Origin of the sequence: Kluyvera genomosp. 3 (assembly GCF_011765685.1) — a bacterium.
GTDB lineage: Bacteria > Pseudomonadota > Gammaproteobacteria > Enterobacterales > Enterobacteriaceae > Kluyvera > Kluyvera georgiana_A.
Map to the genome: position 1 here is coordinate 1,544,164 of NZ_CP050321.1, position 230,686 is coordinate 1,774,849.

Annotated in this window: 199 protein-coding genes, 2 tRNA genes, 2 pseudogenes and 1 riboswitch (2 of these 204 running past the window's edge); of the genes and pseudogenes, 137 read left to right on the forward strand and 66 right to left on the reverse strand. The window is 54.8% G+C overall.

The window, feature by feature from the left end:
- The 3 genes from nuoM to GY169_RS07255 form a co-directional block, all read left to right on the forward strand.
- A protein-coding gene (gene nuoM / locus GY169_RS07245; RefSeq protein ID WP_167575349.1) for an NADH-quinone oxidoreductase subunit M crosses the window boundary here: on the forward strand, positions 1-1,505 show its 3' portion. It extends 25 nt beyond the left edge of the window; the window shows 1,505 of its 1,530 coding nt (coding positions 26-1,530); its start codon lies off the left edge, out of view; the stop codon is at positions 1,503-1,505.
- 6 nt (positions 1,506-1,511) lie between these two features.
- Positions 1,512-2,969 (forward strand): NADH-quinone oxidoreductase subunit NuoN, encoded by a 1,458-nt coding sequence (gene nuoN / locus GY169_RS07250; RefSeq protein ID WP_163449080.1) that lies wholly within the window; start codon positions 1,512-1,514, stop codon positions 2,967-2,969.
- Positions 2,970-3,067: 98 nt separating this feature from the next.
- Entirely contained in the window at positions 3,068-3,463 is a 396-nt protein-coding gene (locus tag GY169_RS07255; protein WP_163449079.1) for a VOC family protein, read from the forward strand.
- 47 nt (positions 3,464-3,510) lie between these two features.
- Here the strand turns inward: GY169_RS07255 and GY169_RS07260 are convergent, their stop codons facing one another.
- Together GY169_RS07260 and GY169_RS07265 are read right to left on the reverse strand one after the other, a co-directional pair.
- Positions 3,511-4,542, reverse strand: coding sequence for a methionine synthase (locus tag GY169_RS07260; RefSeq protein WP_065355787.1), 1,032 nt, complete (start codon positions 4,540-4,542; stop codon positions 3,511-3,513).
- A gap of 27 nt (positions 4,543-4,569) precedes the next feature.
- Entirely contained in the window at positions 4,570-5,541 is a 972-nt protein-coding gene (locus tag GY169_RS07265; protein WP_167575350.1) for a DUF1852 domain-containing protein, read from the reverse strand.
- Between the two features lie 310 nt (positions 5,542-5,851).
- Between GY169_RS07265 and GY169_RS07270 the strand changes: the two genes are divergently transcribed.
- The 3 genes from GY169_RS07270 to GY169_RS07280 all read left to right on the forward strand — a co-directional run bounded on the left by GY169_RS07270 (position 5,852) and on the right by GY169_RS07280 (position 9,870).
- Positions 5,852-6,961, forward strand: coding sequence for an AI-2E family transporter (locus GY169_RS07270; protein ID WP_064543904.1), 1,110 nt, complete (start codon positions 5,852-5,854; stop codon positions 6,959-6,961).
- 117 nt (positions 6,962-7,078) lie between these two features.
- Entirely contained in the window at positions 7,079-8,863 is a 1,785-nt protein-coding gene (locus GY169_RS07275; RefSeq protein WP_167575351.1) for a sensor domain-containing diguanylate cyclase, read from the forward strand.
- A 68-nt stretch (positions 8,864-8,931) separates the two neighbouring features.
- Positions 8,932-9,870, forward strand: a complete 939-nt coding sequence (locus GY169_RS07280; protein ID WP_167575352.1) for a LysR family transcriptional regulator — start codon at positions 8,932-8,934, stop codon at positions 9,868-9,870.
- On the opposite strand, the gene GY169_RS07285 is transcribed toward GY169_RS07280, so the two are convergent.
- Complete coding sequence (locus GY169_RS07285; protein WP_167575353.1) at positions 9,867-10,934, reverse strand: ABC transporter substrate-binding protein; 1,068 nt, start codon at positions 10,932-10,934, stop codon at positions 9,867-9,869. The two genes, GY169_RS07280 and GY169_RS07285, sit on opposite strands and share 4 nt — an antisense overlap.
- A gap of 223 nt (positions 10,935-11,157) precedes the next feature.
- Between GY169_RS07285 and GY169_RS07290 the strand changes: the two genes are divergently transcribed.
- The 20 genes and pseudogenes from GY169_RS07290 (at position 11,158) to GY169_RS07385 (ending at position 29,049) form a co-directional block, all read left to right on the forward strand.
- Positions 11,158-12,726 carry an ABC transporter permease gene (locus GY169_RS07290; RefSeq protein WP_167575354.1) on the forward strand — a complete coding sequence of 523 codons (1,569 nt, stop codon included), beginning with the start codon at positions 11,158-11,160 and terminating at the stop codon, positions 12,724-12,726.
- Complete coding sequence (locus GY169_RS07295; protein ID WP_167575355.1) at positions 12,723-13,466, forward strand: ABC transporter ATP-binding protein; 744 nt, start codon at positions 12,723-12,725, stop codon at positions 13,464-13,466. Before GY169_RS07290 ends, GY169_RS07295 begins: the two co-directional genes overlap by 4 nt.
- A gap of 23 nt (positions 13,467-13,489) precedes the next feature.
- Positions 13,490-15,277, forward strand: a complete 1,788-nt coding sequence (locus GY169_RS07300; protein WP_167575356.1) for an aryl-sulfate sulfotransferase — start codon at positions 13,490-13,492, stop codon at positions 15,275-15,277.
- 193 nt (positions 15,278-15,470) lie between these two features.
- Entirely contained in the window at positions 15,471-16,199 is a 729-nt protein-coding gene (locus GY169_RS07305; protein ID WP_163449070.1) for a MerR family transcriptional regulator, read from the forward strand.
- Positions 16,200-16,415: 216 nt separating this feature from the next.
- Complete coding sequence (locus GY169_RS07310; RefSeq protein WP_163449069.1) at positions 16,416-16,850, forward strand: nuclear transport factor 2 family protein; 435 nt, start codon at positions 16,416-16,418, stop codon at positions 16,848-16,850.
- Complete coding sequence (locus GY169_RS07315) at positions 16,847-17,566, forward strand: SDR family NAD(P)-dependent oxidoreductase (RefSeq protein WP_163449068.1); 720 nt, start codon at positions 16,847-16,849, stop codon at positions 17,564-17,566. Before GY169_RS07310 ends, GY169_RS07315 begins: the two co-directional genes overlap by 4 nt.
- Entirely contained in the window at positions 17,563-18,813 is a 1,251-nt protein-coding gene (locus GY169_RS07320) for an NAD(P)/FAD-dependent oxidoreductase (protein ID WP_167575357.1), read from the forward strand. The genes GY169_RS07315 and GY169_RS07320 overlap by 4 nt, the downstream gene beginning before the upstream one ends.
- Positions 18,810-19,531, forward strand: a pseudogene (locus GY169_RS07325) (DUF1365 domain-containing protein). The gene GY169_RS07320 and the pseudogene GY169_RS07325 overlap by 4 nt, the downstream one beginning before the upstream one ends.
- Positions 19,528-20,748 (forward strand): SAM-dependent methyltransferase, encoded by a 1,221-nt coding sequence (locus GY169_RS07330; protein WP_167575359.1) that lies wholly within the window; start codon positions 19,528-19,530, stop codon positions 20,746-20,748. The pseudogene GY169_RS07325 and the gene GY169_RS07330 overlap by 4 nt, the downstream one beginning before the upstream one ends.
- Positions 20,745-21,230: a DUF2878 domain-containing protein gene (locus GY169_RS07335; RefSeq protein WP_163449064.1), complete on the forward strand. Its 486-nt coding sequence runs from the start codon at positions 20,745-20,747 to the stop codon at positions 21,228-21,230. The genes GY169_RS07330 and GY169_RS07335 overlap by 4 nt, the downstream gene beginning before the upstream one ends.
- Positions 21,227-21,754, forward strand: a complete 528-nt coding sequence (locus GY169_RS07340; RefSeq protein ID WP_167575360.1) for a hypothetical protein — start codon at positions 21,227-21,229, stop codon at positions 21,752-21,754. Before GY169_RS07335 ends, GY169_RS07340 begins: the two co-directional genes overlap by 4 nt.
- A complete protein-coding gene (locus tag GY169_RS07345; RefSeq protein ID WP_167575361.1) occupies positions 21,751-22,281 on the forward strand; it encodes a DUF3833 domain-containing protein in 531 nt (176 codons plus the stop codon). The genes GY169_RS07340 and GY169_RS07345 overlap by 4 nt, the downstream gene beginning before the upstream one ends.
- A 13-nt stretch (positions 22,282-22,294) precedes the next feature.
- On the forward strand, positions 22,295-23,254 hold the full coding sequence (locus GY169_RS07350; RefSeq protein WP_167575362.1) for a YbgA family protein: 960 nt from the start codon (positions 22,295-22,297) through the stop codon (positions 23,252-23,254).
- 91 nt (positions 23,255-23,345) lie between these two features.
- On the forward strand, positions 23,346-23,690 hold the full coding sequence (locus GY169_RS07355) for a DUF1294 domain-containing protein (RefSeq protein ID WP_167575363.1): 345 nt from the start codon (positions 23,346-23,348) through the stop codon (positions 23,688-23,690).
- A gap of 166 nt (positions 23,691-23,856) precedes the next feature.
- Positions 23,857-24,855, forward strand: coding sequence for an ABC transporter substrate-binding protein (locus GY169_RS07360; protein WP_163449060.1), 999 nt, complete (start codon positions 23,857-23,859; stop codon positions 24,853-24,855).
- A complete protein-coding gene (locus GY169_RS07365; protein ID WP_163449059.1) occupies positions 24,855-25,892 on the forward strand; it encodes a FecCD family ABC transporter permease in 1,038 nt (345 codons plus the stop codon). Before GY169_RS07360 ends, GY169_RS07365 begins: the two co-directional genes overlap by 1 nt.
- Positions 25,892-26,653: an ABC transporter ATP-binding protein gene (locus tag GY169_RS07370; protein WP_167575364.1), complete on the forward strand. Its 762-nt coding sequence runs from the start codon at positions 25,892-25,894 to the stop codon at positions 26,651-26,653. The genes GY169_RS07365 and GY169_RS07370 overlap by 1 nt, the downstream gene beginning before the upstream one ends.
- A 14-nt stretch (positions 26,654-26,667) precedes the next feature.
- Positions 26,668-27,912, forward strand: coding sequence for an MDR family MFS transporter (locus GY169_RS07375; protein ID WP_163449057.1), 1,245 nt, complete (start codon positions 26,668-26,670; stop codon positions 27,910-27,912).
- Positions 27,913-28,016: 104 nt separating this feature from the next.
- Positions 28,017-28,499, forward strand: coding sequence for a glutathione peroxidase (locus GY169_RS07380; RefSeq protein ID WP_163449056.1), 483 nt, complete (start codon positions 28,017-28,019; stop codon positions 28,497-28,499).
- A 184-nt stretch (positions 28,500-28,683) separates the two neighbouring features.
- Complete coding sequence (locus GY169_RS07385) at positions 28,684-29,049, forward strand: VOC family protein (protein ID WP_163449055.1); 366 nt, start codon at positions 28,684-28,686, stop codon at positions 29,047-29,049.
- Positions 29,050-29,246: 197 nt separating this feature from the next.
- Here the strand turns inward: GY169_RS07385 and GY169_RS07390 are convergent, their stop codons facing one another.
- Positions 29,247-29,687 (reverse strand): GNAT family N-acetyltransferase, encoded by a 441-nt coding sequence (locus GY169_RS07390; protein ID WP_167577254.1) that lies wholly within the window; start codon positions 29,685-29,687, stop codon positions 29,247-29,249.
- A gap of 79 nt (positions 29,688-29,766) precedes the next feature.
- Positions 29,767-30,648, reverse strand: coding sequence for a hypothetical protein (locus tag GY169_RS07395; RefSeq protein ID WP_163449054.1), 882 nt, complete (start codon positions 30,646-30,648; stop codon positions 29,767-29,769).
- A gap of 373 nt (positions 30,649-31,021) precedes the next feature.
- Between GY169_RS07395 and GY169_RS07400 the strand changes: the two genes are divergently transcribed.
- The 4 genes from GY169_RS07400 (at position 31,022) to GY169_RS07415 (ending at position 35,135) form a co-directional block, all read left to right on the forward strand.
- On the forward strand, positions 31,022-31,555 hold the full coding sequence (locus GY169_RS07400) for a GNAT family N-acetyltransferase (protein WP_163449089.1): 534 nt from the start codon (positions 31,022-31,024) through the stop codon (positions 31,553-31,555).
- Positions 31,556-32,101: 546 nt separating this feature from the next.
- Complete coding sequence (locus tag GY169_RS07405; RefSeq protein ID WP_167575365.1) at positions 32,102-33,544, forward strand: alpha/beta hydrolase; 1,443 nt, start codon at positions 32,102-32,104, stop codon at positions 33,542-33,544.
- 10 nt (positions 33,545-33,554) lie between these two features.
- Positions 33,555-34,046 carry a hypothetical protein gene (locus GY169_RS23400; RefSeq protein WP_223882148.1) on the forward strand — a complete coding sequence of 164 codons (492 nt, stop codon included), beginning with the start codon at positions 33,555-33,557 and terminating at the stop codon, positions 34,044-34,046.
- A gap of 174 nt (positions 34,047-34,220) precedes the next feature.
- Positions 34,221-35,135, forward strand: coding sequence for a LysR family transcriptional regulator (locus tag GY169_RS07415; RefSeq protein WP_163449052.1), 915 nt, complete (start codon positions 34,221-34,223; stop codon positions 35,133-35,135).
- A gap of 13 nt (positions 35,136-35,148) precedes the next feature.
- Here GY169_RS07415 and GY169_RS07420 read toward each other — a convergent pair whose 3' ends face one another.
- The 3 genes from GY169_RS07420 to rnz form a co-directional block, all read right to left on the reverse strand.
- Positions 35,149-36,444, reverse strand: coding sequence for an MFS transporter (locus GY169_RS07420; protein ID WP_191091020.1), 1,296 nt, complete (start codon positions 36,442-36,444; stop codon positions 35,149-35,151).
- A 288-nt stretch (positions 36,445-36,732) separates the two neighbouring features.
- A complete protein-coding gene (locus GY169_RS07425; protein ID WP_064544072.1) occupies positions 36,733-37,728 on the reverse strand; it encodes a chemotaxis protein in 996 nt (331 codons plus the stop codon).
- Between the two features lie 64 nt (positions 37,729-37,792).
- Positions 37,793-38,713 carry a ribonuclease Z gene (gene rnz / locus GY169_RS07430; protein ID WP_167575366.1) on the reverse strand — a complete coding sequence of 307 codons (921 nt, stop codon included), beginning with the start codon at positions 38,711-38,713 and terminating at the stop codon, positions 37,793-37,795.
- Between the two features lie 45 nt (positions 38,714-38,758).
- Here rnz and GY169_RS07435 point away from each other — a divergent pair, with 45 nt between their 5' ends.
- The 9 genes from GY169_RS07435 to GY169_RS07475 all read left to right on the forward strand — a co-directional run bounded on the left by GY169_RS07435 (position 38,759) and on the right by GY169_RS07475 (position 48,371).
- Positions 38,759-39,220: a GNAT family N-acetyltransferase gene (locus GY169_RS07435; protein ID WP_167575367.1), complete on the forward strand. Its 462-nt coding sequence runs from the start codon at positions 38,759-38,761 to the stop codon at positions 39,218-39,220.
- Positions 39,221-39,367: 147 nt separating this feature from the next.
- Positions 39,368-40,660 carry an isochorismate synthase MenF gene (gene menF / locus GY169_RS07440; protein WP_163449049.1) on the forward strand — a complete coding sequence of 431 codons (1,293 nt, stop codon included), beginning with the start codon at positions 39,368-39,370 and terminating at the stop codon, positions 40,658-40,660.
- A gap of 79 nt (positions 40,661-40,739) precedes the next feature.
- Entirely contained in the window at positions 40,740-42,410 is a 1,671-nt protein-coding gene (gene menD / locus GY169_RS07445; RefSeq protein ID WP_167575368.1) for a 2-succinyl-5-enolpyruvyl-6-hydroxy-3-cyclohexene-1-carboxylic-acid synthase, read from the forward strand.
- On the forward strand, positions 42,407-43,174 hold the full coding sequence (menH, locus tag GY169_RS07450) for a 2-succinyl-6-hydroxy-2,4-cyclohexadiene-1-carboxylate synthase (RefSeq protein ID WP_167575369.1): 768 nt from the start codon (positions 42,407-42,409) through the stop codon (positions 43,172-43,174). Before menD ends, menH begins: the two co-directional genes overlap by 4 nt.
- Positions 43,175-43,182: 8 nt before the next feature.
- A complete protein-coding gene (gene menB / locus GY169_RS07455; protein ID WP_167575370.1) occupies positions 43,183-44,040 on the forward strand; it encodes a 1,4-dihydroxy-2-naphthoyl-CoA synthase in 858 nt (285 codons plus the stop codon).
- Positions 44,040-45,005 (forward strand): o-succinylbenzoate synthase, encoded by a 966-nt coding sequence (gene menC / locus GY169_RS07460; protein ID WP_167575371.1) that lies wholly within the window; start codon positions 44,040-44,042, stop codon positions 45,003-45,005. Before menB ends, menC begins: the two co-directional genes overlap by 1 nt.
- A complete protein-coding gene (gene menE, locus GY169_RS07465) occupies positions 45,002-46,360 on the forward strand; it encodes an o-succinylbenzoate--CoA ligase (RefSeq protein ID WP_167575372.1) in 1,359 nt (452 codons plus the stop codon). Before menC ends, menE begins: the two co-directional genes overlap by 4 nt.
- Positions 46,361-46,537: 177 nt before the next feature.
- Positions 46,538-47,080 carry a YfaZ family protein gene (locus tag GY169_RS07470; protein WP_163449043.1) on the forward strand — a complete coding sequence of 181 codons (543 nt, stop codon included), beginning with the start codon at positions 46,538-46,540 and terminating at the stop codon, positions 47,078-47,080.
- 94 nt (positions 47,081-47,174) lie between these two features.
- Entirely contained in the window at positions 47,175-48,371 is a 1,197-nt protein-coding gene (locus GY169_RS07475) for a nicotinamide mononucleotide deamidase-related protein YfaY (RefSeq protein WP_167575373.1), read from the forward strand.
- Positions 48,372-48,512: 141 nt separating this feature from the next.
- Here the strand turns inward: GY169_RS07475 and glpC are convergent, their stop codons facing one another.
- From glpC to GY169_RS07495, 4 genes are all read right to left on the reverse strand, one after another.
- Entirely contained in the window at positions 48,513-49,706 is a 1,194-nt protein-coding gene (glpC, locus tag GY169_RS07480) for an anaerobic glycerol-3-phosphate dehydrogenase subunit GlpC (protein ID WP_163449041.1), read from the reverse strand.
- The gene (gene glpB / locus GY169_RS07485) at positions 49,703-50,962 is read right to left on the reverse strand and encodes a glycerol-3-phosphate dehydrogenase subunit GlpB (RefSeq protein ID WP_167575374.1); all 1,260 of its coding nucleotides are present in this window, start codon (positions 50,960-50,962) and stop codon (positions 49,703-49,705) included. The genes glpC and glpB overlap by 4 nt, the downstream gene beginning before the upstream one ends.
- Positions 50,952-52,580: an anaerobic glycerol-3-phosphate dehydrogenase subunit A gene (gene glpA, locus GY169_RS07490; RefSeq protein ID WP_167575375.1), complete on the reverse strand. Its 1,629-nt coding sequence runs from the start codon at positions 52,578-52,580 to the stop codon at positions 50,952-50,954. Before glpA ends, glpB begins: the two co-directional genes overlap by 11 nt.
- Before the next feature lie 126 nt (positions 52,581-52,706).
- A complete protein-coding gene (locus GY169_RS07495) occupies positions 52,707-53,585 on the reverse strand; it encodes a LysR family transcriptional regulator (RefSeq protein WP_167575376.1) in 879 nt (292 codons plus the stop codon).
- Between the two features lie 186 nt (positions 53,586-53,771).
- Here GY169_RS07495 and GY169_RS07500 point away from each other — a divergent pair, with 186 nt between their 5' ends.
- A complete protein-coding gene (locus GY169_RS07500) occupies positions 53,772-54,962 on the forward strand; it encodes an MFS transporter (RefSeq protein WP_167575377.1) in 1,191 nt (396 codons plus the stop codon).
- Between the two features lie 3 nt (positions 54,963-54,965).
- Here GY169_RS07500 and yfaE read toward each other — a convergent pair whose 3' ends face one another.
- The 4 genes from yfaE to ubiG all read right to left on the reverse strand — a co-directional run bounded on the left by yfaE (position 54,966) and on the right by ubiG (position 59,966).
- Positions 54,966-55,220, reverse strand: a complete 255-nt coding sequence (yfaE, locus tag GY169_RS07505) for a class I ribonucleotide reductase maintenance protein YfaE (RefSeq protein WP_106924348.1) — start codon at positions 55,218-55,220, stop codon at positions 54,966-54,968.
- 1 nt (position 55,221) lies between these two features.
- Positions 55,222-56,352, reverse strand: a complete 1,131-nt coding sequence (gene nrdB / locus GY169_RS07510) for a class Ia ribonucleoside-diphosphate reductase subunit beta (protein WP_163449036.1) — start codon at positions 56,350-56,352, stop codon at positions 55,222-55,224.
- Between the two features lie 148 nt (positions 56,353-56,500).
- Positions 56,501-58,786, reverse strand: coding sequence for a class 1a ribonucleoside-diphosphate reductase subunit alpha (gene nrdA, locus GY169_RS07515; protein WP_064543997.1), 2,286 nt, complete (start codon positions 58,784-58,786; stop codon positions 56,501-56,503).
- A 451-nt stretch (positions 58,787-59,237) separates the two neighbouring features.
- Positions 59,238-59,966 carry a bifunctional 2-polyprenyl-6-hydroxyphenol methylase/3-demethylubiquinol 3-O-methyltransferase UbiG gene (ubiG, locus tag GY169_RS07520; RefSeq protein ID WP_167575378.1) on the reverse strand — a complete coding sequence of 243 codons (729 nt, stop codon included), beginning with the start codon at positions 59,964-59,966 and terminating at the stop codon, positions 59,238-59,240.
- A 161-nt stretch (positions 59,967-60,127) separates the two neighbouring features.
- Between ubiG and gyrA the strand changes: the two genes are divergently transcribed.
- A complete protein-coding gene (gene gyrA, locus GY169_RS07525; protein WP_167575379.1) occupies positions 60,128-62,764 on the forward strand; it encodes a DNA topoisomerase (ATP-hydrolyzing) subunit A in 2,637 nt (878 codons plus the stop codon).
- Positions 62,765-62,889: 125 nt separating this feature from the next.
- Positions 62,890-65,736, forward strand: coding sequence for a two-component system sensor histidine kinase RcsC (rcsC, locus tag GY169_RS07530; RefSeq protein WP_167575380.1), 2,847 nt, complete (start codon positions 62,890-62,892; stop codon positions 65,734-65,736).
- Positions 65,737-65,853: 117 nt separating this feature from the next.
- Here the strand turns inward: rcsC and rcsB are convergent, their stop codons facing one another.
- Together rcsB and rcsD are read right to left on the reverse strand one after the other, a co-directional pair.
- Positions 65,854-66,504: a response regulator transcription factor RcsB gene (gene rcsB / locus GY169_RS07535; RefSeq protein WP_064544005.1), complete on the reverse strand. Its 651-nt coding sequence runs from the start codon at positions 66,502-66,504 to the stop codon at positions 65,854-65,856.
- A gap of 15 nt (positions 66,505-66,519) precedes the next feature.
- Entirely contained in the window at positions 66,520-69,198 is a 2,679-nt protein-coding gene (gene rcsD / locus GY169_RS07540) for a phosphotransferase RcsD (protein WP_163449033.1), read from the reverse strand.
- 835 nt (positions 69,199-70,033) lie between these two features.
- Between rcsD and GY169_RS07545 the strand changes: the two genes are divergently transcribed.
- The 6 genes from GY169_RS07545 to mgtE all read left to right on the forward strand — a co-directional run bounded on the left by GY169_RS07545 (position 70,034) and on the right by mgtE (position 77,437).
- A complete protein-coding gene (locus GY169_RS07545) occupies positions 70,034-71,209 on the forward strand; it encodes a porin OmpC (RefSeq protein WP_163449032.1) in 1,176 nt (391 codons plus the stop codon).
- A gap of 102 nt (positions 71,210-71,311) precedes the next feature.
- Positions 71,312-72,364 carry an FAD:protein FMN transferase ApbE gene (gene apbE / locus GY169_RS07550; RefSeq protein ID WP_167575381.1) on the forward strand — a complete coding sequence of 351 codons (1,053 nt, stop codon included), beginning with the start codon at positions 71,312-71,314 and terminating at the stop codon, positions 72,362-72,364.
- Positions 72,365-72,437: 73 nt separating this feature from the next.
- Positions 72,438-73,505, forward strand: coding sequence for a bifunctional DNA-binding transcriptional regulator/O6-methylguanine-DNA methyltransferase Ada (gene ada, locus GY169_RS07555; protein WP_167575382.1), 1,068 nt, complete (start codon positions 72,438-72,440; stop codon positions 73,503-73,505).
- Positions 73,499-74,143 (forward strand): DNA oxidative demethylase AlkB, encoded by a 645-nt coding sequence (gene alkB / locus GY169_RS07560; protein WP_167575383.1) that lies wholly within the window; start codon positions 73,499-73,501, stop codon positions 74,141-74,143. Before ada ends, alkB begins: the two co-directional genes overlap by 7 nt.
- 82 nt (positions 74,144-74,225) lie before the next feature.
- Entirely contained in the window at positions 74,226-75,869 is a 1,644-nt protein-coding gene (locus GY169_RS07565) for a multidrug ABC transporter permease/ATP-binding protein (RefSeq protein WP_163449028.1), read from the forward strand.
- A 131-nt stretch (positions 75,870-76,000) separates the two neighbouring features.
- Positions 76,001-77,437: a magnesium transporter gene (gene mgtE / locus GY169_RS07570; protein ID WP_163449027.1), complete on the forward strand. Its 1,437-nt coding sequence runs from the start codon at positions 76,001-76,003 to the stop codon at positions 77,435-77,437.
- On the opposite strand, the gene GY169_RS07575 is transcribed toward mgtE, so the two are convergent.
- Positions 77,400-78,617 (reverse strand): SulP family inorganic anion transporter, encoded by a 1,218-nt coding sequence (locus GY169_RS07575; RefSeq protein WP_167575384.1) that lies wholly within the window; start codon positions 78,615-78,617, stop codon positions 77,400-77,402. The genes mgtE and GY169_RS07575 overlap by 38 nt on opposite strands.
- A 273-nt stretch (positions 78,618-78,890) precedes the next feature.
- Between GY169_RS07575 and mqo the strand changes: the two genes are divergently transcribed.
- Positions 78,891-80,543: a malate dehydrogenase (quinone) gene (mqo, locus tag GY169_RS07580; protein ID WP_167575385.1), complete on the forward strand. Its 1,653-nt coding sequence runs from the start codon at positions 78,891-78,893 to the stop codon at positions 80,541-80,543.
- Between the two features lie 215 nt (positions 80,544-80,758).
- Here mqo and eco read toward each other — a convergent pair whose 3' ends face one another.
- Positions 80,759-81,250, reverse strand: coding sequence for a serine protease inhibitor ecotin (gene eco / locus GY169_RS07585; RefSeq protein ID WP_163449024.1), 492 nt, complete (start codon positions 81,248-81,250; stop codon positions 80,759-80,761).
- 544 nt (positions 81,251-81,794) lie between these two features.
- Here eco and GY169_RS07590 point away from each other — a divergent pair.
- Positions 81,795-82,355 (forward strand): hypothetical protein, encoded by a 561-nt coding sequence (locus tag GY169_RS07590; protein ID WP_167575386.1) that lies wholly within the window; start codon positions 81,795-81,797, stop codon positions 82,353-82,355.
- Positions 82,356-82,455: 100 nt separating this feature from the next.
- Here GY169_RS07590 and GY169_RS07595 read toward each other — a convergent pair whose 3' ends face one another.
- The 4 genes from GY169_RS07595 to GY169_RS07610 all read right to left on the reverse strand — a co-directional run bounded on the left by GY169_RS07595 (position 82,456) and on the right by GY169_RS07610 (position 85,649).
- A complete protein-coding gene (locus GY169_RS07595) occupies positions 82,456-84,063 on the reverse strand; it encodes a DUF6056 family protein (protein WP_167575387.1) in 1,608 nt (535 codons plus the stop codon).
- Positions 84,060-84,989 carry a glycosyltransferase family 2 protein gene (locus GY169_RS07600; RefSeq protein ID WP_163447576.1) on the reverse strand — a complete coding sequence of 310 codons (930 nt, stop codon included), beginning with the start codon at positions 84,987-84,989 and terminating at the stop codon, positions 84,060-84,062. The genes GY169_RS07595 and GY169_RS07600 overlap by 4 nt, the downstream gene beginning before the upstream one ends.
- A complete protein-coding gene (locus tag GY169_RS07605; RefSeq protein WP_163447577.1) occupies positions 84,986-85,351 on the reverse strand; it encodes a GtrA family protein in 366 nt (121 codons plus the stop codon). The genes GY169_RS07600 and GY169_RS07605 overlap by 4 nt, the downstream gene beginning before the upstream one ends.
- Before the next feature lie 171 nt (positions 85,352-85,522).
- Positions 85,523-85,649, reverse strand: a tRNA-Leu gene (locus GY169_RS07610).
- Here GY169_RS07610 and GY169_RS07615 point away from each other — a divergent pair.
- Positions 85,622-86,584, forward strand: a complete 963-nt coding sequence (locus GY169_RS07615) for a tyrosine-type recombinase/integrase (protein ID WP_167575388.1) — start codon at positions 85,622-85,624, stop codon at positions 86,582-86,584. The genes GY169_RS07610 and GY169_RS07615 overlap by 28 nt on opposite strands.
- A gap of 67 nt (positions 86,585-86,651) precedes the next feature.
- Here GY169_RS07615 and GY169_RS07620 read toward each other — a convergent pair whose 3' ends face one another.
- Positions 86,652-86,831, reverse strand: coding sequence for a plasmid partition protein ParG (locus GY169_RS07620; protein ID WP_167575389.1), 180 nt, complete (start codon positions 86,829-86,831; stop codon positions 86,652-86,654).
- An 892-nt stretch (positions 86,832-87,723) separates the two neighbouring features.
- Here GY169_RS07620 and GY169_RS07625 point away from each other — a divergent pair.
- The 19 genes from GY169_RS07625 to GY169_RS07715 all read left to right on the forward strand — a co-directional run bounded on the left by GY169_RS07625 (position 87,724) and on the right by GY169_RS07715 (position 106,820).
- Positions 87,724-88,482 carry a hypothetical protein gene (locus tag GY169_RS07625; RefSeq protein WP_167575390.1) on the forward strand — a complete coding sequence of 253 codons (759 nt, stop codon included), beginning with the start codon at positions 87,724-87,726 and terminating at the stop codon, positions 88,480-88,482.
- A gap of 550 nt (positions 88,483-89,032) precedes the next feature.
- Positions 89,033-89,554 carry a hypothetical protein gene (locus tag GY169_RS07630; protein WP_167575391.1) on the forward strand — a complete coding sequence of 174 codons (522 nt, stop codon included), beginning with the start codon at positions 89,033-89,035 and terminating at the stop codon, positions 89,552-89,554.
- A gap of 3 nt (positions 89,555-89,557) precedes the next feature.
- Entirely contained in the window at positions 89,558-89,911 is a 354-nt protein-coding gene (locus GY169_RS07635; protein WP_167575392.1) for a hypothetical protein, read from the forward strand.
- Positions 89,912-89,991: 80 nt separating this feature from the next.
- Positions 89,992-90,435, forward strand: a complete 444-nt coding sequence (locus GY169_RS07640) for a hypothetical protein (RefSeq protein WP_167575393.1) — start codon at positions 89,992-89,994, stop codon at positions 90,433-90,435.
- Positions 90,435-90,641, forward strand: coding sequence for a hypothetical protein (locus GY169_RS07645; RefSeq protein ID WP_167575394.1), 207 nt, complete (start codon positions 90,435-90,437; stop codon positions 90,639-90,641). Before GY169_RS07640 ends, GY169_RS07645 begins: the two co-directional genes overlap by 1 nt.
- Entirely contained in the window at positions 90,638-91,201 is a 564-nt protein-coding gene (locus GY169_RS07650; protein ID WP_167575395.1) for an HNH endonuclease, read from the forward strand. The genes GY169_RS07645 and GY169_RS07650 overlap by 4 nt, the downstream gene beginning before the upstream one ends.
- Positions 91,202-91,259: 58 nt before the next feature.
- Complete coding sequence (locus GY169_RS07655; RefSeq protein ID WP_167575396.1) at positions 91,260-91,781, forward strand: hypothetical protein; 522 nt, start codon at positions 91,260-91,262, stop codon at positions 91,779-91,781.
- A 682-nt stretch (positions 91,782-92,463) separates the two neighbouring features.
- Positions 92,464-92,820 (forward strand): hypothetical protein, encoded by a 357-nt coding sequence (locus GY169_RS07660; RefSeq protein WP_167575397.1) that lies wholly within the window; start codon positions 92,464-92,466, stop codon positions 92,818-92,820.
- 2 nt (positions 92,821-92,822) lie between these two features.
- On the forward strand, positions 92,823-94,394 hold the full coding sequence (locus GY169_RS07665; protein ID WP_167575398.1) for a terminase large subunit domain-containing protein: 1,572 nt from the start codon (positions 92,823-92,825) through the stop codon (positions 94,392-94,394).
- 43 nt (positions 94,395-94,437) lie between these two features.
- Positions 94,438-96,633: a hypothetical protein gene (locus tag GY169_RS07670; protein WP_167575399.1), complete on the forward strand. Its 2,196-nt coding sequence runs from the start codon at positions 94,438-94,440 to the stop codon at positions 96,631-96,633.
- Positions 96,634-96,828: 195 nt separating this feature from the next.
- The gene (locus GY169_RS07675) at positions 96,829-97,074 is read left to right on the forward strand and encodes a hypothetical protein (protein ID WP_167575400.1); all 246 of its coding nucleotides are present in this window, start codon (positions 96,829-96,831) and stop codon (positions 97,072-97,074) included.
- A 14-nt stretch (positions 97,075-97,088) separates the two neighbouring features.
- Positions 97,089-98,102, forward strand: coding sequence for a hypothetical protein (locus tag GY169_RS07680; protein ID WP_167575401.1), 1,014 nt, complete (start codon positions 97,089-97,091; stop codon positions 98,100-98,102).
- Between the two features lie 82 nt (positions 98,103-98,184).
- Positions 98,185-99,312, forward strand: a complete 1,128-nt coding sequence (locus tag GY169_RS07685; protein WP_167575402.1) for a hypothetical protein — start codon at positions 98,185-98,187, stop codon at positions 99,310-99,312.
- A 10-nt stretch (positions 99,313-99,322) separates the two neighbouring features.
- Positions 99,323-100,150: a hypothetical protein gene (locus GY169_RS07690; RefSeq protein WP_167574669.1), complete on the forward strand. Its 828-nt coding sequence runs from the start codon at positions 99,323-99,325 to the stop codon at positions 100,148-100,150.
- Positions 100,150-100,680, forward strand: a complete 531-nt coding sequence (locus tag GY169_RS07695) for a hypothetical protein (protein ID WP_167575403.1) — start codon at positions 100,150-100,152, stop codon at positions 100,678-100,680. Before GY169_RS07690 ends, GY169_RS07695 begins: the two co-directional genes overlap by 1 nt.
- Positions 100,680-102,086, forward strand: a complete 1,407-nt coding sequence (locus tag GY169_RS07700) for a hypothetical protein (RefSeq protein WP_167575404.1) — start codon at positions 100,680-100,682, stop codon at positions 102,084-102,086. Before GY169_RS07695 ends, GY169_RS07700 begins: the two co-directional genes overlap by 1 nt.
- A gap of 41 nt (positions 102,087-102,127) precedes the next feature.
- On the forward strand, positions 102,128-104,860 hold the full coding sequence (locus GY169_RS07705; RefSeq protein ID WP_167575405.1) for a hypothetical protein: 2,733 nt from the start codon (positions 102,128-102,130) through the stop codon (positions 104,858-104,860).
- Positions 104,861-104,974: 114 nt separating this feature from the next.
- Positions 104,975-105,382: a hypothetical protein gene (locus GY169_RS07710; RefSeq protein ID WP_167575406.1), complete on the forward strand. Its 408-nt coding sequence runs from the start codon at positions 104,975-104,977 to the stop codon at positions 105,380-105,382.
- A gap of 586 nt (positions 105,383-105,968) precedes the next feature.
- The gene (locus GY169_RS07715; protein WP_167575407.1) at positions 105,969-106,820 is read left to right on the forward strand and encodes an NUMOD3 domain-containing DNA-binding protein; all 852 of its coding nucleotides are present in this window, start codon (positions 105,969-105,971) and stop codon (positions 106,818-106,820) included.
- A 695-nt stretch (positions 106,821-107,515) separates the two neighbouring features.
- Here GY169_RS07715 and GY169_RS07720 read toward each other — a convergent pair.
- The 3 genes from GY169_RS07720 to GY169_RS07730 all read right to left on the reverse strand — a co-directional run bounded on the left by GY169_RS07720 (position 107,516) and on the right by GY169_RS07730 (position 109,669).
- A tRNA-Pro gene (locus tag GY169_RS07720) sits at positions 107,516-107,592 on the reverse strand.
- Positions 107,593-107,668: 76 nt separating this feature from the next.
- Positions 107,669-109,423, reverse strand: coding sequence for an LPS biosynthesis-modulating metalloenzyme YejM (gene yejM, locus GY169_RS07725; RefSeq protein ID WP_167575408.1), 1,755 nt, complete (start codon positions 109,421-109,423; stop codon positions 107,669-107,671).
- A gap of 18 nt (positions 109,424-109,441) precedes the next feature.
- Positions 109,442-109,669, reverse strand: a complete 228-nt coding sequence (locus GY169_RS07730) for a YejL family protein (protein WP_163447579.1) — start codon at positions 109,667-109,669, stop codon at positions 109,442-109,444.
- Positions 109,670-109,852: 183 nt separating this feature from the next.
- Here GY169_RS07730 and yejK point away from each other — a divergent pair, with 183 nt between their 5' ends.
- Positions 109,853-110,860 (forward strand): nucleoid-associated protein YejK, encoded by a 1,008-nt coding sequence (gene yejK / locus GY169_RS07735; protein WP_163447580.1) that lies wholly within the window; start codon positions 109,853-109,855, stop codon positions 110,858-110,860.
- Between the two features lie 281 nt (positions 110,861-111,141).
- Positions 111,142-113,118, forward strand: a complete 1,977-nt coding sequence (locus tag GY169_RS07740) for a glycosyl hydrolase family 28 protein (RefSeq protein ID WP_167575409.1) — start codon at positions 111,142-111,144, stop codon at positions 113,116-113,118.
- A 65-nt stretch (positions 113,119-113,183) separates the two neighbouring features.
- Here GY169_RS07740 and rplY read toward each other — a convergent pair whose 3' ends face one another.
- Positions 113,184-113,468 carry a 50S ribosomal protein L25 gene (gene rplY, locus GY169_RS07745; protein ID WP_064544038.1) on the reverse strand — a complete coding sequence of 95 codons (285 nt, stop codon included), beginning with the start codon at positions 113,466-113,468 and terminating at the stop codon, positions 113,184-113,186.
- Between the two features lie 242 nt (positions 113,469-113,710).
- On the opposite strand from rplY, the gene GY169_RS07750 reads away from it, so the two are divergent.
- Positions 113,711-114,244 (forward strand): lipocalin family protein, encoded by a 534-nt coding sequence (locus GY169_RS07750; RefSeq protein ID WP_167575410.1) that lies wholly within the window; start codon positions 113,711-113,713, stop codon positions 114,242-114,244.
- On the opposite strand, the gene GY169_RS07755 is transcribed toward GY169_RS07750, so the two are convergent.
- Positions 114,241-115,998 (reverse strand): DEAD/DEAH box helicase, encoded by a 1,758-nt coding sequence (locus GY169_RS07755; protein ID WP_167575411.1) that lies wholly within the window; start codon positions 115,996-115,998, stop codon positions 114,241-114,243. The two genes, GY169_RS07750 and GY169_RS07755, sit on opposite strands and share 4 nt — an antisense overlap.
- Before the next feature lie 154 nt (positions 115,999-116,152).
- On the opposite strand from GY169_RS07755, the gene rsuA reads away from it, so the two are divergent.
- The 3 genes from rsuA (at position 116,153) to GY169_RS07770 (ending at position 118,735) form a co-directional block, all read left to right on the forward strand.
- The gene (gene rsuA, locus GY169_RS07760; protein ID WP_163447583.1) at positions 116,153-116,860 is read left to right on the forward strand and encodes a 16S rRNA pseudouridine(516) synthase RsuA; all 708 of its coding nucleotides are present in this window, start codon (positions 116,153-116,155) and stop codon (positions 116,858-116,860) included.
- 21 nt (positions 116,861-116,881) lie between these two features.
- Positions 116,882-118,078, forward strand: a complete 1,197-nt coding sequence (locus GY169_RS07765) for a Bcr/CflA family multidrug efflux MFS transporter (RefSeq protein WP_163447584.1) — start codon at positions 116,882-116,884, stop codon at positions 118,076-118,078.
- 315 nt (positions 118,079-118,393) lie between these two features.
- On the forward strand, positions 118,394-118,735 hold the full coding sequence (locus GY169_RS07770) for a YejG family protein (protein WP_064544049.1): 342 nt from the start codon (positions 118,394-118,396) through the stop codon (positions 118,733-118,735).
- Between the two features lie 3 nt (positions 118,736-118,738).
- Here GY169_RS07770 and yejF read toward each other — a convergent pair whose 3' ends face one another.
- From yejF to GY169_RS07815, 9 genes are all read right to left on the reverse strand, one after another.
- Positions 118,739-120,328, reverse strand: coding sequence for a microcin C ABC transporter ATP-binding protein YejF (gene yejF / locus GY169_RS07775; RefSeq protein WP_167575412.1), 1,590 nt, complete (start codon positions 120,326-120,328; stop codon positions 118,739-118,741).
- Between the two features lies 1 nt (position 120,329).
- Positions 120,330-121,355 carry a microcin C ABC transporter permease gene (locus GY169_RS07780; protein ID WP_167577256.1) on the reverse strand — a complete coding sequence of 342 codons (1,026 nt, stop codon included), beginning with the start codon at positions 121,353-121,355 and terminating at the stop codon, positions 120,330-120,332.
- Positions 121,355-122,446: a microcin C ABC transporter permease YejB gene (locus GY169_RS07785; protein WP_167575413.1), complete on the reverse strand. Its 1,092-nt coding sequence runs from the start codon at positions 122,444-122,446 to the stop codon at positions 121,355-121,357. The genes GY169_RS07780 and GY169_RS07785 overlap by 1 nt, the downstream gene beginning before the upstream one ends.
- 9 nt (positions 122,447-122,455) lie before the next feature.
- The gene (locus GY169_RS07790) at positions 122,456-124,279 is read right to left on the reverse strand and encodes an extracellular solute-binding protein (protein WP_223882168.1); all 1,824 of its coding nucleotides are present in this window, start codon (positions 124,277-124,279) and stop codon (positions 122,456-122,458) included.
- A 71-nt stretch (positions 124,280-124,350) separates the two neighbouring features.
- Entirely contained in the window at positions 124,351-125,916 is a 1,566-nt protein-coding gene (locus GY169_RS07795) for a cyclic di-GMP phosphodiesterase (protein ID WP_167575415.1), read from the reverse strand.
- 123 nt (positions 125,917-126,039) lie between these two features.
- Positions 126,040-126,612: a bifunctional murein DD-endopeptidase/murein LD-carboxypeptidase gene (gene mepS, locus GY169_RS07800; protein WP_064544062.1), complete on the reverse strand. Its 573-nt coding sequence runs from the start codon at positions 126,610-126,612 to the stop codon at positions 126,040-126,042.
- A gap of 418 nt (positions 126,613-127,030) precedes the next feature.
- Positions 127,031-127,747, reverse strand: coding sequence for a phosphatase PAP2 family protein (locus GY169_RS07805; RefSeq protein WP_167575416.1), 717 nt, complete (start codon positions 127,745-127,747; stop codon positions 127,031-127,033).
- 44 nt (positions 127,748-127,791) lie between these two features.
- Complete coding sequence (locus GY169_RS07810) at positions 127,792-128,769, reverse strand: CobW family GTP-binding protein (protein WP_163447591.1); 978 nt, start codon at positions 128,767-128,769, stop codon at positions 127,792-127,794.
- Between the two features lie 122 nt (positions 128,770-128,891).
- A complete protein-coding gene (locus GY169_RS07815) occupies positions 128,892-130,358 on the reverse strand; it encodes a mannitol dehydrogenase family protein (RefSeq protein ID WP_167575417.1) in 1,467 nt (488 codons plus the stop codon).
- 204 nt (positions 130,359-130,562) lie between these two features.
- Between GY169_RS07815 and uxuA the strand changes: the two genes are divergently transcribed.
- Positions 130,563-131,753, forward strand: coding sequence for a mannonate dehydratase (uxuA, locus tag GY169_RS07820; RefSeq protein WP_163447593.1), 1,191 nt, complete (start codon positions 130,563-130,565; stop codon positions 131,751-131,753).
- A gap of 182 nt (positions 131,754-131,935) precedes the next feature.
- Here uxuA and yeiP read toward each other — a convergent pair whose 3' ends face one another.
- Entirely contained in the window at positions 131,936-132,508 is a 573-nt protein-coding gene (yeiP, locus tag GY169_RS07825; protein ID WP_167575418.1) for an elongation factor P-like protein YeiP, read from the reverse strand.
- A gap of 154 nt (positions 132,509-132,662) precedes the next feature.
- Here yeiP and GY169_RS07830 point away from each other — a divergent pair, with 154 nt between their 5' ends.
- The gene (locus tag GY169_RS07830) at positions 132,663-132,917 is read left to right on the forward strand and encodes a YkgJ family cysteine cluster protein (protein ID WP_163447595.1); all 255 of its coding nucleotides are present in this window, start codon (positions 132,663-132,665) and stop codon (positions 132,915-132,917) included.
- On the opposite strand, the gene setB is transcribed toward GY169_RS07830, so the two are convergent.
- Entirely contained in the window at positions 132,914-134,095 is a 1,182-nt protein-coding gene (gene setB, locus GY169_RS07835) for a sugar efflux transporter SetB (protein WP_167575419.1), read from the reverse strand. The genes GY169_RS07830 and setB overlap by 4 nt on opposite strands.
- Before the next feature lie 362 nt (positions 134,096-134,457).
- On the opposite strand from setB, the gene fruB reads away from it, so the two are divergent.
- From fruB to fruA, 3 genes are read left to right on the forward strand one after another with little or no spacing between them, the layout of a single operon-like run.
- Positions 134,458-135,588, forward strand: a complete 1,131-nt coding sequence (gene fruB, locus GY169_RS07840; protein WP_163447597.1) for a fused PTS fructose transporter subunit IIA/HPr protein — start codon at positions 134,458-134,460, stop codon at positions 135,586-135,588.
- Complete coding sequence (gene fruK, locus GY169_RS07845) at positions 135,589-136,527, forward strand: 1-phosphofructokinase (RefSeq protein WP_064544086.1); 939 nt, start codon at positions 135,589-135,591, stop codon at positions 136,525-136,527.
- A 17-nt stretch (positions 136,528-136,544) separates the two neighbouring features.
- Positions 136,545-138,233: a PTS fructose transporter subunit IIBC gene (fruA, locus tag GY169_RS07850; protein ID WP_167575420.1), complete on the forward strand. Its 1,689-nt coding sequence runs from the start codon at positions 136,545-136,547 to the stop codon at positions 138,231-138,233.
- Between the two features lie 120 nt (positions 138,234-138,353).
- On the opposite strand, the gene nfo is transcribed toward fruA, so the two are convergent.
- Together nfo and GY169_RS07860 are read right to left on the reverse strand one after the other, a co-directional pair.
- Positions 138,354-139,211, reverse strand: coding sequence for a deoxyribonuclease IV (gene nfo / locus GY169_RS07855; RefSeq protein ID WP_163447599.1), 858 nt, complete (start codon positions 139,209-139,211; stop codon positions 138,354-138,356).
- A gap of 71 nt (positions 139,212-139,282) precedes the next feature.
- The gene (locus GY169_RS07860; protein WP_163447600.1) at positions 139,283-140,335 is read right to left on the reverse strand and encodes a YeiH family protein; all 1,053 of its coding nucleotides are present in this window, start codon (positions 140,333-140,335) and stop codon (positions 139,283-139,285) included.
- A gap of 118 nt (positions 140,336-140,453) precedes the next feature.
- Here GY169_RS07860 and yieE point away from each other — a divergent pair, with 118 nt between their 5' ends.
- The 3 genes from yieE to cirA all read left to right on the forward strand — a co-directional run bounded on the left by yieE (position 140,454) and on the right by cirA (position 145,188).
- On the forward strand, positions 140,454-141,320 hold the full coding sequence (yieE, locus tag GY169_RS07865; protein ID WP_163447601.1) for a DNA-binding transcriptional regulator YeiE: 867 nt from the start codon (positions 140,454-140,456) through the stop codon (positions 141,318-141,320).
- A gap of 134 nt (positions 141,321-141,454) precedes the next feature.
- The gene (locus GY169_RS07870) at positions 141,455-142,924 is read left to right on the forward strand and encodes an amino acid permease (RefSeq protein WP_163447602.1); all 1,470 of its coding nucleotides are present in this window, start codon (positions 141,455-141,457) and stop codon (positions 142,922-142,924) included.
- Positions 142,925-143,220: 296 nt separating this feature from the next.
- Positions 143,221-145,188 carry a catecholate siderophore receptor CirA gene (gene cirA, locus GY169_RS07875; protein ID WP_163447603.1) on the forward strand — a complete coding sequence of 656 codons (1,968 nt, stop codon included), beginning with the start codon at positions 143,221-143,223 and terminating at the stop codon, positions 145,186-145,188.
- Between the two features lie 93 nt (positions 145,189-145,281).
- Here the strand turns inward: cirA and GY169_RS07880 are convergent, their stop codons facing one another.
- Genes GY169_RS07880 through GY169_RS07890 form a run of 3 tightly spaced genes read right to left on the reverse strand, consistent with a single transcriptional unit; the run spans position 145,282 to position 149,590 of the window.
- Positions 145,282-146,475, reverse strand: coding sequence for a glycoside hydrolase family 88 protein (locus tag GY169_RS07880; protein WP_163447604.1), 1,194 nt, complete (start codon positions 146,473-146,475; stop codon positions 145,282-145,284).
- A gap of 18 nt (positions 146,476-146,493) precedes the next feature.
- On the reverse strand, positions 146,494-147,759 hold the full coding sequence (locus GY169_RS07885) for an oligosaccharide MFS transporter (protein WP_064544102.1): 1,266 nt from the start codon (positions 147,757-147,759) through the stop codon (positions 146,494-146,496).
- Positions 147,760-147,790: 31 nt separating this feature from the next.
- A complete protein-coding gene (locus tag GY169_RS07890; protein ID WP_223882149.1) occupies positions 147,791-149,590 on the reverse strand; it encodes a DUF2264 domain-containing protein in 1,800 nt (599 codons plus the stop codon).
- Positions 149,591-149,759: 169 nt separating this feature from the next.
- Between GY169_RS07890 and GY169_RS07895 the strand changes: the two genes are divergently transcribed.
- The gene (locus tag GY169_RS07895) at positions 149,760-150,644 is read left to right on the forward strand and encodes an AraC family transcriptional regulator (RefSeq protein WP_223882150.1); all 885 of its coding nucleotides are present in this window, start codon (positions 149,760-149,762) and stop codon (positions 150,642-150,644) included.
- A 58-nt stretch (positions 150,645-150,702) separates the two neighbouring features.
- Here the strand turns inward: GY169_RS07895 and fghA are convergent, their stop codons facing one another.
- Positions 150,703-151,539: an S-formylglutathione hydrolase gene (gene fghA / locus GY169_RS07900; RefSeq protein ID WP_167575422.1), complete on the reverse strand. Its 837-nt coding sequence runs from the start codon at positions 151,537-151,539 to the stop codon at positions 150,703-150,705.
- Positions 151,540-151,677: 138 nt separating this feature from the next.
- Between fghA and GY169_RS07905 the strand changes: the two genes are divergently transcribed.
- From GY169_RS07905 to mglC, 7 genes are all read left to right on the forward strand, one after another.
- Positions 151,678-152,811, forward strand: a complete 1,134-nt coding sequence (locus GY169_RS07905) for a YbfB/YjiJ family MFS transporter (protein WP_064544224.1) — start codon at positions 151,678-151,680, stop codon at positions 152,809-152,811.
- A gap of 115 nt (positions 152,812-152,926) precedes the next feature.
- Positions 152,927-153,595, forward strand: a complete 669-nt coding sequence (gene folE / locus GY169_RS07910; protein WP_064544110.1) for a GTP cyclohydrolase I FolE — start codon at positions 152,927-152,929, stop codon at positions 153,593-153,595.
- Between the two features lie 21 nt (positions 153,596-153,616).
- Complete coding sequence (gene yeiB, locus GY169_RS07915) at positions 153,617-154,774, forward strand: DUF418 domain-containing protein YeiB (RefSeq protein ID WP_167575423.1); 1,158 nt, start codon at positions 153,617-153,619, stop codon at positions 154,772-154,774.
- Positions 154,775-154,931: 157 nt separating this feature from the next.
- Positions 154,932-155,954 carry an HTH-type transcriptional regulator GalS gene (gene galS, locus GY169_RS07920; protein ID WP_163447608.1) on the forward strand — a complete coding sequence of 341 codons (1,023 nt, stop codon included), beginning with the start codon at positions 154,932-154,934 and terminating at the stop codon, positions 155,952-155,954.
- Between the two features lie 291 nt (positions 155,955-156,245).
- Positions 156,246-157,244, forward strand: a complete 999-nt coding sequence (gene mglB / locus GY169_RS07925; RefSeq protein ID WP_064544116.1) for a galactose/glucose ABC transporter substrate-binding protein MglB — start codon at positions 156,246-156,248, stop codon at positions 157,242-157,244.
- Between the two features lie 74 nt (positions 157,245-157,318).
- Positions 157,319-158,839, forward strand: coding sequence for a galactose/methyl galactoside ABC transporter ATP-binding protein MglA (mglA, locus tag GY169_RS07930; protein WP_167575424.1), 1,521 nt, complete (start codon positions 157,319-157,321; stop codon positions 158,837-158,839).
- A 15-nt stretch (positions 158,840-158,854) separates the two neighbouring features.
- The gene (mglC, locus tag GY169_RS07935; RefSeq protein WP_163447610.1) at positions 158,855-159,865 is read left to right on the forward strand and encodes a galactose/methyl galactoside ABC transporter permease MglC; all 1,011 of its coding nucleotides are present in this window, start codon (positions 158,855-158,857) and stop codon (positions 159,863-159,865) included.
- A gap of 65 nt (positions 159,866-159,930) precedes the next feature.
- Here mglC and sanA read toward each other — a convergent pair whose 3' ends face one another.
- The 5 genes from sanA to GY169_RS07960 all read right to left on the reverse strand — a co-directional run bounded on the left by sanA (position 159,931) and on the right by GY169_RS07960 (position 163,990).
- Positions 159,931-160,647: an outer membrane permeability protein SanA gene (gene sanA, locus GY169_RS07940; RefSeq protein WP_163447611.1), complete on the reverse strand. Its 717-nt coding sequence runs from the start codon at positions 160,645-160,647 to the stop codon at positions 159,931-159,933.
- Positions 160,648-160,834: 187 nt separating this feature from the next.
- Positions 160,835-161,719 (reverse strand): cytidine deaminase, encoded by an 885-nt coding sequence (cdd, locus tag GY169_RS07945; protein ID WP_163447612.1) that lies wholly within the window; start codon positions 161,717-161,719, stop codon positions 160,835-160,837.
- A gap of 129 nt (positions 161,720-161,848) precedes the next feature.
- Positions 161,849-162,544 (reverse strand): CidB/LrgB family autolysis modulator, encoded by a 696-nt coding sequence (locus tag GY169_RS07950; RefSeq protein WP_163447613.1) that lies wholly within the window; start codon positions 162,542-162,544, stop codon positions 161,849-161,851.
- Positions 162,544-162,942: a CidA/LrgA family protein gene (locus GY169_RS07955; protein ID WP_163447614.1), complete on the reverse strand. Its 399-nt coding sequence runs from the start codon at positions 162,940-162,942 to the stop codon at positions 162,544-162,546. The genes GY169_RS07950 and GY169_RS07955 overlap by 1 nt, the downstream gene beginning before the upstream one ends.
- Before the next feature lie 124 nt (positions 162,943-163,066).
- Positions 163,067-163,990 (reverse strand): LysR substrate-binding domain-containing protein, encoded by a 924-nt coding sequence (locus GY169_RS07960; RefSeq protein WP_163447615.1) that lies wholly within the window; start codon positions 163,988-163,990, stop codon positions 163,067-163,069.
- Between the two features lie 170 nt (positions 163,991-164,160).
- On the opposite strand from GY169_RS07960, the gene GY169_RS07965 reads away from it, so the two are divergent.
- Genes GY169_RS07965 through GY169_RS07985 form a run of 5 tightly spaced genes read left to right on the forward strand, consistent with a single transcriptional unit; the run spans position 164,161 to position 169,141 of the window.
- On the forward strand, positions 164,161-165,519 hold the full coding sequence (locus tag GY169_RS07965) for an MFS transporter (protein WP_167575425.1): 1,359 nt from the start codon (positions 164,161-164,163) through the stop codon (positions 165,517-165,519).
- An 11-nt stretch (positions 165,520-165,530) separates the two neighbouring features.
- Entirely contained in the window at positions 165,531-166,559 is a 1,029-nt protein-coding gene (gtdA, locus tag GY169_RS07970; protein WP_167575426.1) for a gentisate 1,2-dioxygenase, read from the forward strand.
- Between the two features lie 14 nt (positions 166,560-166,573).
- Positions 166,574-167,275, forward strand: a complete 702-nt coding sequence (locus GY169_RS07975; RefSeq protein ID WP_167575427.1) for a fumarylacetoacetate hydrolase family protein — start codon at positions 166,574-166,576, stop codon at positions 167,273-167,275.
- A gap of 8 nt (positions 167,276-167,283) precedes the next feature.
- Positions 167,284-167,928, forward strand: a complete 645-nt coding sequence (gene maiA, locus GY169_RS07980) for a maleylacetoacetate isomerase (RefSeq protein WP_167575428.1) — start codon at positions 167,284-167,286, stop codon at positions 167,926-167,928.
- A gap of 19 nt (positions 167,929-167,947) precedes the next feature.
- Positions 167,948-169,141 (forward strand): 3-hydroxybenzoate 6-monooxygenase, encoded by a 1,194-nt coding sequence (locus tag GY169_RS07985; protein WP_163447619.1) that lies wholly within the window; start codon positions 167,948-167,950, stop codon positions 169,139-169,141.
- 319 nt (positions 169,142-169,460) lie between these two features.
- Here GY169_RS07985 and GY169_RS07990 read toward each other — a convergent pair whose 3' ends face one another.
- Positions 169,461-170,843: a M24 family metallopeptidase gene (locus GY169_RS07990; RefSeq protein WP_191091022.1), complete on the reverse strand. Its 1,383-nt coding sequence runs from the start codon at positions 170,841-170,843 to the stop codon at positions 169,461-169,463.
- 86 nt (positions 170,844-170,929) lie between these two features.
- Here GY169_RS07990 and dusC point away from each other — a divergent pair, with 86 nt between their 5' ends.
- The 4 genes and pseudogenes from dusC (at position 170,930) to GY169_RS08010 (ending at position 176,232) form a co-directional block, all read left to right on the forward strand.
- Positions 170,930-171,868 (forward strand): tRNA dihydrouridine(16) synthase DusC, encoded by a 939-nt coding sequence (gene dusC / locus GY169_RS07995; RefSeq protein WP_167575429.1) that lies wholly within the window; start codon positions 170,930-170,932, stop codon positions 171,866-171,868.
- 155 nt (positions 171,869-172,023) lie between these two features.
- Entirely contained in the window at positions 172,024-172,857 is an 834-nt protein-coding gene (gene bglG / locus GY169_RS08000; protein WP_163447621.1) for a transcriptional antiterminator BglG, read from the forward strand.
- Between the two features lie 26 nt (positions 172,858-172,883).
- Positions 172,884-174,822: pseudogene (bglF, locus tag GY169_RS08005) on the forward strand (PTS beta-glucoside transporter subunit IIABC).
- A 15-nt stretch (positions 174,823-174,837) separates the two neighbouring features.
- Positions 174,838-176,232: a glycoside hydrolase family 1 protein gene (locus GY169_RS08010; RefSeq protein ID WP_167575431.1), complete on the forward strand. Its 1,395-nt coding sequence runs from the start codon at positions 174,838-174,840 to the stop codon at positions 176,230-176,232.
- Between the two features lie 98 nt (positions 176,233-176,330).
- Here GY169_RS08010 and GY169_RS08015 read toward each other — a convergent pair whose 3' ends face one another.
- Positions 176,331-177,065 (reverse strand): class I SAM-dependent methyltransferase, encoded by a 735-nt coding sequence (locus tag GY169_RS08015; RefSeq protein ID WP_167575432.1) that lies wholly within the window; start codon positions 177,063-177,065, stop codon positions 176,331-176,333.
- Between the two features lie 132 nt (positions 177,066-177,197).
- On the opposite strand from GY169_RS08015, the gene mdtQ reads away from it, so the two are divergent.
- Positions 177,198-178,640 carry a multidrug resistance outer membrane protein MdtQ gene (gene mdtQ / locus GY169_RS08020; protein WP_167575433.1) on the forward strand — a complete coding sequence of 481 codons (1,443 nt, stop codon included), beginning with the start codon at positions 177,198-177,200 and terminating at the stop codon, positions 178,638-178,640.
- A gap of 357 nt (positions 178,641-178,997) precedes the next feature.
- Positions 178,998-179,654 carry an oligogalacturonate-specific porin KdgM family protein gene (locus GY169_RS08025; RefSeq protein ID WP_163447495.1) on the forward strand — a complete coding sequence of 219 codons (657 nt, stop codon included), beginning with the start codon at positions 178,998-179,000 and terminating at the stop codon, positions 179,652-179,654.
- 44 nt (positions 179,655-179,698) lie between these two features.
- Here the strand turns inward: GY169_RS08025 and GY169_RS08030 are convergent, their stop codons facing one another.
- Entirely contained in the window at positions 179,699-180,271 is a 573-nt protein-coding gene (locus tag GY169_RS08030) for a DedA family protein (protein ID WP_163447494.1), read from the reverse strand.
- Positions 180,272-180,424: 153 nt separating this feature from the next.
- On the opposite strand from GY169_RS08030, the gene GY169_RS08035 reads away from it, so the two are divergent.
- Both GY169_RS08035 and pbpG read left to right on the forward strand, forming a co-directional pair.
- Complete coding sequence (locus GY169_RS08035; protein ID WP_163447493.1) at positions 180,425-181,012, forward strand: Yip1 family protein; 588 nt, start codon at positions 180,425-180,427, stop codon at positions 181,010-181,012.
- Between the two features lie 179 nt (positions 181,013-181,191).
- A complete protein-coding gene (gene pbpG, locus GY169_RS08040; protein WP_065357401.1) occupies positions 181,192-182,145 on the forward strand; it encodes a D-alanyl-D-alanine endopeptidase in 954 nt (317 codons plus the stop codon).
- Between the two features lie 7 nt (positions 182,146-182,152).
- Here pbpG and GY169_RS08045 read toward each other — a convergent pair whose 3' ends face one another.
- Together GY169_RS08045 and dld are read right to left on the reverse strand one after the other, a co-directional pair.
- Entirely contained in the window at positions 182,153-182,707 is a 555-nt protein-coding gene (locus tag GY169_RS08045; protein ID WP_064544167.1) for a GNAT family N-acetyltransferase, read from the reverse strand.
- Positions 182,708-182,803: 96 nt separating this feature from the next.
- Positions 182,804-184,525 (reverse strand): D-lactate dehydrogenase, encoded by a 1,722-nt coding sequence (dld, locus tag GY169_RS08050; RefSeq protein WP_167575434.1) that lies wholly within the window; start codon positions 184,523-184,525, stop codon positions 182,804-182,806.
- A gap of 198 nt (positions 184,526-184,723) precedes the next feature.
- On the opposite strand from dld, the gene bglX reads away from it, so the two are divergent.
- From bglX to GY169_RS08090, 8 genes are all read left to right on the forward strand, one after another.
- Positions 184,724-187,021 (forward strand): beta-glucosidase BglX, encoded by a 2,298-nt coding sequence (bglX, locus tag GY169_RS08055; protein WP_167575435.1) that lies wholly within the window; start codon positions 184,724-184,726, stop codon positions 187,019-187,021.
- A gap of 385 nt (positions 187,022-187,406) precedes the next feature.
- Positions 187,407-188,747 (forward strand): glycoside hydrolase family 28 protein, encoded by a 1,341-nt coding sequence (locus tag GY169_RS08060; protein ID WP_167575436.1) that lies wholly within the window; start codon positions 187,407-187,409, stop codon positions 188,745-188,747.
- Positions 188,748-188,808: 61 nt separating this feature from the next.
- Complete coding sequence (locus GY169_RS08065; RefSeq protein WP_167575437.1) at positions 188,809-190,371, forward strand: MFS transporter; 1,563 nt, start codon at positions 188,809-188,811, stop codon at positions 190,369-190,371.
- Between the two features lie 51 nt (positions 190,372-190,422).
- A complete protein-coding gene (locus GY169_RS08070; RefSeq protein ID WP_064544176.1) occupies positions 190,423-191,658 on the forward strand; it encodes an MFS transporter in 1,236 nt (411 codons plus the stop codon).
- Positions 191,659-191,727: 69 nt separating this feature from the next.
- Positions 191,728-192,639, forward strand: a complete 912-nt coding sequence (locus GY169_RS08075) for an ABC transporter substrate-binding protein (RefSeq protein ID WP_065357407.1) — start codon at positions 191,728-191,730, stop codon at positions 192,637-192,639.
- A gap of 12 nt (positions 192,640-192,651) precedes the next feature.
- The gene (locus GY169_RS08080) at positions 192,652-193,806 is read left to right on the forward strand and encodes an ABC transporter permease (protein ID WP_167575438.1); all 1,155 of its coding nucleotides are present in this window, start codon (positions 192,652-192,654) and stop codon (positions 193,804-193,806) included.
- Positions 193,799-194,746, forward strand: a complete 948-nt coding sequence (locus GY169_RS08085) for an ABC transporter ATP-binding protein (RefSeq protein ID WP_167575439.1) — start codon at positions 193,799-193,801, stop codon at positions 194,744-194,746. The genes GY169_RS08080 and GY169_RS08085 overlap by 8 nt, the downstream gene beginning before the upstream one ends.
- Positions 194,730-195,467: an ABC transporter permease gene (locus GY169_RS08090; protein WP_167575440.1), complete on the forward strand. Its 738-nt coding sequence runs from the start codon at positions 194,730-194,732 to the stop codon at positions 195,465-195,467. Before GY169_RS08085 ends, GY169_RS08090 begins: the two co-directional genes overlap by 17 nt.
- On the opposite strand, the gene GY169_RS08095 is transcribed toward GY169_RS08090, so the two are convergent.
- Positions 195,442-195,555 carry a protein YohO gene (locus GY169_RS08095; protein WP_074398756.1) on the reverse strand — a complete coding sequence of 38 codons (114 nt, stop codon included), beginning with the start codon at positions 195,553-195,555 and terminating at the stop codon, positions 195,442-195,444. The two genes, GY169_RS08090 and GY169_RS08095, sit on opposite strands and share 26 nt — an antisense overlap.
- 59 nt (positions 195,556-195,614) lie before the next feature.
- Positions 195,615-196,334, reverse strand: coding sequence for a MerR family transcriptional regulator (locus GY169_RS08100; RefSeq protein WP_167575441.1), 720 nt, complete (start codon positions 196,332-196,334; stop codon positions 195,615-195,617).
- Between the two features lie 211 nt (positions 196,335-196,545).
- On the opposite strand from GY169_RS08100, the gene GY169_RS08105 reads away from it, so the two are divergent.
- The 3 genes from GY169_RS08105 to GY169_RS08115 are packed head-to-tail and all read left to right on the forward strand — an operon-like array spanning position 196,546 to position 199,465.
- Positions 196,546-198,231: a sensor histidine kinase gene (locus GY169_RS08105; RefSeq protein ID WP_167575442.1), complete on the forward strand. Its 1,686-nt coding sequence runs from the start codon at positions 196,546-196,548 to the stop codon at positions 198,229-198,231.
- Positions 198,228-198,947 carry a two-component system response regulator BtsR gene (gene btsR / locus GY169_RS08110; RefSeq protein WP_163447481.1) on the forward strand — a complete coding sequence of 240 codons (720 nt, stop codon included), beginning with the start codon at positions 198,228-198,230 and terminating at the stop codon, positions 198,945-198,947. The genes GY169_RS08105 and btsR overlap by 4 nt, the downstream gene beginning before the upstream one ends.
- A gap of 50 nt (positions 198,948-198,997) precedes the next feature.
- Positions 198,998-199,465, forward strand: coding sequence for a DUF1456 family protein (locus tag GY169_RS08115; protein ID WP_064544193.1), 468 nt, complete (start codon positions 198,998-199,000; stop codon positions 199,463-199,465).
- 73 nt (positions 199,466-199,538) lie between these two features.
- Here the strand turns inward: GY169_RS08115 and metG are convergent, their stop codons facing one another.
- The gene (gene metG / locus GY169_RS08120; protein WP_163447480.1) at positions 199,539-201,572 is read right to left on the reverse strand and encodes a methionine--tRNA ligase; all 2,034 of its coding nucleotides are present in this window, start codon (positions 201,570-201,572) and stop codon (positions 199,539-199,541) included.
- Positions 201,573-202,034: 462 nt separating this feature from the next.
- On the opposite strand from metG, the gene yehD reads away from it, so the two are divergent.
- The 6 genes from yehD to GY169_RS08150 all read left to right on the forward strand — a co-directional run bounded on the left by yehD (position 202,035) and on the right by GY169_RS08150 (position 208,645).
- Positions 202,035-202,568: a fimbrial protein YehD gene (gene yehD / locus GY169_RS08125; RefSeq protein WP_167575443.1), complete on the forward strand. Its 534-nt coding sequence runs from the start codon at positions 202,035-202,037 to the stop codon at positions 202,566-202,568.
- Between the two features lie 51 nt (positions 202,569-202,619).
- A complete protein-coding gene (locus GY169_RS08130) occupies positions 202,620-203,303 on the forward strand; it encodes a fimbria/pilus periplasmic chaperone (protein ID WP_163447478.1) in 684 nt (227 codons plus the stop codon).
- 12 nt (positions 203,304-203,315) lie between these two features.
- Positions 203,316-205,781 (forward strand): fimbrial biogenesis outer membrane usher protein, encoded by a 2,466-nt coding sequence (locus GY169_RS08135; RefSeq protein ID WP_167575444.1) that lies wholly within the window; start codon positions 203,316-203,318, stop codon positions 205,779-205,781.
- Between the two features lie 13 nt (positions 205,782-205,794).
- Entirely contained in the window at positions 205,795-206,814 is a 1,020-nt protein-coding gene (locus GY169_RS08140; RefSeq protein WP_167575445.1) for a fimbrial protein, read from the forward strand.
- 98 nt (positions 206,815-206,912) lie between these two features.
- Complete coding sequence (apbC, locus tag GY169_RS08145; RefSeq protein WP_163447475.1) at positions 206,913-208,022, forward strand: iron-sulfur cluster carrier protein ApbC; 1,110 nt, start codon at positions 206,913-206,915, stop codon at positions 208,020-208,022.
- Between the two features lie 293 nt (positions 208,023-208,315).
- A complete protein-coding gene (locus GY169_RS08150) occupies positions 208,316-208,645 on the forward strand; it encodes a hypothetical protein (RefSeq protein ID WP_163449361.1) in 330 nt (109 codons plus the stop codon).
- 45 nt (positions 208,646-208,690) lie between these two features.
- Here GY169_RS08150 and GY169_RS08155 read toward each other — a convergent pair whose 3' ends face one another.
- Entirely contained in the window at positions 208,691-209,008 is a 318-nt protein-coding gene (locus GY169_RS08155; RefSeq protein WP_163449362.1) for an RcnB family protein, read from the reverse strand.
- A 144-nt stretch (positions 209,009-209,152) separates the two neighbouring features.
- On the opposite strand from GY169_RS08155, the gene GY169_RS08160 reads away from it, so the two are divergent.
- Positions 209,153-210,052 carry a LysR family transcriptional regulator gene (locus GY169_RS08160; protein ID WP_167575446.1) on the forward strand — a complete coding sequence of 300 codons (900 nt, stop codon included), beginning with the start codon at positions 209,153-209,155 and terminating at the stop codon, positions 210,050-210,052.
- Here the strand turns inward: GY169_RS08160 and GY169_RS08165 are convergent.
- Entirely contained in the window at positions 210,049-210,777 is a 729-nt protein-coding gene (locus tag GY169_RS08165; RefSeq protein WP_167575447.1) for a GntR family transcriptional regulator, read from the reverse strand. The two genes, GY169_RS08160 and GY169_RS08165, sit on opposite strands and share 4 nt — an antisense overlap.
- Before the next feature lie 289 nt (positions 210,778-211,066).
- Here GY169_RS08165 and GY169_RS08170 point away from each other — a divergent pair, with 289 nt between their 5' ends.
- From GY169_RS08170 to GY169_RS08180, 3 genes are read left to right on the forward strand one after another with little or no spacing between them, the layout of a single operon-like run.
- A complete protein-coding gene (locus GY169_RS08170) occupies positions 211,067-212,731 on the forward strand; it encodes a PTS transporter subunit EIIC (protein ID WP_223882169.1) in 1,665 nt (554 codons plus the stop codon).
- A gap of 14 nt (positions 212,732-212,745) precedes the next feature.
- On the forward strand, positions 212,746-213,780 hold the full coding sequence (locus tag GY169_RS08175; RefSeq protein ID WP_167575449.1) for an oxidoreductase: 1,035 nt from the start codon (positions 212,746-212,748) through the stop codon (positions 213,778-213,780).
- 9 nt (positions 213,781-213,789) lie between these two features.
- The gene (locus GY169_RS08180; protein ID WP_167575450.1) at positions 213,790-214,632 is read left to right on the forward strand and encodes a hypothetical protein; all 843 of its coding nucleotides are present in this window, start codon (positions 213,790-213,792) and stop codon (positions 214,630-214,632) included.
- A gap of 76 nt (positions 214,633-214,708) precedes the next feature.
- On the opposite strand, the gene speG is transcribed toward GY169_RS08180, so the two are convergent.
- The 3 genes from speG to GY169_RS08195 all read right to left on the reverse strand — a co-directional run bounded on the left by speG (position 214,709) and on the right by GY169_RS08195 (position 218,564).
- The gene (speG, locus tag GY169_RS08185) at positions 214,709-215,266 is read right to left on the reverse strand and encodes a spermidine N1-acetyltransferase (protein WP_167575451.1); all 558 of its coding nucleotides are present in this window, start codon (positions 215,264-215,266) and stop codon (positions 214,709-214,711) included.
- A 154-nt stretch (positions 215,267-215,420) separates the two neighbouring features.
- Positions 215,421-216,764, reverse strand: coding sequence for an NCS2 family permease (locus tag GY169_RS08190; RefSeq protein ID WP_167575452.1), 1,344 nt, complete (start codon positions 216,762-216,764; stop codon positions 215,421-215,423).
- 18 nt (positions 216,765-216,782) lie between these two features.
- Positions 216,783-218,564, reverse strand: coding sequence for an adenine deaminase (locus tag GY169_RS08195; protein ID WP_167575453.1), 1,782 nt, complete (start codon positions 218,562-218,564; stop codon positions 216,783-216,785).
- A gap of 125 nt (positions 218,565-218,689) precedes the next feature.
- Here GY169_RS08195 and GY169_RS08200 point away from each other — a divergent pair, with 125 nt between their 5' ends.
- Entirely contained in the window at positions 218,690-219,616 is a 927-nt protein-coding gene (locus GY169_RS08200; protein ID WP_167575454.1) for a LysR family transcriptional regulator, read from the forward strand.
- A gap of 43 nt (positions 219,617-219,659) precedes the next feature.
- On the opposite strand, the gene GY169_RS08205 is transcribed toward GY169_RS08200, so the two are convergent.
- Entirely contained in the window at positions 219,660-220,130 is a 471-nt protein-coding gene (locus GY169_RS08205; protein WP_411908109.1) for a hypothetical protein, read from the reverse strand.
- A 741-nt stretch (positions 220,131-220,871) separates the two neighbouring features.
- A riboswitch (TPP riboswitch) is annotated at positions 220,872-220,968 on the forward strand.
- Between the two features lie 34 nt (positions 220,969-221,002).
- On the opposite strand from GY169_RS08205, the gene thiM reads away from it, so the two are divergent.
- The 10 genes from thiM to GY169_RS08255 all read left to right on the forward strand — a co-directional run.
- Positions 221,003-221,788 (forward strand): hydroxyethylthiazole kinase, encoded by a 786-nt coding sequence (gene thiM / locus GY169_RS08210; RefSeq protein ID WP_167575456.1) that lies wholly within the window; start codon positions 221,003-221,005, stop codon positions 221,786-221,788.
- Positions 221,785-222,585 (forward strand): bifunctional hydroxymethylpyrimidine kinase/phosphomethylpyrimidine kinase, encoded by an 801-nt coding sequence (thiD, locus tag GY169_RS08215; protein ID WP_167575457.1) that lies wholly within the window; start codon positions 221,785-221,787, stop codon positions 222,583-222,585. The genes thiM and thiD overlap by 4 nt, the downstream gene beginning before the upstream one ends.
- A 145-nt stretch (positions 222,586-222,730) precedes the next feature.
- On the forward strand, positions 222,731-223,783 hold the full coding sequence (fbaB, locus tag GY169_RS08220) for a class I fructose-bisphosphate aldolase (RefSeq protein ID WP_163449116.1): 1,053 nt from the start codon (positions 222,731-222,733) through the stop codon (positions 223,781-223,783).
- A 268-nt stretch (positions 223,784-224,051) separates the two neighbouring features.
- The gene (locus tag GY169_RS08225) at positions 224,052-225,206 is read left to right on the forward strand and encodes a mandelate racemase family protein (protein WP_163449115.1); all 1,155 of its coding nucleotides are present in this window, start codon (positions 224,052-224,054) and stop codon (positions 225,204-225,206) included.
- 67 nt (positions 225,207-225,273) lie between these two features.
- Complete coding sequence (locus GY169_RS08230) at positions 225,274-226,896, forward strand: ABC transporter substrate-binding protein (RefSeq protein ID WP_167575458.1); 1,623 nt, start codon at positions 225,274-225,276, stop codon at positions 226,894-226,896.
- The gene (locus GY169_RS08235) at positions 226,893-227,930 is read left to right on the forward strand and encodes an ABC transporter permease (RefSeq protein ID WP_062778702.1); all 1,038 of its coding nucleotides are present in this window, start codon (positions 226,893-226,895) and stop codon (positions 227,928-227,930) included. The genes GY169_RS08230 and GY169_RS08235 overlap by 4 nt, the downstream gene beginning before the upstream one ends.
- Entirely contained in the window at positions 227,927-228,832 is a 906-nt protein-coding gene (locus tag GY169_RS08240; RefSeq protein ID WP_167575459.1) for an ABC transporter permease, read from the forward strand. Before GY169_RS08235 ends, GY169_RS08240 begins: the two co-directional genes overlap by 4 nt.
- Entirely contained in the window at positions 228,804-229,670 is an 867-nt protein-coding gene (locus GY169_RS08245; protein WP_163449112.1) for an ABC transporter ATP-binding protein, read from the forward strand. The genes GY169_RS08240 and GY169_RS08245 overlap by 29 nt, the downstream gene beginning before the upstream one ends.
- Positions 229,671-229,680: 10 nt before the next feature.
- Positions 229,681-230,454, forward strand: a complete 774-nt coding sequence (locus tag GY169_RS08250; RefSeq protein ID WP_167575460.1) for an ABC transporter ATP-binding protein — start codon at positions 229,681-229,683, stop codon at positions 230,452-230,454.
- An 88-nt stretch (positions 230,455-230,542) separates the two neighbouring features.
- Positions 230,543-230,686, forward strand: the start of a protein-coding gene (locus tag GY169_RS08255; protein ID WP_223882151.1) for an ABC transporter substrate-binding protein. The gene runs 1,146 nt beyond the window's last position; only the first 144 of its 1,290 coding nucleotides appear in the window; the start codon lies at positions 230,543-230,545; its stop codon lies beyond the right edge, outside the window.

Below are 230,686 nucleotides of genomic sequence, written 5' to 3' on the forward strand. Positions count from 1 at the left end.
TTCCCTTTATTGGCGGTTTCCTCTGCTGGCAGACCGAACGCTTTGGCGTGAAGATGCCGCGCTGGATAGCGCTGATTACCATGGGACTGACGCTGGCGCTTGGCCTGCAGCTGTGGCTGCAGGGCGGCTACTCACTCACGCAATCTGCCGGTCTGCCGCAGTGGCAGTCTGAGTTCATCCTGCCGTGGATCCCGCGTTTTGGGATCACTATCCACCTTGCTATCGACGGCCTGTCGCTGCTGATGGTGGTGCTGACCGGTCTGCTGGGTGTGCTGGCGGTGCTCTGTTCCTGGAATGAAATCCAGAAATACCAGGGCTTCTTCCACCTCAACCTGATGTGGATCCTGGGCGGCGTTATCGGCGTGTTCCTCGCCATCGACATGTTCCTGTTCTTCTTCTTCTGGGAGATGATGCTGGTGCCGATGTACTTCCTGATCGCGCTCTGGGGCCATAAAGCCTCCGACGGTAAAACGCGTATCACGGCGGCCACCAAGTTCTTCATCTATACCCAGGCAAGCGGTCTGGTGATGCTGATTGCCATCCTGGCGCTGGTGTTCGTGCATCACGATGCGACCGGCGTATGGACTTTCAACTATCAGGATCTGCTGAAGACCCCGATGTCCCACAGCGTGGAATATCTGCTGATGCTTGGCTTCTTCATCGCTTTCGCGGTGAAAATGCCGGTGGTTCCGCTGCACGGCTGGCTGCCGGACGCGCACTCTCAGGCACCTACCGCCGGTTCCGTTGACCTCGCCGGTATCTTGCTGAAAACCGCGGCCTACGGTCTGCTGCGCTTTGCGCTGCCGCTGTTCCCGAATGCTTCCGCCGAGTTCGCGCCTATCGCCATGTGGCTGGGTGTCATTGGTATCTTCTACGGCGCGTGGATGGCGTTTACCCAGTACGATATCAAACGTCTGATTGCTTACACCTCCGTTTCCCACATGGGCTTCGTGCTGATTGCCATCTATACCGGCAGCCAGCTGGCGTACCAGGGCGCGGTGATTCAGATGATTGCGCACGGTCTGTCCGCGGCCGGTCTGTTCATTCTGTGTGGCCAGCTGTACGAGCGCCTGCATACCCGCGACATGCGTCAGATGGGCGGTCTGTGGAGCAAAATTAAGTGGCTGCCGGCGCTGTCAATGTTCTTTGCCGTCGCGACGTTGGGGATGCCGGGTACCGGTAACTTCGTCGGCGAATTTATGATCCTGTTCGGCAGCTACCATATCGTGCCGGTGATTACGGTGATTTCCACCTTTGGTCTGGTCTTCGCTTCAGTGTATTCACTGGCGATGCTGCACCGGGCGTACTTCGGCAAAGCGAAGAGCGAAATCGCGGCCAAAGAGCTGCCAGGGATGTCGCTGCGCGAGCTGTTCATCGTGCTGTTGCTGGTCGTGCTTCTGGTTCTGCTGGGCTTCTACCCGCAGCCGATTCTCGACACGTCACATTCTGCGATGGGCAACATCCAGCAGTGGTTTGTTAATTCTGTTTCAACTACAAGGCCGTAATTCGCCATGACAATAACTCCACAACAACTGATCGCGCTGTTACCGCTGCTGATCGTCGGCTTGACGGTGGTGGTTGTGATGCTCTCCATTGCGTGGCGACGCAATCACTTCCTCAATGCCACGCTGTCGGTCATTGGGCTTAACGCTGCGCTGGTGTCGCTCTGGTTTGTTGGCCAGGCGGGCGCGATGGACGTCACCCCGCTGATGCGCGTTGACGGTTACGCGATGCTCTACACCGGGCTGGTGCTGCTGGCGAGCCTGGCGACCTGCACTTTCGCCTATCCGTGGCTTGAGGGCTACACCGATAACCGGGAAGAGTTCTACCTGCTGGTGCTGATTGCCGCGCTGGGCGGCATTCTGCTGGCTAACGCCAACCATCTGGCGGCGCTGTTCCTCGGGATTGAGCTTATCTCTCTGCCGCTGTTCGGTCTGATTGGCTACGCCTTCCGCCAGAAACGTTCGCTGGAAGCGAGCATCAAATACACCATTCTGTCCGCTGCCGCATCGTCGTTCCTGCTGTTCGGTATCGCGCTGCTGTACGCGCAGTCTGGCGACCTGTCGTTCCTGGCGCTCGGTAAGAGCCTCAGCGACAACATGCTGCACGAACCGCTGCTGCTGGCAGGCCTTGGGATGATGATTGTTGGTCTGGGCTTCAAGCTTTCGCTGGTGCCGTTCCACCTGTGGACGCCAGACGTTTACCAGGGCGCGCCTGCGCCGGTCTCCACCTTCCTGGCGACCGCCAGCAAGATTGCCATCTTCGGGGTGGTGATGCGTCTGTTCCTGTACGCGCCGGTAGGCGACAGCGAAGCGGTACGCGTGGTGCTGGGCATTATCGCCTTCGCCTCTATCATCTTCGGTAACCTGATGGCGCTGAGCCAGACCAACATCAAACGTCTGCTCGGTTACTCCTCTATCTCCCACCTCGGCTATCTGCTGGTGGCGCTGATTGCGCTGCATAGCGGTGAGATGTCGATGGAGACCGTTGGCGTTTACCTGGCCGGTTACCTGTTCAGCAGCCTCGGCGCGTTCGGCGTCGTCAGCCTGATGTCCAGCCCGTACCGTGGCCCGGATGCAGATTCCCTGTACTCCTACCGTGGTCTGTTCTGGAACCGTCCGATTCTGGCGGCGGTGATGACGGTGATGATGCTGTCGCTGGCCGGTATCCCGATGACCCTCGGCTTTATCGGTAAGTTCTACGTGCTGGCTGTCGGCGTCCAGGCGCACCTGTGGTGGCTGGTTGGCGCGGTGGTGGTTGGCTCCGCGATTGGCCTCTACTACTACCTGCGCGTTGCCGTGAGCCTGTACCTCAGCGCGCCTCAGCAGCCGGGCCGCGATGCGCCGTCTAACTGGCAGTACAGCGCGGGCGGTATCGTGGTGCTGATCTCCGCGCTGCTGGTGCTGGTGCTGGGTATCTACCCGCAGCCGCTGATTAACATCGTTCAGCTGGCGATGCCGCTGATGTAATCCAGCGTGATGATGTCAATAACCGCCGATTTATCGGCGGTTTTTTTATGCGTGAAAGCGTGTAGGGTAGTCGCATATAAATCTGAATGGAGCCGCTAATGAGAACGCAAAAAAGATGTCTGGGACACGTGGCCATTGTGGTCGACGACTACGACCGCGCGATTGAGTACTACACGGACAAACTGGGGTTCACGCTTATTGAAGATACGCCACAGCCGGGTAAACGCTGGGTGGTGGTATCACCCAACCCGGAAAGCGACTGCAATCTTCTGCTGGCGCGCGCGTCCAACGAACGGCAGGAAGGTTTTATCGGTAACCAATGCGGCGGAAGAGTCTTTCTGTTCCTACAGACCGATGATTTCTGGCGCGATTACCATGCCATGAAGGCGAAAGGCGTGCATTTCTGCGAAGCGCCGCGCGAGGAGGAGTACGGTACGGTGGTGGTGTTTGAAGATCTGTATGGCAACCGCTGGGATCTTTATCAGAACGCGTAGCCCGCGTGATGACAGGCGATCCTGGCGATCGCCTGTGTGTTGTGAGGTTACTTCGCCGCCAGCTCGCGACGAATGATTTCCGCCCCCGCGCTCAGCGCGTTGAGCTTGCCCTGGGCCACGTGGCGCGGCAGCGGTGCCATGCCGCAGTTGGTTGACGGATACAGTTTGTCGGCATCCACAAACTGCAGGGCTTTGCGCAGGGTATCGGCAACCTCTTCCGCCGTCTCGACGGTATGGTTGGCGACGTCAATGGCCCCGACCATCACCTTTTTACCGCGAATCAGTTCCAGCAGGTCCATCGGCACGCGGGAGTTATGGCACTCCAGCGAGATGATATCGATATTCGACGCCTGCAGCTTCGGAAACGCTTCTTCATATTGACGCCACTCGTTGCCCAGCGTCTTTTTCCAGTCGGTATTGGCTTTAATACCGTACCCATAACAGATATGCACGGCGGTTTCGCATTTCAGCCCCTCAATCGCGCGCTCCAGCGTGGCGATGCCCCAGTCGTTAACTTCATCGAAGAAGACGTTAAAGGCCGGCTCGTCAAACTGGATAATGTCCACGCCCGCCGCTTCCAGCTCGCGCGCTTCCTGGTTGAGAATTTTGGCAAATTCCCAGGCCAGCTTTTCGCGGCTTTTATAGTGGGCATCGTACAGGGTATCGATCATGGTCATCGGCCCCGGCAGCGCCCATTTTATCGGCTGTTTGGTGAGCTGACGTAAATAACGCGCGTCATCGACAAATACCGGTTTTTTACGCTCGACGGCACCGACCACGGTTGGCACGCTGGCATCGTAGCGATTACGAATTTTCACCACTTCGCGTTTTTCAAAATCGACGCCGCTGAGGTGTTCAATAAAGGTGGTGACAAAATGCTGACGGGTTTGCTCACCGTCGCTGACAATATCAATTCCGGCCCGTAGCTGATCGTCCAGTGACAAACGCAGCGCATCCTGTTTGCCCAGAATTAACTCTTCATTCTGTAATTTCCATGGCGACCACAGCGTTTCCGGCTGCGCGAGCCAGGACGGTTTTGGTAAGCTGCCAGCCGTTGATGTCGGGAGCAATGTTTTCATAATAGATAACCTTTTAATGTGAATTCATTAAAGCGCGTAGTCGGCTGACCATTGCTCAAGAATATGTTTGTACGGTTTGATAAAGTGTTCTTCGGTGAATTTGCCTTGCTCAATGGCGAGCCGGCTGCGTTCTTCCCGGTCGTAAACAATTTTGGTTAATGAATGATCCTGCTGACTCAGATTCGGCTGATAGTGCAAACCTGCCGCGGAGTTAGCGTTATAAATTTCCGGACGATAAATTTTCTGGAAGGTCTCCATCGTGCTGATGGTGCCGATCAGTTCCAGGTCGCTGTAGTCGCTCAGCAAATCGCCGGTAAAGAAGAAGGCCAGCGGCGCGACGCTGTTTTTCGGCATGAAATAGCGCACCTTCAGGCCCATCTTGCTGAAATAATGTTCGGTTAACGAGGTGCCGTGCTGCTGGTATTCAATCCCCAGAACCGGATGCTGATTGCCCGTCTGCTGATAGGCGTTCTTATTGGATACGCTAAGACAGATGACCGGCGGTTTTTTAAACTGTGCTTTGTATTCTGCTGAATTAACGAAATGCTTAAAGATGTTGCCATGCAAATCGCCAAAGTTTTCCGGGATCGTAAATTCAGTACCATGCTTATTATGCTCCAATAGCAGGACGCTAAAGTCATAATCGCGAACGTAAGATGAGAAGTTATTGCCAACAATCCCTTCAATTCGTTCGTTGGTTTTTTTATCAATAATATTGGTTTTCAGAATTTCAATGGCCGGAAAGGCGGTGCCCGCAATATTCATTTCAACGGAAATAATATCCAGCTCAACGGAATAACGATCGCCTTGCGGATTATCCCAGTACGCTAAGTTATTGAAGCGATTATCAATCATCTTGAGCGTATTACGTAAGTTCTGCTGACGGTTTTCACCGCGTGCAAGATTGGCAAAATTAGTCGTGATACGGGTATTCTCAGAAGGATTATAATTTTCGTCGAAAAGGCTGTGCTTAATAGTAAAAGTAAAATCGTTATTCATGGCAGTCTTGCCTCCTGAGTCGGGAAATGAAAACCGAGCCTGTTGATGATTCAGCGTGTTTTGCTTCACGCATCCGGCGGCTTCATGTTGCCAATAAGTTAATAATGTGTATTTTATGCCAGAGCCTCTGGAGGAGTGAAAGCGACTTAATTTCATTGCAACATGAGACATCTTCATGATGCGCTAGCGCTACGGCGGTTTTTCTCAACATCACCCGGCGCCACTCGACGAGGCGCATAACGCCCTGACCTGGTAAATCCCGCCAAACGCACCTATAGTCGTGACAGATTTCCCGCAACAGGACTCAGCAATGCGCTTTAACGGACTGACCAAAGGTTTCTTTATTTTCATTCTCGCCCTCGTCACCTGGGCATTTTTCGACGTTCTTTCTCCCTATTTTTCCGCCATTCTGTGGGCGGCTATTCTCACCGTGGTGTTCAACCCGGTGAAAAATAAGCTGCGTAGCGCGTTGGGCGAGCGCAACGAGCTGGCATCGCTCATCACGATTGTCATTATTTGCCTGATTGTGTTTATTCCGCTGATGGCGATCCTGTCATCGCTGGCGCTTGAGCTGAATGTGATTTACACCAAGCTGCAGGAGAACAACACGCGTTTTCCGCAGGTCATTGCCAGCATTTTTTCGCATCTGCCGCACTGGGCACGCGGTTTTCTGATAGAGCACGACCTGGATAACGTCGCGCAAATTCAGAAAAAACTCTCTGATGTCGCGCTGGCGGGGGGGCAGTACCTGGCCGGCAGCGCGTTCCTGATAGGTAAGGGCACTTTCGGTTTCGCCATTAGCTTCGGCATCATGCTGTATCTGCTGTTCTTCCTGCTAAAAGATGGCCCGTATCTGGTGAATCAGATTCTGGACTCGCTGCCGCTGACCGATTTTGTGAAACAGCATCTGTTTGCCAAATTTGTCGGCGTCACCCGGGCGACGGTCAAAGGCACGGCGGTGGTGGCGGTGGTTCAGGGGACGCTGGGCGGCATTGCGTTTGCCATTGTCGGTATCGACGGGAGCGTGCTGTGGGGGGCGCTGATGGCGTTTCTGTCGCTGGTACCCGCCGTGGGTTCGGCGATTATCTGGGTACCGGCGGCGATATTTCTCTTCGCCACCGACCAGTTGTGGCAAGGGCTCTTTATCGTCGGTTTCTTTATCGTGATTGTCGGGCTGGTGGACAACATTCTGCGCCCGCTGCTGGTGGGGAAAGACACCAAAATGCCTGACTACCTGATCCTGATTACCACCATTGGCGGTATGGAAATTTACGGCATCAACGGCTTTGTCATCGGTCCGCTGATTGCGGCGCTGTTCCTCGCCTGCTGGAACCTGTTCTCCGGGCGTGACCACGCGGGGAACGTTGAAGGGTTGGACGAAGAGTTTATGGCGGAAGGAAAAAATCCTCCAGATGCGTAATGCCATGACGATAACAAAAGGCGGCTACGGCCGCTTTTTTTATTGTCACGCGGAAATGGGCATTTCCTATAATTTCCATGATGCTTATTGAATATTCGTCGCAGAAGGAAGCCATCGGTGAGAATAGCGACCATAACAAACTGGGCCTACGGCGCGACGGTCTGTCTGACTATCGCCTCCGGTATCGTCATGTTGATGGCCTCCAGCGCGGACAATACCGAACGTCAGGCGGTGGCGCAGCGACAGGTGTTCGACCAGCTCACTGAGGAGATCGACAACGACGCCTGGGCGCTATCCGATCTGGCGCGCTTGTACGTCGTCGGCAAAGACCCGGATGTGCTGAAGGAATACCGGCAGAAAGAAACCGCGCTGAAATCGATTGAACACCGATTATCAAAACTGAACGACGCCGGGGCGACGGGCGAGGAGCTGGCGCTGTTGCACGAGGGCGTGCAGATTGTCGATGCGCTACAGGACGAGCAGCAAGCGGCGCTGGCCAATATGGCGCGCGGTGAAACCGCACAGGCGATGGCGCTGCTTTACGGCAAAATTTATGAGCAGGAGTTGGACCGCGCGCAGGAGAAAATCGATCACTTCCGCCAGCTTCTGGATAACCGCGCGCGCGATGCCATTGACGATGCGACGCGGGCGTCCCGCACGCTGCGCACGCTGTCGGAAGTGATGGTGGGGCTGACGGCGCTGCTGTTTTTATTCGTGCTGGGCTTTATTTTACAACACCGCGTACTGCGCCCGGTCGTGCGTTTGAGCGACGTGGTGCACCGGCTGGCATCGCAGGATTATGCCGTGGAAACGCCCGACTTCAAGCAAATTGATGAAATTGGCGATATGGCGCAGGCGGTGCGTATTTTCCGCGAAAACGGCCTGGCGCGGCAGCAGCTGGAAAAAGAGCGCGATGCCAACTGGGCGATACGCGAACTGCTAGCGCGGATGACTCAGCGCCTGCAAGGCTGTGAGAATTTTGACGACGTCATTAACGTCGCGGAGCTGTTCGCGCCGAACATTGCGCCCGGCGTGGCCGGACGGCTGTTTGTTCTCGACCGCGATCCCTGGCAGATGCGCTGTGTTGCCGAGTGGCTATCGCCGGAGGGGAAAGCGAGTCCTTTTCACCCGGATGAATGTTGGGCGGTACGTCGCGGCCAAAGCCATCCGCCGATGCACGGCGAGCCGGATATCGGCTGCTACCATCTGCCGGAGACGTGCCACAGCCATTCCCTGTGCGTACCGCTGATTGCCCAGGGCGAGGCGATTGGGCTGCTCTCATTCCAGAATCTCAATGAGCAAACCGCCTCGACACGCGCCTATCTGGAGCTGATGGCGGAAGCGCTGGGTCTGGCCCTGGCCAACCAGCGGCTGCGCGACGCGCTGCTGGAAAAAGCGCTGTACGACCCGCTGACCGGGCTGCGTAATCGCTACCACCTCGAAGATATGCTGGGCACTCAGTTGAACCTGGCCATGCGCAGCAAAGAACCGCTCAGTTGCCTGATGATCGATATCGATCACTTTAAACACATTAACGACCGGTTTGGCCACGAGGCGGGGGATGGGGTGATTAAAAGCGTCGCCGCGATTATTCAGCGCGTGGTGCGCGATCATGGCACGGCTTTCCGCTACGGCGGTGAAGAGTTCCTGGTGCTGCTTAACGGCATGGATGAAGAGGCCGCCAGCCGCGTTGCCACCGATATTTATAACGGCGTGCGCGAGATGGCGCTGCGTTTTGCCGGGACGGATATTGGCCACGTGGACGTCTCGATCGGCGTCGCCAGCTACCCGGAACATGTCCAAAGTGACAACCTGCTGCGCGCTGCCGACGTGGCGCTCTATCGCGCGAAAGAGCTGGGGCGGGCGCGAATTGTCAGCTTTGGCATGCTGGAGGCCGGATGACCGGCATTGCGCTGGACCGCCGCTTTCCAGTACTGTGATTAAATGTAAACAGAAAGTGAAGCGGGCCTATGCATCTCGATTTTCGCCAACTGCGCAACTTTGTCGCGCTGGTTGAATATGGCAGTTTTAATCGCGCGGCGGAGGCGGTCTGCCTGTCGCAATCGGCGTTTAGTCGCAGCATTCAGGCGCTGGAGCAGAGCGTCGGCCACCCGCTTTTTGACCGTCAGAGCAAGCTCCCGACCCTGACGCTGCATGGGCAAACCTTGCTGCCCTACGCGCGTCGCTTTCAGGAGCTGAACGTCGAGTTAAGCAGCCATCTGCGTGAAGCGGACGATGCTCAAAACGGCGAAGTGGCGTTCGGTTGCGGCCCGGCGCCCGGCGCGCGGTTAATTCCAGCGGCGGTCGGTGAATTTCATCGGCGTCTGCCGCAGGCGAGGGTGCGTTTTCATATCGACAACTGGTATGCCCTGCACCATGCACTGACCTCGCAGCAATACCCGTTTGTGGTGGCCGACAGCTGGCAGGCCGAGCTGGATCCACAGCTGCGGGTGCAGCCGCTCAGCCCACAGCGCTGTTTTTTCGTCTGCCATGCCAGCCATCCGTTGGCAAAGCAGGGGCCTGTTTCTATTCAACAGATATTGCGCTATCCGTTTGCCGCCCCCTATTTACCGCCGGGTGTGCGTAAAGTGTTGGCGACGCTGAGCCAGCGGCAAGACTTTACCCCGGCGATCCAGTGCGACCATATCTATGCGCTGTGGTCGACGCTGGCACATACCGAGGCGATAAGCTTCGCCAGCGAAGATGGTTTTGCGCTGTGTCAGCACAGTCATCAGTTGGTTAAGCTGGAGTTGAGCGACCTGCCGGACGAGTGGCGGCTGATGCAGACCCGGTTTGCGATTATCTCCCCGGTTCATGCGGCCCAGCCGCCGCTTGCAGAAAAGCTGATGGAGATTATCCTGCATGCCGACCGTCAGCTTCAGCCGTTGACGCAGGGAGTGAGCGTTTAACCGGCGTTGAGCGGCTGGCCCTGAGGATTGTACTGCGGCCAGTGTTTCTCCAGCTTCTGGCTTTTCAACGCCTGTTCGACAAACTGGCCGTCTACCCATTGCTTCGCGTCAAATGCGCTGCGGATCAATCGGCCATTTTTGGCCTGTTCGACGCTGCTGCTAAAGCTCTCAGTCAGGAACGGATCGATGCGCGGCGAGGTGCTAAAGTTCAGCTCCTGCGGCTGGAGCTCTTCGAGGAATAGCGCTTGCGGAATCTGGCTCTGTCTGGCCATTTCCGCTGACCAGGCTTCACGATTGGCCTCGTTGCTGATTTCCGCCGCATTTTTTACCAGCACGTCGATAATCTGCTGGGTGGCCTGCGGCCAGGCTTCGATAAAGCTCTGGGTACCCAGGAAGCCCGCCTGGGTGGTGTTCTGACGGCCGGAATCACCGCTTTTCACCACCACGTCTATCTTATCGCCGCGCAGCGCCAGCAGCGAGACGCCGCCCCACACCGCATCGACGCGTCCGGCGGCCAGCGCCGCTTTGCCCGCGTTCCAGTCGAGATTGATCACCTGCAGCTGACGCTCGGTCAAACCGGCGCTTTGTAACGCGCGGTCAAAGGCCAACTGGTCAGCCGTGCCACGATAGACCGCCACGCGCTTACCCTTCAGGTCGGCCAGCGTTTTGATGCCCGAGGCTTTGGTGGCGGCCAGGTACGATTCTGAACCGCGGCTGCCTAACAGCAGGCGCGTCGGCAGACCGTTGGCCTTGCCAATAATGGCGGCCAGGTCGCCAAGGTAGACGAAATCAAGCTGTCGGTTGGCCAGCGCTTCATTCACCGCCGGGCCCGCGCCTTTAAAGAACTGCCATTGCACCTCGACGCCTTGCGGCTTAAACACGTCTTCAAGCTGGTGGCGAATATACGCCATCCCCACCGGCCCCTCGATAAACGGCTGACTGCCCGCGCTTTGGTCCGGTACGCCAATACGGATGGTACGCAGCTCTTCGGCGTGAAGGCTGGTCATCAGACCGACCGTCGCCGTCAGTGCCAGTATGGTGCGGCGAAAAAGTGCTTTCATCATAACGTCTTGCTCCCCTGAGTTTTTTTCTCACCCTAAAGAGCCGCCCGCCCCGCTGTTAAATACTTTTATTGGCAAAGCAAAGGCAAAAAAAAGCTAAAGCAAAGGCCGCGTACCCGGCAGGCTGAAATGCATTTGTTGCATCGGGATTATTCACGTAACGCAATGGCGGCGTGAGAAAAGTCACGTTTTTATAGCGGCATAACTTCACGAAAAGTGGACCGCTATGTCGCAGATACTCATCAGAACCCGCCTTCCCGGAAGGCCCATATTCCGGTTGAACGGCTGGCCGTGGCTGTTGCCCGCGCTGCTGTTTGTCCTGTGGTTCATCGCCGCTCGCGAAGGCTGGATGCCGGAGCAGATCCTGCCGCCACCGTCGGTGGTTGCCGATACCGCACTGTCGTTATTCGGCGGCGACCTGCTGGCGCAGTGGGGGTTCAGCCTCCAGCATCTGGCGCTGGGGCTGCTGTTAGGCACCCTGGCCGGAACGCTGCTTGGCGCGCTGTTTGGTTTAGTCCCTACGGCGGCGCAGCGGGTGGAGCCGCTGTTTTACGCGCTGGCGCAGATTCCCACGCTGGGCTGGATCCCGCTGTTTATGGTGCTGTTCGGCATTGATAACGGTCTGAAGCTGGCGGTGATTGTGAAAACCACCGTCGTGCCGATGACGCTGAATACCCAGCAGGCGGTGACCAGCGTGCCGCTGACGCTGAGTGAAGCGGGCAGGGTGATGAATTTTTCCCGCTGGCAGCGCCTGCGCTGGCTGGTGATCCCGGCGAGCCTGCCGGGTTGGTTTACCGGCCTGCGGCTGGCGCTTTCACAGGCCTGGGTGTCGCTGATTGTTGTCGAACTGCTGGCTTCTTCGGAAGGCATTGGCTACCTGATGGTCTGGGGACGCCAGCTGTTTCAACTGGATATCGTCTTCGTCACCATCGCCGTGGTGGGGATTAGCGGCATGCTGATGGAGTGGGCGGCGAATCGCGCCTACTCGCGGCTGGTGTTCTGGCCGCAGCCCGCGACAGGTCGCCTGGCCTGGAAACCGCAGGCCAGCTGGCGCGCGTTGCAGCTGCCGGCGCTGCTGCTGGTGTTGTGGCAACTGGCGAGCCAGTGGGGCTGGATCGACGGCGCGTTGTTCTCCTCGCCGCTGGCGGTGGCCGATCGCTTTGTGTTGGGGATGGTGAACGGTGAGCTAACCGCGGCGATGCTGGCAAGCCTTGGGCGCGCGCTGATCGGCGGCGCGCTGGGTATCGCGAGCGGCCTGCTTTGCGGGCTGCTGTTAGCGCTACGACCGCGCGTGGGACAGATCTTCACGCCAACGCTCAACGTTCTACGCCATATTGCGCTGTTTGCCTGGCTGCCGCTGCTGACCGCATGGGTGGGTAACGATAACGGCGGCAAAATTGTCTTTATCGCCCTGGCCTCCTTCTTCCCGATGTTCTTCAGCACCTTACAGGCTGTCACCCAGCGCAGCCCGCAGCTGGACGAGGTCGCTGACGTCCTGCGTTTAAAGGGCTTCGCGCGTTTGCGTTCCCTGATTCTCCCCGGCGCCGCGCCGGGTATCTTCGCCGGTCTACGATTGGCGCTGATTTATGCCTGGCTTGGCAATATCGGCGCGGAGTATTTCATGTCCTCCGGCGTGGGTATCGGCAGTCTGATGATCAACGCCCAGCAGTTGCTGGATATGCCGACCATTCTGTGCGGCATGGTGCTGGTCGGTGTTACCGGTGCGGCGCTGGATAAAGCCGGGCGTTTACTGGAAATTCGCGCCACCCGCTGGCGCCAACAGGAGCAACTATGACCTCTTCGACGCTGGTCTCTTTTCAGCATGTGCGTAAATCCTGGCAACAGGTGACGGCGCTACAGAACTTTAGCCTGGATATTGCCGCCGGCGAGCTGGTGGCGCTGGTGGGCAGCAGCGGCTGCGGGAAATCGACGCTGCTGCGAATGCTGGTGGGTCTGGAGCCGACCACCCAGGGCGAGATTCGGATCAACGGCGAGCGGGTGACCGGCGTGGGTAAAGAGCGCGGCATCGTCTTTCAGGAACCCCGCCTGTTCCCGTGGCTAAGCGTGATCGACAACGTGATGCTTGGCCTCGCGGATGAAAAACTTAGCCGGGCCGAGAAGCGCCAGCGGGCGCAGGCGATGCTGGCGCGCGTGCAGTTGACTGAGTTCGCCAGCGCACTGCCCGCACAGCTTTCCGGCGGTATGGCGCAGCGTGTAGCGATTGCCCGCGGTCTGGTCGCTCGTCCGCAGATCCTGATGCTGGATGAACCGTTCGGCGCGCTGGATGCCCTGACGCGCCACACACTCCAGCAGGAACTGTTACAGATTCACCAAAGCACCGGCACCACCACGCTGCTGGTGACGCACGATGTGGAAGAGGCGGTGGCGCTTGCTGACCGGGTGGTGGTGCTTTCACCGCGCCCGGGACGGATTCGCGAAGTGGTGAGCCTCGCGCTGCCGCACCCGCGTTTGCGCGACGACGCGTCGTTTACCGCCGCCTGCCGGCATATTCGCCAATTGATTACTTCAGCCTGATTCTTTCTTTAAGGAGCAACTATATGGGACATCCTTCCGTCTACCCAACCGGCGCCACCCTCTACGATCCGCAGCGGGCGTGGAGCGGTTACACCCTTTTCCAGGCCACCGAACACGGTGCGGTGCTGGTGGATATGAACGGCCAGGTGGTGCGTGAATGGCCTGAATTGCACGGGTTTCCCAATAAAATCCTGCCCGGCGGCGCGATTCTCGGTCACAGCGGCGAGCGCGACCCGCGCTACGGCATGCAGGATATGCTCGACCTGATTCAGGTGGACTGGGAAGGTAACGTTACCTGGAAATTCGACCGCTACGAGCAGGTGAGCGATCCGGGCAATGAAACCCGCTGGATGGCGCGCGCGCACCATGATTATCAGCGAGCGGGTAACCCGGTAGGCTACTATGCGCCGGGGCTGGAGCCGCAGGTGGAAGGGGGCAACACGCTGATTCTGGCCCATACCAATCTGGTGAATGAGGCCATTTCCGACAAGCTGCTGCTGGACGACACCATTATTGAGGTCGACTGGCAGGGCAACGTGGTATGGGAATGGCGCTGCAGCGACCATTTTGAGGAGCTGGGGTTTGACGACGCGGCGCGTACGGCGCTGTATAACAATCCGAACATGCGCGCCAGCGGCGGCGGCATGGGCGACTGGATGCATATCAACTCCATGTCGGCGCTGGGGCCGAACAAATGGTACGACGCAGGCGATCAACGCTTCCATCCGGACAATATTATCTGGGATGCCCGCGAATCGAATATTATCGCCATTATCGATAAACAGAGCGGCAAGATTGTCTGGCAGCTTGGGCCTGATTACAGCAAGCCGGAGCTGAAGCATATCGGCTGGATTATCGGCCAGCACCACGCGCATATGATTCCGCAGGGGCTACCGGGAGCGGGCAATATCCTGATTTTCGATAACGGCGGCTGGGCCGGATATGGCGCACCGAACCCCGCGTCGGCGGACGGCGTGAAAAACGCCTGGCGCGATCATTCGCGGATCCTCGAGATTAACCCGATTACCCTTGATATCGAGTGGCGCTACTCGCCGTATGAGGCGGACCTGCCGCAGCCGACCGATTCTTACCGTTTCTACAGCCCGTATATCAGCAATATGCAGCGTCTGGAAAACGGCAACACCTTGATTAACGAAGGCTCAAACGGGCGTATTTTCGAGGTCACCCGTGACCATGAAATCGTCTGGGAATACATTTCGCCGTTCTGGGGTAAGACGCTGAATAACAATATGGTTTACCGCGCTTACCGTATACCGTATGGCTGGATCCCACAGCTGGCGCAGCCGCAGGAGACGCCGATTGCCGCCGTCGATGTTCGCACCTTGCGCCAGCCCGGCGCGGCAGCGGCAGGCCCCGCGCAGAGCGTGGTGCGGGTGGCGGGCGTGCAGCCCTACAGCAAAAGCGCCGACGCGCTGTGCGTGGCGACGGATAATGACACGCTGCGCCGCAGTCCGAAGCTGTTCCGCGTCGCGGAAAGCGCCTTCAGACCCATCGCGACGGCAAGCGAGCTGGAGAGTGAACGACCGATTCTGCTGTTCGTGGGCGCGGAGCGCTGCGTACATTGCCGCAAACTCTGGCAGCTGCTGGCGCATGAAAAACTCAGCCAGCGGGTTGCCGCGCTCGACAGCCGCTATCTTGATGCGGACCAGCATCAGGAACTCGCCGCGGCCCTCGGCGTACGCGGTTTGCCGACGTTACTGGTGCTGAAACAGGGCCAGCCCACGGCGCGTGGGCCTGCGCAGCTCTCTCTGGAAGGGCTGTTGGCATGGCTGGATGAGAACGCGGCGTGAGTTGAATAAGGGCAGGGAAGCCCGTTTTTCCGCTAAGTGGTTGTTATCTCAGCAGGGCGACGTAAATGACGTTCTGATAGCCATCAACAACAGGCGCGCACATCCTGAAAGCCTTACCCTAAATTTCGCACTTCCTTCAACCCGCCGTGATTCGTAGTATATTGAGTGTATTGTTGGTTATCAGGTGCGCTTTATGTCCTACTCCATTGGTGAATTTTCCCGGCTTTGCGGCATTAATGCCACGACGCTTCGCGCCTGGCAGCGTCGCTACGGCCTGCTCAAGCCAGAGCGCACCGATGGCGGGCACCGTCAGTACAGCGATGATGATATCCAGCAGGCGCTCAAAATTCTCGACTGGGTGAAAAAGGGCGTGCCGGTCAGCCAGGTGAAACCGTTGCTGTCCCGCCCGGGGGCACGGCAAACCAATAACTGGCTCACCTTGCAGGAGAGCATGCTGCAACGCCTGAAAGAAGGCAAAATTGAGTCCCTGCGCCAGCTGATTTACGACGCCGGTCGCGAATATCCCCGTCCTGAACTGGTGACGGAAGTGCTGCGCCCGCTGCGCAGTAAAGTCTCGGCCAACGTCGCGGCAATGATGACGCTGCGGGAAATTCTCGACGGCATCATCATCTCCTACACCTCGTTTTGTCTGGAAGGGGATAAACGCGCGCCGGGTGATAATTACCTGATTACCGGCTGGCACCTTAGCGACCCTTGCGAAATCTGGCTTGAAGCGCTGAAACGTACCGGGCAGGGGCATCGCATTGATGTACTTCCCGCGGCGCCCGCCGCGCTGGCCCCGGAGATTTTCCCGCAGCGCAAATGGCTGCTGGTCACTTCCGGCAAACTCACCGTCGCGCGAAAAAAACAGATAGACCTCTGGCAGCAGCAGGTCGATTCTCTTGATGTGATCCCGCTGTAACACCTCCCTCTCAGCCATCCCGACGTTTTTTCCTTGCCGCTGTTCAGGTGGCAGGGCTGATTTTTGTCATTTTAAACCCATCACAGAATACTTTTTATCAAATTGAATTTAAAAGGATTAAAAATTTATTTCATCCAAAACTTGGACAAATATTATTAATTGTGTAAGTTTTAAGTATGCCATCACACGATGTTGTTGCACGACAAGGTAGGATCTATGAGCGCATTGCCATCCGTCATCGACAGGTTTGTTGATTACTACTCCGGGCTGGACAGCCAGCCCGCTTCGGCGCTTGCCGCGATCTATGATGCGGATGCCACGCTTGTCGATCCTTTCGGCACCCATCGCGGGTTGCTGACGATCCAGCGTTATTTCACGCACCTGCTGGCTAACGTCAACGCCTGCCGCTTTGCCATTGAGACGCCGCTGTATGACGCGCCGCGTTGTGCCGTGGCGTGGACCATGCACTGGTCGCATCCCCGCATTGCCGCAGGCGCATCGCTGGCCCTGAAAGGGTGCTCGATGGTTAAGATTCAGGATGACCGGATCGTTCACCAGCGCGATTACTACGATGCCGGCGAGATGCTCTACGAACACCTGCCGGTGCTGGGCTGGGCGGTGCGTGGCGTCAAACGGAGGGTGCGCTCATGATGACTGTCCTCATCACCGGCGCAACCTCCGGTATTGGCGCCGGGCTGGCAAAATCGTGGGCCGATGACGGTTATCACGTCATTGCCTGCGGCCGCGATGCCCTGCGCCTGGAAACGCTGCGCCTGTACAGCCCCAATATCACCGCGCTGCAGTTCGACATGACCGACCTGGATGCCTGTCGCCAGGCGCTTCAGGGGTGCTACGCCGATCTGGTCATTCTCTGTGCCGGAACCTGCGAGTATCTCGAACGCGGCGTCATCGACGCTGAGCGGGTCGCGCGGGTGATGACCACCAACTTCATGGGGCCGGTCAATTGTCTGGAAGCCTTGCAGTCGCAGCTGATTAGCGGCAGCCGCGTGGTGCTGGTGAGTTCAATGGCGCACTGGCTGCACTTCCCTCGGGCGGAAGCCTATGGCGCGTCGAAAGCGGCGTTAAGCTGGTTTGCCGACTGTCTGCGTCTGGACTGGGAGCCGAAAGGCGTTGCCGTTACCGTGGTTTCTCCGGGATTTGTCGATACGCCGCTAACCCGCAAAAACGACTTCCCCATGCCCGCTCAGGTGAGCGTGGAATATGCGGTGAAAGCCATTCGCCGCGGGATTGCGAAAGGGAAAAACCATATCGCCTTCCCGACCGCTTTTGGCATCGCGCTACGCGCGTTAGCCGGGCTTCCCGCATGTCTGCAACGCGTATTGTTACGCAGGATGGTGCGCTCATGAAGATCGCGATTATTGGCAGCGGCATCGCCGGGCTGACCTGCGCCTGGCGGCTCGCCGGCCATCATCAGGTCACCGTTTTTGAAGCGGAAGCGACGCCGGGCGGCCATACCGCGACGGTTGATGTCGCTACGCCGCAGGGACACTACGCCATTGATACCGGCTTTATCGTCTACAACGACCGCACCTATCCGCGTTTTATGGGGCTGCTGAGCGAACTGGGTATCCACGGCCAGAAAACGCAGATGAGTTTCTCGGTACATAACCCGCAAAGCGGCCTTGAATATAACGGCCACACGCTCACCTCGCTGTTCGCCCAGCGACGTAACCTCGTGAACCCGGCATTCTGGGGGCTGCTGAAGGAGATTGTCCGCTTTAATCGTCTGGCCAAACAGGCGTTAAACGATGCCGACCCGTGCGCCACTTTGCAGATGTTCCTCGAAGAGCACCGTTTTGACGCCTTTTTTGCCCGTCATTACATCCTGCCGATGGGCGCGGCAATCTGGTCATCATCGCTACACGAAATGCGCCGTTTTCCGCTGCCGCTGTTTTTACGCTTCTTTGAGCATCACGGCCTGCTGGATATCCGCGACCGTCCACAGTGGTATGTGGTACCCGGCGGCTCGCGGGAGTATATCCGCGCGATGCTGGAACAGTCAGGCGATCGTCTGACGCTGCGCCTCAACGCGCCGGTACAGCAGGTGATTCGCTACGAGGGAGGGGTGAAAATCCAGCTTGAAGACGCCGTCCACGCCTTCGATCAGGTGATTTTCGCCTGCCACTCCCGACAGGCGCTGGCGATGCTGGAGGAACCCACACCTGCCGAGCAAGACGTTCTGGGCGCTATCGGCTGGCAGCGCAATGAGGTGGTGTTACACGGCGACCGCCGCTGGCTGCCGGTGCGTGAACGCGCCTGGGCAAGCTGGAACTATCGGCTGAGCGAACAGGAGCGGGACAGCGCCTGTGTCACCTACAACATGAATATTCTGCAGGGGTTGCCCGCAGGCAGCCCGCTGTTCTGCGTCACGCTCAATCCCGACGCCCCGATTGACGACCGCTACGTCTGGCGACGCTTTGTTTACGAGCACCCGTTGTTTAACCCGGAAAGCTGGCGCGCGCAGGCGCGTCGCAGCGAAATCAACGGACTGCATCGCAGCTGGTTCTGCGGCGCTTACTGGTATAACGGTTTTCACGAGGACGGGGTTCGCAGCGCGCTGGATGTCGTGCACGGAATAGGGGCGCTCAAATGAACAGCTGCCTTTACCAGGGCGTGTTACGCCATCGCCGTTTTCAGCCCAAGGCGCACCAGTTTTGCTACCACGTGTTTATGGCCTGGCTCGATCTGGATGAACTGCCACAGCTTCCCGGCGTGGGGGTGAAGCGCAATCGCTTCGCGGCGGCGGCGTTCTATGATGCGGATTATCCGCTGGGAACGCCGTTAAAAGCGCGCGTGCTGGAGCAGCTTGCCCTGCTGACCGGCGAGCAGCCTGATGGCCGCGTTATGCTGCTGACGCAGTTGCGCTACCTCGGCTTCCATTTTAATCCGGTCAATTTTTACTACTGCTATGACCGTTCAGACAGCCTGCGGTGGGTGCTTGCCGAAGTCCGTAATACGCCGTGGAATGAGCGCCACTACTATGCCGTCGACGCCCAGGCGCTGCGGCCGGTGGAAAAAGCCTTCCATGTCTCGCCGTTTAACCCGATGGACATGATCTATCACTGGCGCTTTAACCCGCCGGGCAAAACGCTGCATATGCACATCGAAAATCATCAGACGGCGAAGATATTTGATGCCACCTTGACGCTGAAACGCGAGCCGCTGACGCGAACAAACCTGCGTTCACTGCTGCTGCGCATCCCGTTGATGACGCTGAAAACCGTACTCGCTATTTACTGGCAGGCGCTGAAGCTGTGGCTCAAGCGCGTGCCGCTATACACCCATCCGTGAGCAGGAGTAAACGATCATGACCGATCCCGTCTTTGCGCTTGAACCCGATATTCCGCGCAACGTCCGCATCGCGCGCTGGTTGCTTTTCCGGCTGCTGAGCGGCATTCGCCACGGCTCGCTGACGGTGCGGGAAGGGGCGCAAGCCTTTCAGTTTGGCGACGCGTCTGCCGCATTGCGCGCCGAAGTGCATATTCTCTCCCCCCGGGTGTACTGGCGGGCGCTGACCGGAGGAAGCCTGGCGGCGGCGGAAGCCTGGATTGACGGCGAGTGGCAAACGCATGACTTAACGTCATTGCTGGAGATCTTTGCGCTCAACGGCAGCACGCTAGGAAAGCTGGAGAACGGCTTTCGTCTGCTGGGCAGGCCCATCGAACGCCTGCGCCACTGGACGCGTCGCAACCATCGCCAGCAGGCGCGAGAAAATATCGCCGCGCATTACGACCTCGGTAATGAATTTTATGCGCACTTTCTCGATGAAGAGCTGCTCTATTCCAGCGCGCTGTTTACTGACGATGAGCAGGCGTTGACGCAGGCTCAGCAGGCCAAAATGGCGCGTCTTTGCGAGCAGCTGGCGCTGACCGCCAGCGATCATCTTCTGGAGATTGGTACGGGGTGGGGCGCGATGGCGGAATTCGCCGCGCGGCATTATGGCTGCCGCGTCACCACCACCACGCTTTCGCAGGAGCAGTTCCTGTGGGCGAAAGCGCGCATTGCCCGCGCCGGGCTTGAGGATCGGGTGCAGGTGTTGCTGTGTGACTATCGCGATCTCACCGGGGAGTTCGACAAACTGGTCTCGGTGGAGATGATTGAGGCCGTCGGCCAACGCTATCTACCCACCTTCTTCCGCACCTGCCAGGCGCGCCTGCGTCCGGGGGGGAAAATGGCGATTCAGGCGATCACCATTCAGGATCAGCGCTATCGTGACTACAGCAAAAGCGTTGATTTTATTCAGCGTTATATCTTCCCCGGCGGTTTTTTGCCCAGCATCACGGTGATGAGCGAACTGATGACGCGGCATACCGATTTCGTGGTGCGCAACCTGTTTGATATGGGGCCGGACTATGCCCGCACGCTGGCGCACTGGCGGCAGCGTTTTACCCACGCCTGGCAGGATATCGAGAAACTGGGCTTCGACGAACGCTTTCGCCGGATGTGGCTGTACTACTTCGGTTACTGCGAGGCCGGTTTCAACGCCCGCACGATAAGCGTGGTGCAACTGACGGCAGAGCGCGTATGAAACGCTATCTGCAGATTTTTCTGTTAGCCGTCGGCTTCGACCTTTACTGGTTTCTGGTGGTGTTCTTTCGGGAGCAAGGACTGGTGTTGTGGCTCGGGATAGCCATTCTGGCCCTGATGCTGCTGCCCACCGCGCGCCGTTTATACGCGTTACTGCTGGCGGTGGCGGGCAGCTGTCTGGATGCGCTCTGGGCGCTGACGGGGCTGATTGATTTTCATGGCGAAGGCGTACTGCCGCTCTGGATGATTGCGCTATGGCTGATGTTCGCGACGGTCTGGACGCAGCTCGCCAGTTCAACCACGCTGCCGGGATGGATACTGGCGCTGATGGCGGTTTGCGGCGGACCGATCGCCTACTGGCTGGGACAACGTCTGGGCGCCATCACCTTTTTGCAACCGACGATTGTCGTCGTCGGCGCGCTGACGACAGGCTGGCTGGTGTTAATGCTGTTATTTCACATTCTGTTGGGGAGACGGCAATGAAATCTGCGCTACTGATGCTGTTGTGTCTGGCCGTCGCTGCGCCATCGGCCGTTGCCGCGGACTGGTTGAGCTGGCGGAAAGTCGGCGACGCGACGCTGACCTGGGGGCCGTTCACGGTCTATACCTCCCAGCTCCGCGCGCCGGACGGGCAATATCACGGGTTAACTCAGGATCAGGCGCTGATCATCACTTACGCCCGGCATATTGAGCGGGAGGATCTGGTTAACGCCACCCGCGAGCAGTGGCAGGCGCAGGGGATTCTGGCGCGTGAGGCGCAGAGTCAGGCCTGGCTGCGCATGCTGGCGGAATTATGGCCGGACGTCGAACCGGGTACGCAGCTGGCCTTCGTGCTGAACGATAAACAGGGGCAATTCTGGTACCGCGCCTCGGCGGCGCAAACGCGCTTTATGCCGCTGGGGCCACGGCAGTCGGCGGATTTCAGCCACAACTTTCTCGCCATCTGGCTCGATCCGCGTACGCAATACCCGGAGCTGCGCCAGCAGCTCACAGGAGGTCAAAAATGAAACGTTTACTGGCTTTAAGTCTGCCCTTAATGATGCAACTGACGGGCTGTAGCGCCGACATCGCCGACTACCGCCAGCAGCAACCTCGGCTGGATATTTTCCAGTATTTCCAGGGGGAAACTCAGGCATGGGGGATGGTTCAGGATCGCAGCGGCAAACAGCTGCGACGTTTCCACGTGGCTATCAATGGCGACGTGGTGGGCAATACCTTAACCCTGAATGAACGGTTTGTTTATGACGATGGCGAGAAGCAGCAGCGGGTGTGGCACATCAGACGGCTTGGCGACGATCGTTATGAGGGAACCGCCGGAGACATCGAAGGGGTCGCCAAAGGGCAGGCGGCGGGAAACGCGTTCAACTGGCATTACAGCATGAATGTGAAAGCCAACGGCAAAACCTGGCTACTGCATTTTGACGACTGGATGTATCTGCAGGATGGCAACCATCTGTTTAACAAAACCGAGATGAAGAAATTCGGTTTCACCGTCGGTACGGTGACGCTGTTCTTCTCCCGTAAAGCGCCATAACGAGGAGGACGCCATGAAAACGCAACCGGTGATTGGGATCAGCAGCTGTTTAACCGGCGCGGCCGTGCGCTTCGACGGCGGCCATAAACGGACGGACTTTGTAATGGACCGGTTGGCGCAGTGGGTCACATTCCGGCCCATTTGCCCGGAGATGGCGATTGGCCTGCCGACCCCCCGCCCGGCGCTGCGGCTGGTGCAAACCACCGCAGGTGATATCCGTATGCGGTTCAGCCACGCGCCTCATGAAGACGTCAGTGAAAAAATGGCCGACTTTAGCGCCGGGTATCTGGCCGGATTAGGCGAGCTATCCGGTTTTATCGTCTGCGCGAAGTCACCCAGCTGTGGTATGGAGCGGGTGCGGCTGTATGACGAGAAGGGCAATCGCGGGCGTAAAGAAGGAACGGGGCTGTTTACCGCCGCGCTGATGGCGAAGTACCCGTGGCTGCCGGTGGAAGAAGACGGGCGGCTGCACGATCCGCTGCTGCGAGAAAACTTTGTTGAGCGGGTCTTTGCGCTGCATGAGCTACAGCAACTGCGTAAAAATGGCCTGACGCGGCGGGCGCTGCTTGATTTTCATAGTCGCTATAAACTGCAGCTGCTGGCGCATCACCAGGCCGGGTATCGGGAGATTGGGCCGTTTGTCGCCTCACTGCATACGTGGGAGGATCTGGACGCATTCTTTGAGGCGTATCGCGATAAGCTGATGGCTATTCTCAAGAAACCGGCGTCGCGTAAAAACCATACCAACGTGTTGATGCATATTCAGGGCTACTTTCGTAATCAGCTCAACACGCGGCAGCGTACGGAGCTGCGGGATGTGATTCTCCATTATCGTGCGGGGGTGCTGCCCATTCTTGCGCCGATGACGCTACTGAAACACTATCTTGCGGAATACCCGGATGGCTATCTGTTGACGCAGAATTATTTCGACCCGTATCCGCAGGACCTGGCGCTGCGTCTGGCGGTGAATTAGCGTTGGGAGAGTCGGCGTCGGTATCTTCCCGCCGCCGACACTGCGTATAATGCGGCGTTAAAATCTTTTAAACAGGACTGCCGTTAATTCTATGAATCTCAACCGCTGGTGTTATTTGCTGCTGGCCCTCGCGGCGATCGCGAGCCTGTTTACCGCGCATCCTGTGATGATGTGGCTGCTGTTGGCGAACCTGCTGACGCTGGTGATTTACGGGGTCGATAAGATGGCGGCTCGCAAGGACTGGCGAAGAGTGCCGGAAGCGACGTTGCTGTTCTTTGGCGTGGTAGGGGGATGGGTTGGCGCGATGATCGGGCAGCAAGTTTTTCGCCATAAAACCCAAAAGCAGCCCTTTAAAACCTACTTTATGATCAGCGTCATCGTCAGTATCTCTGCCACCATCGCCATCTATTATTTCTCGCCGTTTCGCGCTTTCTGACCCTCAACGCATTCTGCCCGCGGTCATGCTAACCCGCGGGCGTTATCTCTCATTGACACCCTAAATGGGTCATTGTATAAAACTCCGCCTCAGTAATGAGTTTCATTTACATTAAAAAAAGACCACCCGGTTTTCGATAACCCTTTTGATGAAGGATAGCGTTTAAATGAAAAAGACCCTCTGCGCGTTGGGCCTGGTGTTGGCGTCGGTCAGCTCGGCTATGGCCACGACCTATCCTCTGACCATTGAAAACTGCGGCTATCAAGAGACGTTCAGCAAACCGCCGGAGCGCGTTGTGGCGCTGGGGCAAAATACGGTGGAGATTTTGCTGCTGCTCGGCCTGCAAAATAACGTGGTCGCCAGCGCCTTCTGGCCAACGAAGGTGCTGCCGCAGCTGGCGAAGCAGAATGAAAAAATCAAACTGTTGACGGTGGAGATTCCTACGCTTGAATCTATTCTGGCGCAAAACCCTGATTTTGTTCCGTCACAAAACCCCCTCTTATTAGGCCCGGAAAGTAAGGTCGCTAAACGCGAAGACTTCGCGACCCTCGGCGTAAACAGCTATGTTTCACCCGGCATGTGCGCCACCAAAAAAGGCACGGGCGATATGTACGGCAGCCGCCAGCAGCTCTGGGACATGACCTGGCTGTATAAAGAGATTGAAGACTTCGCCACCATTTTTAATGTGCAGGACCGGGGCACCGCGCTGGTGGCGGATTTCAAAAAGCGTGAAAATGCGCTGCGCGCGGAGTTCAGCAAGAATAAAAAAGATCTCTCCTTCGTCTTCTGGTTCTCCAGCGCATCGCCTTCAGCTGATGCCTACGTTGGGGGAAAAAATAGCGCCTCGGGCTTTATCGCCAACGTGCTGGGCGGCCATAACGCCATTACGTCTGAAACCGAATGGCCGACGGTAAGCTGGGAAAGCATTATCGCGGCAAACCCGGATGTGATTGTGGTCTCCAGCCTCGACCGTAACCGCTGGGCGCTGGATAACGCAGAAGAAAAAATCAAATTCCTGAAAACCGATCCGGCGGTCAGCCAGCTGGATGCGGTGAAAAAAGGCCATATCGTGGTGATGGACGGGCAGGCGATGAACCCGACCATCCGCACTCTTTACGGCGCTGAACAGGTGGGCGAACAGCTCAGAAAACTGGGGCTCAACTGATGACGGCTGCCGCTATTGCGTCGCGACAGGGGCTGTTTCTGACCACCTCGTGCCTGTTATCTATCATCTTGTTATTATTGGTGATTGCGGTTGGCGTCAGCGTGGGAGAGCTTGCCATCCCGCTGCAAAACGTCTTTTACGCCATCGGTAATAAGATGGGGCTGACCGACGTTCCGCTTAATCGTATCTATGAAAGCGTGATTTGGGACTTTCGCCTGAGCCGCGCGCTGGTAGCGGCTTGCTGTGGCGCGGGGCTGGCTATCTGCGGCGCGGTGTTACAGAGCCTGCTGAAGAATGCGCTGGCGGAACCCTATGTCCTCGGCGTTTCTGCCGGGGCGTCGACGGGGGCGGTTTCCGTGGTCGTGCTGGGTATCGGCACCGGCGCGGTATCGCTGTCCGCCGGGGCGTTTGCCGGGGCCTTTGCCGCTTTTGCCTTCGTGGCTTTTCTGACCAACGGTGCCCGTGGGGGGAACGAACGAACTATTCTGGCGGGCGTTGCCGCTTCTCAGCTGTTCAACGCTATTACCGCCTACACCATCAGCACCTCCGCCAGCGCGCAGCAGGCGCGTGACGTGATGTTCTGGCTGCTGGGCAGTTTTAGCGGCGTGCGCTGGCCGGAATTCCAGCTGGTGCTGGTGGTGGTGGTGATTGGCCTGGCCGTTTGTTTGTATTATTCCCGGGCGCTGGATGCATTCACCTTTGGCGACGATGCCGCCGCCTCGCTGGGGATCGCGGTCCCCTGGGTGCGCCTCATCCTCTTTACCACCACCGCGCTTATCACCGCGACCATCGTCAGCATGGCCGGCTCGATTGGTTTCGTTGGGCTGGTGGTGCCCCACGTGATGCGCTTCTTCTTTGGCCCGCTACACCGCACGTTGCTGATTGCCTGCGCGCTGGCCGGGGCGATTTTAATGGTGCTGGCGGATATCGCCTCTCGCCTGCTGATTGCGCCGCAAAGCCTGCCGGTAGGCGTGGTGACGGCGCTGGTCGGCGTGCCATTCTTTGCCATCATTATCTACCGTTCAAGGAATAAGTGATGAGTATCTGCGCTGAACATATTACCTGGAAGGTCGGTAAAAAGGTCATCGTCAACGACGTTTCGCTACAGGTTGCGCGCGGTGAAACCGTGGGGCTGCTTGGCCCTAACGGCTGCGGCAAATCGTCGCTGCTGCGCATTCTTGCAGGCCTGCGTCGCCCGGATGCGGGCTGCGTGACGCTCGACGGTAAAGACATTGCGAAGATGGCGAAAAAGCAGCTTGCTCGCCGGGTGGCGTTTGTTGAGCAGCACGGTATGACCGAAGCCAATATGCGCGTTCGCGACGTGGTCAAACTGGGGCGAATTCCGCATCATACGCCGTTTTCTAACTGGAGCACGCACGATGACGAAACCGTCACCGCGGCGCTGCAGCGCGTTGATATGCTGGATAAAAGCGAGCAGGGGTGGCTGAGTTTGTCCGGCGGGGAGCGTCAGCGGGTGCATATCGCCCGTGCTTTGGCGCAGACGCCGACGGAAATCCTGCTTGATGAACCGACCAACCACCTCGATATTCATCACCAGATGCAGTTAATGCAGCTGATTAGCGAACTGCTGGTGACCAGCATTGTGGCTATTCACGATCTGAACCATGCCGCCATGTTCTGCGATTCGCTGATTGTGATGCAAAAAGGGCAAATTATCGCCAGCGGAACGCCGCAGGATATTCTCAGTGAGGAACTGCTGTGGGATGTTTTTCGCGTGAAGACCAAAATTGAGATTTCCCGCTTCCATGGTAAAAAACATATCCACTTTATTGTTTAAGGCCGGATAATTGCATGCTGCGTTTTCCCCTGCGCCCCGCCACGACGCTCTGGCCGCCGGTATTACTGGGTAGCCAGTTTGTCTTTAATATCGGCTTCTATGCGGTAGTGCCGTTTCTCGCGATATTTCTGCGCGACGACATGCTGCTTTCCGGTGGGCTGATTGGCCTGATTCTGGGGCTGCGTACTTTCTCACAGCAGGGGATGTTTATTATCGGCGGCGCGCTCTCCGACCGGTTTGGCGCGCGTGCGATTATCCTGATTGGCTGTGTTATCCGGGTTGTGGGATATCTGCTGTTGGCGCTGGGCCAATCGCTGTGGCCGATTATTCTGGGAGCCTGCCTGACGGGGATCGGCGGGGCGCTGTTCTCACCCTCCATTGAAGCCTTGCTGGCCAAAGCGGGAACACAAAGTGAGGCGAGCGGCAAACGCAGCCGCGCGGAGTGGTTCGCGCTGTTTGCGGTCTGCGGTGAGCTTGGTGCCGTCCTGGGGCCCGCGTTGGGCGCGCTGCTGACGGGCCTTGGTTTTCGCCAGGTTGCGCTGGCGGGGGCAGGGGTGTTTATCGTTGCGCTGGTTCTGCTCTCCTTCGCTTTGCCCGCCGCGCCGCGCCGCACGCAGAAGATCAACATTCTGCCGTGGTGGACGACATTTCGTCAGCCGCGTTTCGTGGCGTTTATTATTGCCTACAGTTCGTGGCTGCTAAGCTATAACCAACTCTATCTGGCGCTGCCCGTTGAGATCCAGCGCGCGGGCGGTAGTGAAAAAGATCTCGGGCCGCTGTTTATGCTCGCCTCGCTGCTGATAGTGACGTTGCAGCTGCCGTTGGCGCGAGTTGCTCATCGCGTGGGGGCCGTCAGGATCCTGCCGGTGGGCTTTTTGCTGCTCTCCACCGCTTTCGCCAGCGTGGCGCTGTTCGCCTCGACGCCGCCGGCAGAAGGCTGGCAGCGATTGATTCCGTCGATATGTTTTGTGACGCTGCTGACCTTAGGGCAAATGCTGCTGGTGCCGTCGGCTAAGGATCTGATCCCCCGTTTTGCTGAGGAGTCGACGCTTGGCGCGCACTATGGCGCGCTCGCTACTGCCGGCGGCGTCGCGGTGCTGGCGGGGAATTTAGCGTTTGGCGGGCTGCTTGACGAGGCGCTGACCCCCTCAACGCAGGCCATCTATCCCTGGCTTTTGCTGGCGCTGTTTCCCCTGTGTAGCGCCGTGGCGATGGTGCTGATTTGCCGCCCGTTGCTCACCAAAACCCGATTTGGTTAAGGAAGCTGCCCAGGCCTTCGCAGGTGTATTGCTGTTAACTGGCTGCGTGGTGGGAAATCGGAATTGCTTCGATGACGACAATGTTTTGCCATAAGGATCCCGATATGAATCGTTTTTATCAACTCACCGCGACGAGTCTGGATGGTCAGCTTATCCCGATGGCCGACTACGCCGGTAAGCTGGTTCTGGTAGTCAATACTGCCAGCCATTGTGGCTTCACGCCGCAATACGCAGGTCTTGAAGCGCTCTACAAGAAGTATGCCGACCAGGGGCTGGTGGTGCTGGGTTTTCCCTGCAACCAGTTTGGTCAGCAGGAACCCGGAAATGCAGATGACATCGCGCAGACCTGCCACATCAACTATGGTGTGAGCTTCCCGATGTTCGAGAAAGTGGAAGTCAACGGTGCGGCGGCGCACCCGGTGTTTTGTTATCTGAAGGATGCGTTGCCCGGCGTGCTGGGTGGGCGAATCAAGTGGAACTTCACCAAGTTTCTGATTGGCCGCGACGGCAAACCGCTTAAACGTTTTGCGCCGTTGACGACCCCGGAGAAAATGGAAGCTGCAATTAAGGCCGCGCTTGATATCTGAGTTTCCTGTTATTTAATTTTATTTCAGGATGCTCGGGCGGAGCTTAAAAAAACAAACAGGACTGATGCTGTCGATATCGCGATCTTTAAAATTGATGCTCATCACATTGACGCGTTCTTAAATGAATTTAACTTAAATCTCTTTCTATACTCTTTATTTGTTCATCTTTTCCGAGGAATAAATAATGTTCGATCATGTGAAATTCGGCGTAAGTGATTACGAAAAAAGTAAAACGTTCTTCCTCAACGCGCTTCAGCCGCTTGGCGTGAAGCTTATCGATGAAGGCACACCGGATTACGGTGTTGAAATGAGTTCCGACAATGTTTCACTTTGCCTGTTCCACACGAATGACAAACCGGCTCCTCTGCATCTGGCGTTTGTCGCCAAAACCCGGCAGCAAGTTGATGAGTTTTACAATGCCGCTTTGCGTGCGGGCGCCCAGGATAACGGAGCGCCAGGCTTACGTTCCTACGGTGAAAACTACTATGCGGCATTTGTCATTGCCCCTGATGGTCATAATATTGAGGCGGTCTGCCATGCGCCGGGATGATTAAAGGCCAGCTATCCGAGGGATTGGGACGGGGAGGGGCATTTTTTGACTGTGATAAATGTTGGGTAAACGTCGTCTGGCTGTTTACCTCATACCGGCAGGTAAAGAAACTGTGCATCCGGGAAACGGCGGATGCTACGGGATACCATGCTTCGCAGTTTGCGCCAGGAGCGAACAATGCAAACCTTGCGAGGGCGTTAATTTACAACGGGAACGTCGTCGAGGTGTTTAACAAAACGCTTCCTCACTTCCTGATAACCATTATCTTCATAAAACTTGTGTGCTCTGACTCTTCTTTCACTGCTTGAAAGCTCAATTTGAGAACATCCTTTCTCCAGGGCGATTTGCTCAGCGGCGATGAGGAGCTTCCGCCCGATCCCTGCCCCTCGCAATGATTCATCTATGACCAGAGCTGAAATTAATGCCCATAAGCTATTTTCATGCAGAGGCGTGATAAAATTCATCACAATAACCCCGCAAAGTTCTTTTTCTGATTCGGCAACCAATATGCTAAGACCGGTATGCTCCTGCGCAATGTGCTTTTCTAAGCGTTCTCCCTCTGTTTGATATCCCAGTTGCAGAAACAACTTACTTAGAGAGGGTATATCTTTTAACTTTGGCGTCCTGATTAAGACCATGCCATAACCTCCTTCATAATCGTTTAGTGAAAAGTTGGTGGTTCTTTTGTAGGGATACTTACAGTAGTAGGTGAAATGGTCAGTTCCAGTATTCATATTTCGCCGTCATTACGGCGTTATGTTTGTCGACATATTGTTTACCTGTCCGATCGGTTGGGGTGATCGTAATATCCATATTGGCATGAGTGCACTCTCCATGTGTGTTCCACTCCTCGCAGGTGGTCAGATTTTTTTCGATGGTGAAATAGGTTTGGGTCTTGCTCAGGGTCAACTCGCGGCCCTGGTTATCATAGCCATACTCTTCTATGGTTGAGGGTGACTGGGTTTTGATCAGGCGATGATGGTCATCATAACTGTATACAATCGTATTATTATCTATCGCCATACTTCCTTTGCTTGTTGCGCTTGCCAGTAATCCTGACGAATTGAAGGCGTAGTCGATTGTGCTCACTGTGGTTTTGTCTTTATCTTCCGGTTTTGTGGCCGCGATAATTGATCGATTAATCGCGCGGCTGATAATTCCTTTATTGTTAAGCTGGTACATTCCCTCAAGAGTCTGCTGATATACCTGTGTGGTTTTCTGGCTTTTCTTATCGGTTATGACCCCGTTTGAGTCTCCCTGGATGCTCCAGCCAAATTCTGTTTTATTCAACTGAATTTCAGAGGTTGCCGTGAAAACGGTTTCCTGGCCTGTTGAGGTTTTGACCTCTTTCATATGGCCGCCAATTAGCTCACCGCATTGACTGAAGTTGCTTTGAACCGATGTGCGGAGATACCCATCAGGACTATCAATAGTCATTGATACAGATTTGGGAATTTCAGTTCTTGTCTGCTGGCTCAGAAGGATGAAGTTGTTCAGTTTGTTTTTAGCGAAGGTTTCCCCAGTGCATTGTGCTGCATAAGCCTGAAATGTGCAGAGGGATAAGAAAGTAATAAACAGGTTTTTATTATTAAATGACACTATGTGTTGTCCTCGTGAACCGATCAGTTATTCAGATTTGGTTACGTTAGCGCAGTTTTGTTTCCTTGGATGCTCGTCAGATTTGACTCACTTGTCAATCAGTGAATTCACCGTAATCTGGCTACATGCTTTGTACAATCAGGTCTGCTCCTCGCTCATAGGAACCTTCAGTTCTGTTAGCTTGTCTGCTCAGTGCTAAAAGCGAACCGTTTTGTTTTGGAGCATCATGTTTATTGACTGATTGCCGATAATGATGCGTACAGATGATTTTTGTGGGAAGAATTTATTGTTAATTTTATGTTAATGTTTTAGTCTGATTGCAATTTATATTAAAAAAAACAGCCAATGTAACCTGACTATTCAAGGAGATATGATGATTTTGCAGCAGGCTCCTCAGCTAGAGACTGAGCGCTTAATTCTAAAACATTTCACGTTGGAAGATTTTTCTGCTCTTCAGGCATGCTGGGCTGATCCAGAAATGGTTAAGATAAATGGCGGGGAAGTTCCCACGTCAGAAGCAGTATGGGCTCGCTTGTTACGTTATATAGGCCACTGGCATGCGTTAGGCTATGGTTACTGGGCCGTTTTTGAGAAAGCGACCCATCTTTATATTGGCGCTTTTGGGTTTCAGGATGCGCATCGTAATATTGAGCCAGCATTAACCTATCCAGAAGCCGGATGGACAATCATCGCAGAAATGCGCGGAAAGGGTTACGCCAATGAGGCATTGGCAGCGATCTTAGGCTGGGCCGACCAGACATTTACCTCCCCGGTATGCTGTATTATTGCGGAAGAAAACCAGCGTTCAAATTATTTGGCTGAGCGATTTGGTTTTCAATACCAGAATCATGTTAAATACCATAATAGAAATGTACGCCTGTTAATCCGTCCACTGTCCTCTGTTTAGTTTCAATTAAGTGTCAACTTTGCCATTGTCAAAAAAATGAAAATCAGGAGTGTTCATGTGATTCAAATGGATCACTGGTTATGGAGAAAAAGTAATCCTGTGATTCCTGACAGAATGTCCGCTCCTCGCTGACACCCCTATCACAACTTTCCTGACACGTAATTCAGACGAAAAAGTTACCTGTTCAGTGGTGTAATGGGGGCTAGCTCGCTGCATGTCGGTACGCTTTCCCGCGGAGATGTCATTAATACGCCAGAGCTTGCCCGAAAAGATCTGCGCGTTTTGCAGAAACTAAGTAAAGAGCTGCCAGAATGGGTATTTATTTACCGGGCAGCAGAGCAAGAATACGGGTTACCAGCACTCATTATGAATAAGGGCGTAACATACTTTTACATCAGATAGTCAGTACAAAGGCTATCTGGTTAAAGCCGCCGACAACTGGCCGGGCAAAAATTCGAATGCTGAATCAGTTATGACAGACGCTATAAATTATTCATAATAAAAATAATTCCCCGCGAGCCTGACATAAGGAACTGCATCACCATCATGCTAATAAAATGGACTAAACGCTTTGTTTTGCTGGTGGTTTTCGTACTGCTTGGCGTGCTGGGTACGCGTGTTTACGACATCCAGAGCCAGCCTGCATTGCAGCGCTGGCATACCTTTGTGCCGCACGAGATGCGCGCGAAAGAGATAGATAAAGCCAGCTGGCAGGATTACATCAATGCGGAAAACCGTCTTTTTGAGGCAGTTCGCGTCAATGTCACCGACAAGTTGGCCCCTGATGAGCAGATCCCCTTCAATCGCTATTACGCCAAAAGCGCGAATTATCCTGGACATTTTGCCGTCGACTGGAATCGCTCCTTTATCCTGAAACCGCAGGGCCAGCCGAAAGGGGCGGTGGTGTTACTGCATGGGCTCACCGACTCGCCCTACAGCATGCGGCACATCGCGATAAACTATCAGCAGCACGGCTACGTGGCGATTGGCATTCGTTTACCCGCGCACGGCACGGTACCCGGAGCTCTCACGGATGTGGACTGGCAAGACTGGGCTGCTGCCACCCGGCTGGCGGTACGAGAGGCAAAAGCGCTGACGGCAAAACAGCTGCCATTGCATCTGGTGGGATATTCAAACGGTGGGGCGCTGGCGCTGAAATACGCGTTGGATGCGCTGGATGACCCCTCGCTGGCGAAACCGCAGCAGGTGATTCTGATCTCACCGATGATTGGCATTACCGCTTTTGCCCGTTTTGCCGGGGTTGCGGGCTGGCCGGCGGTGTTTCCGGCATTTGCTAAAGCCGCGTGGCTTGGCATTGTCCCCGAATATAATCCTTTTAAATACAACTCGTTCCCGGTCAATGCCGCACGTCAGTCTTACGGGCTAACCCAGGCGCTGCAAACGCAGCTGCTTGCCGCTTCCCGACAACACACGCTGAATGCGCTGCCGCCGATACTGACCTTCCAGTCGGTAGTGGATTCGACGGTCAGCAGCGCCGCCGTCATTTCCGGCTTATATGAAAGGCTGCCGGCAAACGGCAGTGAAGTGGTGCTGTTTGACCTGAACCCGGCGGCGAGCGTGACGCCATTGCTGCGGGCCTCGTCGACGACGGCGCTCTCCCGGATGCTGCCCTCGCCACCGCGAAAATACGGCGTCACCATCGTGTCGACCGCCTCGACAACCTCCACCGATAGCGAAGCGCGCACTCTTCCTGCGGGTGAGGTGAATGACATGGTTGAACCGCTGGGCATTGACTATCCGCGCGATATTTACTCGCTATCCCACATTGCGCTACCGTTCCCGATGAGTGATTCCCTCTATGGACGTTACCCCGAACCGCGAAATGAATTTGGGATTAGCCTGGGCACCTTCGCCGCACGCGGTGAGCGTTCGACGCTGGTCGTGGAACTGGATTTCTTGATGCGAATGTCATCTAACCCATTCTTCCCCTATATGATTAATCGTGTTGACCACACCATGACTCCTTAGAGCATCGCGTATGAATATTTTTCTTGTCAGTGAACAGGGCGAGCTGGTTTTGCAAAAGGGCAGCCAGCTGATTGTTGAGTTTGCAAACGGCATGCGGCTTGAGCTCTCTGAAAGCCCCACACCTTTACCGCCGACCATTCCTCACGGTCTGTCTATTCGCAGTGATTGTCAGCCTCCGGTGCCATTGAACATCACGCCCGTGGCGGCAAACGGCATTGTCGTGGCCCTGGGTCAGGAAAATAGCGTTGGCATAACGATGCATATTGCCGATGCGGCGCGCTGTCTGCAGACAGTCAAAGGCAACAAGGTATTGATCAGGCTGAATAATGGCAAAACCCTCGAAGTGATGGAGGATTACGCCCGTCGTGGCCTGCTTATCTGGGGAGGGCGTGAGCCCATTCCCGGTCTGCCTATGGACGAAGTGAAAGCCAGAACCGAGAGCCTGGGCCTGTACCCGCTGGCCAGTAACCTGATTCACCTCTTTCCCTGGCGTCTGGAATAGGGGGACGCGATGCGTTTGTTGCTGATATGATGCTTTTATGTGAACAACAGGGGCAGTGCATGAACGCCGACTCGACAGCAACACGCTTCAAATTCCCACGCTGGATTGACGTCGTCAAAAGATGTGTTAACCGTGTTTCTCCGCGATCATCATCAGAACAGAGGGCGCGCAGCGATGGCCGTCAATTTTGATCTTAACGATCTCTATGCGTTTCGCGCGCTGGTGGAATACAGCAACTTTCGTCTTGCCGCGGAATCAATTTGCCTTTCGCAGTCGGCATTAAGTCGCCGGATTGAAAAGCTGGAGTCGGCGCTGGGGGTTAAGCTGTTCGACAGAACCACCCGCCACGTGACGTTGACGCTCTACGGGCAGACTTTTGCGGAACGTTCCGGTCAGCTGCTGATGAACGTCGAGTCGGTGCTGGCCGACGTCAATAAAGCGAGCCAGGATCGCGTTGGGTTAGTGACGGTAGCGACGGTGCCCTCTGCGGCATATTACTTTATGCCGGATGTGATTCGTCGCTTCCAACTGCGTTATCCTCGCGTGCGGGTTAAGATAATTGATAGCAGCGCGGGAAACGTCATTGCCGCGGTCGCCAGCGGACAGGCCGACTTCGGCATCTGCTTTGCGTGCAATTTACAGCCGGATATCGAGTTTTTGCCGTTGGTAGCGGACGTCTACGTGGCGGCCTGCCGACGCGATCACCCCATCGCCCGTCAAAAAAGCCTGACGTGGCAGGCATTTTATCAATACGACTATATCAGCCTCGATAAAACCTCCGGCAACCGTAATTTACTCGATCAAATGCTGGGGGACGTGACGCCAGAGCGGCCCAGCATCTGTGAAACGCGGCATGTGACGACGATGCTGGGGATGGTTGAAGCGGGGATAGGCATCGCTGCGGTGCCCGCCATGTCGATGCCCGCCGCAGAACACTCCGTCTTAACCCACCGTCCGCTGACTCACCCGGAGGTGAAACGGACGGTGGGGCTTATCAGACGTAACGGGCGGATGCAGTCCTATGTCGCCGCCGAGTTAGAAAAGCTCATCACCGAACAGTATCATGTTGGACACCGTCACGGAGCTTAACGCGCTGGCGGCTTCAATGACTGGTTTGCAGCGAGAGCGCCCGACGGCGATACAGATACAGCGTCGCTAACAACGCGCAGACGGCGGCAAAGCTCATCCAGTAGCCCGGTGACGCTTTATCGCCGGTATATTCAATTAATGCGGTTGATATCACCGGCGTGAATCCGCCAAACACCGCGGTCGCCAGGCTATACGCCAGTGAAAACCCCGCCACCCGCACTTCTACCGGCATAATCTCCGTTAACGCGGGGATCATTGCGCCGTTATACAAGCCGTAGATAAAAGAAAGCCACAGCAGCACTGTCAGCATCATGCTGAAGCTCGGGGCGTGAGCCAGCATGCTGAGTGCGGGGTAGGCGGTGATGAGCGCCAGCAGCGCCATCGTCACCAGCACCGTTTTGCGGCCAAAACGATCCGACAACGCGCCGCCAATCGGCAGCCAGATAAAGTTAGAGATGGCGACCAGCAGGGTGACCAGAAGACTGTCGGATGCACTGAGCATCAGCACTTTTTTACCGAAAGTCGGGGCATAGACGGTAATCAGATAGAAGGCGGTTGTCGTCATAGCGACCATCAGCATGCCCGCTACAACAACCTGCCAGTTGGCCAGCAGGGTTTTGAAAACATCCCGCATCGCCAGATGATGGCGACGGGTCTGGAACTCCTGCGTCTCTTCCAGCTTGCGGCGCAGCAAAAAGATAAACGGTACGATCAGGCAGCCGAACAGGAACGGAATTCGCCAGGCCCAGTCGTGGATCGTACTCTCTTCCAGCGCCATATTCAGCGCGAAGCCCATCGCCGCGGCCACCATAATCGCCACCTGCTGGCTACCTGACTGCCAGCTGGTATAAAAGCCCTTATTGCCCGGCGTGGCAATCTCTGCCAGATACACCGATACACCGCCCAGCTCCGCGCCCGCGGAGAATCCTTGCAACAGACGGCCACAAAGTACCAGCAGCGGCGCCCACAGGCCGATGGCCTGATAAGAGGGGATTAGGACGATCAGAAACGTGCCGGCAGCCATGATAGAGAGCGTGACAATCAGCCCTTTACGGCGTCCCACTTTATCGATGTAAGCGCCCAGCACAATCGCGCCGATTGGCCGCATCAGAAAACCGGCGCCAAAGACGGCAAAAGTCATCATCAGCGAGGCGAATTCGCTGCTGGCGGGGAAAAAGGTATGCGCGATGTAGGTGGCGTAAAAACCGAACAGGAAAAAATCGAACTGCTCCAGAAAGTTACCTGAAGTGACGCGCAAAATTGCGCCAGCCCTTGCCTGAATGGTCATTGTTGTAGCAGGTAGATGCATTTTTATCTCCAGTCTGTTCGTGACGCTTATAGCGCGCCTGTTTCAGCAGACTGGATCAGGACAATGAAGGAGATAAGCGCATTAAAATCATCGACTGATGCGTATTACGCATTAATCAGCGTTAACAATTTTATGCAGTCAGTTGCAACATGGCTTTAACAAGTATCTGTTGTGCGAAGGGGATTGATCGCATGCCAAAAATGATGACTGCGTTTTGTGACCGTGATCATTTCGGCAGATAGGCGGTGAGGGCTGGCTACGCAACAGAGCGCGTAGCCACAGGGAGGATCACCTTACTGAATGCAGCGCAGCGTCGCTCTTATTGCCATATTTATTGAGCACTTGCTCAATCACCGAGGCCAGCTCGTTAATCTCAAACTTGGCGACGTAGCCATCGGCGTTAACCTTGCGGATGTGATCTTCGTTAGCGTTGCCCGATAGAGAAGAGTGGATCACCACCGGGATATTACGCAGACGCGGGTCAGTTTTGATCTTGCGGGTGAGGGTAAAACCGTCCATCTCCGGCATCTCGAGGTCGGTTAGCACCAGGGCGATTTTGTCGCTCACCGGTACCCCTTCCTGCGCCGCCTGCTGGGCAATCAGCTCAATTTTCTCCCACGCTTCTTTGCCGGTGACGTGCAGCTGCGCGGGAATATCCATGGCCTTGAGCCCTTTTTCCAGCATCGCGCGCGCCACTTTCGAGTCTTCAGCGACAATGGCCGTTGCCCCCGGCTTAATGTTGAACTTACGCGGATTGAGCGCTTTGGCGTGCAGATCGTGGTTTGACGGGGTGATGTCATACAGAATTTGCTCCACGTCGATAACCATGGCCAGGTTGTTGCTCTCCTGATGGTCGTCGAGGCAGGCGATGCTGGTGATGTACTTACCATTGACCGCTTTCTCGGCGGTGTGGATTTGCGTCCAGTCGAGGCGGGTGATGTTCTCAACCGATTCCACGGCGAATGCCTGCACGCTGCGGGCGTATTCGGTAATCAGCAGAATATTCAGTCCGTTGCTCGGGGTGCACCCCGTGACGGCGGCGAGATCGATAACCGGGATGATCTGATCGCGAATATTCACCATCCCCATCAGCGGCGGCTTGATACCCGCGGGGCGGGTGAAGCTCGGCATCGGGACAATTTCGCGCAGCTTAAAGACGTTGATGCCGTACAGCTCTGAAGCCTCGCTCTGCGAGGCTTTGCCCAGACGGAACAGCAGCAGCTCAAAACGGTTGGACAGGGTCAGGTTAGCCCTGTCGTCGATCTCTTTCTGGAAGTTATCCATGGTGCCCTCAGCATGATACAGCGTGAACTTATTAGCTGAGTTATCGGCACGCTGAGGCAAAACGTTATTCTGGCGTGAAGGTGGCGAAATCCTCCGCCAACTCGCAGTTCGCAAAGTGGCTCTGGCACTCGGCCAGCAGACGGCGACAGCCTTCGGCATCGTAGCGCGAACTCACGTGAGTGATAATCAGCCGCCTGGCGTTGGCCGCCAGCGCCAGTTTAGCGGTCTGCTCGCTTGAGGAGTGACCGCGGCTATTGGCTTTCTCCGCCATCGCCGCTTCCAGCGTAGCCTCGTGGACCATCAGATCAACGTCACGGGCCAGCGCCAACGCCGCTTCGCAGGGGGCGGTATCGCCAAAAATGGCGATTTTTTTGCCGGGGGTCGCCGGAGCGAGATAGTCAGCGCCGTCGATGATACGCCCATCCGCCAGCGTAATGCGCTCGCCTGCTTTGAGCTTCTGGAACAGCGGGCCGAAGGGGACGCCGTCGGCAATCAGCCGTTTTGCGTCCAGCGCACCGGGTTTGTCGTGTTCTTCAACGCGAAAACCATAGCACTCTACCGGATGATTTAGCGGGTAGGCGGTCACTTTGCGCAGCCCGTCATCAAGGATCTCGCCGGCGCTGATCTCCACTATCGTCAGCGGGAAGTCGGTCCATGAACCACTCAGGCGCAGCGTCGTTTCAACAAACTCTTTCAGCCCCGTTGGGCCGTACAGCGTCAGCGGCTGAGCGCTACCGGCCATCGAGCGGCTGCAAATCAGCCCCGGCAGGCCAAACAGATGGTCGCCGTGCAGGTGGCTGATAAAAATACGCTCAATCTTGCCTGGGTTAAATGGCGTATGCAGCAACTGGTGCTGAGTACCTTCACCGCAGTCAAAAAGCCACAGCCCGGGTTGGGTCGGATGTTGCAGGTTCAGCAGCATTGCTGTTACGTTGCGGGTACGGGTTGGCACGCCCGCGGATGTGCCTAAAAAAGTCAATTGCATAGTGCCGCGCCCCTGGCGGTAAAAATAAGGTCTAAGGAGCCTACCATGATTCGCTGGCAAGATTTGCACCATTCTGAACTCACCGTCCCGGCGCTGTACGCGCTGCTGAAATTGCGCTGCGAAGTGTTTGTGGTGGAGCAAACCTGTCCGTACCTCGATGTGGACGGTGACGATCTGCTGGGCGAGAACCGTCATCTGCTGGGCTGGAAGGGTGACCGGCTGGTGGCCTATGCACGAATTCTGGTGAGCGAGGAAGAGATTGAGCCGGTGGTGATTGGCCGGGTCATCGTCAGCGCCGATGTGCGCGGCGAACGTTTAGGCCATCAGCTTATGACGCGGGCCGTCGACGCGTGCCAGCAGCGCTGGCCGCAGCGGGCGCTCTACCTCGGCGCACAGGCGCATCTGCGCGATTTTTATGCCCAGTATGGCTTTATTACCGTCACCGACGTTTATGACGAGGACGGCATTCCGCACGTGGGTATGGCGCGCGAAGCGGTGCGCGCATAACCGCGAATCCTGGCTATAGTAAAAGACAAAGTCCGTTGATTTTCAGTGCGATATTGCCTTCGCGCTTATTTACTCCCTAATCGTGGGTACTGCAATTTACGGGTAGTACCCCTTATACTATGTGGTTTTTATGATAGGGAGGTTGGCGTGCGTTCGATTTTAGCGGCGTTGCAGCGCCTGTCAGCGCTTCTGGCAGACGATTTTCCCGCGTTGCCCGGCATGCGAATCCTTGAAGCAGCTTTCCCTCTGAATGATGCCTTTGACCCGCTCGCCTGGCTGAACGGTCAGGCGGTCTGGCCACAATTTTACTGGCAGCAGCGCAGCGGCAAGGAAGAGATTGCCGCGCTGGACACCGTGTGCACGTTCTCCTCGTTGGCGCAGGCGAATGCCTTTCTTGCTACGCTGCCGCGTGATGACATCCGCGTGTGTGGCGTTAATGCCTTTGAACCGACACGCGGCACGCTGTTTTTGCCGCGTCTGGAATGGCGACGTGAAGCTGGCCGGGCCACCCTGCGGTTGAATCTGTGGAGCGAGACTTCGCTGGCACAGGACGCCGAGCGGGCGCGGGCCTGTCTGGCGGCGCTCAGCGCCCATCATTCCTCTGCTGAACTCTCGCTGCATCAGGAGAGCGAAACCCATCGTCCAGGCAAAGAGGGCTGGTGTCGGCTGATTCAGCAGGCGACCCAGGCGATCCGCGACGGTGAGTTCACGAAAGTGGTGCTGGCGCGCGCGACGGACCTCACTTTCAGCCATGCGCCGGACGCCGGTGCGCTGATGGCCGCCAGTCGCCGGGTCAATTTCTCTTGCTATCATTTCTACATGGCCTTTGACGCTCGCCGGGCGTTTCTGGGGTCATCGCCGGAACGTTTATGGCGGCGACGTGGCGTGCAGCTGCTGACCGAGGCGCTGGCCGGAACGGTGGCCGCGCATGACGATCCGGTCATCGCGCAGCGGTTGGGCGACTGGCTGATGCACGACGATAAGAACCAGCGGGAAAACGGTCTGGTGGTTGACGATATCTGCCAGCGGTTGCAGGACGTCACGCACGCGCTGGATGTGCTGCCTGCGGAAATCGTCCGCCTGCGTAAGGTACAGCATCTGCGCCGTCGCATTCAGGCAGAACTCACGCAACCGGACGACACGCTGTGCCTGCTCCAGCTTCAGCCGACGGCGGCGGTCGCCGGGTTACCCAGAGCGGCGGCGTTGGCGTTTATTGACCATTTTGAACCGTTTACCCGTGAAGAGTACGCGGGGTCCGCGGGCTATCTTTCGCGGCAGCAGAGTGAGTTTTGCGTCGCGCTGCGTTCAGCCAGGGTGGAGGACAAGACCGTGCGGCTGTATGCGGGGGCCGGGATTGTCGAAGGCTCCGACCCCGAGCAGGAGTGGCAGGAAATCGAAAATAAAGCGGCGGGGCTGCGCTCATTGCTATTCTCTGAATAGAACATTATCGACTCATATCAAAATCCTACGCTGTCGTAGTCTTTATACTGAGTCGCAATATTTGATACCGGACAAATTCATGTCAGTAAGCGCATTTAACCGACGCTGGGCGGCGGTGATTCTGGAAGCTTTAACCCGTCATGGCGTGCGCCACGTTTGCATTGCCCCCGGGTCGCGTTCAACGCCGCTCACTCTTGCGGCGGCGGAAAACCGCGCCTTTATTCATCATACCCATTTTGATGAACGCGGCCTTGGCCATCTGGCGCTGGGCCTGGCGAAAGTGAGCCGCCAGCCGGTGGCCGTTATCGTCACCTCCGGTACCGCGGTGGCGAACCTCTATCCTGCGCTGATTGAAGCCGGGCTGACCGGTGAAAAAATTATTCTCCTCACCGCCGACCGTCCGCCGGAGCTGATTGACTGCGGCGCGAATCAGGCGATTCGCCAGCCGGGAATGTTTGCTTCGCACCCTTCGCAGACCGTATCGCTACCGCGCCCGAGCCAGGATATTCCAGCTCGTTGGCTGGTATCGGTGGTGGATGATGCGCTGGGTGCGCTGCATTCTGGCGGCGTTCACATTAATTGCCCGTTCGCGGAACCGCTGTACGGCGATATGGATGACACCGGGCTGGCCTGGCAGCAGGCGCTGGGCGACTGGTGGCAGGGAGATAAACCCTGGCTGCGCGAAGCGCTGCATCAGGAGAGCGCGGTCCAGCGCGACTGGTTCTTCTGGCGGCAGAAACGCGGCGTAGTGGTGGCGGGGCGCATGAGCGCGGAAGAGGGCAAACGCGTCGCCGAATGGGCCAAAACGCTGGGCTGGCCGCTGATTGGCGACGTACTGTCGCAAACCGGGCAACCGCTGCCCTGCGCCGATCTGTGGCTGGGTAATCCGGCGGCGGTCAGCGAGCTGCAACAGGCGCATATTGTGGTGCAAATCGGTAGCAGCCTCACCGGCAAACGGGTGCTGCAATGGCAGCTTGCCTGCGAGCCGGACGAATACTGGCTGGTAGACTCGCTCCCCGGCCGCCTGGACCCGGCACACCATCGCGGGCGTCGACTGGTCAGCAATATCGAGCAGTGGCTGGAGAAGCATCCTGCTGAAAAACGCGCGCCGTGGGCCACTGTTATTCCGGCGCTCTCCGCGCAGGCCTGGCAGGCGGTGGCTGCCCAGAGCGAGCGTTTCGGCGAAGCGCAGCTGGCGCACCGTATTCGCCACTATCTGCCGGATCAAGGGCAGCTATTTGTCGGCAACAGTCTCGTGGTGCGCCTGATTGACGCTTTAGGCCAGCTGCCTGCGGGCTATCCGGTCTACAGCAACCGTGGCGCCAGCGGGATTGACGGGCTGATTTCGACGGCGGCAGGCGTGCAGCGCGGCAGCGCGCGGCCAACGCTGGCAATCGTCGGCGATCTTTCGGCGCTCTACGACCTTAACGCGCTGGCGCTGCTGCGCCAGGTCTCCGCGCCGCTGGTGCTGATTGTGGTCAACAATAACGGCGGGCAGATATTTTCGCTGCTGCCGACACCGGTGGAAGAGCGCGAGCGTTTCTACGCCATGCCGCAGAACGTGCACTTTGAACATGCGGCGAAAATGTTTGGCCTGAACTACCATCAGCCGCAGGACTGGGCGGCGCTGGAGTCCGCACTCGCTGCCGCCTGGCGTGCGCCGGCAACCACGGTGATTGAACTGGTGGTTAACGACACCGACGGCGCGCAAACGCTGCAACAACTGCTGGCGCAGGTGAGTCATCTATGATTCTCCACGCCGTCGCCGAGCGGGGCGACCCAACGCAGCCGTGGCTGGTGTTCCTGCACGGTTTTTCCGGCGACCATCGGGAATGGCAGCCAGTGGGCGAACGCTTTACGCGCGCCAACCGGCTGTATATCGATCTCCCCGGCCATGGTAGCTCGGCGAACGTGCAGGTAGACGGCTTCGCCGACGTGGATGCGTTGCTCACGGCGACGTTGCTTAGTTACAACATACTTAATTACTGGCTGGTGGGGTACTCGCTGGGCGGCCGGGTGGCGATGCACTACGCCTGTGGCTCGCGGGCAGACGGCCTGGCAGGCGTTATCGTCGAAGGCGGTCATCCCGGCCTGATGGACGACGCCGAGCGCGCGCAGCGCTGGCGCAACGACCGACAGTGGGCGCAGCGTTTTGCCCAGCAGCCGCTGGCTGAGGTCTTTGCCGACTGGTATCAGCAGCCGGTGTTCGCCAGCCTGACCGCCGAACAGCGCGATGCGCTGGTGGCGCTACGCCAGCAGAACCACGGCGTTGGGCTGGCGGCGATGCTGCTGGCCACCTCTCTCGCGGTGCAGGACGATCTGCGTCCGGCGCTGCAAGCCCGTACTTTCCCTTTCTGGTATCTCTGTGGCGAGCACGACCGCAAGTTTCAGGCGATTGCCGAAACGCTGGCGCTGCCTTGCCATATTATTCGTGATGCCGGACACAACGCGCACCGGGAAAATCCCTCAGGCGTCGTCGCGTGTCTGGCGCAGATTTTGCCTGCTAACTTATAGGAATCGCTATGATTTATCCTGATGAAGCTATGCTGTACACCCCTGCCGAGTGGCACGACTGTTCCGAAGGCTTTACCGACATTCGTTATGAAAAATCGGCTGACGGCATCGCTAAAATCACCATCAATCGCCCGCAGGTCCGCAACGCGTTTCGTCCGCTGACGGTCAAAGAAATGATCCAGGCGCTGGCGGACGCGCGCTATGACGACAACGTCGGCGTGATCATTTTAACCGGCGAAGGTGATAAAGCCTTCTGCGCCGGCGGCGACCAGAAAGTACGCGGTGACTACGGCGGCTACCAGGACGACAGCGGCGTGCATCACCTGAACGTTCTCGACTTCCAGCGTCAGATTCGCACCTGCCCGAAACCGGTGGTGGCGATGGTGGCTGGCTACTCCATCGGCGGCGGCCACGTGTTGCACATGATGTGCGACCTGACCATTGCGGCGGAAAACGCCATCTTCGGCCAGACCGGTCCGAAAGTGGGCTCCTTCGACGGCGGCTGGGGCGCGTCTTACATGGCGCGCATTGTGGGTCAGAAAAAAGCGCGTGAAATCTGGTTCCTGTGCCGTCAGTACGATGCCAAAGCGGCGCTGGATATGGGCCTGGTGAACACCGTGGTTCCGCTGGCGGATCTGGAAAAAGAGACCGTGCGCTGGTGCCGCGAAATGCTGCAAAACAGCCCGATGGCGCTGCGCTGCCTGAAAGCGGCATTGAACGCTGACTGCGACGGCCAGGCCGGTCTGCAGGAGCTGGCGGGGAACGCCACCATGCTGTTCTACATGACGGAAGAAGGTCAGGAAGGCCGCAACGCCTTCAACCAGAAGCGTCAGCCTGACTTCAGCAAATTCAAACGGAACCCGTAATGCGTAGCGCGCAGGTTTATCGCTGGCAGATTCCAATGGACGCGGGTGTGGTGCTGCGCGATCGGCGGCTGAAAACCCGCGACGGGTTATTCGTCTACCTGCGTGATGGCGAACGGGACGGCTGGGGAGAAATCTCCCCACTCCCGGGCTTTAGCCGCGAAACGTTGGACGAAGCGCAGTCTGCGCTGCTGGCCTGGGCCGACGCCTGGCGGCAGGGCGGTGACGCGCCGTTGCCCGACGTGCCTTCCGTGGCGTTTGGCATCAGCTGCGCGCTGGCGGAAGTCAACGATGCGCTACCGTTGGCGGCAGACTATCGCGCGGCGCCGCTGTGTACCGGCGATCCTGATGATCTGGTACTGAAGCTTGCTGAGATGCCCGGTGAGAAAGTGGCGAAGGTGAAAGTGGGCCTGTACGAAGCGGTACGCGACGGCATGGTGGTCAACCTGCTGCTGGAAGCGGTGCCTGAGCTGACGCTGCGCCTTGACGCCAACCGCGCCTGGACGCCGTTGAAAGCCCAGCAGTTCGCCAAATACGTTAATCCGCATAACCGTTCCCGGATTGCCTTCCTCGAAGAACCCTGTAAAACCCGTGACGACTCGCGCGCCTTTGCCCGGGAAACCGGCATCGCGATTGCCTGGGACGAAAGCCTGCGGGAAGCGGATTTTCGCTTTGCGGCTGAACCGGGCGTGCGGGCGGTGGTCATTAAGCCGACGCTGACCGGCAGCCTGGCGCGGGTGAAAGAACAGGTCGACGCGGCGCATGCCCTTGGCCTGACGGCGGTCATCAGCTCTTCTCTCGAATCCAGCCTTGGGCTGACCCAACTGGCGCGCATTGCCGCCTGGCTGACGCCGCAGACCATGCCGGGCCTCGACACGCTGAATCTGATGCAGACGCAGCTGATTCGCTGTTGGCCGGAAAGCCCGCTGCCGTGCGGCGCGATTGAGGATATGGAGCCGTTACTGTGACTTTCACAACCTGGCCATGGCGACACTGGCGCGCGCGACGCGACGGGAAGATAGCGCTGCGTTTTGATAATGAAAGCCTGAACTGGCCAACGCTGTGCCAGCGTATTGATCGGCTCGCCGCGGGGTTTCAGGCGCAGGGCGTCAAAGCTGAGGATGGCGTGGCGCTGTGCGCGCGTAACAGCGCGGACGCCGTGCTGGCCTGGCTGGCGCTGCTCCAGTGCGGCGCGCGAATTTTACCGCTCAACCCACGCCTGCCTGCATCGCTGGTTGGCGAGCTACTGCCGGCGCTCACTCTGAGCCACATCCTGAATCTTGATGCGCAAGTGCATTACGGCCTCCCGGCGCTCAGCCTGCAAGAAGCGGAGGAGTATCGCGAGGTGGAGTGGCAGGCGGATCGTCTGGCATCAATGACGTTGACCTCCGGTTCGACAGGGTTACCGAAGGCCGCCGTACACCGCTGCGCGGCGCATCTGGCGAGCGCGAAAGGGGTATTGAGCCTGATACCGTTCGGGGAAAATGACGGTTGGCTGCTGTCGCTGCCGCTGTTTCATGTTTCCGGGCAGGGCATCTTCTGGCGATGGCTGCTGGCGGGCGCGCAGATGGCGGTCAGCGAACGTCCATTAGCCGAGGCGCTGGCGCATTGCACCCATGCCTCGTTGGTGCCGACGCAGCTGTGGCGACTGCTGAACGACAATCAACCGCTGTCCCTGAAGGCGGTATTGTTGGGCGGTGCGGCCATTCCTGCCGAACTGACCGAACAGGCGGCAGCCCGAGGGATTCGCACCTTTTGCGGCTATGGTCTGACCGAATTCGCCTCTACCGTTTGCGCGCGTGAGGCCAACGGTGGGGACGATGTGGGCGCACCGCTGCCGGGCCGGGAGTTGCGCCTGGTGGACGGCGAAATCTGGTTGCGGGCCAGCAGCATGGCGGCAGGCTACTGGCGCGATGGGCGTTTAGCGCCGTTAGTCAACGCCGAAGGCTGGTTTGCCACCCGCGATCGCGGCGAGCTGCATGACGGTCGGCTGCGGGTGATTGGCCGCCTGGATAACCTGTTTTTCAGCGGCGGCGAAGGTATTCAGCCGGAAGAGGTCGAGCGGGTTATCGTCCAGCACCCTTTGGTGAATCAGGTGTTTGTTGTCCCGGTGGATGACGCTGAATTTGGTCAGCGCCCGGTGGCGGTGGTGGAGGGCGAACCTGCGCTGGATTTACCGCAGTTGGCCGCCTGGGCAAAAGATAAACTGGCCGGTTTTCAGCAGCCTTGCCGTTGGCTGCGCTTGCCCGAAGCGATGACAAGCGGCGGCATAAAAGTCTCACGACATCAGCTGACCCTCTGGGTTGCCACACAGTTATCCTGATCAATAATAAGTTGCAGCTATTTTGTGAATAATAAACATCATTGTTGCGGATGAATGGGAAGTAATTCGTTACAATCCCGGCGATTATTGTCCGTTTCGTACATTGAATCCGCCGTGTATCGCAGTACAATTCAGCGGGTTATGGGGTTTATTTTCGCTTTGCGTGAAAGGAATAAGATGAAAAAGAGCGTGTTATTGAGTCTGGCAGGGCTGATGTTTGTCTCTGCGTCAGCGAGTGCGATCAGTTTTAACGGTCAGGCCGGTAAAGATTATACCAACCTGGGCTTTGGTCTGGGCACCGAAACGTCGGGCCTGGCATTAACCGGTAACTGGACGCACAACGACGACGACGGCGACGTCGCGGGTCTGGGCCTTGGGCTGAATATCCCGCTGGGTCCGTTCCTGGCGACCGTTGGCGGTAAAGGTATCTACACGAACCCGAACGACGGCGACGAAGGCTATGCAGCAGCGGTTGGCGGCGGCCTGCAGTGGAAAATTGGCGACAGCCTGCGTCTGTTCGGCGAGTACTACTACTCTCCGGATTCCCTGTCCAGCGGCATCGACAGCTACACTGAAGCCAATGCGGGCGCGCGTTTCACCCTTATGCGTCCAATCAGCATTGAAGCGGGCTATCGTTACCTGAACCTGGCGGGTAAAGACGGCAACCGCGACAACGCCGTGGCCGATGGCCCGTACGTTGGCGTCAGCGCATCATTCTGATTTTCTCCGGCGCAGCGTCCGCTGCGCCAGTTTTCTCTTCTTAAATCCTTCGCTTGCGTTATAGTTAATCGTCCTCTTTTTATTGGAGAAAGTGATGATAACGGTAGAGATGCTGTCCACCGGTGACGAAGTCTTATCGGGGCAGATCGTCGATACAAACGCAGCCTGGCTTGCCGATTTTTGTTTCCAGCAGGGTATTCCGTTGTCCCGCCGCAATACCGTGGGGGATAACCTGGACGATTTAGTGGCGATTCTGCGCGAGCGTAGCACGCAGGCTGACATCCTCATCGTCAATGGCGGCCTGGGGCCGACCAGCGATGACCTCAGCGCTCTGGCGGCCGCCACCGCGAAGGGTGAGTCGCTGATTCTGCACGAGGAGTGGCTGGCGTTTATGGAGCGCTTCTTCAGCGAGCGTGGCCGCGTCATGGCGCCGAGCAATCGCAAGCAGGCTGAGATTCCCGCCAGCGCCGAGTTGATTGATAATCCGGTTGGCACCGCCTGCGGTTTTGCCGTTAAGCTCAACCGTTGTCTGATGTTCTTCACACCGGGCGTGCCGTCTGAATTTAAGGTGATGGTGGAACATGAAATTTTGCCGCGCATTCGTCAGCGTTATCCGGTCGGCGAGCCGCCGGTTTGCCTGCGCTTAACCACGTTTGGCCGCTCGGAAAGCGATCTCGCCCAGAGCCTGCAGCATCTCGATCTGCCGCCGGGCGTGACCATGGGCTACCGTTCTTCCATGCCGATTATAGAACTGAAGCTGACCGGGCCGTCGGAACATCGCGAGGCGATGCTGGCGTTATGGCCAGAGGTGCAGAAAGTGGCCGGGGAAAGCCTGATTTTTGAAGGTACTGAGGGGGTACCTGCACAGCTGGCCCGCGTGCTGAAAGAAAAACAGCTAAGCCTGACGCTGAGCGAGCAGTTTACCAGCGGGCTTATCGCGCTCCAGCTTTCTCGCGCCGGTGCGCCGCTGCTGGCGAGTGAAGTGGTGCCGCCGCAGGATGAGACGCTGGCGCAAACCGCACGTTGGGCCGCCGAGCGGCGGGTGAATCATTTTGCCGGGCTGGCCCTGGCGGTGAGCGGGCTGGAGAGCGAGCACATTAACTTTGCACTCTCGACGCCGGAAGGCACTCACGCGCTACAGGTGAAGTTCAGCAATACGCGTCATGGCCTGGCGATACGCCAGGAAGTGTGCGCCATGATGGCGCTGAACATGCTGCGTCGCTGGCTCCACGGCAAACCGGTGGCCAGCGAACATGGCTGGATTAACGTGGTTGATTCGCTGGTGCTGTAAGCGCCCGATGGCGCGTTGTTTTCCCCCTCTCCCTTTCAGGGAGAGGGCCGGGGTGAGGGTAATCATGCGTTAACCAATCCGCCCATTTCCCCTCACCCTAACCCTCTCCCCAAAGGGGCGAGGGGACCGTTGGGGCGCAGCTTATCGGGCCAACGCCCGGGCCAGCAGTGTAATCGGATGCTCGCATCGCTTGCTGGTGGACATCTCAATCTGCCATTTACAGGTCTCGCAATCGGTGATCACCAGATCCGCGCCGCTGGCCTCAATTTGGGCAAACAGCGGCGCGCCTATCGCCTGCGATGTCGGGTAGTTCTCGCTTTTGAAACCATAGGTTCCGGCAATACCGCAGCATTGCGATTCGAGCACCTGAAGCTCCAGACCCGGAATTTGCCGCAGCAGTTCCAGCGTATACAGCGACCAGCCCATCTTCTCCATATGACACGGCGTGTGATACACCACCTTCAGCGGTAATGGTTTGAGCGGCAGCTTCGCGCCGTCATCCAGCTTGCGCCACAGCCAGCGCGTGGCCAGCTCAATGCTGTCGCGCAGGCCGTGATTATCAACCTCCAGCAGATGCGGATACTCATCGCGTAGCGTAAACGTGCAGGTGGATGAGGTTGCCAGCACCGGCAGATGGTTTGTCTCGATGGCTTCTCGCAGCGAAGCGACATTGGTTTGTGCCTGACGCCGCGCTTTATCAAAGAAGCCGTTAGCAATCAGCGGCACGCCGCAGCACTTCTCTTTGCTGAGCAACTGCACGCCGATGCCCATCGCGTTAAGCACGCCAATCAGATCGAACCCCAACTGTGGGTGGTTGTAGTTCACGTAACAGCCGTGAAAGAACGCCACCTGTTCAGCATATTGCGCTTGCTGCGCGGCGATCCGCTGATAGCGGCGACGGAAGCTGCCGAAGGAGTATTTTGGCAGGCTGCGGCGATGGTCGATTTTCAGCGCGGTGTCCAGCAGCTGGCGTACCGGCTTCAGGCCGGTGGTGGCGTTGACGATGGGCGCAAACGGCGTGGAAAGCGTACCCATCAGGTCGGTATGGCTGAGAATCGCATCGCGCAGGCCGGGTTTTTGTTGGCTATAGTCGGCGCGCGCGCGCTGGATAATATCGCCGATTTTCACATCGGAAGGGCAGGCCACTTCGCAGCGCTTGCAGTTGATGCAGTACTTGAGCGCTTCATCGTACAGCGCGCTGTCTTTACGCCGCAGGCGTTCGCCATCTGGCCCCGCCTGTTTTGGCCCCGGATAGCGCGGGTTGACGCGGCTCACCGGGCAGACGGTGGTGCACACGGTACATTTGATGCAGTTTTCAAAACTTTGCTGGTTCATGCTTCACCTCCCGCCAGGCCGATGATCTGTTTGGCGGCATGCAGGGCGGTCGCGGCACAAACGCCGCCGCCGCAGCCTTGGGCAATCGGATCGTAGCCGCCTAATACTGAACCAATGGCGAACAGGTTCAACACGGTTTTCCCGTGCAATGCGGGGCGCAAGGCGTTATCGACGATGACACCAGACTGTTGCCATGGCTGCGGATCAAAGAAATCGTCGCGATACCAGGCCGCGCGCGGCGCGGGCTGCATAATATCCAGCCCCAGCACTGACTCGCGAATCCCATCGCGTTCGGCGGTTAAGCCGTTGCTGAAAAAGCTACCGCTGGCCAGTACGGCAAAGCGCGGGCGCAGCGGTATATCGCCGTGATTACGCGTCCAGATAGCCTGAATTTCCCCCTCGACCTGGCTGACGCGTACCACCTCGTCGCCTGCCATCCAGGTACCGCCGAGAGCGATAAACCGCCGCTGAAGCGCGGCGTGCAGACGCATACCAGGCACCGAGGGCGGCAGCGTAGGCAACAGAAATAATGCGCAGGGCAGGCTGGCGTTGAGCCAGTCAAACAGTGCGGTATCGCGCAAACCAAAGACGGCGGGCATGAGCAGCGCGTCTTGCCCAGCACACAGCGGCAGTAATGCTTCATACAGGGGATGCCAGAGCGCTTTTTCATCGAGCACGCGGGCAATACTGGCGGCGCGAAACTCGGTAGGGTTGTCGCGCAGGACATCGAGCTCCGGCAGATCGATTTCAGCGGTATCGACCGCCAGCCCCTGCTGTTGCAGGGATTCGGCCGCCAGATGGGGCTGGAAATCCAGAAAGCCGCTGATACCGACCACCCGAAGTGAACCTGTCGCCAGCGGCGCAACTGGCACTTCAGTCGGGCTGAGCCAGGCGGGGCGTAGCGTGCCAAGCGGCGTGATGCGCTGGTGCGGCTGTGCTGCGTGACCCTGCATTTTGATACCGCAATCGCTCAGCAGCGTCTGCGTTTGCTGCGCATAGCGAAGCACATTATCGCTGCCCAGTCGGGAATAGGGATGCTGTGGCGACTGGGAGGTCAGTAATGTCAGCCCTGTCGCTGGATCATCGACCCGTTGGCCGTCGGGCAGCGCGCTGAGCAAGTCCAGCGATCCGGACGAAAAATGCAGCGCGCTCTGGCCGCGCGTGACGATTGCACAGCGAAGCCCTGCCTGCTGTAGTCGTATTCCGCACAGCAGCCCGGCCAGCCCACCGCCGATAATCACGCTATCAAATTTCATGACTGGACTCCTTGTCTAAACCACACAGCCCCTGATACACCCAGCGGGTTAGCTCGCTTTCACGTAGCGCATCGCCCCAGGCGATAGGCTGCACGCCTTTCCAGCGTTCGTTGAGAAAATCGGACAGCTGCTCCAGCGACTGCGCAGCGGTGGTGACGTTATAGCGATGCAGCAATCCGCTCGCCCGACATGCGCAGAGCTCCCCCTGGCAGGTCCCCATGCCAACGCGCGTACGACGGCGCAAATCCAGCAGATTATTGACCGCCAGATTTTCCACCGCGTACTGCACCTCACCCGCGGTCACCGCTTCGCATTCACACACCACGCTGCGGTGCAGGCGGCTGTTACCAAGCCACTCCGGGGTGCGATCGCCGTGGCGATAAACCGCCGAGCCGCGCAGTGGCGCGGGCAGCGAAATCATGCGCTGCAAGGTTTTTTCCGTAGACTCCTGCGAACCGGGCAGCGGCGTGTCGGCGGTGACGCAGGGACGATGATGATTCAGCTTGCGGCAGACGGCATCGGTGGCCCATTCCGCCATCAGGCGATAGGTCATCAGTTTGCCGCCGGTAATGGTGATAAACCCTTCCAGACCATCGCGCTCGGCGTGGTCCAGCAGCACAATACCGCGGCTGACGTTGCGTCCGCTGGGATCGTCGTCGCTGGCAACCAGCGGGCGCACACCGCAGTAGGCGCGCAAAATACGCGTACTGGCCATGCGCGGGGCCAGTTTTTCCCCTTCACGCAGCAGGATGTCCACCTCGTCAGGCGTGACGCGGCAGCGGTCGATATCGGCATAATCAATGTGTGTCGACGTAGTACCAATCAGCGAAATAGTATCGCCAGGCACCAGAATATCGGCGTCGGCCGGCGGGCGACAGCGGTTGATCACGTGCTGGTTCATCCGGCTTTCGAAGATCAGCAGCGATCCTTTGGCCGGGAACATGCGGATGCGTAAATCGGCATATTCCGCGATGCGCTGGCCCCAGATACCGGCGGCGTTAACCACCACCGGCGCATGCAGTTCGCACATTTGACCGCTATGGTGATTCAGCAGCGTCACGCCCTGTATGCGATCGCCGTGGCGGATAAGGCCCATCACTTCATGAGCGGTCAGAATAGTGGCGCCGTGTTCGCGCGCGTCGAGCATGTTGGCAGCGGTCAGGCGGAAGGGGTCTACTGTGCCGTCCGGCACGCGTACCGCGCCGACTAACGCGGGGTTGACCGACGGTTCCATTCTTCTGGCCTGAGCAGGGTCGATGGCTTCGGCCTCAATGCCTGCGGCGCGGCAGGCGTTGATAAAGGTGTGTTGGTACTGGAGGTCATCTTCCGGCAGGGTGATGAACAGGCCGCTGGTTGGCTCAATGCAGTGGCGAGCAATTCGGCGCAGGATCTGGTTTTCGCTGATACACTCGCGCGCCGATTCGCTGTCGGTGACCGCATAGCGCGCGCCGCTGTGCAGCAGGCCATGGTTACGCCCGGTTGCCCCGGTGGCGATATCAAAGCGTTCAACCAGCGCAGCCTTCAGGCCGCGCAGGGCGCAGTCGCGGGCAATACCGGCGCCAGTGGCGCCGCCACCGATAATAATGACGTCAAAATCACGTGCAGAGGCGCTGTCCATTATGTGTCCTCAATGTTCGTTTTAAGCACATTAAGTCACATTACCAACATAAATTGTTTGATATCGAACATATTCGAGCATTTATCGAAAGCATTACTGCGCGTTTTGCGGCATATATCGACTTTCTTAAAGGCTTCCGTCGTGAGCCAACTGGTGCAAGCATGCGAGCAGCCGTTGCAACGGGCTCCCTTCGATCGGTGGTTCGCGGGCGATCAGTGAAATCTGGCGATAGAACGCGGGCTCCAGCGGCACGGAATGCAGCGGCTGCGCCAGCGTTTTGAGCGTCAGTTCCGGCAGAAGCGCGATGCCCAGCCCCTGGTGGATAAAGCTCATTGCGGTGCTGGGATGGTTAAACTCGTATTTGATTTGCGGCGTCATATTCATGCCCGCAAACAGCGCCATGATGCTCATTTCGTAACGCCCTTTACTGACGATAAGCGGTTCGTCGCGCAGCGCGCTGAGCGAGACCTGCTTTTGCGCCGCAAAAGGGTGATTCTCGGGGACCACGACGGTAAAACGGTCTTTGTATATCGGCGTGACAAACATACCTTCGACCGGAATATGCACGAAACCCGCGTCGATATCATTATTGCGAATTGCCTCAATAATTTCCGCGCTGTTGGCTTCATGAGGAACAATTTTAATATTCGGATGATGCTGTTCAAAATAGCGCACCACGGCGGGCAGCACGCTGGCGCAAATACTCGGGAAGCAGCCAATCCGTAGCAGGCGCTGCGGGGTCTTTTTTTCCTGTTCGGCAATTTCTTTCACCGCGTGAACTTCGCTCATTAAGCGGTGCAGGTGAGCGACGATACGCTCGCCCGCGGGCGTCAGGCAAATCGCTTTACGCCGCTCGCGTAGCATAATAGCGACACCTAACTCCTCTTCCAGCGCGGAGATGGCCTGGCTGACTGCCGATTGCGTCATAAACAGACGTTTACCAGCCTCGGTGAATCCGCCGCACTCCAGCACCGTCAGCAACGCGTTGATTTGCGTGAGTGTCATTAGTTATCTCTAATTAAACTTATTAAAATGATTAATTTTACTAATTAAATAATGATACCTATTATTTTTCAACGGACTTAATCACAAAATTACGCACGCGATTATTTTTATTTGTGATGCATTATTGAATTTATATATTCAAGGTGAATGTATTACTGCGCGCCGTAGGGACAAGGTTGCCAATCAATGAAAGAAAAATTATGGACTAAAGATTTTTGGGCCATCACGATTATTAGCTTTATTATTTTCTTCGTGTTTTATGTCCTCCTGACGTTACTCCCTATTTATATTGCCGATACCCTGCACGCCACCGCCGATAAGGCCGGCCTGTTGGTCACATGCTTCCTCGCCGCTGCGATTGTTGTGCGACCGTTTGCCGGGCAGTGGGTGGGGAAATATTCGAACAAAACGATTCTGATGCTTTCCTCTCTGGCGTTTTTGGTTGTCACCGCGCTGTATCCATTTTGCCATTCTATTGAAGCGCTGCTGTTTATTCGCGTGCTGCACGGAATAACCTTCGGGATTATTACGACGGTAAAAGGGACCATCTCCGCGCGGTTGATACCCGCCTCCCGACGTGGGGAGGGCATCAGCTTTTTCTCTTTAGCGATGGGGCTGGCGATGGTCGTGGGGCCGTGGATTGGTCTGAACATGGCGCGCCATAGCGCATTCAGCCAGGCGTTCTGGATGTGTACGGCGGTGGCGGCGATTGGTATTGTGTTGTCATTGATTGTCCGTGTACCGCCGGTGATTCGTCATGCGGACGGTTCGCAGCCGAAGCTCGGCTTCTCCGCCATGTTTGATAAAGCCGCGATGCCGTTTGCCATGGTCACCTTCTTTATGACCTTCTCCTACGCTGGCGTCTCGGCCTTCCTGGCGCTGTATGCCCGTGAGCTGGACCTGATGGCCGCCGCCAGCAACTTCCTGCTGTGTTACGCGGTGTTCCTGATGATCTGCCGCGCCTTTACCGGCAACGTTTGCGACCGCAAAGGGCCGAAGTATGTGGTCTATCCTTGCCTGTTGGCCTTCACCGTCGGCCTGGTGGTACTGGGCTATACCCACGGCAGCGTGTCGATGATTCTCGCTGGCGCGCTGATTGGCATCGGTTACGGCTCGGTAACGCCCATCTTCCAGACGCAGATTATCAGCTCGGTTGAACCGCATAAAATTGGCGTGGCGAACTCGCTGTTCTTTAACGCGATGGATGCCGGGCTGGCGATCGGCGCGTTCGTGATGGGGCTGATGGTGGAAGGGGTCGGCTACCGGGCGATTTACCTGGTCGGCGCGGTGCTGGTGGTACTGGCGGGCGCGCTGTATATCGCGCAGATGAAACGCCGTGGCGCGATGCCGTTAGTTAGCGCACACGAAGTGCACTAACCGTTACATCTCAATTTCGATATCACCTTTTGCCCTGCAGCAGCAGGGCAAAATTTCATCCGGCTGAATAAAGGCCAGCGGTTCGGTCAACCAGTCAACCTGACCGGAGACCAGCCGCGTGCGGCAGGAGCCGCAGTAGCCTTCGCGACACTGGTACTCCACCTCAACATTGTGAGACTCCAGCGCCGCCAGCAGGGACGGGTGTTCATCCTGGCACAGCAACCGTGTGCCAGTGATGCGCAGAAAAACGCGGCTCATATCAAAGCTGGAAGTTGCTGAGATCGTCAGTATCGACTTCCGAGTCAATCTGCCCAACCAGGTAAGAGCTGACTTCCACTTCCTGCGGCGCGACCTGCACGTTATCAGACACCAGCCAGGTGTTGATCCATGGAATCGGGTTGGAGCGCGTCTGGAACGGCAGATCCAGACCGACTGCCTGCATGCGGATATTGGTGATGTACTCAACGTACTGGCACAGGATGTCTTTGTTCAGGCCAATCATTGAGCCGTCGCGGAACAGATAATCCGCCCACTCTTTTTCCTGCTGGGCGGCCTGCACGAACAGGTCGTAGCACTCTTGCTTGCACTCTTCGGCAATCTCCGCCATTTCCGGGTCATCCGCGCCGCTGCGCAGCAGGTTCAGCATGTGCTGAGTGCCGGTCAGGTGCAGCGCTTCGTCGCGGGCGATCAGACGAATGATTTTGGCGTTGCCTTCCATCAGCTCGCGCTCGGCGAAGGCGAAGGAGCAGGCAAAGCTGACGTAGAAGCGAATGGCTTCCAGCGCGTTGACGCTCATCAGGCAGATATACAGCTTTTTCTTCAGCTCGCGCAGGTTCACGGTCACGGTTTTTCCGTTAACGGTGTGGGTGCCTTCGCCCAGCAGATGCCAGTAGCTGGTCATTTCGATCAGGTCGTCGTAATAGCTGGAGATGCCTTCGGCACGTTTCTGAATCTGTTCGTTGGTGACGATGTCATCAAACACAATCGCCGGATCGTTGACGATGTTGCGGATGATGTGGGTGTAGGAGCGCGAGTGGATCGTTTCGGAGAACGCCCACGTTTCCACCCAGGTTTCCAGCTCAGGAATCGAGATCAGCGGCAGCAGCGCTACGTTCGGGCTACGGCCCTGAATGGAGTCCAGCAGGGTCTGATACTTCAGGTTGCTGATGAAAATGTGCTTTTCGTGTTCCGGCAGCGCCTGATAGTCAATGCGGTCGCGGGACACGTCAACTTCTTCCGGACGCCAGAAGAAGGAGAGCTGTTTTTCAATCAGCTTTTCGAAGATGTCGTATTTCTGCTGGTCGTAGCGTGCCACGTTGACCGGCTGGCCAAAGAACATCGGCTCTTTGAGCTGATCGTTTTTCGTCTGTGAAAAAGTGGTGTATGCCATTGATGTCAATCCTGTCTGGAGAGTAATGCCGGATGGCGTTTACTTACCTGCTTACAATATCATCGCAAATAAATCCGTACACCGAAAAGGGTTTTGGTTGGTACGGAAAGCAAGGCCGGGTCAGCGTAGCGCTGCCCGGCAATCGTTATTAGATCTTACAGGCGCCGCTTTCGCAGCCATCGTCCTGAATGGACGGCACCAGATCGTCCTGCGCATCTTCCGCACCGTCGCGGGTGTTTTGATAGTACAGAGTCTTCACGCCAAATTTATAGGCGGTCAGCAGGTCTTTAAGCAGCTGCTGCATCGGTACTTTGCCTGACGGGAAGCGCGTCGGGTCGTAGTTGGTGTTGGCGGAAATCGCCTGGTCGATAAACTTCTGCATAATGCCGACCAGCTGCAGATAGCCATCGTTGTTCGGCATTTCCCACAGCAGCTCGTAGGCGTTGCCCAGGTGTTCGTAGTCCGGCACAACCTGACGCAGAATACCGTCTTTCGATGCTTTGATGCTCACGTAGCCGCGCGGCGGCTCAATGCCGTTGGTGGCGTTGGAGATCTGCGAAGAGGTCTCGGACGGCATCAGCGCGGAGAGCGTGGAGTTACGCAGGCCGTGGGTCTTGATGGACTCACGCAGCGCTTCCCAGTCCAGGTGCAGCGGCTCGTTGGTAATCGCATCCAGGTCTTTCTTGTAGGTGTCGATCGGCAGGATACCCTGGGCATAGGTGGTTTCGTTGAACCACGGGCACGCGCCTTGCTCTTTCGCCAGCTCGTTAGAGGCCTTCAGCAGGTAGTACTGAATGGCTTCGAAAGTCTGGTGGGTCAGGTTGTTGGCGCTGCCGTCGGAGTAGCGCTTACCGTTTTTGGCCAGCCAGTAGGCGAAGTTGATAACGCCGATACCCAGCGTACGACGACCCATCGCACCGCGCTGTGCGGCTTTAATCGGGTAGTCCTGGTAATCCAGCAGGGCATCGAGCGCACGCACGGCCAGCACGGCCAGCTCTTCCAGTTCAGCAAGGCTGCCGATGGCGCCCAGGTTGAACGCCGACAGCGTACACAGGGCGATTTCGCCGTTTTCGTCGTTAACGTCGTCCAGCGGTTTGGTCGGCAGGGCGATTTCCAGGCACAGGTTAGACTGGCGCACTGGCGCAACGGCCGGGTCAAACGGGCTATGGGTGTTGCAGTGGTCAACGTTCTGAATGTAGATACGGCCAGTAGAGGCACGTTCCTGCATCATCAGCGAGAACAGGTCGACCGCTTTCACGCGCTGTTTACGGATGCTGTCGTCGTTTTCGTATTTCACGTACAGACGCTCAAATTCGTCCTGGTCGGCGAAGAACGCATCGTACAGCCCCGGGACGTCGGACGGGCTGAACAGGGTGATGTCGCCGCCTTTCAGCAGACGGGTGTACATCAGCTTGTTGATCTGTACGCCGTAGTCCATGTGACGCACGCGGTTACCTTCAACGCCGCGGTTGTTTTTCAGCACCAGCAGGCTTTCCACTTCCAGATGCCACATTGGGTAGAAGAGGGTTGCCGCGCCGCCGCGCACGCCGCCCTGCGAACAGGATTTCACCGCGGTCTGGAAGTGCTTGTAGAACGGGATGCAGCCGGTGTGGAAGGCTTCACCGCCGCGAATCGGGCTACCCAGCGCACGAATGCGGCCAGCGTTGATACCGATACCGGCACGCTGGGAAACGTATTTCACAATCGCGCTGGAGGTGGCGTTGATGGAGTCCAGGCTGTCGCCGCACTCGATCAGTACGCAGGAGCTGAACTGACGGGTTGGGGTACGCACGCCGGACATAATCGGCGTCGGCAGCGAGATTTTGAACGTGGAAACGGCGTCGTAGAAGCGTTTTACATAGCTCAGACGGGTTTCACGCGGGTAGTTGGAGAACAGGCATGCCGCCACCAGAATATAGAGGAACTGGGCGCTCTCGTAGATTTCGCCGGTGACGCGGTTCTGAACCAGGTATTTGCCTTCCAGCTGCTTAACGGCAGCGTAGGAGAAGGTCATGTCACGGTCGTGAACGATAAACGAGTCCATCTGCTTGAACTCTTCTTCCGTATAGTCTTCCAGCAGATGATTGTCGTATTTACCCAGGTCAACCATGTTTTTCACGTGGTCGAACAGCGCCGGCGGCTCGAACTGGCCGTAGGCTTTTTTACGCAGGTGGAACACCGCCAGACGCGCGGCCAGGTACTGGTAGTCCGGCGCTTCGCGAGAGATCAGGTCAGCAGCGGCCTTAATAATCGTTTCATGAATGTCAGACGTTTTAATTCCGTCGTAGAACTGGATGTGCGAACGCAGTTCGACCTGAGAGATCGACACGTTATGCAGCCCTTCCGCCGCCCAATCCAGCACGCGATGAATTTTGTCGAGGTTAATGCGCTCTGTGCGGCCGTCACGCTTCGTCACCAGCAGACTCTGATTCATGTGATTTTTACCTGTCCGTGAAAAGGAAAATATCCCCCGATTTATCCACAATTCCGGTAGTCGTAAAACCTGTGGATAAATACTACATGTAGGGGTTCGTTGATTAATTGAACGCTATATGGTGAGTATTCTAGTCTGGATTCTTTTGAGTACAAGGGTTGATTTTGGCGTTAAATTGAGGTTGATAAAGCGTAAAAAAGGCTAAGTCCACGGCGCATAAGGGCTGGCGGGGATGTCAATAATATGCAAAAAAAAATGAAAATTTGATCGAGTGCTGATTTCTTCGGCGAAGGGGGAAATTGCGCAAATGATGCAGCGCAATTTCGTCGTAGTGACAATACTCATGATTGGTAGGCCTGATAAGCGAAGCGCCATCAGGCATTGCTGTCGGAATCATTGCCGGATGGCGACGCTGACGCGTCTTATCCGGCCTACAGAGCGTGTTGGCTGCTTATTCGGCTTTTGCCGTGGTGTGCAGCATATAGTTAACGTCAACGCCCGGCGCCAGCTTGAAGCGGTTGGTTATCGGGTTATAGTGCAGGCCAATCATATGGCGCTCTTTCAGCACGGTCTGGTCAACCCAGCTCAGCAGTTCGGCGGGCTTGATGAATTTCTTCACATCGTGCGTCCCCTTCGGCACCATGCGCAGAATGTATTCCGCGCCGACGACCGCCATCAGCCAGGACTTGCCGTTACGGTTAAGAGTAGAGAAGAACACCTGGCCGCCGGGTTTTACCAGCTGCGCGCAGGCTTTGACCACCGACTGCGGGTCCGGCACGTGTTCGAGCATCTCCATGCAGGTCACCACATCATACTGACCGGCATGCTTTGCAGCGTGCTCTTCAACCGTCTCCTGGACGTACTCGACGGGAATGCCGGTTTCCAGTGAGTGCAGTTTCGCGACCTGCAGCGGCTCAAAGCCCATATCTAACCCGGTGACCGTCGCGCCTTCACGCGCCATGCTTTCGGCCAGAATGCCGCCGCCGCAGCCAACATCAAGCACCTTTTTACCGAACAGGCCGCCAGAACGTTCGGCGATATAGCCCAGACGCAGCGGGTTAATGCGGTGCAAAGGCTTAAATTCGCCTTCCAGATCCCACCAGCGTGACGCGACGGCCTCGAATTTGGCGATCTCTTCGTGGTCAACGTTATGCGCTACCGCAGCTTTTTCGGCATTCATGGGTGTTCCTGCTCCTTATTTCATTATTGTCTGCGAGTATATCAGCACCGACGCGCGAATAAAGCGTCTGGCAGGTGCTAATGGGTTTACCTGTCTTTACGCTAATGTGTTATAATTTGCGACCTTTGAATCCGGGAATACAGTAGAGGGATAGCGGTTAGATGAGCGACCTTGCGAGAGAAATTACACCGGTCAACATTGAGGAAGAGCTTAAGAACTCTTATCTGGATTATGCGATGTCGGTCATTGTTGGCCGTGCGCTGCCGGATGTCCGAGATGGCCTGAAGCCGGTACACCGTCGCGTACTTTACGCCATGAACGTATTGGGCAATGACTGGAACAAAGCCTACAAAAAATCAGCCCGTGTCGTTGGTGACGTGATCGGTAAATACCACCCGCACGGCGACTCCGCGGTATATGACACCATCGTTCGTATGGCCCAGCCGTTCTCGCTGCGCTACATGCTGGTGGATGGCCAGGGGAACTTCGGTTCAATCGACGGCGACTCCGCCGCGGCAATGCGTTATACGGAAATCCGTCTGGCGAAAATTGCTCATGAACTGATGGCCGATCTCGAAAAAGAGACGGTGGATTTCGTGGACAACTATGATGGCACGGAAAAAATTCCGGACGTCATGCCGACCAAAATTCCTAACCTGCTGGTTAACGGTTCGTCCGGTATCGCCGTAGGTATGGCGACCAACATTCCGCCGCACAACCTGACGGAAGTGATCAACGGCTGTCTGGCCTATGTCGATAATGAAGACATCACTATCGAAGGCCTGATGGAACACATCCCGGGTCCGGATTTCCCGACTGCCGCCATTATTAATGGCCGTCGCGGAATTGAAGAGGCCTATCGCACCGGTCGCGGCAAAGTGTACATTCGCGCGCGCGCGGAAGTGGAAGTTGACCCGAAAAACGGTCGTGAAACCATCATCGTGCACGAAATTCCGTATCAGGTGAACAAAGCGCGCCTGATCGAGAAAATCGCCGAGCTGGTAAAAGATAAACGCGTTGAAGGCATCAGCGCGCTGCGTGACGAGTCTGATAAAGACGGTATGCGCATCGTGATTGAAGTGAAACGCGACGCGGTCGGGGAAGTGGTGCTGAACAACCTCTACTCCCAGACTCAGCTGCAGGTCTCCTTCGGTATCAACATGGTTGCGCTGCACCATGGTCAGCCGAAGATCATGAACCTGAAAGATATTATCGCCGCGTTCGTGCGTCACCGTCGTGAAGTGGTGACTCGCCGTACCATTTTCGAACTGCGTAAAGCACGCGACCGCGCGCACATCCTTGAAGCGCTGGCGGTTGCGCTGGCGAACATCGACCCGATCATTGAACTGATCCGTCGCGCGCCAACGCCGGCCGAAGCGAAAGCGGGCCTGGTGGCACAGGCGTGGGATCTGGGCAACGTTTCCGCGATGCTGGAACGTGCGGGCGACGACGCTGCGCGTCCGGAATGGCTGGAACCTCAGTTTGGCGTACGCGACGGGAAATACTACCTGACCGAACAGCAGGCACAGGCGATTCTGGATCTGCGTCTGCAGAAACTGACCGGCCTTGAGCATGAAAAACTGCTCGACGAATACAAAGAGCTGCTGGAACAGATCGCTGAGCTGCTGCACATTCTGGGCAGCGCCGAGCGTCTGATGGAAGTGATCCGCGAAGAGCTGGAGCTGGTTCGCGAACAGTTCGGTGACGAGCGTCGTACCGAAATCACCGCCAACAGCGCCGATATTAATATCGAAGATCTGATCAGCCAGGAAGATGTTGTCGTGACGCTGTCTCACCAGGGTTACGTCAAGTATCAGCCGCTTACCGATTACGAAGCTCAGCGTCGTGGCGGTAAAGGCAAGTCAGCAGCCCGTATTAAAGAAGAAGACTTTATCGACCGCCTGCTGGTGGCCAACACCCACGATACGATCCTCTGCTTCTCCAGCCGTGGTCGTCTGTACTGGATGAAGGTCTATCAGCTGCCGGAAGCCAGCCGCGGCGCGCGTGGCCGTCCGATCGTTAACCTGCTGCCGCTGGAAGCGAACGAACGTATCACCGCTATCCTGCCGGTTCGCGAGTACGAAGAGGGCGTGAACGTCTTTATGGCGACCGCCAGCGGTACCGTGAAGAAAACGGCGCTGACCGAGTTCAGCCGTCCGCGTTCTGCCGGTATTATCGCGGTGAACCTGAACGAAGGCGACGAGCTGATTGGCGTTGACCTGACTTCCGGAACCGATGAAGTCATGCTGTTCTCCGCCGCAGGTAAAGTGGTGCGCTTTAAAGAAGATGCCGTGCGTGCGATGGGTCGTACCGCGACCGGCGTACGCGGTATTAAGCTGGCGGAAAAAGACAGCGTTGTGTCGCTGATTATTCCGCGCGGCGAAGGCGCCATCCTGACCGTGACCCAGAACGGCTACGGTAAACGTACCGCTGCTGAAGAGTATCCGACCAAGTCGCGTGCGACGCAGGGCGTTATCTCTATCAAAGTGACCGAGCGTAACGGCTCCGTCGTGGGCGCGGTACAGGTTGACGACTGCGACCAGATCATGATGATCACCGATGCGGGCACCCTGGTGCGTACTCGCGTATCGGAAGTTAGCGTGGTAGGGCGTAACACCCAGGGCGTGATCCTCATCCGTACGGCGGAAGATGAAAACGTGGTGGGTCTGCAGCGCGTGGCCGAGCCGGTTGACGACGAAGAGCTGGACGCTATCGACGGTAGCGTGGCGGAAGGCGATGATGAAATCGCGCCGGAAACCGACAGCGATGACGACGTTGCGGACGACGCAGACGAGTAATCGTGATATGACGTTGCGAAAGGGCTGGTGAAAACCGGCCCTTTTTTCATTAACATTGCGGTAAAAGTCTTTTACCGCTACCTTAACCACATCCTGTTTGCCATTGACGGCGGAGTTTCGTCAACTTGAAATATCTTGTCTCCTTTCGCACAACGCTGAAAGTCTCACGCTACCTGTTCCGGGCTTTGGCGCTGCTGCTCTGGCTGCTTATCGCGCTGGTGTCGGTGTTCTATATTGTGAATGCTCTGCATCAGAAAGAGTCTGAAATCCGCCAGGAATTTAACCTCAATTCCGATCAGGCGCAGCGCTACTTCCAGCGAACCTCCGATGTGATAAAGGAGCTGAAGTACATTGCGGAAAACCGCTTAACCGCCGCCAACGGCGTGTTGCCCGCCATTTCCTCAAAAGACAGTTCTGACGTGCCGGATTTTGAGCCGCTATTCTCTGACTCCGACTGCGGCGCGCTCGATACCACCTGGCGTGGGCCGCTGGAGTCGCTGGCCTGGTTCCTGCGCTACTGGCGTGAAAATTTCTCGGCGGCTTATGACCTTAATCGTGTTTTTCTGATCGGCAGCGACAATCTCTGTATGGCCAACTTTGGCCTGCGCGAAATGCCGGTTGAGCGTACCGAAGCGCTGAAAGAGCTGCACCAGCGCATTATGGACTACCGTAATGCGCCGCAGGACGATCGCGGCGGCAATCTGTTCTGGGTCGGACAGGGGCCGCGCCATAGCGTTGGTTACTTCTACGCGTTGACGCCGGTTTATTTAGCTAACCGCCTGCAGGCACTGCTGGGCGTGGAGCAAACCATCCGCGCCGAAAACTTCTTTACTCCGGGCAGTATGCCCATGGGCGTGTCGATTCTTGATGATAATGGCAATACGCTGATCTCGCTGGCCGGGCCGGATACACGTCTGCGTATCAGCACGCGCGGGATGCAGGAACGGCTGTGGTTTGGCTACACCGCCGGATATCGTGAGCTGGTGCTGAAGAAAACGCTGGCACCTTCGTCATTGAGCATTGTCTATTCAGTACCGCTGGACGCGGTCCTGGAGCGTATTCGTATTCTGGTGCTTAATGCACTGCTGTTGAACCTGCTCACCGGTATCGCGCTGTTTACCATGGCGCGGATGTACGAGCGGCGAATTTTCTTACCCGCTGAATCTGACGCATTACGTCTGGAAGAGCACGAGCAGTTCAACCGTAAAATCGTCGCTTCGGCGCCGGTAGGGATCTGTATTCTGCGTACCCAGGACGGAACCAATATCCTGAGTAACGAGCTGGCGCACAATTATCTCAACATGCTGACCCACGAAGACCGCCAGCGGCTGACGCAGATAATCTGCGGCCAGCAGGTGAACTTCGTCGACGTGCTGACCAGCAACAATACCAACCTGCAAATCAGCTTCGTGCATTCGCGCTATCGCAACGAAAACGTGGCGATCTGCGTGCTGGTGGACGTCAGTTCCCGCGTCAAAATGGAAGAGTCACTACAGGAGATGGCGCAGGCGGCTGAACAGGCGAGCCAGTCGAAATCGATGTTCCTGGCCACCGTCAGCCATGAGCTGCGTACGCCGCTGTACGGGATTATCGGTAACCTGGACCTGTTGCAAACCAAAGAGTTGCCGAAGGGCGTTGACCGCCTGGTGACGGCGATGAATAACTCTTCCGGGCTGCTGCTGAAAATCATCAGCGATATTCTCGACTTCTCGAAAATTGAGTCCGAGCAGCTAAAAATTGAGCCGCGCGAATTCTCACCGAAGGAGGTGATGAACCACATCACCGCCAACTATCTGCCGCTGGTGGTCAGAAAACAGCTGGGAATGTACTGCTTTATCGAGCCGGATGTGCCGATGAAGCTGATGGGCGACCCAATGCGCCTTCAGCAGGTGATTTCCAACCTGCTGAGCAACGCCATTAAGTTCACCGATATCGGCTGCATCGTGCTGCATCTCAAGCGGGAAGGGTACTATCTGAGCATCAGTATCCGCGATACCGGTGTTGGGATCCCGGCCAAAGAGGTGGTGCGGTTGTTTGACCCGTTCTTCCAGGTGGGGACAGGCGTGCAGCGTAATTTCCAGGGAACCGGGCTGGGGCTGGCTATTTGTGAAAAGCTGGTCAATATGATGGACGGCGATATTGCCGTCGATACCGAACCGGGCATGGGCAGCCAGTTTACGCTGCGTATTCCGCTGTACGGCGAGCAGGACGCCACGCCGCTGGAGATTGACGGTCTGGCGAAGATTCGCTGCTGGCTGGCGGTGCGTAACGCCTCGCTGGCTGATTTTATTCAGTCGCTGCTCGCTTTCCACGGCATGGACGTGCGAATTTATGACGGCGAAACGCCAGCGCCGGATGATGTGTTAATCACCGATGATGAACTCTCACAGCCGTGGGCAGGCAGAGCGGCGGTAGTCTTCTGTCGTCGACATATCGGCATTCCGCAGGAGTTCGCGCCGGGACAATGGGTGCACAGCATCGTTTCGCCACACGAATTGATGAGCCTGCTGGGGCGCATTTATCGGGTTAAGGTGGCGACGGGCGGCGTGGAAGAACTGCAATCGACGCCGGAAGCTCCGGAGGACAGCAACGACGATATGATGATCCTGGTGGTCGACGATCATCCGATTAACCGTCGTCTGTTGGCCGATCAGCTGGGATCGTTAGGTTATCAGTGCAAGACCGCCAACGATGGCGTTGACGCGCTGAACGTGCTGAGTAAGAACCATATCGATATTGTGCTGAGCGACGTTAACATGCCGAATATGGACGGTTATCGTCTGACGCAGCGCATTCGCCAACTGGGGCTGACGCTACCGGTTGTCGGCGTGACGGCAAACGCGCTGGCAGAAGAGAAGCAGCGTTGCCTGGAGTCGGGTATGGATAGCTGCCTGTCGAAGCCGGTAACGTTGGACGTGTTGAAACAAACGCTGACGGTGTATGCCGCAAGAGTGCGTAAAGCGCGAGAGTAAGGGATTTTGTTGGTAGGCCGGATAAGGCAACGCCGCCATCCGGCAATTTGTGCGAGGTTGCCCGATGGCGCTGCGCTTATCGGGTCTACGGAAAGCAGGCCCGATAAGCAACAAGGTTTAGTCTTTGTCTGACGGCGACAGCGTCACGGAGGAGAGGTAGTTCAGCAGCGCGATGTCGTTTTCCACGCCCAGCTTCATCATTGCCGATTTTTTCTGGCTACTGATGGTTTTAATGCTGCGGTTCAGCTTCTTGGCAATTTCGGTCACCAGGAAACCTTCTGCGAACAGACGCAGAACTTCACTCTCTTTCGGCGACAGGCGTTTGTCGCCGTAGCCGCCAGCGCTGATTTTCTCCAGCAAACGAGAAACGCTTTCCGGGGTAAATTTCTTCCCTTTCTGCAGGGCTGCCAGCGCTTTTGGCAGATCCGTCGGGGCGCCTTGCTTCAGCACAATCCCTTCGATATCCAGATCCAGCACGGCGCTCAGAATGGCCGGGTTGTTGTTCATGGTCAGTACGATAATCGCCAGTCCAGGGAAATGGCGCTTGATGTACTTAATCAGCGTAATGCCATCGCCGTACTTGTCTCCAGGCATGGAGAGGTCGGTGATCAGCACGTGGGCATCAAGTTTTGGTAAGTTGTTAATTAGCGCGGTGGAGTCTTCAAATTCGCCTACAACGTTTACCCATTCAATCTGTTCCAGGGATTTACGAATCCCGAACAGCACAATCGGATGGTCATCGGCAATAATTACGTTCATATTGTTCATGTAAAGGCTACCTTGCTACAGCAAGCTCTTGACGTAGGCGTCAATGTCGCTGATGTATTTTTCTATGCTGGATGCATCTTTCTCACGAATAAGATGTTCAAGCGTTTCACATAACTGCTTGCCAGGTACCAGATTTAGCATGGCAAACACACCCTTAAGGCGGTGAGCTGTCTGTGCCAGTGCGGCAAAGTCCTTTGCTGCGGATTCAGTATACAGCCTGCTAACATCTTCCGGAACCGTATCAACAAACAGCGCATAATAACCGCTGGCCTGAAGCTCGGCGTTTTCATCACCACCCAATGGTGATTCCGAGACTTCTTCCTGCGCCAGCTGCTCTTCAATCAGCTGGAGCACGGCATCCTGCATAGCGTTACTCATGTTAAAGTTGACGCGCAGTTGACCAGGGCCAATTTGGCGTACTCCAGCCTCATCATCGCTTAAAAGCAAGCCGGAAGCAGTAAGATTAGACGGATTATCAGTTAAAAACAGATCAAATTCTTGACTTGTTGCGCGCTCATCCGGGCTGATGCAGGTTGCCCCCCAGCTTTCCAGCTGACGCGTGACAATATTGCGGATTTCGTTAGAGGTGATATCCACCATGGCGACCACGTCGTCAAGCAGCAGTTCTTCCACCTCTGCGTCTTCTTCGCGCACCGGCATTTTCACGTGCAGCGTATAGCGGGTCCCCAGCGATTCTCGCGCCTTAATATTCAAATGACCGCCAAGCTTACGCGCCAGCTGATCGCACAGCCAGAAGGTGAGGGCGTTGGCCTTACCGTAGCGATCCGACTGGGTATCGTTAAGATACGGGAAGTGCAGATTGTCGATTTCGCCATGCGATACGCCGCTACCGGTATCGAGAATGCGGAAGGTTAAGCGCTCTTCCGCCGACTCTTCAGCGCTGATCTCAAGGGTAATTTTGCCAATCTGGGTGGTGGTGACCGCATACTGAATCAGCAGCAGCAGGATCCGGCGTAGCGCGTCGCGGTCGCCGTGGCGCTGCTCTTTGGCCGGGACCTGGTTGTTGATTAACAGCTGCAGCCCTTTACGTTTGATCGACGGCAATACCTCCGGCACCACTTCATCGATCAGCTCTTGCAGCGAGAATTGCGTGGAGGAGCCTTTCCAGCTGTCATTTTCCAGCATATTCGCCAGCTGAATTTCGTCCACCAGCCGTACCAGCAGATCGGCGTGATTAGCCAGCCGTTGGCTGTCCGGGGTATCGATGTGGCTGGCTTCGTTTGCTAATGCCTTGATCGGTTGTTTCAGCGTGTCGCTGATGTTCTGCATAAACGCGGCGCGGCCCTGCTGGTTTTTCTCGTACAGTCTTTGCGCCTGTTTGAGTTTCTTGTTCACCAGCACTTCACGGTCCTGATCGCGGATGATGAAAATCTGTGTACGCGGTGATACCTGACTGCGGAACTGGCGAATCTCATACAGTTCGTTATTGATGGTGGCCTGAATCACCCCCTGATGCTGATCCGCCATGCTGGTGATGTTCTGCAGGTTGAGGTGCGGCAGCAGATGGTCGGCAATTTTATTGCTGATGACCGTGCGGTTCGATTCCTGGTCGTGTACCAGCAACCCCAGCGGTAATAAAGAGACAATTTCTTCATTAATTGCTCGGAGCACGCGCAGCTCATTATTGGTGCCGCTTGAAGACACGCTGCTGCTGGTGCTGCCACGCGTAGGCAGATTACGGAAGGTGGAGTAGCCAAACAGCGCCAGCGCCAGCAGGCCAATGTTCAGCAGCAGCGGTAGCATGATGTTCTGGAAGGTATCCAGCAACAGGGTGCCAAACGGCACCTGCCACACCAGGCGCATACCGGTGGTGTTCAGCGCCGAGGTAATCTCAATGCGTGAGCTATTAAAGTTGATGGCAACGCTGTCGCCCGGATCTTTCTCCTGGCTGCGCTGGGCATTCTGCGCCGGATCGGGCTCGAGACGGAAGCTGTCCAGCGACATGGTCGGCGGAACTAGGTCGTTGATCGGCAAATCGAACGCCACGACGGTCGCCAGGTGCCCCGGCTGATTAAAGGTGGTACGCAGCGTAAAGTAGCGGCCGTTCTGCCAGGCCAGGCGGCGTAATGATGAGAAGGTTTCACGTTCATCCAGCGTGTTGGCTTGCTGGAGCATCTCGGCGCGACGCGAGTCAACAATGCTGCCCACCGTCGATTCTTTAAAGCCAGAAGAGAGATCTTTGAGCGGTAGCGTAGAGATAAGGATCAGGCTGTTGTCCTGACCGTTAAGGTAGTACATCGACCACGGCACATTTTCTGCGCCCCATAGGGTATCGAGATAAGTCGACATTCGCTGGGTAATGTCGAGCGTTGCGCTGTCGTGAGAACCGAAAATCAGCGCTTCGGTTTTACGCCGTGGTTTTTCCAGATAATAGACGTCCTGCTTCAGTCGTGTTTCCTGAAGGCCGTCGCCGGGAGCGGCGTTGGTACTGGAAGCGGCAATATTGTCGTAGATTTGCCAGGTGGTGTAGCGCCAGGTATCAATGCGCTTATGTACGGCATGTGTCATATCGACAATCTGGTAGCTCTTGTCTTTCAGCCATGCGTTAACCGCGCTCTGAATCATCACGCCCATCGTCACCAGCAGGACAATGATCATAAGAAGGAAGAAACGCGTGATGCTCCCAGGAAGCAGGGAGAATTTCGTCGGGCTCATCTTGTCGGACTGACTCATTGGCGTGTGTAACCCATCATAACGGCATCTGAATGAGGATATGCTCAAGCTTATAACGCGTTGAGGCATGCAAACCCTGTTTTTGTACTGCAGGCAGTATATACAAAAAATTCACCAGGATGTATCAACGAGGCAAAATCGTCGTGGGTAAGGATGCGGTGAGCAGCTGGAACGAAAAGGTGTTTTATTATTTGATCGCAGGAAAATTCAGCCTTGGGGATAATCTGTACAATTCAGGCTGTATTGTACAATTATTTACCAAATCACAAGGAAAAATAGCACTAAATAACAAGACATTAATTGTTATCGGTGTGCAATGACATTTATTTGGCTGAAAAACGATTAGTTAATAGTCGTTATAATTTACGATGGGTAGCACACGTTGATTAAGTTTGCGTAAAGAAAGGTAAAAAAAACCGGATGCGAAGCATCCGGTGGAAATAGGGGTAAACAGACATTCAGAACTGAATGACGGTAATAAATAAAGTTAATGATGATAGCACTGACTATTTTAGTTATGGGTGAAGGTTTTGTTTTACCATTCAGTGCTATACCTTTTATGTTTTTTAACCTATTGATTTCGTGTATGTATTTTTTCTGTTTTTGATTATTAGTGCTATTTTTATGGTCCTTTTGTGCTTATAAAAGTTCCCTTAAATTTACATTTAGAAACATCTATGTGGATAAATGAAACATTTGAATGGTTTTCGTATCATATTCCTGTTGGATTATTCCTGTTTTTACAGCACAATGGGTCTGCCGACTGATTAATGAGGGTTAATCAGTAAGCAGTGGCATATATAAAGGCATATATATATAACAGAGGGTTAATAACATGAAAGTTAAAGTACTGTCCCTCCTGGTACCGGCTCTGCTGGTAGCGGGCGCAGCAAATGCGGCTGAAATTTATAACAAAGACGGCAACAAATTAGATCTGTACGGTAAAGTCGATGGTCTGCACTACTTCTCCAGCGACAATAGCGCTGACGGCGACCAATCCTACGTTCGTCTGGGCTTCAAAGGCGAAACTCAGGTTAACGACCAGCTGACCGGTTACGGCCAGTGGGAATACAACGTTCAGGCGAACAACACTGAAGGTTCTTCTGACCAGGCATGGACTCGTGTAGGCTTCGCAGGTATCCGCGTTGCTGACGCAGGTTCTTTCGACTACGGTCGTAACTACGGCGTTGTTTACGACGTAACTTCCTGGACTGACGTTCTGCCGGAATTCGGCGGCGACACCTACGGTTCTGACAACTTCATGCAATCCCGTGCTAACGGCGTTGCGACCTACCGTAACACCGACTTCTTCGGTCTGGTTGACGGCCTGAACTTTGCTCTGCAGTACCAGGGTAAAAACGGCAGCGTATCCGGCGAAGGCGCGACTGCTAACGGTCGTCAGGCTCTGAAACAGAACGGTGACGGCTTCGGCGGCTCCCTGACCTACGATCTGGGCGCAGGCTTCAGCATCGGTGGTGCGATCTCTTCTTCTAAACGTACTACCGACCAGAACAACAGCGTTTACGTTGTTCGTGATGAAAACACCGGCGTTCCGACTGGCGCAACCAGCAAAATCTACGGTAGCGGCGACCGCGCTGAAACCTACTCTGCTGGCCTGAAATACGATGCTAACAACATCTATCTGGCAACTCAGTACACTCAGACCTACAACGCAACTCGTTTCGGTGGTTCCCCGAACGCTGGCGTTTACGGTTTTGCTGACAAAGCTCAGAACTTCGAAGTGGTTGCACAGTACCAGTTCGACTTCGGTCTGCGTCCGTCCATCGCTTACCTGCAGTCTAAAGGTAAGAACATCGACAACGGTATCGTGAACTACGGTGACCAGGACCTGCTGAAATACATCGACCTGGGCGCGACTTACTACTTCAACAAAAACATGTCTACCTACGTTGATTACAAAATCAACCTGCTGGACAAAAACGACTTCACTCAGGCAGCTGGTATCTCTACCGATAACATCGTTGCACTGGGTATGGTTTACCAGTTCTAATACTGTTAAGACCATTGCAAAAGGGGCCTTTGGCCCCTTTTTTTGTGCCGAATTTCAGCAAATTAGTGTACTCTTGCGCCGATTGCAGGAGGGTAATAACGGATGGAAATGACTTTTTTACGAATGGCGCTGTTGAGCGTCGTGATTCTGCTGACGGGCTGTGATAACGCCAGCGCGCCGGCGACTCCCAAAGCCGCGGTAACCGTGCTGGAAGGGAAGACCATGGGCACCTTCTGGCGCGTGAGCGTGGTGGGTGTGGATAAGTCCAGGGCGGAAGAGCTCCGTACCAAAGTACAAACCCAACTCGATGGCGACGATCGTCTGCTGTCGACCTGGAAGAATGACTCGGCGCTGATGCGCTTCAACCACTCGCGGAGCACCACGCCGTGGCCGGTCAATGAAGCAATGGCGGATATCGTCACCGAGTCGTTGCGCATTGGGCGTAAAACCCAGGGGGCGATGGACATAACCGTTGGCCCGCTGGTGAACCTCTGGGGCTTTGGCCCGGACAAACAGCCGGTCAGTACGCCAACTCAGGCGCAGATTGACGCTGCGAAAGCGCGTACCGGGCTGGACAAGTTAACCGTTATCAACCGCGCGGACAGGCAGTATCTGCAAAAGTCGATCCCCGATCTTTACGTCGATCTTTCTACCGTCGGTGAGGGCTATGCTGCCGATCATCTGGCGCGTCTGATGACTGAAGAAGGTATCTCGCGCTATCTGGTCTCCGTAGGGGGCGCGCTGGTGAGCCGCGGAATGAACGCCGACGGCCAGCCGTGGCGGGTAGCGATTCAGAAACCGACCGACCGGGAAAACGCGGTGCAGGCGATCGTGGATATTAACGGTCATGGCATCAGCACCTCGGGCAGCTACCGCAACTACTATGAACTCGACGGTAAACGCATTTCGCACGTGATCGACCCGCAAACCGGACGCCCGATAACGCACAAGCTGGTGTCGGTGACCGTCATTGCGCCGACCGCACTGGAAGCCGACGCCTGGGATACTGGCCTGATGGTGCTGGGGACCGAAAAAGCCCAGCAGGTAGTGCGCGAGCAGGGGCTGGCAGTGTATATGATAATGAAAAAAGGCGACGGTTTTACCACCTGGATGTCGCCGCAGTTCCGCGCCTTCCAGGTCAACGGGAAAAATTAAAAAGCAAGATTGCGGGTTTTTTATTTCCTCCTTTCAGGCACTGTGGCAGTTACACTAGAAGGAGGAGCCTGTTATGACGATTGATACTCTACACACCGACGAGGCGCGCTGGCAGGCGGTTCTCGATCGCGATGCGAAAGCCGACGGTCAGTTTGTCTTTGCCGTGCTGACCACCGGCATTTTTTGCCGTCCTTCGTGCCGCGCGCGTCATGCGCTGCGTCAGAACGTCCGTTTTTTCAGCGATGCCAGCGCGGCGCTGGCGGGCGGTTTTCGTCCCTGCAAACGCTGTCAGCCGGATGCGCTCTCGCCTGAGCAGCAGAAAATTGCCAAAGTGGCCCACGCCTGTCGGCTGCTGGAGCAGGATAGCCCGGTGACGCTTGACGCGTTGGCGCAGGCGGTCGCCGTCAGCCCGTATCACTTCCATCGCATGTTTAAATCAATAACTGGCGTAACGCCAAAAGCCTGGCAACAGGCCTGGCGCGCAAACCGCCTGCGGGACGCGTTGAGCGAGGGTGAACCGGTGACGCAGGCGGTGCTGGCGGCGGGCTTTCCGTCGAGCAGCAGCTACTATCGCCACGCCGACGCGCTGTTAGGGATGACCGCGCGTACCCGCCGTCGGGGCGGCGAAGCGACGGAGATTCACTATACCGTCGGTAAGTGCTCGCTAGGGCGCTGCCTGGTGGCGCTCAGTGAGCGCGGCGTGTGCGCCGTATTGCTGGGAGACGATGAGACTAGCCTGCTTAGCGAGCTACAACAGAGTTTTCCGGCGGCCAGGCTGCTGGTTGCCGGTGCGGAAGTCCGCGAGACAACCTCCGCTGTGATGGCGAGCCTCGAGTCGCGCGCGGCGGCGCTGAGCTTACCGTTGGATATCCGCGGCACCGCGTTTCAGCAGCAGGTCTGGCAGGCGCTACGCGCCATTCCGTTCGGTGAAACCCGCAGCTACCAGCAGGTGGCAGAGGCTATTGGCAAGCCGAAAGCGGTGCGTGCGGTGGCCAGCGCCTGTGCGGCGAACCGGCTGGCGATACTGGTGCCCTGTCACCGGGTGGTGCGCGGCGATGGCAGCCTGTCGGGATACCGCTGGGGCGTGGCCCGTAAAGCCCGATTGCTTGCGCGTGAAAAAGAACAGGAGAGCGAATGTTAGATCTGTTTGCCGACCAGGCGCCGTGGTCGGAACCGTTGGCGCCTGGCGCGGTGATCCTACGCCGGTTCGCGCGGGCGCACAGTACCGCGCTACTGGCGGCTATCGAGCAGGTGGCGGCGGTCTCGCCATTTCGTCATATGGTCACGCCGGGCGGCTATACCATGTCGGTGGCGATGACCAACTGCGGCCCGCTTGGCTGGAGTACGGACCGTCATGGCTACTGCTACGCCGCCGTTGATCCGCAGAGCGGAAAACCCTGGCCCGCGATGCCGGACTGTTTTCGCCAACTGGCGCAGGAGGCAGCAACTGGCGCGGGTTACCCCACGTTTAACCCCGATGCTTGCTTAATTAACCGTTACCAGCCGGGGGCGAAGCTGTCGCTGCATCAGGATAAAGACGAAGCCCGGTTGGACGCGCCGATCGTGTCGGTTTCGCTCGGCCTGCCTGCGGTGTTTCAGTTCGGTGGTCTGAATCGCAGCGATCCGCTGCAACGCGTGCTGCTTGAGCATGGCGATGTGGTGGTGTGGGGCGGTGAGTCGCGGCTGTTTTATCACGCGATTCTGCCACTCAAAGAGGGGAGCCACCCGCAGGTCGGCCCGTGGCGCTATAACCTGACCTTCCGCCGCGCCGCGGAATGACAAATAAAAATAAGAATTATTCTTGATGTAGTCTGTCAGCAGTTTACACTGCTGGCTGTTTTTTCTTGCCCTGGTCATTGCTATGGAACTTCTGTTACTTGTCTGGCGTCAGTATCGCTGGCCTTTTATCGGCGTTATCGTCTTAAGCCTGTTGAGCGCCGCGCTCGGTATCGGGCTTATCGCATTTATTAACGTACGTCTGATTGAGACGGTTGATACCACGCTTGCCGTACTGCCGGAATTTCTTGGTTTGCTGCTGCTGCTGATGGCGGTCACGCTGGGTTCACAGCTGGCGCTGACCACGCTCGGCCACCATTTTGTCTATCGCCTGCGCCGGGAATTTATCAAACGGATCCTCGATACCCAGGTGGAGCGCGTCGAGAAGCTGGGCAGTGCTGCGTTGCTGGCGGGGCTGACCAGCGATATCCGTGCGATCACCATCGCTTTCGTGCGTTTGCCGGAGCTGGTGCAGGGGATCATCCTGACCGTGGGTTCCGCGGCCTATCTGGCGATGCTGTCGAGCAAAATGCTGCTGATTACCGCCCTGTGGATGGCGTTGACCATCTGGGGTGGCTTCGTGCTGGTGGCGCGAGTGTATAAACACATGGCGACACTCCGTGAAACCGAGGATCGGCTGTACGACGATTACCAGACGGTGCTGGAAGGGCGCAAAGAGCTGACCCTGAATCGCGAGCGCGCGGAGTACGTCTTTGAACAAAAATTCACGCCGAATGCCAAAGACTACCGTCATCATATCGTGCGGGCCGACACCTTCCATCTGAGCGCGGTCAACTGGTCAAATATCATGATGCTGGGGGCCATTGGGCTGGTGTTCTGGATGGCGAACAGCCTCGGCTGGGCTGACACCAACGTTGCCGCTACTTACTCGCTCACGCTGTTGTTCCTGCGCACGCCGCTGCTGTCGGCGGTGGGCGCGCTGCCCACGCTGCTGAGCGCGCAGGTGGCGTTCAATAAACTGAATAAATTCGCGCTGGCGCCGTATCAGGAAACTTTCCCGCAGCCGACGGCGCACCCGAACTGGCAGACGCTGGAACTGCGCGATGTGACCTTCCACTATGAAGACAACACCTTCGCGGTTGGCCCGCTGAACCTGACGCTCAAGCGTGGCGAGTTGGTCTTTCTGATTGGCGGCAACGGCAGCGGTAAATCGACGTTGGCGATGCTGCTGACCGGGCTGTATCAACCGATATCCGGGCAGATTCTGCTGGACGGTCAGCCGCTGGCGGCCGATAAGCCGGAAGACTACCGCAAGCTGTTCTCGGCGGTGTTTACCGATGTCTGGTTGTTTGACCAGCTATTAGGCCCGGAAGGCAAGAACGCGGACCCGGCGCTGATTGAGAAATGGCTGACTCAGCTACAGATGACGCACAAGATTAAGCTGGAGGACGGGCGCATTCTGGATCTGAAGCTGTCAAAAGGGCAGAAGAAGCGCGTGGCGCTGCTGCTGGCGCTGGCGGAAGAACGCGACATCATTATGCTTGATGAGTGGGCCGCCGATCAGGATCCGCACTTCCGCCGCGAGTTCTACCAGATATTGTTGCCGCTGATGCAACAGATGGGGAAAACCATTTTTGCTATCAGCCATGACGATCACTACTTTATTCATGCCGATCGTCTGCTGGAAATGCGCAATGGTCAGCTGAGTGAACTGGTGGGCGAGGAGCGTGAACGCGCTTCCCGCGACGCCGTCGCCCGTACCGCCTAACGTTTTTTTTGCCGCTCTGCCGATTTTTTCACCGTACGGGCGGCTTGTTTAAACTTTTTTACATCTCTCCGCGCTATGCTTAATTCGCCCGGCCATCCGGCTGGGCGACGTCTCACGAATAAGGATTATTCATGTCTCTGTTGAAAAAGAACAGCGCCCGCCTGCGCGATGAAGAGCGTCAGCGCCTGATCTGGCTGCTGACCACCGATAAAGCGGTAACTTCCGCGCTGCTGGGCAAACTCACGCTCGCCGAGCAGTACGATGAAGGCACCCTGGTTGACGACCTCGCTGAAGTCGGCAGCTTAGTGGCGCACCTGCCGCCGCCTGATCTCGCCGATACCCTGGAAGCGTTACCGTCCGAAGAGCGCCATGCATTGTGGAACATGGTCGAAGACGATCGTCGCGGGAAGGTGTTGCTGGAAGCATCGGAGAACGTCTGGGACGACCTCATCGAAGATATGAGCGACCGGGCGTTGCTCGATGCATTGCAAACGCTGGATATCGACGAACAGATTTACCTGGTGCAGCACCTGCCGCGCGACCTGACCGGACGCCTGCTGGCGTCGATGTCGCCGGAAGAGCGTGCGCGCGTACGTCAGGTGATGAACTACGCCCACGAGCAGGTGGGGTCGATCATGGAGTTCGAGGTGATTACCATTCGCCCGGACGTCACGTTGGCCTCGGTGCAGCGCTTTTTGCGCCGCCTGGGTAAAATGCCGGAGAACACCGATAAACTGTTCGTTATCCAGCGCGATCAGACGTTGATTGGCGAGCTGGAGCTGAAAACCATCCTGCTCAATTCAGCGGACAAGTTTGTGCATGAGGTGATGGAATCCGATCCGGTCGCCTTCCATCCGGAAGAAAAATCAGAAATCGTGGCTCGTACCTTCGAACGTGACAACTTAATCAGCGCCGCGGTGATTGATTCACAGGGTAAGCTGATGGGGCGTCTGACCATCGATGAGATCGTTGACGTCGTCTATGAAGAGACCGACAGCGATCTGCGTCGTATGGGCGGTCTGAGCAGTGAAGAAGACGTGTTTGCGCCGGTGACGAAAGCGGTGAAAACCCGCTGGGCGTGGCTGGCCATCAACCTCTGTACTGCGTTTATCGCCTCGCGCGTGATTGATGGATTTGAACACACCATTTCGCAGCTGGTGGCGTTGGCCTCGTTAATGCCGATCGTCGCGGGCATTGGCGGTAATACCGGTAACCAGACGATTACTATGATCGTGCGCGCGCTGGCTTTACAGCATATTCAGCCGGGTAACTTCTCGTTCCTGATCCTGCGTGAGATGGGGGTAGCGCTGATTAACGGTATCGTCTGGGGCGGCATTATGGGCACCGTGACCTGGCTACTGTATGACGACCTGGCGCTCGGTGGTGTGATGACGCTGGCGATGATCCTGAACCTGCTGGTGGCGTCGATTATGGGGGTGCTGATCCCGATGATCATGGCTAAGCTTGGGCGCGACCCAGCGGTCGGCTCGAGCGTGATGATCACCGCGATCACCGACACCGGCGGTTTCTTTATTTTTCTGGGGCTGGCGACGGTGTTTCTGCTTTAAGCTTCGCACGATGCTTCAGGCGTGCAGGCACGATCGCCATCATGATGATCCCCGCCAGTACGCCAATCGCCAGATTACCGGTACTGACCGTTGCGCCAACGGTGACCAGCATCACCAGCGTTTCCGGCCACGGCGCACGCTTGAGCGTCGCGGGCTGGAGGCTTGGCCAGCTAAAGGTCTTAACGGCCACAATCACCATAATCCCCGCCAGTACCGCCATCGGTATCTTCGCCATCACTTCGCTTAACGCGGTCACCAACAGCAGCAGCACCAGCGCGGCGGCGATCGTCGAAGCGCGGCTGCGGCCTTTTCCCATCTCTACGTTGACGATGGTCTGACCGATCATCGCGCAGCCGGCAATACCGCCGTAGCAACCAGCCAGCATATTGGCGATACCCAGACCTGCGCTTTCACGCGTTTTGTTGGACGGCGTGGCGGTGAGGTCGTCCACCAGTTTCGCCGTGAGCAGGGATTCCATCAGCCCGACGAAGGCGATACTCAGCGCGCAGGGCCAGATAATTTGCAGCGTTTGCAGGTTAAAAGGCACTAACCATGGAGTCAGGCCCGGCAGGCCGCCGCTCATTGAACCCGCGTCACCGACGGTGGGTAGAGTCTGCCCGCTGGTCACGGTAAACAGCGTTAGCAGCACGACGGCAACCAGTGGGGAAGGGATGCTTTTCATTACGCGCGGTAGCCACAGTACGATAAGTATCGTGGCGGCAAACAGCGCGACAATAAGCGGGCTTCGGCTCCAGAAGTGCGGCACCTGGGCAAAGAAAATCAGAATACCGAGCGCGTTAACGAAACCCGTCATTACAGACTGGGGAATAAAGCGCATCAGTTTCGCCATGCCGCACAGAGCAAACAAAATTTGAATGATGCCGGCCAGCAAAACCGCAGGTAAAATGTAGGCCACGCCGTGTACGTGGACCATCGGGCCGATAACCAGCGCGACCGAACCCGCGGCTGCCGTGACCATCGCCGGGCGTCCGCCAAGGAACGACATGCTCAGGCACAGCACGACCGAGGCGATCAGGCTGACTTTAGGGTCAACGCCAGCAATCACCGAAAACGAGATCACTTCAGGGATCAGTGCCAGAGCGGTAATGACGCCAGCCAGGATTTCGCGGGTGAGCAGAGATGGCGAGCGCAGAATGCTCAATGAGGAGATGTTCGACATAGGTTATTCGCAGGTTATCGATGGCCGGTTTTCTATAAGCCACAGCTTCCGTGCGTACCATCACAAAGGGGGGAATAATACCGCTTCCCGTCACATTCTACTAGTACCAAATCTCATTTTCTGTACACATTTATTAAACATTTTAATAACAGATCTCAAAACTCAACTTAAATTTTAAACAATATTTAAATTTTCCCGTCCTGGTGGTAACGTAACTGTACGGATGTTTTTACCTGCGTGTAACAACTCGACAGTCAAGTAAGGCCCCCTACGATGAAAAAAAAGATAGCTGTACCCAACTCACAGAAATCGGGTACCGAGAAGACTTCTGTGGCGAATAAGGCGAAAGCTCGTGCAGTTCACGAGACGGATGTATTGCTGATCGGTGGCGGAATTATGAGCGCTACGCTGGGTACGTGGCTGCAGGAGCTTGAACCAGACTGGTCGATTACCATGGTTGAGCAAATGGAGAGCGTTGCGGAAGAGAGCTCAAACGGCTGGAACAATGCCGGTACCGGGCACTCGGCGCTAATGGAACTGAACTACACCCCGCAAAAAGCTGACGGTTCTGTCAGCATCGAAAAAGCCATTGATATTAACGAAGCGTTCCAGATTTCTCGTCAGTTCTGGGCGCATCAGGTCACACGCGGCGTGCTGACGCAGCCGAAAAGCTTTATCAATACCGTGCCGCACATGAGCTTTGTGTGGGGCGATGACAACGTCAACTTCCTGCGCGCCCGCTACCGTGCGTTGCAGAAGAGCCCGCTGTTTAACGGCATGCGCTATTCCGAAGACCACGAGCAGATCAAAGCGTGGGCGCCGCTGGTGATGGAAGGGCGCGATCCGCAGCAGAAAATCGCCGCTACGCGTACCGAAGCCGGCACCGACGTGAACTACGGCGAGATCACTCGTCAGTTGATCAATGCGTTGAAAAAGCGTGATGGTTTTTCGCTCCAGTTGAACACCGTGGTCCGCCGTTTCCGTCGTAACGCAGATAACAGCTGGAGCGTGACGGTTTCAGACGCTAACAACAGCCATGAAAAACGCACGATTAAAGCGAAGTTTATCTTTATTGGCGCGGGCGGGGCGGCGCTGAAGTTGCTGCAACAAACCAAAATCCCGCAGGCAAAAGAGTATGCGGGCTTCCCGGTTGGTGGTCAGTTCCTGGTGTGCGAGAACCCGGAAGTGGTGAATCACCATCTGGCGAAAGTCTATGGCCAGGCCTCCGTGGGCGCACCACCGATGTCGGTACCGCATATCGATACGCGTATTATCGACGGTAAACGCGTGGTGCTGTTTGGGCCGTTCGCCACTTTCTCCACGCGCTTCCTGAAAAATGGTTCGCTGTGGGACCTGCTGGCGTCTACCAATAAATCCAACATTTTGCCGATGCTTAACGTGGGCCTGGATAACTTCGATCTGGTCAAATATCTGGTTAGCCAGGTGCTGCAGAAAGATAAAGATCGTCATGCTGCGTTGCGCGCCTACTACCCGATGGCGAAAAAGCAGGACTGGCGTCTGTGGCAGGCAGGCCAGCGTGTACAGATTATTAAGCGCGATGCCCGCATTGGCGGCGTGCTGCGTTTGGGTACCGAAGTGGTGAGCGACGATGAAGGTACCGTTGCCGCGCTGCTGGGTGCATCGCCAGGCGCGTCTACCGCGGCACCGATCATGCTGGAACTGATGGAGAAAGTGTTTAAGGATAAGATGCAAACCGCTGAATGGCAGAGCAAGATTCGCGCGGTGGTGCCAACCTATGGCTCAACGCTGACAGAAAACCCGCACCTGATTGAACAAACGTTGGCCTACACCAGTGAGGTACTGGGTCTGCGTCATGAAGCGCCGCGTGAAGCGGATCCGGTTCCGGCTGTTCAGACGACACCGAAAGCCGTGCCGGTGAAAGAGGTTGCTGATATCGCGCTGTAAGTGCGGGATGTCTTATCAACAAGCAGAAAAAAACCGGCATAATTGAACTGACCCCATAATGTTGGACGGTTTATACTAAGCGGTTATAAGGGCCTGAGTTCGGTATTCCACTGGACTCAGTTAAAGCTGAGAGAATACTTGCTCATAAAAAACTGCACCTTACTTCGTTGGGTGTCCAACTTTTTGGGTGCAGTTCATAATCGCCGGTTTTTTTGTTAACGCACTTCGGCGTTATGTACCGTTTCCTGGGCTTCCCAGATGCGGTATCTGACTTCCACATTTTCCGGGGCGTAAACCACGATCGGCAGCTTGCTGTTGTAGCGCAGCATGCCATCGTCACCCAACGAAGCGGTGATGAATTTCTTGGTTTTTTTCTGGTCAGGGCAGGCCATCATCGTTGACATCGGGCCGCTGACTTTCTCTACCACGTAGTAGTCATAACCCCAGCCTTCCAGCGTTTTGCTTTCCAGCTCGGCGCCCAGACGCTGATGGTTGCAGTCAACCTCCAGCGTTTTACCAATCAATAACTCTACCTTATAGGCCGACTCATCCTTCTGTGCCGGTAACTGAATGACCTGACGCTTCATACCTTTCTCAGCCTGCGGGTAAGGGGCAACTTTTTCCAGCGGCTGTTCTGCGGCCCAGGCGCTGCTGGATACGCAAGCGATGGCGAGTAATGAAGCGGCAAGCTTATGTGATTTTTTCACTGTTCATCCTTTTTTATCAGTTGTAACGAGGAAAGCATAGCATTCCTGAGGTGAATGGTAATCGTCTTTTACTGTATTTTGCATTAGGAATGGTTCTATATTTTGTGTTTTTGCTGTTTTAAGAGTGTTTGATGCTGCTTTCTTGTGTTTTTTGTCTGTTTTTATGCTTGTTTTTGAAGGGTTGTTTGTTCTTTATACTTTTCGACTAATCTTGCAAAGGTCGAGAAAAGATGAAAAAGAACAAAGGGATAAAGGAATAAGCAGAACCAGGTATCTTATTCTGAATGGCTTATCAACAGTATTAACGCATCATTTTTTAAACAAAAAATTATCTTAATTAGATACATAAATTTGTCACCATGTATATGTGACTTATAGCACTTTCGGATGAAATAAAAGGCGTATTTAAATTGATTTAAATCAATCATGGTTGAATATCATTCATTTTCATAATTAATTAATTCGCGTCGTAAAATAAAAATAGTGTATGTTTATTTCATTATGTGACTGTTTGTATTTTAATTATTGTTAATGGTGATGGTTTATGTTTGTTAATAAATTATTGATAGTGGTTTCTTTATTGGGTACCACAGTGGCTTACGCTGCTGATGATATGGTTGCCGCGCAACAACAAGTTGCTCATGCTCAACGTATGCTGGATGCGGCACAAGGCGATGTTGATTCTGTAAATGCGAATTATGGTCATGGTACTGTTGTGGGCTGGGCGCAAGCGGCCAGTGAGGCGGGGGCGTTACGTTCACAGGCCCAGGCCGATTTGAAAGCGGCACAAGATAATCTTGCTAACGTGTCAGCTAACACCATGAATGTCGCGGCTTCAAGCCTTAATCCGGCAACTAAGGTCCAAACCAAAAATGGTGTTGTCGCCGCGGGATCTCTCCCCCCAACAACACAAGTTGCTATTGCCTACCACAGCGTATTTAGCAAACCAGTGCGCGGTGGAAACAGCCATTCTTCAGGCTTTGATCATGGCGAGCATGGAACCGGCAACGGTGCCAACAATGCCGCCAACTCTCACAGCGCTCATGGTTTAGGTGGTGGAGATCATATCGGTGGCGGTCGTACAGGTGGGGGTTTCCACTACTGAGGTTAAGGGGGGGTAGGATAGTTTCGATATCTCTTTAAATATTATCAGTTTGTTTTTTGCTACACCGGCTAATAAAGGGCTACAACGTAGCCCTTTATATTTATCGAGATAATAGCACTATTGGATTATCGTTGACATCTTTGTAAATTATTTTTGATATATTGTTTGGGTTGAATTTCGAGGTGAAACCAATGATGTTCATATCATATATTTCATTGATTTCATTTGATTTTATGTTCTCTTTCTTACCATTGTGATCAATGATGATTAAACGATAGTTACTTTCGCTTTTTACAAAATCAGAAGGGCTAATATCTAAAGCAATTGTTGAACCTGAATAAAGCTTATCTTTTCCAAGGTATAAGCTATTAATCCCTGAGTGGTGTATAGGATACCTGTTTCCTGTCAGAATAACAGAAAAGTCATATTTCATAATATGAGCATTAATTGGCTTTTTAGAACCGAAATATTTTGCTATGTTAGCAGGGTTATGGAATAAGTTAATAGAGTCACCGGCTCTTAAGGTTTTGGGGAAGTAATACTTAGGAACAGTGATGTTTTTATCTTTTTCTAAAAGACCTTTATATACTTCATAGTTTCTTATTTTCACTTGATTGTTAACAGTGATATAAGAGTATAACATTTCTGGGAATGAGTAAATAAAGGTTATTAACGCTAATGATGATAATAGGCTAAATGTTTTTAATCCATTTTTAGGACGATTAACTAAAATATTCTTTATTGCGAAAGAGGCGGATAACATAAAGAATAGATGAGCGCCGCTTAACGTTCTTGGTGGTACAGACGGTGCAACTACCATGGATAAAATACTTAAAAATCCTGCACATAAGAATGAAACAGAAAGATAGAAATCTAAGTTTTTGCGTTTACCAATATAGGGGGTTAAAAATATTACTGTGATTAATACTGGTAACCAGGTTTTACCTAGCGCGTGAGGAACACTTTCCCGGAAAAAGTGTAAAACACGCTCAAAGAATGTAGTGTTAATAAACTCTGGCGATGCAGCTGCACGAGCAAAATTACCAGGGCTGAATATTAATGTGGCAAAGCCGAGCAAAACCAGTATTGTCGAAATAAAGAGAAGCTTATTATTCTCTTTTTTATAAATATAAATGGAACTGGCAATAGAGATTAATAAAACTATCCAACAGGTATTTTCGTTACTACAACCAGCAAAGAAAGAAACTAAAAGCAGTAAGTATAAATTTTTCCTGTTAGCGAGATAGTTGAAAAGTGCATATAAAAATATAATGATAAAGAAATTGGTGACCAAATAGTTAGCTGAGCCAACTACCCAAAAAATAATTTCACCTTTAATCGGGTTAGTGATCCAAAATATAGCAAAGATAGAAATGAACTGAACGAATAAATTGGAGTTTTTTATCTTCTTATCTTTTATGTAGCTTATTTTTGTAATCAAAAAGATTATTGTTGTAAAGATAAAAGCTATGATTGTGCTTTTTAATAACGCTGATGAGGTAGATAGCAAAAGAGTGCTGAAGTAGTCAGATACAATTCTACCGCTCCAGGTTAAATAATGATGCAAATGGTTGCTTATAGAATTCCCCATTATGAAATAATTATAATCATCAGCATGCACAGGAGTGTTGTATTCTATAATAAATATAGAGAGGTATGGTATCAATAATAAAAGATACCAGACGTTTATTTTTTTTAAGTCTATCATTTTGGATCCTTGGAATAATTCTTTAATATATATTTTGGCCGTTTCTTGATTTCGGTGTAGATTCGGCCAATGTATTCACCTAATACACCAATCCCTATTAATTGTACACCACCTAAAAATAGAACGGAGACAAGTAAAGAGGGATAGCCAGGGACAGGGTTTCCCCAGATGATTTTATTTATTATCATCCAACCACCATAAATAAAAGAAACTAATGCGACAAAAAGACCAATATATGTCCAGACTCGTAATGGAAATGTGGAGAAACTGGTTATTCCTTCCAGGGCTAAATTCCACAATTTCCAACCATTAAATTTACTTTCACCGGCCGATCTTTCGGCGCGGTTATATTCAACAACCTTCGTTTCTCCTCCCACCCATGAGAGAATTCCCTTCATGAATAAATTGCGTTCTGGAAGAAGTTTAATGTTCTCGACTGTTGTACGAGACATCAATCTAAAATCCCCTACATTTTCTTCAATTGCGGGAGAGCTAATTTTATTGTGAAGCTTGTAAAACCATTCTGCCGTTTTTCTTTTCAACCAAGTATCATTGGAACGATTTTTTCTTTTGGCAAGTACGATATCAGCGCCTTCTTCCCACTTCTGAATGAGTAATGGGATTACTTGAATAGGGTCTTGCAGATCGACATCAATCGGTATAATTGCACTACCTGTTGCATGTTCAAGCCCTGCAAATAGAGCTGGCTCTTTGCCAAAGTTGCGGGTAAAACTCAACGGCTTAACTAAAGGATCTGCTAGTGCTAGCGCATTGATAATATTTTCAGTGCCGTCTTTACTTCCATCATTGACAAAAACTATTTCGACCTCAAATTTATTGAGGGCATCATACTCCCTTACGGCTTTATAAAAGATAGGGATAGCATCTTCTTCATTATAAACAGGTACGACTAATGATATTTTCACTGTTCAGCATCCTTGAATACGAAGAATCTGGAGTAAATAAATCCTAATATAAGACTAATACCAGAAAATATAACCAGTGTTGCCAGTGGGGGCAGGGATATATAGTCAGCTATAAATCCAGTCAGATAGCTTAATAATCCCATGAAAATAACAAAAGATAGATATCTTGTGGTAGTAGCTTTTGCCTGGAAAGTAAATTTCGCATTAGCAAAAAAGGAAAAACTGACGGCGACCACGAATCCTATCAGGTTAGCTGTAGCTTGAGTGGTAAAAAAAATGATGGTTAAGATTCCAAATACAGCCCAATGTATGGCTGTATTAATAACGCCAATGGAAATATATTTTGATAGTAGTTTAATCATTTTAGGTTTTTGGCGGTAATAGTGGGCAGTTCAGTATAACAGAGTGTATTTGTCGATGCAGTAACCCATCTATGTAGAGATGTGAATTATCAAAATTTTAATGCACTAGTTATGAAAGTCATTAAAAATAAAAAAAAACCAATCTGTTACGATTGGTTTTCTTGTAAAAGTTGGTCGGCACGAGAGGATTTGAACCTCCGACCCCCGACACCCCATGACGGTTTTTCTAGCTACGTTTCAAAGGTTTAGCCATTATTAGGAGTGTTTTTAATGGCTACAATCCGCCAATTACCATCCGGTAAATTCAATGCGCAAGTGCGCGTGAAGGGGTTCCCCCAAAAGACAATAACCCGTGATACATACTCCGAATGTGAGAGAGCAGCTAACGAATATTTAGCGGGGCTTAAACCTTCTACGAACACTGTAGAAAGCCTAACTACTCCTTACATGAATGAGATCATGATCCGTGCAGGTAAGAAAAGGGGAGGTTATGAAGCTACTTATTTTCGCCTTGTGGTTATCGCCCGTACACTCAACCAGAAGCCTCTAGAAGCCCTCACAAAAGAAGATGTGATAGCGTACCGACAGGAGCGCTTAAAAGCTGTCTCAGGCTCTACCGTGCGCCTAGAGCTACAATTACTATCCCGCCTCTTACGTTGGGCCGCTGATGAAAAGAGCATAGCTTGTGCTGATGTGGTAGCCGGGGTAAAACTGCCAGAGGCAGGAAAGGCACGGGAAGAGATAATAGAGCCACTGCAATTAGAAATGATTCTTTCATTTGCCAGTGATAAGAGTAAGCCGATCATTGAACTGGCTTATGAAACAGCAATGAGAAGAAATGAGATCTTAGCTATCACTCCCTATATGGTGGATCTCAATAAGCGGATCATTCGTCTGATGGATAACCAGACTAAGAACGGGGAAGCGCGTAAGGTTCCACTCTCTACGAAAGCATGTGAAATGCTCCGCGAACTTTGCGACGGCAGAGACAGACACGCGAGACTATTTGATCTCACTCCTTATGCTGTCTCACAGGCTTTCAGAAGGGCAGCACGGCTAGCGAAAGTCTACAATGTATGTTTCCATAGCTTGAGGCATTCAGCTATCACCAGAGCAGCGGAGAAGGGGTTAAGCACGGTTCAGCTAATGGCGGTATCAGGTCATAAAACTATTACTATGCTTTCCCGCTATTCCCACATCAAACCAGAGAACATAGCTCACCTTCTGGACTGATAAAAGAAAGCCGCCTCAGTGGGCGGCCTCTTTGCTATCAGCATTGCAGGTGCAAGGATGCACCTTATCACTTTTCTATTTTTACCCCGTTCTTTTTGAGGTAGGCGGTGATCAACTTGTCTACTACATCCGTCATTTTCTCACCATTACCCGCACATATCATCTTGAATGCTCTATGCTTTTCCTCAGTTGTATAAACCTGAATCCTAACCTGTTTTTCTGCCTGTTTAGCTACTTCTTTACTCATAATCTAGCCTCCTGATCCGTCGAAATGTCCAAATATCCTACACTCTTTAACTCTAAATCACCATAGAAATAAATGGTTATAACTCTCTTACTTTCGATAAAAGCTATGGGATCGGGCTGGATGCCTAAGCATACAGGGCTGTTATATTATCAATGCTCAGTTGCCTTAACTCGCTACGCTCGTTAGGACGGCAAACAAGTTTGCCTTTACACTGAAAAGAAAAAAGACAAAGAAAACAGAACATCAATAGATATTCCCTCACTATGAGGCGTGGCGTTAGTTGGGTGAGATTGATAACTAATAGGGATCGTTTATATCTGGATAAAGACAGATAGAAACTTATATAAACAGTTGTAATATCTATGTTTGTCCAATCGTGGGCCTCAATTAGTTAGCAGGCTAATTAGGTGGCTAATGAATGTGGGTAATAATAATGATCCTGCTAATTATATACAAATATAACGATTGCCTTTGGCAATTATCTGGGGATTGTACACATTTTCAGGTGTGTATGAGTGATGTAAGTCATTGATATTTATAGTTATATCCCTGTCTCTGAAAGACTGTTGCTAAATCTTGTGGGGGGCTTAGGTGGCATCCTCATAGATACGAATGATAATGCAAATGATAATCACTCCTGTTTACTCCCCTCCCGGCTGTCTGCGACAGCTTTTTACACACCCCCACCTGATAAGAAAAACCCCATTGAGCCTTGCTAATTCTGATCGGTCTACTGGTCAGACTTTTAAAAATAATATCTTTATATTACAACTATTTAATTTAGATTTATGTCTTGTAAACACCTTACAACCCTTAAAAGTATACCCATAACTAACTGGACGGCATTACATGATTTTGCCGCTTACCATAATAAAAATATTGAGGATCAATCATGTCAAAAATCAGAATGCTTACATCTTATGACCTACACGGAGTTAAGGGATCTTCCGATGGTAGGAATGATGTTTCAACTACTGCCCCGGCTCCAGTAGATACCAACACTTATAAAACCTTTACGCTTGTACAGTCTTATCCAGACCCAAGCGATCCTACTAATTTTCTAAAATACACTAAGAAACGTACTCCTTTACCGTCCAATAAGAACGTTATCACTCTTGATTATCTTCATGATGATTCAGGTAGTGCTTTGTATTTTGAGCCTATCGATCTATCCGTTGATCAGGGTAGTACCTTTAACCCTCAGTCAGATAATACAAACGTAGACTTTGTATATTCGGGAGATTCTGCAATTATTCGTAATCTCACACCAAACACGGAGACAGCACAGGGATCAGGCTCCTTTGTACTGGATGGAATCACCTACACCGTTAACTATAAAATCAAAGGTGCTAAGGTGGATGCTCCCAAAGCAGCGGTAGAACTTACAGGCACAGGATTAGTTAAGGTTGATGATACTACCTACACCTTAACCAGACCTTATAAGGCCGCTGATAACATCGCTATCAATCTTCTTACTGACCATACAGCAAACCCTAAGATCGTTGGTACTTTACCATCTAACCTTACTCAAAGGGCTATCACTCATGATGTAGTGCTTTTAGTTGTTCACAATGTAGGCGGTGGAGATGTTCAGATAGATATTGATGGTCAGATTTATACAATCAAGATCAATATTATTATCACTGCTTAATCAGTGAGATGTAGAACATCTATTACAGAGCCTATCGGCTCAGAAGGATCAGGGATGCCATACAAACCACGGGAACCAGAATTTTTTAAAAGTGGGGTTGGGTACATTTGGAAGGATTGCAAGAAATGCGGCTATAAGTCTGCTTATGCGTCTAATGGTAAATGCCCCGCTTGCAAATCAGAAGCTAATAGAAAATACAGGAAACGGAAGGTAATCAATGAATCAGGTTTTCCGACAGTGTGATCCCTGCAAGCATTGCGGAGATACACGGAAGTATGTCAAATCGGGAGCTTGCCCCACTTGTAAGAAGATTCACCAGAGAGCCTACAGGGAACGCCAGAGAGCAGCGCGGGTTAAAAATAATCTCCCACAACAGCAAATCACAGAAAACCCGCCAGAGTGCTTAAAATCGGCCTTAAAATCGATCTTTCAGCGGCTTTTCTGCTTTCCTCTCAAATCATCCAGATTAATTGTCTATTGGTTGTAAATATAGATAGTCCTGTTTTGTATAACCCTTTTATGAGGAACAGGAAAAGGGAAAAGAAACAGGATGTTAAGCAAGGATGCTTTAGAAGAGATTCTAAATAAGGCTGGTTTTGGTAGGGAGAAGTTTAAAAATAGTTATTATTCAACTACCTATAATAATACCGCCGAAATTAAAAAAGACCTTACAGCGATTCCAGACGGAAGGAACCCCAAAGGGGCAGGGAGAAAGCCAAAGATGGTAAAGAATCCATACATTCAAGAGTTTATCAATCTGGTAGGTGATCGCCTCCCTCAGTGGCTGGATGATGTGATCTACGGGGCCGGAACTCACCACGAAAGCGGTAATACTCGCATCCCATTGCGCACACTCCGCACCCTCTTGCAGTCTCAGGAAGAATTTACAGTTGAAGGGATCAAAGAGTCTCTTAACAGACGCAGCGCCATAGATGGGCGTTCAGTTGGTGATCGGTATGCTCGATCAGTGTTATGCAGCTTAGAGAGTGCAATCAAGAGCATTGAATATCACTTAGAACGGGGTAAGAGCTTTCACTCTTATAATACCGCCGAAATTAAAACAGGGGTTTGAGCTATGACTATTGATGACCTGCCACTATGTGATCAGCGTATACAGGAGATTCTTAAAGCATTCAGTGCTACCCGGTCAGAGTTTAAAGAAAGACACCCTACCTTACTCAGATTTATGGATCTCCATGACTTCCGGTTAACCGTGGAAGGTACAACAGATCTAAACCTCTACGAAATAACACTTTATGTTAAGAGTGAACCATCAATGAATCTTGTGTTTACTGTTAACTACAATGAATTGAATAACTTACAAAAATTCTTACAGCTACGTTTTCAAATGGCAGATGAATTTTTTAAGGAACATGCCTCTGAATCTCAGCGGCAAGTTTTCCTATACGACGAAATTACAGAATTTTGATTCTTCTTTTCTCAGTGTACCTACTACCTTTCCTGAATATCGGGAGGCGGTAAAACGTTAATTTATATGGAGATAACATAATGTTTAATAACGTAAAGTATGAATGCTTTAGCCAATATGTAATTTTGAACAATGCACGGGTAAGCGCCTTAGCAGACCGTGTAGAAGCACTGGAAGAAATCGCCGCAGAATATGAGGCTGAACGCTACGAAGAAACTCACGAAGCTATGACCGTGGCAGAAGCCAAAGCAGGTAAAGAAAAACACTATGTTAATGGTGAGGGCTTAACCCCCGCACAGGTGGCGACTCTTAACGAATATGCAAAAGCACAGCCAGCCCCGGCAAGTATCACGGGTAATCGTGATCAATTTGATGCAAATGATGCAGCCTACAGCGCAGGTTTTGCAGATGGTGAAGCTAAAGAAAAACAACGGTTTGATGATTTTATTACAAAAACAAGCAATGAGATTAAAAATATTCTTAAAATCAAGAATCTAACCTCACTGGAAGGGGAGATCGCATAATGTTGAAAGCAGAACTAGAGCAGGAAGTAAAGCGCCTACGTGCAATCCTCGATAACCCGCAAGAGTGCTTTAAAAGTCTCTCCCCGGAAACGAAAACAGAGATTGATAACATTTTCAATACTCACTACAACCCTGATCGACCTGCTACCCGCTTTGCGGCTATCGGTGAGATCGCGGCCTATGTTATCCGGGAGGCTTGCCAGTGAGAAAGGTAGTACCGCCCCCGCATGAATCTTTGAAAGAACTACTTTTCTATAAAGATGGCGCTCTCTACTGGACAGATGAAGCCCTAGAAGCAAACAAAAAACGCAAACCCGGCCCTATTGGATGCTTTAACAAGACTAACGGTTATCTTTTCACTCAGTACCGCCACCCTGATTACGATTATCAGCGTTTTATCTATGGCATTAGTAGCCTAGTTTATTGGGTTGTTAAGGGTGAATGGCCCCCGATGTTGGATCACATTGATGGTAATCGGCTTAACAATGATATTGATAACCTAAGACCCGCTACTTTTTCCGAAAACATGCGGAACCGCAGATCCTCCACTTCCAGCAATTGCCCTTATGTGGGCGTACATCGCCGCAAAAGGGGCTACAGGCTCACTATCTCGATTGAGGGTAAGCAATACACCAAAGACGGCTACAAGACCGCAGAGGCCGCAGCATTAGCCCGTGATGTGTTGGCTAATCTCTTTTATGGTGATTTTGCCTCTTACAATTTCCTTGATAAGCCCGGTTTAGTGGTAGGTGGTATCACAATTTAAAAGAAACAGCGCCCCGGCTCCCCCAGCTGGGGCCAAAATGATCAGGGATGATATAGAAATGAAATACAAAGATCTTTTCATGAGGCTTTACTATCTGGACGAAACAAGCCCAACGGGGCTTAGAAAGGCATGGAACAATCAGCCAGCCGGGATCAAACAGAAAACCAAATCAGCTAACGGCTATATGTGGGTTATTCCTGATTGGTTCCGTTTCGACGATGGAACACGGAAGCAAGTAAAATATGATTTAGCCGCTTGTGTCTATGAAATGGCAACAGGCCGCGAACTCAAGAAAAATGAAACTATTTACTATTTGGATGTAAATAAAGACAACCTAAATCCGGTAAATATGTTCGTTGGCATTAAAGACCCACGGAAGCTAAAACAACATAAGCAAGTAGCTTTTGATAACTTCCGTAATGTGATTTTGCCTAAAACTAATCCTGATTACTTCAAAGATCCAAAAGACTGGACAGACCCGGAAGCCCTCGCAATGCTTGAGGAAGAAAAGCGCAAACGCGCAACGGGTGAGAGTAAGCCACCTGTACCCAATGTAGGGAGGCCGCGCAAATGGATTTGATTGATAAGGAATTTTTAGAATTATTTCTTGCCGTTGCAAAGATTTACTTTGAAACAGGCGGCACGATTCAGAACACTTAACGAAGTGTAAACCCTTAATTTTAATCTAATTACACTACTACCGATTAAAGCCGATAGGGATTTTATTCAAGGAATGGCCCGTATTACAGAGCGGGCCGCCTTTCTCACTTTGTTATCAAAGAACAGCAGAGCAATTTAAACACCTATCCTCTAGACAAGGTATAAAACGTTTAATCTTGCTTGATCCCGGTCTTGATACCTTCACCGCCTCCACCCCTTACCCGCCAGTAAGGAGCCGCCACCCAAAATAAGAGCGGCTAAAAAAGGAAGGTGTAGCGCTATCGGGGCCGGGTGTGCTGTAAGGGTTGGCCTACTCCATAGGCATTAACGGCGGTAAGTGGCTCTATGCGCCCTCTCAGGAGGTTGAGCCACTACCGTTAACCCGTTCCCACAGGGAACACTAACGCTAATGCGTTAAGCCCTTACACACAGCTAAATGAATGCCCCAAAGAGGGCAGCGGAAGCGCTACGGCGCTCCGCTTCAATTCTCGAAATGTAGACCACACACAAAACCCCCGTTTCTAAATCTCTCCACGTTGCAGACCGTGAAGGGAGGCAAGGATCGGGGGTTTTTTGTTTTTCACCTAAAGGAAAGTAAACGTATGGAAATGATCACAGAGCGTAGAGCCTTTATTCCCGGACAAGGGCCGGGTAGAACCCCCGGAACACCTAACCGGACAACAAGAGAACGCACAGAGCTTTTTAGACAAAAACTGGATAAAGAAAATTTATTTTTCCGTGCTGTAGATCTGGCAGTGAAGAAATTAGAGGAAGCAGAAAACGACCTTTCAAAAGTGAAACTTGATTCTATCGTTAACCTGATCGTTAAGTTTGCTCCTTACTATATTCAGAACATCGCCACGGAAGAAATCGCAGAGCAGCTAGCAACTATTGCCAGCCCGGAAGATGCTAAACGTGTTGCCGCTGATATGGTGGCTCAATTGCGAGTAGTGCGCTAATCATGGATGACTTAGCAGCACTGGAGGCAATAACCCCCGAAATGCTGTTAAGTATGCCTCCCGATGAACAAACAGCATTTATTACCCGCTTTTACGATTACATCAACTACCGCAAATATAACAAACTTGATTTTATCAAGCCCTTTGAATATCAAAAAGAATTTATGAACCTAAGCACTAAATATAGTAGCAGGTTTTTAAGGGCAGGTAATCGCGTAGGTAAGACAGTTTGCGGAACGTTAGAACTAACATACCACATAACAGGCTTATATCCTGAATGGTGGAAAGGGAAACGCATAGAGGGATCAGGCCGTCTATTCTGGTGTATCGGGGTAGACTTAAAATCTGTCCGAGACATTCAGCAAAAACATTTACTAGGTACATCGAATGCTACCTTAGTTGAGGAAATAGGCACAGGAACGATCCCCCGTAAATGTATAGAACTTAACAAAGGCTTTGAACGCGACGGAGCGCAGGTTATTAAATGCCGTATCAGGCATGTAGACGGCGGATTAAATGAGCTTGCTTTCTTCTCATCCAGCGATGAGGGAGCCGGGCTTATGGGCCGCGAGGTAAGTTTTTGCGCTTTAGACGAAGAGTCGCCCTATTCACTTTCTATCTATTCTCAGTGCCTAGCACGTACTACAAATGCTTTGGGGGTTGGTAATGATGGTTTGATTATCATCACAGCAACACCAGAGGAAGGGAACACCCCACTAAACCAGTTATTCGAAAAAGATAAAAATGAAACAATTTTACTTTACCCGATCACCTGGTTTGATGTGCCTGAAAGATTCCCGCCTGATCAGATAGAGAAACAGTTAGCAAAATATCCCGAATGGCAAAGGGATATGCGATCTAAAGGTTTGCCGTGTGTAGGTAAAGGCGCTGTTTTCCCGTTTGCTGATAGTGATGTAGAGATACATGATTTTGATATTAATCCCGCTCCACACTGGAGAGCCTTACTAGCATGTGATTTAGGCCATGTTAATGATCCTAGTGTGATTGTTCTCTCTTACTATGACCCGGACACACAAACCTACATCGTAGCTAAGGAATGGGTATTAGATGAATCAGAGGAAGCCAGAAGCGCCAGAGGCATAGCACAAGTAATTTTAAATTCTCCTTATCGGCATGTGCCTTTACAAGTGCCTGTAGATGGTGGGAGAAATTCAGAAGCAACAGAGGCAGTAGCTAAATTACTTATGCAATATGGGGTAAATGTTATCCCAAGTACATTTAGAAACCCCTCAGAATATGAACTTGATTTTGAATATCACAAAAAAGGTAGGAACCCCCGCCAAATAGAGCCGGGTTTAGCCATTATGCGAGACTTAGTAAGCAAAGGACAGCTTAAAGTTTCTAATGCTTGTGGTGAATGGTTCAAAGAAAAGCATGTGTATTCATATAAATACAACGAAAGAACCCAAACGCTAGGTTATGCAGGTGCTGATCACGTTATCGACGCAAGCCGATACGCAGTTATGAGCCTGATAGATGGTAAAGGCTGTTTTGTTCACGATATGCACGGGATAAACAGCGGAACTTATAGCGCTTTGGAATTAAACCTATAACACCACTCCACCGAAACGGGGAGAAGGGAAGGAACCCTATTACATGAAATTATCAAAAGCTAAAGAGGATTTGATTTTAACTCAAGTCCTCCATGATTTTAGTCGCACGGAAGATGATCACGCTACCGCACTTGAACGCAATAACAAAAGTTATTTGTTTTACACTGCCAAACTTCCTAAAGCCTCAATTGAGGAGGAAACAGGTTTAATCACTTCTGATTATGTAGAGCCTGTAATGTATCAGTATGTTAAAGAGGCATTGCCGCAGCTACTGGACAGCTTTACAGAAGATGATCAACTAGCGGTAGTGTTTCGCTCAGGTGGTGCTTTTAAAAATCAGCAGATTGAAACACTTATCACTGATAACGTGAATAAAATCTTTCTCCGTGATAATCCCGGATATGAGCTATTAGAAACCCTGATTAAGCAAACGCTGATTACTGGTGATAGCTATGCAAAATGTTTCATTGATGAAAGCACACAACACGAACAAGCAACCTCAGAAGATTGGATCGAAGTTTCCGAGCTTATGAGCCAGTTAGCGGAAGGTTGGGAAATTGATTTACCCGCTGATTTTGCAGATAAGAAAACTGGTGATATTAAAGGCTTTAAATGGAAGAAAACCACACAACCCACAATTGACCCCCAGACGGGCCAGAAAACAGCGGTTGATGTTTGGCTAATCCGTGGTGATATTCCACTTATTAAGATTGATCGTAAGTTAGTTATTGAGGCTGTAGAGGCCGCTGATATTTGGGTAGATACCCGTAATGGTTCAGATTTCACGAAAGTTAGGTATCTTTGCCACCGTGTAAAATCAACGGTAGGGGATGCAGAGCTTAGAGGGTATGACCCGGAGAAACTTAAACGCGCAGCAGATAACGAACAAGAAAACGTATTACCTACGCTGTATTTTTCCGATCCTTTCAGTGGCACAGATTCAGATTTTAAAAGTGAAAGCACAGACCCGAAAGAGAAACTAATAGATATTCTTGAGCATTATTGCTATAGCTCTCAGCTTAATAGCAAAGGTGAAACTCGCCTCTATCAGATCACTACTACCCGTAGTGAATTGCTTAATGTTGAGGAAGTTAGCCGTATTCCATTTGTTCACGGGCAATGTGAAACACTGCTAGGCAGCTACTACGGACGTAGTTTTTATGACGTTGCAGCCCCTTACCAAAAGCATATTTCTAATTTGATTCGTATGCAGATGCAGATCGCTAAAATGAGTGCATGGCCTGCTTATCAGGTGGCAGATAGAAGCCTTAAACGTGAAAGCCTGTTAAATGCACACCGACCGGGCGCAATTATTGAAGTTAGTCAGATTGGCGCGGTTATGCCGTTTGAACGTCATCAATTAACAGATACTTTCTACCGTGCTAAAGATGATCTATTACAGAGCGCTCAGGCTTCATTATCAAGCCGGAACGGTTCAACAGATTTTAGCAATGGTGTAGATCGTACTTCCGCTAAAACAGTGGCGTTAGGTGTTTATCAGGAAGGTTTAGACGGCAACACGCTATCTAAGAATATTGCCCGTACACTCATTAGCCCACTGTATAGCCTGATTTATCAGACTATCCGTGATGAAGGTTTCCCACTGGAAGGGCCGGACGGTCAGCCAGTAGAAGGGATCGCCTTACCGCCTGTAGGTGATTTTGTAGTAGACATTAACACCAGTGCAGACGATTTAGCGCAGGTTAACCAGATTACACAGCTTGCTACCTTTGGCGCTCAGATCTCACAAGCTAATATGCCGTTTATTACTCCGCAGAACGTTTACGAAATGCTTAAAACAATGTGTAAGCGTATGGATTTAGACCCGGCTATCTATCTGACAGACCCACAGCAGACCCAAGATCAACACGCAGCCGCAGAACAGGCAGAACAAGCCTTTATTGTTTCCGAGTTTAATAAAATTAAATTGGAGCGTGAGAAATTAGCTCTTTCTAAGGATGCAGCAGAGAAAGCGCTGATTGATGCGAAAATCTACGATATTACTAAAAATGGTGAGCATGATCGCACTATCAAGCTACAAGAGAGCTTAACGGCTCAAGCCGCACAAATGGCAGCAAATGCTATTAAGGACACTGAAAACCAAATCAAAGCAGCAGCCGTACAGGTTAAAGCAGATGAGGTAGAAGTAAAACGCAAGGCGGTTAATGGTGAGATCATTCTAGGGGCTGCAAAACATGCTACAGACATCACAGCGCCCACTATCAACGGCGTTAGGTAATGCAGCGGCCCACCTTATGAGTTAATAAGGTGTTGCGAGTTTTTACCATTCTTTAACTTTCGGTGTGCGCCTCGCTTCCGTCTGGAAGTCTAACCACGTTGAAAGCCGCCGAAACCGTAAAAATATAGTTTAAAGGAAGCCGGGAGAATAAGCAACCTCCCCGGCTATCCTTTCCCACTCAGAGGAAGAAAAATCATGCTACCAAACAATGAAAAAATACACAGTGAGGCCGAATTTAAAGCCCTTTGCTCAATGTTCTACCGAGAGTTTGAGAAAGTAGGCGAATATATTCGTGAACACATCTATCTACCTGATATTACAAGTAATCTAACTACATCAGGTAAGCGTGATGCTTGCGTACACAAATATAATAATTTAGCCGAAGTGATCAACATTGTTTCTAATGCCGTTAAAGATACGGCTCCCAAAATTGATATTTAAAAGGAATTTAAAATATGAGCGATATGTATTTTGATACAAGTGATTTTAATTTTATGGATCTGGTTGATGTTGTTGAAACTACACCGGGTGAAATTGAAAAAACTTACACGAAAGCCGCTGATGTTGGCCCCGATGGTGGAAACATTTCTGATGCTTCTGATTTGATGGAGTTTGATTTCTCTCAGGATGAAGATGAACCAGAGCAGGAAGAAACAGATTTTGATCCTAATCAGGATACAAGCGACTTAGTAGATCGTGATGCCGAGCAAGGAGATATTGTTAGCATTATCAACGATCTAGATGAAAATACGCTTTTAGATATTGATGGTAAGGCCATGACTAAAGCGCAGATCAAAGAACTCTCAAAACGAGCGCAGCAGGTAGACGAACAAAGTGATTTTCTGAATCTTGCCGCTACCACTTTTGATCAGGGTAATCAGTGGATTGAATTACAGCTACTAACCAAAGAAACAGCAGTAGATAAGAATATTGCCTATCTGGAGAAATGCTTAAATCACCCTCAAATTACAGGGGATGATTACCGTAATTATCATGATCAACTTAAATCAGCTCGATTGATGAAAAAAGAAATTGAAGCAGACGCGCAGCACATCGCCAATGTTCGTAAGGAACAGCATGAAGCCTTAACCCGCCATCGCTGGACTAATACAGATGCTACCATGCAGAACATGTACCCGGATTGGATGAAATGGCGTAAACAACTAATTGATGATGCGCTAAATCGTGGTATTAAGGCTGATTATATTGAAAAGGCATATGATCCGAACTTTGCACAGATGCTTTTAGAAAGCTATCAGTATCGCCAGAATAAGAAAACCGCTCAAGAGAGAGCGCTTGCTAGTGCTAAGGCCAAAGCAGCACGATCTAACCCAAGTGCAAAAACTACTAAGCAATTAGATGCACGGGATAGAAAAACGGCAGAACTCCAATTACTCAAAAAGAAAATGAGTAAAGGGGAATTGAGCCGTGAAGAACATACAAAACTGTTTAATCACTTAGTTGATTAATCAAATCCCACGAAAGATAAAAGGACTTACAAAGGGCTTTCGTTAATAACGAAAACTAATAAGAGTAAGGAGACTCCCTAATATGGGTGGAGCAGTTAAAAAAATATTGGGCGGCGGTGGTAGCTCAAAATCTACAGTTAAAGAACAAAGTAGCGGAACCGCTAGTAGTTTCTTAATGAATAACACAGATTATAAAAATTACACCAATCAAGCAATTAAAGAAATTGGAAACATTAGCGTTTCACCTCAGCAAATGGCAGAAATGCCAGCCGCTGAACGTGCAGCACTTCAAAACCTGATGACGGGGCAAGATTATAGCCAGTACACCAAAGCACAACAGCTTATGACAAGCGGCGGTGAAAAGCTATTTAATCAGGGGCAGGAGCAGTTAAGCGGGGCTACTGATATTCTTTCGAGATTACAAAATCTCTCACAGGCAGATTATCAGAATATGCTTTCAAGTGAGATGAATAACGATCTTGTTAAGTCTCAGATTGGACAAGCTACCGAAGATATTAATGCTTATGCTCAGAAGCAGGAACACGCATTAGATCAATCTGCTATCGGTTCAGGCAATATTAATAGCTCCCGTGCTGGTGTGGCTCAGGGTGTGATTATAGGCAATGCAGCCAAAGCTATTGGATCTGCTTCCGTGCAATATCGAACCGCAGAGGAACAAAACGCCCAAAACCGCTTAATGTCTTATCTCAATTTGCAAAGCGGTACAGCAAGCCAGCTTGCCAATATTGGACAAAATCAGCAATCAACCGGGCTTAATATGTATGGGCAAGGTATGGGCTATTATGGACAAGGGATCGCCGGAAATCTCCAGAACCAGCAGAACGCAGTAAACGCCGGAAATATGTTGCGTACTTATCAGCAACAGCAATTAGATATTAACCGATATAATCAACAACTTATGAGCGCTCCCTCTTTGGCTCGTTTGGGTTATGCGAATCAGTATCTATTAAATATGGCTGAATTGTCCAAAACCTCTACAGGAACCACAACACAGACTACAAAAACCCCTAGTAGCGGTGGTGGCTTACTTACTCCAATAATGGCTATGGGTGGTATGGCTATGGGTAATAGTGGCATGTTGAATGGTATTTTTGGCAGTACGAAAGATGCAGCCGGGGGATATAGCCAACAACAGCAAGCCGGGGGCGTATTCGGTGGTATGTTCGGGCAAGCGTTAAGCTCATTTTGAGAGGTGGCACATGGCTAATTTTCTAAAATCAGTTATGCGCATGGGTGAACACTCCATAACGCAACCTTTCAAAGCTGTTAAACAGACTTTTCAGGGCCATCCTGATGATGCTTTTAAAGACCTCTTTCATGATGCCAGCCGAACAGGGCAGGACGTAGCCCATTCTATCGGTGTGCGTGGATGGGTCGGAAGCCACCCTATGCAATCCGTAGGCGCAGCCGTAGCTATGATTTATGGTGGTTGGGCGGCAGCGGGTGCAATGGGTGCAGGAAGCGCCGCAGGAGGCGCTACAGCAGCCGCAGGGAGTGCAGGCAGTGCAGGAGCAGCCGGAGCCGCTGGAAGCTCTCTAATCCCCGCAGGAACAGCCATAGGGCAGACCGTACCCGCGATCCCTTCCGTTGCCTCTATGACCAGTGGAACAGGCGCAGCAATCACGGCTACGCCGTCTTATTCCATCTTAGCAGGAGCAAGCCCCGGAGGACTTTCTCTTAGCTCAGGTGGTGCAGCAGCTACACATTTAGGAGGCGAGGCCGCTGTAAGTAATACGGGCCTTTCCTCTACCTCTACCGCTGGCAGTTGGGCGCAGAAAGCAAAAGATTATTACAACACTTACCAGCAAATTAGCGGAATAACCAAACAAGGGCAGGGGCAGCAAGAGCAACAGGGCAGCGGCAAACCTCAAGAATTTTTAAGAAATGATTCGTTAATAGGTCTTGATCAAATCCGTGCAGCACGGCAGCAGGAACAAACCCAACCTATCAGCGGTATCAATTTAAATACAGATCAAAGCGGTGTGCCTGACTTTACCCACGGCGGCACATTCGGAGGCTTTCAATAATGATTAACCAAAATAACCCGGTAGCCCCGTTAACGGCCCCGGAAGCAAATGATTTGCTAAATATGTATCAGCAGCAAGCAGCCGCCTTACGTGGTGAAGCTAAAGCACAAGATACAGGAATTGGAAATAACCCGTTTCAATCTGGGGCAGGTCAGCAGGACGAACAAAAAGCACATATGGCGAAACAAGAGCAATTCTTAGCCCCCATTGGCTCTAATATCTTTGATCCTGTTTCTGATTACACGGAAGAAAAACATCAACGTTTCTTGAAAAACCTGAACAATGATCCGGCTTTCAATGAGATTGAGAACCCATATCATGAGTTTTTAAGTAATCTTAAAATGGCTCAGGATGCCGGGAAAATTTCCCCACAGGATGCTATTTCTATGCTCAGTGAATACGGTCAAAATGAAATTGATCCTATTCTCGATAAACATCACGGTAAGCATTCACCTACACATAAAACAACACTTCACGATCAAGATGAATTTATCCCGGATATTGTGAAACGAGCTAAGGGGGCTAAGTAATGGCTATCCAAGATATGATTAATAGTGGCTCCTTTAACGGGCAATATCTGTTAAGTGATCAGCAATACAACCCTACTCAAAGTGATGTATTAGGGCGCTACCGTAATCCAACGCCTACGGCTCAGGGTTTACCAAATATAGATCCTGATAACGATGATCGTAGTGCTTTCGATGATAAACAACAGCAGAGACAAGCAAACTTTGACACCCTTCCGGCCCAAGATACAGAAGGTAAGATCATTGGTAATGATGGGATGGTTTTCAATCTCGCACCTGATGATCGTAAAAGCCAGTTGATTACGGGCCTGATTGCTTACGGTACAAGCTACTTAGCTGGTGAGAATGCAGGGCAGAGCATACAACGTGCAGGAGATGCGGTTAATGCTCATGTGTCTATGATTAAACGCCAGAAGATGATCCCTGACCTCCTGAAAAAAGGCTATGCGGATGTTGATATTCAGAAATATGTAGAAACCGGAAATACTACTGATTTGCTTACAAATATGGGGCGTTATGTTCCCGTTGATGGTGGTTATATTAATAGCCTCCGAGGTAAATTTATACCAACACAGCAGCAAGCGCAGCAGCTACCGCCGGGTTATCAGTTGGGTGTTAACTATACTCCTAATGGCCCTGTTTCCGTGTCTCAGGATGAGAAAGGAAAATACTCTTTCAAACCAGCGACTAAAACAGAAATTGAAGCCAGCCAAGCAGCAGCACAGGATCAGGGCGGCGGTGATGGTACAGAGAGTTTAAATTCTCCTGATACTGTCAGTTTGCAACGTGGTGCAAATAACAAACTAATCCCGGCAGAGGGTAGTTATGGGCCAAATGGTGAACAGCTTTACCTGACAACTACGCCGGGTGTTTTGGCAGATGCTTACGCACGGCCTGTAATGCCGGGGCAAGGTACGACAGAACGAGCAGAGAAGCAGCAGACACAAACAGCTAAAGAAAATGCAAATACAGATCAGACAATTGCAGCACTTCAGGAAGAAAATAACACTGTTCAGCAGCTATTAAATTCTCCTGGTTTTGATAGTGCTTATGGTTCGTATGATGCCGCTACTATTGGTTTGCCTTTCCACACTAACGCATATAACGAAACAGTAGCATTACGTGAAAAATTAGGCGGTCAAATCTTCCTTAACTCACGCCAAGCACTGAAAGGACAAGGCCCGATCACGGACTATGAGAGCGGTAAAGCTGAATCATCTAGAACCATTCTTACTAATCCTAAGATTGGTGAAAATGATGCTCGTAGAGCAGCAAGGGAATTGATCGCGCAAAACAATGCGGCTATTGCTGGATTGCAGAAAAAGAAAAGCGGAACAACTTCACCACAGGCAGCAGGTATCACACATCGCTACAACCCACAAACCGGGAAAATTGAAGCTGTACAGTAAACTTAGGGGCGCTTGCCCCTTTTTCATAAGGATATGAATCAATGCCAAAAGTTATTGATTTTAACGGGCAGCGCGTAGAGTTTCCCGACAACATGAGCGACGATGAGATCAGCGGTGTATTACGCTCTCAGAGCGCACAGGAAGCCCCACAAGCTCCGCAACAGACAGAGGACAAGGAAAGCATAGGTTATGCTTTACAACACCCCGGAGAGGCGTTTAGCTCGTTGGGTAATGCCTTGCTTACTGGTGGTGCAAAATGGCTACTTACTGATCACAGTACCGGGCAGACAGCGGCCCCACAGGGAGCGGCTAAGAATTGGTATGCTGAACAAATGGCAAACCCTGAAACCGCACATAATGCCGGAGTAGTTTCTAAGGAATTACCACGCGCTTTAGCTTATGGGGCAGTAGCAGACATTACAGGCGGTCTTGCTATTCCAGCAATGGAGGCCGCTGGTTTTAGTTCTCCTTTGCTGGCTTCTGCTTTATCTAATGCCGCTGGTTCAATGGCAGGACAGAAAGCAGCAGGTGAAGATCTCAGCCTAGAGAAAACCGCAGAAGATGCCGCATTAGGTGTAGTTATTCACACTGGAGGGGAACTAGCAAAAAAAGGGATTAACGCATTGCGCGGAATTTTACCGGAATCACTAGGCGGGATCTCTCAGGTTAATAAAGCAGCCCAAGCTATGCCAGATTATGCACAGCGTGTTTATCAGGGTGGTGATGAAGAAGCACAGCAGGCATTTAAAGCCGCTACCACTGATGAAACCGGGAATGTAATGTTAAACCCTTCTCAGGTAGCCAACCCCGAAAGCAGCGCAGGTAAGCGTTTTATTCGTGAGGAACAGCGTAGCAGGGCAACAGGAACCGCCTCACCATATGAACAGAACATAGCGCAACAGAACACAGGCGCTAGTTTTCAACGTGCGGTAGAGGGTGCTGATACAGGGGCAGATGTTCAACAGACAGCGCAGAACATGATCGCAGATTGGAGGCAGAAAGCTAACGATCTCTATCAGACCAAAAAGACAGGGGCGCAGGATGTTTTAGACAGTGCCAACGTGAAGCAAATCAAATTGAATACTACGAAAGATGTAGCTCAAAACCATCTATCAAAAGATATTGAATTAGGTAAGCAAAATCTTACTGCGAATACTCGCAATACTTTAAAGGCTTTCCAGAACTCTAAGATCCGCACTATTGATGATCTTGATATGTGGAAACAGACGTTAGGCGAGAAGATGAGCAAAGCCTTTGCTGATAAAGAAACAGCCAGTTATAACGCATTGAAAGAAGTACGCGATAGCCTACGAAACGAAGCCGATACAGTGATCCAATCTATCGATCCTAATGCTGGTAGCCTTTACAAACAGGCTGATCAGTATTTCGCACAAGGTGCGGGTGATTTTGGGAAGGATTCAAAAATTAACCTATTGGGAACTAAAGAAAATCCCGTTGATGTGAATAACGTTTTCTTAGGTGCTGATTCTCTTAAAGGCCGCGCTCAGGGTGAGATTAATACAAAGGATATTCTTTCAAGCGTAGATGATGCTGTAGCCCGTGGAGATATTGATCCCTCATATGCTCAACAGATCCGAGAAGGTATATCAAATGCTTCCCGTTCACAGGCTTTTGATTATGCCAATATGAGACAGGGATTTAATACAAAAACATTTGCAAATCGTCTAACTCAATATGCACCACAGGCAGAGGCAGCAGGGGCAACAAATGTTAATGAGGCATTGAGACAAGCAGCCGAAACTATGCAGACTCAAGCCACTGTAGGCGGTGGCATGGCAGAGGCAGCAGGAGCCACGGGAGCGAAAGCAACAGGCGCGGCCTTTGGTGCAGTTCATGCAGGGATGCCGGGAGCTATGGCAGGTCAATACGCAGCAGGGAGAGTAGCCGATATAATCCCACGCCTGATCGATAAAGTATCAGGTACAGCGGGAAGATCTAAGGCAATGATTGATTTTGTTTCCATTCCTGAAAACGCAGAGAAGATAGTAAGAGCTATTGAGGCTGGCGGTGGACGTGTAGAAACCACGACACCAGAGGAACTAACCCGGCTCATAGGTTTATTTACTCGTTTCGGTTCTCAGGCAGCAGCCCAAGCAAACCAGACAGAACAATCTAACCCATTGCCAACTATGACACAGCCAGCCCCGGCCCCTACTCAGGAGTTTAATGTAATTCCAGAGCAACACGCCCAAGCAGCTAAGGAACCGGAATCAACACAGTTTGATCCGAGTGATACCCGTCTATATCGTTCATTCTCCGCAGCAGAAACGGGAGGTATTAAGAATCGCTTTATCCGTACCCGTGCAGAGGAAGCAGGATTAAGCACGGCATGGGGGCCAGCCCAATTGACCACAGGAACAGCCGAGCGTTTCTATAAAAAATACCCTGAACTATTCAATGAAGCACAAAAAGATTATATGACCCGTTTCATTGAACAGGGCCGCCGTATGAAAGAAGCACCAAAAGATGATCCAGTATTTGGGTACGGGAAGCCGGGAACAATGGGAGACACACCAGAAGATCGCAAAACGTATGCTGATGTTGTACGGATCATGCTTCATAAAATGAATGCTGATAACAACGGCGATAAAGAAAAGACTCTCAGAGAGTGGCGCTATGGGGATAAAAACGCGGATATAGATAAACGTGATCCAGCATATGCCCGTAAAGTGCGCCAAGCATGGAAGCGTTTAGGAACTTCTCAGAACGTCAAAACCAGCACGGGGAAAAGCTGGAGCAATCCAGCAGCCTGATCCCCAGCTGGGGAACTAAGCCCCCTTTTTAGGGGGTTTTAATTACCGCAGTATATATAAGAAGTGATTTTAATTACGGCGGTATTATAAAGAGAAACTTTATAGGGGGCATGGATGCCAATTATCAAAACCTATCGAAAGGCCGGGGAGCCTACCGCCTCGATCCCTTTGTACCTTTGCCAGCAGACGCAAGAAGCCTTACCCGAAATGTGGGGGCGTTTGCCAGTGGAGGCTATGCGGGAGGAACTAAGGCAAGACATAGAATCTATTGATCGCTTTGAATACCTCGTTTCAGATGAGGATAAGACCATTAAAGCAATGATGATTATAGACACTGATACAAACCCTCACTATGGGTTTTATCTCTACCCTCGATATGCTTTCAGCACTGAAAAAGGCGCTTTGTCTGGTGCGTGGCGATGGATGAAACAGCTTGCTAAGTGCCTGAAATGCGATAACTATTTGATAACGAGGCAGACGGGAGACAGTGAGATAACTACACGGAAAGTAAAAGTAAAATGAAACATAAAACTAGATACACCTTACCCGCTCTACTGATTTTCCTTTCTGGCTATATCGGTTGGGAAGTGCGCCCGATCCACCTGGCTAACTTTGCTCATGATGCTATGACAATCACCCGTAAGAACCTCGATCCCTCCTGCTTTTATGACATCCATCAAAGCCAGTTGATAGCGATATGCCCTAAAAACTCTAATTAAATCAATTAGTTAGTTTATCTGAAATCTACTTATTAGATCCCATCATTAGTATACCTGAAACTATTTCAATTACAAGCCTAGAATAAAAATAAATAAAGCGTAGAATTTCATATAGATAGCGATTCTAACGCACACAGGGCCGCATAAGCGGCCTTTTCTCGTGGTAAGTAAGGAAAGGTATTGCTTACCACTCACAACGCAGCAGAGAGGCGCACAGCGCGTTTTATGGCAGGTAAGAGATCTATATATTTTAAGCAGATTTTGAAGGACTTCCGAGCCGATAAGGTGAAGAAAGCAGACGCATTAGCAATCATTGCCGGATCTGATTCCTTCCCCGGATGGGCCAAAGTTAAGGCACGGAAACAGTTAGCCAAAATGGAGGCGTTTTAATGGATATGGAAGGGATTTATTTAAAACTCATTGCCTCAGCAGAAAGCCGGAACGGTAAGCCGCGCTATTCGTTTAGCCAACGCACCAGAAACCGCAAAAAGGGCTTTGAGGTACATCACATTATGCCCGGTTCAATGGGTGGTAGTAATCGCCCTTACAATCTGGTTTACCTAACTCCCCGCGAACATTACACGGCTCACCATTTACTAGCGCGTATGTTTTCCGGCCCTCTCACCTATGCTTTTTGGCGTATGAGCCAGAAGGAACAAGGAACACGGGAAGCTAATATTAAGATAACTGCTAGGCAGTATCAGACGGCAAGAGAACTTTTTTCTATCACTCATAGCGCATTTTTGAAGGGAAAAAAGCAAAGTCCAGAAGCTATAGAAAAGCGTCGAATTACTATGAGTCAAAGGCCGCCCGTTCAATCCTTCTTAGGTCGCACTCATAGCGAGGAAACAAAACAGAGGATGCGTGAAGCCCATCTAGGGAAAGATAGGACAGAGGAACATAAGCGAAACATTTCTTTAGCTAAAAAAGGTGTCAAAAAGAATCTTACTGATGAACAGAGGGCCGCTATAGGTGATCGTTTCCGTGGAGTTTCCCGCCCTCGTTTAGATTGTCCCCATTGTGGTAAATCAGTGCCTGATAATCTGGCACACCGCTATCATTTTGAGAATTGCCCTAGTCTCACGGGTAAGAAGTATCAAATCAGTGAAGAAATGAGCAAGAAACGTAGTGAAGGATTGTTGAATCTTCCTATCAAGACTTGCCCCCATTGTGGGAAGCAGGGCCGGGGCGGTGCAATGGTGCGCCATCACTTCGATAACTGCAAACATAAGCCTAACTAGTTCAGGATGATGATCAATGCAATCTGATCCCCTATGGGCCGAGTTTGAACACTGGTTCAGCTTACACGAACACGGAAGCGATGAAGCAAGGAAGCGGGAACTATGGGAAATCTTTCAAGATGATCCCTTATCTTTCACCCTCCCCATTGAGGAATATTTATCAATGCTAGGCATTGAAGAAAGTCAAAAGCAATGCCTACGGCATTAGACGGACGCTAGCGCGTCCTTACACTGTAAAAAAGGAATGAATTGGATCTCTCTCACGGAGTGAGGAATATTACCTAATACCTTATATGCACATATTCAGTGTAGGCTTTCTTACGCCCTTCTACAGTGTGCCTTTGACCTTCCGGCACGTAGCGCAGCCGTAGCAAAGGCGGCCTTTGGTCGCCGTCCTATGAGCGTAGCGAGCATAGCGAGCGACAACGGCGAAGCCGTAGCGAATGCACGTCATGGCGGGGGTGTCAGGGCTAATAGAAACTGCGACTCGTGAGATCTTCGATCTTGTAGGTAGCTTTGCCACCTTAAGTAAAGATAAGTAAAGGAACAGGGAGAAAGTGCAAAGCGTGGTTAATTCCTGAGCATGTACATATGCGAGAAAAGACCATTGTACACATGTACAATAGTTGCTAGAATCAGGCGGTTAAGGTAAGGGGTGTTTAACTCCCTAACCACCTGATCTAAATGATAAAAGTTGGTCGGCACGAGAGGATTTGAACCTCCGACCCCCGACACCCCATGACGGTGCGCTACCAGGCTGCGCTACGTGCCGACGCATGGGGGAAATACTACCGCTTTTATCGCCGATTGCAAGCAGGTAACTCACTGATTGATTCATAATTAATCAATCAGTTAGCGATAAACCGTTTTTCCTCGGTCAGCACCTGTAGCAGCAAGCTGAGCTGGGCTTTCTGGTCACGTACGCGGTCGCCCTCGGCAGTCCAGGTTTTATAGTGGCCGTTATGATCGAGCACTACAGTGATGGCGGGCGTGGTGATCGCCAGCGTGTTGCTATCGGCCGCAGTAACCCAGTTATGGCGGCGGGTCGCGCTGAACAGATCCTGACCCTGCGAGTACTCGTTGGCAGGGGTGCTAACGTGCAGCAGGCGCTGCATCAGCGTGGTCATCACATCTTTATGGTCGGTCAGTAGGTCGATGCGCTGTGCCGGGGTACCAGGCCAGTGGATGACCAGCGGTACCTGTAGCTGGGCTCGCGACCAGTTGAAGCTATTTTTCTGCCCGCTGAGCGGCACGCCGTGACCGGCGGTAATAATCACTACCGTATTCTCAAGCTTGCCAGAATCGCGCAGAGCGTCCAGCACGCGGCCGATTTGCTCATCGACCTGCGCGGCTGCGCGGCTGTACTGACGATCGCTTGCCTGCGCGCTGCTGACGTTCGTGCCGTTAAACGACACCCATGAGAACCAGCGTGTTTCATCCTGCGCATTGTTGGTCAGCCAGTTTATCCACTGGCTTGCCGTCTGGGTATCATTCTGCGACTTGCCAGGGGGCAGGGAGAAGTCGGACAGCAGCGCCTGACGATAAATCGGGCTTTCAAAGCCGTCAGAAGAGAACAGCCCCAACTGGTATCCCTGCTGATTAAGGGCGCTGATGAGTGCCGCTGGCACACGCGCGGCAAGCACGCCGTCCATATAGCCAGGCGAGATGCCGTAGAACAGGCCGAAGATACCGCTATCGGCAGTGTTACCGGCGCTCATATGCTGGGTGAAGTTAACGTTATCGTTGGCAAAGCGTGCCAGCGACGGCATCTGCTGCTCAAAGCGTGAATAGTTCAGCCCATCGACGGTAATCAGCAGGACGTTTTGGCCCGCACCCATATCGCGATAGCGCAGATCGCTCAGCGGATATTGTACGGTGACCGCTTCCGGGTCGCCTTGCTCCACCAGGCGTCGCTGGTAGTCCTGCGCGTCAAGCAGCCCGTGTTTCTCCAGGAAGCGGCGGGCCGTCATCGGGTAGGAGAGCGGCAGGTTGGCGCGCTGCATGGTGATTGGGCGATAGAAGTTAGCGTCTGCCCAGATATACATCACGTGCGAAGCGATAAATGAGGCAAAGAAAAACCAGGCGACCGGGCGCGCGTAGTGTCGGCGGCGCGTCAGGCTGCGCAGTTTCTGCCAGCTCCAGGTGGCAAACAGCATTTCGACGAGCAGAATCACCGGCACGCTAATAAACATCAGCTGCCAGTCGCGAGCCGTCTCATTTTGATCGGGGTTGATAACCAGCTCCCACACCACCGGGTTAAGGTGCAGGTGGAAGCGGGTAAAGACCTCGCTGTCGATAATCAACAGCGTCATGCCCGCCGTCGCCAGAATGGCGGACAGGAAGCGCATCAGACGCTGGGACATGACGATAAAGGTCAGGGGAAACAGAATCAGCAGATAGGTGGAGAACACCAGAAAGCTGAAATGCCCGACGAGGCTGATGTAGGAGAACACGCGTCCTGCCAGCGTCGTCGGCCAGTCGGCGACAAACAGATAGCGGCTACCGAGCACCATGGCCAACAGCATGTTGAACAAGGCGAACCAGTGTCCCCAGCTAACCATCTGGGAGACCTTTTCTCGGTAAGGCTGACGATGTGTCACCATAAACTGTTGCTTGTACCCTTAGTGCGCAGAATCGCTATTAATGGAAGATTGCAGCGCCTGGGCGAAAGAACGCGCGATAGCCTGGCGTTGAGCCGGAGCCACGCTGCTGTTAATCAGGTTGGTTACCATATTGCCCAACACCATCAGAGAAAGGTCGGTTGGGGCCTTATGTTGTTCCAGCACGTTAGCCAGCTCGCTCAGCAGCTGTTCTACGTGTTCATCACTATAGCGGGATTGTTGTGGCATAAATCGAAATCTGTCTGTTCATTAAAGGGCAGTATATTACCGTAGCAGCAGCATTTTTTCCGCTTTTTTTCGGCGTAACGCGTTATCCTTTGCGCATTATACTGCCGCGACCCCGGTAATATGCGAGTTGCACTGTTATATCGGGGGTGGTTGAATACACCCGATCTTAAAGGAGAGTTTAACATGAGTCTGGATATCGACCAGATTGCTTTGCATCAGCTCGTCAAACGCGATGAGCAAAATCTGGACGTGGTGCTGCGCGACACGCTGCTGGAGCCCACCGCGCCGGTTGAAGAGATGATGGCCGAGCTACATCGGGTGTATAGCGCCAAAAACAAAGCCTACGGCCTGTTTACCGAAGAGAGTGAACTGGCGCAAACGCTAAAATTACAGCGCCAGGGTGAGGAAGATTTCCTCGCGTTTAGCCGCGCGGCCACAGGGCGTCTGCGCGATGAGTTAGCGAAGTATCCGTTCGCCGACGGCGGCATTGTGCTGTTCTGCCACTACCGTTATCTGGCGGTGGAGTATCTGCTGGTGGCGGTGCTGAACAACCTCAGCAGCATGCGCGTCAATGAGCAGCTGGATATCAGCGCGACTCACTATCTGGATATCAACCATGCCGATATTGTGGCGCGAATCGATCTCACCGAGTGGGAAACTAACCCGGAATCGACCCGCTACCTGACCTTCCTCAAAGGCCGCGTTGGGCGCAAAGTCGCCGACTTCTTTATGGACTTCCTCGGTGCCAGCGAAGGGCTAAACGCCAAGGTGCAGAACCGTGGTTTGCTGCAGGCGCTGGATGATTTCGCTGCTGAAGCGGAGCTGGATAAAAACGAGCGTCAGAACGTGCGTCAGCAGGTGTATACCTATTGCAACGAACAGCTGCAAGCGGGTGAAGAGATTGAACTGGAGTCGCTGTCTAAAGAGCTTTCCGGCGTGAGCGAGGTCAGCTTCAGCGAGTTTACTGCTGAAAAAGGTTATGAGCTGGCAGAGAGCTTCCCGGCGGATCGTAGCACCCTGCGTCAGTTGACCAAGTTTGCCGGCAGCGGCGGTGGGTTGACGATTAACTTCGACGCGATGTTGCTGGGTGAACGCATCTTCTGGGACCCGGCGACTGACACGCTGACGATTAAAGGCACCCCGCCGAATCTGCGTGACCAGCTACAGCGCCGGACCTCTGGCGGTAAGTAATCGCAATTTGCCTGCCCGACATCGGGCAGGCGTTATCTGCACCTCAAACCAATGATGTTGAGTGACCCTCCTCGCACTATCTGCATCTCATACTCTCTTCCTGATTAATTATTGAGCCGAATCGCGGTTTTTTTCCTCAAATAACACTAAATAAAATGTCGTTTTGTTTTTAATGCAAAAACGTTTTGTTTTATGGATGAAATATGCCGGCTCGTTCAGGCGGCGATTAACACGGCCACCCGTCGCGGCTGGCCGTGGATAACAACGAGGAAAAATAGAATATGCTTAATACCTTCAGGCACTCACGCTGTTCGATCATAACCGCCATTGCCCTGGCGGGCATGCTGAGCGGCTGTGGTGATGAATCCAGCGACTCATCGTCCGCCACGCCGTCCGGCCTTGCCGCGCCACAAAATGTCCAGTCGCCGATCCTTTCCGCTGATGAGGATAGCGCTGTACTGGTGTGGGAAAAACCGCAAAGCGGCGCGCAGGATGTGGTGGATTACCGCATTTACCGTAACGGTGAGCTGCTGGGTAGTGCCCGGGAAAACCAGGACCGCTACTCTCCGGCGAAACCCTATATCGACAACTTCTACCAGACAATGAACAACGATGGCTGGCAGCGGAAAATCGATCTGCGCACCTTTACCGCGGCCGATCTCCAGCCGGATACCGAGTATCAATTTACCGTCCGGGCGGTGTATGCCAGCGGTGAAGAGTCGGCGGACAGCGCGCCAGTGACCCTGCGCACCGCGAAGCAGCCGCAGGTTGTAGACGTCAAAACCTTTGGTGCCGTCGATGATGGCAGCACACTCAATACCGCGGCTATCCAGCAGGCTATCGACAGTTGTACCGTCGACCGCTATCCGCAGGGCTGTAAGGTCACAATTCGCGGCGGGGTGTTTAAAACCGGCGCGCTGTTTTTGCATAGCGACATGACGCTGGAAATCGCGGAAGGCGCGACGTTGCTGGGATCCGAAAATCCAGCAGACTATCCGTTGAGCAGGGGCTATTACCTCTATCCGTATACCGATAATCCGCTGCCGAAGCGCCCGCCGTCGCTGATAAACGCGCTAGAGGTGGACGATCGCGGCAGCTCGCATGCCGGTACCTTCAAAAATATCCGCATCGTGGGGAAAGGCACGCTGGACGGCAACGGCTGGACGCGGGGTGTGAAAGCGGGCGGGGCAGAGTCGATAACCGATGAGTTAGGCAACTCCCTGCCGCAGTACCGGGCGAGCAAAGCGAGTTTGGTCAGCGAAGATGGCATTCTGGCGAAATACCAGACCGAGCAGGCCATTGCCGAAGGGATGGATAGCGACAGCGCCTATAAGAATCGTCGCTCCAGCATGATGACGCTGCGCGGCGTCAGCAATCTCTATCTCGAAGGGTTAACCATCCTCAACCCGGCGTTTCACGGCGTGATGGCGCTGGAGTCGGAAAATATCACTCTTAACGCGCTGTCGCACAAAACCTTCGACGGCAATAACGCCGACGGCATTGAATTGGGCAATAGCCAGAACGGTCTGGTGTTCAACAACTTTTTTGACACCGGCGACGACTGCATGAACTTCGCGGCGGGCTATGGCAAAGGCGTGGAGACGTTTGAGCAGAAAGCGCAAAGCGGGGCGTGGATCTTTAACAACTACTTCCGTAAAGGCCACGGCGCGGTGGTGACCGGCAGCCATACTGGCGCATGGATTGAGAAGATTAAAGCGGAAGACAATGTCATGTACCTCACCGACATTGGCCTGCGCATGAAGAGTCGTCCTTACTACGGCGGCGGTGCGCGTGACGTCGTATTCCGCAACAACGCAATGAAAGATTTAGCCAAAGAGCCGTTTATCTTCACCATCAAATACAGTGCGGACGTCAACGACACCACGCCAGCCGCTGAACCTGCGCAGTTCCGTGATATCACGGTCGAAAATGTGACTGTTGACGGCACGGCGACGAAGAACAGCATTTTGGTTGATGGTATGACGGCGGATGAGATGGCGGCGGCCTATGGCATCACTTTTTCCCGCGATGCGTATCATCAGAATCTGTCGTTCAGTCACGTCAAGTTCCGTAATACAAAGGCGACAGATATTTCCTTCCTGCGTGACAGTCAGTTCAATAATGTGACGTTTGAGAATACGGCGCAGGCGTGGAATTTTGCCGAAGTCAGCGGCATTACGCTGACGGATAGCGTCAATAATGAAACTATTGCGGCGACAGGAACGGAAACGGTGATACGAGAAGCGGCAACTCAATAAACGGCAGGCATAAAAAAACGGCTCCCGATGGGAGCCGTTTTTTCGTCACGTAGACTCGCTGGCGATTAAGCGCGAACGAAGTCGATGTGAGCCAGTTTCGGCTTGAACGGGTGACGCTGCACCGCCTGAGCCTTAACTTTTTCTTCTTTACCATCAACAACGATGGTCAGAACTTCGCTGTAAAATTCAGCGTTGTTCTGCAGGTTCCACAGCTTGTCGTGATCCAGTTCAATAGCAACCGGAGCTGCTTCGCCACCATAAATGATAGCCGGGAACTTGTTAGCTGCGCGCAGGCGGCGGCTCGCACCCTTACCCTGCTCTTTACGTACTTGTGCTTCGATAGTAAACATTGAATAGCTCTCTTGATTAATCCTGCTACAGGCGACCCAGCAGCAGGCAAATGATCTGCTTCACGGATGTGAAAGCGGGCGGCATTATAGCCTCCAATCCCCGCGCGGGCAATGAAAACCTCGCCATCAAATAAGCCGTTAGCGTCAAGAACCTGCGTATCCGGTGAGATGTTCCTAATCTGTCCGTGCGGTTTCGTTTATCCTCTACACTGAAGTGATAATCACTTTCAACAGGAGAGAACATGAAGCTATGGCCCGTCGTGACAGGTGTTGCTATTTCATTGGCGCTGGTGGCCTGTAGTTCGCCGACGCCGCCAAAAGGGGTCACGCCGATAAGTGATTTTGACGCGAGCCGCTATTTGGGCAAGTGGTATGAAATTGCTCGCCTGGAAAACCGCTTTGAGCGAGGGCTTGAGCAGGTTAGCGCGACCTACGGCAAGCGTTCCGATGGCGGTATCTCAGTCGCCAACCGCGGCTTCGACCCGCAAAAAGGCGAGTGGAAGCTGAGTGAAGGCAAGGCCTACTTCACCGGTAAGCCTACGACAGCGGCGCTCAAGGTTTCCTTCTTTGGCCCATTTTACGGCGGCTACAACGTGATTGCGCTGGATGACGACTATCAGTACGCGCTGGTAAGCGGCCCAAACCGTGACTACCTGTGGATCCTGTCACGCACGCCAACGCTACCGCCGCAGGTTCGGCAGAATTACCTCACCATCGCGCGTGGTCTGGGTTTCGCGGTTGATGACCTGTTGTGGGTAAAGCAGACGCGCGATTAACGTAGCTCGTTGGCTCGGCGGTATCGCCCTTCGTAGTCGAACACTTTTTCACGCACCTGCCAGTAAGCCCCTTTTTTGCGGGCGACAACAAAATCCGGTGCGCGCAGCAGCGGCTGTTGGGCGATAATATCAGCAGGCGTAATCCAGCGCAGCGGCACGCCGGGCGTGCGGGTATGCGGGCGGATAAATAGCTGCTCAAACGCTGTTTTTTGCGCCGGGGTGTGCAGGCGGAAACGCTCGCTAACGTCGGCGCCGTCTTCGTCGTAGTAGGTGATTTTCAGCCAGCCGCCTTTCTCGTCCATCCCGTCCTGCAACACCATGCCGCTACAGCGTAGCACCAGCGCGTCCTTGAGTTTTAGCGCCGCCTTCAGCATGTCGTCCGGGTCGACCAGCACCGTATCGCACTCGCGACAACGGCGGGCGGCAATATCGTTTTCGGCGTTACACTGCGGGCAGTTTTTAAAGCGGAAGCGATAGTCACACTGCTCGCGATGGCCGTCATCGTCCTCCAGCCAGCCCTGACAGCGGCGGCCAAAGTGTTCAATCAGCGTGCCGTCGGCGGTGGTTTTGCCCCAGAAGGTGTTGGCAAAGCCGCAGTCGGGGCAGAACACCTGAACCGGCACGTTGTCGCTTTTGCCTTTCGGTGCACCCACTTCCGGCGCGTACAGGTCGTGCGGGTTGCCGGCGTAATCAAGAATCAGACAGTCGGTTTTCCCCGGTGCCAGGCGCAGGCCGCGGCCAATAATCTGCTGATACAGACTGATCGATTCGGTCGGCCGCAGAATGGCAATCAGGTCGACGTGCGGGGCGTCAAATCCGGTAGTCAGCACCGCCACGTTGACCAGGTAGCGGAACTGCTGATTTTTAAAGGCATCAATCAACGTATCGCGCTGTGGCCCTGGGGTTTCACCGGTGATCAGCGCAGCGTCATCGGCGGGCAGCAGGCCGGTAATTTCCCTGGCGTGCTCAACGGTGGCGGCGAAAATCATCACCCCTTTGCGCGCTTGGGCGAACTCTTCAATCTGGCTGATGATGTGCGGCGTAATACGCTGCTGCTGTTTCAGCTCGCGGTTGAGATCCGCCTCGCTGAACAGGCCGTTGCTGTTGGCCTGCAGGCGGCTGAAATCATACTGCACCACCGGCATATCCAGCCGTTCCGGCGGGGTAAGGTAGCCGTGCTTAATCATATAGCGCAGCGGTAGCTCGTAGATGCAGTCGCGGAATAGCGCTTTTTCATCGCCGCGCACCATGCCGTGATAATGGAACTGATAAATCCAGCCTTTGCCGAGGCGGAAGGGGGTGGCCGTCAGCCCGAGCAGGCGAATCTGCGGGTTGACCTTTTGCAGGTGGCTGAGAATTTGCTGGTACTGGCTGTCGTCATCATCGCTGATACGATGACACTCATCGACGATCAGCAGCGAAAACTCCCCCTGAAAATGGTCAAGATTGCGGGCGACGGACTGCACGCTACCAAAAACCACCTTACCGTGGCTCTCTTTGCGCTGTAGCCCGGCGGCATAAATATCGGCCTCCAGCCCCAGCGCGCAATATTTCGCGTGGTTTTGCGCCACCAGCTCTTTGACGTGGGCCAACACCAGCACGCGCCCACGCGCCAGCCGCGCCAGCTCGGCGATAACGAGGCTTTTGCCCGCGCCGGTTGGCAGAACAATAACCGCAGGCTGCGTGTGGCGGCGGAAGTAGGCCAGCGTGGCGTCAACCGCTTCCTGTTGGTAGGGGCGAAGTGTAAAAGTCATGAGCGTTGTGATTGTCCTTAACAGACAAATAGTATGCCATGAATCTTTTCACTTGAGTGGCAGGGTAAGCCCGTTATACTTACCGATTGTTATTACCCCTTTTTTCGGACGCTTCGTCCGGCGCCCGGCACTTTTTACAGGCTAAAAATACTTCATGCGACTTGATAAGTTTATCGCTCAGCAACTCGGCGTCAGCCGTGCTATTGCCGGGCGTTTGATCCGCGGCCACCATGTGACCGTTGATGATGAAGTGGTACGTGATACCGCTTTCAAACTGCAACCTGAACATAACGTGGCCTATGAAGGCAATTCGTTGACCCAGCAGAACGGTCCGCGCTATTTCATGTTGAACAAGCCTCAGGGCTACGTCTGCTCGACGGAAGACCCGGATCACCCGACGGTGCTCTATTTCCTCGATGAGCCGGTCGCACATAAGCTGCATGCCGCGGGGCGTTTAGATATCGACACCACCGGGCTGGTATTGATGACTGACGACGGTCAGTGGTCACATCGCATCACCTCGCCGCGCCATCACTGCGAAAAAACCTATCTGGTGACGCTGGAAAACCCGGTCAGCGACGATACCGCCGCGCAGTTCGCCAAAGGCGTACAGCTGCATAACGAAAAAGATCTGACCAAACCTGCCGTGCTGGAAGTGGTGACGCCGACCGAAGTGCGTTTAACCATCAGCGAAGGCCGTTATCACCAGGTGAAGCGCATGTTCGCCGCTGTCGGGAACCACGTGGTCGGGCTGCACCGTGAGCGTATCGGTGAAATTATCCTCGACCCTGAGCTGGAGCCTGGGGAATATCGTCCGTTAACCGCAGAAGAAATCGCCAGCGTTGGCGCGCCAATGCGCTAACCCACTGAACAGAGGTAGATTGTGACGTCCAGGCCGCGCTCGTCGTTAAAAATTGTTTTCATTCTTGGCCTTCTGGCCATGTTAATGCCGTTGTCGATCGACATGTATCTTCCGGCGCTGCCGGTGATTTCCGCACAGTTTGGCGTACCGGCCGGCAGCGCGCAGATGACCCTCAGCACCTATATTCTGGGATTTGCCCTCGGCCAGTTGCTGTATGGCCCGATGGCCGACAGTCTGGGACGTAAGCCGGTCATCCTGGGCGGCACGCTTATCTTTGCGGCGGCGGCGGTGGCCTGTGCGTTAGCGCCTTCCATCGACTATCTGATTACCACGCGCTTCTTCCACGGCCTGGCGGCCGCGGCGGCGAGCGTGGTGATCAACGCCCTGATGCGCGATATTTATCCGAAGGAAGAGTTTTCACGGATGATGTCGTTCGTCATGCTGGTTACCACCATTGCTCCGCTGGTGGCACCGATGGTCGGCGGCGCGGTGCTGGTGTGGTTTAGCTGGCACGCCATTTTCTGGATTCTGGCTATTGCGGCGTTGCTGGCTTCGGCGATGATCTACTTCTTTATTGACGAAACGTTGCCGGTCGACAAGCGCCAGCCGTTCCGTCTGGGGACCACGCTCGGCAACTTCGCCTCATTATTTCGCCATAAGCGCGTGTTGTCGTACATGCTGGCGAGCGGCTTCAGCTTTGCCGCCATGTTCTCATTCCTCAGCGCCGGGCCGTTTGTCTATATTGAGCTGAACCATGTCTCGCCGCAGCATTTTGGCTACTACTTCGCTCTGAACATTGTCTTTCTGTTTATTACGACCACCATTAATAGCCGCTTCGTGCGTCGGGTCGGGGCGCTGCGTATGTTCCGCACCGGGCTACTGATTCAGTTCGTGATGGCTATCTGGATGGTGGTGACCGCGCTGCTGGATGTGGGGTTCTGGTCGCTGGTGCTGGGCATCGCGGCATTTATTGGCTGCGTATCAATGGTTTCGTCTAATGCGATGGCGGTGATCCTCGATGAATTCCCGCATATGGCCGGGACCGCCTCATCGCTGGCGGGAACCTTCCGCTTTGGCATTGGCGCTATCGTCGGGGCGCTGCTGTCGATGGCGACCTTTACGACCGCCTGGCCGATGCTGATTTCCATTGCGCTTTGCGCCTCCTGCTCGATTCTTTTCTATCTCTACGCCAGCCGTCCCCGCAAAACCGCGCACTAATACACCTTTAGTAGGGGCGAAATACGCCCCTTTGTTGATACATATCAACAGAACTGCCATTGCCGCTGGGGTGTAATGTTTCTTTTATGTAAAATCCATTAATGTAAAAAGTCACATTGTTGTAGATAAAAAGGTTGCGTTAGATCACAGTTACGGGTACATATAGCGCGGAAATGCATCAGTACACCGAACAATGTCGTATGAAGAATGTTGAATGCAGGCGTTTTTTTGCTGGATGCAAGACGATTTGTCAACAATGTGTTAATATGGATGTGAAATAATTGTGAAGCCATGTGGCTTCCGGGGAAAAACGTAATGACATTCCAGCTTTCAATCGTACATCGACTGCCACAGGACTATCGCTGGTCTGCGGGTTTTGCAGGTTCCAAAGTTGAACCGATTCCGCAAAATGGCGTGGCGGGCGATAACGCGCTGGTCGCGCTAAAACTTCTGAGTCCGGACGGCGATAACGCCTGGCCGGTGATGCACTCGCTTAGCCAGGCGTTGACGGATATTTCCGTTGATTGTTCGGTGCTGGAGTGTGAAGGGGAGCCGTGCCTGTTCGTCAAACGTCAGGACGAGTTTGCCGCTACCTGCCGCCTGAAAAACTTCGGCGTGGCGATTGCCGAACCCTTTTCCGGCAACAACCCGTTTTGACCGTCAGCTCAGTGCAATGAGCTGACGCGTATACGCCTGCTTCGGTTCGGCAAACACGTGCCGACACTCACCCTGCTCGACAACCTCTCCCTGTCGTAACACGATAACCTGGTGGCACAGCGACCGCACAACCTGCAGATCGTGGCTGATAAAGATATAGGCCAGACGGTGCTTTTTCTGTAATGCCTTCAGCAGCGTCAGGATCTGCGCCTGAACCGTGCGATCGAGCGATGAGGTAGGTTCGTCGAGGACGATCAGCTGCGGTTTGAGGATCAGCGCCCGGGCGATAGCGATTCGCTGCCGTTGCCCGCCGGAAAACGCCGACGGATAGCGCTGGCGGGTTTCGGGATCCAGCCCGACTTCCTGCATCACGTGGATAACCTGCTGTTCACGTTCAGCGGCGCTCAGTAACGGATGGTGCACCCGCAACCCTTCTTCAATAATCTGCAGCGCCGTCAGTCGCGGGTTGAGCGATGAGTTCGGATCCTGAAACACCACCTGAATACGATGACGCAGCGGCAGCATCTGTCGCCTGTCGCGACCCTGAATGGCTTCGCCCGCAAAACGAATATCCCCCTGTGAGGCAATCAGCCTTAGCAGCGCCAGCCCGGTGGTGCTTTTCCCCGACCCTGACTCGCCAACCAGCCCCAGCGTTTCTCCGGCCCGCAGCGTAAAGCTAAGTGCCTTCACCACGCGGTTATGATCGACAACGCGGCGCAAAATACCTTTGCGAATGGGGAACGCGACGCTGAGCTGGTTCACTTCGAGCAGCGGTGCGGCATCCGGCGGCAGGGGAACTGGCTCGCCCGCCGGTTCGCTGTCGAGCAGTTTACGGGTGTAGGGATGCTGAGGTGCGGCAAACAGCGCCGTTGCCGCGTTTTGCTCCACGCAGCGGCCATGCTGCATCACCGCTACCCGGTCAGCCAGCTTGCGCACGATACTCAGGTTATGGGTGATAAACAGCAGCCCCATATTGAGCTCGACGCGCAGTTCGCGCAGTAGCTGAAGAATTTGTGCCTGCACGGAAACGTCCAGCGCGGTGGTGGGTTCATCGGCAATCAGCAACTCCGGGCGGGTCAGCAGCGCCATGGCGATCATCACCCGCTGGCGCTCGCCGCCGGAGAGTTGATGTGGATAGTCAGCCAGCCGCTTTGCCGCCTGACGGATACCCACACGGTCAAGACAGTCGAGAATTTCACCGCGTGCCGCTTCTTTACGCATACCGCGGTGCAACGACAGCACTTCGTAGAGCTGTTTCTCCAGGTTATGCAGCGGATTCAGCGACACCATCGGCTCCTGGAAAATCATCGCGATGCGGTTGCCGCGAACGCCGCGCAGCGTCTGTGGGCTGGCGTGAAGCAGCGACTCGCCGGCAAAACGGATATCACCCGTAGGGTAGGTCACAGGAGGTTCCGGCAGCAGACGCAAAATGGAGAGCGCCGAAACGCTTTTCCCCGAACCGGACTCGCCAACCAGCGCCAGGGTTTCTCCGGCGTTCAGCGACAGCGATAGCTGTTCGACCACCGTGGTGGTGGTGCCCTGCTGGCGGAAGGCGATGGAGAGGTTGTCGATTTCGAGAAGTGGCTGCTGCATTTTACACCGCCTTAGAAGGATCGAAGGCATCGCGTACCGCTTCGCCAATAAAAATCAGTAGCGACAACAGGATGGCGACGCAGAGAAAGCCGGCGATCCCAAGCCACGGGGCTTGCAGGTTGTTTTTACCCTGTAGCAGCAACTCGCCCAGCGACGGCGAACCAAGCGGCAAACCAAAGCCGAGAAAATCGAGCGAGGTCAGGGTGGTGATGGAGCTACAGAGAATAAACGGGATAAAGGTCAGCGTGGCTACCATCGCATTGGGCAGCATGTGGCGCAGAATAATGCTGCGATCGCCCACCCCCAGCGCCTGTGCGGCGCGAATATAGTCATAGTTGCGGGTACGCAAGAACTCAGCGCGCACCACGCCGACCAGCGACATCCAGCCAAACAGCACGGTAATAGCCAGCAGCCACCAGAAGTTGGGTTGTACCACGCTTGAGAGCAGAATAATCAGGAACAACGTTGGCATCCCCGACCACACTTCAATAAAGCGCTGGCCCCAGAGGTCGATACGCCCGCCGTAGTAGCCCTGTACGGCACCGACTACCACGCCCATCACGCTGGCGCAGAAGGTCAGAATCAGGCCGAACAGCAGCGAAATCCGCGTACCGTAGAGAATGCGTGCCATCACGTCACGGCCATTTGCGTCGGTGCCCAGCCAGTTCTGGCGGGAGGGTGGGGAAGGGAAGGGGACATTGCTCGCATAGTTAATGCTGCTGGCGCCAAAACGAATGGGTGCCCACACGACCCAGCCGTTATTCTCCAGCCGCTGTTGGAGCCACGGATCCTGATAATCGGCCGCGGTGGCAAATTCACCACCAAAGGTTTTCTCGTCGTAGTTTTTCAGTACCGGCATGTACAGGCTGCCCTGATAGCTCACCAGCAGCGGCCGGTCGTTGGCGAGAAGTTCAGCGCACAGGCTGCACACAAATATGGCCAGAAAAATCCACAGCGACCAGTAGCCACGGCGGTTATGGCGAAAGCGCGCCCAGCGCGCCTGATTCACGGAACTCAGGGTCATTATTAGCGGCCCTCAAAATCAATGCGGGGATCGACCAGCGTATAGCTAATATCGCTGACGATATTCATCAGCAGGCCAATCAGGGTGAAGATATAGAGCGTGCCGAACATCACCGGGTAGTCGCGCGAGACGGTGGCCTCATAACCCAGCAGACCCAGTCCGTTGAGGGAGAACATCACCTCAATCAACAGCGACCCGGTAAAGAACATGCTGATGAACGTGGCGGGAAAACCGGCAATCACCAGCAGCATGGCGTTGCGAAAGACGTGTTTCCATAAGATCTGTTTTTCGCCGACGCCTTTCGCGCGGGCGGTGACGACATACTGTTTGCGGATTTCATCGAGAAACGAGTTCTTGGTCAGCATGGTCAGCGCCGCAAAGCCGCCAATCACCGTCGCCAGCACCGGCAGGGTGATATGCCAGAGATAGTCAGTGATTTTTTGATACCACGGCAGGGTGTCGAAATTGGCCGAGACCAGCCCGCGTAGCGGGAAAATGTCGTAGTAACTGCCGCCCGCGAACAACACGATCAGCACGATGGCGAACAGGAACGCCGGAATGGCGTAGCCAATGATAATGCCGGTACTGCTCCAGATATCGAAACGACTGCCGTTATAGACCGCCTTGCGGATGCCAAGCGGAATAGAGACCAGATAGATGATCAAGGTACTCCATAGCCCTAGCGTGACAGAGACGGGCAGGCTCTCTTTCATCAACTGCATCACTGAGGCGTTGCGGAACAGGCTGTTGCCAAAATCGAAGCGCAGGTAGTCGCTCAGCATCTTGAAATAGCGCTCGTGTAGCGGCTTGTCGAAGCCATAGCGTTGGGTGATTTCAGCGATCACCTCCGGGTCGAGCCCGCGCCCGCCGCGATACTGACTTTCGGCAATATTACTGACGCCCGCGCGTGCCTGGCCGCCGCCCATTCCGCCGCCACCGCCGGGCAGGCTGCCCTGATGGCCGAACTCCACCGCCGCGATGGCCTGATCGACCGGACCACCCGGCGCAATCTGCACAATAAAGAAATTAAGCGTGATGATGGCCCATAGGGTTGGGATAATCAGCAACAGTCGACGAATCAGGTAGGCGCCCATGTTCTCTCCTTAGCGTCGTGATGCAGGCAGCGTGGCTGCCTTGTTGACGTCATACCACCAGGTGTCAAAACCGGGCGCGTCAATGCCGGATGATGAATAGAGCGGATGCACCTGTGGGTAAGAGAACTTATTCCAGTAGGCCGTACGGCTCCCGGACATGTACCACATCGGTAGCATGTAATTATTCCAGGTTAGCACCCGGTCGAGCGCACGGCCGAGCGGTACCAGTTTCTGCTTATTGCCCTGCCAGCGAATGATCTGTTTGATCAGGCTATCAATCGCCGGGTTAGCGACGCCGGGCGCATTGTACGACGAGTTGATGTAGGCCGACGACCAGGAGATCTGTAAATCCGCGCTGGGCCACGGCGTCGCCCGCCACAGGCTTGGCATCATGTCATAATCGCGCTTACGCAGGCGGTTGGTGAGCTGTGAAATATCCACCTGGCGGATGTCCATTCTGACGCCAAGCCGCTGTAAATTATGCTGGAAGGGCATCACCCACTGATCGTTTCCGCCGGAGGCCAGCAGCAGTTCGAAGCGCAGCGGCTGGCCGGTTTTTTCATTGACCCGCTGTTGCCCCTTCAGAACCCAACCCGCTTCATCCAACAGCTGTCCTGCCTTGAGCAGATTTTCGCGGTCGAAGCCGTCGCCGTTCGACGTCGGCGGCTGATAAATCGAGGTAAACACTTCCGGCGGCAGCTGGTCTTTTAGCGGCCCCAGCAGAACCAGTTCGTCGGCGTCAGGATAGCCGCGGGCGGCGTACTCGGTGTTCTGAAAATAGCTGTTGGGGCGGCTGTAAGCGTTATAGAACAGCGCCTTGTTCATCCACTCAAAATCAAACGCCAGGCTGACCGCCTGACGCACCCGACGGTCGGTAAACACCGGTCGCTGGATGTTAAAGGCGAGCCAGCGGGTATCCTGCGCGGCATCGTTCTTTTGCTGATCTTTCACGATATAACCGCTGGTAAAGTTTTTGCCAATATAGCGGGTGGCCCAGTTTTTGGCGCTGCTCTCGGAGCGCACGTCATAGGCTCCCGCCTTAAAGGCCTCGAAGGCGACGTTATCATCCAGATAGTAGTCGTAGCGTAGCGTGTCGAAATTCCAGCGTCCGCGGTTAACCGGTAAATCGGCGCCCCAGTAGTTTTTGACGCGGGAATAGACAATGTATTGCCCCATCTTCCAGCTGCTGATGCGGTACGGCCCACTGGCCAGCGGCGGCGTGCTGAGCGGATCGCTGAGTTTATGATTTTTCCAGAATTTTTCCGGCAGAATCGGCAGCGTAAACAAGCCGAGCATATCCTCTTTACCGGGCTTTGCCAGCTCAATACGCACGGTAAGCGGGGCGATAGCTTTGACGGTCGATCCTTTGTAAATCAGGCGGAACTGCGGTACGCCCTCGGTCATAAATTTGTGGAAGGTAAAAGCGACATCTTCGGCGGTGATTGGGCTGCCGTCGTGAAAACGGGCGCGAGGGTTAATCGTCAGTTCCATCCATGAATAATCGTCAGCATAACGCGCGCGGTCGGCAACCAGCGGATAGTAGCTGCCTGGCTCATCGTCGGAGGTCGTGAACAGCGCGTCGTACAGCGATTCAGTGCGAACGGCGGCATTGCCGCGCAGCGCATAGCGGTTAAAGTTATCGAAGGTGCCGATAGCCGCAAGAGTCACGCTGCCGCCTTTGGGGGCCGCGGGGTTAACGTAGTCAAAGTGGTGGAAATCAACGTCGTATTTGGGCTCGCCGATCACCGCAAAAGCGAAACTCTCTTTGATCGTTTGTGCCTGCGTCGGTAAAACGCAAAGCAGCAGCAGGGCAAAACAGATACGCGCTATGATCACGACAGGGCTACCCCGCATTGAAACATCTTGATTGAACACATCTTTTATCACGAAATCTTAATCGAGCGTCATTCCGTTGTGAAATACTTTGCAGGCTTATGGTATTCCGCCGTCAGGTCTTTCAGCGTCAGTGGGCGGCTTATCAGGTAGCCCTGCAGAAAATCGACGCCATGGTCACGCAGCCAGGCCGCCTGTTCTTCTGTTTCCACGCCTTCGGCTACCGTGACAATATCCAGCCGCTGGGTCAGCGTCAGCACGGCATCCAGCACCGGAGAGGTAATTGTCTCCCGGCCAATGGCGCTGACAAAACCGCGATCGATCTTCAGATAATCGAGGGTAAAACGCTCAAGGTAAATCAATGCGCTGTGGCCGGTACCGAAGTCATCAATCGCCACCTCAATACCTTCGCCACGCAGCCAGCTGAACAGACTCATCGCCTTTTCCAGATGGAGCATGTCGCGTTCGGTGATTTCCAGCACCAGTTGGAAATAGTTGTCGGGCAGGCTTGCTGCGAGCTGACGGATATCTTTCTGGAAACTTTCCGCGTGCAGATGCCCCGGCGCGATGTTGATTCCCAGCTTCGCGCCGGGAGGCAGAATGTCTTTCAGGGTGGCGGCATCACTGGCGATCAGTTCGAACAGATGCTGGGTGAGGGGAACGATCAGATTCTGCGCTTCGGCAAAACTGATAAAGGCATCCGGCGGAATATTGCCTGCGGTCGGATGCGCCCAGCGCATGAGCGCTTCGACTCCGGCAATCTGCTGATTTTTGGCGTCTACCACCGGCTGATAAACCACATAGAACTGACGATGCTTGATAGCAGAGAGGATTTCTTTCCCCGGTCGTGAGCGAATGGTCAGGATATAGAAGCACAGCAGCCCGCCAATCAGACCGCAGGTCAGGCCTAATAGCAGCGCATAGAGCGAGTTATCGGTACCCGAGGCGTTACTATAAAGATACACCTCCAGTGGAACGCCTTTAATTTTCACATGGCGCACTGGGGGGTCGGTAATATCGCTCAGTGCGAGCGGTTTGCTGCTAAAGGTCGAGATTGCCGTTTTGCCGTTCACCACCAGCGCCACGCCGTTGTACGGCGTTTGTTTCGATGAGTAGAGGACCCACGGCATTAAATTGGCGTTAATCGACGCGAAGATACCGCGATTTTCCAGCAGCGGGCTCTTAACCCACAGTACAAAGGCGGGCGTGGTGGGCATCATCGGCGTACCGGCGACGATCCCCATGACGTGCGTTTTGTTGAGATCAAGATCCGGCACCAGATCTTTTAATGGCAGCGACATCTGTCCAGTGGCGGAAGAGCAGTAGGCAATATGATCTTTCACCAGCAGAAACGCGCGGACGTTCATGCTGAAGGCGGCGCGAGCGGTCAGCTCAGATGACACATCGTCACACGGGTTCATGGTCAGCGGCTGGAGTGAATCCATCGTGACCAGGATCTGACGAAAATAACCGTTGAGGTAGTTCTGCAGGCTTGAAATGGTGGTATCGAACTGTACCGCGCGACGATGATGAAAGACAGAAAACTGGATCACCCCGGCAAGCAGAGCAATCATCAGGCCAGCGACAACGCTGGAAGAGATAATGTGGCGGTTAATCGACGAATAACGAGTGAACATGCAACTTCTCTATGCTACGGAACTCCAAAGAAAAGAATACTGATGAAGCATAAAAAAAGCACTGCCGAAGCAGTGCTTTTTTTATGCTTACCGTCAGCCAAGGGAAACCGACGGTAAACCTCATTACGAACGACTCAGGACACGGCGAGCTTCGTTGTAACGCTTGTTCCAGTATGGTTCATTCATGCTGGAAATAGTCACACCGCTGCTGGTAGATGCATGAACGAACTGATTGTTGCCGATATAGATACCAACATGGCGACCGGTAGAACCGGCACGGAACAGCACTAAATCACCGGTGCGCAGCTGACTGCGTTTAACGGATTTGCCCGTTTCCTGCTGCTCCCAGGTGGAGCGCGGCAGCTCTAAACCGAACTGTTCACGGAAGGTGCGTTGTACGAAGCTGGAACAATCGATACCACGTTTGGTGTCGCCGCCCAGACGGTAACGAACGCCTTTCCAGCCTGCGTATTGATCCATCAGACGAGATTTCACGTCGAGGTTACGCACCATATTTTCAAATTCATCCTGAGAGGCTTGCAGTGATGAGGCATCTTCGGTGCCCACAGCATGCGTCTCAGAATGCATGTTCTTTGCGGTATTACTGGTTGAACTACATGCAGAAAGCAGAACCGCAACTGCTACCGCTGGAATCGCTCGCAAGATATATCTCAAAATCGGCTGAGATTTGACCATTTTCGTTGTTTTCCCTTGAAGTCCTTAACGACCGTAGCCGTTATAAAAAATGCCAAACGCGTCTGAGACTAAATACACGCAATCAATGAGACAATTCTTTGAATTCAGATTTGTGGTGCAGCGCACAAACTTTAATTTATGACCACAATAATTGCTCTTTGAAACGACAAACGCGAATGAGATTACCTTAACGAAAGCGGCATTGCGAGCGCTTTTGGCCGATTTTTTATAAGAAATAGTGATACACAAAGTTAAAATTTGTGAATGGGTAAAAATTCAGCGTTAGCGGGTAAAAAATCAACAACTCATTCATTATTAGAGTGAATATTGTGACCGGAAGATGACATTGATGAGGGAAATATAAAAAATAAAAAGAGGGCGATAGCCCTCTCTTTGGAATGTCAGATGGAAAGGTTATTTAATGACCTGATTTGAGTTTAGTGAAATAGGGTAAATTTCGCTCAAATAACCCAATGACCCTATCGCTTAATGGCGTCATCAATACCCACGGCACGCCAATCAAAACGGCGGTGAGTGAGCCGATGGCGATATCGGTAAACCAATGGGCGCCAATCATGACCCTTGGGAAGGCAAAAACCACAAAAATAACCAGTGAAATAAGAAATGCGCGACGGCCAAAATAGCGCCACATAAATGCGGCAAATATCAGCAGCATCATTCCGTGATCCCCCGGGAAGCTATCCCGGGAGCCGTCTTTGGTGGAGAAGGCAATAAAATCACTGACGCGGTGCACGCCCGGCAGAGAAACCGACGGGCTGCTGCGAGTGACGGGCATCAGGTGCTGCGCTAGCTGGTTGATGATCACCGCCGCCAGCAGCATCACCAGGCCAATAATGACGATATGGCGGCGGCCACCGGCATCCTCTTTGAGCCAGAAGCTCAGCATCAGGCAGCCCATTGCCAGCAGCGAACAGCCGTCAAAGGCGCGGTTATTGATGATGGCTAAAAACCATGCGTAGCCGAGGTTATCGGCGCTCAGCCACTGATTGAAAAAATGAAATATCGCCAGATCAACGGTCGACCACAGCCCGTGGTTCGCTGGCAGGAACCACGACATAAAGAGCGCAACGCCAGCGGCGTTAAGCAATAAAATCAGGGGAAAACGTGTACGCATCGTCATATTCACCGCAGTTAGTCTCGGCGCAAACCTTAGCGGTATCACCCTAAACGAAGTTTCAACAGCGCCGATTGTAGTGCATTCCAGTCGCTTTCAGCATCGTTAATCAGTTCAATACGGCTATCGGGCGGCGCGACGTTTTGCGTTTCGATATGCAGGTCTGCCCCCTGACGGTTAATACGCACCAGGCCTTCAGGAATGCGCATCACCGCCTTTAGTCTGGCAACCGGGGCGAGTCGCGCCCACTCCAGCAGGCCGATGGTGTCAAAGGTCGTATCTGCATCAAAAATCCATCCGCAGGCATAATAACCCTGACCCTGGTTCACGCTACGACGCCAGCGCTGATGTTCCGGCAGACTTAACGCCGCCAGGCCCTTGTTCGAGGGATGTGAGTGAGAGTGGGCGGCGCTGGCTTTCAGTTCAACCCGATTGCGGCGAGGAATATCAAGCAGGGCGACGTCGATATTGCCCTGGGTCGCGTCAACGCGCAGGCGCTCGCCGCCGTTCTGCTGCCACCATTCTGCCATCGCCCGTTGGCTCTCAGCGGTGGCGCGGTCGGCTTTATTGCTGACGATAATATCGGCGGACGCCAGCTGATCGCGGAAATTTTCGTTATGCAGGACCTTTTCGTCCAGCAACTGGCGTGAGTCCATCACGCAGAGTGTGGCTCGCAGGTCGATCCATGGCTCATAGACCGGCGCGGTGAGCAAATCGAGAATTTGCTTCGGATGGCCCAGGCCGGTTGGCTCAATCAGCAGACGATCCGGTTTCCCCTGGCGCAACAGCGTGTTTAAGCCGACCTGCATGGGCAGACCGTTGACGCAACACATGCAGCCACCGGGAATTTCCTTCAGCAGTGCGCCGCTGTCGGCCAGCAGTGCGCCATCAATGCCCACCTCGCCAAATTCGTTGACCAGGACGGCCCATTTTTCATCGGCGGGTTTATGGGCCAACAGGTGCAGAATGGAGGTAGTTTTACCGCTGCCGAGAAAGCCGGTGATCAGATTGGTTTTAGTCACGAAAACTCCGGGATGAAAGAGAACAGTGTTACCTGGATCACTTTATCCTGGCGAAAACGGGATCAAAAGAGAAGTCCTGAAGCGGGCCTGAGATTAAATGGCCCGCTTGATGGCAGGAAAAGTTAACGGTTGAGCGCCGTCAGCACCGCCTGGCGCGCGCCCTCACGGACAAGACTTTGCCAGGCTTGTTCCACGGCCTGCACAAACTGCGGGTTGGCGGGCAGGTCGCTGCCGAAGATTTCTTGCAGCGTCAGCAGGGCCGCCACGCGGTTTTCATCATGGCTGGTTTCAACGATAGCGCGAATTTTCTCGGCCAGCGGATCGCGAATATCAATGGCATTGCCCATATCATCCACGCCGCTCACGTAGCGCATCCAGGCCGCCACGCCCAGCGCCAGCAGCGGCCAGCGGCTACCCTGTTTAAGATGAATACGAATACCGTCGAGCAGGCGCTGCGGCAGCTTCTGACTGCCGTCCATGGCGATTTGCCAGGTGCGATGCTGGAGCGCCGGGTTGCTGAAACGCTCGATCAGGCTGTCGGCATAGGCGCCCAGATCTACGCCGGAAATACGCAGGGTCGGCGCTTGTTCTGCCATCATCAGGTGACGCGCGGCGCGGCGGTAGGAAGCGTCCTGCATACAGTCGCTGATGTGCGCGTAGCCCGCCAGATAGCCGAGGTAGGCGAGGAAGGAATGACTGCCGTTGAGCATCCGTAGCTTCATCTCTTCCCACGGCAGTACGTCGTCAACCAGTTGTGCACCCACGCTGCCCCAGTCCGGACGCCCAGTGACGAAGTTATCTTCAATGACCCACTGAATAAACGGCTCGCAGCTGATGGCGCAAGGGTCTTCCACGCCAAGCTCGCGGGTGATTTCCGCCAGCGACGCGTCGGTGGCTGCCGGAACGATACGGTCAACCATGGTGCCGGGGAAACTGACATATTCGGCAATCCAGCTTGCCAGTTGCGGATCGCGTTTAGCGGCCATGTCCAGCACCGCGTTTTTCACCACGTGGCCGTTGTCGGGAATGTTATCACAGGAGAGTACGGTGAATGCCGGCAGGCCGCGCTCGCGACGGCGGTGCAGCGCTTCGACAAGGATCCCCGGCGCGGAATGCGGCTCGTCAGGCGCTTGCAGATCGTGGACGATCCTCGGTTGGGTCAGATCCAGATGCCCGGTGGCCGGATCGATGCAATAGCCTTTTTCGGTAATGGTCAGAGAGACAATCGCCACCTGAGGTTCGCAGAACTTTTCGATGATCGCCGCCAATGAATCGAGCCTGGCGTTCAGGCACTCTTTTACCGCGCCAATAATAATCGGCTGATTACCCGCCGCACTTTTCTCCATGACGGTAAACAGATGATCCTGCTGACGCAGCTGGCTCATCAGCTGGTCGCCGCTGAACAGGCTGATTTCGCAGATTCCCCAGTCGCCGCCGTGCTGATTGAGCACCCGGTTGGTCAACAGCGCCTGGTGCGCGCGGTGAAAGGCGCCAAAACCGAAATGCACAATTCGCGAACGCAGCTGTTGTCTATCATATTGAGGTAACTGCACGTTGGCGGGGAGGGTGCACGAGGCGATTGTCTTCATTGTCTATACATCCGATTAACGATTAATTAACGTCGGCAGTGTAAAGTTATATGACAGCAAATTGAATTGGTGTGCCGTATTTATCGCGTTAGTGTGAGCTGGATCAATCAATCCAGGCGGATTATTTGACGCTCCGGAATAAACATGTATGGTAGTCGTCATTAACAGCGATTTTATTGGTATAACAACTTTAGAGGTGAGGCAATGGAACAAACCTGGCGTTGGTACGGCCCGAACGATCCGGTATCTCTTGATGATGTGCGTCAGGCTGGCGCTACCGGCGTAGTCACGGCATTGCACCATATCCCGAACGGTCAGGTGTGGCCGGTAGAAGAAATCAAAGCGCGTCAGGCGCTGTTGGCGGAAAAAGGGCTGACCTGGTCCGTCGTCGAAAGTATTCCGGTGCACGAAGATATCAAAACCGGTTCTGGCCAGTACCAGACCTGGATTGCTAACTATCAGCAGAGCATCCGCAACCTGGCGGAATGCGGTATCGACACCGTATGCTACAACTTCATGCCGATCCTCGACTGGACGCGTACCGACCTTGAGTACACCCTGGAAGACGGCTCTAAAGCGCTGCGTTTTGACCAGATCGCGTTTGCGGCTTTCGAGCTGCATATCCTGAAACGCGAAGGCGCTGAAGCGGATTACTCCGCTGAAGAACAGCGTCAGGCGCTGGACTATTTCAACGCGATGAGCGAAGCGGAAGTCACTAAACTGACCCGTAACATCATTGCCGGCCTGCCGGGCGCGGAAGAGGGCTATACCCTGGACCAGTTCCGCGCGCGTCTGGCCGAATACGATCACATCAGCAAAGATCAGCTGCGTGAAAACATGGCCGTATTCCTGCGCGCGATTGTGCCGGTTGCAGAAGAAGTGGGCGTGCGCCTTGCCGTACACCCGGACGATCCGCCGCGCCCAATCCTCGGCCTGCCGCGTATCGTTTCCACCATTGAAGATATGCAGTGGCTGAAAGAAACCGTTAACAGCATCAACAACGGCTTCACCATGTGCACCGGTTCTTACGGCGTGCGCGCCGATAACGACCTGGTGAAAATGATTGAAACCTTCGGCGATCGTATCCACTTCACGCACCTGCGCTCTACCTGCCGTGAAGACAACCCGAAAACCTTCCACGAAGCCGCGCACCTGCAGGGCGACGTGAACATGGTTGCCGTGGTTGACGCAATCCTGACCGAAGAGCAGCGCCGTAAGAAAGCGGGCGACCTGCGTCCAATTCCGATGCGTCCTGACCACGGTCACCAGATGCTGGACGACCTGAAGAAGAAAACCAACCCGGGCTACTCCGCGATTGGTCGTCTGAAAGGTTTGGCGGAAGTGCGCGGCGTTGAGCTGGCGCTGAAAATGACCAAGTTCCGCGACCTGCTGTAAAGACGATTTCCCCGTCCTGATTCTCTCCTCAGGAGCGAGTCAACCGTCGCGGCGCCCTTGGGCCTCGAGGTGCGCATCGCGCGGTTTTTTCTCTCTGCTTTTGGAGGGAAGGGCAATACAGCAAGTATAAAAAAGGACAGCCATTTGGCTGTCCTTTTCTTTTGCTATGTGAAAACCAGCGCTTAGTCCGCGCGGCCCATATAGCGTTTTTCTTCGATATGGATGCGGATCTTCTCGCCGGTGGTCAGGTATTCCGGCACCTGCACAACTAAACCGGTGGTCAGGGTAGCCGGTTTGGTACGAGAGCTGGCGGATGCGCCTTTGATGCCCGGTGCGGTTTCAACGATTTCCAGATCGACCGTCTGCGGCAGTTCCAGCGCCAGCACCTGGCCGTCCCACAACAGCACCTGCATGTCCGGCATGCCGCCTTCCGGGATAAACTGCAGCTCTTCCGCAATCTGGTCGTGGGAGAAGATATACGGGGTATAGTCTTCTTTATCCATGAACACGTATTCGTTGCCGTCGATATAGGAGAAGTCAACGAAGCGGCGGTTCAGGGTCACGGTATCAACCATGTCGTCGCCTTTGAAGCGTTCTTCAACTTTCAGACCGGTGCTGACGTCAGAAAAACGCATTTTGTACAGCGTTGCAGCGCCACGGGCGCTCGGTGACTGAATATCAATGTTTTTTACAATCAGCAGTTTGCCGTTGTAATTCAGCACCATACCTTTTTTAATTTCGTTCGCTCTTGGCATTGCAATTATCCTGTGAAATAGGGGGCTAAAATATCGCGTAAAAGTACTCGCGCCGGGCGTTTCAGGCAAGCGGAATTAAAGGCTTTTGCTAACCCTCATTAAAAGGTGGTACTGTGCGCCACAACCACCTTGTCACCTTAACAGAGAACCCGCGATGGAATGTCGTCCGGACTGCGGGGCTTGCTGCACTGCACCTTCTATATCCAGCCCGATCCCCGGTATGCCCAACGGCAAACCGGCTAACACGCCCTGTGTGCAGTTGGATGAGAATCAGCGCTGTAAAATTTTCACTTCGCCTCTGCGCCCGAAGGTGTGCGCCGGGCTTCAGCCCGCGCGCGACATGTGCGGTGCGAGCCGGGAAGAGGCGATGACCTGGCTTCTGGATCTTGAAGCGTTGACGGCGCCCTAAACGTCTTTAATGCGCATCAGACAGCCGATGGTGGCGACGCACAGCACCAGCGCAATCCAGAACACGGTGTGATAGTTCCAGATTTCCGCCACCACGCCCGCCAGTGAACCGGCGATAATCCAGCCCACGCGCGAGGTGTTGGCGTACAGCGTCGTGGCTGACCCGGCCTGGCCTGGCATGAGATCCTGGAAGTAGAGCATGCCAATCCCGCCGAGAATACCGATATAAATCGCGTTCAGCAGCTGCATCGCCAGCAGCAGCGCTGGGCTGTTGAAGGTCAGCATACCGATATAGAAGCATAGCCCCGCAACCGCCGCGACGCGCATCAGGAAGCGTTTACCCAGCCGTTTGGCAAAGTAGCCCGCAATCAGCATCGTCGGGATTTCCAGCCCGGCGGCGGTGCCCATCATCACCCCGGCCAGCTTTTCCGGCAGGTGCAGTTCGTTGATGATGTACAGCGGCATATTGATAATGTAGAGGCTGTTGGTTCCCCACATCAGGGTACAGATGACAAACAGCAGCAACGCATCTTTGCGGTTGGTGCGCGGTGCCTGAATGGCGCCGCTAACGGCCACTTTTTCTTTGCGCATGGTCGGCAGAAACAGCCAGACCATCGCCCCGCACACCACAAATGCCACTGCCGCAGACAGATACATCACCGTGAAACCGAAACCCATCGCCAGCGCATAGGCCAGCGGCGGGCCGATCACCCATGCCAGTGACACCTGGGCGCGCATGATGGAACTGAACATCACCGCTTCACGGCCCGTTTTATCCGCATGCTCACGGGCGAGAGCAAACATCTGCGGGTTGGCGGTAGAGCCGAAGCTGCTGAGGAACACACCCACGAACAGCAGAATGAAGTAGTTGCGGTTCCAGGCAAACAATACGCAGGCCAGCACGCCAAGCAGGCAACAGAAGACGATCAGGTTTTTCCGGTCGCCGCGTTTATCCGAGTAGCCTGCCAGAAACTGGCTGACGAAAATGCCAATCACCGCGCTTCCCGTAAAGAAAAAACCGACCATTGCCGGGCGGACGTGGACCTCATTACTGAGAAACAGGCTCAGCGTCGGCGTTTGCAGCGCACTGGCGATACCGGTTAAAAACGCGACGATCAAAAAAGAGGTCGAGGTGAAATCAAGCGATCGCCGTGGGGCGGCGGCGGTACTGTTTTGCATGGTGTTGTATCGGTCACTGTAGGAGAGGCGGCGAGTTTACGCCGCGAGCCAGATTATGAACAGTCACCTAAATCAAATTTGGCACGGAAAATTAAAAACGCATTTCAAAAAACGAGCTTACATCATGCTGAAGTGGTGAAGGTGAGCGTCATCCCGCTTCAGCAAATGTGGCAAGAATGCTAACGAAATGTGCTGTGGATCTAATTTATGCGATCAATTTGCCAGCAAAACTTGCAGGCTGATTAAGAAAGGCACAGAATTATTGAAACGTTTCAGCGTCGTCTTCCGCAGTAACTCAGGCAGGTACGACGATTTTTTCTCACAAAAGCTGAATCGATTCAATTCAGCGAGCGAGGGGAACCATGTTCCAGTTAACTGTTCAGGATATCCATCCCGGCCAGCAGGCCGCAAATAAAGAAGAGGCTATTCGCCAGGTTGCCGCTGCGCTGGTTAGCGCGGGTAACGTTGCGGAAGGCTACGTCGCCGGCATGCTGGCGCGTGAGCAACAAACCTCCACATTCTTAGGTAACGGCATTGCGATTCCGCACGGTACTACCGATACCCGCGATCAGGTGCTGAAAACCGGCGTTCAGGTTTACCAGTTTCCGCAGGGCGTAACCTGGGGTGAAGGGCAGACCGCCTATGTCGCCATTGGTATTGCCGCCAGCTCCGATGAGCACCTTGGCCTGCTGCGTCAGCTGACGCACGTGCTGAGCGATGACGAGGTAGCTGAACAGCTGAAGACCGCCACCACCGCGGAAGAACTTCGCGCCTTGTTGATGGGCGAAAAACAGAGCGAAGCGCTGAAGCTGGACAACGACATGTTGTCTCTGGACGTTGCCGCCAGCGATCTGGTGACGCTGCAGGCGCTGAACGCCGCGCGGCTGAAAGAAGCCGGTGCTGCGGATGCGAACTTCGTGGCGAAAGTGATCAACGAGCAGCCGCTGAATCTGGGGCAGGGCATCTGGCTGAGCGACAGTGCGGAAGGCAACCTGCGCAGCGCTATCGCAGTAAGCCGTGCGGCCACTCCGTTTGCTGTAGGCGAGGAGACGGCTTCCGTGCTGCTCACCGTGGCGATGGCCGATACGCAGCCGACCGCGGTGCTGAACCGCCTGGTCAACCTGCTGCTCGACAACAAAGCTGAACGTCTGCTGAAAGCTGATGCCGCCACGCTGCTGGCATTGCTGACCAGCGATGATGCAGCGGCTGATGATGTGCTGAGCGAAGAGTTCGTGGTGCGTAACGAACACGGTCTGCACGCTCGTCCGGGCACCATGCTGGTAAATACCATTAAACAGTTTAACAGTGACATCACCGTCACCAACCTCGACGGCAGCGGTAAACCGGCTAACGGTCGCAGCCTGATGAAGGTGGTCGCGTTGGGTGTCAAAAAAGGTCATCGTCTGCGCTTTACCGCCCAGGGAGATGATGCTCGCCAGGCGCTGGACGCCATTGGCGAAGCCATTGCTTCAGGCCTTGGGGAGGGCGCATAAATGAGCAGAAGAGTAGCCACAATTACCTTAAACCCGGCCTATGATTTGGTAGGGTTCACGCCAGAAATCGAACGCGGCGAAGTCAACCTGGTGCGTACCACCGGGCTGCACGCGGCGGGTAAAGGCATCAACGTGGCAAAAGTGCTGAAAGATCTCGGCATCGATGTGACCGTTGGCGGCTTCCTGGGGAAAGACAACCAGGACGGTTTTCAGCAGCTGTTCAGCGAGCTGGGTATTGCCAACCGTTTTCAGGTGGTGCAGGGCCGCACGCGCATTAACGTTAAGCTGACCGAAAAAGACGGCGAAGTTACTGATTTTAACTTCTCCGGTTTCGAAGTCACTCCGGCGGACTGGGAGCGTTTTGTCAACGATTCCCTGAGCTGGCTGGGCCAGTTCGACATGGTGTGCGTCAGTGGCAGCTTGCCTGCCGGCGTCAGCCCGGAAGCGTTCACCGACTGGATGACCCGTCTGCGCAGCCAGTGCCCTTGCATTATTTTCGACAGCAGCCGCGAAGCGCTGGTTGCGGGTCTGAAAGCCGCGCCGTGGCTGGTGAAACCGAACCGCCGCGAGCTGGAGATCTGGGCAGGCCGTAAGCTGCCTGAAATGAAAGACGTGATCGATGCCGCCCACGCGCTGCGTGAGCAGGGTATCGCCCACGTGGTGATTTCGCTGGGCGCGGAAGGCGCGCTGTGGGTGAATGCCTCCGGCGAATGGATTGCCAAGCCGCCGTCAGTGGAAGTCGTGAGCACCGTAGGGGCAGGGGATTCGATGGTTGGCGGTCTGATTTATGGCCTGCTGATGCGCGAGTCCAGCGAGCATACCCTGCGTCTTGCCACCGCCGTTGCGGCGTTAGCAGTAAGCCAGAGCAACGTCGGTATTACCGACCGTACCCAGTTGGCCGCGATGATGGCGCGTGTCGACCTGAAACCTTTTAACTAACAGCAGGGGAGAGGCGTATGAAAACGCTGCTGATTATCGATGCCAAACTCGGACAGGCTCGTGCTTATATGGCGAAGACCCTGCTGGGCGCGGCGGCGCAGAAAGCGCGCCTGGAGTTAATTGATAACCCAAACGATGCCGAATTGGCCATCGTGCTGGGTTCCACGCTGCCAGCCGATACCGCGCTGGTAGGCAAACAGGTTTATCTTGGCGATATCAATCGCGCGGTTTCTCATCCGGAACTGTTCCTGAGCGAAGCCAAATCGCACGCGCTGCCCTATGAAGCTCCGGCGCAGGCCGAGCCGACGGCAACCGGCGCGGTGAAGCGTATTGTCGCGGTAACCGCATGCCCAACCGGCGTCGCGCACACCTTTATGGCGGCGGAAGCGATTGAAACCGAGGCCAAAAAGCGCGGCCTGTGGGTGAAAGTAGAAACCCGCGGTTCCGTGGGCGCTGGCAATGCCATCACGCCGGAAGAAGTTGAACAGGCTGACCTGGTTATCGTGGCGGCGGATATCGAAGTGGATCTGGCGAAATTTGCCGGTAAGCCGATGTATCGCACCACGACCGGCCTGGCGCTGAAGAAAACCGCGCAGGAGCTGGACAAAGCGATGGTCGAGGCCAAGCCGTACCAGCCTGCTGGCCAGAGCAAATCGCCTGCCGATGCGGCGAAAAAAGAGAGCGGCGGCGGGGCATATCGTCACCTGCTGACCGGCGTTTCTTACATGCTGCCGATGGTGGTAGCGGGCGGTCTGTGTATCGCGCTCTCCTTCGCGTTTGGTATTAAAGCCTTTGAAGTCAAAGGCACGCTGGCCGCGGCGCTGATGCAGATCGGCGGTGGTTCAGCCTTTGCCCTGATGGTACCGGTGCTGGCAGGCTTTATTGCCTTCTCCATCGCAGACCGTCCGGGTCTGACGCCGGGTCTTATCGGCGGTATGCTGGCGGTGAGCGGCGGCTCCGGCTTTATCGGCGGTATCATTGCCGGTTTCCTGGCCGGTTACGTGGCGAAACTTATCAGTACTAAGCTGAAGCTGCCGCCGAGCATGGAAGCGCTGAAGCCGATTCTGATCATCCCGCTGGTCTCCAGCCTGATTGTCGGTCTGGCCATGATCTACCTGATCGGTACGCCGGTTGCGGCGCTGCTGAACTGGCTGACCCACTGGCTGCAAACCATGGGCACCGCTAACGCAGTCCTGCTGGGCGCTATCCTTGGGGCGATGATGTGTACCGATATGGGTGGTCCGGTGAACAAAGCGGCATACGCGTTTGGCGTGGGTCTGCTGTCTACCCAGACTTATGCACCGATGGCGGCGATTATGGCTGCCGGTATGGTGCCACCGCTGGCGATGGGTATCGCGACGCTGGTTGCGCGTAACAAGTTCGACAAAGGTCAACGTGAAGGCGGTAAAGCGGCGCTGGTGCTGGGGCTGTGCTTTATCTCTGAAGGGGCGATTCCGTTCGCTGCCCGTGACCCAATGCGCGTTCTGCCATGCTGTATCGTTGGCGGCGCGGTAACCGGCGCTATCTCGATGGCGGTAGGCGCGAAGCTGATGGCACCGCACGGTGGTCTGTTTGTTCTGCTGATTCCTGGCGCTATCACGCCGGTGCTGGGCTACCTGATTGCGATTGTCGCGGGTACGCTGGTGGCTGGCCTCTCTTACGCGGTGCTGAAGCGCCCGGAAGGTGAAGTTGCGGTAAAAGCGTAAGCGTTCAGTGAATGTGAAAAAGGGCCGACGATTCGGCCCTTTTTTTACGTCTGATGGCGGCTACGCTTTATCATGCCAACCCGAATCAGTAGGCCCGGTAAGCGCAGCGCCACCGGGCAATCAAGCAGCAGCGGACTCAGTCTGCTGCGCTTTCAGCCACGCAATTTCTTCCGCCCAGATATCCGGATTAATGGTTTCCAGCACCAGCGGGATACCGTCAAAACGCTCATCTTGCATGATAAAGCGGAACGCGTCGTGGCCGATGTTACCTTCGCCCAGACTATGGTGGCGGTCAACGCGGCTGCCGAACTCGCTTTTGGCGTCGTTCAGGTGCATACCGCGCAGGTACCGGAAGCCGACAATACGTTCAAATTCCGCGAAGGTGTCTGCACAGGCTTCTTTGGTGCGCAGGTCGTAGCCGGCGGCAAAAGCGTGGCAGGTATCAATGCATACGCCGACGCGCGACTTGTCTTCTACGCCGTCAATGATCGCTGCCAGATGCTCAAACTTAAAGCCGAGGTTGCTACCCTGACCGGCGGTATTCTCGATCACCGCCGTCACGCCTTCGGTTTGCGCCAGTGCGATGTTGATGGATTCGGCAATCCGCGCCAGACATTTGTCTTCATCAATCTGCAACAGGTGGCTGCCCGGATGGAAGTTCAGCAACGTCAGCCCCAGTTGCTGACAGCGCGTCAGCTCGTCGATAAAGGCTTCCCGGGATTTCTCCAGCGCTTCTTCAACCGGATGGCCGAGGTTAATCAGGTAGCTGTCGTGCGGCAGAATTTGCGCCGGGGTGTAGTGGTACTTTTCACAGGCGGCTTTGAAGTCGTCGATAATCTCGGTGGTCAACGGCGCGGCGCGCCACTGACGCTGATTTTTGGTGAACAGGGCGAAAGCGGTCGCTTCGATTTCTGCGGCCCGAATTGCGGCGTTGGCCAGACCGCCTGCGGCGCTGACGTGCGCTCCGATGTATTTCATAAAAAGTAAACCCGCCATACTCAAATTGGGAGAGTGAGTATAGCGGGTTCAGGGGGGTTAGTCGTTGTCGATTATGCCATCAGGTAATGAATCGCGTAGTTAATCGCACCGCCGCCAACAATCAGCCAGATGAACAGCACCAGCGCCATCATCAGCGGTTTCGCACCGGCTTTTTTCAGTGCGCTAACGTGAGTGGTCACACCCAGCGCTGCCATGGCCATCGCCAGCAGGATGGTGTCCAGCGTAATCAGCATTTGCACAACGCTGTTGGGCAGCAGATGGAACGAGTTAAAGATAGTGACCACGATGAACATGATGGCAAACCATGGGATCGTGATTTTACTTTTCTGCGACGCGCCTGCCGGAGCCAGCTGTTTTACACGCGCTGCCATAAACAGCAGGAACGGAGCCAGCATCATCACGCGCAGCATTTTGGCAATCACCGCCGCGTTTTCGGTTTCCGGCGTCACCGCATGACCGGCTGCCACTACCTGCGCGACTTCGTGCATGGTCGAACCGATGTAAATGCCGTAGGTTTCAGGGGTAAACCAGTGCGCCAGCAGCGGGTACATGGCCGGGTAGATAAAGATAGCCAGCGTCCCGAAAATCACCACCGTTGCGACCGCGACGGTCACTTTGCTGGCTTCGGCTTTAACAACAGGCTCGGTTGCCAGTACCGCCGCAGCACCACAGATGCTGCTACCGGCGCCAATCAGCCAGCTGGTGTGTTTGTCCAGACCGAACACTTTCTGCCCGAGCCAGCAGGCCATCATAAAGGTACTGCACAACGTCAGGGCGTCGATAACAATTCCGCTCACGCCCACGTCAGCAATCTGGGCGAAGGTCAGACGAAAACCGTAAAGAATGATGCCCAGACGCAGTAAATGCTGTTTAGCGAACAGCACGCCGCCGTCGCACGACTGCCAGAGTTTCGGGTAAATCGTGTTACCAATCACCATCCCAAACAGGATGGCCAGCGTCAGTGCGCTCATGCCGACGCCTGCTACGGCCGGGATATTGCCGATCCAGACTGCCGCGCCGGTAATCACGGCGCTCAGTGCGAGCCCAGGGATAAAATGTTTGATACCGCGATGATGATGCGTTTCTAAGGTGACTTGTGTCATAACCTTCTCCTTTGTCTGGCTAAAAGGTTACGCTCGGCTGGCTTAAAGGTAAAATTGATTATATATTTATAATTAATCGTAATAACTGGTAAGGGCGGCTCTTGCGGGCTGAAAACATATGCATATCACGCTGCGGCAGTTAGAAGTTTTTGCGGAAGTGCTGAAAAGCGGTTCGACGACTCAGGCTTCGCAGATGTTGGCGCTGTCGCAGTCGGCGGTCAGCGCGGCGCTCACTGACCTTGAGGGGCAGCTCGGCGTTCAACTCTTCGACCGCGTCGGCAAGCGGCTGGTGGTCAATGAGCACGGACGGCTGCTGTACCCGCGCGCGCTGGCGTTGCTGGAGCAGGCGGGCGAAATTGAACAGCTGTTCCGTGAAGATAACGGCGCCATCCGCGTGTATGCGAGCAGTACTATCGGCAACTATATTTTGCCGGAGATTATCGCGCGCTATCGCAAAGATTTTCCTTCGTTGCCGCTGGAGCTGAGCGTGGGCAACAGCCAGGATGTGATTAACGCCGTGGCCGATTTCCGCGTCGATATTGGCCTGATTGAGGGGCCGTGCCATTCGGCGGATATCATTGCCGAACCGTGGCTGGAGGATGAGCTGGTGGTGTTCTCCGCGCCAGACAGCGCCTGGTTGCAGGGTGAGGTCACGCTGGAAAAGCTGGCGATGGTGCCGTGGATCCTGCGTGAGAAAGGCTCTGGCACGCGTGAAATCGTTGATTATTTACTGCTTTCACATCTGCCGCAGTTCCAGATGGGAATGGAGTTGGGTAACTCAGAGGCCATCAAACACGCCGTGCGCCATGATTTGGGCGTCAGTTGCCTGTCGCGGCGGGTGATTGCCGAGCAGCTCGAGGCCGGTACGCTGAAGGAGGTGACTATCCCGCTACCGAAGTTGAGCCGCACGCTGTGGCGCATCCATCATCGGCAAAAGCATCTTTCTAATGCCCTGAAGCGCTTTTTGCACTACTGCGATATCTAAAACCGCCAGTGGATGCTTTACTTATAATAAGAGACCAATCATGAAGGTCTCTTATAACTGCGCATTTCTACCGTGATATAGCGGAATCGTCTGCTACAATCGCGCCTCATTTTTTGGATGGATAGCATTTTCACATGGGTTCCGAAACGAAAACCACACAAGCGCCCGCGTTACGTCGCGAACTCAAGGCGCGTCACCTGACGATGATCGCCATTGGCGGTTCTATCGGTACGGGTCTGTTTGTTGCGTCCGGCGCAACCATTTCTCAGGCGGGCCCGGGCGGCGCGCTGTTTTCCTATATTCTGATTGGCCTGATGGTCTACTTCCTGATGACCAGTCTGGGCGAGCTGGCGGCTTATATGCCGGTATCCGGCTCTTTTGCCACCTACGGTCAGAACTATGTGGAAGAGGGCTTCGGCTTCGCGCTGGGCTGGAACTACTGGTACAACTGGGCGGTGACCATCGCCGTTGACCTCGTGGCCGCGCAGCTGGTGATGAGCTGGTGGTTCCCGGACACGCCGGGCTGGATCTGGAGCGCGCTGTTCTTGTGCGTTATCTTCCTGCTGAACTACATCTCTGTGAAGGGATTCGGCGAAGCGGAATACTGGTTCTCGCTGATCAAAGTGGCGACCGTGATTATCTTCATCGTCGTTGGCATTATGATGATCCTCGGTATCTTCAAGGGTGCGCAGCCGGTCGGCTGGAGCAACTGGACAACCGGTGACGCGCCGTTTGCTGGCGGCCTGTCGGCGATGATCGGCGTGGCAATGATTGTCGGTTTCTCCTTCCAGGGCACCGAGCTGATTGGTATCGCGGCGGGTGAATCTGAAGATCCGGAGAAGAATATTCCGCGCGCTGTGCGTCAGGTGTTCTGGCGTATCCTGCTGTTCTATGTGTTCGCGATCCTGATCATCAGCCTGATTATTCCGTACACCGATCCAAGCCTGCTGCGTAACGACGTGAAGGATATCTCCGTCAGCCCGTTCACTCTGGTGTTCGAGCACGCGGGTCTGCTCTCTGCGGCGGCGATTATGAACGCCGTTATCCTGACGGCGGTACTGTCGGCGGGTAACTCCGGCATGTACGCCTCTACCCGTATGCTGTACACCCTGGCCTGCGATGGCAAAGCGCCGCGCATCTTCTCGAAGCTCTCCCGTGGCGGCGTGCCGCGTAACGCGCTGTATGCTACTACCGTGATTGCCGGTCTGTGCTTCCTGACCTCAATGTTCGGCAACCAGACCGTGTACCTGTGGCTGCTGAACACCTCCGGGATGACCGGCTTTATCGCTTGGCTGGGGATTGCGATTAGCCATTATCGCTTCCGCCGTGGTTACGTTATGCAGGGTCACGATATTAACAACCTGCCGTACCGCTCCGGGTTCTTCCCGCTGGGGCCGATCTTCGCCTTCGTGCTGTGCCTGATTATCACGCTGGGCCAGAACTACGAAGCGTTCCTCGCCGATACCATCGACTGGGGCGGCGTCGCGGCGACCTATATCGGTATCCCGCTGTTCCTGGTTATCTGGTTCGGCTACAAGCTGACCCGTGGTACGCACTTCGTTCGCTATAGCGAAATGCACTTCCCGGAACGCTTTAAGAAATAACGCGTCGGGTTCCCGGTGATAACAAAAACCTCTCTTCGGAGAGGTTTTTTTATGCGCGGCATTTTTGTTACGTCTTGACATAACTTTAAATAATCTTAATTGATAATTATTATCATTACTTTTATCATCCATACCCATACAAATGGATGAAGCCACTTCCTTATCCCGGTGAAGCTGATACCGGAGGGACCAGCCACATCTGCATAAAAAACAGGCCGCCAGTGAGCGGTATCAAGCAGCATTTGTGAGTAAGACCCTTTTGTTTTAATTCAGTATTCACCTCATGGAGAAAGGAAATGTTTAGGTTAAACCCCATCGTTCGGGGCGGACTGTGCGCGTCCGTAATGTCCCTGGCGCTGCCCGCAGCGGCCGCAGATAATGATGAAGTGCTGGTCGTGACGGCGGCGGCTACCGAACAAAGCGTAAAGGATGCCCCCGCGAGCATCAGCGTCATTACCCAGGAAGACTTGCAGCGCAAGCCGGTGCAGAACCTGAAAGATGTGCTGAAAGAAGTGCCGGGCGTCCAGCTCACCAACGAGGGGGATAACCGTCAGGGCGTCAGCATTCGCGGCCTGGACAGCAGCTACACCCTGATTCTCATCGACGGTAAACGCGTTAACTCGCGAAACGCCGTTTTCCGCCACAACGACTTCGACCTGAACTGGATCCCGGTTGACGCCATCGAACGTATCGAAGTGGTGCGCGGCCCAATGTCTTCCCTCTACGGTTCTGATGCGCTGGGCGGCGTGGTGAATATCATCACCAAAAAAATCGGCGCGAAGTGGACCGGTTCCGTCACTGCCGATACCACCATTCAGGAACATCGCGATCGCGGCGATACCTGGAACGGCCAGTTCTTCACCTCCGGCCCGCTGGTGGACGGCGTGCTGGGCATGAAGGCGTTTGGGAGCCTGTCGAAGCGTGAGAAGGATAGTCCGCAGAGTTCGACGACCAGTACCACCGGCGAAACACCGCGCATCGAGGGTTACACCAGCCGCGACGGTAACGTGGAGTTTGCCTGGACGCCGAATGAAAATAACGACATCACCGCCGGTTACGGTTTCGACCGACAGGACCGTGATTCCGATTCTCTCGACCGTAACCGTCTGGAGCGCCAGAACTACTCGCTGAGCCACAACGGACGCTGGGATTTAGGTAACAGCGAACTGAAGTATTACGGCGAAAAGGTGGTCAACAAGAATCCGGGCAATAGCAGTAATATCACTTCGCAAAGTAACACCATCGACGGCAAATACGTGCTGCCGCTGGGGGCGATTAATCAACTGGTGACCTTTGGCGGCGAATGGCGTCACGATAAGCTGAGCGATCCGGTCAACCTGACCGGCGGTTCCAGCAGCGAAACCTCCGCCAGCCAGTATGCGCTGTTCCTCGAAGACGAGTGGCGCATCTTCGAACCGCTGGCGCTGACCACCGGGATCCGTATGGACGATCACCAGACCTATGGCGATCACTGGAGCCCGCGTGCGTATCTGGTGTATAGCGCCACCGATACGCTAACGGTGAAAGGGGGGTGGGCAACCGCGTTTAAAGCGCCATCGCTGCTTCAGCTTAGCCCGGACTGGAGTTCCAACTCGTGCCGCGGCGGCTGTCGTATTGTCGGTAGCCCGGACCTGAAACCGGAAACCAGCGAAAGCTTTGAAATCGGTCTTTATTACCAGGGGGAAGAGGGCTGGCTGGAAGGCGTGCAGGGCAGCGTAACCACCTTCCAGAACGATATTGACGATATGATTAACGTGAGTCGTACGCGCGATCGCAACGCCGCGCCGGGCTACCCGAACTTTGTCGGCTTTGACAATGGCGTGCCGGTATTCTCCTACTATAACGTCAATAAAGCGCGTATTCGTGGTGTGGAAACCGAGCTGAAGGTGCCGTTTGGCGATGAGTGGAAGGTGACGCTGAACTATACCTACAATGACGGTCGCGATCTGAGCAACGGCGAGGATAAACCGCTACAGGAACTGCCGTTCCATACCGCGAATGGGCGTCTGGACTGGACGCCGGTGCAGGACTGGTCGTTCTACCTGGCGGCACGCTATAACGGCAAGCAGCGCGCGGTGAGCGAAACCTCCAAAACGCCGGGCGGTTACACCACCTGGGATCTCGGCGGGGCGTGGCAGGCAACCAAGGATATCAAGCTGCGCGCGGGCGTGCTGAACCTCGGGGATAAAGATCTGTCGCGCGACGACTACAGCTATAACGAAGATGGCCGCCGCTACTTTATGGCAGTGGATTACCGCTTCTAACCAGTGATGATGGTCGTGCCGGGTTTTACCCTGCGCGACCATATTGCGCGCTCGCGTAGGCCCGATAAGCGTAGCGCCATCGGGCAACCTCTCTTACCAGTAGCTACGCCAGTTCTGTACCGCCCGCGTGATCGCTTCCATCAGGAAGTAATCCCCCCAGCTACAGCACTCGTTCACCCCAATTCCACCTTTGAAGTAGTACACCGAATGCTTCAGCAGCCCCTGGCCCGGCGTATGTTCACGATTCACATAACCGTCGATCATATTGCCGATCATGCGTAGCGCCAGCGTCTCGTAGCCCTCCTTATCCGGATGTGTCGCCGGGAGATGTTTTACTAATTCCAGCAGCGCGCAGGCGACAATGGCTGCTGCTGAACTGTCGCGTTCGCTGGTAGGGTCGGTGAGCGCCAGATCCCAATAGCAGATAAGATCGTCTGGCAGACGATTCAGGTAATAGTTCGCCAGCGTCTGGCTGAGTTCCAGCAGGCGTTCGTCGCCGGTATACAGGTAGTTCAGCAGGAAGCCATAAACGCCCCATGCCTGGCCGCGCGCCCAGCAGGAGTCGTCGGAGAAGCCCTGATGGGTGTTGCCAAAACGGGGCGCGCCGGTCTCAACGTCCATATACCAGGTGTGGAAGGTCGAACCATCTTCACGCACGATATAGCGACGCGCGCGCTCAATATGCTGCTTTGCCGCCTCGGCGTAGCGCGGGTCGCCGCTCGCGCGGCTGGCCTCGTACAGCAGCGGCAGATTCATATTACAGTCGATGATCATACGCCCTTGCTGTTCAGGGTTGTTCAGCTCCCCCCAGGCCTGGATGATCCCGGCTTTTTCGTTATAGCGTTCCATCAGCGCTTCGGCAGCGAGCAGGGCGATATAGCCTGCTTCGCGGTTGCCGGTCAGGCGCTGGCCCGCCACGCATGACAGGCTGTAGAGGAAGCCCAGATCGTGGTGGTTAGTATGATCGCGATTGATAATCCGCTGGCCGAACGAATGAATATGCTGCTCCGCCAGCGTGCGATAGCGCGCCTGCCCGGTCCATTCATAGGCCAGCCACAGCTGGCCGGTCCAGAAGCTGGTGGTCCACTCAATATTGTCGATGATGGGATAGATCCCTTTCTCGCAGGCCGCATCCGGAAAACGCTGACCAAAGTAGTCCGCGTTGCTCTCAATTGCTTTCAGCAGGTCGGGCATTATCCCGCGAATTTTACGGCCAAGTGCTTCACGTTCGCCCGGCTGGAGCGGTTGGCAGGCGAGCGGTTCTTTGCTGATCGTTTCAGACGTCATGCTGTCATATTCCCGTTTTTAATTAATCGCTTCGTGTTTGATTTCCTGGCCTACAGCGTTCTTCTTGTGGCTGTAGCAGGCAGAGAGAGTGAGGGCGGATACGCCGGTAAAGACCAGGGCGATGATGCCCATAATCAGATAGGTATGTTCAAAACCGATAGTCTGATAGGCATAACCCGCAGGCGGCGCGACCACGATAGAGCCGACGTAAATCATCGCCTGGTAGCCCAGCAGGTACATGGTGGCGTTAACGCGTTTGTCGAAATGCTCGGCGATATACTTAAACACCGACACCAGAATCAGCGCGATTTCAATGCCGTATAGCGGTTTCACCAGGCAGATAATCAGCGGGTCGCTGGTTAGGCCGGAGATAATCAAGCGCAGGCTGATCACCAACCCGGTGAGCAGCATCCCCTGCTTCGCACCGATGCGATTGATAATGGCGGGCACCAGCATCATGCCGAAGAACTCGGCGGCGGACTGGGCGGTGCTCATATAACCGAACATGGCGTTACCTTCTTCTTTGGTGGCAAAGAAGGTGACGAAGTAACGGGAGAACTGCTGCTCGGCGATAAACATCATCCACGCCACGCCGGCAATATAGAGCGCAAACATCCAGAATTTGCGGTTCGCCAGCAGGTGCAGCACGTCGGTAATCACAATCTTATCTTTCGACAGGACGTTGTTTTCCTCCTGGCCGAAATGGTCGACCTTGAGCGTCAGCAGCACGGCGAACATACACAGCGCCGAGACGCTGCTGATGGCAAAGTTGATTTTAGGCGAGATGTTATAGAGGAAGCCGGAGAACGACGAGGCGGTGGCCCAGCCCAGCGCCGCCCACATGCGGATGCGGCCAAACTCCATGTTGTAGAGGCGGCTGAAGCGGTCAACATAGGACTCTTCCGCCGCGACGCCGGCATACCAGCCGAGGCTAAAGAACAGCGCGCCGACGATCATGCCGCTGATAAAGTGGCTTTGCAGCAGCGGCAGATAGATCCAGATATAGAAGGGGGCCATCAGCGCCGAGACAATACAGACAAAATAGAGCAGGTGCTTTTTCATGCCGATTTTGTCCATGATGTAGCCGTACACCGGCTTAATCACCACGGCAAATACGCCGTTCACCGCAAACACGGTGCCAATATCGACAGCGTCCAGCCCGGCTTTGTCGCCAAGCCAGATGGCGTACAGGCCAAAGCTTGCCGCCCAGGTAAAGGTAAAGAGGAAAACAAAGAGACTTAACTTGATATACGCCGAACGAGTCGACTGAATTGTGGTTGTCATTACGGTCTCCGCCGTGATTCAGAGGTCAGGTTTATACCAGCGTGAGCGGGTTACCGTTCACGGTTAACTGTTGTGTAGCAGGGTCAAACTCCAGCCCCTCCGGCAGCGGTCGCGTGGTGCCCAGGTCGGCGCTAACGTAGCAGGCCAACCAGTGGGTACCGGCGCTCAGCGACGCGGACAGGCAGGGAATATCGGCTGGGGCGGCGTACAGCACATTGCTGTTTGGCGGCGTGGTAACAACAAGCGGCTCGCGATTGCCGTACAGATTAACCACCTGGCTGTAATCATCTGCCGTTTGCACAGTGACGGCATCGGCAAGCTGTTCGAGCCGTGTCTGGCGGTGGCGGTTGGCGGCAAATCCCCCTTCGACGCAGTTCAGCGCCCGCGGTGTGTTCACACGGTGAATGCGGATGTGGCCGCTTTCCAGCGGGATGAGCCAACTGGTGACTTCGACGTCGTGCCACGGACGCCACTCGCTGCGTATCCAATGTGGGGTCACTTGCGAACGCTCACACTCGCGGCGGCCGCGATAGTAGTCATCCCCCGTGCTGAACAGCAGCATGGAATCGACGGCGGCGTGATTCAGCCCATAACGCCCGCGCTCCAGGGTGAAGCCGAACTGGCTGGAATAGGCAAATTTGCAGTATTTTTGTTCAAAGTTGACAAAGTTGTTCTTGTCGAACTGACCGGACATCAGCATCCAGGCGTGGCGGTTTTCACTGCTGTGGACGATGATTTGCCCGGCTTCGGGAATCGGGTGGATCGTCTCCAGCGCGGGCAGCGGTTCACACTCGGCCTGCCAGAAGGCGCTCTCTTCCGGTAATGCCAGAATCAGCATTGCCTTCAGCGCCCAGTACGGTGAACCGGGGCTATTGTAGTCTTCGGCCATAATCAGGTTCGGGTAGGCATAGCCGATCGTAAATAGCCCATCTGCGTCGATAAACGGCTGCGTCTGCCAGTGCTCCAGATTGCGCAAAATCAACCCTTTGACCACGCCAGGCGTGAAGACGTCCAGCCCGGTAAAGGCCACGGCGCTCCAGAAGGCGACCTGCACAAAGCGATAGGTCAGGCTACGGCCAAACGGAATGCCCGCGCCGTCGGCAGTGAAGTAATAGCGATAATCCTGGGCAAACTGCTGGGCGCGCTGGCGATAGCGCAGGCAGCGCTCCGGGTCGATATCCTGCATAAAATGGCTGTAGATCAGGCCATAGAAATGGAAGGCGCTGGAGATGTAGTAATCACGCGGTTTACCTTTACCGTCGCAGTACCAGCCGTTGCCCAGCCAGAAAGGTTCGATGGCGTCGAGATGCCGGTGGATCACCGCCATGTCATATTCACGGCCAACGCATTTCAGACCCAGTTGAATCAGCACCGGGAAAAAGTGCCAGTTATTGTCCGGCACGGCGACATCCGCGCTTTGGCTGAGCCAGCGCACGAGGTTATCTTGTTCCGCGGCGGACAGCGCCTGCCACAGTCCGTTGTTCGGTAGCGCCAGCCCGAGGCCAAATGCGGCCATCTCAACGCAGCGCTGATCGTTATCGCCGACATCCCCCCAGTAGCCGGGATGCTGCGGGTTACAGCCGTTACGTACGCCGGTGATGAATTTATCGTGCCACTCCGGCGTTGTGCCGCCGCTAACCAGTGGAAACAGTCCCCACAGCAGACGAATAAAACCTTCCATCCCGGCCACCTCGTCCGGGTATTGCGCAGCGGTGTTTCCTGCGTGAAGGCGCGTGCAATCGGCCGACAGATGAGGAACCGCTGCCGTAATCCAATGTGTTAATTGTGCACTGTATTCTTGTTTCGTCCGCATGATGAAATCCCGTTTCATATCGTTGATGGCGGACGAATAATAGGAAGTTGCCCCGTGTGGCAAATGTGATTGCGCTCTTACTTTTACGCATCTCAGGTAATTAAAAATAATTTTATGGAGTATTTTGGCCTGAAAGTTTTACTTCGATGATGAAAGTTTAAGTTTATTAACATACGAGGCAAACGCGGTGGCCCACTCCCAGCGAACGGAAGACACGACTTATCTTGAGCAGATCCATCTCAACGATAAATCGATTTATTTCAATCGTATGCAAAATATGCCGGCCAATTACTATCACTGGCATCAGTGTGCGGAGATTCTCTCGGTGTCGCGTGGCGTCGGGATTGCGCTGATGGAACACCAGCAGTACACGGTCAAACCGGGTCGCCTGTTTATCTTCCCGCCCGGCAAGCTGCACAAGGTGTACGTCGAGCAGGATGAACGTAACCTTTATCATCGTACGACCCTGCACTTTAACCCGCTGCTGTTAGAACCGTGGTTACGGGATTTTCCCCGTCAGCAGATGCTGCTGCGCCAGCTGTGTGGCCGCGGTGAGAAGGCGCGGGTGTTTGATGTGGGCGACCTGCAGCCGGTGATTGAAACGCTGTTACAGCGCTTTGAAACGTTGACCCACGAGGAGAGCTGGAGCACCAGCGACAGCGCCTTCCTGATTATGCAACTGATTAGCCTGCTGCCGCAGCAGGAGCAGGCGACCGGGCATAATACCTTTTCATCGACCATCATTCGCTGGCTGGAAAATCACTACCACGAACGCTGTTCGCTGGAGGAGATTGCGGCGGTAATGGGCTGTTCGCGCGGACACACCTCCCGGCGTTTTCATGATGAAACCGGCGGCACGATTCAGGAATATTTGATGATGCGGAGAATTCGTCAGGCTTGCGAATTATTGCTGCATTCACAGCTCTCGGTGCGGGAAATTGCTGAACGGGTTGGTTTTACCGAATACGCGTGGTTTATTACCTGTTTTCGCAAGAATATGGGCAAAACGCCGTTGCAGTATCGTAAGGCGTATCCCTACACGCTGCCGGGCGCTGATTTGCAGGCCGGATAAGGCGTTTACGCCGCCATCCGGCAGGGTAGGGCAGATTACCGGATGGCGCTGCGCTTATCTACGCAAAGAGATGCTCCGCGTGGAACCGCAGATGGTCTTCAATAAAGGAGGCAATAAAGTAATAGCTATGGTCGTAACCCGGCTGAATACGCAGGGTGAGCGGCCAGTCTTTCTGCCGCGCGGCTTCGGCAAACACCGCAGGCTGTAGCTGGTCGGCCAGGAATTGATCGTTATCGCCCTGGTCAATGAGTAGCGGAACCGGCGCTTCAGCGCGGCTTGCCAGCAACAGTTCGGTGCTGTCCCATTCGGCCCAGCGTGCAATATCGTCACCGAGATAGGCGTTAAAGGCTTTCTTTCCCCAGGGCACACGGCTTGGGTTGACGATGGGCGCAAAGGCCGAAGCGCTGCAATATTGACCCGGATTTTTGAGCGCCAGCATTAACGCGCCATGGCCGCCCATCGAGTGGCCGCTGATGGCACAGCGTTCACTCACGTTAAACTGTTCCTGAATCAGCGCCGGCAGTTCGTCACGCAGGTAATCGTACATGCGATAGTGGGCGGCCCACGGTGCCTGGGTGGCGTTTAAGTAGAAGCCAGCACCCTGGCCAAGATCGTAAGCGGCATCGTTAGCCACGCCTTCGCCACGTGGGCTGGTATCCGGCATGACCAGCACAATACCCAATTCTGCGGCAACACGCTGCGCGCCCGCTTTGGTGGTGAAGTTCTCGTCGTTGCAGGTCAGACCGGACAGCCAGTACAGCACTGGCGGCGGCGTTTTTTTGCCTTCCGGTGGCAAAAACAGGCTGAACGTCATCGGGCAGTTCAGCGTGGTGGAATGGTGCTGCCAGCGCTGCTGCCAGCCGCCATAACAGCGGTGCTCTTCAAGCATTTCCATGCGGGCTCCTCGCGGTTTTGGTCAGAATTAATAGTCCCATCATACAGATAATTCATCGCTGGTGAGTAACTTTCACTTCCGCATAACATTTACATGTTGCATCATAAAGATAACTTTACATTCACATTTGAGGCTTTCATGCCGGTACGAATTGCGCTCAGCGGCTTTCTGGTGCTAGTGGCAACGATGGGGATTGGGCGCTTTGCTTTTACGCCTCAGGTGCCGCTGATGATTGCGGAAGGTGAGCTGACGCTGACCAGCGCCGGGCTGGTGGCGGCGCTTAACTATCTGGGTTACCTGGTGGGTGCCTGGGATGCCATGCGGACCCATCGCGGCGTTGAGGCCCGACTGTATCTTGGCATCATCGGTGCGGTGGCGCTGACCTTTCTATCCGCGTTGGCGGATAACGCCTGGCTGCACGGTGCGCTACGTTTTGTTATCGGCTGCATGAGCGGCTGGTCGATGGTGCTGACGGCGGCATGGGTGAATGAACGGCTGGCGCACTATGCCAGGCCGGGGCTCAGTGCGGCGGTGTTTGCCGGGCCGGGGGCGGGGATCGCGATAAGCGGCCTGCTGGGCGTATTTATTCATGCGCAGGCGCTGAGCGCGGCGGCGGGCTGGCAGCTGTACGGCGTGCTGGCGCTGCTGCTGGTGGCGTTGATTGGCCGCTGGTTGCCGCGGCCCGGCGAACTGCACCGTAGCGGTGAAAAACCGGAGCCATTAACCTTAACCCGCAACCTGAAGCGGCTGGTGTGGAGCTACAGCCTGGCGGGCTTTGGCTATATTCTGCCCGCCACCTTCTTATCGCAAATGGCCAGCCAGCGTTTCCCGGACAGCCTGTTTGCTCAGTTTATCTGGCCGGTCTTTGGCCTCGCGGGGGCAACAGGGATTGCGCTGAGTATTGCTACGCGTGGCCTGGGTCACACGCACCAGCGGTTGGCGATAGTATTGTGGCTGCAGGGCGTCGGCGTGCTGGCCGCCTGGCTGCTGCCGGGGATGAGCGGGCTGGTTGTCGGCGCGCTGCTGGTTGGCGGCGGATTCCTCGCTGCGGTACAACTCTCTCTGCTTTATGGCCGCGAGCTGGCGCCAAATCACGCCCGCTATATGGCCGGGCTGCTGACCACCGGCTATGCCGTCGGGCAACTGATAGGGCCAATGACTTCGGCGCTCTCGACCTGGCTGACCCAGCGACTGGAGCCCGCGCTGGGGATTGCTGCGGTTGCGCTGCTGATCGGTGGCGCGCTGGTCTGGCGTCCGCAGCCTGAAAGGTAAGAACGATTGCAATAATTATCGCGACGAATACTGGATTCTGTGCGTCGCCTCACGCACAATGAGTGCAAACTTTGCACCGACAAAAGCAAAGTGCACACCTGCAGGAGAAATAATAATGTCATCACTGAGTAAAGAAGCGGTCCTGGTACACGAAGCGCTGGTCGCCCGTGGTCTGGAAACCCCGCTGCGCCCACCGGTGCGCGAAATGGATAATGAAACCCGTAAGCGCCTGATTACCGGACATATGACTGAGATCATGCAGTTGCTGAATCTCGATTTAAGTGATGACAGTCTGATGGAAACGCCGCGCCGCATCGCCAAAATGTATGTGGACGAGATTTTCTCTGGTCTGGATTACGCTAATTTCCCGAAAATCACCGTCATTGAAAACAAAATGAAGGTCGACGAAATGGTGACCGTGCGCGATATCACGCTAACCAGTACCTGCGAACACCACTTTGTGACCATTGATGGTAAAGCGACCGTCGCCTATATCCCGAAAGACTCGGTGATTGGCCTGTCGAAAATTAACCGTATCGTGCAGTTTTTCGCTCAGCGCCCACAGGTGCAGGAGCGTTTAACGCAGCAAATCCTGACTGCGCTGCAAACGCTGCTGGGGACCAACAACGTGGCGGTCTCCATTGACGCGGTGCACTACTGCGTGAAAGCGCGCGGCATTCGCGATGCCACCAGCGCGACCACGACCACGTCGCTCGGCGGTCTGTTCAAGTCCAGCCAGAACACTCGCCAGGAGTTCTTGCGCGCGGTGCGTCACCACAACTAATACATCAGCGGAGCAGGGGACATGGAGAGAAACGTCACGCTGGATTTTATTCGTGGCGTTGCCATTCTGGGGATCCTGCTGCTGAACATCAGCGCCTTCGGCTTGCCGAAGGCCGCCTATCTTAACCCGGCCTGGTACGGCGAGGTCACCTCGCGCGATGCCTGGACGTGGGCCATTCTCGATCTCTTTGCTCAGGTCAAATTCCTGACGCTCTTCGCGCTCCTGTTTGGCGCCGGGCTCCAGCTACTGCTACCGCGCGGTTCACGTTGGATCCAAAGCCGCTTAACGCTGTTGGCGCTGCTGGGCTTTATCCATGCGTTGCTGTTTTGGGACGGTGATATTCTGCTGGCCTACGCGCTGGTAGGGCTTATCTGTTGGCGGCTGGTGCGTGACGCCGGGGAAGTCAAAGCGTTGTTTAATACCGGCGTGATGCTCTATGTCGTCGGCGTAGCCGTGCTGATCCTGCTGGGGTTGATTGCCGACAGCGGCCAGAGCCGTTCATGGGTGCCGGATGCTTCCAGTCTGCTGTATGAACACTACTGGAAGCTGAACGGCGGGCTGGAGGCGTTCAGCAATCGCGCTGATATGTTATCCGCTAACCTGCTGGCGCTGGGCGCGCAGTACGGCTGGCAGCTGGCGGGCATGATGCTGATGGGGGCGGCGCTGATGCGCTGCGGCTGGTTGAAAGGGCAGTTCAGCCTCCGTCATTATCGCCGCTGTGCGGGCATTTGTATTCCGCTCGGTATGGTGATTAATCTGCCCGCGATTGCCGCGCAGTGGCATCTCGGTTGGGACTACCGCTGGTGCGCTTTCTTGTTACAGGTCCCGCGGGAAATCAGCGCACCCATCCAGACGCTGGGCTATGCGGCGCTGGCCTATGGCTACTGGCCGCAAATCAGCCGTTCTAAACTCGCTGCAGCCGTTGTCTGCGTGGGCCGTATGGCGCTCACTAACTATCTGCTGCAAACGCTCATCTGCACCACGCTCTTCTATCATTTCGGTCTGTTTATGGAATTCGATCGCCTGACGTTGCTGGCTTTCGTTGTTCCTGTCTGGCTGGTCAACCTCGTCTTTTCCGTGCTGTGGCTGCGTCGCTTCCGTCAGGGGCTGGTGGAATGGCTATGGCGGCAGTTGACGGCAAAAGCTGCTGGTGTTTCATTCCGCAATACATTTAGATAACGATCGAGATCACAACCATTAACAAAATGGATGTAACCGTTTCCAGACGTGTGACCGCCCTCACGTAGTTGCCGCCAGCTCGCTGCCAGAATAGCGCATCTTGATGGACCCAGGAGGTGTCACGTGAACTGCAGCACTATTCAATCGGGCGGTGAGTATGGTCACCATTCGTGATGTCGCGCGCCAGGCTGGCGTTTCCGTTGCTACCGTCTCCCGGGTGCTGAACAACAGCGCACTGGTAAGCCAGGATACCCGCGAGGCAGTGATGAAAGCGGTTGCCGCGTTAGGTTATCGGCCAAACGCCAACGCGCAGGCGCTGGCCACCCAGGTCAGCGATACCATTGGTGTGGTGGTGATGGATGTCTCCGATGCTTTCTTCGGGGCGCTGGTGAAAGCGGTTGATACAGTGGCCCAGCAGTATCAAAAAAATGTACTGATTGGCAACAGCTATCATGAAGCGGACAAAGAACGTAACGCCATTGAAGTGTTGATACGTCAGCGCTGTAGCGCGCTGATCGTCCATTCAAAAGCGCTAAGCGATCGGGAGTTGAGCGAGTTCATGGCTCAGATGCCCGGCATGGTGCTGATCAATCGTATCGTCCCCGGCTATGCGCACCGCTGCGTTTGCCTCGACAACGTCAGTGGCGCGTTGATGGGCACCCGAATGCTGCTCAATCATGGCCATCAGCGTATCGGCTACCTGGCCTCCAGTCACAACATCGAAGATGACGACATGCGTCGGGAAGGGTGGGCGCGAGCCTTACTGGAACAGGGCATCGTGGCGCCGGACAGTTGGGTTGGCACCGGGACGCCAGATATGCAGGGCGGTGAGGCGGCAATGGTTGAGCTGCTCGGGCGCAACGCCGGACTGACGGCGGTTTTTGCGTATAACGATAACATGGCCGCCGGGGCGCTAAGCGCGCTCAAAGATAACGGTATTGCGGTGCCGCAGCAGGTTTCGGTGATTGGTTTTGATGATATCCCGATTGCGCGCTATACCGATCCTCAACTCACCACCGTGCGCTATCCGATTGTTTCTATGGCAAAACAAGCCACTGAACTGGCGCTGCTCGGCGCTGCAGGAAAGCTCGACGGTGACGCTACGCACTGTTTTATGCCGACCCTGGTTCGCCGCCACTCGGTGGCTCAGCGGCAATTTGTGCATCCCATCACGAACTAAGTTGTTAATCCGATGTAACCGTTTTCAATCTGTGAGTAAATTCACAGATTGTTAACATCGCGATGGCTATAGTGGCAGCGTTTATCAGGCTGAAACATGATGTAACGGTGATTAATCACTTTTTATAGCGTAGACCAGCTGCAAACACAGAATAAATCGTACTCTGGATCGTTACTCAACACGGAAGAACAAATTTTGATCAGTGAATTTCGTCGGGTGGTAACATTCCATTAACCATGCCCGCCGACTATTTTCACCCGTACTACCCTGCATAATAAAACCGGAGATACCATGAATAAGAAGGTGTTAACCCTGTCTGCTCTGATGGCCAGTATGTTTTTCGGTGCCGCAGCGCACGCTGCCGATACCCGTATCGGTGTGACTATCTATAAATACGACGACAACTTCATGTCCGTTGTGCGCAAGGCGATTGAGAAAGACGGCAAATCTGCCCCGGATGTTCAGCTGCTGATGAACGACTCCCAGAACGACCAGTCCAAGCAGAACGACCAGATTGACGTGCTGTTGGCAAAAGGCGTGAAAGCGCTGGCGATCAACCTGGTTGACCCGGCAGCGGCGGGCACGGTGATTGAAAAAGCGCGCGGCCAGAACGTGCCGATCGTTTTCTTCAACAAAGAACCTTCACGTAAAGCGCTGGATAGCTATGACAAAGCCTTCTATGTCGGTACCGATTCAAAAGAGTCCGGTATTATCCAGGGCGACCTGATTGCTAAGCATTGGGCGGCGAACCCGAACTGGGACCTGAACAAAGACGGTCAGATTCAGTTCGTCCTGCTGAAAGGCGAACCAGGCCACCCGGACGCGGAAGCGCGTACCACCTACGTTATCAAAGAGCTGAACGACAAAGGCCTGAAAACCCAGCAGCTGCAGCTGGATACCGCAATGTGGGATACCGCTCAGGCGAAAGATAAAATGGACGCCTGGCTGTCTGGCCCGAACGCCAACAAAATTGAAGTCGTGATTGCCAACAACGACGCGATGGCGATGGGTGCGGTTGAAGCGCTGAAAGCGCACAACAAATCTTCTATCCCGGTGTTCGGCGTCGATGCCCTGCCGGAAGCGCTGGCGCTGGTTAAATCGGGTGCGATGGCCGGTACCGTGCTGAACGATGCAAATAACCAGGCGAAAGCCACTTTCGACCTGGCGAAAAACCTGGCTGAAGGTAAAGGCGCCGCTGATGGCACCACCTGGAAAATTGAAAACAAAATCGTCCGCGTTCCATACGTTGGCGTAGATAAAGATAACCTTAGCCAATTCACCGGTAAGTAATCTTTAAATATATGGGGCGCACATCTGTGTGCCCCATAAATACTGACTCAGAATTATCGCGGCCAGGTATATATATGGACAACAATAATAGAGAGCCGTCAGGTGAATTCTTGTTGGAGATGAGCCAGATCAACAAGTCTTTTCCCGGCGTAAAAGCACTCGATAATGTTAACCTGAGAGTTCGTCCACACTCTATCCATGCATTAATGGGTGAGAACGGTGCGGGCAAATCAACGTTATTAAAATGCCTATTTGGGATCTATCAAAAAGATTCCGGCAGCATTCTCTTCCAGGGCAAGGAAATCGATTTTCATTCCGCTAAAGAGGCGCTGGAAAACGGTATTTCGATGGTCCACCAGGAACTGAACCTGGTATTACAACGCTCTGTGATGGATAACATGTGGCTGGGGCGTTATCCCACCAAAGGCATGTTTGTCGATCAGGACAAAATGTATCGCGATACCAAAGCCATCTTTGACGAGCTGGATATTGATATTGACCCGCGCGCGCGCGTGGGCACGTTATCTGTTTCGCAGATGCAGATGATTGAAATCGCTAAAGCCTTCTCCTATAACGCCAAAATCGTGATTATGGATGAACCGACCTCATCGCTGACGGAGAAAGAGGTGAACCATCTGTTCACCATTATCCGTAAGCTGAAAGATCGTGGCTGCGGCATCGTCTATATTTCGCACAAAATGGAAGAAATCTTCCAGCTGTGCGACGAAATCACCGTTCTGCGCGACGGGCAGTGGATTGCTACCCAGCCGCTGGAAGGGCTGGATATGGACAAGATCATCGCCATGATGGTAGGGCGCTCGCTAAACCAGCGCTTCCCGGACAGGCAGAACGTACCGGGGGAAGTGATCCTCGACGTGCAGCACCTGACATCCCTGCGCCAGCCGTCAATTCGCGACGTATCGTTCCAGTTGCGTAAAGGGGAAATCCTCGGTATCGCCGGGCTGGTGGGCGCCAAGCGTACCGATATCGTTGAAACGCTGTTTGGCGTGCGTGAAAAGTCGAGCGGGACCATTACCCTGCACGGTAAGAAAATCAACAACCATAACGCCAACGAAGCGATTAATAACGGTTTTGCGCTTGTTACCGAAGAACGCCGCTCAACCGGTATTTATGCTTACCTTGATATTGGCTTTAACTCTTTAATTTCGAATATCAAGAGTTATAAAAACAAAGTCGGCCTGCTGGATAATTCACGTATGAAGAGCGATACCCAATGGGTTATCGACTCGATGCGCGTAAAAACCCCAGGGCATCACACGCAAATTGGTTCGTTATCCGGCGGTAACCAGCAGAAGGTTATTATTGGACGCTGGCTGTTAACTCAGCCTGAAATTCTGATGCTGGATGAGCCGACTCGCGGTATCGACGTGGGTGCAAAATTTGAAATTTATCAATTAATCGCCGAGCTGGCAAAGAAAGATAAAGGGATCATTATTATTTCTTCAGAAATGCCAGAGCTGCTGGGTATTACTGACCGTATCCTTGTCATGAGTAATGGCCTGGTTGCCGGAATTGTAGAAACGAAAACCGCAACGCAAAACGAAATTCTCCGTCTTGCGTCATTGCACCTTTAATTTCAGGGGCTCGACATGAGTGCGTTAAATAAAAAAAGCTTTCTCACTTATCTGAAAGATGGCGGTATTTACGTTGTTCTTTTGGTTCTGCTGGCTATTATTATTATCCAGGACCCGACTTTCTTAAGTTTGTTGAACCTTAGTAACATCCTGACTCAGTCTTCTGTACGTATTATTATTGCCCTCGGCGTTGCCGGGCTGATTGTGACCCAGGGTACCGACCTGTCGGCGGGTCGTCAGGTCGGCCTCGCGGCGGTGATTGCCGCGACGCTGTTGCAGTCGATGGAAAACGCCAACAAGGTTTTCCCGGAAATGGCGACCATGCCAATCTTTGTAGTCATCCTGATTGTTTGCGCGATTGGCGCGGTGATCGGCCTGATTAACGGGATTATCATCGCTTACCTGAACGTGACGCCGTTCATCACCACGCTGGGTACGATGATCATCGTTTACGGCATTAACTCCCTGTACTACGACTTCGTGGGCGCGTCGCCGATTTCCGGCTTTGACAGCGGCTTCTCGACCTTCACGCAAGGGTTTGTCGCACTCGGTAGCTTCCGCCTTTCGTACATTACCTTCTACGCGTTGATTGCCGTTGGGTTTGTCTGGATCCTGTGGAACAAGACTCGCTTTGGTAAAAACATCTTCGCTATCGGCGGCAACCCGGAAGCGGCGAAAGTCTCCGGTGTGAACGTTGCGTTGAACCTGCTGGTGATTTATGCGCTGTCAGGCGTGTTCTACGCCTTCGGCGGGATGCTGGAAGCGGGTCGTATCGGCTCAGCAACCAACAACCTCGGCTTTATGTACGAACTGGATGCTATCGCGGCCTGCGTGGTGGGTGGGGTTTCATTCAGCGGTGGCGTGGGTACGGTGCTCGGCGTGGTGACCGGTGTTATCATCTTCACCGTTATCAACTACGGTCTGACCTATATCGGCGTCAACCCGTACTGGCAGTACATTATCAAAGGCGCGATTATTATCTTCGCGGTGGCGCTGGATTCACTGAAATACGCGCGTAAGAAATAACATATACATTAGGCAAAAAGCCCGGCGTTTAAACCGGGCTTTTTTACGTTTAAGCGTTGAGGTTATCAGGATTTTTTCTTCTGCAGTTCCAGCAGCTGCTCCGGCGTTACCGCCGGGTACCCCTGCGCATCATCCGGTACTTCCTGCTGGGCAGGAATCGGGATCAGTGGGCCTAAGAAGCGCGGCTCGCGCTTAAACAGGTAAAGATCGGCCAGCGCGCCAAAGCGGGCACCGAATTCACGCAGACGAACGCTCCACATATCTTTCGGTGATGGCACCGCATAGCACTGCGCCTGAATGCCCATATGCAGGGCGATAAACAGCGCGCGTTCGCAATGGAAGCGTTGGGTAATGATGATGAAGTCGTTGGTGTCGAACACTTTACGGGTACGGACGATGGAATCGAGCGTACGGAAGCCGGCGTAATCCAGCACGATATCTTCCGGCGCCACGCCGGCTTTGATCAGATCGCGGCGCATGGTCATCGGTTCGTTATAGCTTTGCAGCGCGTTATCGCCGCTCAGCAGCAGATAGTTGACCTTGCCGCTGTTGTAGGCGTTAAGGGCACCCTGAATACGGTAACGGTAATACTGGTTGATCACGCCGGTGCGATAGTACTTCGCGGTGCCGAGTACCACACCCACCTGACGGTAGGGGAGATCTTGCAGCTCGTCATAGATGTAGGGCGCTGTTTTCCAGCTCATCCAGCGATCGAGACCCAGCACGGTCAACAGCAGCAGGCCGCACAGGACTAACAGGCTGTATAACACACGCTTTAACATGAACTTGGCTCAACCGTGGACGAGGGAGACATCAGGCTACTTTACCCGTCGGGCAAGCGCAAGAAACCATCGTTTAATTGCGGGGAAATTAGACAACGGAGGCGGATTACCGTTTGTAGGCCGGATAAGGCAAAGCCGCCATCCGGCAATCCGCGCCAGTCAGCCTGATGGCGCTGCGCTTATTGGGTTATGCCAACAGAACGCGATCGATATTGTGGCAGCCGAGCGCTTTCAGCGTTGCGGCGGTGGCATCCCACTGAATCAGCGGCGCGTCGGCGCGTTCGGCCAGAATGGCGCGCTGAATATCCGGGTAGTCGTAGCCGTTCAGGCTCAGCAGGTTCAGTGCGCCCTGCAACGGTGGCAGCGTTGGGTTAAACGCGGCGTTTTCAGCGTAGCTGCCGCTGAAAATGGTGCCATCGCGTAACTCCAGCGCGACGCCAGACGGCGATTGGCTGTACGGGGTATGGCTCTGATTCGCGGCTCGAATCGCAGCCTGTGCCAGTGCGTCGCCCTCGAGCGGATAACCGTGATCCTGTGCGTCCATCAGCAGGGTCTTGATCTCCAGATCTTTCGGGCCAAAGGCGTCCGGCAGGTAATCCTGCAACGTGTGTGGCTGACGGCCCGGCAGATTGATACGCAGCGCCAGTCCGCTGTTCAGCTCGTTCATAAACTGACGGCAGTGGCCGCACGGCGTGTAGTTGACGGTAATCGCTTGCAGCGCTTTTTCACCGCGCAGCCAGGCATGGCTGATGGCGCTTTGCTCGGCATGAACCGTTTGTTGCATGGTCGCGCCAAGGAATTCCATGTTGCCGCCGAAATACCAGGTGCCGCTGACACCGCGGGCAATCGCGCCAACGTTAAAGTGAGAGAGGTCTGCGCGGGCGCAAGCGGCCGCCAGTGGCAGGAGCGCGAAAGCGAGCGCGTCTTCGTCCAACCCCGTCGCCTGTTGCAGCGATGAGACCTGCCCGGCGCTTAACAGGGCAGGGAAGTGCGGATCGGCTAACAGCGGAGCGATAGCGGTCTGCAGGTCTGCCGCCAGTTGCGTAAAAGCAGATTGAAAACGTGGATGCATGGCGTTGTGCCTCATAACAATGTAATGGGATCGTAGTGTACGGGGCACGAACGCGACAATAAGTGATCAATATCTCATTGCTAGTGCAACGCATGCAATCTCAACCAAAAATGTGTGATTTGTCTCGTTTTATCCCACGACCGCCAGAATAATCGGGAACAGGAAAGGTGCGATCAGCGAGGTAATAATCCCGCAAATGACCAAAGCCAGTGAACTAAACGCCCCTTCCTGGTAGTCCAGCTCCGCGCAGCGGGCGGTACCGAGGGCGTGCGACGCGGTGCCCATCGACAGGCCGCGTGAGGCTTTAGTGGTAATGCGCATCAGATTCAGCAGCGTATGGCCAAACACCGCGCCGAGGATCCCGACATAAATCACGCACACCGCGCTTATGGCTGGAATACCGCCGATGCTGCCGCTCACCGCCATCGCAATCGGGGTCGTGACCGATTTCGGCAGAATAGAGGCGGCAATTTGCGGCGATGCGCCCATCATCAGCGCCACGGTGGTGCCGGTAATCATCGCCACCGCGCTACCGATAAAGCAGATAGTGATGATGGATTTCCAGCGCGCGCGAATCTGGTGCAGCTGTTCGTACAGCGGGTAGGCGAGGGCGACCACCGCCGGTTGCAGCAGATCGTTCAGCACTTCGCTGCCTTTGAAATAGTGGTCGTACGGGATTCCGGTCAGCATCAGGAACGGAATGATCACCACCATAGAAACCAGCAGCGGGTTGAGCAGCGGCATTTTGAAACGCGCGCCCAGCTTACGGGCGGCAAAAAAGACAACCAGGGTCAGCGGCAGCGACCACCATATATAATGGAGCATTATTTTTTCGCCTCTTCTTGCCCAACGACGTTACGTTCCCCGTGTACCAGATGTGAGCTCCAACTCACCACTACCAGCACCACCAGGGTACTGATCGTGCAGGAGACTACCACCGGGCCAAACTGCGCGCTGAGCAGCGCGAAATACTGCATCACGCCAACGCCAATCGGCACAAACAGCAGCGCCATATAGCGAATAAGCACGTAGCAACCGGGGTTGACCCATTTGGCGGGCAGAATTTGCAACGCCAGCAGGACGAACAGGATAAGCATGCCGATAATGCTACCGGGGATGGTGATGGGCAGCAGCGAAGAAACAAAAATTCCGGCATAAAGGCAGGCGTAAATCAGCACGAATGCACGCAGGTATTGCCAGATAATATTCAGTGATTTGAGCATGGGATTCACCTTTGGTGGAATGCATTCATCATACAATTAAACCCTGAAATGTGCTACCGATCACAACATGAAATCTGAGCATAGCTGATATAGATAAGCGGAACATCAGCCATTTATCCGCGGGTTAGCCCTCATGGTGTACCGGATGCGATAAAAAGTGGAGAAAACGGCTCAGCGCCAGCGACGGGAGATCCTTCTTGCGCCAGAATACGCCAACGCTGCCTTTCTGCTCAATGCGCGGCAGCGCCAGAATCGAGAGCTGTCCCTGACGTTGATAGCGTTCGGCCAGACGTAAGGAGAGAATCGAAATCATATCGCTGCTTTGCAGCAGGTTAACGCTGATGTTCATGGACGCCGATTCGATGGTATTTTCCGGCAACATCACGCCGTTTTCCACCAGCGCATTATCGATACTCTGGCGGATGGGTGTGCCGTTTGGCCAGACTATCCAGCGCCACGGGGCCAGATCGTTCCAGGTCAGGCTGGGGAGGCGCGCCAGTGGATGGTCGGTGCGCGCCACAAAGCACACCGGTTCGGTATACAGCACTTCATAGTTCAGCGGCAGTTCCAGCGCCCGGCCGCCGATACGCCCCACCACCACATCCACCACGCCGGACTGTAAATCATGCAACAGCGGCGTCATTACCTTTTCTTCAATATTCAGATGTAGCGTCGGCATTTCGGCCAGCAGTGGGAAAATCGCCTGGGAAACGCAGTCGGTGGCCACCGGCGAGCAGCCAATTTTCAGGCTGCCGACCAGCCCGCCTTGCTTAAAGCGCTCCATCTCAAACTGCGAACGTTCGATATCGTTGATCAACCGCTGGGCGTGCTGAAGCAGCAGCTTGCCGCCTTCCGACGGACGTAACCCTTTACTGTGCCGCTCGAACAGCGTCAGACCCAACTCTTCCTCAAACTGGGTCAGCCACTTCGACAGCGCAGGCTGCGTGATGTGCATTCTTTTCGCCACCTGGGTGAGATTTCCCTGCTCGCCGAGCGCCACCAGGATATGCAAATGATGTAGCTTCAGTTTCTGCGTCCAGTCCGCCATCAGGTATAACCTCCAGGTTATGGTTAAGCATGAAATGCCATTGTACAACTCATTTCTCTTATCACAAAATGGCAACATAAAAGCAAAAAAAGAAACATCTTACCCTGTGCCGTTCGGGCCAGACGCGCGAACGGCGAAATGGATAACCTGCATTTACCGAGGCCCTCCCTATGACGCAACGACGTGAACTTCAGGCGCTAATCGACGCCGCCCCTATCGGCGCGATGCAGTGGCGCGTCATTATTTGCTGTTTCCTGGTGGTGATGATGGACGGGTTTGATACCGCCGCCATAGGCTTTATCGCCCCGGCCATTCGTGAACACTGGCAACTGAGCGCCGCCGATCTTGCCCCGCTGTTTGGCGCCGGTTTGCTGGGCCTGACCGCAGGCGCGCTGCTGTGTGGCCCGCTCTCCGACAAGCTTGGGCGTAAACGGGTGATTGAATGGTGCGTCGCGCTGTTCGGCCTCTTCAGCCTGTTGTCCGCCTTCTCGCCCAATCTGGAAATGTTAATTGTACTGCGCTTCTTAACCGGCCTCGGCCTCGGCGGCGCGATGCCTAACACCATTACTATGACCTCGGAATATCTGCCGTCCCGCCGTCGCGGTGCGCTGGTCACCCTGATGTTCTGCGGCTTTACCCTCGGTTCGGCGCTCGGCGGTATCGTCAGCGCGCAGCTGGTGGCGGTGATTGGCTGGCACGGCATTCTGGTGCTGGGCGGCGTGCTGCCGCTGGCGCTGTTCTTCGGCCTGCTGGTCGCGCTGCCGGAGTCGCCGCGCTGGCTGGTCCGTCGTCAGCGTCCGCCAGCACAAATCAGCCGTACGCTCAGTGCCATGACCGGTGAGCGCTACGAAGACACCGAGTTCTGGCTGGATGAGCCCGCCGCCACGCAAAAGGGCAGCATCAGCCAACTGTTCGCCGGGCGTCAGCTCACCATCACGCTGATGCTGTGGGTGGTGTTCTTTATGAGTTTGCTGATCATCTACCTGCTTTCGAGCTGGATGCCGACGCTGTTGAACCATCGTGGTATCGATTTGCAACACGCCTCGTGGGTGACGGCGGCGTTCCAGGTCGGCGGTACGCTGGGCGCGCTGTTGTTGGGCGTACTGATGGATAAATTCAATCCTTTCTGGGTGCTGGCCGTCAGCTATGCGTTGGGGGCGGTATGCATTGTGATGATTGGCCTGAGCGAAAACGGTTTGTGGCTGATGGCGCTGGCGATTTTTGGCACCGGCATCGGTATCAGCGGGTCGCAGGTGGGGCTTAACGCGCTGACCGCGACGCTCTATCCCACGCAAAGCCGCGCCACCGGCGTGAGCTGGTCCAACGCCATTGGCCGCTGTGGCGCCATCGTCGGTTCGGTCTCCGGCGGCATGATGATGGCGATGAATTTCTCATTCGACACCCTGTTCTTTGTGATTGCCGTACCGGCCGCCGTTAGCGCTGTCATGCTGACATTGCTGACGCTGGTCGTACGCCAGTCATCCCGAGTACCCGAATCGCAGCCCGTCATGGGCGCGGTGAAAAGTTAAGGAGAATAATAATGACTGCGGATGTAAAACACGATCGCCAACAGTTCTACCAGCACATTTCCGGGCAAAACCTGACGCCGCTGTGGGAATCGTTGCATCACCTGGTGCCTAAAACGCCGAACGCCAACTGCGCACCGGCCTACTGGAACTACCAGGAAATTCGCCCGCTGCTGCTGGAAAGCGGCACGCTGATTGGCGCGAAAGAGGCTGTGCGCCGCGTGCTGGTGCTGGAAAACCCCGGCCTGCGCGGTCAGTCATCGATTACCTCGTCGCTGTATGCGGGCCTGCAGCTGATCATGCCGGGCGAAGTGGCGCCAAGCCATCGCCATAACCAGTCGGCGCTGCGTTTTGTGGTGGAAGGTCATGGCGCGTTTACCGCCGTGGACGGAGAGCGCACCCAGATGAGCCCCGGCGACTTTATCCTCACCCCGCAGTGGCGCTGGCACGACCACGGCAACCCGGGCGACGAACCGGTTATCTGGCTCGACGGTCTTGACCTGCCGCTGGTGAACTATCTCGGCTGCGGCTTTGCCGAAGATTACCCGGAGGAACAGCAGCCGGTGACGCGTAAAGAGGGGGATTACCTGCCGCGCTACGCCGCCAACATGCTGCCGCTGCGCCACCAGGTGGGCAACTCATCGCCGATTTTCAACTACCGCTATGACCGCAGCCGCGAGGCGCTGCATGACCTGATGCGTCTGGGCGAGGCCGACGAGTGGGATGGCTACAAGATGCGTTACGTCAACCCCGTCACCGGCGGCTACCCGATGCCGTCGATGGGCGCTTTCCTGCAACTGCTGCCGAAAGGCTTCCAGTCGCGTCAGGCGCGGACCACCGACAGCACCATCTACCACGTGGTGGAAGGCAGCGGCGAAGTGACCATCGGTGAGCAGACCTTCAGCTTTAAAGCGAAAGATATTTTTGTTGTGCCGACCTGGCACAGCGTGTCGTTCAACACGCCCGAAGAGACCGTGCTATTCAGTTTCTCGGACCGACCTGTCCAGGAAGCCCTGGGTCTGTTCCGCGAAGCGCGCTATTAATCAGGAGAAGAAAAATGAGCAAATACGTATTTGAACCCCAGGCCCCGGTAGCGATTCCGGTTGTTGGCAGCGATGAGCAGTTCCCGGTACGCCGCGTTTACTGCGTAGGCCGTAACTATGCCGCTCACGCCCGTGAAATGGGCTTTGATCCGGATCGCGAACCGCCGTTCTTCTTCTGCAAACCGGCCGATGCGGTGGTCCCCGTTGCCGCGGGCGAAACCCTGAACCTGGCCTACCCGGCGCAGACCGACAACTATCACTATGAAATTGAGCTGGTGGTTGCCATTGGTAAAAAAGGCAGCGATATCCCGCTGGAAAAAGCCGAAGAGTACATCTGGGGCTACGCCACCGGTCTGGATATGACCCGCCGCGACCGTCAGATGGAGATGCGCCAGATGGGCCGTCCGTGGGAAATCGGCAAGGCGTTTGACCTCTCTGCGCCGATTGCGCCGCTGCATAAAGTCGCCGACGCGCCGTCGCTGGAAAAAGCGCCAATCTGGCTGCAGGTTGATGGCAAAGATCGCCAGCGCAGCGATATTGAACATCTGATTTGGGATGTGAAAGAGACCATCAGCTATCTGTCCGGCTTCTTCGAGCTGCAACCGGGCGACCTGATCTTCACCGGTACGCCGGAAGGCGTGGGCGCGGTGGTGAAGGGCGAAACCATCACCGGTAACGTCGAAGGGTTAACGCCCATTACGGTGAAAATTGTTTGAGGTGACTGATGAAGCTGTACAGTTTTTTTAATAGTTCGGCCTCTTACCGCGTCCGTATTGCGATGGCGCTGAAGGGCATTGACCACCAGACGGTAGGCGTCAACATCCGTATCGGCCAGCAGAACGCGCTGGAGTACCGCCGCCTGAACCCGGTGGGGCTGGTACCTGCGCTGATTACCGACGACGGTGAGTCGCTGGGGCAATCGCTGGCGATTATTGACTGGCTGGACAGACATTTCCCGCAGACGCCGCTGCTACCGGCGAACGATCCGCAGCGCATGCGCGTGCTGGAAGTGGTGTACGCCATCTGTTGCGACATCCACCCCATCAACAACATGCGCGTATTGCGTTACCTCAGCGATGAGCTGAAGGTCAGTGAAGAACAGAAAAAACGCTGGTATGCACACTGGATCCAGCAGGGGCTAAGCGCGGTTGAGCAACTGCTGCGTCGAAGCCAATCCGGGGCGTTTTGTTTTGGCGATGCGCCGACGCTCGCCGACTGCTGCCTGGTGCCGCAGTGGGCTAACGCCGAGCGCATGGGCTGCGATCTGAGCGGATTCCCGCGCTGTAAAGCGGTCTATGACGCCTGTACGGCGCTGCCGGCGTTTATCGCCGCCGCTCCGGAAAACCAGCAGGACAAGATCCCGGCGTAGTCAGAAAAGGAGAATTATCATGGCAAAAGTCACGCGTGCAATCATTGTCGGCGGCGGTATTGGCGGTGCGGCCACCGCGCTGTCGCTGGCCCGTCAGGGTATTCAGGTGATGCTGCTGGAGCAGGCGCATGAGATCGGCGAAATTGGCGCCGGGATCCAGCTGGGGCCGAACGCGTTTTCGGCGCTCGATAGCCTGGGCGTAGGCGACGTCGCCCGTCAGCGTGCGGTCTTTACCGATCACATCACGATGATGGATGCGGTCAACGGTGAAGAGGTGATCCATATCGAGACGGGACAGGCGTTCCGCGATCACTTCGGCGGCCCGTATGCGGTTATTCACCGTGTGGATATCCATGCCACGGTCTGGGAAGCGGCACTCCAGCATCCTGGCGTGAAATATCGCACTTCCACTCATGTGGTGGACATTCGTCAGACGGCGGATGATGTCACCGTATTTGATGATAAGGGCAATAGCTGGACGGCGGATATTCTGATCGGCTGCGACGGCGTGAAATCTGTGGTGCGTCAGAGCCTGCTCGGCGATACGCCGCGCGTCACCGGTCACGTGGTGTACCGCGCGGTGGTGGAACGCGACGATATGCCGGAAGACCTGCGCATCAACGCGCCGGTGCTGTGGGCAGGCCCACACTGTCACCTGGTGCACTATCCGCTGCGCGGCGGTAAACAGTACAACCTGGTCGTGACCTTCCATAGCCGCGAGACGGAAGAGTGGGGCGTGCGCGACGGCAGTAAAGAAGAAGTGATGTCGTACTTCAAAGGCATCCACCCGCGTCCGCGCCAGATGCTGGACAAACCGACCTCCTGGCGACGCTGGTCCACCGCCGACCGCGAGCCGGTGGAGAAGTGGGGGAACGATCGCATTACGCTGGTGGGCGACGCCGCACACCCGGTAGCCCAGTATATGGCGCAGGGCGCCTGCATGGCGCTGGAAGATGCGGTGACGCTGGGCAAAGCGCTGACGCAATGCGACGGTGATGCCGCCCGCGCGTTTGCACTGTACGAGTCTGTGCGTATTCCGCGTACCGCACGTATCGTCTGGTCCACCCGCGAAATGGGTCGCCTGTACCATGCGGCGGGCGTTGAGCGTCAGGTGCGTAACCTGCTGTGGAAAGGGAAAACCCAGGACGAGTTTTACCGTGGGATTGAGTGGCTGTACGGCTGGAAAGAAGATAACTGTCTGGAACCGCGATAGCCGCGGTTGCCACGATGGGCTCTCTCTCTTTTCAGGGCTGTCTCTTATACACAAGTTCTCGATGATAGCTATCAGCGAGGGAGAGGTGTATTTGGATTTCTCACACCGTTGCGCTCCTTATTCAGTTCTCGCCATATAAATTGCACGGGCGCAGGGAGCGCGCAAGGGGCGGCCAGTCGCCGCCGCCCCCCTTGGCCCGTTCACCGGTGAAAAGACCTCATGTTCCGCCTGACGTAAAGTGAACGGAACCCTTCACCTTACTGACAGATATCAGGCCCTGTCCCTCGATTCAGGGAGAGGTAGCTGAATGGGCCGCAAACTAACCCACCAGCGCCTTATCTTTCGCCAGCATAAACGGCCGCAAATACCCCACGGCGTTAGAGAGCGGTATCACGTCATCGCTCAACGCAATATGCAATGTCTCGCGAATATACGCCCGGCGCGCTTCGATACGCGCCCACAGTTGCGGATGATCCCGCGCGATCTGCTGCTGCAACGCCGCGTCCGCCAGCGCCACGCTCTCTTCGGCGCTCACCCCGGTATACCCCGGCACCGACGGAATAATATCGATCTGCACGATCATGCCGCTTTTCAGCGTCTCGGCGGAGTCAGGATAAACCGGTGACGACATCCACTCTTCATCGGCGCTCAGGTGCCCCGGATTCAGATGCCAGCCGTACTGGGCTTTCGGTAGCACGCATTCAACTAAATCGTACAGCTCGTTGCCCGACATACCGATCTTAATATGTTCAAGCCACGTTGCTATCGCGCCGAAGTAAGGCTTTGCCACCCGGTCTAAATAATCGCGCTGGTTTTCCGGCAGCTCGCTTTCATCGGCAATGACAAACCCGGTTCGGCTGGACAGCCCGCCCTTAAACCCGGTGGTCATCGACAGCGGCTGGCCGCGCTCGACCTTTTTCCATGAAGGGTAGAGATTAGCCTTCTCAAAACGCTGCCCGGTTGCGGCGATGGTGATGACCGACGGTGCCTGCCCTTCGGCGGCGAGCAACGCGCCCAGCTCCACCTCACGAATACCCACTTCAACGGCATCCAGCGCTGCCAGCATGCAGCGAGAAGCCAGGTTCGCGCCGTACTCATAATGGGCGATTTCGTTGGCGTTATTCACCACTCTCACCCCTTTGTCGCCGCCAATAAACAGATGCGCGGCGTTAATCAACTCGGCGTGAGTGCTCTGTTTTATTGCGTCGACGATAAACCACGGCAGGTCGAACAGCTTCGTGTTGTCGCTCCCGGCCGCCGTAAACATCTTCCAGCCCACGAGGCCCACTTTCGACATCGCGCTCAGCCCTGTTTCGCTAAACAGTTGTGCCAGCGGTTTTTCGTTATCCATTGGCTGATTCGGCAGCGAGAACAGCGGGCAGTGCTTTAGCGTGACCGGAATACGCGAGTGAGCCGCCATCTTCAGGTTTTCATTACCGAGGATCGCGGTGGCGTGCCCGGATTTATGCAGCACCAGCAGACCTTCCTCAAAACGCGGGATAAATCCGGTCAGGTATTCAAAATTACTGCCGTGCTCTTTATCGGCGTAGATGATCAGCGCGTCAAAACGTTCTTCCTGCATCCGTTCGAGCAGCTTCGTTTTGCGCTCAAGCAGGGTGGCATCGGTCAGCGTGACCGGCGGTACGTCGCTGAAGCCGCGCGGCGGCTGGATACGCTTTAGCTGGATATCCCTGGTATTCATTATTCACCTCCTGATGTGTCGACTGGCAGTGGAAAGCGGCATACTAAGACGTTACCATAGCGCCTCTTTTTTTTCCGGATAACAATATGCGTGTTTTACTGGCACCGATGGAAGGTGTGCTCGATTCCTTAGTGCGCGAGCTGCTGACCGAAGTGAATGATTACGATCTGTGCATCACCGAATTTCTGCGCGTGGTGGACCAACTGCTGCCGGTAAAATCGTTCTACAAGCTCTGTCCGGAACTGCATAACGAGAGCCGCACGCCTTCCGGCACCCGCGTGCGTATCCAACTGCTGGGGCAATATCCCGAGTGGCTGGCGGAGAACGCCGCCCGCGCGGTGGAGCTCGGTTCCTGGGGCGTGGATCTCAACTGCGGCTGCCCGTCGAAAACCGTTAACGGCAGCGGCGGCGGGGCCACGCTGCTAAAAGACCCGGAGCTTATCTATCAGGGCGCGAAAGCCATGCGTGAAGCGGTGCCGGCGCATCTGCCGGTAACGGTTAAAGTGCGTCTGGGCTGGGACAGCGGCGCTCGGCAGTTTGAAATTGCCGACGCGGTGCAGCAAGCAGGGGCCACTGAACTGGCGGTGCACGGGCGCACCAAAGAAGATGGCTATAAGGCCGAGCGCATCAACTGGCAGGCGATTGCCGATATCCGCCAGCGGCTTTCCATTCCGGTTATTGCTAACGGTGAGATCTGGGATTACGACAGCGCGCAGGCGTGCATGGCCGTGACCGGTTGCGACGCGGTGATGATTGGTCGCGGCGCGCTGAACGTGCCAAACCTCAGCCGGGTTATCAAATACAACGAGCCGCGGCTGCCGTGGCCGCAGGTGGTCGATTTACTGAAAAAATATGCCCATCTGGAAAAGCAGGGCGATACCGGGTTGTACCATGTGGCGCGCATCAAGCAGTGGCTGGGCTATCTGCGCAAAGAGTACGCTGAAGCCACCGAGCTGTTTACTGCCGTACGCGCGTTGCAGGAATCGAAACTGATTGCCCGGGCGATTCACGACTGGCAGGCATAAAGTATCCGATCTGCATCACAATTTTCCCGTCGCTCCATTGAGCAAAGCGACCGTTAAATGAAATACTCGTAGCCGATTGTTACTGCTACGGCAGGCAAAACCTGATTATCTGACGTTTGTCAGGAGTCAGGTTTTTTTGTTTCTGGGGTTCATAAATGCAGATCGCCAAAGTTCTTAATAATAATGTGGTGGTGGTTCTGGATGAACACCGGCGTGAGCAGGTGGTGATGGGGCGAGGGCTAGCCTTTCAGAAACGCGTCGGGGACTTATTGGATGAGTCGAAAATCGAGAAAATTTTTGCCCTGCAAAGCGATGAGCTGGCGGGGCGTTTAGGTGAATTACTCAGTCAGATCCCGCTGGAGGTGATGACCACCTGTGACCGGATCATCGAACGGGCGCGCGAGCGGCTCGGAAAATTGCAGGAAAGCGTCTACATCACGCTGACCGATCACTGCCATTTTGCCATTGAGCGGCAGAAAAACGGCGTCGCGCTGCGCAACGTGCTGCTGTGGGAGACCAAACGGCTCTACCCGAAAGAGTTTGCCCTGGGCCAGGAGGCGCGGGCGCTGATTGCCCAGCGTCTCGGCGTTGAGCTAGCGGAAGATGAAGCCGGGTTTATCGCCCTGCATCTGGTGACCGCGCAGCTGAATAGCGAAATGCCCGAGGTCATGCACGTTACCCGGGTAATGCAGGAAATTTTGCAACTGGTGAAGTATCAGCTGCGGCTGGAGTACAACGAAGAGTCGTTAAGCTATCAACGCTTCGTGACTCACCTGAAGTTTTTCGCCCAGCGGATGCTCACGCGAACGGTGGTAGAAGACGACGACGCAGAGCTGCACAGCGCAGTGAAGGACAACTACGCCAAAGCGTGGAAGTGCGCGGAGACCGTCGCCCTGCATTTGCAAAACAGCTACCAGCGGTCGCTGACGACGGAAGAAATTATGTTTCTCGCCATTCACATTGAACGGGTGAGAAAAGAGGGGCGTTAGCCCTTCCACAACTGGATTGTTACTGCATCATGCAGGCAAAACCTGAGCGCGACGTCTTACCGGCGTCGTTCTCGGGTTTTTTGTTTTTAATACTCGGTCAAGGAATATTGCATGGAATACAAAGCACTCGCGCAGGATATTCTCAGCCACGTTGGTGGCAAAGAGAATATTGTGAGTCTGGTTCACTGCGCCACGCGGCTGCGTTTTAAGCTTAAAGAGAGCGGTAAGGCGGATGCTGAAGCGCTGAAGGCCAACCCGGGCGTCATCATGGTGGTGGAGAGCGGCGGTCAGTTTCAGGTGGTGATTGGCAACCACGTCCACGACGTCTGGCAGGCGGTGCGCTATGAAGCGGGGATCACCGATGACAGCGAACCGGTAGCGGTGAAGGGGGAAAAAACCTCTCTCCTCGGCCAGGTGATTGACGTGGTTTCCGGTATTTTTGCCCCGTTTATCGGCGTGATGGCGGCGACGGGTCTGCTGAAGGGGCTGCTGGCGCTGGCGGTGGTGTGCGGCTGGCTTAATCCTGAGCAGGCGACTTATAAAATCTGGTTTGCCGCCAGCGACGCACTGTTCTTCTTCTTCCCGCTTTTCCTGGGCTATACCGCCGGGAAGAAGTTCGGTGGTAATCCGTTTATCTCGATGGTGATTGGCGGCGCGTTAACGCATCCGTTGATGATTCAGGCCTTCGAAGCCGCGCAGGCACCGGGAGCGAGTGCCGAGTATTTTCTCGGGATCCCGGTGACGTTTATCAACTACAGCTCGTCGGTTATCCCGATTATTCTCGCCGCCTGGGTCAGCTGCTGGATTGAACGGCGCAGCAACGCGCTGCTGCCGTCGGCGATGAAAAACTTCTTCACCCCGGCGATTTGTCTGGCGATTGTGGTACCGCTGACCTTCCTGATTATTGGCCCGGTGGCGACCTGGCTCAGCCATATGCTGGCGAACGGCTACCAGGTGGTGTACGAAGTCGCGCCGTGGCTGGCCGGGGCCGCGTTGGGCGGGCTGTGGCAGGTGTGTGTGATCTTTGGCCTGCACTGGGGGCTGGTGCCGCTGATGATCAATAACATGACCGTCCTTGGCCACGACTCAATGCTACCTATCATTCTCCCCGCGGTGCTGGCGCAGGTGGGGGCGGTGCTGGGTATTTTTCTTGCTACCCGCGATATGCGTCAGAAAGTGCTGGCGGGATCGGCATTTTCCGCAGGACTTTTTGGTATCACCGAACCGGCGATTTATGGCCTGACGCTCCCGCTGCGTCGCCCGTTTATTTTTGGCTGCGTGGCCGGCGCGTTGGGCGGGGCGATTACCGCGTTCAGCAATAGCTACGCATTCTCGTTCGGTCTGCCGAACATCTTCTTCCCGGCGCAGATGATCCCGCCAGGCGGTATTGATGCCAGCGTGTGGGGGGGGCTGATTGGCACCGCGGTGGCCTTTATTCTCGCCTGTGCGCTGACCTTCTTTGCCGGATTACCGCGTAAAACGATTGAGCCGATGGCGGTCGTGAAAGCCGGTGAAAATGACGTGTTGTCGCCAATGACCGGCACCGTGCTGGCGCTGGATCAGGTGCCGGACAGCACGTTCGCCAGCGGGCTGCTCGGCAAGGGCGTGGCGATTATCCCGAGCGAAGGCAACGTGATCGCGCCGTTCAGCGGTGAGGTGGCCTCGATTTTTCAGACCAAACACGCCATCGGTTTACTGAGCGACAGCGGGATTGAACTGCTGATCCACGTGGGGATCGACACCGTTAAGCTCGACGGCGCGCCGTTCACCGCCCACGTCAAAGAGGGCGACAAAATTCAGGCGGGCGATCTGCTCTTAACCTTCGACCGCCAGATGATTCTGGACGCCGGTTACGACCTGGCGACGCCGATTATTATCAGCAACAGCGATGACTATCCGGGGCTGGATATTGTTGCCGCCAGCGCGGTAAGCGCCGGTCAGCCGCTGTTAACCGTACAGCATTAATCACAGGAGAGAGAGATGAAAACATTCCCACAGACGTTCCTTTGGGGCGGCGCGACCGCGGCAAACCAGGTTGAGGGCGCATATCTGGAAGATGGCAAAGGATTGTCAACATCCGATGTTCAGCCTCAGGGTATTTTTGGCGAGGTGGTTGAGCGCGTCACGGGCGACAGCGGTATTAAAGATATCGCCATCGATTTCTATCACCGTTATCCGCAAGATGTCGCTCTGTTTGCGGAAATGGGCTTTAACTGCCTGCGTGTCTCGATTGCCTGGACGCGTATTTTCCCGAACGGCGACGACGCGCAGCCGAACGAAGCCGGGCTGGCCTTCTACGATAAGCTGTTCGACGAGATGGCCCGTCACAACATCACGCCGCTGGTGACGCTCTCGCACTACGAGATGCCGTGGGCGCTGGTGAAAAACTACGGCGGCTGGGGCAACCGCAAAGTGATTGATTTCTTTGAACGCTACGCGCGTACGGTATTTGAGCGCTATAAGGGCAAGGTCAAACTGTGGCTGACCTTCAACGAAATCAACATGTCGCTGCACGCGCCGTTGACCGGCGTGGGCCTGCCGGCGGGCAGCAGCAAGGGCGAAATCTATCAGGCGATTCACCATCAGCTGGTGGCCAGCGCGCTGGCGGTAAAAGCCTGCCATGAGATCGTGCCGGAAGGCAAAATCGGCAACATGCTGCTGGGTGGCCTGATGTACCCGCTGAGCTGCAAACCGGAAGATGTATTTAAAACGCTGCAGGAAAACCGCAGCTGGCAGTTCTTTGGCGACGTGCAGTGTCGCGGCGCTTATCCGGGCTATATGCTGCGTTATTTCCGCGATAACGGTATCGCGTTGGACATCACCGATGCCGACCGTGAGGCGCTGCGCACCACCGTCGATTTTGTCTCCTTCAGCTACTACATGACCGGCTGCGTGACCGCCGATGACGCGCTGAATAATCAGGCGCGCGGTAATATTCTCAATATGGTGCCGAACCCGCACCTGGCAAGTTCGGAATGGGGTTGGCAGATCGACCCGCTGGGCCTGCGCACGCTGTTGAACGTGCTGTGGGATCGCTATCAGAAGCCGCTATTTATTGTTGAAAACGGCTTAGGGGCGAAAGACAAAGTGGAAGCTGACGGCAGCATTAACGATGACTACCGCATTAGCTACCTGAACGATCACCTGGTGCAGGCGCGAGAGGCGATTGAAGACGGCGTTGAGCTGATGGGCTTTACCAGTTGGGGGCCGATTGACCTTGTCAGCGCGTCGAAAGCCGAGCTGTCCAAACGCTACGGTTTTATCTACGTCGATCGTCACGATGATGGCACCGGTACGCTTGCGCGCAGCAAGAAGAAAAGCTTTTACTGGTATAAAGAGGTGATTGCCACCAACGGTGCGAGTCTGAAAGCGTAAGCTTCGGTGAATTGCCGGATGGCGCCGGGCTTATCCGGCCTACAATGCTAACGATCTGTAGGCCGGATAAGGCGTAGCCGCCATCCGGCAATCCCAACTCACACCGGCTTACGCGCGCGCAGTAAAAAGATCATCGGCCGCTCTTTTTCTTCATCCAGCGCCGGATTCGCGGCAATCTGTTGCGCCGTTGGTCCCCACTCATCCAGATGTTCCACAACCAGCCCGGCGGCGACCAGCGCGTTAATCCAGCTGGCGAGCTTGCGGTGCTGTTTTTTCACGCCGTCGGCAAACCAGTTGCTGATGCGTTCACCCTCCTGCTGATAGTGACTCACCGGCCAGCTTTTTTGCCCGTTCTCGTCCAGCCGCCAGCCCTGCTGCAACGGCGCGGTGTAGATCGGATGCTCGGCGGAGAACACCAGCACGCCGCCTGGCGTTAACGCCTGGTAAACGGTGGTCAACAGCGGGGCGATATCGGGCAGATAGTGCAACGCCAGCGAACTGTACACCAGGTCGCAACTGTTGGCGGCAAGCGTTAAGTTTTGTAGATCTTCACAGCGGTAGGTAATGCCTTCGCCATCGGTCATCTCCTGTGCGCGTCCCAGCATACGGCTGGAAAGATCGTAGCCGATAACGTCTGCGGCACCCTGATCGCGCGCGCAGCGGCAAAACCAGCCGTAGCCGCAGCCGAGGTCAACCGTGCGCAAACCGGCGAGGGGCGGCAGCATTTCCTGGATTGCTGGCCACTCTGGCGCGCCGTCCAGTCCTTTCACCGAACGGTCGAGCGTGGCGTAACCTGCGAAAAAGTTCGGGTCGTCGTAGATGTTCTGACTCATATTCACTCCATGACGCTAAAGTGTTATTAGCTGTTTTTAAGTATGTCTATTTATGTTCCCACACGCTTTACTAAAAGGATTTGATTCATTTAAATTATTATCACTTTCCTTCTTTTGTAACCGACCTATCACATGAACTTGACTCTGAAAAAAAGCGTGCTGTCGGGCTTGCCCCTGCTCATCGCGCTAGCTGGCTGCGCGCCGTCGCACGATATTGGCAGCCCAATTAAGCAGCAGGCTCCGGCCTCCAGCGTGGCGACGGATTTACCCGCCGCAGTGAAAAATGGCTGGCCGCAGAGCAACTGGTGGCAAGACTATCACGACGCCCAGCTCAATAACTTGATTAGCCGCGCGCTGGCGAATGCGCCAGATATGCAAATTGCCGATCAACGCATTAAGCTGGCGGAAGCGCAGGCCCGGATGTCGAAGTCGTCGCTGGGCCCCGAAGTGGATTTCGGCGCGGACCTTGAGCGACAGAAAATGTCGGCAGAAGGACTGATGGGCCCGTTTGCCACCGACTTAGACGGTAATACCGGGCCATGGTACACCAACGGGACTTTCGGCTTGACCGCCGGTTGGGATCTCGACCTGTGGGGGAAAAACCGTGCTGAAGTGAAAGCGCGCATTGGGGAAGTGAAAGCGCAGGTGGCCGAGCTGGCGCAAACTCGCGAGTTGCTCTCCAGCAGCGTGGCGCGTCTGTACTGGCAGTGGCAGACCGAAGCCGCCATCCACAGCGTTCTTGAGCAAGTGAAAAGCGAACAAAATAATATCGTTAGCGTCGACACCGCGTTGTTTGAGCACGGAATTACTAACTCCGCCGAAGGGGCCGAAAACGATATCAACGTCAGCAAAACGGATCAGCAGTTGGCCGACGTTGAAGGCAACATGAAAGAGATTGAGGCGCGGCTGATGGCGCTGACCAATAGCCAAAGTCAGTCGCTGAATCTGCGCAAGGTTGAGCTGCCTGCCGTGGCCAGCAAAATGCCGTCGCAGTTAGGCTATGATCTGCTGGCTCGCCGCCCGGATTTACAGGAAGCGCATTGGTATATCGAAGCCTCGCTCAGTGAAATTGACGCGGCGAAAGCGGCCTTCTATCCGGACATCAACCTGATGGCCTTCCTGCAGCAGGACGCGCTGCACTTGAGCGATCTGTTCCGCCATTCTGCGAATCAGATGGGCGTGACCGCAGGGTTGACGCTGCCAATCTTCGACAGCGGTCGTCTGAATGCAAACCTCGATATTGCCAGCGCGCAGAATAATCTGTCGGTGGCGAAATACAACAAAGCGGTTGTTGATGCGGTGAATCAGGTGGCGAAAACCGCCAGCCAGGTCGAAACGCTGATGGCGAAAAACCAGCAGCAAGCGCAGGTTGAGAAAGACGCGCAGCGCGTGGTGAATCTGGCGCAGGCGCGGATGAATGCCGGGATTATTCCTGGGTCGAAGGTGAGTCTGGCGAAACTGCCAGCCTTACAGGAGCGAATCAGCGCTCTGCGTTTGCATGGCCAGTGGGTAGATGCCAGCATTCAGTTGACCTCCGCGCTGGGCGGCGGTTATCACATCACCGACAAGTCGTAAACGGCTGTGAATTTATTTCCCCCTGTGTTGAAATACAGGGGGAAATGAAAAACCAATATTCATATTAAATAATATTACTTGCTATTATATTTGCCAAAAATCTAATTTTTAATTTAATTAAAAATAAATGCCTTGCGTTAATTAAAATATGCTAGCGATCACGTATTTATATTTAAATAAATGACAGCGCGTTTCCCACCCACTAGTATCGCTCACCAGAAAAACAATATCTCTGGTCTTATTTTTTATTATTGAAAAACATATTCATCTTTTAAATATTATAGCCAGTTCCTCCTGATTTTATTGTGACATTAATAAGCAGAGGACGATTGCGTGAAAAAATTAATAACTCTTGGGATGCTGGCGTTTGTCAGCGCATCGGCGAGCGCGGTAACGATTGACTTGCGTCATGAATATACCGACACCTCGCAGGGACAGAAGGACAGGGTGCTGATTTCGCACCGCTTCGCCAACGGTTTTGGTTTCTCGGTCGAAGCCAAAACGAAATCAGGCGGTGAACATTCGGATAAAGCGTTTAATGATGTCGTTGATAATGGTGATGAGTATGTTATTAGCTATCAGTTTAACGCGATGCCAAATATTGCTATTCAGCCGGGTTTTGCCTTAGAAACGTCATCATCGAAGGCGATATATAAACCGTATATTCGTGGGCAATATAATTTCGAAAATGGTTTTTATGTCGCCGGGCGTTACCGCTACGAATATACGCGTGATACGTCCAGCACGAAAGACGATGAACATGTGAACCGTGGCGATCTGTGGTTAGGTTATAAAACCGGGCCGTGGACGTTTGAAGGAAATTATCTGTATAAGAAAAGCGAAGATTATAATCGCTACGATAACGGTAAAGATGACTATGAGCTGGATTTCAAAGTGGCTTACAGCATCGATAAAAACTGGAAGCCTTACGCGCAGATCGGTAACGTCTCCGTCAGCAGCGACGAAGACGATCGCCAGACCCGTTATCGTGTGGGCGTGCAGTACACCTTCTGATCCTCATTACCTCTGGGCCTTACCGGGGCGCTTCGGCGCCCCGGTTATTCATCCGTCGAACGTTTTTCCCGCCGTTTGAACCACCAGCGCAGCGCGACCACTAGCGCCACCGCCAGCGCCAGCCAGATAATGTGCTTCAGATGTTTATCCAGATGATGCAGCCACGGGCCGATAGCTTCGCCGCCCAGGTAGCCGAGGGTGGTGAACAGCAACGCCCAGATCAACGCGCCGAGAATGTTCAGCGGCAGGAAAATCTTTGGCGGTAGGCCGCTGGCGCCAATTAACAGTGGGCCAATGACACGAAAGCCGTACATAAAACGCGTACCGATGACAAATAGCTTCGGACGGCTGTTAATCAGCCGCTGCGCCTTCCGAATACGCGCCTGATGGCGTGAAAACCGTTTTAGCAGACGCCCGCCGAACTTCCGGCCTAAAAGATACAGCACCTGATCGCCGATCATCCCGCCCAGCGCCACCGAAATCACAACCAGCGGAAATTTCAATAGCCCCTGATGCGCCGCCACGCCACCGAGTAGCGTAATAGTTTCGCCTTCCGCCATACTGCCAATAATCAGCGCCGCGTAGCCATAGTGGGAAATCAGGTTATTGATATCCATACAAACACTCACTCCTTACCACATCATACTATTCATCATACACCCTCAGGGTGAGATTGCAGGGGCCGCTATTTTTTGCGTTGTACATAAAATAATCATTGGTGTGAATTATACTTACAGCAACGTGGTACGAAGCCGTGCAGAGGAGGCGTTATGAACCATGTATGGGGACTGTTCTCCCACCCTGACAAAGAAATGCATGTTATCCGCAGCGAGAACGAAACCGTTTCTCACCACTATGTGCATCATGTGCTGGTCATGGCGGCCATTCCGGTGGTCTGCGCCTTTATCGGCACCACCCAACTGGGCTGGAATTTTGGCGACGGCAACGTGGTCAGGCTGTCGCTGATGACGGGCCTGGGCATGGCGGTGCTTTTCTATGCCCTGATGCTGGCTGGTGTCGCGGTGATGGGACGGGTGATCTGGTGGATGGCGCGTAACTATCCGCAACGACCGTCGCTTAAACGCTGTATGGTGTTTGCCGGCTACGTCGCGACGCCGATTTTCCTGAGCGGTATCGTGGCGCTTTACCCGTTGGTGTGGCTGTGCGCACTGGTCGGGACGGTTGCGCTGTTTTATACCGGGTATCTGCTTTACATCGGCATCCCGACTTTCCTCAACATCGATCGGGAAGAGGGGCTGAGCTTCGCCAGTTCCACCCTGGCTATCGGCGTGCTGGTACTTGAAGTGCTGCTGGCGTTGACGGTGGTGCTGTGGGGCTATGGCTACCGATTATTCTGAGTTCTGATATGCATTGCTGATGTGAATTAAATTACGTCAGCAATGCAGCATTTATTCACCATTATTTTCTGGCAGATGCCGCGTTCTACGCGCTATGATGGGCCATTCCGCTTCGCAACCGTTTGGTGCGAAGCGGTTGTCCATCATAATGTGCATAAATAACCGCCAGAATACTCACCATGCAGAAATTTCGCGTTTCCCTGCTCAGCCTCGCTCTCGTGCTGGCTGTGCCTTTTGCGCCTCAGGCGAGTGCTAAAACCGCCGTCTCCGCCGTGGCCTCGCAGCCGGAAATTGCTTCCGGTAGCGCGATGATTGTCGACCTTGAAACGAATAAAGTGATTTATGCCAACCAGCCCGATCTGGTGCGTCCGATGGCCTCCATTACCAAGCTGATGACGGCGATGGTGGTGCTGGACGCCCATCTGCCGCTGGATGAGATGCTGACCGTGGATATCAGCCACACGCCGGAGATGAAGGGCATTTATTCCCGCGTGCGTTTGAACAGCCAGATTAGCCGTAAAAACATGCTGCTGCTGGCGCTGATGTCTTCCGAGAACCGCGCGGCTGCCAGCCTGGCGCACCATTATCCGGGCGGTTATGACGCATTTATTCGCGCCATGAATGCCAAAGCCAAATCGTTGGGGATGACTCGTACTCGCTATGTCGAGCCGACGGGGCTGTCCATTCATAACGTTTCGACCGCACGCGATTTGACTAAACTGCTGATTGCCACCAAACAGTATCCGCTGATTGGCCAACTGAGCACGACCAAAGAAGACACGGCGACCTTCGCCCATCCGGCGTATACGCTACCGTTCCGCAACACGAATCATCTGGTGTACCGCGATAACTGGAGCATTCAGCTGACCAAAACCGGCTTTACCAATGCGGCGGGTCACTGCCTGGTGATGCGCACCGTGATGAACAAACGTCCGGTGGCGATGGTGGTCATGGATGCGTTCGGTAAATATACCCATTTCGCCGACGCCAGCCGTCTGCGTACCTGGGTTGAAACCGGAAAGGTGATGCCGGTTCCTGCCGCGGCGCTGAGCTATAAAAAGCAGAAAGAGGCCCAGGTGGAAGGCAATATCGCGAAAGCCCAGCTTAGCGGGCAAACCACCCAGGACGATTAAACGTTCTTTATTCCGGCAGCGTCCAGTCACCGTCGTTGAGTGGGCGCTGCATAATCACCGTATCCCGCCAGTCACCCATCTTGTAGCCGACGCTGCGCAACTGTCCCGCCACTTCGAAGCCGTGTTTTTTATGCAGTCGCAGCGAAGCGGTGTTGTTATTTCCGTCGCCAATTACCGCCAGCATCTGCCGCCATGGCCCTTGTTCGCATACGGCGATTAATGCCGTCAGCAGGCGGCTACCGATACCGTGAGCGGTCATTGTGGTGTCGATATAGATAGATTCTTCCAGCGTATAGCGATAGGCCGGGCGAGGGCGATAGGGGCTGGCATAGCAGTAGCCGACGATAACCCCACGATACAACGCCACCAGCCACGGCAATCCTTGTTGCTGAATGGTGTTCATGCGTTGCTGCATTTCATCAATGGAAGGTGGCACCTCTTCAAATGAGGCGCGGCCATTAAGTACGTGCCAGGCATACAGCGCGGCAATGGCTTGTACATCGTCAGCCTGCGCGTCACGGATTTCAATATCGGCGTCGCGAGTGACATCAAGCGTAGACATGCTTGAATTCCTTATGGTTTCCATCGTTAATCTGGCTCGCAGTCGGCCGGATGGCGCTACGCTTATCCAGCCGACAACGAATTTCCCAACGTCATATCACGCGTCGGTTTTCTCGCCCCAGTATTTGAGCTTACTGGTTTTGCCGATCCCCGGATTCATGCTGTTGGTCGGGTCGTTTTCCCGGTAGTGGCGTTTGAGGTTTTCATCGGCTTCATACAGATGCCCGACATTATGTTCCGCCGGATACTGGGCTCCACGCTCGCGCAGCAGCGCTAGCATCTGCTCTTTCAACTCGTGAGCATCGACGCCTTTTTTCACGATGTAGTCCTGGTGGAAAACGTGGCACATAAAGTGGCCGTAGTAGAGCTTATGCACCAGTTTACTGTCGATTTCCGGCGGCAGATGCTCGAACCATTCGGTGTCGTTGCGGCGTAGCGCAATATCCAGCGCCAGAATATCCTCCACTTCATCCGCGTGTACCGCCTGGTAACGGATGGCCGCACCTGCCGCCGCGAAGCGGTGCAGGAACGCTTTGCTGCCTTCTTCCGGCGTACAGACAAAGAAGTCGCCTTCCGCCTGCTTGAAGTACTCCACCAGCCAGGCTTTAGCCTCGTCAATGCCGTCGCCGGACATTTTCAGCAGCAGGTGGTGCTCGTATTTATCGCGCCATGTTTTCATCCGTTCCGGCAGATGCGCCGGGAAAGCGTGGCCTAGCTTCTGCATAAAGCGGTCGGTGAAGTGCGGCTTGAACAGGGACACTTTTTCCAGCATGGCGTCGGCACGGCCCTTCATGGTGAAGAAGAACGGCATTTTGTCGGTACCGAGCTTGTCGATCATCAGGAAGGTGTCTTTACCGTACTGCTCGGCGATATCGTAAATATCGCGATGCATATATTCGCCTGCTACCGGCAGGTTGTTAAATTCAGCCAGAATATGGCGGCGAATTTTCGTCAGCACGTCCGGCTGATTCGTTCCGATGTAGAACACCTGTTGACGTTTTTCTGCCGGGAAGGTGTCGAGACGCGCGGCGAATACCGCCAGCTTGCCCGCGCAGCCGGAGGATTCAAACAGACGCTCCGGGTCGGCGTTGTAGCGCGCCGGGGTATCGGCGTTGACGTCGCGCACGCGGTTGACGTAGTCGTGATCGTGCGCGTGACGGCCATCGTGACGCACATCGCTGTCCTTCACGCGATCGTCATCAAGTTTGCTGAGAATCTGCTCCGGGGTTTCACCCAGATCGATGCCCAGATGGTTAACCAGCGTCAGCTTGCCGTTTTCATCAATGCGCGCAAACAGCGACATCTCGGTGTACGCCGGACCGCGCTGCACCAGCGAACCGCCGGAATTATTGCAGATCCCGCCGATCACCGACGCACCGATGCAGGAGGAGCCAATCACCGAATGCGGTTCACGGCCCAGCGGCTTGAGCGCTTTTTCCAGTGAATAGAGCGTGGTACCTGGCCAGGCCAGCACCTGCTCGCCTTTATCCAGCAGATGCAGTTTATCGAGGCGTAGGGTGCTGATAATGACGATATCGCGGTCGTAGTCGTTGCCGCTGGGCGTTGAACCTTCGGTCAGGCCGGTATTGGCGGCCTGCATCAGAATAATTTTGTCCGCATTGACGCAGGCGTTGAGCACGCGCCATAGCTCCAACAGCGAGCCTGGAAACACCACGGCCAGCGCATCGCCGTGCCCGGAACGGAAGCCTTTACGGTAGCGGGCGGTTTTGGCCGGGTCGGTGAGCAGGTGAGCGTGACCAACCAGGCGCGAGAGTTCGTTAATCAGCGCGTTATTATCATTTGTAGTTTGAGAAGCCATTCTCCACTCCTTGTGGTGGGACAAATTGTCGTTTCTAAGAATAGCGCTTTGTATGATCATTGGGGGAGTGAATGTTTCTAAAAATCAGAGAATAACCTTAGCTTTCTGTTCCGCGCTCCTTTACCTTTATGGCAAACTGCGGCTTTTCATCGACTCTCAGCCGCTCTCCCCGGCATGGATACAAGAGACTACAAAAATATGAAATGGCTATTTTCTGTTGGCGTCGCCGTGAGCCTGGCGCTGCAACCCGCTCTGGCGGAGGATTTGTTCGGTAACCATCCACTCACCCCGCAGGCGCGGGATGCGTTTGTGACCGAACTGCTGAAAAAAATGACGGTCGATGAAAAGATTGGCCAGCTGCGCCTGATTAGCGTTGGGCCGGACAACCCGAAAGAAGCCATTCGCGAGATGATCAAAGACGGTCAGGTCGGCGCGATTTTCAATACCGTGACTCGCCAGGATATCCGTGCGATGCAGGATCAGGTGATGTCCCTTAGCCGCCTGAAAATTCCGCTGTTCTTTGCCTACGACGTGGTACACGGCCAGCGTACCGTATTCCCGATTAGCCTTGGCCTTGCCTCTACCTTCAACCTCGACGCGGTGAAAACCGTGGGCCGCGTGTCAGCCTATGAAGCGGCGGATGACGGCCTGAATATGACCTGGGCGCCGATGGTTGATGTCTCGCGCGACCCGCGCTGGGGCCGCGCTTCCGAAGGGTTTGGCGAAGACACTTATTTAACCGCCGTGATGGGCGAAAACATGGTGGAAGCGATGCAGGGTAAAAGCCCGGCGGATCGCTACTCGGTGATGACCAGCGTTAAACACTTCGCCGCTTACGGCGCGGTGGAAGGCGGTAAAGAGTACAACACCGTCGATATGAGCCCGCAGCGTCTGTTTAACGACTATATGCCGCCGTATAAAGCGGGGCTGGATGCGGGCAGCGGCGCGGTGATGATCGGCCTGAACTCGCTGAACGGCACGCCGGCGACGTCCGACACCTGGCTGCTGAAAGACGTGCTGCGCAACCAGTGGGGCTTCAAAGGGATCACCGTCTCCGATCATGGGGCGATTAAAGAGCTGATTAAACACGGCGTTGCCGCCGACCCGGAAGACGCCGTTCGCGTGGCGCTGAAGGCCGGTATCGATATGAGCATGAGCGATGAATACTACAGCAAGTATCTGCCGGGGCTGGTGAAATCCGGCAAGGTGACGATGGCCGAGCTGGACGACGCCACCCGCCACGTGCTGAACGTCAAGTACGATATGGGGCTGTTTAACGATCCGTACAGCCATCTGGGGCCGAAAGCGTCCGACCCGCAGGACACGAACGCCGAAAGTCGCCTGCATCGTGCCGAAGCGCGCGAGGTTGCGCGCCAGAGCCTGGTGCTGTTGAAAAACCGTCTCGAAACGCTGCCATTGAAGAAAAACGCTACCGTGGCGGTTGTGGGCCCGTTGGCCGACAGCCAGCGTGACGTGATGGGGAGCTGGTCTGCCGCCGGTGTGGCTGGACAGTCCGTGACCGTACTGACCGGGATTAAAAACGTGATGGGCGGTGAAGGCAAAGTGCTGTACGCCAAAGGCGCGAACGTGACCAGCGACAAAGGCATCATCGACTTCCTCAACCTCTATGAGGAAGCAGTGAAGGTCGACCCGCGCTCGCCGCAGGCGATGATTGACGAAGCGGTTACCGCGGCGAAACAGTCCGACGTGGTTGTGGCGGTGGTGGGCGAAGCGCAGGGCATGGCCCACGAAGCCTCCAGCCGTACCGAACTGTCAATTCCGAAAAGCCAGCAGGATCTGATTGCGGCATTGAAAGCCACCGGCAAACCGCTGGTTCTGGTGCTGATGAACGGTCGTCCGTTGACGCTGGTGAAAGAGGACCAGCAGGCCGACGCTATTCTGGAAACCTGGTTCGCCGGTACCGAAGGCGGTAACGCCATCGCCGACGTGTTGTTTGGCGACTACAACCCATCCGGTAAGCTGCCGATGTCCTTCCCGCGCTCCGTGGGGCAGATTCCGCAGTACTACAGCCACCTGAACACCGGTCGTCCATACAACGCCGACAAGCCAAACAAGTACACCTCGCGCTACTTTGACGAAGCCAACGGCCCGCTGTATCCGTTCGGCTACGGTCTGAGCTACACCACTTTCTCGGTCTCCGACGTGAAAATGTCCGCACCGACCATGAAGGCTGACGGCAGCGTCACCGCCAGCGTGCAGGTGACCAACACAGGCAAACGTGAAGGGGCGACAGTTATTCAGATGTACCTGCAGGACGTGACCGCGTCGATGAGCCGCCCGGTGAAACAGCTGAAAGGCTTTGAGAAGGTGACGCTGAAGCCAGGTGAAACTCAAACCGTGAGCTTCCCGATTGACGTTAACGCGCTGAAGTTCTGGAACCAGCAGATGAAATACGCCGCTGAGCCGGGCAAGTTTAACGTGTTTATCGGCGTGGATTCGGCGCGTGTGAAGCAGGGCGAATTCGAGCTGCTGTAAGGCGACCCTTCAGTTCAGTACAAACTATCAGGCCGCACTCAACGGTCCCCTCTCCCCTGCGGGGAGAGGGCTAGGGTGAGGGGGCAACCCCCCAAAACCCACTCCCGCATCATTTTGTGATCCCCCTCGCTATTCTCTGCCCATCGCCGTGCAATCTGCGCTAAACGGCCCGTTTAACGCGCTAACTAAGCTTCTTTTTGTGACGTTCCTCACTTATCACCTACCCCGGCATATCGCGTTTTGTGCGCTTGCTCAAAAGCCGCATCAGGCCGTCATAACAGGCGTGACCCCATTCACTAATACGTAAAAAAGCCCGCTTCTGCCCCGCGAGAGGCGCGGCGAATCCGCGTTAAATGCAGCTATCTCAACATTCGCAGGTAGCCACATGAAGATTTCACTGCATAACACCTCTCTCGACCGCAGCGGTAAAACGCCGCTGACCGCGCAGCTGCAGCAGCTGATTGACGAAATTGACCGCGCCGGCGGCGGCACGCTGGTGGTGTCGGCGGGTGACTGGATGACCGGCACGCTGATTCTACCGTCCAACTTTACCCTGCATCTGGAGGCCGGCGCGCGTTTGCTGGCCAGCCCGAACGCTGAGGACTATCCGGCGGAGTTGACGCAAACCGTTGCTGAACTCTCCCGCATGGCGCTGATTTATGCCCGTAACGCTCATCACATTACGCTGAGCGGCGAAGGTTGTCTGGCAGGGGGCGCGAGCGCCTGGTTCGCAGAGCGCGCCGATGAGCAGGGTTATCGCCAGCCGAAAACCATGCGCCCGCGCATGCTGGTGCTGGAAGGCTGCCAGCAGGTGCGCATTCGTGATATCACCATCAGCGACTCGCCGATGTGGACCGCGCATCTGGTGAGCTGTAATCAGGTATTCATTCAAAATCTGACCATTGATAACGATCTGGCGCTGTCCAACACCGATGCGCTGGATATCGACAGCTGCCAGCATGTGCACATTAGCGATAGCTACTTCAGCGCTGCCGATGATGGCATCTGTATCAAAACGACCCGCAAACCGCAGGAGCTCCAACAGGCGACCCGCCACGTGGTGGTCAGCAATTGCCTGATTCGTTCGAAAAGTTGCGCTATCAAAATCGGCACCGAAACCTTCGCCGATATCAGCCATGTCGCCGTGCACAACTGTTCAATCTTTGAGTCCAACCGCGGCATCGGCCTGGTCTCCCGCGATGGCGGCCGGTTCAGCCAGATGATTTTCAGCAACATTCTGTTCGACTGCCGCCACGGTCACCCGTGCCACTGGGGAAAAGCCGATCCGGTCTTTATCTCGGTGCGCCATCGCGACCCGCAGGTTCAGCCGGGCCAGGTTGAAGACATCACCTTTAGCCAGCTCTCCGGCGTGAGCGAAGGGGCCATCAACCTGCACGCGGAAACACCGGGCGATATTCATCATGTCACCTTCAACGGGCTGTCGCTGCAGCAGCTCTCCGGCCCCTCTGATGAGCAGGGCTGCTATGACGTTCGCCCACCGTGCAACCCGGCGAGCCCAACCGGCATGGGGCTTGATAACGCCTACCGCGTGAACCCGCAAACCGGCCGCGCCTGGGGTGTCGATGCCTATCCTGGCGGCCTACCGGCGTTCTACGCCAACGGTGTGCAAGAACTGACGCTCAACGATCTGCGCATTCGTCGCCCGACGCCGCTGCCGCAGGGATGGAACATCAACGCCATCGTGCAGGAAAACGCCGACGCCTGAAGCTATTTGATGACGGCGCGGCTTTCGCCTCGCCGTTCTGTACTGTTCAAGGGGATGGAAAATGATAAAAAAAGTGCGGGAGATAAAACTCCACAACTACATCTGCTATGGCCTTGCGGATGTGATCGGTTCAGGCGCGTTTACTCTGGTGAGCGCCTGGCTGCTGTTCTTCCTGACCACATTCTGCGGCCTGACGCCCATTGAGGCAGGCTCGCTGTTTGCGGTGGCGCGTATCGTCGACGTCATCATGTGCCCGTGCATGGGGTACATTTCCGATAACTTCCACAAAACGCGCCTCGGCCGCCGCTTTGGCCGCCGCCGCTTCTTTCTGCTGCTGAGCATTCCGCTGGTGGCGGTCTACAGCCTGCTGTGGGTTCAGGGTTTCAACTACTGGATCTACCTGCTGGTGTACATCCTGTTTGAAATCGTCTATTCGATGATTCTGATCCCGTACGACACCCTGTCGGCGGAAATGACCTCCGATTTTACCAAACGCTCTAAACTGACCAGCGCACGTATGTACATTGCCCAGTTCGCCGGCTTCACCGCCGCGTTCCTGCCGGGGCGTCTGCTGGCCTACTTTGGTTCCGACTCGGCTATCTCTTTCTTCTACGCCGGGGCTATCTTCACGGTCGCCTTTATGGTGGTGCTGTTCTTCGTCTATTTCGGCACCTGGGAACGTTCAATTGAAGAGATTGAGCTGAGTGAGCGCAGCGTTGAGAGCGAAGAGAAGCAGCCGCTGGGCAAACGTCTGTTCGATATCTACTACGATTTTGTGTCCACGCTGAAAATCAAAACCTTCCGCTCCCACCTCGGCATGTACCTTGGCGGCTCTGTCGCGCAGGATATCTTCAACTCCGTCTTTACCTACTTCGTGGTCTTCGCGCTGGCCACCTCGTCAGTGGTGGCCAGTAACCTGTTGAGCGTGATTAACGGTCTGCAGTTCTTCGGCGTCGGCGTGGCAACCTGGCTGACGCTGCGTTACTCCCCGTCCCGGGCGTTTGCTACCCAGGCATTGATGGCGCTGGTGGCCTTTGCGCTGTTCGCCCTGACCTATGTCTATGGCTCCACCAGCATGTCGCTGCTGTATTTGGCGGCGGGCGTGGCGGGTCTGGCGCGCGGCGGTATCTACTCCATTCCGTGGAACAACTACACCTTCGTGGCCGATGTGGATGAGATTCTGACCTGCAACCGTCGTGAAGGGATCTTCGCGGGCTTTATGAGCCTGCTGCGTAAAGCGTCTCAGGCATTCTCCATCTTCCTGGTGGGCGTCGCGCTGCAAATGTCCGGCTTTATTACCGGGCACAGCAGCCAGCCGCAGTCGGCGATCAATATGATCCTCGCCATCATGATTGTGCTGCCGGTGGTTCTCACCCTGTGGGGCATCTGGTCCGCCTTCCAGTTTAAGGTGAACAGCCGTACCCACGCGGTGCTGAACGACGAAGTGGCGCGCCTGAAGCAAGGCGGCAGCAAAGCTACGGTTACCGCCGACACCAAAGCGGTGATCGAAAGCCTGACCGGAATGCCGTATGACCAGTGCTGGGGCGATAACACCGTCGGGCACGTCAACCGCAGCCTGTTGAAAGCGAAACAGCAGCAGTTAGAACAGTTACATAACGTGTAAGTACTTTCCCGGGCGAGCATCGCGACCCCGGGAATTTTGTGGATAACAGAAATGACCGATCAAAGTTTATATATTCAACAGGGTATCTGGGCGAGGCTGGGTCTGCCGCGCGAGCTGGTGTGGGGATTTGTCGGCGTCTTCCTGTTTATTACCGGCGCCACCATTGAACAAAGCTGGCTGGCATCACTGCTACAGCAGCGCGGCCTTGATGCGGTGCATATCAGCCTGCTGTCTTCGGTCTTTGGCCTGTGCGTGGCGGCGATCTCCTGGTTCTCCGGAATTGGCGCGGGCGTGCTGGGCGTTCGTCGCCTGATGTGGCTGGCGACGATTCTCTATTTTGTCGGTTCGGTGCCGTTTATCTTTGTCGCGCTGCCTGATAGCAACTATCCGCTAATGATGGTGAGCTACGCGGTACGCGGCATGGCTTATCCGCTATTTGCCTATTCGTTCCTGGTGTGGATCAACCAGCGCTGTGAAAGCCGCATTCTGGGGCGCGCCGTTTCCTGGTTCTGGATTGCCTTCGGCGTCGGCATGACCATCGTCGGGCCATGGTTCTCGGGCTTTATGATCCCGCGCCTGGGGGAAACGACCACGCTGCTGTCCGGCTTTATTTTCGTGCTGGCGGGCTGTGGCTGCGCGCTGATCCTCAACCGCGATAAGCCTCAATGGCAGCAGGGGCAGGCGGTTGGCCAGGCGCTGGCGGAAGGCCTCATTGTGCTGGTTCGTGAGCCGAAAATGCGTATCGCCGTGGTGGTGAAAAGCATCAATGATATCGGCAAATTCTCGCTGGTGATCTTGATGCCGGTGTATCTGCCGCGCTTTGGGTTCAGCATTGAAGAGTGGCTGACCATCTGGGGGCTGGTGAACGTGATTAATATCTTCGCCAACTACTTCTTCGGCTGGCTGGGCGACACCATTGGCTGGCGCAACACGGTAGTGTGGTTTGCCGGCACGCTGTGCGGGCTGGCGGCATTGGCGGTCTGCTACGCGCCGGTGTTGTTCGGCCACAGTAGCGCAGCGCTGATTGCCGCGCTGGCGATTTATGCCATCGGCCTTGGCGCGTTCGGCCCGTTAAGCGCGCTTATTCCTTCACTGCTGCCGGAAAACAAAGGCGCGGCGATCTCCTGCCTCAATCTCGGATCCGGCCTCAGCAACTTCGTCGGGCCGTTTATCGTGACGCTGTGCGTGAATCCGCTGGGCGTTGAAGGCACGCTGTGGGTGATTGCGCTGCTGTATTTCGCCGCCAGTTTGCTGACGATCCCGTTAAAAATGCCGGAACAGGGCTGAATTCTCCATTTTCGTCTACGCTTTTTGCTTAAGCGACTGTTAATTGAGCGCAAAATAAGAGGAAAGCGTATGACGATTGCAAGGGGATGGACGCTGGCATTGCTGGCCGCGGTAAGCCTGCCGGCGCTGGCTGCCGAGCCGGTGAAAGTAGGATCAAAAATTGACACCGAAGGGGCGCTGCTCGGTAATCTGATTTTGCAGGTGCTGGAAAGCCACGGTGTCAGCACCGTCAATAAAGTTCAACTGGGCACCACGCCGGTGGTGCGCGGCGCCATCACTTCCGGCGCGCTGGATATCTACCCGGAATACACCGGTAACGGCGCTTTCTTCTTCAAAGATGAAAACGACCCGGCGTGGAAAAACGCCAAAGCGGGCTATGACAAGGTGAAAGCGCTGGATGCGCAGAAAAATCATCTGGTCTGGCTGACGCCGGCGCCTGCGAATAACACCTGGACGCTCGCTGTGCGTAAAGACGTGGCGGAAAAAAATAAGCTCACCTCGCTTGCCGATCTGAGCCGCTATCTCAAGGATGGCGGCACCTTCAAGCTGGCGGCCTCGGCGGAATTTATCGAACGCCCGGACGCGCTGCCTGCCTTCGAAAAAGCCTACGATTTTAAACTCTCCCAGGATCAACTGCTGTCGCTGGCCGGTGGCGACACGGCGGTGACCATCAAAGCCGCCGCCCAGCAAACTTCGGGGGTGAACGCGGCGATGGCCTATGGTACCGACGGCCCCGTGGCGGCGCTAGGATTGCAAACCCTCAGCGATCCGAAAGGCGTGCAGCCTATCTATGCGCCCACGCCGGTGGTACGCGAAGCGGTGCTGAAAGCCTATCCGGATATCGAAAAATGGTTACAGCCGGTGTTTGCCAGCCTGGATGAAAAAACGCTGCAAACCCTGAACGCCAGAATTGCGGTAGAGGGGCTGGATGCGAAAAGCGTGGCGGCGGGCTACCTGAAAGAAAAAGGGTGGGTGAAGTAACCGATTATCCCCATGACTCGTTGTTCTAACCGCGTGGTGGCGCTGCTGGCACTGATGCTGCTGGCCGCCAGCGCGCTACCGTTTGCCAATTTTGCCCCGAACCGGCTGGTTTCGGGCAATGGCCTGTGGCTATGGCAAATTTGGTCGTTCTCGCCGCTGGCGCTGCTGGCGGTACCGGCGGCGTTGTGGATTTTATGCTGGCTGCCCGGCCGCTTTCCCGGCCTGCTTATTCTGCTGCTGGCGCAGTCGGGCTTCACGCTATTGCTATGGGCTGCGGGGGAGGCCGCCAACCATCTTGCGGCAAGCGCCAGCCCGCTGGCGCGTACCTCGCCCGGCAGCGGACTATGGCTGTGGTTACTGCTGATGCTGCTTATCGCCAACGATGCGATTCGTCGTCTCACGACTCGCGCGGCGTGGCGATGGCTGCTTAACGTTCAACTGTGGCTGCTGCCATGTTGGCTGCTTGCGAGCGGGGCGCTGGATGGGTTATCGCTACTCAAGGAATATGCCAACCGCCAGGATACCTTCAATGACGCGCTGTACCAGCATCTGACTCTGTTGTGGGGCACGCTGCTGCCCGCGCTGCTGATTGGCGTCCCGCTGGGGATGGCGTGCTGGCGTCATCCGCGACGGCAGTCGAGCGTCTTCACGGTGCTGAACATTATTCAAACCATTCCTTCTGTCGCGCTATTTGGCGTGCTGATTGCGCCGCTGGCCGGGCTGGCGCAGCGTTTTCCGTGGTTGGCGACGTTTGGCGTGGCTGGCACCGGCCTGGCGCCCGCGCTGATTGCGCTGGTGCTCTACGCGCTGTTGCCGCTGGTACGTGGCGTGGTCGCCGGGATGCAGCAGGTGTCGCCGCAGGTGCTGGAAAGCGCGACGGCGATGGGCATGGGCCGTGGTCAAACTTTTCTGCGAGTGCAACTGCCGCTGGCGCTGCCCGTGCTGCTACGCAGCCTGCGGGTCGTGGTGGTACAGACCGTGGGGATGGCGGTGGTCGCCGCGCTGATTGGCGCAGGTGGCTTTGGCGCGCTGGTGTTTCAGGGGCTGCTCAGTAGCGCGCTGGATCTGGTGCTACTGGGGGTGATGCCGGTGATTGCGCTGGCGGTAACCCTGGATGCGCTGCTGAGTCTGGCCGCCACCTTACTTCAAGGAGAAGCCGGTGATTGAATTTTCGCAGGTCAATAAAACATTCGGCGGTCATCCGGCGGTGAAAAACCTGTCACTACGTCTTGAGGAAGGGGCGTTCTCGGTGCTGATTGGCACTTCCGGCTCGGGAAAATCGACCACCCTGAAGATGATTAATCGACTGGTGGAGCCGGACAGCGGGATGATTCGCTTCGCCGGACAGGATATCCGCGAGCAGTCGCTGCTGGCGCTGCGCCGACGGATGGGGTACGCCATTCAATCGATTGGCCTGTTTCCGCACTGGACGGTCGCTCAGAACATCGCCACCGTACCGCAACTGCTGAAATGGCCGAAGGCCAGAATGAACGCGCGTATCGACGAACTGATGGCCCTGCTCGGGCTGGAACCCACGCTGCGCGGTCGTTACCCGCATCAGCTTTCCGGCGGCCAGCAGCAGCGCGTCGGCGTGGCGCGGGCGCTGGCGGGCGATCCCGACGTTTTGCTGATGGATGAACCTTTCGGCGCGCTGGACCCGGTCACCCGTAGCGCATTGCAGCAGGAGATGCGCCGCATTCACCGGCTGCTGGGGCGTACCATCGTGCTGGTGACGCATGATATTGATGAAGCGCTGCGTCTGGCGGATAACCTGATTTTACTCGATGGCGGTGAAGTGGTGCAGCAGGGCTCGCCGCTGCATATGCTCAGCGCGCCGGGCAATGAGTTTGTCCGCACCTTTTTTGGTCGCAGCGAGCTGGGTGTACGCCTGCTGTCGTTACGCCAGGTGGCCGACTATGTGCGCCACGGTGAACGCGTTGCAGGAGAAGCGATAGCCGATTCGTTATCGCTGCGCGATGCGCTGTCGGGGTTTATGGCCCAGCGGCGTACGGTGTTGCCGGTGGTCAACGAGAAAGGCGTGGCATACGGGGCGCTGCATTTTGCCGACCTGCTGCGTGAGGAGCCTGCCGATGCGCGTCCTTCGTGATCCGCTGCTATGGCTGTTGGCACTGTTTATTGCGCTGCTGATTGGCCTGCCGTATAGCGAGCCGCTGTTTCACACGCTTTTTCCGGAACAACCGCGCCCGCTGTATCAGCAGGCGGGGTTTCTTGCGCTGACGCTGGCGCACGGCAAGCTGGTGGTCATCTCCAGCCTGGCGGCGGTTGTGATTGGCGTTGGCGCGGGCGTGCTGGTTACGCGTCCTGCGGGGCGCGAGTTTCGTCCGCTGGTGGAAACGCTGGCGGCGATGGGGCAAACCTTTCCGCCTGTAGCGGTGCTGGCGCTGGCGGTGCCGGTGATGGGCTTTGGGGAACAGCCGGCGATTGTCGCGCTGATTCTCTACGGTATTCTGCCGGTACTGCAGGGAACGCTGGCCGGATTAGCGTCCGTACCCGTCGGGGCGCTGAGCGTGGCGGAAGGAATGGGCATGACGGGAGGACAGCGGCTGTGGAAAGTCGAGCTGCCGTTGGCGGCACCGGTGATCGTGGCGGGTATCCGCACGTCGGTTATCGTCAATATTGGCACGGCGACCATCGCCTCAACGGTGGGGGCCAATACGCTGGGCACGCCAATTATCATTGGCCTGAGTGGATTCAATACGGCCTATGTGGTGCAGGGGGCAATTCTGGTGGCGCTGGCGGCGATTATCGTCGACCGCGCCTTTGAGCGCTTAAGCCTGAGGCTCAGCCGACACCGCCGCGCACAATAAACGAGTAGCCGGCGAGCATCACGCCACCAATTCCGCTGATAGCCATCAGGGCAAAAAGGACGATCGCGGCGAATTTAGCTGACTTCATTGTGTACTCCTTTTGTTAACCAAAAGATTATACCGCGAAGCTCAGCTGTTAACGAACGATTAATTAGCAGGAAGTGCGAAGGCCACGCCGTCTTCCTGCCAGCGTGCAAGCTGCTGTAGCTGTTGGGCGCCAGGGGCCGCACCGCACCAGATTAACAGCGTTTGGCCGGGGAACAGCTCTGGCTGAATCTGCGTGAGCGGGTGGGCCAGTACGTCGACGCGCCATCCCTGTTCACAGGCCACCCAACCCTCCAGCCACAGCCGGGTGATATCGGTGACGTTCCAGCCCACCACCAGCGCGTGCGGTCCGGATTTACGCCGGGCGGAAGCGAGGCTGAGCGCAATGTCGTTAATCAGTACGCCATCCAGCAGACCAAGCAGAGTCGGCAGCGTCACCTGCGCGTTTTGCAGACGCTGACGCAATGGGATGAAGAGATTATCCACCAGGGTTCGGGCGCTATGACTGCGACGCAGCTCTTTCACCCATTGTCGCAGATGGGTGAGGTTGCCGTTGCGCAGGTCGCGCAGCGCAGTCTCCTGCTGTTCCTGCCAGCCGTCATCCGGCTCACTCAGCAGGTTTTTGACTTTACTGACCTGGACACCGTTTTCTATCCAACGCTGTATTTCGCGGATGCGGTCAATATCGGCATCGTTAAACAGGCGGTGCCCGCCGTCGCTGCGCTGCGGTTTTAACAGCGCGTAGCGCCGCTGCCAGGCCCGCAGCGTTACCGGGTTGATATCACAGAGCTGAGCCACTTCGCCAATCGTGTAAAGCGCCATCTTATCCTCCGGGCATGCGATCCCCCATTTAACTTTAGACGGGGTTTGCCGTCGCGGCCTGTTGCGGTTGTTTTTTATTCGTTTCACTCCAGGACGGAATGGATAAAATGTGATCGGTAGCATTTTTTGCACTTTTTTTGCCAGGTTTCAAAGAAAGTTATGCCGACTAAGTGTATGTTACGCAGTTTTATTTCTGCTGTGGTGTTGGGGTATGTACGAGTTTAATCTGGTGTTGCTGCTGCTTCAGCAGATGTGCGTTTTTCTGGTCATCGCCTGGTTGATGAGCAAGACGCGGCTGTTTATTCCCCTGATGCAGGTCACTGTGCGTTTGCCGCACAAGCTGTTGTGTTATGTCACCTTCTCCATTTTTTGTATCCTCGGCACCTACTTTGGTCTGCATATTGAAGACTCTATCGCCAACACTCGCGCTATTGGCGCCGTGATGGGCGGCCTGCTGGGGGGCCCGGTAGTCGGCGGGCTGGTCGGCCTGACCGGCGGGCTGCACCGCTACTCAATGGGCGGGATGACCGCGCTCAGCTGTATGATCTCCACCATGGTGGAAGGGCTGCTGGGCGGGCTGGTGCACAGCATCCTGATTCGCCGTGGTCGCCCGGATAAGGTCTTCAGCCCGTGGACGGCGGGGGCGATTACCTTTGTCGCCGAGCTGGTACAGATGCTGATTATTCTGCTGATTGCGCGCCCGTTTGAAGACGCGCTGCATCTGGTGCAAAGCATCGCCGCGCCGATGATGGTGACCAACACGGTCGGCGCGGCGCTGTTTATGCGTATCCTGCTGGATAAGCGGGCGATGTTTGAGAAATATACCTCGGCGTTTTCGGCCACCGCCCTGAAGCTTGCCGCCTCGACAGAAGGGATTTTGCGCAAGGGCTTTAATGAAGAAAACAGCATGAAGGTGGCGCAGGTGCTAATTCAGGAGCTGGACATCGGCGCGGTGGCGATCACCGACCGGGAAAAATTGCTCGCCTTTACCGGCATCGGCGAAGACCATCATCTGCCGGGCAAGCCGATCTCTTCGCGCTACACGCAGAAAACCATTGAAACCGGTGAGGTGGTGTACGCCGATGGCAATGAAGTGCCGTACCGCTGCTCCATTCATCCCAACTGCAAACTGGGTTCAACGCTGGTGATCCCGCTTCGCGGCGAAAATCAGCGGGTCATCGGCACCATTAAGCTGTACGAAGCCAAAAATCGGCTGTTCAGTTCGATTAACCGCACCCTCGGCGAAGGCATCGCGCAACTGCTGTCGGCGCAGATTCTGGCCGGGCAGTACGAGCGGCAAAAAGCGCTGCTGACGCAGTCGGAAATCAAGCTGCTGCACGCGCAGGTGAACCCCCATTTTCTGTTTAACGCGCTGAATACGCTGAAAGCAGTGATTCGCCGCGACAGCGAGCAGGCCAGCCAGCTGGTGCAGTATCTGTCGACCTTTTTCCGTAAGAACCTCAAGCGCCCGTCGGAAATTGTCACCCTGGCCGATGAAATAGAACACGTGAACGCCTATCTGCAAATCGAGAAGGCGCGTTTTCAGTCGCGGCTGCAGGTGCATCTGGAGATACCCGATGCGCTGTCAAACCAGCAGCTTCCGGCATTTACCCTGCAACCTATCGTGGAGAACGCCATTAAACACGGCACCTCGCAGTTGTTGGACGTTGGCGAAATTACGCTACGCGCCAGCCGGCAGGGGCAGCATCTGCTGCTCGAGATTGAAGATAACGCCGGTCTGTATCAGCCCAACGCGCCGTCCAGCGGGCTGGGCATGAGCCTGGTGGATAAGCGTCTCAAGATGCGCTTTGGCGAAGACTGCGGCATCTCGGTTGCCTGCGAAGCGGACCGTTTCACCCGTGTTACCCTGCGGTTACCTCTGGAGGAGAGCGCATGATTAAAGTGCTGATTGTCGATGATGAACCGCTGGCGCGGGAGAACCTGCGCGTGCTGCTGCAAACCCAGGCGGACCTGGAGATTGTCGGCGAGTGTGCCAATGCGGTGGAGGCTATCGGTGCGGTGCACCGTCTGCGTCCGGACGTGCTGTTTCTGGACATTCAGATGCCGCGCATCAGCGGCCTGGAAATGGTCGGCATGCTGGATCCGGAACATCGCCCGTACATCGTGTTTCTGACCGCTTTTGACGAATATGCGGTCAAAGCGTTTGAAGAGCATGCGTTTGATTATCTGCTCAAGCCTATTGAAGAAAAACGCCTGGAAAAAACGCTCGCCCGCCTGCGGCAAGAACGCGCGGCACAGGACGTCTCGGTGCTCAGCGAGGGCCAGCAGGCGCTGAAGTTTATCCCCTGTACCGGGCACAGTCGTATTTATCTGCTGCAAATGGACGATGTCGCGTTTGTCAGCAGCCGGATGAGCGGCGTATACGTGACCAGCGGCGAGGGCAAAGAGGGTTTTACCGAACTGACGCTGCGCACGCTGGAGAGCCGCACGCCGCTGATTCGCTGTCATCGCCAGCATCTGGTGAACATGGCGCATTTGAAAGAAATTCGTCTCGAGGATAACGGCCAGGCTGAACTGCTGCTGCGTAACGGTCAGACCGTGCCGGTGAGCCGTCGCTATTTAAAGAGCCTGAAAGAGGCGCTGGGACTGTAATTCGTGTAGAATCGGTCATCGAATTTTTCATCACCACCGTCGAAGGCACTATGGTCAGTAACGATATTTTACGCAGCGTCCGCTACATCCTGAAAATGAACAACAACGATCTGGTGCGTATCTTCGCGCTGGGCGAAGCCGCCGTCACCGCTGAACAGCTGGTGCCGTGGCTGCGCAAAGAGGATGAGGAAGGCTTCGTACGTTGCCCGGACATTATGCTGTCGTGCTTCCTGAACGGCCTGATCTACGAAAAACGTGGTCGCGATGAATCCGCCCCGGCGCTGGCGGTGGAACGCCGTATTAACAACAACATCGTACTGAAAAAGCTGCGTATCGCCTTTGCGCTGAAAACCGATGATATTCTGGCGATCCTGACGCAGCAGCAGTTCCGCGTGTCGATGCCGGAAATCACCGCCATGATGCGCGCGCCGGACCACAAAAATTTCCGCGAATGCGGCGACCAGTTCCTGCGCTACTTCCTGCGCGGCCTGGCGATTCGCGAGCACGCGGCGAAATAAGCTATACCGTCGGGAATGTATTGAGCCAAACCCTACAAAAAAACGCTGCCGAAGCAGCGTTTTTTTATGCAGTTTATTTTACCTGCTGGCCTGGTTTTGCCCCGTCATCCGGGCTTAACAGGAAGATATCTTTGCCGCCAGGACCTGCGGCCATCACCATCCCTTCCGAGATGCCGAAGCGCATCTTACGCGGCGCCAGGTTGGCCACCATGATGGTCAGGCGGCCGATCAGCGGCTGCGGGTCCGGGTATGCGGAGCGGATGCCGGAGAAGACGTTACGTTTCTCGCCGCCCAGATCCAGCGTCAGACGCAGCAGCTTGTCGGAACCTTCCACGAACTCGGCGTTTTCAATCAGCGCCACGCGCAGGTCAACTTTGGCGAAATCGTCAAAGGTGATGGTTTCCTGAATCGGGTCGTCCGCCAGCGGGCCGGTTACCGGGGCTGCGGCAGCTTTCACTTCTTCTTTTGACGCTTCCACCAGCGCTTCCACCTGTTTCATTTCAATACGGTTATACAGCGCCTTGAAGGTGTTGATCTTATGACCCACCAGCGGCGCGTTGATCGCATCCCAGCTCAGTTCAGTGTTGAGGAACGCTTCGGTACGCGCGGCCAGCTCTGGCAGAACCGGCTTCAGCCAGGTCATCAGCACGCGGAACATGTTCAGACCCATGGTGCAGATAGCCTGCAGGTCGGCGTCGCGGCCTTCCTGTTTCGCCACCACCCACGGAGCCTGTTCATCAACATAGCGGTTAGCCACATCGGCCAGCGCCATGATTTCACGGATCGCTTTACCGAATTCACGGCTGTCCCACGCTTCGCCGATGCTGGCTGCCGCGTCGGTGAAGGTTTTATACAGCTCTGGGTCAGCCAGTTCAGCAGACAGCACGCCGTCGAAACGCTTAGCAATAAAGCCAGCGTTACGGGAAGCCAGGTTGACCACTTTGTTGACGATGTCGGCGTTGACGCGCTGGATAAAGTCTTCCAGGTTCAGGTCGATATCGTCGATGCGGGATGAGAGCTTCGCCGTGTAGTAGTAGCGCAGGCTGTCGGCATCGAAATGGTTCAGCCAGGTGCTGGCTTTAATGAAGGTGCCGCGAGATTTGGACATCTTCGCGCCGTTCACCGTCACGTAGCCGTGGACGAACAGGTTGGTCGGTTTGCGGAAGTTGCTGCCTTCCAGCATCGCCGGCCAGAACAGGCTGTGGAAGTAGACAATGTCTTTACCGATAAAGTGATACAGCTCGGCGTCGGAGTCTTTGTTCCAGTACGCGTCGAAGCTGGTGGTGTCGCCGCGCTTATCGCACAGGTTCTTGAAGGAACCCATGTAGCCGATTGGCGCGTCCAGCCAGACGTAGAAATATTTGCCCGGCGCGTTCGGGATTTCAAAGCCGAAGTACGGCGCATCGCGGGAGATATCCCACTGCTGCAGGCCGGATTCAAACCATTCCTGCATTTTGTTGGCGACCTGCTCCTGCAGCGCGCCGCTGCGGGTCCACGCCTGCAGCATTTCGCTGAAGGACGGCAGATCAAAGAAGAAGTGCTCAGACTCACGCATCACCGGTGTGGCGCCAGACACCACGGATTTCGGCTCGATAAGCTCGGTTGGGCTATAGGTCGCGCCGCACACTTCGCAGTTATCGCCGTACTGGTCCGGTGATTTACATTTCGGGCAGGTGCCTTTAACGAAACGGTCCGGCAGGAACATGCCTTTTTCCGGATCGTACAGCTGAGAGATGGTGCGGTTTTTAATAAAACCGTTCTCTTTCAGGCGACCGTAAATCAGCTCGGACAGCTCGCGGTTCTCGTCGCTGTGCGTTGAGTGATAGTTGTCATAGCTGATGTTAAAGCCCGCAAAGTCCGTCTGATGCTCCTGACTCATCTCGGCAATCATCTGCTCTGGGGTAATGCCCAGTTGCTGTGCTTTCAGCATAATCGGCGTGCCGTGGGCATCGTCCGCGCAGATGAAGTTAACCTCGTGGCCGCGCATTCGCTGGTAACGGACCCAGACATCAGCCTGGATGTGCTCCAGCATATGGCCGAGGTGGATGGAACCGTTGGCGTACGGCAGGGCGCACGTTACCAGAATTTTCTTCGCGACTTGAGTCATAGTGAACGTTACTTCTTATGTAGTGAAAAGGGCTTTTGATGTTACCTGAAAGGCTTTCCTTTGGTAAGCCCAAAGCGTGCCTCATCACGTGCTAAATCAAGCTGGCGGGATATTCGCGCAGAAAAACGACGATTTTCCGGACTGTGTAAGAAGCAACAGCGACCTGGTAGCCATTTTTTTACCACGTCGCGGTGGGCATAAATATAAAGATCATTTTTATGAATGTTGTTTTATTTTTTATTTGTTTTAATGATCTGGATGGGTGTTTTTTGCGCTTAATTAATTTATTAAGAAATAATAATTATCATTAGATATTTGTTGTAATTATACTGCTATGTGTAATTTGTTTTTAATCAATAAAACAAAAGTATTACATTGCAGACACTTTTCGCATGTGAGAATTTTACTTCAAGGGAAACAACCCTTAACAACAATCAAATAAATACTAATAAGGATATCATTATGAAATATTCAATTCTGTCTGCTTCGGTATTAGCTGCAGTTATGATGAGCGCAGGCGCTATGGCCGCGGACGATGAAGCGGTATTGCATATTAACGGTAAAGTGTTGGGCACGACTTGCCAGATTGAGGATGGCAAAAGCCAGGCTACAATTACGATGCCAGACGTCAGCGTTGATGCATTCAATACGCTGAATGCCGGCCAGGAACTGAAAGAATATTCCAGTAGCGCAGTGGGTAATATTAAGTTTAAATGCGATCCGAATGTTACGCCGCGTATTTCATTTGCTGTAGATGGCTTTAACGGAAATGGTAGTGACATTACCCGCAACACCGCGGGTGAAAATGGTGTCGGTTTTAAAGTACACATGAATAATTCAACAGAAGCCATTAGCCCGCAAAAATCAATCACGCTGGTGAAACAGGCTGACGGTATTTATACACTGGATTTCTCCGCATATTATGCCCGTACCAGCGGCACGGTAACCAGCGGAGAGGTTGATTCTAGTATTACCATGCAGGTTTTCTCTGATTAATTATATTGTAAATAAACGGCGGCGAACGCCGCCGTTTATTCCTGGATGAATATGCAAAAAATAATAGCCTTAACCCTGGCGGTAATCAGTTTATCTGCTCAGGCTGGCGTGGTGCTGTATGGGACCCGGGTGATTTACCCAGCAGAAAAACGGGATATTGTGGTCCAGGTGATGAATCAAGGCGAGCGTTCCTCGCTGGTGCAATCGTGGATTGATGATGGCGATACGTCGCGGTCGCCGGAAAACATTGACGTTCCGTTTCTGCTGACACCGCCGGTCGTCAAGGTGGCGGGAAACTCCGGCCAGCAGATAAAAATCAAAAAAATGCCCAATACGTTAGCCCAGGATAGAGAGAGCCTGTTCTTTTTAAACGTACTGAGTATTCCACCTAACGATGCGCAAAACAGCAGTAAAAATGTGATTAAGTTTGCGCTGCAAAATCGCATCAAACTTTTCTGGCGACCCACGGGAATCGCCCCGGTGAGTCGCGCGAGTTTTCGCCAGATCTCGTTAAGTTATACCGGACGGGAGATGGTTATTAAAAATGATAACGCTAACTGGATTACCCTTACCGATATAAAAGTGAATGATGTCAAAGTGAATGGCGAGACAGTCATGTTACCGCCACGAGCCTATCAGACGATAACGCTGAAAAATAATAATGCACCTCAATATTCTCTGACGATTATTGACGATCACGGCAACTATATCAGCGACAGGATTAACGTAAAATAACAGGAGCCGATTATGTTAAGGATGGCCCCTTTAGCTTCGACAGTATTATTATCATTATTCGCTGGCTGTGTTCAGGCTGAAGAGGAAACCTTCGATACCCATTTTATGATTGGTGGGATGCAGGGCGTTAAAACTGACCGTTTTCAATTATCCGGCCAACAGCCGATTGCCGGCGAATATGAACTGGATGTTTATGTTAATCAGCAATGGCGCGGGAAATATACGGTGAATATTACCGATAATACCTGCCTGACGCGTGCTCAGATCCAATTGATGGGGATTAACCTGAAAGCATTACCCGAATCATCCTGCATTTCATTAGAACAGGCAGTGCAGGGCGGAAGCTACACGTTTGATATTAGCGTTTTTCGTCTGGATCTCTCGGTGCCGCAAGCCTTTGTTGATGAGGTTGAGCAAGGATATATTGCGCCCGAAAACTGGCAGCGCGGAATAAATGCGTTTTACACTTCTTATTATGTCAGTCAATACCACAGCGATTATCATTCCGCAGGGAGCAGCAAAAATACCTACGCACGGTTTAACAGCGGACTTAATTTGCTGGGCTGGCAGCTGCACTCTGATGCCAGTTTTAACCAGGTCAATAGCGATGCCGGCGTGTGGAAAAGCAATACTCTGTATCTCGAACGAAGCCTTTCATCGCTCCTGGGCGTATTGCGCGCTGGGGAGATGTATACCTCTGCAGATCTCTTTGACGCAGTCCGTTTTCGCGGCGTGCGTCTGTATCGGGATCTGCAAATGCTGCCAAACTCAAAGCAGAATTTTACGCCGCTGGTGAAGGGGATTGCCCAGAGCAATGCGCTGGTGACGATAGAGCAGAACGGCTTTGTGGTGTATCAGAAGGAAGTCCCGCCCGGTCCGTTTGCGATTGCCGATCTCCAGTTGGCAGGCGGCGGGGCCGATCTTGACGTGACGGTGAAAGAGGCCGATGGCACGCTGACGCAATATCTGGTGCCCTATGGCTCAGTGCCAAATATGCTCCAGCCCGGCGTGGCAAAATATGACGCCGTGGTGGGACGCAGTCAGATTGAAGGGGCCAGCCGACAGAGCGATTTCACCCAGGTCAGTTACCAGTATGGTCTGAATAGCCTGGTGACGCTGTACGGCGGCGCGATGCTGGCGAGTAACTATAACGCCTTCACGATAGGCTCCGGCTGGAATACCCGCTGGGGCGCGTTTTCGCTGGATGCCGTACGTTCGCACAGTCGTCAGGACAACGGTACGTTCGATGGTCAAAGTTATCAGCTCGCGTACAACAAATATCTTAACCGAACCGCCACCCATTTTGGTCTTGCGGCCTATCGCTACTCGTCGCGAGATTACCGTACCTTTAACGATCATGTGTGGGCGAACAACAAAGACAGCTATACGCATGAACAGCACGATGTCTACGATATTGGCGACTATTACCAGAACGACTTCGGGCGTAAAAACAGTTTCTCCGCCAATATCAGCCAGCCGCTGGCCGCGGGATGGGGAGCCTTTTCCTTAAGTTTACTGTGGCGTGACTACTGGCAGCGCGGCGGCCACAGTGAAGATTATCAGCTTAGCTATTCAAACAGCTGGCGGCGCGTCTCCTGGACGCTCTCCGCCAGCCAGACCTACACCGACGATCGTCGTGATGACAAGCGCTTTAACATCTTCATTTCCATCCCTTTTATGTGGGGCGACGGCATGACTGGCGCGCGCCGCCAAATGGCGATTTCCAACTCAACTACCTTTGATAACGAGGGCTTTACGGCGAACAATACCGGACTTTCCGGCACGCTCGGTGAACGAGATCAGTTTACCTACGGCGTTAACCTGAGCCATCAGCAGCAACATCAGGAGACCACGGCCGGGACCAATGTGAGCTGGAATACGCCAGTCGCGACGCTCGGCGGCAGCTATAGCCAATCTTCACAGTATCGGCAAATGAGCGGCAACATTTCCGGGGGAATGGTGCTGTGGTCGGGTGGGGTGAGCCTGGCTAATCGACTGGCGGAAACCGTCGCGATTCTTGATGCGCCTGGGCTGGAAGGGGCGTTTGTCAACGGACAGAAATACCGCACCACTAATGGTAACGGTACGGTGGTTTATGACAATTTGTCGCCATACCGCGAAAACCATCTCACGCTGGACGTCTCCGGCAGCGCCACCCAGACCGAGCTTATTGGCAATCGAAAAAGCGTGGCCCCGGTGCGGGGCGCGGTGGTGCTGGCGCACTTCGATACCGATACGCGCAAACCCTGGTTTATAAAAGCGCAGCGGCCAGACGGCACGCCGCTTACCTTTGGCAATGACGTTGAGGACAGCCGCGGCCATAACGTGGGGCTCGTCGGGCAGGGCAGCCGGTTGTTTATCCGTACTGACGTCCTGCCGCGCAGCGTTTCGGTACGGCTTGATGGCCCTCAAGAGAGTCGCTGCGTGGTCACCTTCGATACGCAAATTGATGAACTGAAAACCTATATTTGTCATTGAGAAAGGAGGCGTCATGAAGGGAGCCATCATCGCCGCGTTAGTATTGTGCGGCTATGCCAGTAGCGGTTGGGCGGTGTGTAAATCGTCGGCCGTCTCATTTTCTCATGACTCGGAGGTCACCGTTGATGAACAGTTTGCGCTGACGCAGCAGTACACAACCATCGTCAGCGTGACCTTTTCCGGGATTAAGTGCGATTCGGCAAACGACACCATTAGCTATATTCCCGTGGTGAAAGACAGCGTGATCGGCCCGTTTAGCAACGGGCAGAAACTCAAGCTGACGGTCCAGACGGATAAAACCTCTGAAACGATTGGTACGACCAGCACCACCGAGAAAACGCTGTCCTACACGGTAAAGCTTAGCCACGCTGCTTATGAGGCGACGACCAGTGGTGCAGACTCGGTATATGTTCCAGGCGTGCTGATCGCCAATACTGGTGGTAATTCGAACAGTTTGATCAATTTTATCCTCGGCGTCTGTAAAACCCTAAGCTGGACTGGCTGTGTGAACTATATAACCAATAGCCTGAAGGGCGACTCTTATGTTGAGAACCTGACCATTATTTATCGCCCGAAAAAGAGTACCTGCCTTCCTGATGACCTGGCCTTAACGTTGCCGGATGTTGCGCTGTCAGAGCTGCCGACGAGCGGCGTCGTTAGCGGGAAAAGCCGAACCAGCGCGATAAGGCTGCAATGTCGCGACCTGCAGGGGCCCAGCCTGCAAACCACGCGCGGTATGTCGGTTTACCTCTATAGCGCTGACCTGCTGAACGGCAGTCGTACGGTCTTACGGGGCAGCGAGTCCAACGGCGTGGGGTTTGTGCTGGATAGCGGCGGCAAGACGGTGGCGCTGTCAACCGTGAAGGGCGCGAAGGACAGTGCCGATAATCTCTGGCGCGCCAGCGCAGGCCAGGCGCTTAATGCGACAACGTTGATGATTCCGCTGACGGCTAGCTACTACGTTTACGACCGCCAGAAGGTTAAGCCCGGCGCGCTGCAGGCGACGGCGCTGATTTTTGTGAACTATGAGTAGTCCGCTTTTTATCGCGAAATGCGCTTGTAGTGGGGGATCGTGTCCCTTTCAGGTAAACTACAAGAGACGCATTCATTCACAAGAACAAAGGAGTCGGGATGAACTCAGAATCCCAGGCCAAATCACCTGAACGTCTACGTGCGATGGTGGCCGGCACGCTGGCAAACTTCCAGCACCCCACGCTGAAGCACAACTTAACGACGCTGAAAGCGCTGCACCATGTCGCCTGGCTGGACGACACCGTTCACATCGAACTGCAGATGCCGTTTGTCTGGCACAGCGCCTTTGAAGAATTAAAAGAGCAAACCAGCGCTGAACTGCTGCGGGTGACCGGGGCGAAAGCCATCGACTGGAAGCTGTCGCATAGCATCGCCACGCTGAAGCGTGTGAAAAACCAGCCGGGCATCAACGGCGTGAAAAACATTATTGCCGTCAGTTCCGGCAAAGGTGGGGTCGGTAAATCATCCACCGCCGTTAACCTGGCGCTGGCGCTGGCTGCTGAAGGGGCGAAAGTAGGCATTCTGGATGCCGACATCTACGGCCCATCGATCCCGAACATGCTGGGCGCGGAAAACCAGCGTCCGACGTCTCCGGACGGCACCCACATGGCGCCGATTATGGCGCACGGTCTGGCGACCAACTCCATTGGTTATCTGGTGACTGACGACAACGCCATGGTTTGGCGCGGCCCGATGGCCAGTAAAGCGCTGATGCAGATGCTGCAGGAGACCCTGTGGCCCGATCTCGACTATCTGGTTCTCGACATGCCGCCAGGCACCGGTGATATCCAGCTAACGCTGGCGCAGAATATTCCGGTGACCGGGGCTGTCGTGGTCACTACGCCGCAGGATATCGCGCTGATCGACGCCAAAAAAGGCATCGTGATGTTCGAGAAGGTCGAAGTGCCGGTGTTGGGCATTGTGGAAAACATGAGCATGCACATTTGCAGCAACTGTGGTCACCACGAGCCTATCTTCGGTACCGGCGGCGCGGAGAAGCTGGCGGAGAAATACCATACCCAGCTGCTGGGCCAGATGCCGCTGCACATTAATCTTCGTGAAGATCTTGATAAAGGCACTCCGACCGTGGTCGCGCGCCCGGACAGCGAGTTCACCGAGATTTATCGCCAGCTTGCGGGCCGTGTCGCCGCGCAACTCTACTGGCAGGGTGAGGTTATCCCAAGCGAGATTGCATTCCGCGCGGTGTAATTCCTCCTATTCTCGTGCGGTGCACCTTGTACCGCACGAGCTAAGATTTATTTTTCTGAATATATCCTTATTTATTATCTTATTCCCATTATGTATTTATTTTTATAATAATATTGCATCCGGAAAAAGTAATTATTTGGTTGTTTTGATGTTAATCAATCATGCAATTTAATAACATTGTTTTCTCTCTCAGTGTATGAGATGTTCAATTTTATCACCCTTTGCAAAATTTGAGCGTTAATCATCTCCTGTTATTTGTGGTAATTATTATTAATGCGGCAATGGAGAGAAAAATGAATAATGAAACGTTGATGATGAAGTTGCGTGAGCTGCTGGTATTGCTGATGCAGAGCCGCTCGCTGAGCGAGAAGTCCGCCGATGCGATGCGCTACTGCCGCGAACAGATGGTTGAGAAAACGTTGCCGGTCAATATTTATGGTGAATATCGGGAGATAATTGAACATCTGAGCGAACTGGCTGAAGAGAATAATCATATTGCCCCGGATGATCTGTTACGCAGCGGCGGCGATTTACTATTAAGCATCCTGTTATTATATGAGCGTCTGGCGGGCGAGGTAGCGGTTAATCAATATTTGAATCAGAACGGCGTACATTATTTCTAGCCAATAAAACGGGCCAGCGGTGAGGCGATCGCCGCTGGCGGGTGATTAACGGTGATAGAAAATTTCACCGTCGTAAATCTTGCTGATTTTGCCGTCGGTATCACCGATCTGTACATAGTTCCCGCCCATGTACGTCCAGTGGGTGCCGGCATCCGGTGCGGGCAGATTACGCTGCTGCCACTGCTTGATGTTGTACTCCGGCGTCAGGTACATCGCGGGAGCGTTATCGCCAATTTTGAATCGCGTGAAATCGGCGGTGAACTCTTTCAACTCATACTGCTTGATGCCGGTGGCCGGAGCCGCCCATGCCGCACCTGCCGTTGCCAACAGTACGCCCAGAAGCATCATTTTAGTTTTACGCATACTATCCCCACATTATCCTGGATATAAAATTGCAGCTCCGTATGATTCCTGATGCGCGGGCTGAATGGCAAGCGCTGCTTTCTTAAAAAGTGTAAGCAAACAGCGATGATGCACGTTTTGAGGATTATTCTGTGAGGAGCCAACATGTTCAGGCTGGAAGATTTATCACTGTTCGTCCGCGCGGCGGCGCTCGGCAGTTTTAGCGAGGCAGCGCGAGAGGCTGGCATCCCGCCCGCGCAGGTTAGCTCGGCAATCAAGCGTCTGGAGACGGCGCTCAATATTCGCCTGTTTGCCCGCTCGACGCGCAGCTTACGGCTGACGGTGGAAGGAGAAACCTGGCTACCGTACGCTCTGCAAATGCTGGATGCGCTGCAAAACGGGCTACAGCAAATTAACACGCCCAATGATGAAGTCAGCGGCACGCTGCAAATTGCCGTACCGTCCGATCTCGGGCGTAATCTTCTGCTGAATGTTTTCCGTGAGTTCCGCACACGATACCCGGCGCTGCGGCTACGGATTTTGTTTTCCGATCATCGCACCGATGTCTTTAAAGATCCGGTGGACGTGGCATTCCGCTACGGTGAAAACGACGATGCATCGTTCGTCTCGCTGCCCGTCGCGCCGGAGAATCGCCGGGTGCTGGTGGCGTCGCCAGACTGGATTGCCCGCCACGGCGAACCGCAGACGCTAGCCGACCTTGAACGCTGTAATGCACTAACCTACGTGCTGCGCGGACGTCCCTTTGACCGCTGGCCGCTCAGCCTCGACGGCGTAGAACACAGCGTGCAGGTTTCTGGCAATATCACCAGCGATGACGCTGAGGTGATCCGTCGTCTGGCGGTAGCCGGTGAGGGGATTGCGTTTAAATCGGGGCTGGATGTCAGCGACGATCTGCGAGAAGGGCGGCTCAAGGTGCTGCTGCCGAACTACCTGGGCGACAGAGTGCCGCTGAATATGATCTGCCCGCACCGCAAACAACTCTCTGCCGCGGTGCGGTTGCTGTATGAGGCGGTGAAGGCGGATTGTGCGGCGAAGCAGCCTTAGCCGCCGTTGCGTTGGACGACCGAATTATAGTTAAAGCGCTGATAATGATAGCGGCTGGTACAGAACTCGAACGGCTGTCCGTCGCTAAGATAGGTGACCGAGCGGGTGACGCTCACCGGCTCGTTTGGCTGTAGCTCAAGCCACTCTTGCGCTTCATCATCGCTCGGCAGCGAAGAGAACTGGGTATGGCTGCTGGCGGGGATTTTACGTAATGTGGTTTCCACATACTGATAAATCGACCCCAGCGCATTTTCACGCGTGAACTCCGGCAGAATATGTACGGGAAGCCACGTGTCTTCAATGGAGAGCGGAAGATCATCGACGTAGCGAACGCGGCGAAAATGCCAGCAGAAGCGATCGTCCTGGATCGCCAACATTTCAGCCACCTCAGCTGAAGGGTTGGCAATTTCAAACAGCAGCAGATGACTTCTGACATTATGCCCCTGCGTCTGATTAATGGTGCTCACGCCCAGGATCGGCGAAACCAGGTTGCTCCCGGCGTGGGTATAGCGCGGGGTAGCCGTTTTGACCACGGTGCCAAGACCACGCTGACGGGTAATAAACCCCTCGTTGACCAGAATCTCCAGCGCGTTATTTAGCGTTATCTTGCTACAGCTAAACTCTTCACAAAGCTGATGACCGTAAGGGATCTTCTCCCCGGTCGCATAGACATTATTGACGATCCTTTCCCTGATTATATTCGCGATTTCAATATACCTACGCAATGTCCACCTCCTGGTTTTAGCCCGTCAGGGAGTATATCGCATACCTTAAAATTTTATCCAGATCTCATTTATTTTAAAAGTAGACTACTTTTAAAATAAAGGGATTGACTTAGTTGTGGGCGAGTTTCATTCTGCAACGGCGGTGCGTAGGAGGGGATTCCGATCTCGGCGAAGCGAGCAGTCTTGTCAACGGGTGTGCTAACTCCGCGCAGGGGGTTGTTTTCATTGCAAGGGAAAAGTCATGAGTCAGACCACGATATTGACGAAAATTACTGATATATCGCAGAAAATGGCGTCGGAGGTTCATCTCCGAAGCCTACGCGATAGTTTCATTATCACCGTGCCCTTTTTGGTGTTAGCCGGGCTTTTTATTATGGTGAACTTTGTTTTTCTGGACGCGAAAGGGTTTATCGGACAGTGGGTTTCCGCCGAGACGATGGCGGCGCTGAGGAGCGTCGGCGATCGCATACTGAACGGCACCATGAATATTTTGTCGCTGATGCTGGTGGTATTAATTGCCTGGAGTATTGCCAGCAAGCGTAAGTTTGCCGCGCCGATGATCCCAGCGATGGTCTCATTAGCGGCATTTCTGGTCTTGATGCCAGGAACATTATCCGTTGTTCCTGTGAATGCTTCCGAAGCGGTGCAGGTCAGCGGCGTCATTTCTCAGGGGCTCACCAACGCCGGCGGCGTGTTTATGGCAATTATTACCGCCGTGATTGCCACCGATCTGTTTTTGTGGATAGCGAAAACCCGCTGGCTACAAATTCGTATGGGTGATGAAGTTCCGCCGATGGTGACACAGTCTTTCCAGTCAATGTTCTCGATTATGCTGGTGGTGCTGGCCTTTGCGCTGGTGGCGTCGGTGGTGAAGGTGAGTACGGGGAAAGAGGTGCATGAGATAATCCAGGCCATCATTCAGGCGCCGCTCGTGCATTTAACCACTAACCTGCCAGGCTTTCTGGTACTGACCACCTTAACCAATTTCTTGTTTTCGCTGGGTATTCATCCGTCAGGCATTATTAACCCGATTCTGGAGCCGCCTCTGTTGGTGGCGATGCAGGAAAACATGGCCGCCTTTGCCAGAGGCGAAGTGCCACCGCATATTATCGTGCTGCCGTTCCGCGACCTTTACGGCCATATGGGGGGAACCGGAAGTACGCTGGCGCTGCTGATTGCGGTCTTTCTGCGCAGCAAAATCTCCAGTCATCAAAAGCTCGGCAGAACCGTGCTGGCGCCGGGATTATTCAATATTAACGAGCCGGTTATTTTTGGTTTCCCGGTACTTTACAACCCGTTAATTATGATCCCATTTATTATTTATCCGCAGATTAACTTTATTATTGCCTATTTTGCCACCGAGTTTGGCATGGTCTCACGTATTGTCGCCTACGTGCCGTGGTCGGTTCCGCCGCTGCTTTCAGGTTGGTTAGGGTCGGGCGGTGATTTCCGCAACGTGCTGCTACAGCTCCTGCTCTTGGCGTTAGGGGTAATGATCTATTTGCCGTTCTTAATGGCCTATGAACGCACGATGCTGAAAAACAAAGTCGAAGCGCTGGTCAATACGCTGTCTGCAGATAATACCGCAACCACCATCGAAGATGCGCCTGAATTAAATGGTCTCGAGGTGCTGAATAATAAAACCATCATCCTGACCTGTAATGAAGGTATGTCGACATCGATCATGGCCAAAAAGATGGGGCAGTACGCGAAGGAACAGGGTTACGAGTTAACGATCTACGCTGTCAATATTGGGCGTATCGAAGAGGAATATCACAAGGCTGACCTGATTTTATTAGGACCGCAGGTTGTCTATATGCAGGACAGTATTATTGAAAATATACATGCGGCCTGCCCGGTACTCCCGATTAATAAACAATATTTTAGCAAGCTGGACGGTAAATCTGCCATTGAAGAGGCGGCAGGCCAACTGGCGGGCATCAACGGAATTTAACAGGAGGTTATACGATGATTCACAGTGCGTTTATTGGTTTTGGTAAAAGCGCGACGCGCTACCATTTACCTTATGTTCTGGCCCGTAAAGATAAATTTAACGTTAAGCGTATTTATGATCAGCGGCGAAATCCTGATCGGGAACAGGAAGCGGCCTACCGGGACATCGCTTTTACTTCGCAGGTTGAGGATATACTGAATGATGCGGATATAACCCTGGTGACCGTCTGTACCCATCCGGATAGCCATTTCCATTACGCAAAACTTTGCCTTGAACACGGCAAAAACGTGCTGGTGGAAAAACCGTTCACCACCACGCCGGAAGAAGCCAGGACGCTGTTTGCGCTGGCTCGAGAAAAAGGGCTTCTGGTGACGCCGTTCCAGAACCGTCGTTTTGATAGCTGTTTCTTAACCATGAAGCAGGCCATCGAAAGCGGCAAGCTGGGCGAGATTGTGGAGGTGGAGAGCCACTTTGACTACTTCCGCCCAGACGCCGAGTATCAGCCCGGCGGTAACTTCGACGGCGCATTTTATGGCCTGGGCGTGCACACGCTTGACCAGATGCTGTCGCTGTTTGGCCGCCCCCAGCAGGTCTTTTATCACCTGCGGCATCTTCGCCAGCCAGCTAACCCGGACGATACCTTCGAGGCGCAGCTATTTTACGGTGATATGAAAGCCATCATCAAAACCAGCCATCTGGTGAAGACGCCTTATCCGAAATTCCTGGTCCACGGTACGCGCGGTTCGTTTGTTCGTTATCAGATTGACCAACAGGAAACTTGCCTGAAAAACGGCGTGATGCCAAATGACAAGCACTTCGCGGAAGGTGAGGAGCTGGCATTGCTGGAATACGTTGATCAACAGGGAGTCAGTCATATTGAACATATTGCGTCGGTAAAGGGGGATTACGGGCGCGTTTACGATGCCATTTTTGCCACGTTGACCGCTGGCGCGGCGAATTACGTCAGTGAAGAAGAGGCATTAACTAACCTGGAAATACTGGAGGGGGCATTCCGCCAGCCATCGCCTTCACTTCTGGTTTTAGACTAAGGGACGACTATGCAAAGAATACTCAACTGTCGCGCCAGCGACTTCGCCGAGCCGGTGACGGCGGCGGCGTTAAAGCAGGCCATTATGGCATCCGAGGGGCGAGTGATTATGGCGGAAGTCGCCGCAGGTGCGTCGCCGCTGTATGGCGAGGTGACTAACGGTGAACTGCTGTGCGCGTTTGGCGCCGATATGCTGCTGGTGAAAGGAATGGATTGCCAGAGTCAGCGTATTCAGGGCTGCGATGGGCTGCGTCATTTCAAACAGCTAACGGGACGTCTGGTGGGCGTGAGTCTGGAAGTGCTGGCGGAAAATACGCCGGATAACCCTCGCGGCTGGGATCCGCTTCATCTCGGACTGGTTACCGAGGCCGATTTTTATTGCCTGACGGCTTACGACAAACCGGGCGTGGATGCTGCGCGGGTAAGGGAAGCGGTAAGCCAATTGCGCGCGCTGACGGATAGACTCATTCTGGTGGCGAAGTTCTACGGCACAGGAGTGGCAGAGGCGGACGAGTACGCGGCTTATGTTGCAGCAGGTGCGGATGGGGTGATAGTTCCTGCTCCTTCCAGCTGCCGCGGCGCATCGGAAGCCCGCATTGAGCGAGTACTTTCGGCTATTCGCGCGGCGGGCGGCATGGCCATCACCACCGTTAGCAGCAGTCAGGAAGGGGCGGATGAAGCCACGGTGCGTGAGATTGCCCTCGCCAGCAAACGCTGCGGTGCCGATGTTTACAACTTTGGTGATGCCGGCGTGGCAGGGATGGCTGACCCGCAGGCCGTGTATACGCTGTCGATGGCGGTGCGCGGTAAGCGGCATACCTGGGTCAGGATGGCGGCGTCGTCATTACGTTAATCATCGTCAGATGAACCCGCACCGCCAGCCGCTTTCCGCGGCGGTGCGGGTAGCCCATATCAGACGATGTTCGTCATCATTGCGCCGTCGGTTTCAGCAAGCCACCCGTCGATTTATTATTCTCTAAATATTGATGCTGGAAAATACACATACGTATCGTGTTGCGGTATTCGCCGTTAACGAAAAACTCATGTATTAACTCGCCTTCCTGGATAAAACCAAGCTTACGATAAATATGGATGGCTTTGACATTCTCTTTATCCACGATGAGATAGAGCTTATAGAGATTCAGGACGGTAAAACCGTAATCCATCGCCAGCTTAGCGGCGCGTGTCGCCAGGCCTTTGCCCTGATATTCCGGTGAGATGATAATCTGGAATTCCGCTCGCCGATGAATATGGTTTATTTCAACCAGCTCCACCAGACCTGCATTATTGCCATTATACGAAATGACAAAACGGCGTTCGCTCTGATCGTGGATGTGTTTATCGTAAAGATCGCTTAGTTCAACAAAGGCTTCATAAGGTTCTTCGAACCAATAGCGCATCACGCTCGCGTTATTATCGAGCTGGTGCACAAAGCGCAAATCTTCGCGTTCAAGGGGTCTTAGCTTAATGTCTGATTGTTCTGGCATAATATTTTCAGCCTCTTTGTAAACTGAAAATATATTATCTACTGATGGCGGGCGTCATCAAGATTTGAAAAAAATTACAATCAATTCAGCGTGATAATTCTGCTCCCCACCAGACGAGCGTGTTTGCCACGCTCATCTGATGGGGCCTGAAAGATTAGTGTCGCACCAGCGTCGCAAAGTAATACACCAGCGGCACTGCCAGCACCCACAGCCCGACAGGAATCTCGCGCCATTTACCGGCGATTGTCTTGATCACGATGTAAAACAGCAGGCCACCGGCAATCCCGGTACCGAAGCTGTTGGCAATCAGCGTGATCATCACCATCATCAGCACCGGCAGACCGTCGGTAAAGTTGGCCAGATCGACCTTGCGCAGGCCGCTGAACATATTCAGACCAATCAGAATCAATGCTGGCGCGGTGGCTTCTTTCGGGATCATCAGCGCCACCGGGGTGAACAGCAGCATCAGCAGGAACATCACCGCCGCGGCCAGCGCCGTCAGGCCGGTTTTGCCTCCGGCTTCTGCCGCGGCTGAAGATTCAATCAGCGCGGTGGCCGCCGGGATCCCCAGCCATGGCCCTACCGCGGCGGCAATCGAGTCGACCATAAACGGACGATTAATATGCGGCATATTGCCTTCTTCATCCAGCAGCCCGGCTTCCCCGCCGACCGCCAGGGTAGTGCCCATGGTGGAGAAGAACTCTGAAGCGAAGAAGACAAACAGGAACGGCAGGAAGGCGATATTGAGCGCTCCCAGCATATCAATCTGGCCTAACACGGGCGTCAGTGAATGCGGCACATCTATAAAGTGGTTTGGCAGACGGGTGACGCCCGCCGGAATACCGACCAGCGTGGCAAATAAAATGGCCCACAGAATGCCGCCTGGAATGCGTCGCGCCTGCAGAGCGATGGCCAGAAATAGCCCGCACAGCGCGACCAGCGCGCCAGGAGCCAGGAAATCGCCCAACATTAAGGCGTTCGTTTTGGCGTTCGCCAGCACTAACCCCGCGTTGCGGAACCCCAGCACCGCGACAAACAGGCCAATAGAGGCGGTTAATCCGAGCTTTATCGACTGTGGTACCGAGCGGGTGACGACTTCGCGCAGGCCGAATTTGGTTAACAGGAAAAAGAGGATCCCTGACCAGCAGGCAATACCTAAGCCAATCGGCCAGCCGATGTTTTCACTGCCCGCGAGCGTCACGCCTACCAGCACCGACCCGCCAATACCGGGGCCGACGATAAACGGCAGGTTGGCATAAAACGCCATCAGCAGCGTCCCGCCGACGAACACCAGAATGGTGCCGGTGGTGGCAGCCCCTTTATCCATTCCGCCTACCGCCAGCAGGCCTGGAATGACCACTAAAAGATAGGCGGCGGCCAGAAAGCCGGTGATGCCCGCCAGACATTCGGTACGCAGCGAACTGCCGCGCGAGTAAAGCGCAAAGCGCCGTTCCAACCAGCTCCCGGAGGTGGTGGAGTTAAGGGTATTATCGGCCATGATGTGGCGCTCCCATGATTATTGTTGTGCTGTGTGTTGTGATGAAATGACCGGGTCGACAATCTGTCGCGTGGTGCCGTCGGTCAGCCCTAAATCGGTTAAATGTGGCCCGGCGTTACAAGCAAGACAGGTGCCTTCAATCGCTTTAAAGACTCGATACGGCGGCTCCCAGTCGGCAACCTTCGCGCTGAGATCGCGCAGATTACGGAATTCCGCGGCCAGCTCGTCGGCGGGTTTGTCAGAAAGCATCCCGGCAATCGGCATCGCCACGTGGGCCAGAATGCCGCCGTTTTGCGCCAGCGCCATGCCGCCGCCCGAGGCGATCAGCTGATTGGCCGCCAGGGCCATATCTTCGGGGTGACGGCCCAGCACTACCAGGTTGTGTGAGTCGTGCGAGTAGCTGGTGGCGATAGCGCCGCGCAGTTCGCCCCAGCCTTCCAGCAGGGCAATCTGCGGCGTGGCGGCATGTCGGCCATGACGATGCTTAACCCAAATCAGGCTAAATCCGTCGGGAATCTGCACCTGGCCGTCACGGATCTCGACGTCCACTTCGCCCCATTGGGTAAAGCGCGCGCCGCGGATGTGGCGAAGCCGCGCGACGCCGTGTTGAATGCGGCCAACTCGCAACGCGAAGTCATCGGCGCTGAGTGGATCCAGGTGCAGCGTATTGCGCGGCGGCGTCACGCCAGGGGCCGGGGGAATCGCTGCCAGCAGCTTGCCGTCGCGGGCGATTTGTTTCCCGGCGACGTAGACCGCGCGGGCGGAGAGTTTATCCAGCGAATCAAAGACCACCAGATCCGCGCGGCGACCGGCGGCAATCAGCCCCAGATCGTTTCGCTGCAGACGAATGGCGGCGTTCAGCGTGGCGAAGCGCAGAACGTCGGTGGCCCTCAGTCCGTGTTCAATCAGTAAATTGAGCAGGGCGATGATGCCGCCTTTTTCCAGCAGCATATCCGGCGGCACGTCGTCGGTGCAGACCGTAATCTGCGAAGAGAGATGCGGCAGCGTTTGCAATGCTTTGACGATATCCGGCAGCAGGTAAGGGTGGGAACCCCGAATTTCGAGCGTCAGCCCGGCGCGCAGCTTTTCCAGCGCATCGTCAGCGGAGGTCAGTTCATGGTCTGAGGTGACGCCTGCGGCCAGATAGGCTTGCAAATCGGCGCCGCTCAGCCCGCGAGCGTGGCCTTCGATCAGTTTGCCGCTATCCAGCCCCGCCTGCACAATCTCCTGCATGCGGCAACTGCCGTGCAGCACGCCGTGCATATCCATCACTTCCGCCACGCCGCGCACTTCCGGCCAGCCGAGCATGGTGTTCATTTCCGCGCCGGCGAATTCGGCACCCGACATTTCCAGACCCGGCGTCGACGGGACGCTGGACGGCGCGGCAACCATCACCTGCAACGGCAAATGGCGGCTCGCCTCTACGGCATAGCGCACGCCTGCCACGCCCAGCACGTTGGCCAGCTCATGGGGATCCCAGAAGACGGCGGTGGTTCCCTGCGCCAGCACAATTTCGGCATAGCGCTCCGGCGGCAGATGTGAGCTTTCCAGGTGGACGTGGGTGTCCATCAGGCCGGGAGAGAGGAATTCACCGGGCAGGGAGTGGCGTTCAAGGGCGTCGCTGCGGCTACCGCGCGGGTGGACGCTGGCAATCATATCGCCGACGATACCTACGTCGGCTTCGCGAATTTCACCCGTCGCCATATCGACGATGTAAGCATCGGTGAGCAGCAGGTCGAACGGAACTTCACCACGAGCGGCCTGAACGGCGCGACGGCGGTTTTCAGCATTGCTGGACATAACATCTCCGGCACAGGGATAATGTGCGCTACTTTAGGGGCAGAGCAAACGGTTGCCCAGATGAAAAAACTTATCACCTGATAACTTCGGCTTATTCTGCGTGATCGTCACGAGTGAAGCACAACATGACCGAACCCTGGCAGCGATTGCCCGCGCTCTCGCTTAAACAACTGCAGTATTTTGTCACGCTGGCCCAACTGCGTCACTTTACGGACACCGCGAATCGTCTGGCCATTAGCCAACCGGCGCTCAGCAGCGCCCTGCGGCAGACGGAAGCGGTGCTTGGCGGCAAGCTGGTGAATCGTACCGCTTCGGCGGTGACGTTAACCGAGCTGGGGGCGGCGATACTTCCCCATGCCCAGCGGGTGCTGAGCGTGGCGCAGACGGCGTTTCAGGATATGCAGCAAATCGTCGAGGCGGGCGGCGATGGAACGGTGCGCATCGGGCTGGTGCCGTCGGTCAGTTCGCTGTTATTTCCTTTGCTGCCGAAGATGCTGGCACAGGCGTTCCCGCGTCTGCGCGTTGAATTTCACGATCGCACCAACGATGCCATGGTTGGCGACCTGCAAAGCGGGCAAATTGATTTTGGCGTCGGCGCCATCGACAGTTCGCTGCCGGCTGATTTGCAGCTCTTCCCGCTGCGTGAAGATCCGCTGGTGGCGGTTTTGCACAGGGACGACCCGCTAGCCGGGCAGCCACATTTACCGTGGAAACTGCTGGCGGGGCGCGATATTGCGGTATTCTCAAAAGGGAACGTGCAGCGGTTGGTCGGGGCCTTGGTTGAAAGCCAGCGGCTGACGTTGAATACGCGCTATCAGGTGGACTATATCGAAACGCTGTACGGGCTGGTGCGCTCGCAGCTGGCGGTGGCGATTTTGCCGCAGCTTTACACCTCCCACCTTGAAGACCCAGCGCTGCGGGTCGCGCAGCTTCAGCAACCAGCGCTGACGCGTACGGTGGCGCTAATGCGCGGGCCGCAGACGCTGCCGCCGCTAATTGAGTCCTGCTTTACGCTGCTGCTTAAAGCGCTGCGTGAGAACGCCGCCGAGTAGCGCCAACAGAATAAGGGAGGCGTCTGCCTCCCTGTATCCATTTTTATTGTTTGACGGTCAGCATGCCGTTTTCACGGCCATGGGTCTTATTCCACGATGCGCTTTCAATGCCGTCTGCATTCATACTGACGGAAATAATATAGCCCGCTCCGTGAATTTCATAAAAATTGGCGTTAATACGCTTCACAACGGCTTTTTTGCCATTAATCGTCGCCGAGAAGAAACCGTTAGACAGCGTTGCTTTTAGCACATTAGAAGAGAGCGTCGCTTCACGCATGGGATCGGCGACGTGCGCCGCCTGCGCGTGTTGTTCCGCGTCGTGAGTGCGAGTCGCATTGGCCGCGTTGGCATACGCCGCGGTCATGGCCGCGTTGTTGATCCCTTGCTGTCTGTTTTGTTCGGATAAATAGCAGGTATCTTTAGAAATACCTTGCGCCTCACATGCCGCCATTCGCTGTGCCGGGGTAGAGCAACCCGCAAGAATCGCCGAGCTTGCCACAACGGCTAACAGCATTATTTTTGCTTTCATCATTAACCTTATTTTTTATATAGACCAGAACGTCACCTGAATAAATGTTTAACGTTCTCCCCGTAATATTTTCGGGAGCGTTAATTATAAATTATTTTCAGGTTTTAATTGTTATGAGTGATAACAGTCGTTCGTGATTATGGAGACTGCATTGCTATATACCACCGCCCCTAATGCCCCGGTTGCTACCAGCGCGAGGGAGACGATCGCATACGCAATAATAATTTTTATCATTGACTATCAATCACTAAGGCAAGTAGACGTTTGCCGCTTTCTTTGTAACGCGAAGCAACTATCCAGTAAGTTGACTATATAAATATTGATTAGGATCATGATTTTTGTTGATAGATTCACGTAGTGAATGCAGTGAGATTTAAATGTTATTTTTTAATTAATTCAAATAGTTAGATGAACTCATCCTACCATTTATCGATAAGGATTATTCCTATAGAAAACAGTTTTTATGATTGGTTCTAAAGCGAGTCTAATGATTTTCTTTGTTTTTTTATTTTTTCTTTCGTCGCGGGTTTAATTATGGCTATCTGGTTTTTCGTTTCGTATGAAAGAAAGTCATGGCTATCTTTTTTTTACCTGTCGTGAGCGTGTTAATTAAAGTTTAACGACTATTAGATATAACCTTGCTGTTTATAGCGTGATTTCTCGCGGCGGAAGAGGCTTGCTTAAGCGAGAAACTTCCCTTACGCTTGCAAAAAAGCGGCCACGCCGCTAAACGACTCGGGGTGCCCTTCCTTGTGAAGGCTGAGAAATACCCGTACCACCTGATCTGGATAATGCCAGCGTAGGGAAGTCAGAGGCCTCCAGGTCATTGCTTCTTCGCGTTATGGCAGGAGCAAACCATGCACGTTGACCTGCTGAACCCCGCGCAATCCGCGCGCACTGCCCATCTTCTTCACCAGCATGCCCCTCTTGTTCACTGTATGACCAACGATGTCGTGCAGACTTTCACCGCCAACGTATTGTTAGCCCTCGGCGCCTCGCCCGCGATGGTAATTGATGCTGGCGAAGCCGCGCAGTTTTCCGCCATAGCCAGTGCGGTATTGATAAACGTCGGCACTTTAACCCAGCCGCGTGCGCAGGCGATGCGTGCGGCGGTGGAAAGCGCGAATGCGGCGAAGACGCCCTGGACGCTCGATCCGGTTGCCGTTGGCGCACTGACGCTGCGCAGTGAATTCTGCCGCGGCTTACTGCAATTACAGCCTGCGGCGATCCGTGGAAATGCCTCTGAAATTTTGGCGCTGGCGGGCGAGAGCCACGGCGGGCGCGGCGTGGATACCACCGATACGGCCGCGACGGCGCTGCCAGCGGCACAGAAGCTGGCGCGAGAAAGCGGCGCGATTGTGGCGGTGACGGGAGAAGTGGATTACATCACCGATGGTCAGCAAACGCTGGCAGTGCAGGGCGGAGATCCGCTGATGACGCGGGTGGTTGGCACCGGCTGCGCGCTGTCGGCGGTAGTAGCGGCCAGCTGTGCGCTGCCGGGAAGCCGTCTGGAAAATGTGGCGGGTGCCTGCGCGCTGATGAAATTCGCCGGGCAGCAGGCCGCCGGGGGACGAGGGCCGGGCAGCTTTATGCCTGCCTTCCTCGATGCGCTGTACGCGATGAATGCGGAGGTGGCGGCATGAAGCGCATTAACGCCTTAACCATCGCCGGTACCGACCCTAGCGGCGGCGCGGGCGTTCAGGCAGACCTGAAAACCTTCTCCGCGCTGGGTGCCTACGGCTGTTCGGTGATGACTGCGCTGGTGGCGCAAAACACCCGCGGGGTGCAATCGGTCTATCGCATTGAACCCGATTTTGTCGCCGCGCAGCTGGACTCAGTGTTCAGCGACGTGCGCATTGATACCACCAAAATCGGCATGCTGGCCGAGACCGATATTGTTGAAGCCGTGGCCGAGCGGCTGGCGCGTTATCGCATTCAGAACGTGGTGCTCGACACGGTAATGCTGGCGAAAAGCGGCGACCCGCTGCTGTGTGCATCGGCGGTGGCGACGCTGCGTCAGCGTCTGCTGCCGCAGGTGTCGTTGATTACGCCAAACCTGCCGGAGGCGGCGGCGCTGCTTGACGCGCCGCATGCCCGCAGCGAACGTGAGATGCTGGAACAAGGGCGCGCGCTGCGCGCGCTGGGCTGTGAAGCGGTGCTAATGAAAGGCGGTCATCTGGATGACGCCGAAAGCCCGGACTGGCTATTTACCGCCGACGGTGAAACGCGGTTTACCGCGCCGCGGGTGGTGACCAAAAACACCCATGGCACCGGCTGTACGCTGTCGGCGGCGCTGGCGGCGTTACGGCCACGTCACGCCAGTTGGCAGGAAACGGTGCCGGTGGCGAAAGCCTGGCTGTCGAAAGCGCTGGCGCAGGCCGATACGCTGGAAGTGGGCGAGGGGATTGGCCCGGTACATCATTTCCACGAATGGTGGTAGCTGTCCCGTCTGCGTGCCAGCAGCTTGTGCGTTAAAACCGACAAAAGTTGGACATTCTACGCCCCCGGTACCAGGCTTATCCTGCTCAAAAAACTTGAGCAGGACATCCAGCCGACATGATGTCGGCGCTTACGGGAGCATAGCTATGACTGATATTGCGCAGTTGCTTGGCAAAGACGCCGACAGCCTTTTACAGCATCGTTGTATGACCATTCCAGCCGACCAGCTCTATCTGCCTGGCCACGACTACGTTGACCGGGTGATGGTGGATAACAACCGCCCGCCTGCGGTGCTGCGAAACATGCAGACGCTCTACAACACCGGGCGTTTAGCCGGTACGGGCTACCTGTCGATTCTGCCGGTCGATCAGGGCGTTGAGCATTCGGCCGGGGCCTCGTTTGCCGCCAACCCGCTCTATTTCGATCCGAAAAACATCGTCGAACTGGCCATTGAGGCGGGCTGTAACTGCGTGGCCTCAACCTACGGCGTGCTGGCGTCGGTTTCGCGCCGCTACGCGCACCGTATTCCGTTCCTCGTGAAGCTCAACCACAATGAAACGCTGAGCTATCCGAATACTTTCGATCAAACGCTGTATGCCAGCGTTGAGCAGGCTTTCAACCTTGGCGCGGTGGCTGTAGGGGCGACCATCTATTTTGGTTCAGAAGAGTCTCGCCGCCAGATTGAGGAGATCTCTGCCGCTTTCGAGCGCGCGCATGAGCTGGGGATGGTGACGGTGCTGTGGGCCTACCTGCGCAACCCTGCGTTTAAGAAAGACGGCGTTGACTATCACGTCTCTGCGGACCTGACCGGGCAGGCCAACCATCTGGCTGCCACCATCGGCGCGGATATCGTCAAACAAAAAATGGCCGAAAATAACGGCGGCTATAAAGCGGTGAACTTTGGCTATACCGACGATCGTGTGTACAGCAAATTGACCACCGACAACCCGATTGACCTGGTGCGGTATCAGCTGGCGAACTGCTATATGGGCCGCGCGGGGCTTATTAACTCCGGCGGCGCGGCGGGCGGTGAGACCGACCTGTCCGACGCGGTACGTACCGCGGTTATCAATAAACGCGCTGGCGGCATGGGGCTGATTCTGGGCCGTAAAGCGTTCAAAAAATCCATGGCCGACGGCGTGCAGTTGATCAACGCCGTGCAGGACGTTTACCTCGATAGCAAGATTACCTTCGCCTAAAAGTTTGCCTCCTCGCCCGCCAGGGTGAGGAGGCCGATCCCCTTCACACTTCGTTATCCTTTTGTGAAAAACATCACGCCTCCTTGTGCGCATGCCCAAAAAACAGTCGATTGTTAGCGCTATTTGTCCGTGGAAGCGCTGTTATTTTGTGCTTAGATTAGTCATGAAACGCCTTTTCAATTCCCTAAAACCGTTTTATCGGATCAGTGTTGGACACAGGATTGTGGCGCGTTAAGCGCCATGTCGAATGTTGTACTAAGGACACATAATGAAAATTGAATCTGTAAATGTCACCGTTTTCCAGCATCCCACCCGCCGCGTCTCCGATAGCGCCGGGCACTCCCATCCGGGGCCAGAAAGCATGGCCAAAATGGCGATGCTGACGATTACCGCGGACGATGGCAGCAAGGGCTATTCGTTTGCACCGCCGGAAATCGTGCGCCCGTTCGTGGTAAATACCTTTTTCCGTAAAGTGCTGGTTGGCCAGGATCCGTTCGACCGCGAACGCATCTGGCAGGACCTGGTGCACTGGCAGCGCGGCAGCGCGCATCAGCTCACCGAACGTGCGTTGTCTTTCGTGGAACAAGCATTGTGGGACCTGATTGGGCGTAAGCTCAATATGCCGGTCTACAAACTGCTCGGCGGCTATCGTGACAAAGTCCCGGCCTACGGCAGCACCATGTGCGGCGACGATTTAGAAGGCGGCCTGTCCACGCCGGAAGAGTACGCGGCCTTTGCCGAAACCCTCGTGGCGCGCGGCTACAAGGCTATCAAGCTGCACACCTGGATGCCGCCGGTCTCCTTCGCGCCAAACCCGAAAATGGATATCAAAGCCTGCGCCGCGGTGCGTGAGGCGGTGGGGCCGGATATCGACCTGATGATCGACGGCTACCACTGGTACAGCCGTACCGAAGCGCTGTGGATAGGTAAGGAGCTGGAAAAACTCAACTTCGCGTGGTTTGAAGAACCGATGGAAGAGGACAGCATGTCGTCCTACGCGTGGCTGGCGGAAAACCTCTCTATCCCGATTATCGGGCCGGAAAGCTTTGGCGGTAAGCACCACAGCCGTGCGGATTGGGTGAAAGCGGGCGCGTGCGACATTCTGCGCGCGGGCGCTAACGGCGTGGGCGGCATTACGCCAACGATGAAGGTGGCGGCGCTGGCGGAATCCTTCGGCATGGACTGCGAAGTGCACGGCAACGGCGCGGCGAGCCTGGCGGTGGTCGGGGCGATCCGCAACTGTCGCTGGTATGAGCGCGGTCTGCTGCATCCGTTCCTCGACTACGACCAGCCGGCGGCCTACCTGAACAGCATCATCGACCCAATGGACGCGGATGGCTTTGTTCACCTGTCTCAGCGCCCTGGACTGGGCGAAGACATTAACTTTGCATATATCGAAGCCAATACCGTCAGCCACGACTGACACATAACAAAGACAAGACAGGCGCGTACGGATTCGTAGCCTGTCGTACCCTACAGGCGATAGATAGATGAAAAAATCCTCCTTACTGGGAGCGTGTTTGCTCGCGCTCACCATGACGATGGGGAGCGGGGCGGCGTTGGCGAAAACGCCGCCGGATCAGCTCATTATCGGCATGAACATGAACAACCTGCTGACCCTCGACCCGGCCGCGATGACCGGTAATGAAGTGGTGGGTATTGTGGTCAACCTCTATGATTCGCTGGTTGAACTGGACCCTGAACAGCTGACCAACGTCAAACCGGCACTGGCCAAATCCTGGGACATCAGCCCGGATGGCAAAACGCTGACCTTCCATCTGCAAAACAACGTTAAGTTTCACTCCGGTAACCCGCTGACCGCCGCCGACGTGGTGTGGTCGATGCGCCGTATTCTGCACCTTAACCTCGCGCAGGCATCGGTGTGGAAGTCTTACGGCTTCAGCAAAAAGAATGTCGACAAGCAGGTGACCGCACTGGACGACTATACGGTGCAGATCGTCCTGCCGAAACCGAACGATCCGCAGTTGGTGATTTACTCACTCGGCGCGCTCGGTAACCTCGGCGTGCTCGACAGCAAAACCGTGCAGAGCCATGAACAGGATAACGACTGGGGCAACAAGTGGCTGACGACGCACGAAGCCGGTTCCGGGCCGTTTATGCTGGAGACCTGGCAGGCCAAAGACGTGCTGCGCATGAAGCGTAACCCGGACTACTGGCGCGGCGAGCCGAAGATGAGCCGCGTGGTGCTGCGCCACTTCCAGGAGTCGCAGACCCTGCGCCTGATGATTGAAAAAGGCGACCTTGATATTGCCAACAACATGGCGGTATCGGACATCAACGCCCTGCGCAAAGACCCGCAGCTTACTGTCGACGCGGTGCAACGCGGCACCATGTACTACGTGGCGATGAGCATGAAAGAGGCGCATTTCGCCAATCCGAAGGTGCGTGAAGCGGTACGCTACCTGATTGATTATCAGGGGATTAATAAAGCGCTGATGCCGGGCTACGGCGTACTGCACCAGCGGCCAATCAAGGCGGGGATGCCGTCAACGCTGCCGGATCCTGGCTACAGCTTTGACTTAGCGAAGGCGAAAAAGCTGCTGGCGGAAGCGGGCTATCCGGACGGTTTTGATACCACGCTGCGCGTGCTCTCGGACCAGCCGTTCCTCAATATCGCCATTGCCGTTCAGTCGACGCTGATGCAGGCGGGCATCAACGCCAAAATCATTACCGGCACCGGCAACCAGATTTACGGCGCGATGCGCGAGCGTAAGTTCGACATGCTGGTCGGGCGCGGCGGCAGCGGCATGGAGCCGCATCCGCACTCCAGCCTGCGTGCGCTGGTCTATAACCCGGACAACAGCGATGAAGCGCGACTCACCAACTTCCAGGGCTGGCGTACCGGCTTTTACGACAAGCAGCTCAACGAGATGATCGACGGTGCGCTGCTGGAACGTAACCCGCAGAAACAAATTGCCGATTACCAGGCCATTCAAACCCGCTTCGATGCGCTGATCCCGGCGATGATTCCCGTCTCGCAGATGGTTGACTCGGTGGTGGTGCGCAACGAAGTGAAAGACTACAAACCCCACCCGTCGGCGACCACGTTCTTGCGTGACGTCTACAAAGTAAGCGAAGGAGATAAAGGATGAGTACGGCAATTCTCGCGCCCGGCTCCCGGACCCGGCGCTTTTCAAAACGGTTGATGCAGGTGGCGATTACGCTGTTTGGCCTGCTGTTGCTGACCTTTTTCATTGGCCGCGTGATGCCCATCGACCCGGTGCTGGCGATTGTCGGCCCGGATGCCGACCAGAGCACCTACCAGCAGGTCTATCACCAGCTGGGCTTTGACCAGTCGCTGATGACCCAGTTTGGTATTTATTTCGTCAACCTGCTGCACGGCGACCTCGGTAACGCGCTGCTGACCGGTAAACCGGTGACCGACGATATTATTCGCGTCTTCCCGGCGACCATGGAACTGGCGACGATGGCGATTATTGTCGGCGCGGGCCTCGGCATTCCGCTGGGCGTACTGGCGGCCGCGCGTCGTAACAGCATCTCCGATTACGTGGTGCGCATTATCAGCCTCGCCGGTTATTCCACGCCGATTTTCTGGGTGGGGATGATGGGTCTGCTGGTGTTTTACGCCTGGCTTGGCTGGGTCGGCGGCGCCGGACGCGTGGATCTGGGGCTTGACGGCATCGTGCCGCGCCGTACCGGGCTGATGACCGTGGATGCGCTGCTGGCCGGGAACAGCGAGGTGTTCTGGAATGCCATTAATCACCTGATTCTGCCTGCCGCGCTGCTGGGCTTCCACTCGCTGGCTTACATCAGCCGTATGACCCGCAGCTTTATGCTGGCGCAGCTGTCGCAGGAGTTCATCATCACTGCCCGCGTGAAAGGGTTAACCGAACGTCAGGTGATCTGGAATCACGCGTTTCGTAACATCCTCGTGCAACTGCTGACGGTGGTGGCGCTGGCCTACGGTTCGCTGCTGGAGGGGGCGGTACTGATTGAAACCGTCTTCTCTTGGCCGGGCTTTGGCTCCTATCTCACCGGCAGCCTGCTGCTGGGCGATATGAATGCGGTGATGGGCTGCGTGCTGTTGGTTGGGGTGATCTTCGTGATGCTCAACCTGCTGTCCGACATGCTGTATCAATTCTTCGATCCGAGGACAAAATCATGACGGTTTCTCTGGATACGTCTTTACGCGGCGGCGCTGGCGAAGGCCGCCAGCGTTTGCAACGTGCGCTGGTCCGCGCCGGTGGGTTTATTGGCAAGATGGCGCGTAACCCGTTAACGGCGATTGGCGGTGGGATTATCTTTCTGCTGCTGGTGGTGGCGATTTTCGCGCCGCTGATTGCCCCGTATAACCCGCTGGTGCAGGACTTAAGCAACGCGCTTACCGCGCCGAACGCTCAGCACTGGTTTGGCACCGACGAGTTTGGCCGCGATATCTTTAGTCGTCTGGTCTACGGTTCGCGCATTACGCTGTACATCGTGCTGCTGGTGTCGGTCACCGTCGGCCCGCTGGGGCTGCTGCTCGGCGTCTGCGCGGGCTACTTCGGCGGCAAGGTAGACATGGTGCTGATGCGCGTTACCGACATCTTTATCTCCTTCCCGAGCCTGGTGCTGGCGCTGGCGTTCGTCGCCGCCTTAGGCCCAGGGCTGGAGCACGTGGTTATCGCCATTACGCTTACCGCCTGGCCGCCGATTGCGCGTCTGGCGCGCGCCGAAACGCTGTCGCTGCGCCAGGCGGATTTTATCTCCGCCGTGCGCTTGCAGGGGGCCTCTCCGGCCCGCGTGCTGTGGCGCCATATTGTGCCGCTGTGCCTGCCGTCGGTGATTATTCGTATCACCATGAACATGGCGGGGATCATTCTGACCGCCGCTGGTCTCGGCTTCCTCGGCCTCGGCGCACAGCCGCCGGAGCCGGAGTGGGGGGCGATGATCTCCAGTGGCCGTACCTACATGATGGAGTGCTGGTGGGTGGTGACGATTCCGGGGCTGGCGATTCTGATCAACAGCTTAGCGTTCAACTTCTTAGGAGATGGCCTACGTGACATCCTCGATCCTCGCAGCGAATAACGCTGCACCGCTGCTCGACGTGCGCGACCTGTGCGTCGACTTTGTCAACGGCAGCGCGGTCACCCATGCGGTGCGCGGTGTCTCCTTCCAGTTGGGGCGTGAAAAACTGGCGATTGTCGGTGAATCCGGTTCGGGAAAATCGACCGTCGGGCGCGCGCTGTTGCATCTGCACCCGAAAAAGGCGCGCATTGACGCCAGCCGGATGCAGTTTGGCGATATCGATCTGCTTAACGCCAGCGAAGCGCAGATGCGCGCCATTCGCGGCAAACGGATTTCGATGATTATGCAGGACCCGAAATACTCGCTGAACCCGGTGGTGCGTGTGGGCGATCAGATTGCTGAAGCCTGGCTAACGCACCATCCAGGGCATAAGGCGGAGGCGAAAGCCAAAGCGTTGGAGATGCTCGACGTGGTGCGCATCCGCGACCCGCAGCGCGTTTATAACCTCTATCCGCATGAAATCTCCGGCGGCCAGGGGCAGCGCATCATGATTGCGATGATGCTGATTACCGACCCGGAGCTGGTGATTGCCGATGAGCCCACCTCGGCGCTGGACGTCTCCGTACGTTTGCAGGTGCTGGGTCTGCTCGACGATCTGGTGAAGTCGCGCGGTCTGGGGCTGATTTTTATCAGCCACGACATCAACCTGGTGCGCAGCTTCTGCGATCGGGTGCTGGTGATGTACGCCGGGCGGGTGGTGGAGTCCATCGCTGCCTGCGATCTCGACAATGCGAAGCATCCGTACACGCAGGGCCTAATCAGCGCGCTGCCGGATATGCAGCATCGTCGCCCGGTACTGCCGGTGCTACAGCGTCAGGCCTGCTGGCTGACGGATTAAGGAGCGCATCATGATTGAAGTGAAAAATCTGAACCTGGTGTTTGGTGAAGGCGAGAAGCGCAACCAGGTGTTGTATGACGTCAATTTCCACGTCCAGCCGGGCGAGATTTACGGCCTGGTGGGGGAGTCCGGTTCCGGCAAAACCACGGTGCTGAAGTGCCTGGCCGGGCTGTTTAACCACTGGCAGGGCGAGCTGGCGATCAACGGCCAGCGGTTGGATCACAACATCAGCCGCGAACGCTGCCGTAAGGTGCAGATGGTGTTTCAGGATCCTTACGGCTCTCTGCATCCGCGCCATACCATTGGCGATATTCTGCAAGAGCCGCTGCAAATCCACGGTATCAGCGAGCGTGACCGGCGCATCAACACGCTGCTGGATCGCGTGGGGCTGAATCGCGCGTTTCGCGACCGCTATCCGCACCAGCTCTCCGGCGGCCAGCGTCAGCGTGTGGCGATTGCTCGCGCGCTGATCCTTGAGCCGCAGGTGCTGCTGCTCGATGAACCCACCTCGGCGCTGGACGTCTCGGTGCAGGCGGAGATCCTCAACCTGTTGGCGGAGCTGCAAAAAGAGTCGAACCTGACCTACCTGATGGTGACCCACGATCTGGGCGTGATTGCCCATCTCTGCCAGAAGGTGGCGGTGATGCAGTACGGCAAAATTCTCGAAACGCTTAGCGTTGACGCACTGGTGAACGGCGAGGCCAAAACGCCGTACACCCAGATGTTGGTGAACGCCAGCCGCCAGTACACGCGCGAAATGGCGCGGGAGGTGGCGGCTTACTAGCCGTTCGGCATGGGTGCCGGATGGCGGCGTAAACGCCTTATCCGGCCTACCTCTACTTTTCGAATTTGCCTCTGGGAATAATAAAAAAATGCCTAAAAAGTCATTCCGTATTGCTCTCCCGTTATTGCTGTCTGCCTGTACTGCCTCCGCGCTGGCCGCGGAAACCATCGACCTGCGTATGTCCTGGTGGGGCGGCAACAGTCGTCATCAGGTGACCTTGAAAGCGCTGGAA

Coding starts and splice junctions, on each gene's coding strand:
- nuoN (WP_163449080.1), top strand. CDS start 1,512: ATGACAATAACTCCACAACAACTGATCGCGCTGTTACCGCTGCTGATC.
- GY169_RS07255 (WP_163449079.1), top strand. CDS start 3,068: ATGAGAACGCAAAAAAGATGTCTGGGACACGTGGCCATTGTGGTCGAC.
- GY169_RS07260 (WP_065355787.1), bottom strand. CDS start 4,542: ATGAAAACATTGCTCCCGACATCAACGGCTGGCAGCTTACCAAAACCG.
- GY169_RS07265 (WP_167575350.1), bottom strand. CDS start 5,541: ATGAATAACGATTTTACTTTTACTATTAAGCACAGCCTTTTCGACGAA.
- GY169_RS07270 (WP_064543904.1), top strand. CDS start 5,852: ATGCGCTTTAACGGACTGACCAAAGGTTTCTTTATTTTCATTCTCGCC.
- GY169_RS07280 (WP_167575352.1), top strand. CDS start 8,932: ATGCATCTCGATTTTCGCCAACTGCGCAACTTTGTCGCGCTGGTTGAA.
- GY169_RS07285 (WP_167575353.1), bottom strand. CDS start 10,934: ATGATGAAAGCACTTTTTCGCCGCACCATACTGGCACTGACGGCGACG.
- GY169_RS07290 (WP_167575354.1), top strand. CDS start 11,158: ATGTCGCAGATACTCATCAGAACCCGCCTTCCCGGAAGGCCCATATTC.
- GY169_RS07295 (WP_167575355.1), top strand. CDS start 12,723: ATGACCTCTTCGACGCTGGTCTCTTTTCAGCATGTGCGTAAATCCTGG.
- GY169_RS07300 (WP_167575356.1), top strand. CDS start 13,490: ATGGGACATCCTTCCGTCTACCCAACCGGCGCCACCCTCTACGATCCG.
- GY169_RS07305 (WP_163449070.1), top strand. CDS start 15,471: ATGTCCTACTCCATTGGTGAATTTTCCCGGCTTTGCGGCATTAATGCC.
- GY169_RS07310 (WP_163449069.1), top strand. CDS start 16,416: ATGAGCGCATTGCCATCCGTCATCGACAGGTTTGTTGATTACTACTCC.
- GY169_RS07315 (WP_163449068.1), top strand. CDS start 16,847: ATGATGACTGTCCTCATCACCGGCGCAACCTCCGGTATTGGCGCCGGG.
- GY169_RS07320 (WP_167575357.1), top strand. CDS start 17,563: ATGAAGATCGCGATTATTGGCAGCGGCATCGCCGGGCTGACCTGCGCC.
- GY169_RS07330 (WP_167575359.1), top strand. CDS start 19,528: ATGACCGATCCCGTCTTTGCGCTTGAACCCGATATTCCGCGCAACGTC.
- GY169_RS07335 (WP_163449064.1), top strand. CDS start 20,745: ATGAAACGCTATCTGCAGATTTTTCTGTTAGCCGTCGGCTTCGACCTT.
- GY169_RS07340 (WP_167575360.1), top strand. CDS start 21,227: ATGAAATCTGCGCTACTGATGCTGTTGTGTCTGGCCGTCGCTGCGCCA.
- GY169_RS07345 (WP_167575361.1), top strand. CDS start 21,751: ATGAAACGTTTACTGGCTTTAAGTCTGCCCTTAATGATGCAACTGACG.
- GY169_RS07350 (WP_167575362.1), top strand. CDS start 22,295: ATGAAAACGCAACCGGTGATTGGGATCAGCAGCTGTTTAACCGGCGCG.
- GY169_RS07355 (WP_167575363.1), top strand. CDS start 23,346: ATGAATCTCAACCGCTGGTGTTATTTGCTGCTGGCCCTCGCGGCGATC.
- GY169_RS07360 (WP_163449060.1), top strand. CDS start 23,857: ATGAAAAAGACCCTCTGCGCGTTGGGCCTGGTGTTGGCGTCGGTCAGC.
- GY169_RS07365 (WP_163449059.1), top strand. CDS start 24,855: ATGACGGCTGCCGCTATTGCGTCGCGACAGGGGCTGTTTCTGACCACC.
- GY169_RS07370 (WP_167575364.1), top strand. CDS start 25,892: ATGAGTATCTGCGCTGAACATATTACCTGGAAGGTCGGTAAAAAGGTC.
- GY169_RS07375 (WP_163449057.1), top strand. CDS start 26,668: ATGCTGCGTTTTCCCCTGCGCCCCGCCACGACGCTCTGGCCGCCGGTA.
- GY169_RS07380 (WP_163449056.1), top strand. CDS start 28,017: ATGAATCGTTTTTATCAACTCACCGCGACGAGTCTGGATGGTCAGCTT.
- GY169_RS07385 (WP_163449055.1), top strand. CDS start 28,684: ATGTTCGATCATGTGAAATTCGGCGTAAGTGATTACGAAAAAAGTAAA.
- GY169_RS07390 (WP_167577254.1), bottom strand. CDS start 29,687: ATGGTCTTAATCAGGACGCCAAAGTTAAAAGATATACCCTCTCTAAGT.
- GY169_RS07400 (WP_163449089.1), top strand. CDS start 31,022: ATGATTTTGCAGCAGGCTCCTCAGCTAGAGACTGAGCGCTTAATTCTA.
- GY169_RS07405 (WP_167575365.1), top strand. CDS start 32,102: ATGCTAATAAAATGGACTAAACGCTTTGTTTTGCTGGTGGTTTTCGTA.
- GY169_RS23400 (WP_223882148.1), top strand. CDS start 33,555: ATGAATATTTTTCTTGTCAGTGAACAGGGCGAGCTGGTTTTGCAAAAG.
- GY169_RS07415 (WP_163449052.1), top strand. CDS start 34,221: ATGGCCGTCAATTTTGATCTTAACGATCTCTATGCGTTTCGCGCGCTG.
- GY169_RS07420 (WP_191091020.1), bottom strand. CDS start 36,444: ATGCATCTACCTGCTACAACAATGACCATTCAGGCAAGGGCTGGCGCA.
- GY169_RS07425 (WP_064544072.1), bottom strand. CDS start 37,728: ATGGATAACTTCCAGAAAGAGATCGACGACAGGGCTAACCTGACCCTG.
- rnz (WP_167575366.1), bottom strand. CDS start 38,713: ATGCAATTGACTTTTTTAGGCACATCCGCGGGCGTGCCAACCCGTACC.
- GY169_RS07435 (WP_167575367.1), top strand. CDS start 38,759: ATGATTCGCTGGCAAGATTTGCACCATTCTGAACTCACCGTCCCGGCG.
- menD (WP_167575368.1), top strand. CDS start 40,740: ATGTCAGTAAGCGCATTTAACCGACGCTGGGCGGCGGTGATTCTGGAA.
- menH (WP_167575369.1), top strand. CDS start 42,407: ATGATTCTCCACGCCGTCGCCGAGCGGGGCGACCCAACGCAGCCGTGG.
- menB (WP_167575370.1), top strand. CDS start 43,183: ATGATTTATCCTGATGAAGCTATGCTGTACACCCCTGCCGAGTGGCAC.
- menC (WP_167575371.1), top strand. CDS start 44,040: ATGCGTAGCGCGCAGGTTTATCGCTGGCAGATTCCAATGGACGCGGGT.
- GY169_RS07470 (WP_163449043.1), top strand. CDS start 46,538: ATGAAAAAGAGCGTGTTATTGAGTCTGGCAGGGCTGATGTTTGTCTCT.
- GY169_RS07475 (WP_167575373.1), top strand. CDS start 47,175: ATGATAACGGTAGAGATGCTGTCCACCGGTGACGAAGTCTTATCGGGG.
- glpC (WP_163449041.1), bottom strand. CDS start 49,706: ATGAACCAGCAAAGTTTTGAAAACTGCATCAAATGTACCGTGTGCACC.
- glpB (WP_167575374.1), bottom strand. CDS start 50,962: ATGAAATTTGATAGCGTGATTATCGGCGGTGGGCTGGCCGGGCTGCTG.
- glpA (WP_167575375.1), bottom strand. CDS start 52,580: ATGGACAGCGCCTCTGCACGTGATTTTGACGTCATTATTATCGGTGGC.
- GY169_RS07495 (WP_167575376.1), bottom strand. CDS start 53,585: ATGACACTCACGCAAATCAACGCGTTGCTGACGGTGCTGGAGTGCGGC.
- GY169_RS07500 (WP_167575377.1), top strand. CDS start 53,772: ATGAAAGAAAAATTATGGACTAAAGATTTTTGGGCCATCACGATTATT.
- yfaE (WP_106924348.1), bottom strand. CDS start 55,220: ATGAGCCGCGTTTTTCTGCGCATCACTGGCACACGGTTGCTGTGCCAG.
- nrdB (WP_163449036.1), bottom strand. CDS start 56,352: ATGGCATACACCACTTTTTCACAGACGAAAAACGATCAGCTCAAAGAG.
- nrdA (WP_064543997.1), bottom strand. CDS start 58,786: ATGAATCAGAGTCTGCTGGTGACGAAGCGTGACGGCCGCACAGAGCGC.
- ubiG (WP_167575378.1), bottom strand. CDS start 59,966: ATGAATGCCGAAAAAGCTGCGGTAGCGCATAACGTTGACCACGAAGAG.
- gyrA (WP_167575379.1), top strand. CDS start 60,128: ATGAGCGACCTTGCGAGAGAAATTACACCGGTCAACATTGAGGAAGAG.
- rcsB (WP_064544005.1), bottom strand. CDS start 66,504: ATGAACAATATGAACGTAATTATTGCCGATGACCATCCGATTGTGCTG.
- rcsD (WP_163449033.1), bottom strand. CDS start 69,198: ATGAGTCAGTCCGACAAGATGAGCCCGACGAAATTCTCCCTGCTTCCT.
- GY169_RS07545 (WP_163449032.1), top strand. CDS start 70,034: ATGAAAGTTAAAGTACTGTCCCTCCTGGTACCGGCTCTGCTGGTAGCG.
- apbE (WP_167575381.1), top strand. CDS start 71,312: ATGGAAATGACTTTTTTACGAATGGCGCTGTTGAGCGTCGTGATTCTG.
- ada (WP_167575382.1), top strand. CDS start 72,438: ATGACGATTGATACTCTACACACCGACGAGGCGCGCTGGCAGGCGGTT.
- alkB (WP_167575383.1), top strand. CDS start 73,499: ATGTTAGATCTGTTTGCCGACCAGGCGCCGTGGTCGGAACCGTTGGCG.
- GY169_RS07565 (WP_163449028.1), top strand. CDS start 74,226: ATGGAACTTCTGTTACTTGTCTGGCGTCAGTATCGCTGGCCTTTTATC.
- mgtE (WP_163449027.1), top strand. CDS start 76,001: ATGTCTCTGTTGAAAAAGAACAGCGCCCGCCTGCGCGATGAAGAGCGT.
- GY169_RS07575 (WP_167575384.1), bottom strand. CDS start 78,617: ATGTCGAACATCTCCTCATTGAGCATTCTGCGCTCGCCATCTCTGCTC.
- mqo (WP_167575385.1), top strand. CDS start 78,891: ATGAAAAAAAAGATAGCTGTACCCAACTCACAGAAATCGGGTACCGAG.
- GY169_RS07590 (WP_167575386.1), top strand. CDS start 81,795: ATGTTTGTTAATAAATTATTGATAGTGGTTTCTTTATTGGGTACCACA.
- GY169_RS07595 (WP_167575387.1), bottom strand. CDS start 84,063: ATGATAGACTTAAAAAAAATAAACGTCTGGTATCTTTTATTATTGATA.
- GY169_RS07605 (WP_163447577.1), bottom strand. CDS start 85,351: ATGATTAAACTACTATCAAAATATATTTCCATTGGCGTTATTAATACA.
- GY169_RS07615 (WP_167575388.1), top strand. CDS start 85,622: ATGGCTACAATCCGCCAATTACCATCCGGTAAATTCAATGCGCAAGTG.
- GY169_RS07620 (WP_167575389.1), bottom strand. CDS start 86,831: ATGAGTAAAGAAGTAGCTAAACAGGCAGAAAAACAGGTTAGGATTCAG.
- GY169_RS07625 (WP_167575390.1), top strand. CDS start 87,724: ATGTCAAAAATCAGAATGCTTACATCTTATGACCTACACGGAGTTAAG.
- GY169_RS07630 (WP_167575391.1), top strand. CDS start 89,033: ATGTTAAGCAAGGATGCTTTAGAAGAGATTCTAAATAAGGCTGGTTTT.
- GY169_RS07635 (WP_167575392.1), top strand. CDS start 89,558: ATGACTATTGATGACCTGCCACTATGTGATCAGCGTATACAGGAGATT.
- GY169_RS07640 (WP_167575393.1), top strand. CDS start 89,992: ATGTTTAATAACGTAAAGTATGAATGCTTTAGCCAATATGTAATTTTG.
- GY169_RS07645 (WP_167575394.1), top strand. CDS start 90,435: ATGTTGAAAGCAGAACTAGAGCAGGAAGTAAAGCGCCTACGTGCAATC.
- GY169_RS07655 (WP_167575396.1), top strand. CDS start 91,260: ATGAAATACAAAGATCTTTTCATGAGGCTTTACTATCTGGACGAAACA.
- GY169_RS07660 (WP_167575397.1), top strand. CDS start 92,464: ATGGAAATGATCACAGAGCGTAGAGCCTTTATTCCCGGACAAGGGCCG.
- GY169_RS07665 (WP_167575398.1), top strand. CDS start 92,823: ATGGATGACTTAGCAGCACTGGAGGCAATAACCCCCGAAATGCTGTTA.
- GY169_RS07670 (WP_167575399.1), top strand. CDS start 94,438: ATGAAATTATCAAAAGCTAAAGAGGATTTGATTTTAACTCAAGTCCTC.
- GY169_RS07675 (WP_167575400.1), top strand. CDS start 96,829: ATGCTACCAAACAATGAAAAAATACACAGTGAGGCCGAATTTAAAGCC.
- GY169_RS07680 (WP_167575401.1), top strand. CDS start 97,089: ATGAGCGATATGTATTTTGATACAAGTGATTTTAATTTTATGGATCTG.
- GY169_RS07685 (WP_167575402.1), top strand. CDS start 98,185: ATGGGTGGAGCAGTTAAAAAAATATTGGGCGGCGGTGGTAGCTCAAAA.
- GY169_RS07690 (WP_167574669.1), top strand. CDS start 99,323: ATGGCTAATTTTCTAAAATCAGTTATGCGCATGGGTGAACACTCCATA.
- GY169_RS07695 (WP_167575403.1), top strand. CDS start 100,150: ATGATTAACCAAAATAACCCGGTAGCCCCGTTAACGGCCCCGGAAGCA.
- GY169_RS07700 (WP_167575404.1), top strand. CDS start 100,680: ATGGCTATCCAAGATATGATTAATAGTGGCTCCTTTAACGGGCAATAT.
- GY169_RS07705 (WP_167575405.1), top strand. CDS start 102,128: ATGCCAAAAGTTATTGATTTTAACGGGCAGCGCGTAGAGTTTCCCGAC.
- GY169_RS07710 (WP_167575406.1), top strand. CDS start 104,975: ATGCCAATTATCAAAACCTATCGAAAGGCCGGGGAGCCTACCGCCTCG.
- GY169_RS07715 (WP_167575407.1), top strand. CDS start 105,969: ATGGATATGGAAGGGATTTATTTAAAACTCATTGCCTCAGCAGAAAGC.
- yejM (WP_167575408.1), bottom strand. CDS start 109,423: ATGGTGACACATCGTCAGCCTTACCGAGAAAAGGTCTCCCAGATGGTT.
- GY169_RS07730 (WP_163447579.1), bottom strand. CDS start 109,669: ATGCCACAACAATCCCGCTATAGTGATGAACACGTAGAACAGCTGCTG.
- yejK (WP_163447580.1), top strand. CDS start 109,853: ATGAGTCTGGATATCGACCAGATTGCTTTGCATCAGCTCGTCAAACGC.
- GY169_RS07740 (WP_167575409.1), top strand. CDS start 111,142: ATGCTTAATACCTTCAGGCACTCACGCTGTTCGATCATAACCGCCATT.
- rplY (WP_064544038.1), bottom strand. CDS start 113,468: ATGTTTACTATCGAAGCACAAGTACGTAAAGAGCAGGGTAAGGGTGCG.
- GY169_RS07750 (WP_167575410.1), top strand. CDS start 113,711: ATGAAGCTATGGCCCGTCGTGACAGGTGTTGCTATTTCATTGGCGCTG.
- GY169_RS07755 (WP_167575411.1), bottom strand. CDS start 115,998: ATGACTTTTACACTTCGCCCCTACCAACAGGAAGCGGTTGACGCCACG.
- rsuA (WP_163447583.1), top strand. CDS start 116,153: ATGCGACTTGATAAGTTTATCGCTCAGCAACTCGGCGTCAGCCGTGCT.
- GY169_RS07770 (WP_064544049.1), top strand. CDS start 118,394: ATGACATTCCAGCTTTCAATCGTACATCGACTGCCACAGGACTATCGC.
- yejF (WP_167575412.1), bottom strand. CDS start 120,328: ATGCAGCAGCCACTTCTCGAAATCGACAACCTCTCCATCGCCTTCCGC.
- GY169_RS07785 (WP_167575413.1), bottom strand. CDS start 122,446: ATGGGCGCCTACCTGATTCGTCGACTGTTGCTGATTATCCCAACCCTA.
- GY169_RS07795 (WP_167575415.1), bottom strand. CDS start 125,916: ATGTTCACTCGTTATTCGTCGATTAACCGCCACATTATCTCTTCCAGC.
- mepS (WP_064544062.1), bottom strand. CDS start 126,612: ATGGTCAAATCTCAGCCGATTTTGAGATATATCTTGCGAGCGATTCCA.
- GY169_RS07805 (WP_167575416.1), bottom strand. CDS start 127,747: ATGCGTACACGTTTTCCCCTGATTTTATTGCTTAACGCCGCTGGCGTT.
- GY169_RS07815 (WP_167575417.1), bottom strand. CDS start 130,358: ATGAAGACAATCGCCTCGTGCACCCTCCCCGCCAACGTGCAGTTACCT.
- uxuA (WP_163447593.1), top strand. CDS start 130,563: ATGGAACAAACCTGGCGTTGGTACGGCCCGAACGATCCGGTATCTCTT.
- yeiP (WP_167575418.1), bottom strand. CDS start 132,508: ATGCCAAGAGCGAACGAAATTAAAAAAGGTATGGTGCTGAATTACAAC.
- GY169_RS07830 (WP_163447595.1), top strand. CDS start 132,663: ATGGAATGTCGTCCGGACTGCGGGGCTTGCTGCACTGCACCTTCTATA.
- setB (WP_167575419.1), bottom strand. CDS start 134,095: ATGCAAAACAGTACCGCCGCCGCCCCACGGCGATCGCTTGATTTCACC.
- fruB (WP_163447597.1), top strand. CDS start 134,458: ATGTTCCAGTTAACTGTTCAGGATATCCATCCCGGCCAGCAGGCCGCA.
- fruK (WP_064544086.1), top strand. CDS start 135,589: ATGAGCAGAAGAGTAGCCACAATTACCTTAAACCCGGCCTATGATTTG.
- fruA (WP_167575420.1), top strand. CDS start 136,545: ATGAAAACGCTGCTGATTATCGATGCCAAACTCGGACAGGCTCGTGCT.
- nfo (WP_163447599.1), bottom strand. CDS start 139,211: ATGAAATACATCGGAGCGCACGTCAGCGCCGCAGGCGGTCTGGCCAAC.
- GY169_RS07860 (WP_163447600.1), bottom strand. CDS start 140,335: ATGACACAAGTCACCTTAGAAACGCATCATCATCGCGGTATCAAACAT.
- yieE (WP_163447601.1), top strand. CDS start 140,454: ATGCATATCACGCTGCGGCAGTTAGAAGTTTTTGCGGAAGTGCTGAAA.
- GY169_RS07870 (WP_163447602.1), top strand. CDS start 141,455: ATGGGTTCCGAAACGAAAACCACACAAGCGCCCGCGTTACGTCGCGAA.
- cirA (WP_163447603.1), top strand. CDS start 143,221: ATGTTTAGGTTAAACCCCATCGTTCGGGGCGGACTGTGCGCGTCCGTA.
- GY169_RS07880 (WP_163447604.1), bottom strand. CDS start 146,475: ATGACGTCTGAAACGATCAGCAAAGAACCGCTCGCCTGCCAACCGCTC.
- GY169_RS07885 (WP_064544102.1), bottom strand. CDS start 147,759: ATGACAACCACAATTCAGTCGACTCGTTCGGCGTATATCAAGTTAAGT.
- GY169_RS07890 (WP_223882149.1), bottom strand. CDS start 149,590: ATGAAACGGGATTTCATCATGCGGACGAAACAAGAATACAGTGCACAA.
- fghA (WP_167575422.1), bottom strand. CDS start 151,539: ATGGAAATGCTTGAAGAGCACCGCTGTTATGGCGGCTGGCAGCAGCGC.
- GY169_RS07905 (WP_064544224.1), top strand. CDS start 151,678: ATGCCGGTACGAATTGCGCTCAGCGGCTTTCTGGTGCTAGTGGCAACG.
- folE (WP_064544110.1), top strand. CDS start 152,927: ATGTCATCACTGAGTAAAGAAGCGGTCCTGGTACACGAAGCGCTGGTC.
- yeiB (WP_167575423.1), top strand. CDS start 153,617: ATGGAGAGAAACGTCACGCTGGATTTTATTCGTGGCGTTGCCATTCTG.
- galS (WP_163447608.1), top strand. CDS start 154,932: ATGGTCACCATTCGTGATGTCGCGCGCCAGGCTGGCGTTTCCGTTGCT.
- mglB (WP_064544116.1), top strand. CDS start 156,246: ATGAATAAGAAGGTGTTAACCCTGTCTGCTCTGATGGCCAGTATGTTT.
- mglA (WP_167575424.1), top strand. CDS start 157,319: ATGGACAACAATAATAGAGAGCCGTCAGGTGAATTCTTGTTGGAGATG.
- mglC (WP_163447610.1), top strand. CDS start 158,855: ATGAGTGCGTTAAATAAAAAAAGCTTTCTCACTTATCTGAAAGATGGC.
- sanA (WP_163447611.1), bottom strand. CDS start 160,647: ATGTTAAAGCGTGTGTTATACAGCCTGTTAGTCCTGTGCGGCCTGCTG.
- cdd (WP_163447612.1), bottom strand. CDS start 161,719: ATGCATCCACGTTTTCAATCTGCTTTTACGCAACTGGCGGCAGACCTG.
- GY169_RS07950 (WP_163447613.1), bottom strand. CDS start 162,544: ATGCTCCATTATATATGGTGGTCGCTGCCGCTGACCCTGGTTGTCTTT.
- GY169_RS07955 (WP_163447614.1), bottom strand. CDS start 162,942: ATGCTCAAATCACTGAATATTATCTGGCAATACCTGCGTGCATTCGTG.
- GY169_RS07960 (WP_163447615.1), bottom strand. CDS start 163,990: ATGGCGGACTGGACGCAGAAACTGAAGCTACATCATTTGCATATCCTG.
- GY169_RS07965 (WP_167575425.1), top strand. CDS start 164,161: ATGACGCAACGACGTGAACTTCAGGCGCTAATCGACGCCGCCCCTATC.
- gtdA (WP_167575426.1), top strand. CDS start 165,531: ATGACTGCGGATGTAAAACACGATCGCCAACAGTTCTACCAGCACATT.
- GY169_RS07975 (WP_167575427.1), top strand. CDS start 166,574: ATGAGCAAATACGTATTTGAACCCCAGGCCCCGGTAGCGATTCCGGTT.
- maiA (WP_167575428.1), top strand. CDS start 167,284: ATGAAGCTGTACAGTTTTTTTAATAGTTCGGCCTCTTACCGCGTCCGT.
- GY169_RS07985 (WP_163447619.1), top strand. CDS start 167,948: ATGGCAAAAGTCACGCGTGCAATCATTGTCGGCGGCGGTATTGGCGGT.
- GY169_RS07990 (WP_191091022.1), bottom strand. CDS start 170,843: ATGAATACCAGGGATATCCAGCTAAAGCGTATCCAGCCGCCGCGCGGC.
- dusC (WP_167575429.1), top strand. CDS start 170,930: ATGCGTGTTTTACTGGCACCGATGGAAGGTGTGCTCGATTCCTTAGTG.
- bglG (WP_163447621.1), top strand. CDS start 172,024: ATGCAGATCGCCAAAGTTCTTAATAATAATGTGGTGGTGGTTCTGGAT.
- GY169_RS08010 (WP_167575431.1), top strand. CDS start 174,838: ATGAAAACATTCCCACAGACGTTCCTTTGGGGCGGCGCGACCGCGGCA.
- GY169_RS08015 (WP_167575432.1), bottom strand. CDS start 177,065: ATGAGTCAGAACATCTACGACGACCCGAACTTTTTCGCAGGTTACGCC.
- mdtQ (WP_167575433.1), top strand. CDS start 177,198: ATGAACTTGACTCTGAAAAAAAGCGTGCTGTCGGGCTTGCCCCTGCTC.
- GY169_RS08025 (WP_163447495.1), top strand. CDS start 178,998: ATGCTGGCGTTTGTCAGCGCATCGGCGAGCGCGGTAACGATTGACTTG.
- GY169_RS08030 (WP_163447494.1), bottom strand. CDS start 180,271: ATGGATATCAATAACCTGATTTCCCACTATGGCTACGCGGCGCTGATT.
- GY169_RS08035 (WP_163447493.1), top strand. CDS start 180,425: ATGAACCATGTATGGGGACTGTTCTCCCACCCTGACAAAGAAATGCAT.
- pbpG (WP_065357401.1), top strand. CDS start 181,192: ATGCAGAAATTTCGCGTTTCCCTGCTCAGCCTCGCTCTCGTGCTGGCT.
- GY169_RS08045 (WP_064544167.1), bottom strand. CDS start 182,707: ATGTCTACGCTTGATGTCACTCGCGACGCCGATATTGAAATCCGTGAC.
- dld (WP_167575434.1), bottom strand. CDS start 184,525: ATGGCTTCTCAAACTACAAATGATAATAACGCGCTGATTAACGAACTC.
- bglX (WP_167575435.1), top strand. CDS start 184,724: ATGAAATGGCTATTTTCTGTTGGCGTCGCCGTGAGCCTGGCGCTGCAA.
- GY169_RS08060 (WP_167575436.1), top strand. CDS start 187,407: ATGAAGATTTCACTGCATAACACCTCTCTCGACCGCAGCGGTAAAACG.
- GY169_RS08065 (WP_167575437.1), top strand. CDS start 188,809: ATGATAAAAAAAGTGCGGGAGATAAAACTCCACAACTACATCTGCTAT.
- GY169_RS08070 (WP_064544176.1), top strand. CDS start 190,423: ATGACCGATCAAAGTTTATATATTCAACAGGGTATCTGGGCGAGGCTG.
- GY169_RS08075 (WP_065357407.1), top strand. CDS start 191,728: ATGACGATTGCAAGGGGATGGACGCTGGCATTGCTGGCCGCGGTAAGC.
- GY169_RS08080 (WP_167575438.1), top strand. CDS start 192,652: ATGACTCGTTGTTCTAACCGCGTGGTGGCGCTGCTGGCACTGATGCTG.
- GY169_RS08090 (WP_167575440.1), top strand. CDS start 194,730: ATGCGCGTCCTTCGTGATCCGCTGCTATGGCTGTTGGCACTGTTTATT.
- GY169_RS08095 (WP_074398756.1), bottom strand. CDS start 195,555: ATGAAGTCAGCTAAATTCGCCGCGATCGTCCTTTTTGCCCTGATGGCT.
- GY169_RS08100 (WP_167575441.1), bottom strand. CDS start 196,334: ATGGCGCTTTACACGATTGGCGAAGTGGCTCAGCTCTGTGATATCAAC.
- GY169_RS08105 (WP_167575442.1), top strand. CDS start 196,546: ATGTACGAGTTTAATCTGGTGTTGCTGCTGCTTCAGCAGATGTGCGTT.
- btsR (WP_163447481.1), top strand. CDS start 198,228: ATGATTAAAGTGCTGATTGTCGATGATGAACCGCTGGCGCGGGAGAAC.
- GY169_RS08115 (WP_064544193.1), top strand. CDS start 198,998: ATGGTCAGTAACGATATTTTACGCAGCGTCCGCTACATCCTGAAAATG.
- metG (WP_163447480.1), bottom strand. CDS start 201,572: ATGACTCAAGTCGCGAAGAAAATTCTGGTAACGTGCGCCCTGCCGTAC.
- yehD (WP_167575443.1), top strand. CDS start 202,035: ATGAAATATTCAATTCTGTCTGCTTCGGTATTAGCTGCAGTTATGATG.
- GY169_RS08130 (WP_163447478.1), top strand. CDS start 202,620: ATGCAAAAAATAATAGCCTTAACCCTGGCGGTAATCAGTTTATCTGCT.
- GY169_RS08135 (WP_167575444.1), top strand. CDS start 203,316: ATGTTAAGGATGGCCCCTTTAGCTTCGACAGTATTATTATCATTATTC.
- GY169_RS08140 (WP_167575445.1), top strand. CDS start 205,795: ATGAAGGGAGCCATCATCGCCGCGTTAGTATTGTGCGGCTATGCCAGT.
- apbC (WP_163447475.1), top strand. CDS start 206,913: ATGAACTCAGAATCCCAGGCCAAATCACCTGAACGTCTACGTGCGATG.
- GY169_RS08150 (WP_163449361.1), top strand. CDS start 208,316: ATGAATAATGAAACGTTGATGATGAAGTTGCGTGAGCTGCTGGTATTG.
- GY169_RS08155 (WP_163449362.1), bottom strand. CDS start 209,008: ATGCGTAAAACTAAAATGATGCTTCTGGGCGTACTGTTGGCAACGGCA.
- GY169_RS08160 (WP_167575446.1), top strand. CDS start 209,153: ATGTTCAGGCTGGAAGATTTATCACTGTTCGTCCGCGCGGCGGCGCTC.
- GY169_RS08170 (WP_223882169.1), top strand. CDS start 211,067: ATGGCGTCGGAGGTTCATCTCCGAAGCCTACGCGATAGTTTCATTATC.
- GY169_RS08175 (WP_167575449.1), top strand. CDS start 212,746: ATGATTCACAGTGCGTTTATTGGTTTTGGTAAAAGCGCGACGCGCTAC.
- GY169_RS08180 (WP_167575450.1), top strand. CDS start 213,790: ATGCAAAGAATACTCAACTGTCGCGCCAGCGACTTCGCCGAGCCGGTG.
- speG (WP_167575451.1), bottom strand. CDS start 215,266: ATGCCAGAACAATCAGACATTAAGCTAAGACCCCTTGAACGCGAAGAT.
- GY169_RS08190 (WP_167575452.1), bottom strand. CDS start 216,764: ATGGCCGATAATACCCTTAACTCCACCACCTCCGGGAGCTGGTTGGAA.
- GY169_RS08195 (WP_167575453.1), bottom strand. CDS start 218,564: ATGTCCAGCAATGCTGAAAACCGCCGTCGCGCCGTTCAGGCCGCTCGT.
- GY169_RS08200 (WP_167575454.1), top strand. CDS start 218,690: ATGACCGAACCCTGGCAGCGATTGCCCGCGCTCTCGCTTAAACAACTG.
- GY169_RS08205 (WP_411908109.1), bottom strand. CDS start 220,130: ATGCTGTTAGCCGTTGTGGCAAGCTCGGCGATTCTTGCGGGTTGCTCT.
- thiM (WP_167575456.1), top strand. CDS start 221,003: ATGCACGTTGACCTGCTGAACCCCGCGCAATCCGCGCGCACTGCCCAT.
- thiD (WP_167575457.1), top strand. CDS start 221,785: ATGAAGCGCATTAACGCCTTAACCATCGCCGGTACCGACCCTAGCGGC.
- fbaB (WP_163449116.1), top strand. CDS start 222,731: ATGACTGATATTGCGCAGTTGCTTGGCAAAGACGCCGACAGCCTTTTA.
- GY169_RS08225 (WP_163449115.1), top strand. CDS start 224,052: ATGAAAATTGAATCTGTAAATGTCACCGTTTTCCAGCATCCCACCCGC.
- GY169_RS08230 (WP_167575458.1), top strand. CDS start 225,274: ATGAAAAAATCCTCCTTACTGGGAGCGTGTTTGCTCGCGCTCACCATG.
- GY169_RS08235 (WP_062778702.1), top strand. CDS start 226,893: ATGAGTACGGCAATTCTCGCGCCCGGCTCCCGGACCCGGCGCTTTTCA.
- GY169_RS08240 (WP_167575459.1), top strand. CDS start 227,927: ATGACGGTTTCTCTGGATACGTCTTTACGCGGCGGCGCTGGCGAAGGC.
- GY169_RS08250 (WP_167575460.1), top strand. CDS start 229,681: ATGATTGAAGTGAAAAATCTGAACCTGGTGTTTGGTGAAGGCGAGAAG.